The sequence below is a fragment of the Actinomadura scrupuli genome, assembly GCF_050971785.1.
Lineage (GTDB): Bacteria > Actinomycetota > Actinomycetes > Streptosporangiales > Streptosporangiaceae > Actinomadura_E > Actinomadura_E scrupuli.
Genome location: NZ_JBPCCU010000002.1, coordinates 1 through 225,853 on the forward strand (window position 1 = coordinate 1; position 225,853 = coordinate 225,853).

The 225,853-nt window shown below is 70.1% G+C and carries 214 protein-coding genes, 2 tRNA genes and 1 riboswitch (1 of these 217 cut by a window edge); of the genes, 104 read left to right on the forward strand and 112 right to left on the reverse strand.

Annotation, left to right across the window (positions count from 1 at the left end):
• The first annotated feature begins 123 nt into the window (after positions 1-123).
• From ACRYCC_RS07650 to ACRYCC_RS07660, 3 genes are all read left to right on the forward strand, one after another.
• On the forward strand, positions 124-345 hold the full coding sequence (locus ACRYCC_RS07650; RefSeq protein WP_433809924.1) for an acetylxylan esterase: 222 nt from the start codon (positions 124-126) through the stop codon (positions 343-345).
• The gene (locus tag ACRYCC_RS07655) at positions 281-433 is read left to right on the forward strand and encodes an acetylxylan esterase (protein ID WP_433809925.1); all 153 of its coding nucleotides are present in this window, start codon (positions 281-283) and stop codon (positions 431-433) included. The genes ACRYCC_RS07650 and ACRYCC_RS07655 overlap by 65 nt, the downstream gene beginning before the upstream one ends.
• Before the next feature lie 1,796 nt (positions 434-2,229).
• Positions 2,230-2,811: a hypothetical protein gene (locus ACRYCC_RS07660; RefSeq protein WP_433809926.1), complete on the forward strand. Its 582-nt coding sequence runs from the start codon at positions 2,230-2,232 to the stop codon at positions 2,809-2,811.
• 322 nt (positions 2,812-3,133) lie between these two features.
• Here ACRYCC_RS07660 and ACRYCC_RS07665 read toward each other — a convergent pair whose 3' ends face one another.
• Both ACRYCC_RS07665 and ACRYCC_RS07670 read right to left on the reverse strand, forming a co-directional pair.
• A complete protein-coding gene (locus tag ACRYCC_RS07665; protein WP_433809927.1) occupies positions 3,134-4,162 on the reverse strand; it encodes a hypothetical protein in 1,029 nt (342 codons plus the stop codon).
• Entirely contained in the window at positions 4,159-4,581 is a 423-nt protein-coding gene (locus ACRYCC_RS07670; RefSeq protein ID WP_433809928.1) for a hypothetical protein, read from the reverse strand. The genes ACRYCC_RS07665 and ACRYCC_RS07670 overlap by 4 nt, the downstream gene beginning before the upstream one ends.
• A gap of 172 nt (positions 4,582-4,753) precedes the next feature.
• Here ACRYCC_RS07670 and ACRYCC_RS07675 point away from each other — a divergent pair, with 172 nt between their 5' ends.
• The 7 genes from ACRYCC_RS07675 (at position 4,754) to ACRYCC_RS07705 (ending at position 7,798) form a co-directional block, all read left to right on the forward strand.
• Positions 4,754-4,894 (forward strand): hypothetical protein, encoded by a 141-nt coding sequence (locus ACRYCC_RS07675; RefSeq protein WP_433809929.1) that lies wholly within the window; start codon positions 4,754-4,756, stop codon positions 4,892-4,894.
• Between the two features lie 387 nt (positions 4,895-5,281).
• Positions 5,282-5,629, forward strand: a complete 348-nt coding sequence (locus ACRYCC_RS07680) for a GntR family transcriptional regulator (RefSeq protein ID WP_433809930.1) — start codon at positions 5,282-5,284, stop codon at positions 5,627-5,629.
• Positions 5,626-6,129, forward strand: a complete 504-nt coding sequence (locus ACRYCC_RS07685) for a hypothetical protein (RefSeq protein ID WP_433809931.1) — start codon at positions 5,626-5,628, stop codon at positions 6,127-6,129. The genes ACRYCC_RS07680 and ACRYCC_RS07685 overlap by 4 nt, the downstream gene beginning before the upstream one ends.
• A gap of 119 nt (positions 6,130-6,248) precedes the next feature.
• Positions 6,249-6,875 (forward strand): Uma2 family endonuclease, encoded by a 627-nt coding sequence (locus tag ACRYCC_RS07690; RefSeq protein ID WP_433809932.1) that lies wholly within the window; start codon positions 6,249-6,251, stop codon positions 6,873-6,875.
• Positions 6,876-6,929: 54 nt separating this feature from the next.
• Positions 6,930-7,259 carry a type II toxin-antitoxin system RelE/ParE family toxin gene (locus ACRYCC_RS07695; protein WP_433809933.1) on the forward strand — a complete coding sequence of 110 codons (330 nt, stop codon included), beginning with the start codon at positions 6,930-6,932 and terminating at the stop codon, positions 7,257-7,259.
• 33 nt (positions 7,260-7,292) lie between these two features.
• Positions 7,293-7,661: a helix-turn-helix domain-containing protein gene (locus ACRYCC_RS07700; RefSeq protein WP_433809934.1), complete on the forward strand. Its 369-nt coding sequence runs from the start codon at positions 7,293-7,295 to the stop codon at positions 7,659-7,661.
• A 59-nt stretch (positions 7,662-7,720) separates the two neighbouring features.
• Positions 7,721-7,798, forward strand: a tRNA-OTHER gene (locus tag ACRYCC_RS07705).
• 250 nt (positions 7,799-8,048) lie between these two features.
• On the opposite strand, the gene ACRYCC_RS07710 is transcribed toward ACRYCC_RS07705, so the two are convergent.
• Entirely contained in the window at positions 8,049-8,561 is a 513-nt protein-coding gene (locus ACRYCC_RS07710; protein ID WP_433809935.1) for a hypothetical protein, read from the reverse strand.
• 352 nt (positions 8,562-8,913) lie between these two features.
• On the opposite strand from ACRYCC_RS07710, the gene ACRYCC_RS07715 reads away from it, so the two are divergent.
• From ACRYCC_RS07715 to ACRYCC_RS07725, 3 genes are read left to right on the forward strand one after another with little or no spacing between them, the layout of a single operon-like run.
• Entirely contained in the window at positions 8,914-9,093 is a 180-nt protein-coding gene (locus ACRYCC_RS07715) for an RNA polymerase sigma factor (protein WP_433809936.1), read from the forward strand.
• A complete protein-coding gene (locus tag ACRYCC_RS07720; RefSeq protein ID WP_433809937.1) occupies positions 9,042-9,458 on the forward strand; it encodes an RNA polymerase sigma factor in 417 nt (138 codons plus the stop codon). The genes ACRYCC_RS07715 and ACRYCC_RS07720 overlap by 52 nt, the downstream gene beginning before the upstream one ends.
• A complete protein-coding gene (locus ACRYCC_RS07725) occupies positions 9,455-10,423 on the forward strand; it encodes a CU044_5270 family protein (protein WP_433809938.1) in 969 nt (322 codons plus the stop codon). The genes ACRYCC_RS07720 and ACRYCC_RS07725 overlap by 4 nt, the downstream gene beginning before the upstream one ends.
• Positions 10,424-10,663: 240 nt before the next feature.
• Here the strand turns inward: ACRYCC_RS07725 and ACRYCC_RS07730 are convergent, their stop codons facing one another.
• Entirely contained in the window at positions 10,664-11,683 is a 1,020-nt protein-coding gene (locus tag ACRYCC_RS07730; RefSeq protein WP_433809939.1) for a GlxA family transcriptional regulator, read from the reverse strand.
• A gap of 293 nt (positions 11,684-11,976) precedes the next feature.
• Here ACRYCC_RS07730 and ACRYCC_RS07735 point away from each other — a divergent pair, with 293 nt between their 5' ends.
• The 4 genes from ACRYCC_RS07735 to ACRYCC_RS07750 all read left to right on the forward strand — a co-directional run bounded on the left by ACRYCC_RS07735 (position 11,977) and on the right by ACRYCC_RS07750 (position 15,462).
• Positions 11,977-12,762, forward strand: a complete 786-nt coding sequence (locus tag ACRYCC_RS07735; RefSeq protein WP_433809940.1) for an HD domain-containing protein — start codon at positions 11,977-11,979, stop codon at positions 12,760-12,762.
• 51 nt (positions 12,763-12,813) lie between these two features.
• Complete coding sequence (locus ACRYCC_RS07740; protein ID WP_433809941.1) at positions 12,814-13,758, forward strand: NADP-dependent oxidoreductase; 945 nt, start codon at positions 12,814-12,816, stop codon at positions 13,756-13,758.
• The gene (locus tag ACRYCC_RS07745) at positions 13,755-14,216 is read left to right on the forward strand and encodes a cupin domain-containing protein (RefSeq protein ID WP_433809942.1); all 462 of its coding nucleotides are present in this window, start codon (positions 13,755-13,757) and stop codon (positions 14,214-14,216) included. Before ACRYCC_RS07740 ends, ACRYCC_RS07745 begins: the two co-directional genes overlap by 4 nt.
• Positions 14,217-14,670: 454 nt before the next feature.
• On the forward strand, positions 14,671-15,462 hold the full coding sequence (locus ACRYCC_RS07750) for a hypothetical protein (RefSeq protein WP_433809943.1): 792 nt from the start codon (positions 14,671-14,673) through the stop codon (positions 15,460-15,462).
• A 116-nt stretch (positions 15,463-15,578) separates the two neighbouring features.
• On the opposite strand, the gene ACRYCC_RS07755 is transcribed toward ACRYCC_RS07750, so the two are convergent.
• From ACRYCC_RS07755 to ACRYCC_RS07765, 3 genes are all read right to left on the reverse strand, one after another.
• Positions 15,579-16,055: a hypothetical protein gene (locus tag ACRYCC_RS07755; RefSeq protein ID WP_433809944.1), complete on the reverse strand. Its 477-nt coding sequence runs from the start codon at positions 16,053-16,055 to the stop codon at positions 15,579-15,581.
• Between the two features lie 275 nt (positions 16,056-16,330).
• The gene (locus ACRYCC_RS07760) at positions 16,331-16,714 is read right to left on the reverse strand and encodes a VOC family protein (protein ID WP_433809945.1); all 384 of its coding nucleotides are present in this window, start codon (positions 16,712-16,714) and stop codon (positions 16,331-16,333) included.
• A complete protein-coding gene (locus tag ACRYCC_RS07765; RefSeq protein WP_433809946.1) occupies positions 16,711-17,496 on the reverse strand; it encodes an arsenate reductase/protein-tyrosine-phosphatase family protein in 786 nt (261 codons plus the stop codon). The genes ACRYCC_RS07760 and ACRYCC_RS07765 overlap by 4 nt, the downstream gene beginning before the upstream one ends.
• A gap of 457 nt (positions 17,497-17,953) precedes the next feature.
• Here ACRYCC_RS07765 and ACRYCC_RS07770 point away from each other — a divergent pair, with 457 nt between their 5' ends.
• Entirely contained in the window at positions 17,954-18,259 is a 306-nt protein-coding gene (locus ACRYCC_RS07770; RefSeq protein WP_433809947.1) for a hypothetical protein, read from the forward strand.
• Between the two features lie 3 nt (positions 18,260-18,262).
• On the opposite strand, the gene ACRYCC_RS07775 is transcribed toward ACRYCC_RS07770, so the two are convergent.
• Positions 18,263-21,568, reverse strand: coding sequence for a hypothetical protein (locus ACRYCC_RS07775; RefSeq protein ID WP_433809948.1), 3,306 nt, complete (start codon positions 21,566-21,568; stop codon positions 18,263-18,265).
• A gap of 58 nt (positions 21,569-21,626) precedes the next feature.
• Positions 21,627-22,511, reverse strand: coding sequence for a sigma-70 family RNA polymerase sigma factor (locus ACRYCC_RS07780; RefSeq protein WP_433809949.1), 885 nt, complete (start codon positions 22,509-22,511; stop codon positions 21,627-21,629).
• 240 nt (positions 22,512-22,751) lie between these two features.
• Here ACRYCC_RS07780 and nthB point away from each other — a divergent pair, with 240 nt between their 5' ends.
• From nthB to ACRYCC_RS07795, 3 genes are read left to right on the forward strand one after another with little or no spacing between them, the layout of a single operon-like run.
• On the forward strand, positions 22,752-23,417 hold the full coding sequence (gene nthB, locus ACRYCC_RS07785; protein ID WP_433809950.1) for a nitrile hydratase subunit beta: 666 nt from the start codon (positions 22,752-22,754) through the stop codon (positions 23,415-23,417).
• Positions 23,414-24,016: a nitrile hydratase subunit alpha gene (gene nthA, locus ACRYCC_RS07790; RefSeq protein ID WP_433809951.1), complete on the forward strand. Its 603-nt coding sequence runs from the start codon at positions 23,414-23,416 to the stop codon at positions 24,014-24,016. The genes nthB and nthA overlap by 4 nt, the downstream gene beginning before the upstream one ends.
• Positions 24,013-24,387, forward strand: a complete 375-nt coding sequence (locus ACRYCC_RS07795) for a nitrile hydratase accessory protein (protein WP_433809952.1) — start codon at positions 24,013-24,015, stop codon at positions 24,385-24,387. The genes nthA and ACRYCC_RS07795 overlap by 4 nt, the downstream gene beginning before the upstream one ends.
• Here the strand turns inward: ACRYCC_RS07795 and ACRYCC_RS07800 are convergent.
• A complete protein-coding gene (locus tag ACRYCC_RS07800; RefSeq protein WP_433809953.1) occupies positions 24,384-25,031 on the reverse strand; it encodes an FMN-dependent NADH-azoreductase in 648 nt (215 codons plus the stop codon). The two genes, ACRYCC_RS07795 and ACRYCC_RS07800, sit on opposite strands and share 4 nt — an antisense overlap.
• Positions 25,032-25,115: 84 nt before the next feature.
• Between ACRYCC_RS07800 and ACRYCC_RS07805 the strand changes: the two genes are divergently transcribed.
• Positions 25,116-25,577 carry a MarR family winged helix-turn-helix transcriptional regulator gene (locus ACRYCC_RS07805; protein ID WP_433809954.1) on the forward strand — a complete coding sequence of 154 codons (462 nt, stop codon included), beginning with the start codon at positions 25,116-25,118 and terminating at the stop codon, positions 25,575-25,577.
• Between the two features lie 77 nt (positions 25,578-25,654).
• Here the strand turns inward: ACRYCC_RS07805 and ACRYCC_RS07810 are convergent, their stop codons facing one another.
• From ACRYCC_RS07810 to ACRYCC_RS07840, 7 genes are all read right to left on the reverse strand, one after another.
• The gene (locus tag ACRYCC_RS07810) at positions 25,655-26,086 is read right to left on the reverse strand and encodes a hypothetical protein (RefSeq protein WP_433809955.1); all 432 of its coding nucleotides are present in this window, start codon (positions 26,084-26,086) and stop codon (positions 25,655-25,657) included.
• Positions 26,087-26,262: 176 nt separating this feature from the next.
• A complete protein-coding gene (locus ACRYCC_RS07815; protein ID WP_433809956.1) occupies positions 26,263-27,135 on the reverse strand; it encodes a YybH family protein in 873 nt (290 codons plus the stop codon).
• 40 nt (positions 27,136-27,175) lie between these two features.
• Positions 27,176-28,225 carry a sigma-70 family RNA polymerase sigma factor gene (locus ACRYCC_RS07820; RefSeq protein ID WP_433809957.1) on the reverse strand — a complete coding sequence of 350 codons (1,050 nt, stop codon included), beginning with the start codon at positions 28,223-28,225 and terminating at the stop codon, positions 27,176-27,178.
• Complete coding sequence (locus ACRYCC_RS07825; protein WP_433809958.1) at positions 28,215-28,376, reverse strand: hypothetical protein; 162 nt, start codon at positions 28,374-28,376, stop codon at positions 28,215-28,217. Before ACRYCC_RS07825 ends, ACRYCC_RS07820 begins: the two co-directional genes overlap by 11 nt.
• A 28-nt stretch (positions 28,377-28,404) precedes the next feature.
• The gene (locus tag ACRYCC_RS07830; RefSeq protein ID WP_433809959.1) at positions 28,405-29,280 is read right to left on the reverse strand and encodes an LppU/SCO3897 family protein; all 876 of its coding nucleotides are present in this window, start codon (positions 29,278-29,280) and stop codon (positions 28,405-28,407) included.
• A 368-nt stretch (positions 29,281-29,648) separates the two neighbouring features.
• Positions 29,649-30,311: a response regulator gene (locus ACRYCC_RS07835; protein ID WP_433809960.1), complete on the reverse strand. Its 663-nt coding sequence runs from the start codon at positions 30,309-30,311 to the stop codon at positions 29,649-29,651.
• Positions 30,299-31,522: a sensor histidine kinase gene (locus ACRYCC_RS07840; protein ID WP_433809961.1), complete on the reverse strand. Its 1,224-nt coding sequence runs from the start codon at positions 31,520-31,522 to the stop codon at positions 30,299-30,301. The genes ACRYCC_RS07835 and ACRYCC_RS07840 overlap by 13 nt, the downstream gene beginning before the upstream one ends.
• Positions 31,523-31,653: 131 nt before the next feature.
• Between ACRYCC_RS07840 and ACRYCC_RS07845 the strand changes: the two genes are divergently transcribed.
• From ACRYCC_RS07845 to ACRYCC_RS07855, 3 genes are all read left to right on the forward strand, one after another.
• On the forward strand, positions 31,654-32,136 hold the full coding sequence (locus tag ACRYCC_RS07845) for a DUF6069 family protein (protein ID WP_433809962.1): 483 nt from the start codon (positions 31,654-31,656) through the stop codon (positions 32,134-32,136).
• 120 nt (positions 32,137-32,256) lie between these two features.
• Positions 32,257-32,622, forward strand: coding sequence for a YciI family protein (locus tag ACRYCC_RS07850; RefSeq protein WP_433809963.1), 366 nt, complete (start codon positions 32,257-32,259; stop codon positions 32,620-32,622).
• 60 nt (positions 32,623-32,682) lie between these two features.
• Positions 32,683-34,002, forward strand: coding sequence for an RNA polymerase sigma factor (locus ACRYCC_RS07855; RefSeq protein ID WP_433812106.1), 1,320 nt, complete (start codon positions 32,683-32,685; stop codon positions 34,000-34,002).
• A 119-nt stretch (positions 34,003-34,121) separates the two neighbouring features.
• Here ACRYCC_RS07855 and ACRYCC_RS07860 read toward each other — a convergent pair whose 3' ends face one another.
• Both ACRYCC_RS07860 and ACRYCC_RS07865 read right to left on the reverse strand, forming a co-directional pair.
• The gene (locus tag ACRYCC_RS07860) at positions 34,122-35,315 is read right to left on the reverse strand and encodes a type III PLP-dependent enzyme (protein WP_433809964.1); all 1,194 of its coding nucleotides are present in this window, start codon (positions 35,313-35,315) and stop codon (positions 34,122-34,124) included.
• Entirely contained in the window at positions 35,312-36,988 is a 1,677-nt protein-coding gene (locus tag ACRYCC_RS07865) for an IucA/IucC family protein (protein ID WP_433809965.1), read from the reverse strand. The genes ACRYCC_RS07860 and ACRYCC_RS07865 overlap by 4 nt, the downstream gene beginning before the upstream one ends.
• A 397-nt stretch (positions 36,989-37,385) precedes the next feature.
• Here ACRYCC_RS07865 and ACRYCC_RS07870 point away from each other — a divergent pair, with 397 nt between their 5' ends.
• The 3 genes from ACRYCC_RS07870 to ACRYCC_RS07880 all read left to right on the forward strand — a co-directional run bounded on the left by ACRYCC_RS07870 (position 37,386) and on the right by ACRYCC_RS07880 (position 40,690).
• Positions 37,386-37,589 carry a cold-shock protein gene (locus tag ACRYCC_RS07870; protein ID WP_433809966.1) on the forward strand — a complete coding sequence of 68 codons (204 nt, stop codon included), beginning with the start codon at positions 37,386-37,388 and terminating at the stop codon, positions 37,587-37,589.
• A gap of 354 nt (positions 37,590-37,943) precedes the next feature.
• Positions 37,944-39,413: a DEAD/DEAH box helicase gene (locus ACRYCC_RS07875; RefSeq protein ID WP_433809967.1), complete on the forward strand. Its 1,470-nt coding sequence runs from the start codon at positions 37,944-37,946 to the stop codon at positions 39,411-39,413.
• A gap of 134 nt (positions 39,414-39,547) precedes the next feature.
• Entirely contained in the window at positions 39,548-40,690 is a 1,143-nt protein-coding gene (locus ACRYCC_RS07880) for an AI-2E family transporter (RefSeq protein WP_433809968.1), read from the forward strand.
• A 141-nt stretch (positions 40,691-40,831) separates the two neighbouring features.
• Here ACRYCC_RS07880 and ACRYCC_RS07885 read toward each other — a convergent pair whose 3' ends face one another.
• Positions 40,832-41,287, reverse strand: a complete 456-nt coding sequence (locus ACRYCC_RS07885) for a hypothetical protein (protein ID WP_433809969.1) — start codon at positions 41,285-41,287, stop codon at positions 40,832-40,834.
• 217 nt (positions 41,288-41,504) lie between these two features.
• Between ACRYCC_RS07885 and ACRYCC_RS07890 the strand changes: the two genes are divergently transcribed.
• Positions 41,505-42,362 carry a patatin-like phospholipase family protein gene (locus ACRYCC_RS07890; protein ID WP_433809970.1) on the forward strand — a complete coding sequence of 286 codons (858 nt, stop codon included), beginning with the start codon at positions 41,505-41,507 and terminating at the stop codon, positions 42,360-42,362.
• Between the two features lie 11 nt (positions 42,363-42,373).
• On the opposite strand, the gene ACRYCC_RS07895 is transcribed toward ACRYCC_RS07890, so the two are convergent.
• Positions 42,374-43,126, reverse strand: coding sequence for a hypothetical protein (locus ACRYCC_RS07895; protein ID WP_433809971.1), 753 nt, complete (start codon positions 43,124-43,126; stop codon positions 42,374-42,376).
• Positions 43,127-43,221: 95 nt separating this feature from the next.
• On the opposite strand from ACRYCC_RS07895, the gene ACRYCC_RS07900 reads away from it, so the two are divergent.
• Positions 43,222-43,707: a gamma-glutamylcyclotransferase family protein gene (locus ACRYCC_RS07900; RefSeq protein ID WP_433809972.1), complete on the forward strand. Its 486-nt coding sequence runs from the start codon at positions 43,222-43,224 to the stop codon at positions 43,705-43,707.
• On the opposite strand, the gene ACRYCC_RS07905 is transcribed toward ACRYCC_RS07900, so the two are convergent.
• The 5 genes from ACRYCC_RS07905 to ACRYCC_RS07925 form a co-directional block, all read right to left on the reverse strand.
• Positions 43,704-45,350 carry a CocE/NonD family hydrolase gene (locus ACRYCC_RS07905; protein ID WP_433809973.1) on the reverse strand — a complete coding sequence of 549 codons (1,647 nt, stop codon included), beginning with the start codon at positions 45,348-45,350 and terminating at the stop codon, positions 43,704-43,706. The two genes, ACRYCC_RS07900 and ACRYCC_RS07905, sit on opposite strands and share 4 nt — an antisense overlap.
• 124 nt (positions 45,351-45,474) lie before the next feature.
• On the reverse strand, positions 45,475-46,629 hold the full coding sequence (locus tag ACRYCC_RS07910; protein WP_433809974.1) for an RsbRD N-terminal domain-containing protein: 1,155 nt from the start codon (positions 46,627-46,629) through the stop codon (positions 45,475-45,477).
• A 138-nt stretch (positions 46,630-46,767) separates the two neighbouring features.
• Positions 46,768-47,973, reverse strand: coding sequence for a YncE family protein (locus ACRYCC_RS07915; protein ID WP_433809975.1), 1,206 nt, complete (start codon positions 47,971-47,973; stop codon positions 46,768-46,770).
• Positions 47,974-48,116: 143 nt separating this feature from the next.
• On the reverse strand, positions 48,117-48,362 hold the full coding sequence (locus tag ACRYCC_RS07920; protein ID WP_433809976.1) for a hypothetical protein: 246 nt from the start codon (positions 48,360-48,362) through the stop codon (positions 48,117-48,119).
• Positions 48,359-48,526: a hypothetical protein gene (locus tag ACRYCC_RS07925; protein WP_433809977.1), complete on the reverse strand. Its 168-nt coding sequence runs from the start codon at positions 48,524-48,526 to the stop codon at positions 48,359-48,361. Before ACRYCC_RS07925 ends, ACRYCC_RS07920 begins: the two co-directional genes overlap by 4 nt.
• Before the next feature lie 79 nt (positions 48,527-48,605).
• On the opposite strand from ACRYCC_RS07925, the gene ACRYCC_RS07930 reads away from it, so the two are divergent.
• The gene (locus ACRYCC_RS07930) at positions 48,606-49,679 is read left to right on the forward strand and encodes a quinone-dependent dihydroorotate dehydrogenase (protein ID WP_433809978.1); all 1,074 of its coding nucleotides are present in this window, start codon (positions 48,606-48,608) and stop codon (positions 49,677-49,679) included.
• Positions 49,680-49,683: 4 nt separating this feature from the next.
• On the opposite strand, the gene ACRYCC_RS07935 is transcribed toward ACRYCC_RS07930, so the two are convergent.
• The 5 genes from ACRYCC_RS07935 to ACRYCC_RS07955 all read right to left on the reverse strand — a co-directional run bounded on the left by ACRYCC_RS07935 (position 49,684) and on the right by ACRYCC_RS07955 (position 54,838).
• Entirely contained in the window at positions 49,684-50,301 is a 618-nt protein-coding gene (locus ACRYCC_RS07935) for a nitroreductase family deazaflavin-dependent oxidoreductase (protein ID WP_433809979.1), read from the reverse strand.
• A 151-nt stretch (positions 50,302-50,452) separates the two neighbouring features.
• Entirely contained in the window at positions 50,453-51,985 is a 1,533-nt protein-coding gene (locus tag ACRYCC_RS07940; protein ID WP_433809980.1) for a DUF7059 domain-containing protein, read from the reverse strand.
• A gap of 120 nt (positions 51,986-52,105) precedes the next feature.
• A complete protein-coding gene (locus ACRYCC_RS07945) occupies positions 52,106-52,963 on the reverse strand; it encodes an N-acetylmuramoyl-L-alanine amidase (RefSeq protein WP_433809981.1) in 858 nt (285 codons plus the stop codon).
• A 249-nt stretch (positions 52,964-53,212) separates the two neighbouring features.
• Complete coding sequence (locus ACRYCC_RS07950) at positions 53,213-53,476, reverse strand: hypothetical protein (RefSeq protein ID WP_433809982.1); 264 nt, start codon at positions 53,474-53,476, stop codon at positions 53,213-53,215.
• A 264-nt stretch (positions 53,477-53,740) separates the two neighbouring features.
• On the reverse strand, positions 53,741-54,838 hold the full coding sequence (locus ACRYCC_RS07955; protein WP_433809983.1) for a LacI family DNA-binding transcriptional regulator: 1,098 nt from the start codon (positions 54,836-54,838) through the stop codon (positions 53,741-53,743).
• A gap of 248 nt (positions 54,839-55,086) precedes the next feature.
• Here ACRYCC_RS07955 and ACRYCC_RS07960 point away from each other — a divergent pair, with 248 nt between their 5' ends.
• Positions 55,087-55,800 carry a TetR/AcrR family transcriptional regulator gene (locus tag ACRYCC_RS07960; RefSeq protein WP_433809984.1) on the forward strand — a complete coding sequence of 238 codons (714 nt, stop codon included), beginning with the start codon at positions 55,087-55,089 and terminating at the stop codon, positions 55,798-55,800.
• 199 nt (positions 55,801-55,999) lie between these two features.
• Here ACRYCC_RS07960 and bldC read toward each other — a convergent pair whose 3' ends face one another.
• Entirely contained in the window at positions 56,000-56,203 is a 204-nt protein-coding gene (gene bldC / locus ACRYCC_RS07965) for a developmental transcriptional regulator BldC (protein ID WP_012850682.1), read from the reverse strand.
• A gap of 237 nt (positions 56,204-56,440) precedes the next feature.
• Positions 56,441-57,262: a DUF8083 family protein gene (locus tag ACRYCC_RS07970; protein ID WP_433809985.1), complete on the reverse strand. Its 822-nt coding sequence runs from the start codon at positions 57,260-57,262 to the stop codon at positions 56,441-56,443.
• Positions 57,263-57,323: 61 nt separating this feature from the next.
• On the opposite strand from ACRYCC_RS07970, the gene ACRYCC_RS07975 reads away from it, so the two are divergent.
• Both ACRYCC_RS07975 and ACRYCC_RS07980 read left to right on the forward strand, forming a co-directional pair.
• Entirely contained in the window at positions 57,324-58,406 is a 1,083-nt protein-coding gene (locus ACRYCC_RS07975) for a Leu/Phe/Val dehydrogenase (protein WP_433809986.1), read from the forward strand.
• Positions 58,407-58,645: 239 nt separating this feature from the next.
• Positions 58,646-58,858: a DUF3073 domain-containing protein gene (locus tag ACRYCC_RS07980; RefSeq protein ID WP_433809987.1), complete on the forward strand. Its 213-nt coding sequence runs from the start codon at positions 58,646-58,648 to the stop codon at positions 58,856-58,858.
• A gap of 146 nt (positions 58,859-59,004) precedes the next feature.
• On the opposite strand, the gene ACRYCC_RS07985 is transcribed toward ACRYCC_RS07980, so the two are convergent.
• The 5 genes from ACRYCC_RS07985 to ACRYCC_RS08005 form a co-directional block, all read right to left on the reverse strand.
• Entirely contained in the window at positions 59,005-59,679 is a 675-nt protein-coding gene (locus ACRYCC_RS07985; protein ID WP_433809988.1) for a SanA/YdcF family protein, read from the reverse strand.
• 113 nt (positions 59,680-59,792) lie between these two features.
• Entirely contained in the window at positions 59,793-60,842 is a 1,050-nt protein-coding gene (gene purM / locus ACRYCC_RS07990; protein WP_433809989.1) for a phosphoribosylformylglycinamidine cyclo-ligase, read from the reverse strand.
• Positions 60,839-62,293, reverse strand: a complete 1,455-nt coding sequence (purF, locus tag ACRYCC_RS07995) for an amidophosphoribosyltransferase (protein WP_433809990.1) — start codon at positions 62,291-62,293, stop codon at positions 60,839-60,841. Before purF ends, purM begins: the two co-directional genes overlap by 4 nt.
• A 562-nt stretch (positions 62,294-62,855) precedes the next feature.
• Positions 62,856-63,482: a LamG domain-containing protein gene (locus tag ACRYCC_RS08000; RefSeq protein WP_433809991.1), complete on the reverse strand. Its 627-nt coding sequence runs from the start codon at positions 63,480-63,482 to the stop codon at positions 62,856-62,858.
• Between the two features lie 213 nt (positions 63,483-63,695).
• On the reverse strand, positions 63,696-64,145 hold the full coding sequence (locus ACRYCC_RS08005; protein ID WP_433809992.1) for a sterol carrier family protein: 450 nt from the start codon (positions 64,143-64,145) through the stop codon (positions 63,696-63,698).
• A gap of 136 nt (positions 64,146-64,281) precedes the next feature.
• Positions 64,282-64,418, forward strand: a riboswitch (cyclic di-AMP (ydaO/yuaA leader).
• A 3-nt stretch (positions 64,419-64,421) separates the two neighbouring features.
• Between ACRYCC_RS08005 and ACRYCC_RS08010 the strand changes: the two genes are divergently transcribed.
• On the forward strand, positions 64,422-65,405 hold the full coding sequence (locus tag ACRYCC_RS08010; RefSeq protein ID WP_433809993.1) for a coiled-coil domain-containing protein: 984 nt from the start codon (positions 64,422-64,424) through the stop codon (positions 65,403-65,405).
• 79 nt (positions 65,406-65,484) lie between these two features.
• On the opposite strand, the gene purL is transcribed toward ACRYCC_RS08010, so the two are convergent.
• The 4 genes from purL to purS form a co-directional block, all read right to left on the reverse strand.
• On the reverse strand, positions 65,485-67,722 hold the full coding sequence (gene purL, locus ACRYCC_RS08015) for a phosphoribosylformylglycinamidine synthase subunit PurL (protein ID WP_433812108.1): 2,238 nt from the start codon (positions 67,720-67,722) through the stop codon (positions 65,485-65,487).
• Positions 67,723-68,132: 410 nt separating this feature from the next.
• Positions 68,133-68,813, reverse strand: coding sequence for a phosphoribosylformylglycinamidine synthase subunit PurQ (purQ, locus tag ACRYCC_RS08020; RefSeq protein ID WP_433809994.1), 681 nt, complete (start codon positions 68,811-68,813; stop codon positions 68,133-68,135).
• Between the two features lie 130 nt (positions 68,814-68,943).
• Positions 68,944-69,387: an ATP-binding protein gene (locus ACRYCC_RS08025; RefSeq protein WP_433812110.1), complete on the reverse strand. Its 444-nt coding sequence runs from the start codon at positions 69,385-69,387 to the stop codon at positions 68,944-68,946.
• Positions 69,388-69,631: 244 nt separating this feature from the next.
• On the reverse strand, positions 69,632-69,874 hold the full coding sequence (gene purS / locus ACRYCC_RS08030) for a phosphoribosylformylglycinamidine synthase subunit PurS (RefSeq protein WP_433809995.1): 243 nt from the start codon (positions 69,872-69,874) through the stop codon (positions 69,632-69,634).
• 173 nt (positions 69,875-70,047) lie between these two features.
• Between purS and ACRYCC_RS08035 the strand changes: the two genes are divergently transcribed.
• A complete protein-coding gene (locus ACRYCC_RS08035) occupies positions 70,048-71,700 on the forward strand; it encodes a hypothetical protein (protein WP_433809996.1) in 1,653 nt (550 codons plus the stop codon).
• 103 nt (positions 71,701-71,803) lie between these two features.
• Here ACRYCC_RS08035 and ACRYCC_RS08040 read toward each other — a convergent pair whose 3' ends face one another.
• The gene (locus ACRYCC_RS08040; RefSeq protein ID WP_433809997.1) at positions 71,804-73,246 is read right to left on the reverse strand and encodes an aldehyde dehydrogenase family protein; all 1,443 of its coding nucleotides are present in this window, start codon (positions 73,244-73,246) and stop codon (positions 71,804-71,806) included.
• A gap of 222 nt (positions 73,247-73,468) precedes the next feature.
• Between ACRYCC_RS08040 and pdhA the strand changes: the two genes are divergently transcribed.
• From pdhA to ACRYCC_RS08065, 5 genes are all read left to right on the forward strand, one after another.
• Positions 73,469-74,620, forward strand: a complete 1,152-nt coding sequence (pdhA, locus tag ACRYCC_RS08045) for a pyruvate dehydrogenase (acetyl-transferring) E1 component subunit alpha (RefSeq protein ID WP_433809998.1) — start codon at positions 73,469-73,471, stop codon at positions 74,618-74,620.
• Entirely contained in the window at positions 74,620-75,603 is a 984-nt protein-coding gene (locus tag ACRYCC_RS08050; protein ID WP_433809999.1) for an alpha-ketoacid dehydrogenase subunit beta, read from the forward strand. The genes pdhA and ACRYCC_RS08050 overlap by 1 nt, the downstream gene beginning before the upstream one ends.
• A gap of 2 nt (positions 75,604-75,605) precedes the next feature.
• Positions 75,606-77,009 (forward strand): dihydrolipoamide acetyltransferase family protein, encoded by a 1,404-nt coding sequence (locus ACRYCC_RS08055; protein WP_433810000.1) that lies wholly within the window; start codon positions 75,606-75,608, stop codon positions 77,007-77,009.
• Positions 77,010-77,175: 166 nt separating this feature from the next.
• Positions 77,176-79,344, forward strand: a complete 2,169-nt coding sequence (locus tag ACRYCC_RS08060) for a carbon starvation CstA family protein (protein WP_433810001.1) — start codon at positions 77,176-77,178, stop codon at positions 79,342-79,344.
• Positions 79,341-79,529 carry a YbdD/YjiX family protein gene (locus tag ACRYCC_RS08065; RefSeq protein ID WP_433810002.1) on the forward strand — a complete coding sequence of 63 codons (189 nt, stop codon included), beginning with the start codon at positions 79,341-79,343 and terminating at the stop codon, positions 79,527-79,529. Before ACRYCC_RS08060 ends, ACRYCC_RS08065 begins: the two co-directional genes overlap by 4 nt.
• 107 nt (positions 79,530-79,636) lie before the next feature.
• On the opposite strand, the gene ACRYCC_RS08070 is transcribed toward ACRYCC_RS08065, so the two are convergent.
• Both ACRYCC_RS08070 and ACRYCC_RS08075 read right to left on the reverse strand, forming a co-directional pair.
• Positions 79,637-79,876: a DUF6458 family protein gene (locus ACRYCC_RS08070; RefSeq protein WP_433810003.1), complete on the reverse strand. Its 240-nt coding sequence runs from the start codon at positions 79,874-79,876 to the stop codon at positions 79,637-79,639.
• Between the two features lie 209 nt (positions 79,877-80,085).
• Positions 80,086-81,918 (reverse strand): acyl-CoA dehydrogenase, encoded by a 1,833-nt coding sequence (locus tag ACRYCC_RS08075; RefSeq protein ID WP_433810004.1) that lies wholly within the window; start codon positions 81,916-81,918, stop codon positions 80,086-80,088.
• 269 nt (positions 81,919-82,187) lie between these two features.
• Between ACRYCC_RS08075 and ACRYCC_RS08080 the strand changes: the two genes are divergently transcribed.
• From ACRYCC_RS08080 to ACRYCC_RS08090, 3 genes are all read left to right on the forward strand, one after another.
• Positions 82,188-82,973 (forward strand): sporulation protein, encoded by a 786-nt coding sequence (locus tag ACRYCC_RS08080; protein WP_433810005.1) that lies wholly within the window; start codon positions 82,188-82,190, stop codon positions 82,971-82,973.
• 102 nt (positions 82,974-83,075) lie between these two features.
• Positions 83,076-84,554, forward strand: a complete 1,479-nt coding sequence (locus ACRYCC_RS08085; RefSeq protein WP_433810006.1) for a hypothetical protein — start codon at positions 83,076-83,078, stop codon at positions 84,552-84,554.
• A 60-nt stretch (positions 84,555-84,614) separates the two neighbouring features.
• Entirely contained in the window at positions 84,615-85,421 is an 807-nt protein-coding gene (locus ACRYCC_RS08090) for an SDR family oxidoreductase (protein WP_433810007.1), read from the forward strand.
• 317 nt (positions 85,422-85,738) lie between these two features.
• On the opposite strand, the gene ACRYCC_RS08095 is transcribed toward ACRYCC_RS08090, so the two are convergent.
• Positions 85,739-86,701, reverse strand: a complete 963-nt coding sequence (locus ACRYCC_RS08095; protein ID WP_433810008.1) for an NADPH:quinone oxidoreductase family protein — start codon at positions 86,699-86,701, stop codon at positions 85,739-85,741.
• 121 nt (positions 86,702-86,822) lie between these two features.
• On the opposite strand from ACRYCC_RS08095, the gene ACRYCC_RS08100 reads away from it, so the two are divergent.
• Entirely contained in the window at positions 86,823-87,467 is a 645-nt protein-coding gene (locus ACRYCC_RS08100; RefSeq protein ID WP_433810009.1) for a rhomboid family intramembrane serine protease, read from the forward strand.
• On the opposite strand, the gene ACRYCC_RS08105 is transcribed toward ACRYCC_RS08100, so the two are convergent.
• Entirely contained in the window at positions 87,451-87,708 is a 258-nt protein-coding gene (locus tag ACRYCC_RS08105) for a WhiB family transcriptional regulator (RefSeq protein WP_433810010.1), read from the reverse strand. The genes ACRYCC_RS08100 and ACRYCC_RS08105 overlap by 17 nt on opposite strands.
• A 175-nt stretch (positions 87,709-87,883) precedes the next feature.
• Between ACRYCC_RS08105 and ACRYCC_RS08110 the strand changes: the two genes are divergently transcribed.
• The 5 genes from ACRYCC_RS08110 (at position 87,884) to ACRYCC_RS08130 (ending at position 91,743) form a co-directional block, all read left to right on the forward strand.
• Positions 87,884-88,342, forward strand: a complete 459-nt coding sequence (locus tag ACRYCC_RS08110) for a GNAT family N-acetyltransferase (RefSeq protein WP_433812111.1) — start codon at positions 87,884-87,886, stop codon at positions 88,340-88,342.
• 339 nt (positions 88,343-88,681) lie between these two features.
• Positions 88,682-89,164 (forward strand): hypothetical protein, encoded by a 483-nt coding sequence (locus tag ACRYCC_RS08115; protein ID WP_433810011.1) that lies wholly within the window; start codon positions 88,682-88,684, stop codon positions 89,162-89,164.
• Positions 89,164-90,441, forward strand: coding sequence for a sensor histidine kinase (locus ACRYCC_RS08120; RefSeq protein WP_433810012.1), 1,278 nt, complete (start codon positions 89,164-89,166; stop codon positions 90,439-90,441). Before ACRYCC_RS08115 ends, ACRYCC_RS08120 begins: the two co-directional genes overlap by 1 nt.
• Positions 90,442-90,454: 13 nt before the next feature.
• Positions 90,455-91,099 (forward strand): LuxR C-terminal-related transcriptional regulator, encoded by a 645-nt coding sequence (locus tag ACRYCC_RS08125; RefSeq protein WP_433810013.1) that lies wholly within the window; start codon positions 90,455-90,457, stop codon positions 91,097-91,099.
• 17 nt (positions 91,100-91,116) lie between these two features.
• The gene (locus ACRYCC_RS08130) at positions 91,117-91,743 is read left to right on the forward strand and encodes a GNAT family N-acetyltransferase (protein WP_433810014.1); all 627 of its coding nucleotides are present in this window, start codon (positions 91,117-91,119) and stop codon (positions 91,741-91,743) included.
• A 12-nt stretch (positions 91,744-91,755) separates the two neighbouring features.
• Here ACRYCC_RS08130 and ACRYCC_RS08135 read toward each other — a convergent pair whose 3' ends face one another.
• The 11 genes from ACRYCC_RS08135 to ACRYCC_RS08185 all read right to left on the reverse strand — a co-directional run bounded on the left by ACRYCC_RS08135 (position 91,756) and on the right by ACRYCC_RS08185 (position 105,189).
• Positions 91,756-91,971, reverse strand: a complete 216-nt coding sequence (locus ACRYCC_RS08135; protein ID WP_433810015.1) for an isocitrate lyase/phosphoenolpyruvate mutase family protein — start codon at positions 91,969-91,971, stop codon at positions 91,756-91,758.
• On the reverse strand, positions 91,923-92,066 hold the full coding sequence (locus tag ACRYCC_RS08140; RefSeq protein ID WP_433810016.1) for a hypothetical protein: 144 nt from the start codon (positions 92,064-92,066) through the stop codon (positions 91,923-91,925). Before ACRYCC_RS08140 ends, ACRYCC_RS08135 begins: the two co-directional genes overlap by 49 nt.
• 81 nt (positions 92,067-92,147) lie before the next feature.
• A complete protein-coding gene (gene ligD / locus ACRYCC_RS08145; RefSeq protein WP_433810017.1) occupies positions 92,148-93,107 on the reverse strand; it encodes a non-homologous end-joining DNA ligase in 960 nt (319 codons plus the stop codon).
• Positions 93,108-93,145: 38 nt separating this feature from the next.
• Positions 93,146-94,291: an acyl-CoA dehydrogenase family protein gene (locus ACRYCC_RS08150; protein ID WP_433810018.1), complete on the reverse strand. Its 1,146-nt coding sequence runs from the start codon at positions 94,289-94,291 to the stop codon at positions 93,146-93,148.
• Positions 94,288-95,490 (reverse strand): acyl-CoA dehydrogenase family protein, encoded by a 1,203-nt coding sequence (locus tag ACRYCC_RS08155; protein ID WP_433810019.1) that lies wholly within the window; start codon positions 95,488-95,490, stop codon positions 94,288-94,290. The genes ACRYCC_RS08150 and ACRYCC_RS08155 overlap by 4 nt, the downstream gene beginning before the upstream one ends.
• 55 nt (positions 95,491-95,545) lie before the next feature.
• Positions 95,546-97,537, reverse strand: a complete 1,992-nt coding sequence (locus tag ACRYCC_RS08160; RefSeq protein WP_433810020.1) for a hypothetical protein — start codon at positions 97,535-97,537, stop codon at positions 95,546-95,548.
• A gap of 35 nt (positions 97,538-97,572) precedes the next feature.
• Positions 97,573-98,607: an ABC transporter permease gene (locus ACRYCC_RS08165; RefSeq protein ID WP_433810021.1), complete on the reverse strand. Its 1,035-nt coding sequence runs from the start codon at positions 98,605-98,607 to the stop codon at positions 97,573-97,575.
• A gap of 65 nt (positions 98,608-98,672) precedes the next feature.
• Positions 98,673-100,217 (reverse strand): sugar ABC transporter ATP-binding protein, encoded by a 1,545-nt coding sequence (locus ACRYCC_RS08170; RefSeq protein ID WP_433810022.1) that lies wholly within the window; start codon positions 100,215-100,217, stop codon positions 98,673-98,675.
• Positions 100,217-101,374 (reverse strand): sugar ABC transporter substrate-binding protein, encoded by a 1,158-nt coding sequence (locus ACRYCC_RS08175; protein WP_433810023.1) that lies wholly within the window; start codon positions 101,372-101,374, stop codon positions 100,217-100,219. The genes ACRYCC_RS08170 and ACRYCC_RS08175 overlap by 1 nt, the downstream gene beginning before the upstream one ends.
• 205 nt (positions 101,375-101,579) lie before the next feature.
• Positions 101,580-102,254: an esterase/lipase family protein gene (locus ACRYCC_RS08180; RefSeq protein ID WP_433810024.1), complete on the reverse strand. Its 675-nt coding sequence runs from the start codon at positions 102,252-102,254 to the stop codon at positions 101,580-101,582.
• A 184-nt stretch (positions 102,255-102,438) separates the two neighbouring features.
• A complete protein-coding gene (locus ACRYCC_RS08185; protein WP_433810025.1) occupies positions 102,439-105,189 on the reverse strand; it encodes an AAA family ATPase in 2,751 nt (916 codons plus the stop codon).
• Between the two features lie 246 nt (positions 105,190-105,435).
• Here ACRYCC_RS08185 and ACRYCC_RS08190 point away from each other — a divergent pair, with 246 nt between their 5' ends.
• Positions 105,436-106,668, forward strand: coding sequence for a PucR family transcriptional regulator (locus tag ACRYCC_RS08190; protein WP_433810026.1), 1,233 nt, complete (start codon positions 105,436-105,438; stop codon positions 106,666-106,668).
• 22 nt (positions 106,669-106,690) lie between these two features.
• Here ACRYCC_RS08190 and ACRYCC_RS08195 read toward each other — a convergent pair whose 3' ends face one another.
• Positions 106,691-107,716, reverse strand: coding sequence for an effector-associated domain 2-containing protein (locus ACRYCC_RS08195; RefSeq protein ID WP_433810027.1), 1,026 nt, complete (start codon positions 107,714-107,716; stop codon positions 106,691-106,693).
• A gap of 284 nt (positions 107,717-108,000) precedes the next feature.
• On the opposite strand from ACRYCC_RS08195, the gene fxsA reads away from it, so the two are divergent.
• From fxsA to ACRYCC_RS08210, 3 genes are all read left to right on the forward strand, one after another.
• Positions 108,001-108,198 (forward strand): FxSxx-COOH cyclophane-containing RiPP peptide, encoded by a 198-nt coding sequence (gene fxsA / locus ACRYCC_RS08200; RefSeq protein ID WP_433810028.1) that lies wholly within the window; start codon positions 108,001-108,003, stop codon positions 108,196-108,198.
• 92 nt (positions 108,199-108,290) lie between these two features.
• Complete coding sequence (locus ACRYCC_RS08205) at positions 108,291-109,457, forward strand: FxsB family cyclophane-forming radical SAM/SPASM peptide maturase (RefSeq protein WP_433810029.1); 1,167 nt, start codon at positions 108,291-108,293, stop codon at positions 109,455-109,457.
• Positions 109,454-111,271 carry an HEXXH motif domain-containing protein gene (locus tag ACRYCC_RS08210; RefSeq protein ID WP_433810030.1) on the forward strand — a complete coding sequence of 606 codons (1,818 nt, stop codon included), beginning with the start codon at positions 109,454-109,456 and terminating at the stop codon, positions 111,269-111,271. Before ACRYCC_RS08205 ends, ACRYCC_RS08210 begins: the two co-directional genes overlap by 4 nt.
• 9 nt (positions 111,272-111,280) lie before the next feature.
• On the opposite strand, the gene fxsT (ACRYCC_RS08215) is transcribed toward ACRYCC_RS08210, so the two are convergent.
• The 6 genes from fxsT (ACRYCC_RS08215) to ACRYCC_RS08240 all read right to left on the reverse strand — a co-directional run bounded on the left by fxsT (ACRYCC_RS08215) (position 111,281) and on the right by ACRYCC_RS08240 (position 122,146).
• Positions 111,281-115,441 carry an FxSxx-COOH system tetratricopeptide repeat protein gene (gene fxsT, locus ACRYCC_RS08215; RefSeq protein WP_433810031.1) on the reverse strand — a complete coding sequence of 1,387 codons (4,161 nt, stop codon included), beginning with the start codon at positions 115,439-115,441 and terminating at the stop codon, positions 111,281-111,283.
• A gap of 47 nt (positions 115,442-115,488) precedes the next feature.
• On the reverse strand, positions 115,489-116,508 hold the full coding sequence (locus tag ACRYCC_RS08220) for an AAA family ATPase (protein ID WP_433810032.1): 1,020 nt from the start codon (positions 116,506-116,508) through the stop codon (positions 115,489-115,491).
• 26 nt (positions 116,509-116,534) lie between these two features.
• Positions 116,535-117,980, reverse strand: coding sequence for a VMAP-C domain-containing protein (locus ACRYCC_RS08225; protein WP_433810033.1), 1,446 nt, complete (start codon positions 117,978-117,980; stop codon positions 116,535-116,537).
• A 197-nt stretch (positions 117,981-118,177) separates the two neighbouring features.
• Positions 118,178-119,485, reverse strand: coding sequence for an MFS transporter (locus ACRYCC_RS08230; RefSeq protein WP_433810034.1), 1,308 nt, complete (start codon positions 119,483-119,485; stop codon positions 118,178-118,180).
• Positions 119,486-119,803: 318 nt separating this feature from the next.
• Complete coding sequence (locus tag ACRYCC_RS08235) at positions 119,804-121,792, reverse strand: nSTAND1 domain-containing NTPase (RefSeq protein WP_433810035.1); 1,989 nt, start codon at positions 121,790-121,792, stop codon at positions 119,804-119,806.
• 171 nt (positions 121,793-121,963) lie between these two features.
• Positions 121,964-122,146: a hypothetical protein gene (locus ACRYCC_RS08240; RefSeq protein WP_433810036.1), complete on the reverse strand. Its 183-nt coding sequence runs from the start codon at positions 122,144-122,146 to the stop codon at positions 121,964-121,966.
• A gap of 378 nt (positions 122,147-122,524) precedes the next feature.
• Here ACRYCC_RS08240 and fxsT (ACRYCC_RS08245) point away from each other — a divergent pair, with 378 nt between their 5' ends.
• Positions 122,525-125,056, forward strand: coding sequence for an FxSxx-COOH system tetratricopeptide repeat protein (gene fxsT, locus ACRYCC_RS08245; RefSeq protein WP_433810037.1), 2,532 nt, complete (start codon positions 122,525-122,527; stop codon positions 125,054-125,056).
• Here the strand turns inward: fxsT (ACRYCC_RS08245) and ACRYCC_RS08250 are convergent.
• From ACRYCC_RS08250 to ACRYCC_RS08260, 3 genes are all read right to left on the reverse strand, one after another.
• Entirely contained in the window at positions 125,020-126,396 is a 1,377-nt protein-coding gene (locus ACRYCC_RS08250) for an HEXXH motif domain-containing protein (RefSeq protein WP_433810038.1), read from the reverse strand. The genes fxsT (ACRYCC_RS08245) and ACRYCC_RS08250 overlap by 37 nt on opposite strands.
• Positions 126,396-127,640 (reverse strand): FxsB family cyclophane-forming radical SAM/SPASM peptide maturase, encoded by a 1,245-nt coding sequence (locus ACRYCC_RS08255; RefSeq protein ID WP_433812113.1) that lies wholly within the window; start codon positions 127,638-127,640, stop codon positions 126,396-126,398. Before ACRYCC_RS08255 ends, ACRYCC_RS08250 begins: the two co-directional genes overlap by 1 nt.
• Before the next feature lie 233 nt (positions 127,641-127,873).
• Positions 127,874-128,095, reverse strand: coding sequence for a hypothetical protein (locus ACRYCC_RS08260; RefSeq protein ID WP_433810039.1), 222 nt, complete (start codon positions 128,093-128,095; stop codon positions 127,874-127,876).
• A 400-nt stretch (positions 128,096-128,495) separates the two neighbouring features.
• Here ACRYCC_RS08260 and ACRYCC_RS08265 point away from each other — a divergent pair, with 400 nt between their 5' ends.
• Complete coding sequence (locus tag ACRYCC_RS08265) at positions 128,496-131,321, forward strand: VWD domain-containing protein (protein ID WP_433810040.1); 2,826 nt, start codon at positions 128,496-128,498, stop codon at positions 131,319-131,321.
• Positions 131,322-131,406: 85 nt separating this feature from the next.
• Here the strand turns inward: ACRYCC_RS08265 and ACRYCC_RS08270 are convergent, their stop codons facing one another.
• On the reverse strand, positions 131,407-131,934 hold the full coding sequence (locus ACRYCC_RS08270) for a hypothetical protein (protein WP_433810041.1): 528 nt from the start codon (positions 131,932-131,934) through the stop codon (positions 131,407-131,409).
• Between the two features lie 246 nt (positions 131,935-132,180).
• Here ACRYCC_RS08270 and ACRYCC_RS08275 point away from each other — a divergent pair, with 246 nt between their 5' ends.
• Together ACRYCC_RS08275 and ACRYCC_RS08280 are read left to right on the forward strand one after the other, a co-directional pair.
• Positions 132,181-132,696, forward strand: coding sequence for a hypothetical protein (locus tag ACRYCC_RS08275; protein WP_433810042.1), 516 nt, complete (start codon positions 132,181-132,183; stop codon positions 132,694-132,696).
• Between the two features lie 139 nt (positions 132,697-132,835).
• Positions 132,836-133,453, forward strand: coding sequence for a DUF4328 domain-containing protein (locus ACRYCC_RS08280; RefSeq protein WP_433810043.1), 618 nt, complete (start codon positions 132,836-132,838; stop codon positions 133,451-133,453).
• Between the two features lie 92 nt (positions 133,454-133,545).
• Here ACRYCC_RS08280 and ACRYCC_RS08285 read toward each other — a convergent pair whose 3' ends face one another.
• Both ACRYCC_RS08285 and ACRYCC_RS08290 read right to left on the reverse strand, forming a co-directional pair.
• A complete protein-coding gene (locus tag ACRYCC_RS08285; RefSeq protein ID WP_433810044.1) occupies positions 133,546-134,565 on the reverse strand; it encodes a hypothetical protein in 1,020 nt (339 codons plus the stop codon).
• Complete coding sequence (locus ACRYCC_RS08290; protein ID WP_433810045.1) at positions 134,565-135,146, reverse strand: RNA polymerase sigma factor; 582 nt, start codon at positions 135,144-135,146, stop codon at positions 134,565-134,567. Before ACRYCC_RS08290 ends, ACRYCC_RS08285 begins: the two co-directional genes overlap by 1 nt.
• Before the next feature lie 378 nt (positions 135,147-135,524).
• Between ACRYCC_RS08290 and ACRYCC_RS08295 the strand changes: the two genes are divergently transcribed.
• Both ACRYCC_RS08295 and ACRYCC_RS08300 read left to right on the forward strand, forming a co-directional pair.
• Positions 135,525-136,250, forward strand: a complete 726-nt coding sequence (locus tag ACRYCC_RS08295; protein ID WP_433810046.1) for a hypothetical protein — start codon at positions 135,525-135,527, stop codon at positions 136,248-136,250.
• Complete coding sequence (locus ACRYCC_RS08300) at positions 136,247-136,570, forward strand: transcriptional regulator (protein ID WP_433810047.1); 324 nt, start codon at positions 136,247-136,249, stop codon at positions 136,568-136,570. The genes ACRYCC_RS08295 and ACRYCC_RS08300 overlap by 4 nt, the downstream gene beginning before the upstream one ends.
• Before the next feature lie 109 nt (positions 136,571-136,679).
• Here the strand turns inward: ACRYCC_RS08300 and ACRYCC_RS08305 are convergent, their stop codons facing one another.
• Positions 136,680-138,608, reverse strand: coding sequence for an ABC transporter ATP-binding protein (locus tag ACRYCC_RS08305; protein WP_433810048.1), 1,929 nt, complete (start codon positions 138,606-138,608; stop codon positions 136,680-136,682).
• Positions 138,609-139,058: 450 nt separating this feature from the next.
• Between ACRYCC_RS08305 and ACRYCC_RS08310 the strand changes: the two genes are divergently transcribed.
• Positions 139,059-139,472, forward strand: a complete 414-nt coding sequence (locus ACRYCC_RS08310) for a DUF7144 family membrane protein (protein ID WP_433810049.1) — start codon at positions 139,059-139,061, stop codon at positions 139,470-139,472.
• Between the two features lie 125 nt (positions 139,473-139,597).
• Here the strand turns inward: ACRYCC_RS08310 and ACRYCC_RS08315 are convergent, their stop codons facing one another.
• The 6 genes from ACRYCC_RS08315 to ACRYCC_RS08340 form a co-directional block, all read right to left on the reverse strand.
• The gene (locus ACRYCC_RS08315) at positions 139,598-140,359 is read right to left on the reverse strand and encodes an alpha/beta fold hydrolase (protein ID WP_433810050.1); all 762 of its coding nucleotides are present in this window, start codon (positions 140,357-140,359) and stop codon (positions 139,598-139,600) included.
• Positions 140,360-140,455: 96 nt separating this feature from the next.
• Positions 140,456-141,445 carry a sigma-70 family RNA polymerase sigma factor gene (locus tag ACRYCC_RS08320; protein WP_433810051.1) on the reverse strand — a complete coding sequence of 330 codons (990 nt, stop codon included), beginning with the start codon at positions 141,443-141,445 and terminating at the stop codon, positions 140,456-140,458.
• A gap of 117 nt (positions 141,446-141,562) precedes the next feature.
• Complete coding sequence (locus ACRYCC_RS08325) at positions 141,563-143,047, reverse strand: MFS transporter (RefSeq protein ID WP_433810052.1); 1,485 nt, start codon at positions 143,045-143,047, stop codon at positions 141,563-141,565.
• Between the two features lie 113 nt (positions 143,048-143,160).
• A complete protein-coding gene (locus ACRYCC_RS08330; RefSeq protein ID WP_433810053.1) occupies positions 143,161-143,511 on the reverse strand; it encodes an antibiotic biosynthesis monooxygenase family protein in 351 nt (116 codons plus the stop codon).
• 114 nt (positions 143,512-143,625) lie between these two features.
• Positions 143,626-144,603, reverse strand: coding sequence for a hypothetical protein (locus ACRYCC_RS08335; protein WP_433810054.1), 978 nt, complete (start codon positions 144,601-144,603; stop codon positions 143,626-143,628).
• A gap of 25 nt (positions 144,604-144,628) precedes the next feature.
• Complete coding sequence (locus tag ACRYCC_RS08340) at positions 144,629-145,081, reverse strand: hypothetical protein (RefSeq protein ID WP_433810055.1); 453 nt, start codon at positions 145,079-145,081, stop codon at positions 144,629-144,631.
• Between the two features lie 146 nt (positions 145,082-145,227).
• Here ACRYCC_RS08340 and ACRYCC_RS08345 point away from each other — a divergent pair, with 146 nt between their 5' ends.
• Positions 145,228-145,671: a MarR family winged helix-turn-helix transcriptional regulator gene (locus ACRYCC_RS08345; RefSeq protein WP_433810056.1), complete on the forward strand. Its 444-nt coding sequence runs from the start codon at positions 145,228-145,230 to the stop codon at positions 145,669-145,671.
• 480 nt (positions 145,672-146,151) lie between these two features.
• Here ACRYCC_RS08345 and ACRYCC_RS08350 read toward each other — a convergent pair whose 3' ends face one another.
• The 5 genes from ACRYCC_RS08350 to ACRYCC_RS08370 are packed head-to-tail and all read right to left on the reverse strand — an operon-like array spanning position 146,152 to position 151,221.
• A complete protein-coding gene (locus ACRYCC_RS08350; protein WP_433810057.1) occupies positions 146,152-147,336 on the reverse strand; it encodes an ABC transporter permease in 1,185 nt (394 codons plus the stop codon).
• On the reverse strand, positions 147,333-148,004 hold the full coding sequence (locus ACRYCC_RS08355; RefSeq protein WP_433810058.1) for an ABC transporter ATP-binding protein: 672 nt from the start codon (positions 148,002-148,004) through the stop codon (positions 147,333-147,335). Before ACRYCC_RS08355 ends, ACRYCC_RS08350 begins: the two co-directional genes overlap by 4 nt.
• Positions 148,001-149,119 (reverse strand): peptidoglycan-binding protein, encoded by a 1,119-nt coding sequence (locus ACRYCC_RS08360; RefSeq protein WP_433810059.1) that lies wholly within the window; start codon positions 149,117-149,119, stop codon positions 148,001-148,003. The genes ACRYCC_RS08355 and ACRYCC_RS08360 overlap by 4 nt, the downstream gene beginning before the upstream one ends.
• Positions 149,120-149,122: 3 nt before the next feature.
• Positions 149,123-149,650, reverse strand: a complete 528-nt coding sequence (locus tag ACRYCC_RS08365; protein WP_433810060.1) for a hypothetical protein — start codon at positions 149,648-149,650, stop codon at positions 149,123-149,125.
• Between the two features lie 35 nt (positions 149,651-149,685).
• Positions 149,686-151,221 carry a sensor histidine kinase gene (locus ACRYCC_RS08370; RefSeq protein ID WP_433810061.1) on the reverse strand — a complete coding sequence of 512 codons (1,536 nt, stop codon included), beginning with the start codon at positions 151,219-151,221 and terminating at the stop codon, positions 149,686-149,688.
• A gap of 78 nt (positions 151,222-151,299) precedes the next feature.
• On the opposite strand from ACRYCC_RS08370, the gene ACRYCC_RS08375 reads away from it, so the two are divergent.
• The 4 genes from ACRYCC_RS08375 to ACRYCC_RS08390 all read left to right on the forward strand — a co-directional run bounded on the left by ACRYCC_RS08375 (position 151,300) and on the right by ACRYCC_RS08390 (position 155,808).
• Positions 151,300-151,992 carry a response regulator transcription factor gene (locus tag ACRYCC_RS08375; RefSeq protein WP_433810062.1) on the forward strand — a complete coding sequence of 231 codons (693 nt, stop codon included), beginning with the start codon at positions 151,300-151,302 and terminating at the stop codon, positions 151,990-151,992.
• Positions 151,993-152,816: 824 nt separating this feature from the next.
• The gene (locus tag ACRYCC_RS08380) at positions 152,817-153,437 is read left to right on the forward strand and encodes a DUF4097 family beta strand repeat-containing protein (protein ID WP_433810063.1); all 621 of its coding nucleotides are present in this window, start codon (positions 152,817-152,819) and stop codon (positions 153,435-153,437) included.
• Positions 153,438-154,044: 607 nt separating this feature from the next.
• Positions 154,045-154,326, forward strand: coding sequence for a hypothetical protein (locus ACRYCC_RS08385; RefSeq protein ID WP_433810064.1), 282 nt, complete (start codon positions 154,045-154,047; stop codon positions 154,324-154,326).
• Positions 154,327-154,636: 310 nt separating this feature from the next.
• A protein-coding gene (locus ACRYCC_RS08390; protein ID WP_433810065.1) for an IS3 family transposase occupies positions 154,637-155,808 on the forward strand; the annotation gives its coding sequence in 2 pieces (ribosomal slippage) (positions 154,637-154,901 and positions 154,901-155,808; 1,173 coding nt in all).
• Between the two features lie 100 nt (positions 155,809-155,908).
• Here the strand turns inward: ACRYCC_RS08390 and ACRYCC_RS08395 are convergent.
• Positions 155,909-156,268 carry a hypothetical protein gene (locus tag ACRYCC_RS08395; RefSeq protein ID WP_433810066.1) on the reverse strand — a complete coding sequence of 120 codons (360 nt, stop codon included), beginning with the start codon at positions 156,266-156,268 and terminating at the stop codon, positions 155,909-155,911.
• 498 nt (positions 156,269-156,766) lie between these two features.
• Between ACRYCC_RS08395 and ACRYCC_RS08400 the strand changes: the two genes are divergently transcribed.
• Both ACRYCC_RS08400 and ACRYCC_RS08405 read left to right on the forward strand, forming a co-directional pair.
• On the forward strand, positions 156,767-157,066 hold the full coding sequence (locus tag ACRYCC_RS08400; protein ID WP_433810067.1) for a hypothetical protein: 300 nt from the start codon (positions 156,767-156,769) through the stop codon (positions 157,064-157,066).
• Positions 157,063-157,497, forward strand: a complete 435-nt coding sequence (locus ACRYCC_RS08405) for a hypothetical protein (RefSeq protein ID WP_433810068.1) — start codon at positions 157,063-157,065, stop codon at positions 157,495-157,497. The genes ACRYCC_RS08400 and ACRYCC_RS08405 overlap by 4 nt, the downstream gene beginning before the upstream one ends.
• Before the next feature lie 152 nt (positions 157,498-157,649).
• On the opposite strand, the gene ACRYCC_RS08410 is transcribed toward ACRYCC_RS08405, so the two are convergent.
• A tRNA-Gly gene (locus ACRYCC_RS08410) sits at positions 157,650-157,723 on the reverse strand.
• Between the two features lie 151 nt (positions 157,724-157,874).
• Here ACRYCC_RS08410 and dcd point away from each other — a divergent pair.
• The 3 genes from dcd to ACRYCC_RS08425 are packed head-to-tail and all read left to right on the forward strand — an operon-like array spanning position 157,875 to position 159,948.
• Positions 157,875-158,450 carry a dCTP deaminase gene (gene dcd / locus ACRYCC_RS08415; protein ID WP_433810069.1) on the forward strand — a complete coding sequence of 192 codons (576 nt, stop codon included), beginning with the start codon at positions 157,875-157,877 and terminating at the stop codon, positions 158,448-158,450.
• Positions 158,451-158,462: 12 nt separating this feature from the next.
• Positions 158,463-159,137: a hypothetical protein gene (locus tag ACRYCC_RS08420; RefSeq protein ID WP_433810070.1), complete on the forward strand. Its 675-nt coding sequence runs from the start codon at positions 158,463-158,465 to the stop codon at positions 159,135-159,137.
• Positions 159,138-159,189: 52 nt separating this feature from the next.
• Entirely contained in the window at positions 159,190-159,948 is a 759-nt protein-coding gene (locus tag ACRYCC_RS08425) for a hypothetical protein (protein WP_433810071.1), read from the forward strand.
• 89 nt (positions 159,949-160,037) lie between these two features.
• Here the strand turns inward: ACRYCC_RS08425 and ACRYCC_RS08430 are convergent, their stop codons facing one another.
• Positions 160,038-162,167: a (Fe-S)-binding protein gene (locus tag ACRYCC_RS08430; RefSeq protein WP_433812115.1), complete on the reverse strand. Its 2,130-nt coding sequence runs from the start codon at positions 162,165-162,167 to the stop codon at positions 160,038-160,040.
• A gap of 438 nt (positions 162,168-162,605) precedes the next feature.
• On the opposite strand from ACRYCC_RS08430, the gene ACRYCC_RS08435 reads away from it, so the two are divergent.
• Entirely contained in the window at positions 162,606-163,334 is a 729-nt protein-coding gene (locus ACRYCC_RS08435; protein WP_433810072.1) for a hypothetical protein, read from the forward strand.
• A gap of 40 nt (positions 163,335-163,374) precedes the next feature.
• Entirely contained in the window at positions 163,375-164,106 is a 732-nt protein-coding gene (locus tag ACRYCC_RS08440) for a hypothetical protein (RefSeq protein ID WP_433810073.1), read from the forward strand.
• A gap of 245 nt (positions 164,107-164,351) precedes the next feature.
• Here ACRYCC_RS08440 and ACRYCC_RS08445 read toward each other — a convergent pair whose 3' ends face one another.
• The 6 genes from ACRYCC_RS08445 to ACRYCC_RS08470 form a co-directional block, all read right to left on the reverse strand.
• Positions 164,352-165,539 carry a CU044_5270 family protein gene (locus ACRYCC_RS08445; RefSeq protein WP_433810074.1) on the reverse strand — a complete coding sequence of 396 codons (1,188 nt, stop codon included), beginning with the start codon at positions 165,537-165,539 and terminating at the stop codon, positions 164,352-164,354.
• Positions 165,536-166,087 (reverse strand): RNA polymerase sigma factor, encoded by a 552-nt coding sequence (locus ACRYCC_RS08450; RefSeq protein WP_433810075.1) that lies wholly within the window; start codon positions 166,085-166,087, stop codon positions 165,536-165,538. The genes ACRYCC_RS08445 and ACRYCC_RS08450 overlap by 4 nt, the downstream gene beginning before the upstream one ends.
• A gap of 150 nt (positions 166,088-166,237) precedes the next feature.
• The gene (locus ACRYCC_RS08455) at positions 166,238-167,416 is read right to left on the reverse strand and encodes a CU044_5270 family protein (protein WP_433810076.1); all 1,179 of its coding nucleotides are present in this window, start codon (positions 167,414-167,416) and stop codon (positions 166,238-166,240) included.
• On the reverse strand, positions 167,409-167,987 hold the full coding sequence (locus ACRYCC_RS08460) for an RNA polymerase sigma factor (protein ID WP_433810077.1): 579 nt from the start codon (positions 167,985-167,987) through the stop codon (positions 167,409-167,411). The genes ACRYCC_RS08455 and ACRYCC_RS08460 overlap by 8 nt, the downstream gene beginning before the upstream one ends.
• Before the next feature lie 158 nt (positions 167,988-168,145).
• Entirely contained in the window at positions 168,146-169,309 is a 1,164-nt protein-coding gene (locus ACRYCC_RS08465; protein WP_433810078.1) for a Fic family protein, read from the reverse strand.
• 224 nt (positions 169,310-169,533) lie between these two features.
• Positions 169,534-169,968, reverse strand: a complete 435-nt coding sequence (locus ACRYCC_RS08470) for a pyridoxamine 5'-phosphate oxidase family protein (protein ID WP_433810079.1) — start codon at positions 169,966-169,968, stop codon at positions 169,534-169,536.
• A gap of 253 nt (positions 169,969-170,221) precedes the next feature.
• On the opposite strand from ACRYCC_RS08470, the gene dnaK reads away from it, so the two are divergent.
• From dnaK to clpB, 5 genes are all read left to right on the forward strand, one after another.
• Positions 170,222-172,081, forward strand: a complete 1,860-nt coding sequence (dnaK, locus tag ACRYCC_RS08475; protein ID WP_433810080.1) for a molecular chaperone DnaK — start codon at positions 170,222-170,224, stop codon at positions 172,079-172,081.
• Positions 172,078-172,752, forward strand: coding sequence for a nucleotide exchange factor GrpE (gene grpE / locus ACRYCC_RS08480; protein WP_433810081.1), 675 nt, complete (start codon positions 172,078-172,080; stop codon positions 172,750-172,752). The genes dnaK and grpE overlap by 4 nt, the downstream gene beginning before the upstream one ends.
• 59 nt (positions 172,753-172,811) lie before the next feature.
• The gene (gene dnaJ / locus ACRYCC_RS08485; protein ID WP_433810082.1) at positions 172,812-173,957 is read left to right on the forward strand and encodes a molecular chaperone DnaJ; all 1,146 of its coding nucleotides are present in this window, start codon (positions 172,812-172,814) and stop codon (positions 173,955-173,957) included.
• 204 nt (positions 173,958-174,161) lie between these two features.
• The gene (locus ACRYCC_RS08490) at positions 174,162-174,608 is read left to right on the forward strand and encodes a heat shock protein transcriptional repressor HspR (RefSeq protein ID WP_433810083.1); all 447 of its coding nucleotides are present in this window, start codon (positions 174,162-174,164) and stop codon (positions 174,606-174,608) included.
• A gap of 79 nt (positions 174,609-174,687) precedes the next feature.
• Entirely contained in the window at positions 174,688-177,300 is a 2,613-nt protein-coding gene (clpB, locus tag ACRYCC_RS08495) for an ATP-dependent chaperone ClpB (protein ID WP_433810084.1), read from the forward strand.
• 49 nt (positions 177,301-177,349) lie between these two features.
• On the opposite strand, the gene ACRYCC_RS08500 is transcribed toward clpB, so the two are convergent.
• Positions 177,350-178,813 carry a benzaldehyde dehydrogenase gene (locus tag ACRYCC_RS08500; protein WP_433810085.1) on the reverse strand — a complete coding sequence of 488 codons (1,464 nt, stop codon included), beginning with the start codon at positions 178,811-178,813 and terminating at the stop codon, positions 177,350-177,352.
• Positions 178,814-178,952: 139 nt separating this feature from the next.
• A complete protein-coding gene (locus ACRYCC_RS08505; protein ID WP_433810086.1) occupies positions 178,953-179,918 on the reverse strand; it encodes a Gfo/Idh/MocA family protein in 966 nt (321 codons plus the stop codon).
• Positions 179,919-180,179: 261 nt separating this feature from the next.
• Between ACRYCC_RS08505 and ACRYCC_RS08510 the strand changes: the two genes are divergently transcribed.
• A complete protein-coding gene (locus tag ACRYCC_RS08510) occupies positions 180,180-181,256 on the forward strand; it encodes an RNA ligase (ATP) (protein ID WP_433810087.1) in 1,077 nt (358 codons plus the stop codon).
• A 93-nt stretch (positions 181,257-181,349) separates the two neighbouring features.
• Here ACRYCC_RS08510 and ACRYCC_RS08515 read toward each other — a convergent pair whose 3' ends face one another.
• Entirely contained in the window at positions 181,350-182,108 is a 759-nt protein-coding gene (locus ACRYCC_RS08515; protein WP_433810088.1) for a dienelactone hydrolase family protein, read from the reverse strand.
• A 145-nt stretch (positions 182,109-182,253) separates the two neighbouring features.
• Between ACRYCC_RS08515 and ACRYCC_RS08520 the strand changes: the two genes are divergently transcribed.
• Positions 182,254-183,114, forward strand: a complete 861-nt coding sequence (locus tag ACRYCC_RS08520) for a helix-turn-helix transcriptional regulator (protein WP_433810089.1) — start codon at positions 182,254-182,256, stop codon at positions 183,112-183,114.
• A 23-nt stretch (positions 183,115-183,137) separates the two neighbouring features.
• Here the strand turns inward: ACRYCC_RS08520 and ACRYCC_RS08525 are convergent, their stop codons facing one another.
• A complete protein-coding gene (locus ACRYCC_RS08525; RefSeq protein ID WP_433810090.1) occupies positions 183,138-183,503 on the reverse strand; it encodes a Maf family protein in 366 nt (121 codons plus the stop codon).
• 129 nt (positions 183,504-183,632) lie between these two features.
• On the opposite strand from ACRYCC_RS08525, the gene ACRYCC_RS08530 reads away from it, so the two are divergent.
• From ACRYCC_RS08530 to ACRYCC_RS08540, 3 genes are all read left to right on the forward strand, one after another.
• Complete coding sequence (locus ACRYCC_RS08530) at positions 183,633-185,267, forward strand: alkaline phosphatase D family protein (protein WP_433810091.1); 1,635 nt, start codon at positions 183,633-183,635, stop codon at positions 185,265-185,267.
• Between the two features lie 332 nt (positions 185,268-185,599).
• Positions 185,600-186,790, forward strand: a complete 1,191-nt coding sequence (locus tag ACRYCC_RS08535; protein WP_433810092.1) for an NYN domain-containing protein — start codon at positions 185,600-185,602, stop codon at positions 186,788-186,790.
• A gap of 111 nt (positions 186,791-186,901) precedes the next feature.
• Positions 186,902-187,531, forward strand: coding sequence for a tetratricopeptide repeat protein (locus tag ACRYCC_RS08540; RefSeq protein WP_433810093.1), 630 nt, complete (start codon positions 186,902-186,904; stop codon positions 187,529-187,531).
• An 81-nt stretch (positions 187,532-187,612) separates the two neighbouring features.
• On the opposite strand, the gene ACRYCC_RS08545 is transcribed toward ACRYCC_RS08540, so the two are convergent.
• On the reverse strand, positions 187,613-188,155 hold the full coding sequence (locus ACRYCC_RS08545; protein WP_433810094.1) for an alpha/beta fold hydrolase: 543 nt from the start codon (positions 188,153-188,155) through the stop codon (positions 187,613-187,615).
• Positions 188,156-188,302: 147 nt separating this feature from the next.
• Here ACRYCC_RS08545 and pyrE point away from each other — a divergent pair, with 147 nt between their 5' ends.
• A complete protein-coding gene (pyrE, locus tag ACRYCC_RS08550) occupies positions 188,303-188,839 on the forward strand; it encodes an orotate phosphoribosyltransferase (RefSeq protein ID WP_433810095.1) in 537 nt (178 codons plus the stop codon).
• A gap of 42 nt (positions 188,840-188,881) precedes the next feature.
• Here the strand turns inward: pyrE and ACRYCC_RS08555 are convergent, their stop codons facing one another.
• Together ACRYCC_RS08555 and ACRYCC_RS08560 are read right to left on the reverse strand one after the other, a co-directional pair.
• Positions 188,882-189,325 (reverse strand): hypothetical protein, encoded by a 444-nt coding sequence (locus tag ACRYCC_RS08555; protein ID WP_433810096.1) that lies wholly within the window; start codon positions 189,323-189,325, stop codon positions 188,882-188,884.
• Between the two features lie 9 nt (positions 189,326-189,334).
• A complete protein-coding gene (locus tag ACRYCC_RS08560) occupies positions 189,335-190,027 on the reverse strand; it encodes a DedA family protein (RefSeq protein ID WP_433810097.1) in 693 nt (230 codons plus the stop codon).
• A gap of 152 nt (positions 190,028-190,179) precedes the next feature.
• Here ACRYCC_RS08560 and fbaA point away from each other — a divergent pair, with 152 nt between their 5' ends.
• On the forward strand, positions 190,180-191,202 hold the full coding sequence (gene fbaA / locus ACRYCC_RS08565) for a class II fructose-bisphosphate aldolase (RefSeq protein WP_433810098.1): 1,023 nt from the start codon (positions 190,180-190,182) through the stop codon (positions 191,200-191,202).
• Between the two features lie 253 nt (positions 191,203-191,455).
• Here the strand turns inward: fbaA and ACRYCC_RS08570 are convergent, their stop codons facing one another.
• On the reverse strand, positions 191,456-191,902 hold the full coding sequence (locus ACRYCC_RS08570; RefSeq protein WP_433810099.1) for a winged helix-turn-helix transcriptional regulator: 447 nt from the start codon (positions 191,900-191,902) through the stop codon (positions 191,456-191,458).
• A 77-nt stretch (positions 191,903-191,979) separates the two neighbouring features.
• Between ACRYCC_RS08570 and ACRYCC_RS08575 the strand changes: the two genes are divergently transcribed.
• From ACRYCC_RS08575 to ACRYCC_RS08590, 4 genes are all read left to right on the forward strand, one after another.
• Entirely contained in the window at positions 191,980-192,522 is a 543-nt protein-coding gene (locus tag ACRYCC_RS08575) for a GNAT family N-acetyltransferase (protein WP_433810100.1), read from the forward strand.
• A 25-nt stretch (positions 192,523-192,547) separates the two neighbouring features.
• A complete protein-coding gene (locus tag ACRYCC_RS08580) occupies positions 192,548-192,973 on the forward strand; it encodes a DUF3151 domain-containing protein (protein ID WP_433810101.1) in 426 nt (141 codons plus the stop codon).
• Between the two features lie 233 nt (positions 192,974-193,206).
• Positions 193,207-194,490: an adenylosuccinate synthase gene (locus tag ACRYCC_RS08585; protein ID WP_433810102.1), complete on the forward strand. Its 1,284-nt coding sequence runs from the start codon at positions 193,207-193,209 to the stop codon at positions 194,488-194,490.
• A 144-nt stretch (positions 194,491-194,634) separates the two neighbouring features.
• Positions 194,635-195,585: a glycerophosphodiester phosphodiesterase gene (locus tag ACRYCC_RS08590; RefSeq protein WP_433810103.1), complete on the forward strand. Its 951-nt coding sequence runs from the start codon at positions 194,635-194,637 to the stop codon at positions 195,583-195,585.
• An 87-nt stretch (positions 195,586-195,672) separates the two neighbouring features.
• Here the strand turns inward: ACRYCC_RS08590 and purD are convergent, their stop codons facing one another.
• On the reverse strand, positions 195,673-196,926 hold the full coding sequence (gene purD, locus ACRYCC_RS08595; RefSeq protein ID WP_433810104.1) for a phosphoribosylamine--glycine ligase: 1,254 nt from the start codon (positions 196,924-196,926) through the stop codon (positions 195,673-195,675).
• 413 nt (positions 196,927-197,339) lie between these two features.
• Between purD and ACRYCC_RS08600 the strand changes: the two genes are divergently transcribed.
• Positions 197,340-198,452, forward strand: coding sequence for a magnesium and cobalt transport protein CorA (locus ACRYCC_RS08600; protein WP_433810105.1), 1,113 nt, complete (start codon positions 197,340-197,342; stop codon positions 198,450-198,452).
• Between the two features lie 80 nt (positions 198,453-198,532).
• On the opposite strand, the gene ACRYCC_RS08605 is transcribed toward ACRYCC_RS08600, so the two are convergent.
• Positions 198,533-199,006, reverse strand: coding sequence for an LppU/SCO3897 family protein (locus ACRYCC_RS08605; RefSeq protein WP_433810106.1), 474 nt, complete (start codon positions 199,004-199,006; stop codon positions 198,533-198,535).
• Between the two features lie 158 nt (positions 199,007-199,164).
• Between ACRYCC_RS08605 and ACRYCC_RS08610 the strand changes: the two genes are divergently transcribed.
• The 4 genes from ACRYCC_RS08610 to ACRYCC_RS08625 are packed head-to-tail and all read left to right on the forward strand — an operon-like array spanning position 199,165 to position 203,401.
• Entirely contained in the window at positions 199,165-200,370 is a 1,206-nt protein-coding gene (locus ACRYCC_RS08610) for a low temperature requirement protein A (protein ID WP_433810107.1), read from the forward strand.
• On the forward strand, positions 200,363-201,700 hold the full coding sequence (gene purB, locus ACRYCC_RS08615; protein WP_433810108.1) for an adenylosuccinate lyase: 1,338 nt from the start codon (positions 200,363-200,365) through the stop codon (positions 201,698-201,700). The genes ACRYCC_RS08610 and purB overlap by 8 nt, the downstream gene beginning before the upstream one ends.
• A gap of 52 nt (positions 201,701-201,752) precedes the next feature.
• On the forward strand, positions 201,753-202,544 hold the full coding sequence (locus ACRYCC_RS08620; RefSeq protein ID WP_433810109.1) for an MOSC domain-containing protein: 792 nt from the start codon (positions 201,753-201,755) through the stop codon (positions 202,542-202,544).
• The gene (locus ACRYCC_RS08625; protein ID WP_433810110.1) at positions 202,544-203,401 is read left to right on the forward strand and encodes a phosphoribosylaminoimidazolesuccinocarboxamide synthase; all 858 of its coding nucleotides are present in this window, start codon (positions 202,544-202,546) and stop codon (positions 203,399-203,401) included. Before ACRYCC_RS08620 ends, ACRYCC_RS08625 begins: the two co-directional genes overlap by 1 nt.
• Positions 203,402-203,485: 84 nt before the next feature.
• Here the strand turns inward: ACRYCC_RS08625 and ACRYCC_RS08630 are convergent, their stop codons facing one another.
• Both ACRYCC_RS08630 and ACRYCC_RS08635 read right to left on the reverse strand, forming a co-directional pair.
• Entirely contained in the window at positions 203,486-204,022 is a 537-nt protein-coding gene (locus tag ACRYCC_RS08630) for a C40 family peptidase (protein ID WP_433810111.1), read from the reverse strand.
• Positions 204,023-204,553: 531 nt separating this feature from the next.
• The gene (locus ACRYCC_RS08635; protein WP_433810112.1) at positions 204,554-205,402 is read right to left on the reverse strand and encodes a polysaccharide deacetylase family protein; all 849 of its coding nucleotides are present in this window, start codon (positions 205,400-205,402) and stop codon (positions 204,554-204,556) included.
• Positions 205,403-205,770: 368 nt separating this feature from the next.
• On the opposite strand from ACRYCC_RS08635, the gene ACRYCC_RS08640 reads away from it, so the two are divergent.
• From ACRYCC_RS08640 to ACRYCC_RS08660, 5 genes are all read left to right on the forward strand, one after another.
• Positions 205,771-206,544 (forward strand): SDR family oxidoreductase, encoded by a 774-nt coding sequence (locus ACRYCC_RS08640; RefSeq protein WP_433810113.1) that lies wholly within the window; start codon positions 205,771-205,773, stop codon positions 206,542-206,544.
• Positions 206,545-206,556: 12 nt separating this feature from the next.
• Positions 206,557-207,321, forward strand: coding sequence for a crotonase/enoyl-CoA hydratase family protein (locus ACRYCC_RS08645; RefSeq protein WP_433810114.1), 765 nt, complete (start codon positions 206,557-206,559; stop codon positions 207,319-207,321).
• Positions 207,322-207,673: 352 nt separating this feature from the next.
• A complete protein-coding gene (locus tag ACRYCC_RS08650; protein ID WP_433812117.1) occupies positions 207,674-208,378 on the forward strand; it encodes a response regulator transcription factor in 705 nt (234 codons plus the stop codon).
• A complete protein-coding gene (locus ACRYCC_RS08655; protein WP_433810115.1) occupies positions 208,378-209,922 on the forward strand; it encodes a HAMP domain-containing sensor histidine kinase in 1,545 nt (514 codons plus the stop codon). Before ACRYCC_RS08650 ends, ACRYCC_RS08655 begins: the two co-directional genes overlap by 1 nt.
• Positions 209,923-210,326: 404 nt before the next feature.
• Positions 210,327-211,316, forward strand: a complete 990-nt coding sequence (locus ACRYCC_RS08660) for a S1C family serine protease (protein WP_433810116.1) — start codon at positions 210,327-210,329, stop codon at positions 211,314-211,316.
• A gap of 158 nt (positions 211,317-211,474) precedes the next feature.
• Here the strand turns inward: ACRYCC_RS08660 and ACRYCC_RS08665 are convergent, their stop codons facing one another.
• On the reverse strand, positions 211,475-212,305 hold the full coding sequence (locus ACRYCC_RS08665) for an oxygenase MpaB family protein (protein WP_433810117.1): 831 nt from the start codon (positions 212,303-212,305) through the stop codon (positions 211,475-211,477).
• A 132-nt stretch (positions 212,306-212,437) separates the two neighbouring features.
• Here ACRYCC_RS08665 and arfB point away from each other — a divergent pair, with 132 nt between their 5' ends.
• A complete protein-coding gene (gene arfB, locus ACRYCC_RS08670) occupies positions 212,438-212,863 on the forward strand; it encodes an alternative ribosome rescue aminoacyl-tRNA hydrolase ArfB (RefSeq protein ID WP_433810119.1) in 426 nt (141 codons plus the stop codon).
• A gap of 164 nt (positions 212,864-213,027) precedes the next feature.
• Here arfB and ACRYCC_RS08675 read toward each other — a convergent pair whose 3' ends face one another.
• On the reverse strand, positions 213,028-214,065 hold the full coding sequence (locus tag ACRYCC_RS08675; RefSeq protein ID WP_433810120.1) for a DivIVA domain-containing protein: 1,038 nt from the start codon (positions 214,063-214,065) through the stop codon (positions 213,028-213,030).
• A 342-nt stretch (positions 214,066-214,407) separates the two neighbouring features.
• Here ACRYCC_RS08675 and ACRYCC_RS08680 point away from each other — a divergent pair, with 342 nt between their 5' ends.
• The 3 genes from ACRYCC_RS08680 (at position 214,408) to ACRYCC_RS08690 (ending at position 219,793) form a co-directional block, all read left to right on the forward strand.
• Positions 214,408-214,932: a gamma carbonic anhydrase family protein gene (locus ACRYCC_RS08680; RefSeq protein WP_433810122.1), complete on the forward strand. Its 525-nt coding sequence runs from the start codon at positions 214,408-214,410 to the stop codon at positions 214,930-214,932.
• 76 nt (positions 214,933-215,008) lie between these two features.
• Positions 215,009-219,448, forward strand: a complete 4,440-nt coding sequence (locus tag ACRYCC_RS08685) for an AAA family ATPase (RefSeq protein ID WP_433810123.1) — start codon at positions 215,009-215,011, stop codon at positions 219,446-219,448.
• A 159-nt stretch (positions 219,449-219,607) separates the two neighbouring features.
• The gene (locus ACRYCC_RS08690) at positions 219,608-219,793 is read left to right on the forward strand and encodes a hypothetical protein (RefSeq protein WP_433810125.1); all 186 of its coding nucleotides are present in this window, start codon (positions 219,608-219,610) and stop codon (positions 219,791-219,793) included.
• A 47-nt stretch (positions 219,794-219,840) separates the two neighbouring features.
• Here ACRYCC_RS08690 and ACRYCC_RS08695 read toward each other — a convergent pair whose 3' ends face one another.
• Both ACRYCC_RS08695 and ACRYCC_RS08700 read right to left on the reverse strand, forming a co-directional pair.
• On the reverse strand, positions 219,841-220,968 hold the full coding sequence (locus tag ACRYCC_RS08695) for an inorganic phosphate transporter (RefSeq protein WP_433810126.1): 1,128 nt from the start codon (positions 220,966-220,968) through the stop codon (positions 219,841-219,843).
• A 90-nt stretch (positions 220,969-221,058) separates the two neighbouring features.
• Positions 221,059-221,676, reverse strand: a complete 618-nt coding sequence (locus tag ACRYCC_RS08700; RefSeq protein WP_433810127.1) for a DUF47 domain-containing protein — start codon at positions 221,674-221,676, stop codon at positions 221,059-221,061.
• Between the two features lie 311 nt (positions 221,677-221,987).
• Here ACRYCC_RS08700 and ACRYCC_RS08705 point away from each other — a divergent pair, with 311 nt between their 5' ends.
• Positions 221,988-222,191: a heavy-metal-associated domain-containing protein gene (locus ACRYCC_RS08705; protein ID WP_433810129.1), complete on the forward strand. Its 204-nt coding sequence runs from the start codon at positions 221,988-221,990 to the stop codon at positions 222,189-222,191.
• Positions 222,192-222,274: 83 nt separating this feature from the next.
• Here the strand turns inward: ACRYCC_RS08705 and pstB are convergent, their stop codons facing one another.
• The 4 genes from pstB to pstS all read right to left on the reverse strand — a co-directional run.
• Positions 222,275-223,051 carry a phosphate ABC transporter ATP-binding protein PstB gene (pstB, locus tag ACRYCC_RS08710; RefSeq protein ID WP_433810131.1) on the reverse strand — a complete coding sequence of 259 codons (777 nt, stop codon included), beginning with the start codon at positions 223,049-223,051 and terminating at the stop codon, positions 222,275-222,277.
• Positions 223,052-223,080: 29 nt separating this feature from the next.
• On the reverse strand, positions 223,081-223,944 hold the full coding sequence (gene pstA, locus ACRYCC_RS08715) for a phosphate ABC transporter permease PstA (RefSeq protein ID WP_433812119.1): 864 nt from the start codon (positions 223,942-223,944) through the stop codon (positions 223,081-223,083).
• A gap of 56 nt (positions 223,945-224,000) precedes the next feature.
• Complete coding sequence (pstC, locus tag ACRYCC_RS08720) at positions 224,001-224,981, reverse strand: phosphate ABC transporter permease subunit PstC (protein ID WP_433810133.1); 981 nt, start codon at positions 224,979-224,981, stop codon at positions 224,001-224,003.
• Positions 224,982-225,079: 98 nt separating this feature from the next.
• A protein-coding gene (gene pstS, locus ACRYCC_RS08725) for a phosphate ABC transporter substrate-binding protein PstS (protein ID WP_433810135.1) crosses the window boundary here: on the reverse strand, positions 225,080-225,853 show its 3' portion. It continues 333 nt past the right edge of the window; only the last 774 of its 1,107 coding nucleotides appear in the window; its start codon lies off the right edge, out of view; its stop codon occupies positions 225,080-225,082.

The window sequence follows — 225,853 nt, forward strand, 5'->3', positions numbered from 1 at the left end:
TCCTGTTGGCGGAGCGGTTCCTAGACAGCTCCACTCCACAACCGGAGGCCTTCGTCATCACGCAGATTCACACCGTGTCGTCACACAAACTCAACCAACCTGCCTGGGCAGTACAGCTAGCCGATGACGCCTAAGATCAGCCACCATGGGCGAACCGGTGCACGTTCTCGACTGACTGCAACAGTGGTACGCGGCAAGGTCTTCCACACCCTGAGCTACTTCGACGGCCTCAACTTCGCCACCCGCGCCACCAGCCCGGCCCTGTTCTCAGTCGCCCTGGATGGACTCCATCTGCCCGGCCTCGACGGTCTTCGCGGCCTACAACCACTACACCGGAACCGATAAACAGATCTCCGTCTGGCCCTACAACGGCTACGAGGGCGGCGCAGGTTTCCAGTTCCTCGAAATGCACGCCTTCGCCCGCAAACACTGATATCTGTCCACGCGCAGACTCACCTGGGCGGCGCCGGCGCCGCGGACACCGGCACCGCCCAGGTTCACTCGACCCTCCGCCTCAACCCTGTCTGCCTACCGGCGCACCGGGTCGGCAACGGTCGTCATCCGGTCCTCCCGGCAATACCACCTCCCAGGTGGAGCGGCGCCCTCGTGCCAGGCTGCGGATCGGAGGGGCAGGCATCAGCGCCCGAAGTGGTGCATCGGGATGCCCGCACCCGGGACGTAGGGCCGCCCGGGGATGTGGGGCAGACCCGGGTACTGCGGGTGATTCAGGATCGGCGGTCGCTGTGGGAACCCCGGGTGGCCGAAGATCGGCGGTCGCGGTGGGAACCCCGGGTGGCCGAAGATCGGCGGCCGCGGTGGGAAGTGCGGCTGCAGGATCGGTCGCACTGGGAACCCAGGCTGCCAGGCCCTGCAGACGTTGATGGCTTCAGCGCCTCTATAGGTGTTCCCCGCGTAGTCGAACCGCACCCTATCGCCGTTCGAGAGGCCCGCGAATGAACCGAGCCCGATCGGTCCGCTTTGGCGGTGATATGTGACGCCATTGTCTCCCCGAATGTATTGGTCGCCAAACTGCCAGCCGGACCCATTGACAAATGTCCCGAATTGGCTGCCGCATATCGTCTTGGCCGACACGCCGGCGCGGTCCTGCGCCTGTGCGGTTCCCTGGCTTAAGGCGGCTGCGGCGGCTACCAGGGTCAGTGTGAGGCCTCCTCCGGCCAGCCACCGGGCTTTCCTACCATCCATCTGGTTTCTCCGATCAGTTACGCTTCGTCGCGCGAGAAGACTTCACGCTTCTGTGACTGAATTTGTAGCCCTTTATCGAGCGCTTATGTCTCAGTCGAAGGTAAAGAATTCATTGTGTTAATGACGCCCGACGGACATGCCGGAAAGGTGTTGTCATTTGGTCCGGCGCCCCCTCTCCGATGTAACCCTTAGTGACTTAAAGTGACTCTCAGTAATCATCTGTGCCTGCGCCGCGGTCTGGTCACCCGTACATGGACCCACACTGACCGATGCCGACCGAGACGCGCACCCGACCGGCGGGTGGGTTACGCTGCGGACCCGGAACCTGGCCATGAAATCGCAAGAGCTGTGGTTTCTCTTACATGGCCGCGAGACCATATTCGTTAAAAGATGTCTGCGCGCTTGCGCAGGACATCTATGAGTTCATTTTCAGCAGTTTTGGGCGCGAGGGTGGAGATTATCTGCGCCATTCAAGGTGAGGCTCTAGTTTCGGTGGTAAGTAGTGCCCCTGATCTATTCATCGCAGGTCTCGCACCTGCTCAGCAGCCGGGCTGTGAGGTGGATGTGACCGTGAATCTAACGGAAGGCAGGCCCGACCACTGCGGACTACCGCGAGCGGCTGGGTCTTCCGAGCGACGTCCCGCCGCTACGGGCGTGCGGCGCGGGCGCCGGTCCATCCGCGCCATGCCCGAACGGCCGGGGCAGCAGCTCAGACATCTGCTGGGGTAGCAGAGCTCGAACCTAGAACAACTGATCCAGAATGCGCCGCAATTTCGAATTCCGCCGGGGACACTCCGTCCGACCACGAAAAAGCCCTAGCATGAAGCTCGTGCCCGTTGCATGCCCGTCAGAGAGGACGACCACGGTCGTCCACGGTCATCAACGGGGAGATCGGCGCTACCCCGCAGGTCGGCGGTACCGCAGGTCAGAGGTGATCACTGGGAGCGAATTCCCAAGCTGACGGCACCGAAGTAACGTCCGATTCTCGGGGTGTTGTTGGACTTGGCTCTGTCCGATCATTGTCGGGTGAGTACTAGCTACGAGCGGGATTTTGGGCTTCGTGAGTTTGAGCTGGCGCTCTTGGACAGCATGTACGACGAGGCGCCTATCCAGACCGAAGCGGCCTTGCATGCTCTGGATGCAAACCGAGCGGAGGCGTCCGCAGCTGAGGAGCGCCGGCTTCAGATAGCTCCCTGCAGTGTCGCCGACTACACACGCTGGCTCGGGCAGCCCGTCTCCCGAGAGCCGTACTCCGAGAATGACCGTGGCGGCATGTGGACGCGGTGGGCCCTGTCCACCTGGCCGTACTTGTGGTTCGAAATGCTCGAACTTCCTAAATGTTCTCTCTTCAACGTGTGGCTGACCAGGCGGGACGGTGCACCTGCTCCACGCCTGGAGACCGCCGCAGACCTGGCGCCGTGGTCGTGCACCCACAAGGAGGTCGAACTCCGCTTCGGGCCGACGCTGAACGTGGACGGCTTCCACACAAGCTGGCTGCTGATGGAGTTCAGCGCACCTGATTCGACAGGACGAACCCGCCGCTACGAGGCATGCTTTGTCTGGGGCCTGTTGCAGCACGTCCGCGAGCGGAACCAGCAACTAGCTTGAGCCCGCACACGGACGAGTGGCGCCCTCGCAGCTGAGGCAAGGTCTGACGAAGCGACCGCCTGACCTGGAGGCGTTCGCGTGGCCCTGTGACTTCTGCGGGAGCTGGACAACCCTGAGCTCGGGTGGAGACGGCCTGGTCCTGGATGTGCGCAGCAACGACGGACCGGGCAGCCACACCGTCATCTCCCATCGGGAGTGCTTGGCGGAACGGATCCGTCCCGAGAACACGGGCGAACGGGCTCGTGCGCTCAAGGTCGGCCGATCCGACCGCGTAGACCCACATCGCGGCACCGGCGTCTAATTCGCCCGCTTGCTCCGGTCGTTAAACGAGGTTGGGTTTCGCTGCGATCCAGTCACGGAGCTGCTCGGCGATGGCCCGGTCGTGGAGTTCGGGCAGGTGGTGGGCAGCAGCGTTGATCAGGTTCTTGGCATGGCGTGAGGCGCGCATGGCCGGGAGGTTCTCGGGGCTGAGGACGCAGGGGATCTGTGCTTGGGCGAGAGTGATCGGGAGGGCATCGAGGCAGTCGCGCACGACCTGGTCCGACGTCGGCAGCACCTCGATGACTTCGGAGGCGTAATTGCGGGCGCGGAGGGACGAAGTGACGGCGGCGACGCGGATGGCCGTCTCGTCGGCTGCGAAGGCCCCCTCCTCCTGGGCGCGGCGGACGGCCCACAGGTAGAGACGAGTGGCGTCGACGCGTGTACCAGCGCGGCTGTGGATCGCGTGCTCGATCTGGAGGAACAAGCGAAGCCACCAGTTGGCCGCGTCCTGGGCACCTGGCTGGTGGCGGCTGATCCACGCCAGGCGCTGCTGCTCGGATGCCTGCAGCAAGTGTCTGATGCGCTGCTGGTCGATGGGGAAGCCCTTGACCATGCTTGCCGCAGTCTCGGCGCGCAAGGGAGCGATGATGCGATCGACCTCGCCGTCGGCGACGAGGATGTGGACGGCGGAGTCCGGCTGCCAGTACTCCCGATATCCCTCGTTCGTGCTCGGCAGTTCGACCAGATCGACGCCGAGGTCCATCAAAGCCGCCTGCAGGTCGACGAGAGGGAGGGAAGCCTGGAGCGGGCCGTAGCGTTCACGGATCGGCGCGGCCGCGACCTCGGGCCCGGTAGAGGTCAACCGGTGCAGCTGCACGGTGAAATGGGTGCCCCGCCACGGCGCCCGGCCGGGGCTGCGTTCCCAGAAGAAGTCGACCAAGCCGTAGTCGCGCCACATCCGCCCCTTGCCCCGGTTCACCGCCGGGGCAGCTCCGAGGATCCGGTCGACGTCTTCAAGGCTGCTGGTTTGATCGGCGCTCAGAACCGCACCGCGCACGACAACATCGATCACGAACTCCAGCGTGCTCACGCTTCCTCAGCGATCGCGAAACCCGACATCCCGTCCCACGCGACCGCTGACCAAAGCTTGGCCAGCGCCGCCCAGATCCTGCGGACCAGAACCCAGTCCGGATCACCGCCGCTCAGCGTGATCGTCGCCAGGAGATCACAACCCCAGATCCCATGCTCTCCGTCCGGATCAGCCTGGAAGACCGACTCGGCGATGAATGCAACCCCGACGTGGATCTCGAGGTTCAACCACCCGGGGACCTCTTGCCTGCTGTCCGCCTTGGTCGCGAGCTCGTAAGCCGCCACCTCCCGGTCGAATGGCCCAAGCCACTCGCCCAGCAGCGGACCACCAGTGCTGAGCAACTCATCGAGCAGACGCTCCAGCGCCGCATGACCGGTTACCTCTCCCGACCTGCAGAAGAAGCTGAGCTGGTAGGTCACCCGGACGCCCCGAACCCTCGCCATCAATCCGATCTCATGTACGTGACAACAGCCTATTCATCACGTACATGAGCGCTGAACGGTCACAGCTGAGCAGGCAATCCGGCCCCGCTGCTGATGCGCGACTCGGGCACGTTATCCGGTACATCGCTCCCGCGCTCGGAGACGACCAGTGACAGCGTCCGCGAAGGTCACCGCGATCTGCGGCGCCGCGATCACCCTCGCCGGCGCCACGGACGACTTCCTGTCGACCCATCAGGTCGCCAACCGCAACACGGTGCGCCCGCAGAGCCTCAACGCACAGGTCCAGTAGCGGGATGGTCCGTTCGGAGTCGTTGGTCTTGGGGCGTACGAACCGTAGCTCCCCGCCGATGCGCTGGCGGCTTTGGACGACTTCGAGGGTGCCGGCGTCCAGGTCGAGATCTTCCCAGCGCAGTCCGAGCAGTCCCCCGTGCCGCAGTCCGAGGCAGAGCGCCAGGACGTACAGGCGTAGAGCCACTCGCTCTCGGCGACCTTGAGCACGGCCCACGCCTGGTCGACGGTGAGCCCGCGATTCACTCGGCACAAGACGCCGTCCCGCTGCCACTGCCGTCTACCTTGCGGCTCGGGCCATCGCTAGGAGTCCAGGATCGTCTGGTGCCGCGTTCGGGAGAACCGGTTGCTTGACTCATGGCTAAATGGTGCTAATAATACTAGCACCATGAGATGGACTGTTGATCACTCATCCCAGGAATCGCTGCAGCGTCAGGTCGCCGGCTGCGTCCGCCACGGGGTGGCATCGGGCGAGCTGACCAGCGGTGAGCAGCTTCCTCCGGCCGCCGAGCTGGCGGTGGCACTGTCGGTCGACCGCAACACCGTGCTCGCCGCCTACCGGCAGCTGAGAGACGAGGGCCTGCTGGAGTTCCGCCGGGGGCGCGGAGCCCGGGTGACCTCGGCAGGTGCACCGCTGGCCTCGGTCACCGAGGCGGCCCACGCCCTGATCGCCGTCGCCCGTGCCCAGGGGCTCGGCCGTACCGAACTGATCCGCCTCATCGAGGAGCTGACATGACCGCATCCGGGTTCTCCGGCACCGACCGTTACTCGATCTACACCGGCCGCGCGACCAACTGGCCCATAGTCACCGGCAGCGCCGTACTACTGCTACTACTGGTCCTGGGAGGGGGACCGAACGGGAGCTGGCGGGACCTGGCATCGATACTGATCTCCGTCGCCGGCGTGGTCCTCTTCGCTCTCACCGGGTCCAGCGTCAGGACTACGGCCGGTCCCAACGGAGTCTCCATTCATTTCGGAGCACTCGGATGGCCACGCTGCACCTACCACCTCGACCAGATCCAGCACGCCGAAGTGATCGACCTCCACCCCTTGTCCGTGGCCTTCGGTTTCTGGTGGACCCCACGACGCACTTGCTGCACCGTCCGCTCCGGCCCCACCCTGCGGCTACTGCTGAGCAACGGCCGCACCGTCACCGTCACCACGTCCCACCCCCACGCGGCCGTCACCGCTATCAACGACGCGAAAGCGCAACCGAATGAACGTAGCCGCGCGTAGCCATCGCGCGCATTCGGTGGCGCCGATGCTAGCGCCGCCACCGGCCTTGGCGACGGAAATTCCAGGCCGAGCCGTAAGCTGAACGAGCCAGTCAGGCCCAGACCACGAGGGGACGCCCGATGACGGCCCTGCCGGAGGACAGCTGGCTGCTGGGTATTCGACCGCAGCCCGCCCGCGTGACCGCCGAGGAGTACGAAGCGCTCCCCGAAGAGATCGCCAGGGCGATCGAGATCGTGGACGGCTACGTCGTCTACTGCGAGGCCCCGGCCCCCAATCATCAGACGGCGGGCCGGAGATTGGCCAACCTTCTGGAGGCCCACGCCCGAAAGGCCATGGATCGCGGCTACGAGTGCATCACCGTCAACAACGATGTCGATCTACGACTACGGGACGTACCGCTGTTGAACCGGCGTCCCGATGTGATCCTCTACAGATGCCTGGACCTCGGCCGGGGGGAACGCCTGCAGGCCGAGCACGCACTGCTCGTCGTCGAGATCGTCTCGCCAGGCTCCGAAACTCAGGACACAACCGACAAACCCGGCGAATACGCCAAGGCAGGGATCCCGCACTACTGGATCGTTCGCCTGGACAACACCGGCGTGGCCGTTATCGAGCGTTACCAACTTGATCGCGCCACCATGCTCTATAAGCACACCGGTACCTTCATGAAGGATGACGCCGACCACACGCCTCAAGTGAACAACCCGATTCCCGTCACGATCGAATGGTCCGACCTGCGGTTCTGACACGGCATCACGCCCGACCACTGACAGCAACGTTGACGGGTCGACCGGGGCGACATGCTCGATAGAGATCACACCAAGGCGCTACGCGATGGCGTCCGCGAGTTACGGCTGTACCTCGGGGAGACAGCGTGGCGGATCACCTATTGGCTGCCGACGGGGCGTGACCGTCTGATCGTGCTACTAACCGTGTTCCAGAAGGTCCGTGATGACTCACAACCTCGGGATGTGGACCGAGCGGTCAAGGTGCGGTGGGCCTGCGAGTCATCCCATACGGACCCCAGCGGGTCATGTCTATGCGAGGAGCGAGTGATGGCCGGGCACAGCAGGTGGAAGCTTGACCATGAGCGGCGCCTGCGCGAGGGCGTACCTGAGCACCCTGAGTAGGAACTGGCGGGGCTCGATCTTCGACTCGGTGACATGGTCCGCGAGCGTCGCAGGACGCTGGGACTCACCCAGGCGGAAGTGGCCGAATACGCGGGCATCACCCAGCCGGCGCTGTCGGGCATCGAGGGCGGCGGTGGTGTGCACCCGCACATCGTCACCGGCTACCACCCACCCGAGGCACTGGAACCCGCCATCCACCCGGACGGCCGCCTCGACCTCCGCACCCTCTCCGCACTCATGACCGCCCCGCTGGCAGCCCTGGCGACCACCCCGAAGAACCCGGTCTGGCACTTCCCCGTCCGAATCAGACCACGATCAACATCCTGGCCATGGCCGTCGCCATCAGGGCCCTACTCGAGGTCATCGGCGAGCCGTCGCCGCACCGGAGCCCCACGCCCATGACGCCCTCAGCACCCAAGTACTGGGCATGCTTATGCGGTTTTCGCTCAGAGGTGGGCTGCGGAAGCGCTGTCAGAACAGCGCTCGGGCCGCGACACCTGAAAAGCGGAAGGTCGGCGGTTCGACCCCGCCCCTGTCCACCTCACTGACCAGCCAAAAGACCCCGAATCATGATCACCCGGGATCTTTTTGACGACACCGTCCTCAACCGAGAGCATCCCCCGCTTCCACAGGGCCGCCCTTTGGTCGGGAGGCGTGAGCGTAGATCGTCATGGTGACTCGATGTCGCTGTGACCCACCCGACCCGCCCCCGTACCGGTGTCCACCACCACGGGCCGGCCATCTCCGCCGGGTCGGCCGGTCGAGGTGATGGACGGCACCGGGCCATGGTCACGATCGACCGTCACTGCCGCTTCGGTTCGGGCCCGGTGTGCGACTGGTGCCGTCCGGTCGCCTGCGGATGAGCCCGCGGCTCCCCCGCCATACGAGATGGCATGCGGCGACAGTGACCATCAGCGTGAGCAGGGATCCACCGATCACGCCCGGCCAGTGCGGGGCCCCGTCGGGGGTGTAGACGTTGTCCGGGGCACCGGTGTCCATCGCCCGCACCGCCCGACCCTCCACTAGCTCGCCCCGGCCTACCCCCTCGATGTAGACCCCCCGGCGGGGGGCACCACCGGAGTCCGGGCGGAACTGCCCGTACCACAGGCACCGCTTCGCGCAGTCGAGCCGCTCGGCGGCGAACGTGCCGGCCTGGCCGTTCCCCCTCACGGCCCGGATCGTCGGCAGGATGTCCGGCACCATAATGCTGGCCAGGAGGGCCTCCCCGGCGAGAAAGATCAGCCCCAGCAGAAGCCGCCCCGCGGAGCCCGATGCCGCCCCGGTGGATGGTTGGTGGATCATTCTGCGCTCTCCCGCCGCGATCGGCCCCCCGGTAGGCCGAGGTCACTGTAGATCACCAGCGGCTAATCGACCACCGCCGGCAACGGCCGCCCCGCGAAACCGCCGTCGCCTCCTGTCCCTCACCTACCGCCACGCTCCGCCAGCCCACCTCGGCCAACCGGACACCTCGACATCGGTCGTCCCGGAATCGGTCGGTTCCGGGACGCGGTCTGTCATACGAAGGCCGCCCAGGTCATGGTGTCCCGGAACCATCCCCAGGAGCGCGCCGACCAGCGGAGATCGATCAAGGTGTAGACAAAGCGGCCCTGCCGGACATCTCTGAGCGACACCGACCCGAGAGAAGGGAGCCGGCGTGCCCGATCCAGACGGGAGATTCACCCGGTTGTGGGACGCGCACTACGAGGATGTGCTCAGGTACGCGGCGCGTCGGATCGACCACGAGTCGGCCCGGGACGTCGCCGCGGATACGTTCCTGGTCGCTTGGCGGCGGCGCGGCGACATCCCGGCGACCGCCCGTTCCTATGGCTGCTGAACGTCGCCCGCAACGTCCTCGCCAACGAGATGCGGAGCCGCCGTCGGCGCACCCGGCTGTGGGGCCGGCTGCGCGGCGATGGCCCGCCCGCCCCCGACGCCGACGTGGCGTCTGATCTGGCCGAAGGCGGCCGCATAGCCGCCGCGCTCAGCCGCCTGTCCGCCCGCGACCGCGAGGTCCTCCAGCTCGTCGGCTGGGACGGCCTCGACGCGCGGGCCGCGGCGACCGCGGTGGGCTGCTCGGTCAAGACGTTCTCCGTGCGCCTGCACCGCGCCCGGCGCCGCCTGACCGCCGCCTTCGCCGAGATCGACGCCGCCGACCGCCCCGCACCCGCCACCCCGCTGCAAGGGAGCTCCCAGGTATGAACGACATCCACGAAGTCCGCCGCATGATGGCTCCGGCCGACCCCTGCCCGCCCGGCGCCTTCGACGGCGCCGCCCACGACCCGGCCGGACGCGCCGCCTACGAGCGGATCACGGCGTCCCCGGCCCGCCGTACCGGCCCGTCCCGCCGGACGACGTTCCGCCTCGTCGCCGCAGGCGGCGTCGCCGGGGCGGTCATCGCCGGCGTCGGCGCCGTCGTCGCCACGAGCGACGGCAGGCCGCACCACCCGGCGGCCACCCCGGTGACGGAGACGCAGCAGGTGCTGAACGCCGCCGCGACGTTCGCGCTGAAGCAGCCGTTCACCGCGCCGCGTCCCGGCCAGTGGGTCTACACCCAGACCCTCTACCGGCGCAGCGGCGTCCCCGGCCGCGGCCAGGTCATCGCGCCGGGGTCGCCGCTGAATACGCAGGTCGACCGGGAATGGGTTCGGGCGGACGGGAAGCGCATGGCGATGTACGACCACGGCAAGCTCGTCATCTCCGCCACGGGCGGGGGAATGCCGCCGATCGACTACGCCACCGTCGCCAAGCTGCCCACCGACCCGGACGCAATGCTGGCCTGGGCCCGCGCGGATAGGACGCCGGGCGACCGGAACGGGGGCGCGTTCCAGTTGCTCGGGTCGCTACTGCTGAACAACGGCGCGCTGCCGCCGGGACAGACCGCCGCCGCCTACCGCGCGATGGCGAGGATTCCCGGCGTCACCGTGGACCGGACCGCCAAGGACGGGGCGGGGCACAAGGCGGTCTCGGTCTCGTTCCTCATCGAGGGCTGGGCGAAGGAGGAGATCCTCCTGGACCCGTCCACCTACGCCTACCAGGGCCACCGCACCACCGTCGCTCAGAACCACACCATGCCGGACGGCGGGCGCTTCCTGAAGGGCGCGGTCGAGAGCTATTCCGTCCGCTTGGCCGCAGGCGTCGTGGACCGCCCCGGCCAACGTCCCTGACCGTCCGCCGGCGGGCCGGGGGTCGCCTGGTCAACTCGGCCGGGCGACCCTCGCCTCGTCCCAGTCGCCGTCGCATCGCGCGGGCCTGTGCGCGCCCGCGGCTCGGAGCTGACCGGCCTCAGCGTCGACCAGGAGAAGGCGTCGGCCAGGAGAATCGGAACGGCCAGTAGCGACAAGGGCCGGATCTCCACTTCGTTTTGATCACGTGTTCTGGGACGGGGTCGCTATCGCCACTGGCCGCTATGGCCGACGATCTCCCTCACGATGTTCGGCGCGGCGTCTGAGCTGACCCGCGTCGGCTCGGCGGGTCGTGCTGAACCGGCGTTGGTAGGCGGCGGGGCTGATCGACAGCTTCCTGGCGAAAACCCGTCGCATGCTTTCGTAACTGGGGAACCCGGCGAGGGTCGCGGCCTGCGTCGCGGTGTGTCCTTGGTCGAGCAGTGCCCTGGCCAGGTCGAATCGGATGTTCTCCACGTAGCGGGCCGGTGTCGTGGACAGCTCGTCGTGGAAAAGCCGGGTGAGGTGCCGGGTGCTCACGTTGAGGTGCTTCGCAAGTTCACCGTGCGAGTGGTCCCCGCGGGGGTTCGCCGTCACCAAGTCGGTGATTTTGCGGAGAGCCGGCGAGCGGGGCGGCGGGCCTTGCAGCGGCGCCGAGAACTGGGACTGACCGCCCGCGCGCTGCATGTACACCACCAGGGCGCGGGCGACGTCGCGCGCCAGGTCGGGCCCGTGGTCCTCTTCGACGAGAGCGAGCGCCAGATCGATGCCGGCCGTCACCCCTGCCGACGTGTACGTGGTGCCATCGCGCACGTAGATCGCGTCGGGCTCGACGCGGCACGTCGGACACCGGGCGGCGAGTTCGTGCGCGACCTGCCAGTGCGTCGTCGCGCGCTTGCCGTCGAGGAGACCGGCGGCGGCGAGGACGAACGCCCCGGTGCAGATCGACACGACCCGGCCGGCCACAGCCGCCGGTATCCGCGCGGCGTCCGCCAGGTCGGCGGGGACACGGGCGCGCGGATAGAGGTCGGACCCGGCCACCAGGAACGTGTCGAAGGCCGGCTCCAAGGAGACGGCGCCGTCGACCGCTATCCGGACCCCGAGGTTCGACGTGACCTCCGCACCGGTCGGCGACAGCAGCACGATCCGATAGTCGGCGCCGAATCGGTTCGCCTCCTTGAACACCTCCGCGGGGCCGGCGACGTCCAGCAACGTCACTCCGTCGTAGACGAGGATCGCGACGCGATGGGGGGCGGCGTTCACCACTCCGGTCCCTCCGGAGCCGGATCCGCGCGGTGACCGGCCGGACCCCGGCGACACTGACCACCGTCGGGTCGGCGACGCAGGAGGCATGGACACCGTTCATTGGTAGCACACCGTTACCGGAGATGACGGGGCCCTCGTGGGCGGGGTGACCCAACCGGCAGCGGAAGCCGAAGCCGCCCCTCCGACCGCTCCTCGGCAGAGCGGGTTCGTTCAAGAAACGCCGGAGCCGTGGCAAAGGCCGGTTTACGAAATCCTCGTGCCACAACCGGCTGCGCGACGTGGTGCCGCGCGTGGTGGAGCGCACGGCTGCGAGTTGGACCTGTCCAGATTTAGGTGATTACTGGCCGAACGAAGGCGGCGCCGCACGCCGATCGGTGGGCAGCATGGAAGTCGGGCACACCGGTCCACAGCCGACACACTCCGGAAAGTCAGAGGTCATGCCAGAGGTCATCGCGGGGTTGGAGATTCCTGAGACAGCGGCGGTCGCCGAAGCGACCAGGCTCATCCAGGAGACGACCAGCCCCCTCATCTACCACCACTCCCGGCGGGTCTTCTTCTTCAGCCTGATGCACGCTCACAAGCTCAGCGTGAAACCGGATCCGGAGTTGCTCTACTTGGCGGCCATGTTCCACGACACCGGCCTCCTGACTCCCTTTTCCGACGTCGAGCAGCGCTTCGAAGTCGATGGTGCCGACCACGCGCGCAAGTTCCTCCTGGAGCGGGGTTTCCCGGCGGCCGCCGCCGAGACCGTCTGGACGGCGATCGCGCTGCACACCACGCCGGGCATCCCCGGCCGGATGGCCCCGGAAATCGCGACCACGCACCTCGGCGTCCTGACCGACGTGCTCGGCTTCGGCCTGGACGGACTGGAACACGATCAGCTGAGCGAGATCCTCGCCGTCCACCCACGAGGGGACTTCAAGAACGAGTTTCTCCGAGCCTACGTCGACGGGCTCAAGGACCGCCCCGAGACCACGAACGGCACCGTGAACTCCGACGTGCTCGAGCACTTCATCCCCGGCTTCAAGCGCACGACGACGGTCGAGCGCATTCTCGGCTCGCCCTGGCCGAGCTGACCCTGGCACCACCCTGGTGCCCAACTCCATCGTCCTGGAAGGGATGCGAGCATGCGAGCGATCACCGTGCGGGACCGTGACGCGGGGGTCGGCGGCCTCACCCTGACCGACATGCCCTACCCGCACGCTGCGGAGAACGACGTCATCGTGCGCGTGCACGCCGCGGGCTTCACCCCCGGAGAGCTCGACTGGCCGGGCACGTGGTCTGATCGCGCCGGCCGCGACCGGACACCCAGCATCCCCGGGCACGAGCTGTCCGGAGCCGTGGTCGAGCTCGGCTACGGAACCACCGGCCTCACCGTGGGCCAGCGGGTGTTCGGACTGACCGACTGGGCCCGCAACGGATCCCTGGCCGAATACACCGCGGTGGAGGCTCGCAACCTCGCCCCCCTCGCGGCCGACATCGACCACACCGTGGCCGCCGCGCTGCCCATTTCCGGACTGACCGCATGGCAGGGCCTGTTCGACCACGCCCACCTCACGACCGGCCAGACCGTCCTCATTCACGGCGCCGCGGGCGGCGTCGGCTCGATCGCCGTCCAACTCGCGCGAGAGGTGGGCGCCCACGTGATCGGCACCGGCCGAGCCGACGACCGTGATGTCGCGCTGGGCCTCGGCGCCCAGACCTTCCTCGACCTGGACGCCGACGATTTGCAGCACGTCGGCGAGGTGGACGTGGTGTTCGACGTCATCGGCGGTGACATCCTCGATCGATCGACCGAACTGGTACGCCCGGGCGGCGTCCTCGTCACCATCGCCGTGCCACCTACCGTGCAGCCCAAGGACGGGCGAGCCATCTTCTTCGTCGTCGAACCCGACCGCGCCCGGCTGACCGACCTCGCCCAGCGTCTCCGGGCCGGACGGCTCAACCCCATCGTCGGCGCCGTGCGACCGCTTTCCGAAACGGCCTCCGCGTTCGCCCGCCACCGCCGCACGCCCGGCAAGACGATCATTCAGGTCCTGGACGAATACGAACAGGGAGTGCAGCACTCATGATCAGTGTGCGAATCGCCGGCGGCGTGCTGATCGCCGGCACGGCTGCCGCGGTCGTCGGATGCGCCCCTGCGACGGAGCGTCCGGCCGCCCCGGCCGCCGCGTCCGTGGCTACGGAACACCCTTCCGAGACCCTGAAGACTCTGATCCAGCAGTCGCTCCCGAACGTCCGAGGTAAGACCTTCACCTCGGCGACCGTGACCTTCCCGCCGGGCGCCCGGGCGGTGCCCCACCGGCACGGCAACGCGTTCGTCTACGCGTACGTGCTCGAAGGCGCTGTACGGAGCCGGCTCGAAGGCCAACCGATGCGCACGTACCACCAGGGCGAGAACTGGATCGAGCAGCCAGGAGCCCACCACGTGGCCACCGAAAACGTCAGCAACACAGCACCGGCCAAGCTCCTCGTCGTCTTCGTCTCCACCACCGGAGAACGGCTCAAGACCGACGACCCGCACCCGTAGCCCGTCGCGCCGCCGGCGCCACCCGCGAAGATCTGGCCCGCGTCGTCGAGCTGGCACTGCGCGCCCTCCCCGGCGACGCCAGCGGCCGCGTTTGACCCAGTGCCGGACTTCGGCTCTGGCCGCGCGTGGATGGCGAGGCTCCCAGCCTCCGGCGTGCCTCGTAGGCGGTGACGCGCTGTCACGTGCATCGAGACCACGATCGCGCGGTCACCTGCGGCCTTTGCTCAGGTGACCCCCACCGGGCGGCCGCGGTCGCGCGCCGACGGTCCACATGTACCCGATCACCGGCGGTTGCCGGATCACCAGCGGCGGGGACGGTCGGAAGCGGAGGAAGGGACGAGCCCTCCTCCAACACAAACAAGATCAGGGGGTTGCTTTCATGTCTACCCGAGAAATGAGCAGACACCGGATGGTGCTGCTCTCACTCATCCTGCTTGCCGCGAGCATTTCCGTGGTGGCCTCATTCACGCCCGAAGTGGTGACGGCCATCGTCTGGTCCGTGCGAGCCCAGTTGTTCTGGATCATCCCGGTCGCGGGCGTGGGCCTGCTGTGGGGCATCGCACGTCGCCTCACAGGGCGGGACGGCAAGACGGAAGCGGTCGTGGCACTCAGCCTGCTGCTGTTGTGGCTCGCTGGGCACCACAACCTGGCCGCCGGGCAGCACAACGTCGACAGCGCCCTGCCCGTACCCGGCGTCAGCCAGGGTGACGGGTTCGTGGCGGACTACGACCGCACTCAGTACCAGGGGTGGAGCGTCTTCCTGGACGGTTCCCAGGACTACCCGTTCACCTCGCTGATTCGGGAGCGGGAGCACCACGGGCTGTTCGGCGGCTCCGGCGGCTACGCGGCGATCGTCGCGCAGAACCACCCGGTGCCGCAGTACGGCCAGACCCGGACCTGCCGGTTCTCCGACCAGGCCCGGGCCACGCTGGACGGCTGGGGCTCCGACGACCTCACGCGTAAGGTGAACGAGCTGCGCCCCTTCGTCAGGATAGACGAGCGGAACGTCAACTGGATCTGCTCGTTCGACGACTCGCACGAGGTGGGAATCCCGAAGGTCATCATGCCGCTCAAGGCACAGCAAGGAATCTTCTTCGTCACCGAGAAGGACGCCGGCGTCGCCATCTACAACGGCCTCACCGGACTGGTCACGATCGAGGACCACCCGCCCACCAGGTCGACGCGCCTTCCCGGCGTCGTCGACCCCATCGACACCATGGGCGGACGGCCCCTCACCGTGGGCTGACCGCCCACACCTGACGGCCCCGGGAGACCCCCGGGGCCGTTCCCTGTCGCCCTCCGCGCACCGGCTCACACGACACCTGCGGAAGGTGAGAACTCGCGCACTGATCCGACGGCCGGTCAGCCGGGGCTCTTGTCGGTATCGGATGGCCACCGGAGCTTGTGCCCTCGGATGCGGGTGATGGTGGGCCAGCGCATGGTCACTCCGTCTTCCAGGCGCGAGCGCATGAAGGCGGCGAAAGCGGCCACGGCTCCGATCGCCAGGCCGAAGAGCAAGAACAGTCCCAGCGCCTCGCCATCACCCGCGACGACTCCGATCAGCAGCCCGCAGAGCACCGGTACCACCATCCACAACCCCGCCATCACCGGCCAGTTCTGCTGCCGCCACCTCGTCCTCTCCAGCGAGGACACCCGGACGGTCAGCTTCTTGCCGCAGGTCGCACACTCCACCTGCCGGTCCTGCCGCCCCCGCTCCGGCCGTTCACCAGTAATGGGATGAACGATCCACTCCTCCTTGGTGACGAAGGCGCCGGGGGTCGTGGACACCAGATGTCCGTACCCCATCCCGGGACATGGGCCCAACGGTCGTCTGCTCATGCCTACTCCTCGGAGTCAGGTGTCCCACACGCTAGCCGTACCGATCATGTACGCCCTCGTCCTGCACGTGACCAGATCCGGTCGGCTGCGAATCACACCAGACCGCCTTCCATGAGGAGCAGTTGTCCCAGTGCCGGCGGCTTGAACCGGCGACCTTACGTATCCACAAGGTGAAGTGAGGGATGTTCAGCCGGAGAGGCATGAGCCGGCCTACCGCTCCCGGAAGTCGTTCCGGGCGTCCGTGAATACGGCCGGCTCGAGTCTTCGGAAGCGGCTCAGCGTGAGGCGGGTTCGAACAGTTCGATGAGGTTGCCGGCCGGGTCGGTGAGCAGGATCTGGCGTCCGCCGGGGCCGGCGATGACGTCGCTGCGGAAGGACAGCCCGGCGGTGCGCAGCCGGTCGATCTCGGCGTCGAGGTCGTCGACGATGAGATGGATGCGGTTACGGCCCGCTGTGGTGGCGTCATCGGGTGTGGCCCGGGCGCCGGAGCTCGCCGGCCCGGACAGCAGCAGCCGCAACGGGCCACGGACCACGTCGGCGAAGGCGGGTGCGGGGTTGGTGAGCAGGGTGAAGCCGAGATGGGTGGTGTAGAAGTCGATGGCGGCGGCCACGTCGTCGACGATGTAGCGGACGCCGGCGAACTCGTCGGGTGTTGTCACGGCTGGGTCTCCGGGTTCGAGGGGCGGATGAGCACGGGCAGCAGGTAGCGGATACGGGTGTCGATCTCCGCCGCCATGTGCTCGAAGGCGGGATAGCTTGCCTGGTCGGCGTCGCCGGCGGCGGCCGGGTCGGGGATGCTCCAGTGGATCAGCCGCGTCTGGTCGCCGAACTCGGGGCAGACCTCGCGGACCTTGTCGCACAGGCTGATCACGTGATCGAAGCGGCGGCCGGCCACCGTGTCCAGACGCCGTGGCCGCTGGCCGGCGATGTCGACGCCGTAGTGCTCGCGCATCACCCGCACGGCGTTGGGATGGATGCGCGGTTTGGGATGGCTGCCGGCGCTGGCCACCTCCGCATGACCACCGGTGCGGTGGCGCAGCAGGGCCTCGGCTATCGGAGAGCGGGCGCTGTTACCCGTACACGCGAACAGCACGCACGGCCGAGCCGGTTGCTCGGCGGTCGTGGCAGGTGGCGGGGCGGGGTCGAGGCGCAGCGCCGGGTGCAGGGCCACACCCGCGGCGGCCAGCGCGTGCGCGCAGCGCTCCAGATCCAGGTGGTAGTAGCTGTCGCGGGCATCGAAGCTGCTCCGATGGGCGGTGACCAGCTCACTTCGGCGCAGCAGCCGCAGATGGTAGGAGATCAGGTTCTGCGGGTGGCCGAGCAGTTCGACGAGCTCACGGACCCGGTAGTCGCTCACGGCCAGCTCGGTCAGCAGCCGCCACCGCAGTGGGTGGGCGGCCAAGCGCACGAACGCCGGGGCGATCGGACCCGTGGACACCATGCCAGCAGGATACATCAAACACGTTTGATGCATTTGTCCGTGGAGTGGACGGTGCCCGCGCCGGTCGGGGAACGTCGCACGCGCATCGGGGCGCGACGGAGCAACGGTCCAGCGGACTGTGCGCAGAACGCATCCAGATCACCATTCCCAAATCTGGCTAAATAGAGGAAAACACCACGCTACGCCTATCAAGGTAATATTTGAGGCGACTGATGCATTTTTGCCTGCTTTGTCCTTGACGTCGAGAAGATGGGCGTTCCAGGCTTGAGTGGTAGTTCCAGGCTTGAGTGGTATCGGCATTACCCCGACGGAGGGCTGGGGCCGACAGATCAGGTATGGGAGGACGACAATGAGTAGGCGACACTTCATCCTGCATGGTTCAGCGCTGTTCGCCGCCGCTATGGTCGCCTCGAGCGCCCCGTCATACGCCTGGACGGCCACCCAGACCCCAACCGCGGTGACGATCGACACGACGTCGCAGAGCAGCCGGCACAGTCTGCTCATCGACTGTGATACCGACAAGGCGGCTCACGGTGCCCGGGCGTTGGGTTACTACCATGGGGAGAACGGCGAGAGCAAACAATACGGCACGGGCTGGTCCGCGAATCAAAGGGCCTGTTACGACGAAGGCTACGCGGCGGGCAAGAAGGCCGGTGGATACGCCAGGTCCCGTGACTCCGACGACGAATACGCCTCTGACAATGGCGACGACGACAACGGCTTCTGGGACGACGATGGCGACGACGACTGGTCCATTGGTTGATGGTCACGCCTCGTTGAGGCGGTCTCGTGCCGCAGTGATCACTGCCGAGGGAGCGATCCTCGCGAGCACCGGCAGGAGAGGTGTGGGAGGCGTGTCGATCAAGACGGCTCCGAGCAGTGCGCAGGACCGGGCGGGCTCGGCCAGCGCCACGAACGCCATCAGCGCCTGCGCTCGGGCGGTGGGTTCGATGATGGCGCGGGCGATGGTCTCGGCCCGGGCGAGCTCTCCCGCCTGAGCCACCGCTCCCACCAGCGCGGCCAGCGCCTCCGCCCGGTCGGCGGGATCGGTGATGGTGCGGGCTATGGTCTCGGCCAGTGCGGCGGCCGGGGCGAGGTCTCGTGCCATACCGACCGGCCACCGCAGGGCCGCCGGAGTCGGGTCTTCTTCGTAGGGATCGGCGAGCGAGAGGGCGATGGCCTCCGCCCGATCGGCCAATGCGGCGGCCCGGTCGAGGTCTCCTGTCCGGACCACCGGCCGCACCAGCGCGGCCAGGGCCTGTTCTTGGGCCGGAGGGTGGGAGAGGGAGCGGGCGACGGCCTCCGCCCGATCGGCCAATGCGAGAGCCCGGTCGACCTCACCCGCCTGGACCACCGCCTCCACCAGCGCCGCCAGCACCCGCGCCTGCCGGAGGGGGTCGCCGAGGGAGCCGGCCATGGCCTCCGCTCGCTCGGCCAATGCGAGAGCCCGGTCGACCTCACCCGCCTGAGCCACCGCTCCCACCAGCGCGGCCAGCACCTGCGCCTGGCGATAACGGTTGCGGGGGAGGGAACGGGCGATCGCCTCCGCCCGGCCGAGATCACCAGCCTGGACCACGGCCTCAACCAGCGCCTCCAGCACCCGCGCCTTGACGTGGGGGTCGGTGAGGGAGCGGGCGATGGCCTCCGCCCGGTCGGGATCTCCCGCCTGGACCAGCGGTCCCACCAGCGCCGCCATGACCCGCGCCTGGTGGTACGGGTGCGTGAGGGAGCGGGCGATGGCCTCCGCCCGGCCGAGATCTCCCGCCTGGGCCAATGGCCCTACCAGCGCGGCCAGGGCCCCTTTCCGGGCGGAGGGATCGGCGACGGAACGGGCGATCGCCTCGGCCCGCTCGGCCAGCGCGACGGCCCGGTCGGGATCTCCCGCCTGAACCACGGCTCCCGCCAGCACCGCCAAGGCCCTCGCCTCGTCGTAGGGGTCGGTGACGGGGCGGGCGATCGCCTCCGCCCGCTCGGCCAGCACGACGGCCCGGTCGAGCTCCCCCGCCTCGGCCACCGGCCCCACCAGCGCGGCCAAGGCCTGTGCCTGGGCCTCGGGGTCGGTGACGGAACGGGCGATCTGCTCGGCCCGGTCCATGTCTCCTGCCCGGGCCAACGACGTCACCGCCGCCGCGAAAGCCCCTTTGGAGGATCTCCTGAGGGAGCGGGCGATGACCCCGGCCCGGTCGAGCTCCCCCGCCTCGGCCACCGGCCCCACCAGCGCGGCCAAGGCCTGCGCCTGGGCCTCGGGGTCGGTGAGGGAGCGGGCGATCCGCTCGGCCCGGACGGGATCTCCCGCCTGAGCCACCGGCCCCACCACTGCGGCCAGAGCCTGCTCGTGGGGGTGGGAACTGGTGAGGGAGCGGGCGATCCCTTCGGCCCGGACGAGCTCTCCCGTCTGAGCCATCGGCCCCACCACCGCCGCCAGAGCCTGCGCCTGGGTGAAGGGGTCGGCGACGGAACGGGCGATCGCCTCGGCCCGCTCGGCCAGCGCGACGGCCCGGTCGGGATCTCCGGTCCGCGCCACCGACCCGGCCGCCGCCGCCAGCACCTGTGCGTGGTGGTAGGGGTGGGCGAGGGAGCAGGCGATGGCCTCGGCCCGGTCGAGCTCCCCCGCCTGAGCCATCGGCCCCACCAGCGCCGCGAGGGCCTGCGCCTGATCAAAGGGAAGGGTGAGGGAGCGGGCGATGGCCTCGGCCCGGTCGAGCTCCCCCGCCTGAGCCATCGCTCCCACCAGCGCCGCCAGGGCCGGCGCCTTGTCGGAGGACTGGGTGAGGGAGCGGGCGAGCGCTTCGGCTCGGGCGTGGTTGCCGAGGGTGGCCCAGGCGGCCGGGAGGTTGGTGGGAATGTCGCCGTTGCGTCGGGCGAAGTGTTCCCGGGCGAAGGCCAGGCGAAGGCCGGCGGTCAGATCGGGGTCCGGTCGGTCGCGGATGTACTCCTGCACGGTGATGATGTCCGCGATCGCGGCGACGTCGCCGCCGCTGAGATCGAGCATCCTGTCCCGCCGCGCGCCGTCGGTCGCGACCGCGGTCGCCCGCTGTACATCACCGGTCTCCAGCAGCATCCGCAGATGACCACGGAGCAGATACGCCGGCGTCCCTGCCGGCCAGCCCCGATCCCGGTAGCCGTCGGCCCATGCGTACAGGCGCTCACGCCATCCGACCAGTCCGTCACCCAGCGAGCGCAGCACGGTCCGGTGCAGCTCCTCGTGGGCCAGCGTGAACAGCGGGGCCGGCTCGGATCGCCATGTGCCGTCCCGGCCGGTGAACGTGCGGCGGGTGACCGCCTGCAAGACCCGCTCGATCTCCGGCTCCGGCGCCCCGGCCAATTCCGCCAGATCACTGCCGGACAGGCCCCCTCCGGCGGCGGCCAGGAGGCCGAGCAGATCCCTGCCCAGCCCACCGCCGTCCACCAGCCGCGCCAGTTCCCGCTCTGCCTCCCGGCGCGCGGTCTCTGCCGCAGGAGAGGGGCCCAGCAGCCGGACGATGCGTGCGTCCTTCAAGGGGTGCCAGGGCGGGACGTCGGAGGGGACGGGCGGACGTCCGGCGACCACCACCCGCGCCCCGCCTCCGGGCGTGACGGGCAGCAAGGCCGCGATGCTGTGCGCGCCGGGACCGGCCGGCGCTCCCTGGTCCTCGTCCAGCCCATCGACCAGCAACACCAGCCGGCCGCCCTCGACGGCGCACACGTGGGCGGCCTGAGCCATCAGCTGAGGAAAGCGTTCCCGCCGATGCGCCTCGGTCAGCCCCTCGGGCAAGGACCTGCCCGTGATCTCCGACAGTTGCGGCAGCACCGCTTCCAGGAACGCCGCCCGGTCGTTTCGACCCGCCCAGCACGCGGTGACGAAGAACGACACCACCCGCACTCCCGGCGGCGGGTCCAGCACGAACGAGGCCATCAGCGCCGACTTGCCCGCCCACGCCTCACCCTGCCACCACGCGTACGCCGGTCCCTCGGCCGCGGTGCAGAACTCCGCCAGCTCCGCCAGCTCCGCATCACGCCCGACCAGCACGCCGGGAGAAATCTGCCTGGCCCGGTGCAGCTGCTCCGACACGACAACACGGTGCCCGCTCATGCCGCCATCATCCAGTCCGCCGCGGGCGGCCGGTAGGGGTTGCCGGCGCCCAAGGTCGTCAGCCGTCGAGAACGGCGAGATCGAGCCGGCGGAGACGATCCGGGTCCGCGATCACGTCGATTTCGGTGATCTTGTCGCCTGTGACCGTGAAGCCGAGCGCCAGGAAGAGCCGTCCGCGGGGGGCCACGACGAGTCCGACCGCTCCGTTCACCAGCGCCGGTTGGCTGAACCTGGCTCGCTCCGTGGCGGCGAGCGCGCCCTTGCCCACGGTGTGGGCACCGCGGACGACCAGGGGTGCGGGGGTGGGGCCCGCCGCCCGGTCGGCTCGGAGCACGACGTCCGGATCGAGCAGTGCGACCAGCGCGTCGAAGTCCCCGCCGCGGGAGGCCGCCAGGAAGGCGTCGACGACCCGGCGCTGACGGGCCAGATCGGCCTCGGGCACCGGGGCGCCTCCTTTGACCCGGCGGCGGGCGCGGCTCGCCAGCTGCCTGGCCGCGGCCGGAGATCGCTCGATCATCGGGCCGATCTCGTCGAAGGGCACGGCGAACATGTCGTGCAGGACGAAGGCGAGCCGCTCGGCCGGCGTGAGGGTGTCGAGCACCACCAGCAGGGCCAGCCCGACCGAGTCGGCCAGCAGTGCCTCCTGCTCGGGGTCGCCCCCGTCCTGGCGGCCGATGACCGGGTCGGGCGCATGCACGTCGAGGGGCTCCTCACGCCGCGATCCACGCGTACGCAGCATGTTCAGGCACACCCGCGCCACCACCGTGGTCAGCCACCCGGCCAGGTTCTCGACGCCGCCGGTGCCGGCGCGGCTGAGCCGCAGCCAGGCCTCCTGGACGGCGTCGTCGGCCTCACTGGCCGAGCCGAGCATCCGGTAGGCGACCGCTCGCAGGCGGGTGCGGTGTTCCTCGAAACGCTCTGTCAGCCATGCCTGCTCGTCCATCGGTCACGTTCCTCGCTCGCGGGGTGTCACAGCAGTAGACCCGCCGAAGCCTGCTGATGTGACCGGGGTGAACGCCCGGTCCGTACAGACCTGGAGACCGGGTAGGCGGACCTGTGAGGACTTCCCGGCCGAGCGGCGGCCCGGAGGCACCTGACCCCTCTCGACCTGTGCGAACAACACCCCCACATGCACGTTCCTTGAACGTCTTCCTGTCATCGTAGAGAGACGAAAGGTGACGCCATGGACGGGATCGCGGACATGGGGGGCACCCAGGGTTGGGGCCCCGCTCATCCGCCGCGCGACGACGAGCCGGTCTTCGAAGAACCCTGGCAGGGCCGGGCGTTCGCGTTGACGCTGCTGTCCATCTGGGTGTCGGGGCGGAATGTGGACGCGTTCCGGCATGCGCAGGAGCGCCTGGACCGAGCCGCCTACCTCGACGAGGGGTACAACGGCCGCTGGCTCAACGCCGCGGAGCTGATGCTCACCGACAGCGCCATCCTGGCGCCGGGCGCGGTCGACGCCCGCGCCCGCAACCTGCGCGGCGAACACGTCGGGGAGCCGCCGATCCCCGAGCCCGCCAAACCCGACTACGCACCGGCCGGCCCGGGCTCGCTGCGGACCGTGGACGCCGCGCCGGCCTTCACCACGGGCGAGCGGGTGCGCGCCAAGGACATGTCGCCGGCCGGGCACACCAGGCTGCCGGGGTACATACGCGGGCACACCGGGGTCATCGAGATCATCCAGCCCGCCGCGGTGCTACCGGACACGAACGCGCACTTCCTCGGCGAGAACCCGCAGCACGTCTACTCGGTACGGTTCGACTCGCGCGAGCTGTGGGGCGCCGGCGCCGAACCCTTCGCACTCACCGTCGAGATGTACGAGAGCTATCTGGAGAAGACCGCATGACCGCCACCGGATCCGCCGACGCCGAGCGCGTCCCCGCGGCGCTGCGCACCGAGGCTCTCGAGCAACTGCTCACCGAGCGGGGCCTCATCGACCCTGACGTGATGGACGAGCTCATCACCACCTACGAGACCAACGTGGGCCCGCTCAACGGTGCCAAGGTGGTCGCCAGGGCATGGACCGACCCGGAGTACCGGCAGAGGCTGCTCGACGACGGCACCGCCGCGATCAAGGAGCTGGGCTTCGAGGGGCGGCAGGGTGAGCACATCGTCGTCGTGGAGAACACCGCGACCAGCCATAACGTGGTGGTCTGCACGCTGTGCTCGTGCTATCCCTGGCCGGTGCTCGGCCTGCCGCCGAGCTGGTACAAGGACCCGGCCTACCGCGCGCGGATGGTCAGGGAGCCGCGCACGGTGCTGTCCGAGATGGGCCTCGAGCTCGCCGACGACGTGCGGATCACCGTCCACGACTCCAGCAGCGAGGTGCGCTGGCTGGTGCTGCCCGAACGCCCCGCCGGCACCGAGGGCCTGTCCGAGGAACAGCTCGTGCCGCTGGTGACCCGGGACGCGATGGTCGGCGTGGCCAAGGTGAAGGCGCCGTGACCGCCCCGCTGGACATCGAGGGCCCGGCCGCACCGCCGCGCGCCAACGGCGAGCTGGTGTTCGCCGAGCCGTGGGAGAGCCGCGCGTTCGGCATGGCCGTCGCCCTGCACGAGGCCGGCGTGTTCACCTGGCCGCGGTTCCAGTCGGCGATGATCGCCCGGATCGCGGCCTGGGAGGCCGCACCCGCCGAGGGCCAGTGCTGGAACTACTACCAGCACTGGCTCGGCGCACTGGAGGACGTACTGGAGGACGTGCCGGCCGGTGGCGGCACCGTACTCGCCGACGAGGTCACCGCGCGCGCCCGCACACTGGCCCGGCGCCCCACCGGCCACGACCACCCCGGCGACCATCCGGTGGCGACCCGGGACTAAGCCGATGCGGCCACCGGGGACCAGAGACGGTCGATCGTGTGCTCGGCTTCCGCGAGGCTGGCGGCGGCCAGCGGGATCAGGTCGGCCATCGCCGGGTTCACGTTGGCGAGGGTGAGCTCGGCCGCGATGAAGCGCGGCTCCAGACCTGTGATCGACACGCCGTGCGGAAGCCATGGTTCCGCGTGGTCCCATCCCTCGCGGGGCGTACCCGCGCCGTAGCCGCCACCGCGGGTGGCGAGCACGAGGAACTCGCGACCGCCGAGAAGGCCGGCCTGGGTCACGGGGTCGAAGGACAGGCCGGGTGCGATGAGGTGGTCGACCCAGGCCTTGACGCTGCTGGGGGCACCGTAGTTGTACAGCGGAAGCCCCAGCAGGACCGTGTCGGCCTGCTTGATCTCCGCGATCAGCCGCTGGGTCAGCGCCCATGACGCCGCCTGGGCGGGCGTGTGCTGCTCGGGCGGCAGCAGCCGTGCCAGCCCGCCGGCCGCATCGAGGTGCGGCAGCGGGTCGCGGCCCAGGTCGCGGTAGGTGACGGTGCCGCCGGGGTGCGCGGCGCGCCAGACGTCCGCCGCTCGGGCGCTGAGCTTACGGCTGACCGAGCCATCGCCCTGGATGCTCGTGTCGATATGCAGCAGGTGAGCCACTTTTATGACCTCTCATCGATCGTTGGTGATACGCAAACTATTCATACCACATCAACAGAGGAGGTTTTCGGTTAGGCTTGGTAGGTGGATTACCTGCCCGTGGTCGACCAGCCGGTGCCCCTCTCGGGCCCGCTGCTCGACCACCTCGCGCGGCGCGTGCGCATGCGAGCCGAGTCGGTGCTCGCACCACTGGGCCTGCGGCCGCGTCACCTCGTCACCCTCACGGTGCTGCGAGACCGCAACGGGTGCTCCCAGCAGGGGCTCTCCACCACACTGGACATGGACGGCACGAACATCGTGGGGCTGCTCAACGAGCTGGAGGCCGACGATCTGATCGAGCGCCGCCGTTCGCCGGAGGACCGCCGCCGGCACATCGTCGAACTCACCGAGGCCGGCGCGCGGCGGCTCGCGAAGGCCGAGTTCGCGCTCGCGGCGGCCGAGGACGAGGTGCTCGGCGCACTCGATCGCACCCAGCGCGAGATGCTCTACGGCCTGCTCCAGCAGGCGGCGACCGGCGACATGATCAGCTGCGCCGGCGACGACTGAGCACACGAAACCGAAACCACGAGGGCTTCGTAAAAAGCGGGATCACCCGCCCGGGCATCCCCCTTCGGGGGACCTCGTCAGACCGGTGACGCGGCGCTGGGATGCGCCGACCGCCGCCCCGGAGTCCGTACGGTGAAGAATCCGACCAAGGCGGCCAGTGCGGCGATGCCCTCACCGACGAGGCTGATCGTCTTCTCCTGGTACCACGCCGGGTCGTGCATGGCCGGGATCGGGCCGAGCTTGCCGACATCGACGTAGTAGTAGAGCAGCAAGGCGCCGACGGCGCTCGCGGCGACCAGGAAGGCCAGCGCATACGTCGTTCTGCGTGCCCAGATCAGCACCAGCACGGCCACCACCGCGGCCAGGATCGCCTGGGCCCTGAACAGATCGTCCCCGGCGATGGTGCCGCTGACGGGCTTGGAGGGGGCCATGTCAGGCGCGAACCGCCAATGCACGATGGCATCGGCAGCGAGCCCCGCGGCCACGAGTAGACGAAGCAGAATTCCCATAGCTCATTAAATAGCCAGACCCCCTTCCAAGGGATCAAACGCTCGATGAAGTTGCCTGCCCCGCTCGGAAAGTTCGCGAATCCGACGGTTCCAGCGGCGCCGGCTCCTGCCGCGACGTCCTGCCGACGACGTCCGGCCGGCGACGCTGGAGCGACGCGGGCGCTACCGGCGAACCGTTACGGAAGCAGGTCGATCCGCGCTTCGCCGGTGTCCGGGTCGTACGGGTACGAGAGGTGCTGATGGACCATCACCCACGCGCCCTCCTGCCGGCGGAACACCCGGGTTCCTCGTGACCAGCTCTCGATCGTCTCGCCATCGGCCTGATCGGCGTGCACGTGGTTCAGTCCCCACGCGACGGCGAGGTCGTCCCGCACCACGATCTTCAGCTCTGGAACATCCCACCCCACGGCCCCGGGGGCCGCGTCGAGACCGCGCTTGCAGACCTCCCGTACGGCCTCCAGGCCCAGGTATTGAAGGGGCTCGTCATGCTCGTAGGAGACGACGTCCTCGGAGATGGCCGCCATCAGGCCGTCCAGGTCCTTCGCGGCGGTGCGGTCGAACCACTGCTGGTGCAGCAGGCGCAATTCACGCTCGGCCGCGATGTCCCCGGCCACCGTGCCAGTGGCCGTGCCGTTGTCTGGGCCGTTGTCTTCGCCGGCCTGCGGGAACGAGTGGTGCTCGTGTGCGACGACCCATCGGCCGTTCTCCCTGCGCAGGCCGAGCGTGAGTCGCAACCGGTGCTCCGGCTTGTCGGCCAGGTGTCGCCGTGTCCCGCAGCGCAGCAGGGCGTGGGCGTAGGCGACGTCGTCACCGGCGGTGACGTCCAGAGACTCGATCTCGAACATTCCGCCTTGCCGCTGCCACTCGAAGAAGGGCGGCCACGTCTCGCGGTAGGCATCGATGCCGTGTACGCCCTCGTACGGCGGCGGCACGTCGAACATCACGATGTCCTCGGAGTGGTCCGCGAGGACGTCGCCCATATCGCCACGGTGGACCGCCTCGGCCCAGCGCTCGATCAAATTCCGGATCTGTCCCTCGTCAGCAGGCATCGTTCAGACAGTCCTTTCGCGGTGGATGCTTCCGTCAGGACTACAACCCGCGCGAGGACGAGAACTCATCGCGTGCGGCCTGATCGGTCTCGGCCGGCAGCTCCGCCGCGAGGCCGAACATCGAAAAGTCGGCGTCCAGGAACGAGACCACCTCGGCGACCTCCGTACCGCGCAGGGCCAGCAGGTCCAGACCCGCCGCGACGTAGACGGCCTTGTCCTCGTGCCACAGGTAGGTACCGAACGCGAGCTGCCCGTTCGCCCATACCGGCACGAAACGCCAGCGCCTGCCCACCACCGCCTCGGCCAGAAACACCCGGATGCCGTCGTGACCCTCGTACCACGCCGTCAGCGGTGGCATCGAGTACTTCGCGTCGCCCGTCAGCATCGCCACGATGGCCTCGATGTCCCCGGCCTCCCACGCGGCCATGTACCGCCGCGTCACCTCCCGCCGCGCCGCCTCGCCCATCGCGTCGAGGGTCGCCTGCTGGGTGGCTTCTGGGAGCAGGCCGCCGAGGACCTTCCGGGCCCGCTGCAACGCGCTGTTGACCGCCGCGACCGTGGTCTCCAGCAGGTCGGCGACCTCGCGGGCCGCGAACCCGTGGACATCGCGCAGCAGCAGGACGGCGCGCTGCAGGGCCGACAGATGCTGCAGCGAGGCGACGAACGCGAGCTCCACGCTCTCCAGTGCCACGACGCGAGCCTCCGGGCTCAGCTCCGCCGTCCAGCGCAGCCGGTGGTCGGGGTACGGCTCCAGCCAGACCGTCTCGGCCAGCGGCGCCGCTCCCGGGCTCAGGTCGGTGGGCAGCTCGCGACGGCCCCTGCGCTCGATCAGCGTCAGGCACCTGTTGGTCGCGATCTTGTACATCCACGGCCGGACCGAACCGCGGTCCTCGAACCGCTCCAGACCGCGCCAGGCTCGGACCAGGGTCTCCTGTACGGCGTCCTCGGCGTCATGGTCGGACCCCAGCATCCGGTAGCAGTGCGCGTGCAACTCGTCCCGCAGTGGTCCGACCAGAAGCCCGAAGGCGGCGGCGTCGCCCGCCCGGGCCGCGACGAGCAGTTCGGCCGCGGTGGGCTCGTCAGCCGTCATCGGAACCGATCAGGCCCGCGAGCCTGGGGAAGTCCTCCAGGAACTCACGCGTACCCGGCTGCTGCTGGGCCGCCATACCGGCCACCACCGCGAGGATCGTCCGGCGATCCTGCTCGGACTGCCGGCGCAGGACCTTGGCGATCAAACCCATCTGCCGCACCGCTTCATCCGGTCGTCCATCAGACCACGTGCTTGACGCAGACCCGGCGGAGGTAGCCCGGGACGGTCGTCGGCCGGGTACCGCCGGGGCACGCCCGGCCGGGCCGGACCAGTGCGGTGATCTTCATCGCCAGGTACTTGTCCGTGCACGGGCGGCGGGCGGGGGTCCGGTTGAACAGGTTGGCGTCGACGCAGTCTCCCGCCGCGGGCAGCCAGCCACCGTTCTTGGCCAGGCACAGCACCCTGCCGGTCCCGCTCCGGACGGTCACCGAGTACATCGCCGAGGCCGGGCATCCGGCCACCGTGTCGGCGCGGCCCACGATCTGGCCGAACCACTCCTTGCCGAACGAGACCCCGCCGACCTTCCATTCGGTGTTGGTGCAGGCCACCTCCCGCACGTTGTCGGAGTAGGTGTTGAGTATCTGCAGGCAGTCGCCCTGCCGGACGAGCCCGCCGCCCTGACCCGGATCACCCGGGTGCGGGGCCGCCAGGTTGCGCATGCACGCGTTGCGGCCCGAGACATCGAAGTTGCTCTTCACCACGGCGATCTCATCGGTGTCCGGCGGGCAGCCGATGTCCTCGGCGCTCCCGCCGTTCGGGGAGATGGCCCCGCCCAGGCTCGCCGTCTTCAGCAAGGTGATCTTTGCGTAGGCGGACTTGTCGGAACAGCCGACGGCCGCGTACTCGGCACGGCTCTTCAGCACCGGGCCGTTGGGCACGCTCCGGATGACCGACGGCTGGACCGACACCCGCACGCAGCCGCCGACGGCGAACGCGGCCGGCTTCGGCGGCGACGACGAATCGGCGACCTGATGACCCGCCCACCGGATCACGCCGAAGACGAGCAGGCCCGCGATGACCACGGCGAAGGTCACGACGACGCCCAGGATGCGCATCCCGATCCGGCGCGGCGGGCGCCCACCGCCCGGACCTGGTGCGGCGGTCCCGGGTGGCGGGGGGAAGCCCGGTCCCCCCGGGCCGCCGTAGCCACCCTGCCCGCCGTAGCCGGGAGGCTGCCCGGCCCACCCGGGGACACCGGGCGGCGTCGGCCCGCCAGGGGGCTGCTGGGGAGGCTGGTGACCAGGGGGCTGGTGGGCGCCCCACGGCTGGGGCGGCGGGCCGTACCGTGGCGAGGGTTCACCGCTCGGCGGCGCCGGCGACTGGTCATCGGAAGGCGGCAGCTCGGCCATTGCCCCATTCTGACCGGACCGAGACCGGTATGTGCGGCATACCCGATATTTCGAGGTGGGTCCCGAGGGCGAGTTCAGACGAGGTCGGCGTCGTGGGCGAGGAGGGCGATCTGGGTACGGTTGGCGAGGTCCAGCTTGGTCAGGATGTGCGAGATGTGCGCTTTCACGGTGGGCACGCTCAGGTGCAGCGCGGTGCCGATCTCGGCGTTGGTGTGCCCCTGGGCCACGCCGACCACGACCTCGCGTTCCCGCGGGCTGAGGGTGGCCAGCGCGGTACGGGCCCGTTCGTAGGCGCCGGCCTGGACGGCGACCCGGTCCATCAGCCGGCGGGTGATGCCCGGGGACAGCATCGGGTCACCGGCGGCGACCCGCCGGATCGCGTCCACGATTTGGGCGGGCGGGCTGTCCTTGAGCAGGAAGCCGCCGGCGCCGAGGCGCAGCGCGCGGAGCACGTTCTCATCAGTGTCGAACGTGGTGAGCACGATGACCTCGGGCGGACGCGGGCGGCGCCGTAGCCGGCCGAGCGCGGCGAGACCGTCGACGCGGGGCATCCGCAGGTCCATCAGCACCACGTCGGGGGCGTGCGCGGCGACGGCGTCGGGCACCTCGTCGCCGTCCGCGGCCTGCCCCACGACCACGATGCCGTGCGCGCCGTCGAGCATCATCACCAACCCGGCGCGTACCAGCGCGTCGTCGTCGACGATGAGCACGCGTACCCCATCGCTCATTCCGGCCATGGTAGCCAGGCGTGCAGGTGGAACTCGCCGCTCGCGGTCACCTCGTGGTCGAGCCGGCCACCGGCCAGGTGCGCCCGCTCGGTCAGCCCGATCAGGCCGGCGCCGCCGCCCGGGACGCCGGGCGCGGCCGGCGCGTCGCGCGCCAGCGGGTTGCGGACGTCGATGACGAGCTTCGCGCCGGGCCGGCCGTCGAGCACGACGTTCACCGCCTGACCGGCCGCGTGCTTCCGCGCGTTGGTCAGGCCTTCCTGGACGATCCGGTACGCCGCCCGTCCGGCGGCGGCGGGCACCACCGCCGCGTCCACCGTCCGGTCCTCCAGCACGACCCGCTCACCCGCGTCGCGGGCCTCCTCGACCAGGCGCGGGATGTCGGCGAGCACCGGCTGCGGCCGCCCGATCCCCTCAGCACGCCCGGTGCCGTCAGCACGCCCGGTCTCGTCAGCGCGCTCGGTCTCGTCCTCGCGCAGCACACTGATCACCTCGCGCAGCTCGCTGAGCGCCTGGTGCACGCCGTCGCGCACCACCCCCGCCGCGAGGGAGACCTGCTCGGGCGAGGCGTCCGGCCGGTACTCCAGCGCGCCCGCGTACGTCGCCACCAGGGACAACCGGTGGGCCAGCACGTCATGCATCTCGCGGGCGATCCGGGTGCGTTCCAGCACCCGCGCCTCGGCCACCCGCCGGCCCTGTTCGGCCTCGGCGCGGCGGGCCCGCTCGCGCAGCGAGGCCACCAGCGCCCGGCGGGCCTGCGTCAGCGCTCCCCAGCCCAGCAGGGCGGCATAGCCGGCGACCATCAACGCCAGCCACCAGAGATAGGACAGGCCGCCGGCCGGCCGCCACAGCCCCTGGACGGCGTGCGCCGCGACCCCGGCCCCGGCGACCATGGCCGCCACCGCGAACGGCCGCCGCTGGGCGACGATGAGCGCCCCGGCCGTGGCCGCCGGGGTCACCGCCGGGGACACGGCGGCCAGCACGGCCAGTGCCAGCCCGGCGGCCACCGGCCTGCGCAGGAGTACGGGCAGCAGCGCGCAGCTCAGCACGCCGACCGCGAGGTCGAGGCCGAGCAGGCCCATCGTCCGCCCCGTCTGCATCTCCCCGAAGATCGTCAATGCCATCAGGGCGGCGACCACCGCGACCATGGCCATGGTGATCGCTCGTCCCGGGCGGCGCGGCGCCGCGGTCTCTCCCTCGGGACAGTTCAGCTCGGTGTTCACGCCGTCAACGTAGGACCGGCGGCGGCCACGCCGATACCGACCAAGGTATGCCCGTGCCTCGACCTCGGTCGCGAGTGCGCCGACCACCCGGCCGATGCGGCACGCGTGCCACGGCGGCGAGGCTGCCACCCATGACGACCAGTGAGCACGACCACGGCTCGACCCCCGGCATCCCGACCCCCGGCATCCCGACCTCCGGCATCCCGGCCCGGACCGACTGTCCGCCCGCTCGCCACATTCGCGGCCTGCGGGCCCTCGCCGTGACCGGCGCCGTCGCGGCCGCCCTCACGGTCTGGGCCGTGGCGGTCCCGCTCGCGGGCATCGAACCGGCCGTCCGGACCGGCGGGGGGACCCAGCCGGTCGGCCCGGGCGCGATAGCGACCTCCGCTCTGCTCGCCGGCCTGGCCGGCTGGGCGCTGCTGGCCGCGCTGGAACGCCTCACGAGCCGAGCACGCCGGACCTGGACCATCATCGCCGTCGTGGTGCTGGTGCTGTCGCTGAGCGGCCCGCTCGGCAACGGCGCCCACACCACGGCGACCGTCGCACTCGCCGGTATGCACCTTGCGGTCGGCGCGGTGCTCATCCCGGCGTTGCGGCGCTCGGCGCGCCGCTGACGACCGGGGCCGCCGCTGAAAAGGCACCGGCCGCATGTCGATCTGACCGGTCCTGGGTCGACGCCCCCAGTAGAAGCGGCCGAGATCGTTCCGCGCCGTGGCACGCAAAGGGGACGGCACATGCGTTTCTTGCTGATGCACAAGCTCGAGGAGGGCACTCCGGGTGCCCATCCTCCCGGTGCGGAGCTTCTGGCCAGGGCGGAAGGGCTGGTCGAGGAGATGATGCGGGCCGGGGTGCTGCTGGCCACCGAAGGACTGCTGCCGAGCTCCACGGGCGCTCGCGTCCGGGTCTCGGCGGGCCGGCGGATCGTGACCGGCGGCCCGTTCACCGAGACGGAGAAGGTGCTGGCCGGGTTCGCGCTGGTGCAGGTGAGGTCGAGGGAGGAGGCGATCGAGTGGGCGGCCCGCTTCGCCGACGTGATCGGCGATGTCGAGATGGAGGTCCGCCAGGTGGCCGGGCCCCGCCGGTCCTCGGAGGGCCGGTGATTTCCGCAGCGTACTGACGGTGTTGTGATCATCTGGGCCGGAATGCTGTGATGGGTGGCCATGACGGCTTCCGGCGCGCCTCCTGACACACCCTCCGGGCGATCCTCGGACACGCATCGTGCGATCGACGCGGTCTGGCGGATCGAGTCGCCGAGGCTGATCGCCGGTCTGGCGCGGATCGTACGCGATGTCGGGGTCGCCGAGGAACTCGCGCAGGACGCCCTGGTGGCCGCGCTCGAGCAGTGGCCGCAGGAGGGCGTCCCGCGCAATCCGGGCGCGTGGCTCATGGCGATCTCCAAACGCCGGGCGATCGATCTGATCCGGCGGCGGCAGCGGCTGGAACGCAAGATCGAGGAGATCGGGCACGACCTCGAGACCGGGCCGGAGGGGACAGCGGAGTTCGACGCGGTCCTCGACGACACCATCGAGGACGACCTGCTGCGCCTGATCTTCACCGCCTGCCACCCGGTGCTGTCCACCGAGGCGCGGGTCGCGCTCACCCTGCGGTTGCTCGGCGGGCTGACCACCGACGAGATCGCCCGGGCGTTCCTGGTCCCGGAGCCGACCGTCGCCCAGCGGATCGTGCGGGCCAAGCGGACGCTCACGCAGGCCCGCGTCCCCTTCGAGGTGCCACAGGGCGAGGACCGGGCGGCCCGCCTGTCGTCCGTGCTCGAGGTCGTCTACCTGGTGTTCAACGAGGGCTACTCGGCGACCGCCGGGGACGACTGGATGCGGCCGTCGCTCTGCGAGGAGGCGCTGCGGCTCGGCCGGATCCTGGCCGAACTCGCCGCCGGCGAGCCGGAGGTGCACGGCCTGGTCGCCCTGATGGAGATCCAGGCGTCGCGGTCGGCGGCCCGAACCGGCCCCTCGGGAGAGCCCGTGCTGCTGCTCGACCAGGACCGGACCCACTGGGATCAGCTCCTGATCCGCCGTGGCCTGGCGGCGCTCGAACGCGCCGAGGCCCTCGACGCCGGGCTGGGCCCGTACGCGTTGCAGGCCGCGATCGCCGCCTGCCATGCGCGAGCGCATGCCCCCGAGGAGACCGACTGGGCGCGTATCGCGGCGCTGTACGCGCAGCTGGCCGAGCTCGTCCCCAGCCCCGTCGTGGAGCTCAACCGGGCGGTCGCGCTCGCGATGGCGTTCGGGCCCGCCGCCGGACTCGCGCTCGTGGACACGCTGACCGGCGAGCCGTCGCTCCAGGCCTACCATCTGCTGCCCAGCGTGCGGGGAGACTTCCTCGCCAAGCTCGGCCGCCTCGAGGAGGCCGGCCGGGAGTTCGAGCACGCGGCCTCGCTCACCCGCAACTCACGCGAGCGGACGCTCCTGCTGGAACGCGCCGCCGCCTGCGCCCGCGGCTCGGCACCGTCCCAGATGCCCTGACCTGCCACACACCCGCCCACCCCACAGACGACGGCTCCACGCCCCCATCCCACGCCACGCGGCCCTCACGCCACGCGCCCCTCCGTGATCATGCAATCAATCGTCGAACGATTGCATGATCACGGAGGGGTGGGGGGCGGAGGTAGGGGGGTCAGGTAGTGGAAGGTGGGGGGTGGGTGCATGAGGAAGCGGTCGTGCGAGATGTTCCAGGCGTACGCGCCGGTCATGGCGAAGGCGATCCGGTCTCCGGCGCGCAGCCGGTGCACGGGCACCCTGGCGGCCAGCACGTCCTTGGGGGTGCACAGCTGCCCGACCAGCGTGATCGGCTCGTCGTGGACGGCGGGGCGGTCCCACGGCCAGGGCCAGTCCTCCGCCGGGATCACCTGGAACGGCTGGTCGTGCTGCTTGGTCGCCGGGGTGCGCAGATGGTGCGTCCCCCCGCGCAGCACGGCGAACGCCGCACCGTGGCTGTGCTTGATGTCCAGCACCTCCGTGACGTACCACCCGCAGTACACACTGACCGCGCGGCCCGGCTCGATGCGCAGCGTGCGGCCGGCGTGGCCGGCGAGGAGCCGGCGCAGGCCCGCGCCGAAGGACGGCCAGTCGAACCTCCGGCCGGGATCGGCGTAGTCGACGCCCATCCCGCCACCGAGGTTGAGCTCGGTCAGGTGGAGCCCGTGGATGCGCGCCCACTCGTCCGCCCAGCCGGCGATCCGCTCGGCCACCGCGAGCTGGGCGGGTGCGTCCAGTCCGCTGGCCAGGTGGGCGTGGACCCCGCGCAGCCGGATCCGCGGGTGCTCCGCGAGGAGGCGGAGGCAGCCGTCCAGCCGGGCGGGGTCCAGCCCGAAGGGGCCGGGCCGCCCGCCCATGGCGAGCGCGACCGGGCCGAGCGCGACGGGCAGGTTGACGCGCAGCAGGACGTCCACGGTCCGGTCGCCCAGCAGCGCGGCGAGCATGCGCAGTTCGTGTTCGCTCTCCACGTGCAGCCGCTCGACGCCGGCCTCCAGCGCCCGCGTCAGCTCGCCGGCGGTCTTGCCCGGCCCGCCGAAGGCGATCGGAGCGTCCGGGAACAGCGCGCGTACGTGCCGCAGCTCCCCTCCCGAGGCGACCTCGAATCCGTCGACGTGCTCGTGCAGCACCTCGAGCAGCCGGGGGTCGGAGTTGGCCTTGGCGGCGTAGAACACCTCGACTCCGTCCGGCAGGGCCGCCCGGATCGCGGCGGCGTGCTCGTCCAGCGCCGTCAGGTCGTACACGTAGGCGGGCAGGGTGTCGCCGGCCAGGCCGGAGAGATGGCGGAGCAGCCGGGCCGTCACCGGGCCACCTCGCGCAGGAGGCCCGCGCCCAGCGGGCTGGGCAGCGGTACGTAACCGGCGTACCGGTCGGCCTGCCGGGCCCAGCGCAGCAGCAGGTTGGCCTTGGCCGGCAGCGGCGCACCGGACAGCAGCGCCCGCAGCCGCGACGGCTCACCGGCCGAGCGGGCGTAGGCGTCCAGATGGTCGCGGACGAGTCCCCACAGGGCCGGCTCCAGCGCGGGATCCAGGTCGGCGAGCGCGCCGAGCATCTCGCCGACGTGGTTGACCAGCAGGCAGTAGGCGACCCGGTTCCAGCCGCGTTCGTCGTCGTAGACGAGGCGGCGCCGGACGTCCTCGGCCAGCTCCGCCAGGGCCCGGCGGTGGCGGCCGGGGACCAGCTTGGTGCCCTCCAGGTCACGGAAGAGCACCTGGGCGGGCATGCCGTCCGCGCGTACGCCGACGATGACGTTCTGCAGATGAGGCTCCAGCACGATGCCGTGCTCGAAGTAGGCGGCCAGCACCGGCGGTAGCAGCAGGCCCAGGTAGGCGTTCCACCAGCGCAGCGGGTCGCCGTCACCACGGGCGAGCAGGTGGGAGACCTGGGCGGTGCTCGTGGGGTACTCGTCGGCGACCGCCGCCGCGAGCAGCGGCGTCACGCCCGGTCGCAGGTGCGCGCGGACGCCGGAGCGGACGATGACGCTGAGTCCCTCCAGCAGCGGCACGTCGCCGCCGAGGTCCACGCTGCGGTAGCCCGGCTCGGCCAGCATCCCGCAGCCGGGGAACCGGTCCGCGAGCCCGGCGAAGACCGGCTGGACGAGGCGGTTCAGCGCGACGGCGCCGGACAGCTCGTAGCCGGCGTTCTTGCGGACGCAGTTGGTGAGCCGGATGTTCAGGCTGAACTTGAGGAACAGGTCGCCGCCCGGTTCGTAGAGCGTCCGGACCGAGGCGGTCGGCAGGAAGCCGGGGCCGGCGACCCCGGTGTCGACCACGTCGCCGCGGGAGACGGCGTCGCGCAGCACCTGCCGATCGGACAGCATCTGGTACTGCCACGGGTGCACCGGCAGCAGCCGGTAGCCCGGCGGCGGTGGCGGGCGCAGCGCGTCCAGGTCCGCGAGCTCCCCCTCCTCGCGTACGAGCTCGCCGCGTACGGCCAGGTAGCGCAACGGGAACCGGGAGCCGACCTCGGGCGCGTACTCCAGCCAGCGCCGCGCGTCGCCGCTGCGGGACTTGGGCGTGGGGTGGAAGCGATGGCCGAAGACCAGCGACTGCTCGGACTCCAGGTAGGTGCCGGGCGGCGGCGTCCGGCCGGTGCGCTGTTCCAGCACGGTACGGATCGTCTCGTGGCTGTCGGCGACCTGCGGGAGGAACTCCTCGTTGCCCACCCCGGTGCGCAGCGCCAGTTCGTCCCCGATGTACCCGGCCAGCTCCCGCCAGCCGACCGGCACCCAGCCGGTGCCGTCGTGCCGCTCGGCCGGGCCGCTGAACCGGTGCGCCCCGATCAGCGAGGTCCGGCGCAGGACGGCCCGCAGCAGGACGGCCCGGCGGGGCAGCCGGAGGAGGAGATGGCCGCCGGCGACGGTGGCCTGCCGTTCGGGGAGGGAGACCTCCCGGAGCAGGCAGTTGAGCAGTGTGTGCGTGGTGACGGTGTCCGCGGTCCTGGTGGGCGCATCGGCCGCCAGGGGGGTCGTTGTCATACGAGGTGGCTCCGGTCACTCGAAGCGGCGGGGGGTCTTCCGCCGGCTGGTCGTCGCTGTGGAGGGACTCACGCACCATCGCGGCCAGGCTAGGCGACGGCCGTCCGCCCGCGAGCAAGCGAGGTTCCGCCGCCCCCGGTTGCGATCATGAGATAACGCCCTGACCTGGGGTGATCCGGGCCATCGGCCGGCCCTGCGGGGCCGCCGATGCGACGTTCCGGCGGACCTGTGCTAGAGTTATCTCAGTTGCAGTTGTGGTTCCCATAGACTTTGTGTGCGCCTGCTGGTTACCAACCTCGGGCGCATTTTTGTTTTCCGGAGTTTCCGGATGGGGTCATAAAGGCGACGCGGGGCTCGCGAAGTGCGAGCTCCCGAACTGCCCCTGAAGGAGATAGACATGGCTACTGGCACCGTGAAGTGGTTCAACGGCGAAAAGGGCTTCGGCTTCATCGAGCAGGACGGCGGCGGCGCTGACGTCTTCGCCCACTACTCCAACATCCAGGCCCAGGGCTTCCGTGAGCTTCAGGAAGGCCAGAAGGTCCAGTTCGACGTCACGCAGGGCCAGAAGGGCCCGCAGGCCGAGAACATCGTCATCGTCTGATCTAGACGACAGCATGTGACAGGGGCCCGCACCTGAGGGTGCGGGCCCCCGTTGCCTGCCCTGTGGAGCATCGTCGGCGACGGCGGTGATCCACTGCCGGCTGCGACCGGCACCCGCACCACCACCGTACGGCCGGCGCCGATCCGCACTCCGGATCCGGAACAGACGCCGCTGCGGTTTCCAGCACGGTCCGGCCTTCCGCCGCCGCTTTTCGGCAGGCGCCGACCGTTTCGAAGCTTCGCGCGATAGAGCCGCTGTGCTTCGTTCACTTTTTGGCTCGATCTTGCGATTTCTTCGTGCGGCAGTGCACACCGGAGTCTTCCTCGATACGCGCCTCCCTGAGGAAGGTTCTGCATGATCCGCTCGTCCCGTCCGACCCATCACCGCTCGTTCTCCCGCTCGCGTTCCAGCGCCCCGCGTCGCTCGTCCGCGCCGCCGTCGGGCGAGTTCGCGATGCCGGTCAGCACCACCCCCGCGCTTCCCCCGGTGGAGTCCTTCGCCGCGCTCGACATGCCGGCCGCCCTGCTGCAGACGCTGACCCGGCAGGGAGTGACCGAGCCGTTCCCGATCCAGGCGGCCACCCTGCCCAACGCGCTGCACGGCCGTGACGTCCTCGGCCGGGGCCGTACCGGATCCGGCAAGACCCTCGCCTTCGGCCTGGCGCTGCTCGCCCGCACCGCGGGCCGCCGCGCCGAGCCCCGCCAGCCTCTCTCCCTGGTGCTGGTGCCCACCCGTGAGCTGGCGCAGCAGGTCACCGAGGCCCTCACGCCCTACGCGGACTCCGTCAACCTGCGGCTGGCGACCGTGGTCGGCGGCATGTCCATCGGCCGGCAGGCCGCTCAGCTCCGCCGTGGCGCGGAAGTGGTCGTCGCCACGCCGGGTCGGCTCGCCGACCTGATCAACCGCGGCGACTGCCGGCTCGACCAGGTCGGCATCGCCGTCCTGGACGAGGCCGACCAGATGGCCGACATGGGCTTCCTGCCCCAGGTCACCGTGCTCCTCGACCAGGTCATCGCCGGCGGCCAGCGGATGCTGTTCTCGGCGACCCTCGACCGCAACGTCGACCGGCTGGTCCGCCGCTTCCTCAACGACCCGGTCACCCACTCGGTGGACCCGTCGCAGGGCGCGGTCACCACCATGGAGCACCACCTGCTCCACATCTCCGACGGCGACAAGCAGGCCGCGGCCACCAACATCGCCGCCCGCGAGGGCCGCGTGCTGATGTTCGTCGGCATGAAGCACGCCGCCGACCGCCTGACCCGCAGCCTGCTGGCCAGCGGCGTACGGGCGGCGGCACTGCACGGTGGCAAGTCCCAGCCGCAGCGCACCCGGACCCTGGAGCAGTTCCGCACCGGGGACGTCACCGTCCTGGTCGCCACCAACGTCGCCGCCCGCGGCATCCACGTGGACGGCCTGGACCTCGTCGTCAACGTGGACCCGCCCACGGACCACAAGGACTACCTGCACCGCGGTGGCCGTACGGCTCGCGCCGGCGAGTCCGGCACGGTCGTCACCCTGGTGACGCCGAGTCAGCGCCGTGAGATGGAACGCATGATGATCACCGCCGGGATCACCGCGAGCAGCGCCCGGGTGCACTCCAGCGACGCCGAGCTCACCCGGATCACCGGGGCCCGCCTGCCCTCCGGCATCCCGGTCACGGTGGCTCCGGTGGCCGAGCGCCCGCAGTCCCGCAACGGCGGGTCGAACGGCCGGGCCCGGGGCCGCTCGCCGCAGCCGCGCCGCGGTGGCACCTCGCGGGGCCGCTACTCCGACAACGGGGGCCGCTTCTCCGACAACGGACCGCGCCGCGCCGCCAGCGCGTAGGCACCAAGAGCACGACGAGGCCGAGGCCCGGGCGATGACGCCCGGGCCTCGGTCTTTTCCGCCGGGGTATTGGTTGGGGTACTGGAAAGCGGGCACGACAGCCGCATTGACGGTTCCTGACACGGTGGGTGACAGTGCCGGACGACGACGCATCCCGGGTACCCAGGCTGCTGACCACGCTGGCGGCGTGGAGCTGGCGGCTCATCGTGGTGAGCATCGTGGTGTACGGGCTGATGCACATCGTCAGCCGGCTGTTCTTCGTCGCCCTGCCGGTCGCGCTGGCCCTGCTGCTGTGCGCGCTGCTCATGCCGTTGACGGACCGGCTGCGCCGGTGGGGACTGCCGTCGCTGACCGCCACCTGGCTGACGATGCTGCTCGCGCTGAGCGTGGTCGCCGGCGTCGGGACGCTGGTGGGGGTACGCGCCAACTCCGAGTTCCCCAAGCTGCTGACCGAGCTGAGGCACACCGGCGAGCAGATCCAGACCTGGCTGGTCAACGGGCCGTTCCATCTCAAGCAGGCACAGCTCGACACCGCGATCAACAAACTGCTGTCGAACATCCAGCAGCAGCGCGGCAAGCTGATCACCACCGCGCTCAGCGCGACCGCGACCGTCGGAGAGATCGCCGCGGGCCTGATCCTCATGCTGTTCGTGGCGTTCTTCCTGCTCAAGGACGGTCCCCAGATCTGGTCGTGGCTGATCAGCGGCAGCGGCCGGTACCGCGAACGGCTGGATCGCGCCGGGCACGCGGGCTGGGTGACCCTGTCGCACTACGTGCACGGCAGCGTGATCGTCGCCGCCGTCCACGGTGTGATCATCGCCGTCGTGCTGACCGTCATGGGCGTACCGCTGGTCGCGCCCCTGGCCGTGCTGATCTTCTTCGCCAGCTTCATCCCGCTCGTCGGGATCCTGTTCGCCGGAGCGGTGGCCCTCGCGGTGGTGCTGAGCGCCAAGGGGGTCCTGGCCGGGCTGATCTTCCTGGGCATCCTCATCATCGAGCACCAGCTGGAGAGCCATGTGCTGCAGCCGCTGGTCATCGGACGCCGGCTGCACTTCCACCCGCTGGCCATCATCGTCATCCTGGCCGTGGGCGGCATCCTCGGCGGCATCCCGGGCGCGGCCCTCGCGGTCCCGGTGACCGCGGTCTTCTTCCGCGCCTGGCCCCATCTGAGCGGTTCGGCCGACCTGCCACCGCCCCGCCCGATGCCGCCACCCGGTCTGGTCGCACGGCCGGACGGCCCCCCGGAAGCCGAGCCGGACCGGCCGGACGGTAGCTGAACCCCCTCGCCTGAACCCCCCGCCTGAACCCCGCGCCTGCATCCGGGTGCCCGAGCCCCGCGCCCGCACCCGGTGCCCGGACACGGTGACGCCCCGGGCGATGATCTCGCTCCGGGGCGCCTCCGTATCGGCCGAGCCCGCTCAGCGCAGGGACTTCGCCCTGCTCTTGGCGTCGGCGACCTTCTGCTTGGCGACGGCCTTGGCCACCTTCGCCTTGGCCTTCGCCACCTTCGCCTGGGACTTGGCCTGGCCTCGGGTGGCCTTCACCTGGGTCCTGGTCTGCCGGACCGCTTTCTCCCACGGCCCGGCGTTCCTGCGGCTGCGGCGACGCCACGCCCAGACCGCGAAGGCCAGCGCGGCGAGCCCGGCGGCCCCGGTGCCGGACCGGCGTGCCACCGGCTTGGCCTCCTCCGAGGTCACGGCGTCATGGGCCTTGCCCGCGAGTTCGCCGGCCTTGTTCTTGGCCGCCTGGCCCGCTTCCCCGGCCTTCTCCTTCACCGCGTTCGCGGCGTGTCCGATCTGCTCGGTCTTGCCGTTGGCCTTCCGGGATGACGCCGCATCCGTGTCGCCCAACTGCACTGGATCATTGGCGGTCATCGATGCACTCCCTCTTGCCTGTCCTTGCCTGTCAGGATTCGGCTTTCCGCACACGCCGTACCCCGCTCACCACGCCCAAACGTGCGGCAGGTGAACGGCCCGGAAGTCCTGCTCCGCGCGCCATACGTCCCCTTTTCGACAGACCGTTGGTACATGATCGATCCACGACTGGCTACGGTTGGAAACAGAACTGAATTCCGGAGCGAGGAGTCACACCATGACGACGGACACCCGGCAGACCGGCCGTGCGCTGGTATTGGGCGGCGGCGGGATCGCTGGCATCGCGTGGGAGGCCGGCCTCGTCGTCGGACTGCAGGGTGCCGGGGTCGATCTGACGGACGCCGATCTGATCGTCGGGACTTCGGCCGGCTCCGTGGTGGGATCCATGATCGCGATGGGCGTCGATCTCCCGCTGGCGATCGACGATCTCGCGGGCCGTGCGGAGACCGCGGCCGCTCCGCCCCCTCCGGTCGACTTCTCCACGGTGCTGAGCGCCTTCGGAGTGCTCTTCGACACGAGCCTGGATCCGCAGGAGGCCCGGGCACGGGTCGGCGCGATGGCCCTGGAGGCCCCGGTGGCCGACGCCGCCGGCCGGCTGCGGGAGATCGGTGACCGGCTGCCCGGCCACGAGTGGCCGGAGCGGCCGTTGCTGATCACGGCGGTGGACACCGCGGACGGCGATTTCAGGGTCTGGGACCGCGACTCGGGCACGCCGCTCCCGCTCGCGGTGATGTCGAGCTGCGCGGTGCCCTGTGTGTTCCCGCCGGTGGAGATCGACGGGCGGTTCTACATGGACGGCGGGGTGCGCTCGGCCACCAACGCGGACCTGGCCGCGGGCTTCTCCGCGGTCGTGATCATCGAGCCGATGGCCCATCTGTCCCCCCGGGCCCTCCTGGAGCGCGAACTGGCGGCCCTCGACACCGCGAACGTGGTGGCGATCGGCCCCGACCAGCATGCCGTCGAGGCCTTCGGCCACGACGTTCTCGACCCGGCGCTCTGGCGCCCCGCCTACCACGCCGGGATCATCCAGGCGGGCGGCGTCGTCGATCGCGTCCAGGAGGTCTGGAAGGCGTGACGGTCGCCCGGCTAGCCCGCCGCCGCCAGGACGATGAGCAGGACCACCAGCAGGAAGGGGATCACCAGGCCGATCAGCGCCGAGGGCCTGCTCAGCAGGGGCACCCCGGGGTCCATCGGATGGCGGTGGTCGCCCGAGGGCGGCGGCTGTGGTGCGGGAAGGCCGGCCACCCGGCCGCGCCGGGCCAGGTTGATCAGCACGGTGACCGGGGTGATCACGAAGGACAGGTAGCCGTACCAGCCCTGGATCAGGGTCTTCGCCGTCATGTCCCGGAAGGTGGACAGGCCGCAGTCGCGGCAGAACGGCCCCTTGAGATGCAGGAACTGCATGAGCACGATCATGCCTCGGTGGCCGCGGAAGGTGACGTCGGCGGCCGGCACGCAGCCGCAGAACCGGCACTGCGGCCCGCCGGCCCCCGGATGGGCACCCGGGTGGGGCTGCGGCGCGTACTGCCGGTCCTGGTGCTGCTGCGGAGGGTAGGGCTGTGCGGGAGCGCCGTACGGCTGCCCCCCGTAGGGCTGCGCCGGAGCCTGCGGGGCACCGTACTGAGGCGCACCGTACGGGGGCGCGCCTTGCTGCCCGCCGTACTGGGGTGCGCCGTACTGGGGGGCGCCATGCTGAGGGGCGCCGTACTGGGGTGCACCGTATTGGGGCGCACCGTACTGCTGACCGCCGTGCGGGTAGGACCCGGCGTTCTGCCCGGGGTGGCCGGGCGCGGCCTGAGGGTGGGCCCACGGGCCACCTGGCGGGGGAGGTTGCGACATGATGACCTTCATAAGGGAGGATTGAGTCGCTCATCCTATGGAGGACTCTTGGCACTGAACACCCGAATCGCACCTTTCACCGCGGACATGGGCGAATGACACGGGTCGTTCACTGGCCGGACCGGCTGACGGCCGCTCCCCAGGCCCTCTTCGCCTACGGCACGCTGCAGTTCCCGGAGGTCCTGCACGCCCTGATCGGCCGGATGCCCGAGCACCGGCCGGCCGCGGTCGACGGCTGGCGGGTCGCGGGCCTGCCCGGCCGCGACTACCCCGGGCTGGTACCCGGCCCGGCCAGGGCCGCCGGGCTGCTCCTCAGGGGTCTGAGCGACGCGGAATGGCGCGTCCTGGACGCCTTCGAGGACGAGTGGTACGACCTGCGGGAGCTCATCCTCACCGACGGCGGCACGGCCTGGTGCTACACCTGCCCGTCCGGCTACCGGGTCTCCGAGCTGGACTGGACGGCGGAGGTCTTCTCCCGGGCGAGTCTCGGCGGCTTCGTGGAGAGCAGCGCGGCCTGGCGGAGCACCCTGGACCAGGGAATGACGGGCCAGGGGATGACGGGCCAGGAGAGTACGGGTTAGGGGACGACGGGGAGCAGGATCGCCGAGGGGCGGTCGGGGTCGTGGAAGATCTCCTGGTCGGCCAGGAGCATGGTGGTGGCGGTGCCGAGCGGCTCGCCGGTCCCGGGGTTCCTGGCCACCTTCGGATAGGCCCCGCTGGTGACGTGCACGCGGATCCGGTGACCTCGCCGGAAGCGGTGCCCGGTCGGCCACATGTCGACCTGCGCCCGGCGGACCCCGTCGCCGTCGGCCGGAGCGACCCCCGGCGACAGGCGGAGACCGCCCTCGCAGACGTTCAGCGACGTGCCGTCCGGCGCCACGTCGCACAACCGGACCACGAAGTCGGTGTGCTCCCGGTTGGACCGTACGTACAGGTCCGCGCCGACCGGCCCGATCGCGTCCAGATCCGCGCGGAGCACCTGGCTGGTGAAGACCAGCACGTCGTCGCGCGCCTCCAGCGGCCGGTTGTCCACCGGCTTGGAGCTGCCGAGCAGGGTGGGGCCGCCGAGGGCCGGCGTGGGATCGGTGGGGTCGTACCGGTAGGTCCCCGGGTCGGAGGACAGCGGGCCGTGCTCGGCCAGCCCGCCGCCGGGCTGCAGATGCCAGCGCTGGGTCCGCGTCCCCGGTACGGGCCAGTCGCGGAACTCGCGCCACTCCCCCGCGCCGGTGACGTACAGGCGGACGGGATTGGCGCGCAGGCCGCGGAAGTCGTCCATCAGGTGAGCGCGGAACCAGGCCAGCGACTCCCTGGTGGTGACCATGAAGTGCCGTGGATCGGTGTGCCACCACGGCCCGATGGTCAGGTACGGCCGCTTACCGGCCGCCCGGAGGGCCAGGTAGTCCTTCAGCTCCCAGGGCAGGAACACGTCATACCAGCCGCCGAGCAGGCTGACCGGGGCGCCGACGTCACGCACCATGGCGCTGAAGTCGCGTTTCTTCCAGTAGCTGCCGTCGTTCTCGAGCGCGGAGCCGTGGTTGGCGAGCAGGTCCTGGAAGAAGGGCATGGCCGCCCCGTTGGCCAGCACGTCCAGCTCCCCCAGCGGCTTGCCGGACAGCGCCGCCCGTACGGCCCGGCGCTTGGACAGCAGCCCGCCCTGCATGAGCCCCAGCGGCCGCTCCTGCCGGCTGGTCAGGTCGGCCCAGCTCAGCGTCGCCTCCAGGGCGAAGGCACCGCCCACGTAGGCGGCGTCGCGGAACGTCGAGGCGGTGATCTGAGCGGCCATCGCCTTCAGCTCGGGCCCGGCCTCCGCCGCGACCGCCCAGGCGGTGTAGCCGAGATAGCTCGGGCCGTAGGTGCCGAAGGAGCCGCCGAACCACGGCTGCTGCTTGAGCCAGCGGATCGTGTCCAGGCCGTCCTCGCGCTCGTCGCCCAGCGGGTTGAACTCACCGCCGGACCCGAAGGTGCCCCGGACGCTCTGCACCACGACCTGGAAGCCCAGGTAGGCGAAGGCCAGCCCGTTCATCATCGCGGGGATGCCGCGGCGGCCGTACGGCGTACGGACCAGGATCGTCGGCTGCGGGCCCGGCCCGAGCGGCGTGTACCGGTCGGCCAGAAGCGTGGTCCCGTCGGCCATCGGTACGGGCAGATCGCGCTGCGCGGTGATCCGGTAACGGCCGTACGGTAGGCGCTTCGCCTGAGTTGCCAGCCGATTCGTCAGGCTCATACGTCCTCCCCCAAGCACCTCTCGCAGCGCTACTTACTGGTAACGGTAATGGATTGTTCCAAATTCCCCCTGGTAGGAGGCTTGCGAGGCCGTCTGGGCGACATGTCCGAGGGGCGCACGTGACCTACCGGCCCGGCCGGCGGCCCAGCCAGGTGTGCAGCGACCACCGCCAGCGGGTGGCGTGACCGAGGGCGTCCTCCTCCGGCCCCGGCGCGTCGAAGCCGGTGAGTTCGCCGAACCTGCGCAGCCGGTGCTTGACCGTGTTGGGGTGGACGTGCAGCGCGGCTGCGGTCAGATCGGCCCGGCCGCCCTTGGACAGATAGACCAGCGCGGTCTCGGCCAGCAGCCGGTGGAACTCCTCGGCCGGGTCGAGCCGGGCCAGGAAGACATCGGCGAGCATCTCGCCCAGCCCCGGATAGGCGTCGGACGCGATCTCCAGCGCCAGTTCGGTGAGCGGCCGCAGTCCCTGGAGGCCACGCCGGCGGGCGGCGACGAGCCCCGCGCGGCACAGCCGGTAGCAGCCGGCGAGCTGGTCGGGTGCCGCCGCCGGTGCCGCGATCACCAGGATGCCCGCCACCGCCGCGGGGTCGGGCAGCCGGCCGGTCACGGCGCACAGGTAACCGTCCACCATCCCGGCCAGGCCGTCGGTGGCGGTCAGCACCGCCTCGATCCGCTGGGCCCGGCGCGGATCGCTGAGGTCGGCGATCAGGCAGTGGTAGCGCCGGCCGCCGTCCAGCCCGGCCTCGGCGATGTGGGACGCGGGCCCGTCGTTGAGCAGCTCGCGCAGGGCCTCGATCCGTACCGAGTGGGTGGTGCGGGCCAGGCTGAGCTCCGTCTCCCGGTAGGCGTAGATCAGCCGGTTCTGCATCTCGTTGGCGTAGGAGTCCAGCTCGTAGAGGGCGTCGACCAGGTCGTCGGTGGACAGCTCCGCGCCCTTGGCCCGTTCGACGAGCTGGAGCATCACATACCGCCGCCCGGCCTGGAACCCCTCCAGCAGCGCGGCGAGCGGGATGCCCTGCAGGGCCCGGTCGACGGCCAGCCGGTCGGCGACCTCGACATCGGCGCCGAGTCCCGCACCGGAGCCGGAGGAGTCGATGAACGCCGAGGAGATCACCCCCAGCAGTGCCGCGATGTGCCGCTGTACCTCGTGCAGCGGCAGCGCCGCGACGGGCGGGGACTTGGCCCGGGCCGCCGCGACGACCCCTTCGAGCGTCCTCGGGTCGGCCCGCATCTGCTCGACGACGCGGCGCAGCACCGTACGGCCCGTCGGATCGGCCATGGCGCGCCCTCCTCGTCACGAACACACGCGTGATCTTGCAGTCCGTCCGGCGCGGACTGCAAGATCACGGCTGTGGGAACCCGCCGTCACGGGCCCGCCTCACGAGCCTCCCGTCACGGGCGGGTCATCACGGGCGGGTCATCCGGCGGCCGGCGAGAGCGAGTCCAGCACGTCCTGGGGCACCTTGCCCAGCCGCTCGCGCTGCGGGAACGTGCCGACGGGGATGCGCGCGACCTCCCTGGCGGTGCGGTAGTCGATCACCGAGATGGCGTTCCTGCCGCTCAGCGAGACGAAGCAGTGCTGACCGTCCACGCTGGTCGTCGACCAGTAGGGGATGCTGCCGGTGTCGTAGGTGACGGTCCCGGTGGTGTTGAGCAGGGGGCGGGCGATGATCGCGGTGTAGTCGTCGATGGTGCCGACGTCGCACAGCCTGCTCTCGTCGCCGTTGATGGCCATGCCGTGGTGGGCGGAGTTGTTGGGGTAGTCGTCCGGCTTCAGCGCCCGGCCCGCCGCGCTGAACGGCATCTGCACGGTGCGGGTGATCTTCCCGGTGACCAGGCTGAACTCCGCGAAGCCGTTGAGGTACGACAGCTGGAGGTAGGCCAGCCGGTTGTCGCGGGTGAACGCGGCCGGGCGTACGCCGTGGTCGAAGGTGTAGGTCTTGGTGACCTTGAACGTCTTGGGGTCCACGACGGTGATCTGCCGGGCGCCCTTGAGACCTTCCAGTGCCTGGGGCAGCGCGGTGACGCCGATGCTGGAGTTGTAGAGGTACTTCCCGTCCGGGGAGTAGTCGTTGGCGTGCGGGTACGTGCCGGTGGCGAACTCGGCGGCGAGCTTGCCGGTCGCGGTGTCGATGACCTGGGCCTTGCCCGCGGTGGTCGCGGACACGGTGAAGCGGGTGCCGTCGGGCGACAGGACCGCGTGGTCCGACTTGAAACCGGCGCCCTTGAAGCGCCACAGCATCTGCTTGGTCTTGATGTCGAAGGCCACCGAGTCGTTGAGGTTGCCGCGGGAGACGTAGAGCTTGGTGCCGTCGGGCGAGACGTACACGTCGTCGGCGAAGCGGTCGCCGCCCTCCTCGCTCTTGACGACCTCGTACGCCGCCTTCTCCACCGGGTTCATGCCGTCGAGCCGTTCCTGAAGATCGGGAACGATGTTGATCGAGCCGAGGTTCTGGAACGTGCGGCCGTCCAGGAAGCTGACGGTGCCCGAGGCGCTGTTGCCGACCAACAGCACGTCGCGCTGTGCGGCCGCCTGGGCGGGAGCGTTCACCACCGCTCCCAGCGACACCGCCATGCCCGCAGCGATCAGCAGTGCCCGCGTTCTCTTGCGCGGAATCGGCATCCCTACTCCTTTCCATGCCCCCCGATCAGCCAGAAACGGACGTGTTAAGTCTGGGTAACCGACCTCGCACAGCCAAGGCGTCCGCCGCCAACGTCCGGCGGGCCGGCTGTCGCTCACGCACAACGACCGCGGAGGGATGGAGCTCAGCGGGCCGCCGGGCCGTCCGCTCCGGGCAGCGGATCGTGTTCCTTGCCCGTCTGCCCGCACATGCGGCACGGCTCGTCGACCCGGATCCAGCCGATCACCCCGCTGGGCTCGCGGTTCGGCCGTTCCGGGCGCCACCGGCCGGAGCCCGCGCAGAAGCGGCACGGCCAGTCGTCGCGATCACACCAGTCGCAGGGCACGTTGCCGCACCGGGGCCGCACCGCCGGCGGGTCCGCCACGCTCATCGGCAGATCCCGCTTCCGTGGCACACGTGACAGCTCTCCACGCTGGTCTGCCAGGTGACGGAGCCGTCGTCCTGCTGGTGCGGCCGTTCGTAGCTGACGCTGCCGGACCCCCCGCAGTGCCCGCAGGCGGGGGGCGCCTTGTCCGTCTCACCGCTACCGGTCATCCCGTCAGCATCGCGCACAACCACGATCAGGGGAACCGGTTCGCCGAGCCGGTACGCGGGCCTGAGACAATCGATCACGATGTATCGACTCCTGTATTCGCTGGTCCTCCGGCACGTGCCCGCCGAGGCCGCCCACCGCGCCGGCATGGCGGGGCTGCGGCTGATCTCCGTGGTCCCCGGTCTCATCGCGCTGCTCCGCCGGTGGCTCGGCCCGCACGACCCGGCGCTGTGCGTCAGGGCGCTCGGGTTGGAGTTCCCCGGTCCGCTGGGGCTCGCGGCCGGCTTCGACAAGGACGCCGAGGCCTTCGACGCCCTCGCCGGCTTCGGTTTCGGCTTCGTCGAGATCGGCACGGTCACCGCGCGGGCCCAGCCGGGCAATCCGCGGCCGCGGCTGTTCCGCCTGATCCCGGACCGGGCGCTGGTCAACCGGATGGGCTTCAACAACCACGGCGCGGCGGCCGCGGCCCTGCGGCTGCGCCGCCGCAGGCCCGGCACCGTGCTCGGGGTCAACATCGGCAAGACCAAGTCGGTGCCCGAGGACGAGGCCGTCGGCGACTACGTGGAGAGCACCGAGCGGCTCGCCCGGTACGCCGACTACCTGGTCGTCAACGTCAGCTCGCCGAACACGCCCGGCCTGCGGGACCTGCAGTCCGTGGAACGGCTGCGGCCACTGCTCGGCGCGGTCCGGGAGGCGGCCGACCGGGTCGCCGGGCGGCACGTGCCGCTGCTGGTGAAGATCGCCCCTGATCTCGCCGACGGCGACATCGACGCGGTGGCCGAGCTCGCGCTCGAGCTGGGGCTCGACGGCATCATCGCGACCAACACCACCATCGGCCGGGAGGGACTGGCCAGCGACCCGGCACTGGTGTCCCAGGCGGGCGGGTTGTCCGGGGCCCCGCTGAAGGAGCGGTCCCTGGAGGTGCTGCGGCGGCTGCGGAAGCGCACCGAGGGACGGCTGGTGCTCATCTCGGTCGGCGGCGTCGAGAACGGCTTCGACGTCTGGGAGCGGATCCGGGCGGGCGCCACCCTGGTCCAGGGCTACACGGGCATGATCTACGGTGGCCCGCTCTGGGCCCACCGGGTGCACCGTGACGTGAGCCGCCGGCTGAGCAGCAGCTCCTTCCGTACGCTCCAGGACGCGATCGGACGATGACCGGTCACCAGGCCGGTCTGCCGTGGACCTGGCCGGGAACCCGCAGCCGGCCGGGCTCCACCGGCGCGCGGCAGGGCTCCAGCCGGAAGACCCGGAGCCGGCGGCCGGACCGCAGCGTGTAGCGGTCGTAGACCGGCCAGACGCGGAGCAGCCGCGGCCACGCCTCGGCCCGCTCGGCCCCCTCCAGCAGTCGGGCCACCACCGGGATCTGGTAACCGCGGTAGCTGACCGTGGCCTGCGGCCGGCGCAGCAGGCTGATCGACCAGTGCGGATGCGACTCCCGTCCCCAGTTGCTGCCGACCACCAGGAAGCTGCCGTCGGGCTCGGGCAGGCAGGTCATCGGAGCCCGCCGTTCCCGGCCGGTACGGTGCCCGACGGTGACGAGCAGCAGGGTCGGCACCAGCGACCGGCTCATGAGCAGCCGGCCACCGGAGAGCCGGTGCACGGCCCGGTCCAGCCGGGGGACGAACGCCGGGCCGACCAGCGCGAAGAGCCGGGTGCACGCCATCCGCTGGAAGACCGGACGGGCCACCGCGACGAAGGGGAGCGCCAGCCAGCGAAAGGGCGCGGTCCACCGGCGGCGCACATTCCAGGGCGCGACGACGATCCCGTGACGTCCCATGAACGCACCATCCGGGTTTCAGACAGAGATCGGGACGTGAAGGTATGCCGGTTAAATCCCTTTATGCCATATAAACGACCGGATGCGGCCATAAAGGACCGTACCAACCTGGTTATCGGTGCCTTGCCGGCACGTGCTACCTGGCCCCGCGCTACCTGGCATCACCGAACTCGAAGAACCCGTCGGCGATCAACTCCGGCAGCACCCCATGAGCGTGCGCCCAGACCTGATCCTCCGAGAGCCCGATCAACTGGGCGATCGCGCTCAGCAACGGCTCGAGCGGGAGTGTCCCGTCGCAGACCCCGGCCAGCGCGGCCTCGACCGTGCCGACCCCGGCCGCGCGGCGCAGCCCCCGGGTCTGGCGCAGCACGATCCGCTCCGGATCCTCCGCGCCGGGCGGCCCGACCTGCTCCTGTACGACTCCGGCAGCGGTGCGCAGCGGCGCCAGCGACGGGTCCAGCCGGGCCTCCACCAGCCCCCGCAGGACCCGCTCGACGTAACCGCCCACCGGCTGCTCGACCGCGTGCCGCAGTTCTTCGATCCGGTGACTCTGCCCGCCCTTGCGCAGCGTGATCCATCCGAACCCGATGCCGGTCACGCGGTGCCGTTCGAAGTGCGCCAGCCAGGCGTCGTAACGCGCCGCGTACTCCGGGCTCCCCGTCTCGCAGGAGTCGCGCAGCCAGAGTTCGGCGTACTCGGCGGGGTCCTGGACCTCTCGCTGGACCACCCAGGCGTCGCAGCCGGTCTCGCTCAGCCAGCCGCCGATCCGCTCCTCCCAGGACTCGCCGCCGATGTGCAGCCAGTTGGCCAGGAACTGGCCCCAGCCGCCCATGACGAGGTGGTCCGGCGCCCCGGTCACCAGCCGGCGGCAGACCTCGTCTCCCGGCAGTCCCGACTCCCGGTAGGTCAGGAGCGGGGGTGTGCCGGGAGCCGCCTGCGGTGACACCACGAACGGCGGGTTGGAGACGATCAGATCGAACGTCCGGTCCCGTACCGGTTCGAACAGCGATCCCTGGAGCGTCTCGACCTCGCCCGCCCCGGACAGCGCGAAACTCAGCCGGGTCAGTTCCAGCGCCCGGGGGTTCACGTCGGTGGCACAGATGCGGCTCGGCCGGCCGGCCCGGTGACCGAGCGGGCGGCCCGCCAGCTGCAGGGCCTGCACGCCGGAGCCCGTCCCCAGATCGAGAACGTTGTCCACAGGCCTGTGGACAACGAGCTGGGCCAGATTGGCGGAGGCTCCCCCGGTGCCCACCACGTGGTCGGCGGTGAGCGAGGCTCCCGAGCCGGGGCGCACCCGCAGATCGGAGACGACGTACCCGACGTGCCGCCTAGGGCGGCCGGCGACCTGCGGGGCCTCCAGCGGCTCCACGCGCAGGGCCGCCCGCAACTCCCCGGCCGAGCGCTCGGCCAGCCCGGCCGCGACCAGGTCACCGACCAGGTCGCCGGTCGGGTCACGGGTCGGGTCACCGGCGGTTTCCGCGGCGGCCAGGGCGTTCTCCGGCACCGGGACCTGCAGCCAGAACAGCCTGGTCAGGAGCTCCAGCGCCGAGCGGCCGCCGGTCGCGCGCAGGGCCGGCACGATCTCGTCACGGGCCAGCGCCGCCCCCGCCATCGGCCCGAGCAGCTCGCGCACTCCCGCGACCGTGTATCCCGCCCGGTCGAAGGCCTCCCGTATTCGCTTCACCGCTGTTCGCCTCACCGCGTCGTCCACCCGACCATCCTGCCGTGTCGCGCCACGGTGACGGACCACCGTGCGGCCCGGCTTCGTCCACAGGCTGTGGACAAAGCCGCCCAGGGAAGCGGCTCAGGAGAAGTAGGCGCAGAAGCCGTCGGCGAGGGACTGGGCGATGCGCTGGCGGAACTTCCCGTCGCTCAGCTTGGCCGCGTCACCGGGGTTCTGCATGTTGCCGGTCTCCAGGAAGACCTTCGGCACGGTGGACAGGTTGAGCCCGCCCAGATCGCCGCGCACGTCGAGGGCGTTCTCGCCGATGTAGTTGGAGTAGGGCATCTGGGTGCCCTTGTGGTAGGCGGCTCGCAGTGCCAGTGCCAGCCGGGCCGACGGCTTCGCGATCTTATCCGTGTGGCCCTTGATGGGGGCGGGCTCGATGATGTGGAAGCCGTGGCCGCTCTCGGCCGCCCCGTCGGCGTGCACCGACAGCGCGGCATCGGCCTTGGCGCGGTTGGCGATCGCGGCCCGTTGGTTGATGCACGGCCCGACTCCGGTGTCGTTGGGCCGGGTGAGCACGACCTTCGCGCCACGGCTCTCCAGGATGGCCTTCAGCCGCTGCGAGACGTCCCAGGTGAACGCGTGCTCGGTGTAACCGGCATGGGTCTCGGTCCCCGTGGTATCGCATTCCTTCTCACCGGTGATGATGTACACCGGCTTGGCGATGATCTCCGGGTGGGCCGCGTTGCCGCCGTTGTGCCCGGGGTCGATGGCGATGACCTTGCCGGAGAGCGGCTTGTCCCGGCTCTGGCCGGTGTCGCGGGGCGTGGCGGTGGTCCTCGCGGTGGCCGTCGCGATGGGCGTCGCGGCCGGGGCGGCCACCGGAGTGGCCCGGACGGCCGGCGGGACGGCCACCTGGCCGCCGACGCGTTTCGCCGGCCCGTCACCACAGGCGCTCAGCGCACCCAGCGAGGTCGCCACCAGGGCCACGCCCACCAACGAAGACCTGAATCCGGCCGTCAACCGGTCACTCCGCACGACCGAACCCCCGTGACTTGTCCGTTACCAACCCAGCCAGTTTGCACTCGGTCAGCCGCGTGTCAAACCAAAACGGGCTAAAACAGTCCGGAGGTCGCCGCCGTGGACAGGCGGCCGGGGGCGCCCTACCGGCGGCAAGACGGTGCGGACGGGACTCGCATCCCGCCCGCACGACTTCGAACACCCGGCCTCGACCGCCTCGAGGTCTCAGCTCCGGACGGTCTCCTCCTTGCCCAGCAGAGCGGCGAGAGCACGGGCCTCGTCCGCGTCCAGGCCCAGCACCACGCGGGGACGTCCCCACGGATGGTCGATCGAATGGGCCACGTAGCTGGCGACGGACTCCGAGACCTGCTCGGCCAACCCACGCGTGTGCCGCCAGCGCGACCACGCGTGCTCCAACTCACTGGCCGCGCGCTGCGCGCACGACACCAATTCGGGATCACGCACGAAATAACCCCCCTGAGTGAACATGATCCAATCCGTGACCACCCGGCGGAGCCCCCTAGTCGCCCAGCCGCGACGTTTCCCCCCATACGGCCGGTGACGCGATCAGCCCCCACCCGCCGAACGGCTGGTGCAGTCAGACCATTAACGCGCCAGGGAGGGCCTTCGTCAGGTCGATCGCACGAGTTTTGGGCCACCCCTTACCTGGGGGACAGAAGATCGACCTTCCCTCGACCCGGCCGACCCGGCCGGCCCAGCGCCCGTCCGGGCCTCGGGGCCGCCGCCGCGGTCTCAGCCCTCATCGGCTCCCGCGGCCACCGGGCCGGTGGTCGCCCGGACCACCAGGTGCGGCACCACGAGGGTCTGCCGGGGCTCCCGGCTGTGATCCTCGATCCGCGCGCAGAGCAGCTCGGCGGCGACCCGGCCCATGTCCCGTCTGGGCTGGTCCACGCTCGTGAGCGAGATATGCCGGATCGCCGCGAGATGGGTGTTGTCGTAGCCGACGATCGAGACGTCCTCCGGAACCCCCAGGTTCAGCTCGTCGGCGGCCGACAGCGCGCCGGTGGCGACCAGGTCGTTCGGGGCGAAGATCGCGGTGGGCCTGGGATCGGCGGACAGCAGTTCGAGCGCGGCCCGGTACCCGCCTTCCTCGGTGAAGTCACCGGCCTGCACGATCACCTCGGCCGTGAGACCGTGCTGGGCCATCGCCGCCTCGTAGCCCGCCCTCCGGTAACGCGCCGTGGTCGAACGGGTGCCCTCGATGTGGGCGATCCGCCGGTGGCCGAGCTCGACCAGGTGCTCCACGGCCAGCCGGGCGCCCAGTTCGTCGTCGTCGACCACGATGTCGACGCCTTCGACGTCCCGCTCACCGACCACCACGACCGGCACGCTGGCGGCCGCCTCCTTCAGCGAGTCCGGGACCACGCTGAGCAGTACGAGCCCGTCGACGCGCATCTCGAGGAAGGCCTCGACGGCCTCGGCCTCGAACAGCGGGTCCCAGCGGCCACTGCCGACGAGCATCCGCAGGCCCTCGCCGTGCAGGCTCTCCTGAAGGCCGTCGAGGAACTCGGCGAAGAAGGGGTTGTGCAGGTCGGCCACGAGGGCCCCGATGAGCCGGGTGCGCCCCTCGACCAGGCTGCGCGCCACGGCGTTGGGACGGTAGCCGAGCTCCCGGGCCGCCTTGAGCACCGCCTGGCGGCGCCGCTCGCTGACGTGCGGGGACCCTCTCATGACCAGAGAAACCAGGGATTTGGACACGCCTGCCCGCTCCGCCACGTTGCGGATGGTCGGCTTGGGAGCACTCGGTTTGGGCACGACCGGATCCGCCCGCACGGCGGCCGGTGCCTTCTCACCGGCGGACCGTGGGTGGTCGGCTTCATCAGCTGACATGGCTCTCCTGTCGGGGGGAACTGCAGGGCCTGCCGCCTTACGTCAATCGCGCGGCCGTTGGCTCGCGCCCACGAGACCTCGCATCGGAGAAGATGCCATGATGCCCCCTTCGTAGTCCAAACCGCTCGCAACCCTGAGTAACGGACAGCCGTCAATAGGGGTTCGGACAGGGGCCCGACTGATTGAATGATCAAACTAGGCACCCGGCGTGCCGGTTGAAGCGCCCTGACCTCGGATACGCTTCCCAGGTGGGTGATCGCGTAGTCGCCGGTAACAATTCCGGCGAACATCGGACTTCGGCCGCCCAACGTGGGCAGCGCGGAAGGCGTCGACTCAGCGTCGCGGAGCGGCGGGATGAGCTGATCGAGGCTGCGCTGGAGCTCTTCAGTCACCGCAATCCCGAAGAAGTCTCCATCGATGACGTGGCCGCGGCGGCCGGTGCCTCCCGAGCACTCGTCTACCACTATTTCGGCGGTAAGCAGGAGCTTTACCTCGCCGCTCTGCTCAGTGCCGCCGAGCAGCTCGGCGTCCTGCTCGAACCTCCCACCGAGGGCAGGCCCATCGACCGGCTGCGGATCTCACTGCGGCGCTACTTCGACTTCGTCGAGGACCACGCTCCCGGCTTCACCGCGCTGTTGCGCGGCGGCCTCACCAGCCGTACCGGCGAGGTGGGAGAGATCGTCGACCGCATCCGGCAGCTTCTGCTCTCCCGGATCCTGGTGGCGTTCGGGATCGACGAGCCGGGCCCTGTGCTGAGAATCACACTGCGATCATGGATGTCCGCGGTGGAGACGGCGGCCCTGGACTGGCTGGAGCACCGCGACCTCACCCGCGACGAACTCGAGCGGCTGCTCGTCGATCAGCATGTCGTCCTGCTGCAGGTCGCCGCCCGGCACGACCCCGTGGTCGCCGCGCTGTTCCAGCGGCTCGGCAACGAGGAGTTCGGCTCGGGCGACCGCTGAAGATCCCCCGACGGTCACACGAAAGCCCCGTCTGCGCCCGGAGACGAACAATGTCCGGACACGGACGGGGCATCCGCGAAAACCTCCCGGCCGTGCTGGCCCGGGTCACGCTTGCCGCCCCCCCATCTCGGTATGCGTGTCGGCAAGCGATATGCCTCAGCCCAGCGGGCTGAAGCAGCCAACCATGTATTGCCCGCTCCTACTCCGAGCGCTGCTGCGGGATTCCCGCCAGCAGCGCCCGCACCTCAGCCTCGCGGTAGCGACGGTGCCCCCCTAGCGTGCGGATGGATGTCAACTTGCCCGCCTTCGCCCACCGCGTAACGGTCTTGGGGTCGACGCGGAACATCGTCGCCACCTCCGCCGGCGTCAGCAGGGGCTCGGCCTCTGGCGTACGTGCTGACATGTTTGCGGCCTCTCCTCCGTGGACCGATGACAGCGATCCTGCGATTCTCTTCGCGCGGTCACGATGTCCTCTATGGCCCGAAAGAGCCACTATGACATCACAACGTGTAACCATGCCACCACTGAGCGCAACATGCAAGTCCCTGGCTGTAACTTCTATGTTCGTGGTGACTGCGTCACGCTGCGTGAGTCTAGCGACACGTATGGTCGCATCGCGCGGAGATTCGGGAAGTTTGTTTTAGTTCGCCGATTCGAGAGCCCGTATCAGCCGCCATCGAGTGAAGAATCTGGCGTACATCGCGACGGCGAGTTCCCGTTCGCCCCGCTCCATGCCGGCCAGCACCGCCGCCACCTCCGTCACCGACTCGTCGGCACGCAGCGCCTGGTCGTCGAGCAGATGCACCAGCCCGCCGTAGTCGAGCTCGACCAGGGCCCCCGGGTCGAACTCGGTCAGCCACCTGCTCAACGTCTCCACCTGGGCATATACCGGACCCGTGCCGAGCGTCGCGCGGACGGTCATCGTCGCCTTGACGACCCGCCGGCGGGCGTCCGCCATCGAGGTGACGTACATGAGCGTGCGCGGGCCCAGCATGAGCCGGCGCTCGGCCACGGTGAACGGCATGAACCAGGCCACCGGCACCTGCCAGGTGCTCGACAGGATGTACGGCCGGATCGTGACGGCACGGCGTTTCCACCGCTCGAAGTCGTCCATCGCGCGGTCCGCGACCTCGTCCGGCACGAACGGCCGGGTGCCCCCGCCCGGTGCGGTCTCGCGGAACCGGTCGAACGCCACCCAGGATCGCAGCCGGGTCTGCCAGGGGCAGACGAACGTCTCGCCCTCCCAGCGCCGTAAGTAGGCGTGCGGGCTCTCGGCCGCCGGCGCCACCACCGGCGGCCGCCCGGCCAGCCGCCGCACGGCCTGCCGGTGCTCCTCGCTCAGCGCGGTCACCCGGCGTGGCCGGTCGACGGAGGCGGCGTACCGCGCCCAGCCCGACCGTTCGGGCTCCGCGAACGCGGTCAGCGGCTCGTATACCCGGAAGTACGCGGCGTAGGGCAGCACATGCGCATCGTGGCACGCCCGGCCCACCTAGGCTGACCCTGAGACGAAGGGAGTCACGACCGTGACAAATGTCTTCGCGGCGCCCCACAAGGGCAATGCACACGAGCAGGTCGTCTTCTGCCAGGACGAGGCGAGCGGCCTGCGCGCGATCATCGCGATCTACTCGACCGCGCTGGGCCCGGGGCTCGGGGGCACCCGCTTCTACCCCTACCGGTCCGAGGACGAGGCACTGGCCGACGTCCTCAACCTGTCCCGTGCCATGGCGTACAAGAACGCCCTGGCCGGGCTCGACCTCGGCGGCGGCAAGGCCGTCATCATCGGCGATCCGGCCACCGACAAGTCCGAGGCGCTGCTGCGGGCGTACGGCAGGTTCATCCAGTCCCTGGGCGGCCGCTACTACACCGCGTGCGACGTCGGCACCTACAGCGAGGACATGGACCTCATCGCCCGCGAATCCGGCTATGTCACCGGTCGCACCGAGGCGCACGGCGGCGCCGGCGACTCTTCGATCCTGACCGCCTACGGCGTCTTCCAGGGCATGCGCGCGGCCGCCCAGCACGTCTGGGGCGAACCCACCCTGCGCGGCCGGCGGGTCGGTGTCGAGGGGGTGGGCAAGGTCGGCCACCGGCTCATCGAACACCTGCTCGAAGACGGAGCGGAGGTCGTCGTGTGCGACGTGAACGCCGCCGCGCTGGACCGCGTGCGGTCCCGGCACCCCCAGATCGCCGTCGTGGCCGACAATTCCGCGCTGATCCGCTCCGAGCTCGACGTCTACGCGCCGTGCGCCCTCGGCGGCTCGCTGGACAACGAGACGGTGGGGGTGCTGTCGGCCCGGGTGGTCTGCGGCGGCGCCAACAACCAGCTCGCCCACACCGGCATCGAGAAGCAGCTCGCCGACCGCGGCGTGCTCTACGCCCCCGACTACGTGGTCAACGCCGGAGGAGTGATCCAGGTGGCCGACGAGATCGAGGGCTTCTCCATGGAGCGGGCCCGGGCGAAGGCCGCCGGGATCTTCGACACCACCCGGCGGATCTTCGCACTCGCCGCCGACGAGGGGGTTCCCCCCGCGGTGGCGGCCGATCGGCTGGCCGAACAGCGCATGTCAGGCATCGGACGGCTGCGCGGCATCTGGCTGGACGGCTGAATATCTGCCACTCGCCGGGAAGATTCCTTCCGGGTGCAGGTCAACGCCGGTCCCGACACCTACTAGACTGACGTCCTCCACAGCAAGCGATGCGCCTCCGCGCAGACGACGTACCGAGACGGGCGCAAAACGGGTACGGTTGTACTCGTAGCCTGCGCACGGCTCAACCCGTCAGTGCGTGTGCGTACGCGAGCGTAGATGGGGCCGACGAAGCCCTGACCATCGAGGGGGTCGAGCCAATGGGTCGCGGCCGAGCCAAGGCCAAGCAGGTGAAGGTTGCCCGCCAGCTGAAGTACAACAGCGGCGGCACTGACCTCGACCGCCTGAAGAACGAGCTGGGAGTCGCCGAGTCAGCCGAGGATGACTCTTACGACGCCCTGACTGACAAATACGCTGATTACGCCGACGACTACGGCGCGGACGAGCCCCGGGACGGCACGTCCGGTCGCTGAGCCACCGGCCCGATTGCGCCACTGCCCGCCTGTGATCGGCCGGGCAGTGGCGCTTCTCGCTGATTGATTCTCGATCGCCGCTCTTCGTTCGCCCGTCTGTTCCATCCGGCTGTGCCACCTGGCTCTTCAGGTGGCTCTACAGGTGGTCAGCGCGTCAGCGCGCGCTCCACGCCGGGCTCCCGCGGCCCGAGGAAACGCGGCCGGGGATGGGCGACCAGGTCACCGACCGCCTTGATCGAGGCGACCACCTCGCGCGCATAGCCGTACGTCGTCGTCCGGCCATCGATCGGATACGTGTCGTGGCCGACCCCGTACGCCTCGATGCCCACCGACCGGCAGAGCGCCACCGCCCGGGGCAGATGGAACTTCTGGGTGACGACGATCGCCCGCCGCACGCCGAAGATCTCTTTGGCCCGTGCGCAGGAGTCCCAGGTGTCGAAACCGGCATAGTCCAGAACTATCCGGTCGGCCGGTACCCCCTCGGCCACGAGGAAGTCCCGCATGGCCGAGGGCTCGTCATAGCTCTTGCGGCTGTTGTCCCCTGTGACGAGGATCACCCGCACCTTGCCGCGCCGGTAGAGGTCGGCCGTCGTGCGCAGCCGCCCGGCCAGGAACGGCGACGGCCGGGCCCCCTCCAGCCCGGCCCCCAGCACGATCGCCACCGGAGCCGCCGGCACGGTGGCCGCCGTCAGCCGGTACGGGGCGGTGTCGGCGTACATCCAGGCCGTCGGGGCGGCCACCGCGTAGCTCCCCAGCCCGGCCAGCACCGCCAGCGGCCCCGCACCACGGCGCACGCCCCGCGCGAGCCTTCCCAGCCTCACCCGTAGCACGCGCGCCCTGATCACATCAGATGAGACGGATGTACCGAACGCGAGGTTCATCGGTATCGGGGGTTCATCGGTGCCGGAGGTCCGTCTGTTTCAGGCAGGACGCGTCAGACGAGGCGCGCCGTGCCGGTGCCCTCGGTGACCTCTCCGAGGACCCAGGCGGGCACGCCCCGGGCGGCGAGAAGCTTCAGTGCGTCCTCAACGGCCCCAGGAGCCACAATGGCGGCCATACCCACACCCATGTTGAATGTCCTGTCCATATCGGCCTGTGCGACCTCTCCGTGCGCCTGAAGCACGGAGAAGACCGGCGGCGGGGTCCAGGACGAGCGCCGCAGCACCGCGTCGGCCGTCGCGGGCAGCGAGCGCGCCAGGTTGGCCGCGAGCCCCCCTCCGGTGATGTGGGCGAAGGCGTGCACGTCCTGCCCGTCCCCGAGCAGGGCCAGGCAGTCGAGCGCGTAGATCCGGGTGGGGGTGAGCAGCTCCTCGCCCGCCGTCCGGCCGAACTCGGCGATCTCGGACTCCAGCGCCAGCCCGGAGTTTCGCAGGATGTGCCGGACGAGGGAGTAGCCGTTGGCGTGGATGCCCGACGAGCCCAGGGCCAGCACCGCGTCGCCCACGGCCACCCGGTCTGGGCCGAGCAGCCGGTCGGCCTCGACCACACCGGTGCCGGCGCCCGCGAGGTCGAACTCGTCCGGCTCCAGCAGGCCAGGGTGCTCGGCCGTCTCGCCGCCGACCAGGGCGCAGCCGGCCAGCACGCAGGCCGCCGCGATCCCGCCGACGAGGTCGGCGATGCGCTCCGGCACCACCTTGCCGCAGGCGATGTAGTCGGTCATGAACAGCGGCTCGGCACCGCAGACCACCAGGTCGTCGATCACCATGCCGACCAGATCGTGGCCGATGGTGTCGTAGATCCCCAGCCGCCGGGCCAGATCGACCTTGGTGCCGACCCCATCGGTCGAGGTGGCCAGCAACGGCCGCCGGTATTTCAGCAGGGCCGAGGCGTCGAAGAGCCCGGCGAAGCCACTGGCGTCGTCGACGACCTCGGGCCGCCGGGACGCCGCGACCCGGGACTTCATCAGCTCGACCGCACGCTCACCCGCCGCGATGTCGACCCCCGCGGCCTCGTAGGTGCCGGCGCGGCTGCTCGCGGGGCTCACCGCTTCGAGGCCCCTTCGAGGACGTGCTTGCCCCGGGCGTCGTGCTCGACGGGGATGGGGTAGACGCCGTCGAAGCAGGCCCGGCAGAGCTTGTCCTTGGGCACGTGGGTGGCCCCGACCAGCTCGTCCAGCGAGATGTAGCCGAGGGAGTCGGCGCCCAGCGAGACGCGGATCTCCTCCACGGACAGGTTGCCGGCGATCAGCTCGGCGCGGGTGGCGAAGTCGATGCCGTAGAAGCAGGGCCAGGCCACGGGCGGGCTGGAGATCCGTACGTGCACCTCGGCGGCACCGGCCTCGCGCAGCATGCGGACGATGGCGCGCTGGGTGTTGCCGCGCACGATCGAGTCGTCCACGACGACCAGGCGCTTGCCCTCGACGGCCTCGCGCAACGGGTTGAGCTTGAGCCGGATGCCCAGCTGGCGGATGGTCTGGGAGGGCTGGATGAAGGTCCGGCCCACGTAGGAGTTCTTGACGAAGCCCTGGCCGTAGGGGATGCCCGAGGCCTCGGCGTAGCCGATCGCGGCCGGGGTGCCCGACTCGGGGGTCGGGATGACCATGTCGGCCTCGACGGGGTGCTCGCGCGCCAGCCGCCGGCCCACCTCAACCCGGGTGGCCTGCACGCTGCGCCCGGCGATGGAGGTGTCGGGCCGGGCCACGTAGACGTACTCGAACAGGCAGCCCTTGGGACGGGGGTCCGCGAAGCGCTGTGAGCGCACCCCGCCCTCGTCGATGGCCAGCAGCTCGCCGGGCTCGACCTCCCGGACGAACACGGCCCCGACGATGTCCAGGGCGGCGGTCTCGGAGGCGACCACCCAGCCGCGCTCCAGCCTGCCCAGCACCAGCGGCCGGATGCCCTCCGGGTCGCGTGCCGCGTACAGGGTCCGCTCGTCCATGAAGACCAGCGAGAACGCGCCGCGGGTGACCGGCAGGATCTCCGCGGCCGCGGCCGCCGGCCCGCCGGGGCGGGTGGCCAGCAGCGCCGTGAGGACCTCGGTGTCGCTGGTGGCGGTGAGCTCGCCGGGCGCCAGCTTGGCGGCCAGCTCCGGGGTGTTGATCAGATTGCCGTTGTGCGTGAGGGCCAGGCTGCCCGCGTCGTTGGACCGGAACGTCGGCTGGGCGTTCTCCCAGGTCGGGGAGCCGGTCGTGGAGTAGCGGCAGTGGCCGACTGCGACATGCCCGCGCAGGGTGTTCAGCACCGACTCGTCGAACACCTGGGCGACCAGGCCCATGTCCTTGAAGACCACGATCCGGGCGCCGTCGCTGACCGCGATGCCGGCGGACTCCTGACCGCGGTGCTGCAGGGCGTACAGCCCGAAGTAGGTGAGCTTGCTGACCTCCGCGCGCTGTGCCTCGTCGGGAGGAACCCATACGCCGAACACCCCGCAGGCATCCTGCGGGCCGAGGTCCGAGGGGTCGAGGTCGTGGCTGAGACGTCCGTCACCGTGGGGCACATGACCAGTCTAAGCGGGGCACTCACCTGCTCGGATCGGCGCAATCCATAAAAGACCTTTGCCGACGCGGGAACCTCGCCCGCCCCCGGCCCCCGCCTTCACCCGGAACCCTGGGAGCCGACACTTGGAGGTGCTTGATGACGACGATGCCCGGCTACCGGCCCCACGTGACCACGCCCCCCCAGCGGCAGGGGATGGGGACCGCATCGGTCGTCCTGGGCGCGGTGGCGGTGCCGCTGGCCCTCCTGGTCGGGCTGGGCGCCCTGCCGGCCATGATCGGGCTGGGGCTGGGGATCTTCGGGGTGGCCCGCCACCGGGACCGCGGCCGGGCGGTCGTGGGCATCGTCGTGTGCGCGCTGGCCCTGCTGCTCGCGCTGGGCGTGCTCTCCTGGTTCCTCAGCAGGGCCGCCGAGTGCGGTGACGTCTCCCGCTATCCGGACCGCGCCGCCCGGCGGCTGTGCATCGAACGCGAGTTCCCCTTCGCCGGGACCGATCACGACGTTCAGGCCGGCGGCCGGTCCGGCGGTCAGGCCGGCGGTCAGGCCGGCGGTCAGGCCGGCGGTCAGTCCAGCAGCGCGCGTACGGCCTCGCCGGTGAGCGCCGTGGCGTACATCCGGAGATCGTCGAAGAGCCCCGCGAAGCCCAGCCCCGTGGGGTCCCTGCCGAGGTACATCGGGCCGGCCGGGGTCACGACGGGCTGGTCGAGCCGTACGGCCGTGTCCAGCTCACCGTCGACGTAGACGTACAGCTCGTCCGGGTCCACGACCAGCGCGACGTGCGTCCACACCCCGACCTCCAGCCGCCTGCTGTCGGCGAACTCCGGGCCCTTCGCGGTGAACAACTGGACCCGCAGCCGTAGATCGTCGGGATAGAACCACAGGCCCAGGCCACGGGCGTCGTGCTCGGCGACCGACTTGTAGAGCACCCCGCGCCACTCACCGGTGGGCGGTTCCGCGACGTTGACGTAGAACGCGATGCTGAAGCCGAACAGCTGGCTCAGCACCAGTTGCGGTGCCGCCGGGATGACCACCCGGCCCGAGCCGTCGAAGCTCAGCGCGCCGCCGCCGCCGCGGCCCGGCACCACGGCGACAGGCCCGTCCAGGGTCGCCGTCAGCCCGCTCCCGGTGGAGTCGGCCGCCGACCGGCCCTCGATCGTGTCGGCGTCGAACGTCCAGTGCGCCGTGAGCATGGCTTCACCTCCTCGAGAAGCCCCACTCGTTCCCACACGCTGACACCGCACACCTCCCCCGGCAAGACGGGTGTCCGATTCGGTCACGGTGTCCGATCGATTTCGGACCCGACCGCCATGGCTCGATCCCGGCTTGATCCCATTGCTCGATCCCATGGCTCGATCATTGGCTTGATCACTGGCCTGCCGGTGGCCCCCGGTGACCCTCCGGGGTCAGGGCAGCGTGAGCGGCAGGTGGGCGGAGAGATCGGCGCGGGAGCCGCTGGCCCGGATCCGCCCGTCGTAGAGGGCCTCGGCCCATTTCGCCCGGCCGGTGGCCAGTGCCAGCCAGGTCGGCGCGTCCATCTCCACGACGTTCGGCGGGGTGCCGCGGGTGTGCCGCAGTCCCTCGACGCACTGCACGGCGGCGTAGGGCGGGACCCGGACCTCCACGGATTTGCCCGGTGCGGCCGCCACGAGCACGTCGAGCAGGAAGCGCACGGCGGCCTTGACGATGACGCGGTGAGGCTCGGCGCCGGAGTCGTACGCGGCCAGCACCGCGTCGAGGGAACCGCGCCGCAGCGCGGCAGGGGTTTCGGGACCGGCGTACGGCGGACGGCCGAGCTCGGCCAGCTGAGCGTCGAGTGCCGCCCGGGTGAGAACCCGGCTCTGGGAACGTGACATCGGGCTGGACCCTACCGACTCTTGTGGATCGGGACTCGGCGGGATAACGATGACGCTACTCTTGGCCGAGTCGAGCATGATTCCTTACAGTTCACTGTTATTCGATCGGTGACTCGTCGCCACCCGGGCGGCAGGCTGATCGGCGTAGCCGAATCCCGCCCCCACGGGAACCGGGGACCCAACGTTATCTGGGGTGAATCCGCAGCTCGCTGCGGTAGGGCGCCTCCGGCCCGAACCCGTCAGCTAACCCGGTAGGCATCGAGGAGAGGAGAGCGTGTGCAGCCCCCCACCTCCCAAGAGCCAGAGGTGTGCCCCCATGGCTCCCCCGTACGACGCCGTGCCGGCGCGGTTCTGCTGACCCTGATCGGCGCGTTCCTGCTGGTCCCTTCAACGTCCGGTGCCGCCACCACCCCCTCCGCCCTGACGCCCCAGGCTGCGGCGAGCCCCGGTAATTCTGACAAATTGGACAAGCTGTCCAAGCAGATCAAGGCGCTGGAGAAGAAGTACGGCGACGACTTCGCGCAGTTGCGCGATGCCAAGTGGGCCGCCGAACAGGCGCTCAAGAAGTCGAGGACACTGCAGGAGGATCTGGCCGGCGCCCGTGTCCTGGTCGCGCAGATGGCCGCCTCGCAGTACATCAGCAGCGGCGTCGACCCCACCGTCTCCATGCTGTCCACCGACGACCCGTCGGGGGTCCTGGACGGCGCCACCCTGGCCAGCCATCTGAGCCGCAACCGGGCCGCCAAGGTCAACCAGATCCAGTCTCTGATCAACCAGCAGGACAAGGCCCGCAAGGAAGCCGTGGCCAAGATCGCCGGGTTGCAGAAGAACATCAAGGACCTGCAGGGCCAGAAGACCCGGATGCAACAACTGATCAACAAGTTCAAGCCGTCGTCACCGCTGATCGGGGCGAGCGGGCTCACCGCCCGGCTGATCAAGGTCCGCAGCGAGGTCGACACCCGGTTCGGCCCGTTCCCGGTGATCGGCTGCCTGCGTCCGGGCGACCCGCAGGACCACGGCACCGGCCGTGCCTGCGACTTCATGGAGAGCACCGGCGGGAGCATGCCGAGCGCCGACCGGATCGCGCACGGCACCCAGGTGGCCAACTGGGTGATCGCCAATGCCTCCCGGCTCGGCGTCAAGTACGTCATCTGGCGCCAGCGCATCTACGACATGCGCAGCCCCGGCTGGCGGGCCATGTCGGACCGCGGCGGCATCACCGCCAACCACTTCGACCACGTTCACATCTCGGTCTTCTGACCGGGGAGCCCGACGACGCCCGAAGGCCCGGCCGGAGATCGGCCGGGCCTTCGGGCGTTGCGAGCCTGCAGTGGCTCGCTCAGTTGACGTAGCGGGGCAGGGTCGCCTCGTGGGACTCACGGAGCTCGGCCAGCGAGATAGAGAACAGCGGCTGCCCGTCGGCCGCCCCCTGCACGGTCAGCGTGTCCCCGCCGACCACACCGAGCGGGGTCACCGGCACCCCGGCCTGCTCGCAGAGGGCGATGACGCGATTCTCGTTGCCGGGCCGTACGGCCACGACGGCCCGGGCCACCGACTCGCTGAACAACGTCACGAACGGATCCCCCGGCAGCGTCACCCGGCAGCCCAGCCCGCCGCGCAGGCAGGACTCGACCAGCGCCTGTGACAGGCCGCCGTCGGACAGGTCGTGCGCCGCGGCCAGCAGGCCGTCCCGGGCACCGCTGATCAGCACCGATGCCAGCGCCGCCTCGGCGGGCAGGTCCACCAGCGGCGGGAGCCCGCCCAGGTGGGCGTAGACGACGTGCGCCCATTCCGAGCCGCCGAACTCCTCGCGGGTGTCGCCGAGCAGCAGCAGCGTGGACCCCTCGGACGCGAAGGCCATGGAGACCCGGCGGCGTACGTCGTCGTGCACGCCCAGCACGCCGACGACCGGCGTGGGGTTGATCGGCGTGGTGCCGGTCTGGTTGTAGAAGCTCACGTTTCCGCCGGTCACCGGCACACCGAGCGCCTGGCAGGCGTCCGCGAGCCCCTCCACCGCACGGGAGAACTCCCACATGACACCCGGGTCCTCGGGCGAGCCGAAGTTGAGGCAGTTGGTCACCGCGAGCGGCCGGGCACCGGTGGTGGCGACGTTTCGGTACGCCTCCGACAGCGCGAGCTGGGCCCCGGCGTACGGATCGAGCCGCGTGTAGCGCCCGTTGCCGTCTAGGGACAGCGCGACCCCCAGGTGGCCGCCGCCCTCCGGGGCCTCGGTGGGCTCGTCCCCCCGGGCCAGCAGGGCCTCGTCGAGCCGGATCACGCCGGAGTCCTCGGGCATGGCCAGCACGGTGTTGCCCAGCACGTACCGGTCGTACTGCGAGGTCACCCACTCTTTGGAGGCGAGGTTGGGGGAGGCGGCCAGCCACAGCACGGTCCTGCGGAGCTCCTCGCCGTTGGACGGCCGGTGCAGCCGGCCCGGGGTCTCGGCCTGGATCGCACCGAGCTCGGGCGGCGGGGCGATCGGCCGCTCATAGACGGGGCCCTCGTCCGCGGCGGTCTTCGGCGGCAGGTCGACGATGACCTCGCCGCCCCAGGTCATGACCAGCCGGCCGGTGTCGGTGACCTCGCCGATGACGGTCGCCGGGATGTCCCACTTGGCGCAGACCTCCAGGAACCGGGCCTGGTCGCCGGGTGTGACCACCGCCATCATGCGTTCCTGCGACTCGCTCATGAGGATCTCTTCGGGACGCAGGGTGGCGTCGCGCAGCGGGACCGCGTTGAGGTCGACGTGCATGCCGCCGGTGCCGGCCGCGGCCAGCTCGGTGGTCGCACACGAGACGCCGGCCGCGCCGAGGTCCTGGATGCCGACCACGAGGTCCTCGTGGAACAGCTCCAGGCAGCACTCGATGAGCAGCTTCTCCATGAACGGGTCGCCGACCTGCACCGACGGCCGCTTCTGCTGCGACTCGGCGTCGAACGTGGCGCTGGCCAGCACCGACGCCCCGCCGATGCCGTCCGGGCCGGTGAGCGAGCCGAAAAGGATCACTTTGTTGCCGGGGCCGGGGGCCTTGGCGAGCTGGATGTCCTCGTGCTTGAGGACACCGATGCAGAGCGCGTTGACCAGCGGGTTGGCCAGGTAGGTGCGGTCGAAGACGAGCTCGCCGCCGATGTTGGGCAGGCCCAGGCAGTTGCCGTAGCCGGCGATCCCCGCCACGACGCCCGGCAGCACCCGGCCGGTGTCCGGGGCGTCCGCGGGGCCGAACCGCAGCGAGTCCATGACGGCCACCGGCCGGGCGCCCATCGAGATGATGTCCCGGACGATGCCGCCGACCCCGGTGGCCGCGCCCTGGTAGGGCTCGACGTACGACGGGTGGTTGTGCGACTCGACCTTGAAGGTCACCGCCCAGCCCTCGCCGACGTCGACGACCCCGGCGTTCTCCCCCATGCCGACCAGCAGCGCGTCGGACTGGGGGGCCTTGTCGGCGAACTGCCGCAGATGGACCTTGGAGCTCTTGTAGGAGCAGTGCTCGCTCCACATGACCGAGTAGATGGCCAGCTCGGACGTGGTGGGCCTGCGGCCCAGGATGTCCCGGACCCGCTGGTACTCCTCATCGTTCATGCCGAGCTCGGCGTACGGCAGCGCCTGGCCGGGCGTCCGCCCGGCGACGGCCACCGAGTCGACCGGCGGTACCGGTCGTACGGGCTGCTCGGGTGTCGCATGGACGGGGACCGGCTCGGCCCGCGGCACGGTCTCCGGTGGCACGTCCCCGGAGACCTCCCGGGCGTCCGGCCCGGCGTCCTCGGTCCCGGCCTCGTGCCGGACGGCGTCCGGCTCGGTTTCGGCCGGCTCGGTTTCGTCGAGCTTGCTTTCCGGCTTGGTTTCCGGCTTGGTTTCTGCCTTGTTCTCGTCGGGCTCGGATTCGTCCGGCTCGGATTCCAGCCTGGTCTCTTCGAGCTCGGTTTCGTCCAGTTTGGTGTCGTCCCCTGCGCGGGACTCGCTCCCCCGCACACCCCCCGGAACTTCTACGTTCACGCGTTGACCAGCCTTTTGACGATCGAAGTGAAGAAACCGAGCCCGTCCGTGGTGGGCCCGGTCAGGGATTCCACAGCGTGCTCGGGATGGGGCATCAGCCCGACCACGTTGCCGGCCTCGTTGGTGATGCCGGCGATGTCGTTGAGCGAGCCGTTGGGGTTGACGTCGAGATAACGGGCGACGATCCGGCCCTCCTCCTCCAGCAGCGCCAGGGTCTCCGGCGCGGCGACATAGCCGCCCTCGCCGCTCTTCAGCGGCACGACGATCTCCTGGCCCTGGTGGTACTGCGAGGTCCAGACCGTCTCGGCGTTGTCGATCCGCAGCCGCTGGTCGCGGCAGACGAAGTGCAGGCTGCTGTTGCGGCTGAGCGCGCCCGGCAGCAGATGGGACTCGCAGAGGATCTGGAACCCGTTGCAGATGCCGAGCACCGGGAGCCCGTCCTTCGCCGCGGGCACCAGCTGCTCCATGATCGGCGCGAACCGCGCGATGGCACCGCAGCGGAGGTAGTCGCCGTAGGAGAAGCCACCGGGCAGGATGACGGCGTCGACCCCCCGCAGGTCGTGGTCCGCGTGCCAGATCGACACGGGCTCGGCACCGGCCAGCCGGACGGCCCGCACCGCGTCACGGTCATCCAGCGACCCTGGAAAGGTGATGACGCCCACCCGGGCAGCGTTCATGTGGTGTTCCTCCGACGGTGTTCGTCTGAACTCGGTTGATCCGGAACTCGGCGATGAGGCCTCACTATGCGTCCGCGGAGCGCGAGACGACGGGGCCGCGCATCGATGAGGGCCCCGTGTTACCCCGATTTTAGCTGGCGCTATGCACCAGTTCGCGCTCGAGACGCCGGATCAGCGCTTCGTCCTCCCAGGTCAGCTGCTTGTGGAGGTATACAGCCGTGCCTTCGTCCATCCGGGTGTCGAAGCTCACCTCGTCCACCAGGGCCCGCATGATCGAGATCCCCCGGCCGGACTCCGCGTCCCAATGGGCCCGCGCGTCGGCCACCTCGTGGAAACCCTGTCCCATATCCACGACCTTCAACACACACCCATCACCGTCGATAACGGCGATGACTTCATATTCCTTGGTCGTCTCCGCATGCTGGACGACATTGGTGCAGGCTTCGGAAGTGGCGACAAGAATGTCCGCGACGCAGTCCTCCGACACTCCCAGACCGCGCAGCGCGTCCCCGAGCACCCGGCGAATCACCGGAATGCTCAACGCTTCGCGAGGCAGTGTGAGCGAGAACTTCATGTCCACCGGCCACCCTCTCTGTTGACCGACCCCCGAATCGGAGAGCTGTCCGACCGCGGCCCTTGGAAAACACCGACGGAGCTATCACTTCCCCCGGTGAATCTTCCGTAATCGTTAGAGTGACCGGCCCCGTAGTGAACTCTCGGCGCTCAAGTGGCCACAGAGCTGATCGGTTTATTCGTCACCCGAGGTCCCGGCCGGATGGAACGGACCAACCGGCCTCGCGAAGCGCCTGCCGGGGGAATTATTCGACGCGCAACTCGAAGGTCTCGATCACCGGATTGGCGAGCAGCGTCCCTGCGATCTTCCGGACCCGCTCCAGTGCGGCCTCGTCCGCGTGACCTTCCAGTTCGATCTCGAATCGCTTGCCCTGCCGTACTCCCGTGATCCCCTCGAAGCCCATCTGTGGCAGCTTCCTGGCGATGGCCTGCCCCTGCGCATCGGAGATCTCCGGCTTGAGCATGACATCGACGACAACGCGTGCCACGGCCCGCCCCCTTGCTGATCAGCGGATTCTCGTACGGCATCGAAGCGTACGGCACCGGGCCCCACAACCCTAAAACCGCCCGGGGCCGATATACATGTGCACAGACTCGTGTCCTGCCGATGGCCGCCCCACGCCCCATGGCCGCCCGTACACCCGAGAGAGAGACCCCCCACATGCGCAGCGAGGATCTGTCCCAGGCCGAGCGCACCCTGTGGGAAGCGTTCAGCCATGGCGAGTCGGTCGACCTGTCCAGCGGAAACGCGGCCTTCGACGACCCCGCCCAGTCCGACCGCTGGGGCTCGGACCGGGTGATCCGGGCCGAGGTGCTGGTGGCCCTGCTGCTCGGCGCCCAGAGCGCCGAGCCCGGGCAGGTCGCGGCCGTACGGCTGACCGGGGCGCGCATCGTGGGGTCGCTCAACCTGGGGCACGCGGACGTGACCGTGCCGCTGGCGCTGACCGGGTGCTCGTTCGACGAGGCACCGCATCTGTACTGGGCGCGCCTGCACAGCGTGCACATCATGCGCTGCCGGCTGCCCGGCCTGGTCGCCTCCGGGGCGCGCATCGACGGGCACCTCTGGCTGGAGGGCAGCCGCATCCAGGGCGGCCTGTGGCTGGACGGCGCGCACATCACCGGCATCCTCAACCTGAGCGCCGCCCAGCTGTCCAATCCCGGCGGGGACGCGCTGCTGGGCGACCGGCTGAACGTGGACGCCAACGTCTACTGCGACACCGGCTTCACCGCCGACGGGGAGGTACGCCTGCCGGGCGCCACCGTCGGCGGCCAGCTGATCTTCCGGGGCGCCAAGCTGCGCAATCCGTCCGGCGCCGCGCTGTACGCCAGCCGGCTCCAGGTGGCCGCCAACGTGTTCTGCGACGGCGGATTCACCGCCCAGGGCGAGATCAGGCTGCGCGGAGCCCGGGTCGGCGGGTACCTGTCCCTGGTCGGCGCCGTCCTCAGCCACCCGAAGAACACCGCGCTGAACGCCGATGATCTGGCCGTGGAGACCGATGTCTACTGCTCCGACGGGTTCGACTCCACCGGGGCGGTGAGCTTCTCCGGAGCGCGGATCGGCGGGCAGCTCAGCTTCCAGGGCGCCCGGCTGTCGAACTCCTCGAACTCCTCGAACTCCGCGGCGCCGGAGCACGACGGGGTGGCACTGAGCCTGCAGCGGCTGCAGGCCGAGGAGCTCCTGCTGCGCCCGTCCGAGCAGATCAACGGGGTCGTCGAGCTGGCGTACGCGAAGATCGGCCTGCTCCGCGACGACCCCGCCACCTGGCCGTCCCGGATGCAGCTGGACGGGCTGTCCTACGAGACCCTCGACCCCCCGCTGACCGCCCGGCAGCGCCTCGACTGGCTGCACCGCGACACCGACGGCTACCAGCCGCAGCCGTACGAGCGGCTCGCCCAGTGCTACCGCTCGATCGGGCTCGACGTCGAAGGCCGGTCGGTGCTGCTGGCCAAGCAGCGCGACCGCCGGGCCATCCAGACCACGCCGCGGAAGTTCTGGGGGCTGATGCAGGACGTGACGGTCGGTTACGGCTACCGGCCGTTCCGCGCCGCCATGTGGCTGATCGCGCTGGCGGCGGCCGGCAGCCTCTACTTCTACCTCTCGCCACCCGCGCGGCTGGACACCGGCCAGAACCCGCACTTCAACGCGATCCTCTACACGCTGGACCTGCTGCTGCCGGTCGGCTCACTCGGCCAGGAGGGGCTGTTCGCCCCCAAGGGCGTCTCCCAGTGGATCTCGGACCTGCTGGTGGCCGCCGGCTTCGTCCTCGGCCTGACCGTCGCCGCCGGCGCCACCCGCGTACTCTCCCGCGACTGACCCCAAGCCCAAACCCACCCCTCCGTGATCATGCAATCGTTCGTCGATTGATTGCATGATCACGGAGGGGTGGGCGGTGGGCCGGTGGGCGGGTGGTGGGTGGTCAGGGCTGGAGGGAGATCAGGCGCAGCTCGGTCATCTCCTCGATGGCGTACGCCGGGCCCTCCCGGGTGTTGCCGGAGTCCTTGACGCCGCCGTAGGGCTGCTGGTCGGCCCGCGAGGTGGGCACGTCGTTGATCAGCACCCCGCCGAACTCCAGCGTTCTGGCGGCCTTGAGCGCCTTGCCGACCTCGTCGGTGAACACCCCCGCCTGCAGCCCGTACCGGGAGTCGTTGGCCAGGGCGAGGGCCTCGTCGAAGTCGCGGTAGCGGTTGACCGTGACGACCGGGCCGAAGACCTCCTCGCTCTGCAGCCGTACGGCCGGGGTCGTGCCCTCCACCACGGTGGGCCTGAGCACGCCGTGGTCGTCGACCTCGCCGCCACAGAGCAGTTTGGCCCCGGCGGCGACGGCCTCGTCGATCCACTCCTTCACCCGGTCGGTGTCCTGCGCCGAGATCAGCGAGGACACGTCGGTCCGCGCGTCCATGGGGTCGCCGACGACCAGCCTCTCGACCTTGGTCACCAGTGACTCGATGAACTCGTCGGCCACGTCCTCGTGCACGTAGATCCGCTGCGTGGAGATGCAGGACTGCCCCGCGTGCGAGAACCCGGCGACACCGGCCTTGGCCGCCGCCGTCCGCCAGTCGCCGGGCGCGTCCACGATCAGCGGCGAGTTGGAGCCGAGTTCGAGCCGTACCTTCTTGCGCGCGGCCTTGGCGGCCATCGCCCAGCCCACTTCGGAGGAGCCGGTGAAGGTGATATATGCCACATCGTCATGGGTGGCGAGGGCGTCGCCGACGACCGATCCACCGCCGGTCACCACGTTGAGCCAGCCCCTCGGCACCCCGAGGCCCTGCAGCAGCTCGGCGAGCAGGAGCGCCGAGACCGGGGTCTGCGAGGCGGGCTTGAGGACCACCGGGCAGCCTGCGGCCAGGGCCGGAGCCAGCTTGTGCGCGACCAGGTTGAGCGGGAAGTTGAACGGCGAGATCGCCGCCACCACCCCGACCGGGACCTTCAGCGTGAACGCGGTCTTGCCCGCCCCGGCGGCGCTCGCGTCCATCGGCACCATGTCACCCGCGAACCGGCGGGCCTCGGCGGCCGCGAACGCGAACGTCTCCACCGCACGGGAGGCCTCCACCCGGGCGGTTTTGAGCGGTTTCGCGGACTCGAGGGCGATGGCCCGGGCGAAGTGGTCCTGCCGGTCGTTGAGGGCCGCCGCGGTCTGTTCCAGCACCCTGATCCGGTCGGCCCGGGAGAAGTCGTCCCGCCTCAGCGCCTCCCGTGCCGCGTGGACGGCGCGTTCGACCTCGCGCCTGCCTCCGGCGGGCACCCGGGCGACCAGCCCACCGTCGTAGGGGGCGCGGACCTCGGCCATTCCGTGCTCGCCGGCGGGCACCCACTCGCCATCGATCAGCATGCCCTGCAGGGTGAAATGCGGGTCGTCCATCAGGCGTCTCCTTCGCACTCCGTCGACGACACTCCTGAGTCGAAGCTATGTCGTTGAACGGCAAGGTGCCAGGTGCGGGGATCCGGGTAGGGACACCACAGATCTCGCGGGAGAGGTGTGATGTCTGCCACGATGGCGGAAAGGGAACGATCGCCCCCATCCCGGGTGATCGCTCCTGACGTCGGCCGACCGCGGTGATCCCGCGTCTCGGCCCCGGGCGTAATGAAGGAGTGGCACGTGACCATCGACGCCGCGCACGATGTACCCGGTGTGCGACCTACCACCGAGCTCATCCAGCTGCTCACCCCCGAGGGTGAGCGGATCGAGCATCCGGACTACCCGCTCGATCTGACCCCCGAAGAGATCAGGGACCTCTACCGGGATCTCGTCATCATCCGCCGCATCGACGTGGAGGCCGTGGCGCTGACCCGGCAGGGCGAGCTGGGCATCTGGGCCTCGCTCCTCGGCCAGGAGGCCGCCCAGGTGGGCTCCGGACGGGCCCTGACCGCCGCCGACATGGTGTTCCCCACCTACCGGGAGCACGGCGTGGCCTGGTGCCGGGGGGTCGATCCGATCAACCTGCTGGGGCTGTTCCGCGGGGTCAACCACGGTGGCTGGGACCCCGCCGAGCACGGCTTCCACCTCTACACGATCGTGATCGGCAGCCAGACCCTGCACGCCACCGGCTACGCCATGGGCATCCAGCGCGACGGGGTGCTCGGCACCGAGAACGCCGCCGCGACGATCGCCTACTTCGGCGACGGCGCCACCTCACAGGGCGACGTCAACGAGGCGTTCGTCTGGGCCTCGGTGTTCAACACCCCGGTGGTGTTCTTCTGCCAGAACAACCAGTGGGCGATCTCCGAGCCGCTGGAGAAGCAGTCCCGCATCCCCCTCTACCGCCGTGCCCAGGGCTTCGGCTTCCCGGGCCTGCGGGTGGACGGCAACGACGTGTTCGCCTGCCTGGCCGTGACCCGGCGTGCCCTGGAAGCGGCCCGTACGGGCCAGGGCCCGACGCTGATCGAGGCCTTCACCTACCGGATGGGCGCGCACACCACCACCGACGATCCGTCCCGGTACCGGCTCCAGGCGGAGCTGGAGTCGTGGAAGCTGAAGGACCCGATCGAGCGGGTCAAGGCCTACCTGGTCAAGAGCCAGCTCGCCACCACCGACTTCTTCGAGGAGGTCGAGGCGGAGGCCAAGCGGATCGGGTCCGAGCTGCGCAAGCAGTGCCTGGAGCTGCCGGATCCACCGCCGTCGGCGCTGTTCGAGCACGCCTACGCCGAGCCGCACACCCTGATCACCGAAGAGCAGGAGCGGTACGCCGCCTACCTCGCCGACTTCGAGGACACCGACTCCGGGGAAGGTGCGTGATGGCCGCGGAGACGCTCACGCTGGCGAAGGCGCTCAATGCAGGAATGCGCCGGGCCATGGAGGACGACGGCAAGGTCCTCATCATGGGAGAGGACGTCGGCCGGCTCGGCGGGGTCTTCCGGGTGACCGACGGGCTGCAGAAGGACTTCGGTGAGGAGCGGGTCATCGACACCCCGCTGGCCGAGTCCGGCATCGTCGGCACGGCGATCGGGCTGGCCCTGCGCGGCTACCGCCCGGTCTGCGAGATCCAGTTCGACGGCTTCGTGTTCCCGGCCGCGGACCAGATCATCACCCAGCTCGCCAAGATGCACCTGCGCTCGCTGGGCCAGGTCAACCTGCCGGTGGTGATCCGCATCCCGTGCGGCGGCGGCATCGGCGCGGTGGAGCACCACAGCGAGTCCCCGGAGGCCTACTTCACCCACACCGCGGGCCTTCGCGTGGTCGTCTGCTCCAACCCGGCGGACGCGTACACGATGATCCGTCAGGCGGTCGCCTGCGACGACCCGGTGATCTTCTTCGAGCCCAAGCGCCGCTACTGGGACAAGGCCGCGGTGGACATCGACGCGGAGCTGGCCGCCTCGACGCCGATGGGCAAGGCCGTGGTGGCGCTGCCGGGCACCGACGTGACCGTCCTGGCGTACGGGCCGAGCGTGAAGACCTGCCTGGAGGCCGCCTCCGCCTCGGCGGACCGGTCGCTGGAGGTCATCGATCTGCGGTCGCTGAGCCCGCTGGACCTGCCCACGGTGGTCGAGTCGGTGCGCAAGACCGGGCGGTGCGTCGTCGTGCACGAGGCGCCCGTCTTCTCCGGGTTCGGCGCCGAGCTGGCGGCCCGGATCACCGAATCCTGCTTCTACCACCTGGAGGCGCCGGTGCTGCGCGTCGGCGGATTCTCCACCCCGTACCCGCCGTCCCGGCTGGAGGACCACTACCTCCCGGATCTCGACCGGATCCTGCACTCAGTCGACCAGACCTTCGGATGGTGATCATGGCCGAGCTGAAGCAGTTCAAGCTGCCCGACGTGGGCGAGGGCCTCACCGAGGCGGAGATCGTCAAATGGCATGTGCAGCCGGGTGACGCCGTCGAGGTCAACCAGACGATCGTGGAGATCGAGACCGCCAAGGCGATCGTGGAGCTGCCCTGTCCCTTCGAAGGCGTGGTCGCCGAGCTGCACGCCACCGAGGGCGAGACCATCGACGTGGGCGTCCCGATCATCTCCGTGGACGTCTCTCCAGGCGGTCCCGGGGCCGCCATGACCCCGGAGGAGGAGCTGGGGCTCAAGGAGGACCTGGTCCCCACCATCACCGAGGAGCTACCGCCCTCCCCGGCCGCCGACCCGGGCACGCTCATCGGGCCGACGGTCGGCCCGGACGAGCCCAAGCGCCAGCCGGTGCTCGTCGGCTACGGCGTGAAACCGGGAGCCACCAAACGCCGGCCCCGCAAGCAGAGCCGGGCGGCTCCCGCCGGCCCCGCCACCGGGCCCGACGCCGGGCCGGGCCGGGCCGCCGCGCTGGCCAAGCCGCCGGTGCGCAAGCTCGCCAAGGATCTGGGCGTGGACCTGAGCGCGATCTCCGGGTCGGGGCCGCAGGGCTCCATCACCCGCGACGACGTCCAGGCGGCCGTACGAGCCGTACCGGCTCCCGCGCAGGCGGGCGGCGGCCAGGTGCTCCGGAGCGCTCCGGAGCAGGCCGCCCGCGAGGAGCGGATCCCGATCCGGGGGGTGCGCAAGCACACCGCGGCGGCCATGACACGGTCGGCGTTCACGGCTCCGCACGTCACCGAGTTCCTCCAGGTGGACGTGACCGAGACGATGGCGGCGGTACGGCGGCTGCGCGCCCTCCCGGACTTCGCCGACGTCAAGGTGTCGCCGTTGCTGCTGGTGGCCAAGGCGCTGCTGGTCGCGGCCGCCCGGCACCCGGCGATCAACTCCTCGTGGGACGAGGACGCCCAGGAGATCGTGGTCAAGCGCTACGTGAACCTGGGGATCGCGGCGGCCACCGAACGCGGGCTGATCGTGCCCAACATCAAGGAGGCGCAGGACCTCTCGCTGCCGGGACTCGCACGGGCGCTCACCGCCCTGGGCGAGACCGCGCGGGCCGGGAAGACCTCGCTCGAGGCGATGTCCAACGGCACGATCACGATCTCCAACGTGGGGATCTTCGGTGTCGACGCGGGGACCCCGATCCTCAGCCCGGGTGAGGCCGCCATCCTCGCCTTCGGCCAGATCCGGGAGCTGCCCTGGGTGCACGAGGGGCAGCTCGCCGTCCGCCAGGTGACGACGCTGTCGCTGTCCTTCGACCATCGCATCGTCGACGGGGAGCTCGGCTCGGCCGTCCTGCGCGACGTCGGCGCCGCACTGGAGGACCCGCTCCGGCTCCTCGCCTGGAGCTGAGCGATCCGCCCTGGCCGCCCGGCCACGACCCGGGCGGCCAGGGCACTCCGCTGTCCGAAATCTCCCGTCCGAAACTCCATACAACGGGCGAATGCTTGACGCCTCCTTGGGAACAACCATCACTAACTTGTGACCCGTGTCACACGTCTCCCCGAGGAGGACCACCGTGTCCATTCCAGCCGTCCGGCAACGGATGACCCCCCGGCAGATCGCCGTCTGGGTGGGGGTGGCAGTGGTCGGGGCCATCGCGTGGGGCGTCATCGCCCTCTCCCGCGGCGAGCGGATCTCCGCCGTCTGGCTGGTGTTCGCCGCACTCGCCTCGTACGCGATCGGCTACCGCTTCTACTCCCGCTTTCTCGCCTACCGAGTGCTCGGTGTCGACGACACCCGCGCCACCCCCGCGGAGCGCGTCAACAACGGCACCGACTTCCACCCGACCGACCGCAGGGTGCTGTTCGGCCACCACTTCGCCGCGATCGCCGGCGCCGGCCCGCTGGTGGGCCCGGTGCTGGCCGCGCAGATGGGATATCTGCCCGGCACCCTGTGGATCATCGTCGGCGTCATCTTCGCCGGGGCGGTCCAGGACATGGTCGTGCTGTTCTTCTCCATGCGGAGAGGCGGCCGGAGTCTCGGCCAGATGGCACGCGAGGAGATCGGCCCGGTCGGCGGCACGGCCGCACTGATCGCCGTGCTCTCCATCATGACCATCCTGCTGGCGGTGCTGGCGCTGGTCGTGGTGAACGCGCTCAAGGGCTCCCCCTGGGGCACCTTCTCGATCGCGATGACCATCCCCATCGCCCTGTTCATGGGCTTCTACCTGCGCTACCTGCGGCCCGGGCGGGTCGTGGAGACCTCACTGATCGGGATCGGGCTGCTGCTGCTGGCCATCGTGGGCGGCGGCTGGGTGTCGGAGTCCGGGCTGGCCGACGCGTTCACCTGGTCGCCGCAGACGCTGACCCTGGTCCTGATCGGGTACGGATTCGTCGCGTCGGTGCTGCCTGTCTGGATGCTGCTGGCCCCCCGCGACTACCTCAGCGCGTTCATGAAGGTCGGCGTCGTGGTGATGCTGGCCGTCGCGATCCTGGTCGCCCGGCCGATGCTGGAGACCAAGGCCTTCACCGACTTCGCCTTCAACGGGCAGGGACCGGTCTTCGCCGGCTCGCTGTTCCCGTTCGTCTTCATCACGATCGCCTGCGGGGCCCTGTCCGGGTTCCACTCCCTGATCTCCTCCGGCACCACTCCGAAGCTGATCGAGAAGGAGTCGCAGATCCGGGTCATCGGTTACGGGGCCATGCTGACCGAGTCGTTCGTGGCGATCATGGCGCTGGCCGCGGCCTGCGTCATCGACCCCGGGCTGTACTTCGCCATGAACATGCCCGGTCCGGCCCTGGGCTCGACGCTGACGTCGGCCTCCCAGGTGGTGACGAACCTCGGCTTCGCCATCACCCCGGACCAGCTCGCCGCGGCGGCCAAGTCCGTCGAGGAGACCACCCTGGTGGCCCGCAGCGGCGGCGCCCCCACACTGGCCGTCGGCATCAGCCAGATCCTCTCCGACATCTTCGGCGGAGACTCCCTCAAGGCCTTCTGGTACCACTTCGCGATCATGTTCGAGGCGCTGTTCATCCTCACCACCGTCGACGCGGGCACCCGGGTGGGCCGGTTCATGCTGCAGGACACCGTGGGGAACATCTGGAAGAAGGCCGGAGACGTGAGCTGGAAGCCCGGCCTCTACGCCTCCAGCGCCGTGGTCGTCGCCGCCTGGGGCTACTTCCTGTGGACCGGCGTCAACGACCCCCTCGGCGGCATCAACCAGCTGTTCCCGCTGTTCGGAATCGCCAACCAGCTGCTCGCCGCCATAGCGCTCACCGTGGCGACCACCCTGCTGCTCAAATCCGGCCGGGCGAAGTACGCCTGGGTGACGCTGGTCCCGCTGACCTGGGACATCGTGGTGACCCTCACCGCGTCCTGGGAGAAGGTGTTCTCCGACGACGTCAAGGTCGGGTTCTTCGCCCAGCGGGACCTCTACCAGAAGGCCCTCGACGCCGGGAAGACCTCGCTCGGCACCGCCAAGACCCCCGACCAGATGCACCAGGTGGTGGTCAACGCCACGGTCGACGGGGTGCTGGCGGCCTTCTTCGCGGTACTGGTGGTGATCGTCCTGATCGACGCCATGCGGGTGTGGGTCAGGACGCTCAAGGCCCCCACACCGCCGCCCACCACCGAGGACCCGGCGGTGAAGTCGGAGCTGTGGGCACCGTCCGGGCTCTTCGCCACCGCCGAGGAGCGCGAGATCCTGCGGTCCCGGGAGCGCGAGAAGGTGGAGGCCGGCGGATGAGCGCCCGCGACCGGCTGCGCACCGCCTGGCGGCTGTTCCGGGAGTTCTCCGGCGAGCGGGCGTACGAGATCTACCTCGAACACCAGCGGCGCGAGCACCCCGGCGAGCCGGTGCTGACCGAGCGGGAGTTCTGGCGCCGCCACATCGACGCCCGCGACAGCGCGCCGCGAGTCGGTTGCTGCTGACCTGCGGCTGCCGCTGATCGGTTGCCGCTGATCGGCTGCCGTTGATCGAGAGGCAGCCGTACGGGAGGGATCGCGTCCCGGCGATCCCTCCCGTACGTGCGGTGGGATCAGAGTGCCGGAGGCGGGTTGTCCCCGTTGTAGAGATGCTCGCGCTCGGCGCCTGGGGATCGCCGGGAGGTGCTGCGGCTGATCATCAGAAGCTGCAGCAGGAACGTGGCGCCACCGACGATCATGAGAATCACCCCGATCACGTGCACGTCGACCGGGCTGGTCATGGCCGTGGGGCTGATCGCGAACTTGAGAATCGCCCCAAGGGTGATCGTGAAGATACTGACGCCGACACCCATTGCCGTGACCTCCGGGGAAGATTTCACATGCCGCCGTTCTCAGTATCCCGTCGAAAGGCTCCGCCACACCAGTCTGTTGATCACACAACGGTGGCAATTCACCCGGCTGGGGCGATTCACCCGGCTGCGACGTGAAAGGTCCCCGTCACCCTCGGCGGGTGACGGGGACCATGGCAGGAGATCAGTGCCAGGAGATCAGTGGCAGGAGATCAGAAGGCCTCTTCGGGCAGCTCCATCAGGTCGAGCGTCGTGCTCTCGGTGATCATGCGGTCGGAGGCCAGGCGCGGCAGCACCGTGGTGCAGAAGAACTGCGCCGAGGCCACCTTGCCGGTGTAGAAGGCCTGATCGCCGCGGGACACCTCGCCGCCCAGCCTGCCCAGCGCCACCTCGGCCTGGCGGCAGAGCAGCCAGCCGACGATGACGTCACCGAGGGCGAGCAGGAAGCGGGTGCTGTTGAGGCCGACCTTGTAGATCTCCTTCGGGTTCTCCATGGAACCCAGCGCCCATCCGACCATCGGGTTGAGGATGCCCTCGAGGTCGTCCACGGCGGCACCCAGCAGGGCACGCTCGGTCTTGAGCCGGCCGTTGCCCGCGTCGCTCTGCGCGAAGTCCCGGATCTCGCCGACGAGGACCTTGAGCGCCTCACCCTGGTCCCGGAGGATCTTGCGGAAGAACAGGTCCAGTCCCTGGATCGCCGTGGTGCCCTCGTACAGGGTGTCGATCTTGGAGTCCCGGATGTACTGCTCGATCGGGTACTCCTGCAGGAAGCCCGAACCGCCCAGGGTCTGCAGCGACTCCGAGCCGAGCAGCGCGTACGCCCGCTCCGAGCCGAACCCCTTGACGATCGGCAGCAGCAGGTCGTTGATCTTCTCGGCCAGGTGGTCCTTGCGGCCCTCGTGCTCCGCGATCTGCACCGCGTCCTGATAGGAGGCGGTGAGGAGCACCAGCGCCCGCATGCCCTCGGCGTAGGCCTTCTGGGTCATCAGGCTGCGGCGTACGTCCGGGTGGTGGGTGATGGTCACCCGGGGCGCCGTCTTGTCGGACATCTGGGTGAGGTCGGCGCTCTGTACCCGCTGCTTGGCGTACTCGAGGGCGTTGAGATAGCCGGTGGACAGGGTGGCGATGGCCTTGGTGCCGACCATCATCCGGGCGTACTCGATGACGAGGAACATCTGCTTGATGCCCTCGTGGACGTCGCCGACCAGGTAGCCGACGGCCGGGTGCTTCTCGCCGAAGGTGAGCTCACAGGTCGTGGAGACCTTGATGCCCATCTTCTTCTCCACGTTGGTGACGTAGGCACCGTTACGCTCGCCCAGCTCGCCGGTCTCGAGATCGACGAGGTACTTCGGCACGAGGAAGAGCGACAGGCCCTTGGTGCCCGGCCCGGCGCCCTCGGGGCGGGCGAGCACCAGGTGGAAGATGTTCTCGGCCATGTCGTGCTCGGCGCTGGTGATGAAGCGCTTGACGCCCTCGATGTGCCAGGTGCCGTCGGGCTGCCGGATCGCCTTGGCCCGGCCCGCGCCGACGTCGGAGCCCGCGTCCGGCTCGGTGAGCACCATGGTGGCGCCCCACTGCCGCTCGAGCGCCAGCCGGGCGAACTTCTTCTGCTCGGGCGTGCCGATGGTGTTGAGGATCTGGGCGAAGCCGGGGCCCGAGGAGAACATGTAGACGGCCGGGTTGGCGCCCAGGATCTGCTCGGCGATGGCCCAGGTGAGGCTGCGCGGCGCGCCCGTACCGCCGAAATCGGGGTCGAGGTCCACGCGGTACCACTCCGCGTCCATGTAGGCCTTGAAGGACTTCTTGAACCCCTCCGGCATCGTGACGGTGCCGGTGGCCGGGTCGAACACGGGCGGGTGGCGATCGGAATCCTCGAAGGACTCCGCGACGACGCCCCTGGCGAGCCGGTCCACCTCGTCGAGGATGCTGCGAACGGTGTCCTCGTCGAGATCCGCGTACGGCCCGCTGCCGAGGAGGTCCTGGCGGTTGAACACCTCGAAGAGGTTGAACTCCAGGTCCCGGAGGTTGCTCTTGTAGTGCCCCATGGTGACGCCCCGTCAGTCCGGCGGGCGATTCGCGCCCTGTCTAATACTGGTCAGTAACTCGACATCATGCTACCCGCCGGTAACGTCTTCCACTACCCCGAACCGGGCCATCCCCGCACAAGAGAGTGGTCTTCCTCACACCAAGCCATCCGCTGCGCCTGGAAACCGTGACTCAACTGACATAAAAGGCTCAACTGGGGTACATAACTTTTTCGTGCGGCGACTCACCGGACCGGGGGGCTGAGCCCGGACGCGAGGAAGGAACGACCTTGGTCTTCAAGAAACTGCTGGCCGCCATGGGAGTCGGGGGACCCTCCGTGGAGACCATCCTGCGGGACCAGAACGTCCGCCCGGGCATGCCGATCCACGGTGATGTCCACATCATGGGCGGCGACGACACGTGCGAGATCATCGGCATCAACGTGGCACTGGCCAGCCGCGTCGAGGTCGAGTCCGGCGACGACGAGTACAGCCGCACCCAGAAGTACGCCCGCGCGCAGATCAGCGGGCCCTTCCGGCTGGCCCCGCAGGCCCGGCACACCCTGCCGTTCCAGCTGCCGCTGCCGTGGGAGACCCCGCTCACCCACATGTACGGGCGGCCGCTGTACGGCACCGACGTCGGCCTCGCCACCGAGCTCGAGGTGGCCCGGGCCATCGACGCCACCGACCTCGACCCGGTCGCGGTGCACCCGCTGCCGGCCCAGGAGCGGCTGCTGCTCGCCTTCGATCGCCTGGGGTTCCGCTTCAAGCACGCCGACTGCGAGAAGGGCCGGATCTGGGGCGTGCACCAGGAGCTGCCGTTCTACCAGGAGATCGAATTCGCCCCCGCCCCGCAGTACGCTCGCGGGATCAACCAGCTGGAGGTCACGTTCGTGGCCGGCCCGCACTCGATGGAGGTCGTCCTGGAGCTGGACAAGCGCGGCGGGATGTTCACCGAGGGACACGACTCGTTCGGACGGTTCACGGTCGATTACGCCGGGCTCGAGCACACCGACTGGGAGAGCCGGCTGGACGGCTTCCTGCAGCAGGCCTCCCGGCGGCGCGGCTTCTTCTGACCTTCGCCCCCGCAGTTCCCGACCCCCGCAGTTCCTGACCTCACCGCAGTTCCCTAGAGATCGGTCGTCGTGGCGGAAAGCTCTGACCCCCCTGGTCGTCTCATGTCCTGGCTGACCGCCGCCGGTGCCGGCCGGCCCGCCGCGCGCAACCGGCGGCCGGCCGGGCTGTCCCCGGCGGAACACGAGCTCTGGGCGGCGTTCCCGACCGGCGACCTCGTGGACCTGACCGGCCGCGGCGACCGGATCGTACGAGCGAGTGTGCTGGCCCAGTTGCTGCTCGGCGGCTGCGAGGTGCAGGCGGGGTTCGTGCCGGCCGTACGGCTGCGCGGCGCGCACATCATCGGGCGGCTGGACGTCTCCGGTGGGCGGGTCGAGTGCGAGCTGCGCCTGGAGCGATGTCTGCTGGCGGAGGCGCCCAAGTTCGCCAACGCCCACACCCGGCAGCTGCGGTTCGCCGACTGTGAGCTGCCCGGTTTCGACGGTGGCGGACTACAGTGCGACGGCTACCTGAGCCTGTCCGGCTCGACCATCACCGGCACGCTGAGCCTGACCCGGGCGCAACTGCTGGGCGGCTTCCGGCTGAACAACACAAAGATCTCCAATCCCGACCCCGGCAGCTGGGCGGTCTTCACCGGTGGGCTCGTCGTGGAGGCCGGCGCCTTCATCCGCAACGCCGAGATCACCGGTGGCCTGCGGCTGACCGGGGCCCGGATGAACGCCGGGATCTTCATGGAGGGCACGACCCTCAGCAACCCGGGCGGGGTCGCCCTGGACGCACAGAACATCATCGTCGCGGACGCGATGGAGTGCAGCGCGGGTTTCAGCGCCGAAGGAAAGGTCCGGCTGCGCGGCGCCCGGATCAACGGCACCCTGTCCTTCTCCCGCGCGGTGCTGAACGGCGCGGGGGGCACGGCCCTGCACGCCAGCCACATGCAGGTCGACGAGCTCATCCTCTGGACGGCCGGTCGGATCGAGGGGCCGGTCTCGCTGTCGTACTCCCGGATCGGTCTCATCCAGGACGGCGCGGACAGCTGGCCGGACAAACTGTGGCTCAACGGGCTGACCTACGACTCGCTGCGCGGTGGGTCGCCCAAGGAGCGGCTCGACTGGGTCAACCGGGACGAGGAGTTCCATCTCCAGCCGTACGAGCAACTCGCCGACTGGTACCGCCGCAACGGCCACGACGATCTGGCCCGTAAGGCGCAGCTGGCCAAGATGCGGGCACGCCGCCGGGTGCTCAGACCGGCCGGCCGTATCCCGGGGCTCATCCTGGACTGGACGGTCGGGTACGGCTACCGGCCGTGGCGGGCCGCGCTGTGGTTCGGTCTGCTGCTGACGGTGGGGACCATCGTGTTCAGCCTGGTGCATCCGCACTCCATCAAGCAGCCCGGCGAGAAGCCGCACTTCAACGCGTTCGCCTACACCCTGGATCTGCTGGTGCCGGTCTCGATGTTCGGGCAGCGGGACGCCTGGGACCCGGCCGGCTGGACCCAGTGGCTGGCCTACGCCCTGATCGTGACGGGCTGGATGCTGGCCACCGCCCTGATCGCCGGGGTGACCCGTGTCCTGCGGCCCAACTGACCCGGCCCAACTGACCCACTTCGTAGAAAATGTCAGTGCTGTGGGGCAAGAATGGGCGATGTGGGGACTTATCTGATCACTGGGGCGACGGGTGGCATCGGCACGGCGGTCGCGGAGCTGCTGCAGGAGGATCGGCATGACCTGATCCTCACCGCGCGTTCGCCGGATCGGCTGGCCGGACTCGTCAAGCACCTCGGCTCGCCCGTCCTCGGCAAGACCCAGGCGATCTCCCGCGAGCGGCTGGCCGCCTCCGGCACGGCCGGCTCCGGGTCGGCCGACGGCTCCAGGGTGGCCACCGGCTCGGGGGCGTCCAACATCCGCACGGTGGCGCTCGACCTGAACCATCCCCGGCGCATGGAGGCCGCGCTGGCGGTGGCCGACCTACCGGACCGGCTGGACGGCATCGTGCACAGCGCGGGGGCCGTGGAGCTGGGCCGGATCGCCGACATGGAGGCCGACGACTGGATCGACCAGCTCATGGTCAACCTCGTCGGAGCCGCGGAGCTGACCCGGCTGCTGCTGCCCGCCCTCCGGGCGGCCCAGGGTCACGTCGTCTTCGTCAACTCCGGCTCCGGGCTGCGCGCCCGGCCCGGCTGGGCCGCCTACGCGGCGAGCAAGCACGGGCTGCGCGCACTGGCCGACGCCCTGCGCGACGAGGAGCCTTCGCTGGCCGTGACCTCCGTCCACCCCGGCCGTACGGCCTCGGAGATGCAACGGAAGGTGCGCGCCCAGGAGGGCGTGGAGTACGACCCGGAGGAGTTCATCCAGCCGCTCACGGTGGCCAGGATCATCGTCAACGCGCTGGAGACGCCCCGCGACGCCGTCGTCACCGACATCAGCGTGCGCTCCCGCGAACCCAGGTCCTGATCTGCCGCCGTTCAGCATCCACTGAGATGACCTTCATGGTCGGCGATGACACGGACGGTCATGGCGTGCCGCGCCCGGCGGTCCGAAAATCAGGTGCTCGCGGCTGAGCGGCGTTCTACTGTGCGCAGCATCCTGGACGCCCCGCGGCGGCTGGTCGACGTGCAGGTGCTCAGCCCGTTGGCCCTGGCACCCGAACGGCAGAAGCAGGGCATCGGCGCGGCCCTACGAGCCGTGGATGACGGGGACGCTGGTCTACGCGGAGCCGTTCTGGCGGCACGATGTCGTCGGCCTCCGCGATCCCGGCGCGTAGGGCTCCGTCAGGGGATCAGGGCGACCTTGCCGACGACGCGGCGGTCGAGCAGGTCGTCCAGCACCTCGCCCGCCGTGTCGAGCGGGGCGGTCCTCGGTGCCACCGGGTCGAGCCGGCCGTCGGCGACCAGGTCGAGGAGCTCGACGACCAGGGCGCGCTGACCCGGCCCGTTCGACAGCGACCAGGCGCCCCAGTCGACGCCGGCCACCGTACGGTTGCGCAACAGCACCTGGTTGAGCGGGAGCGCCGGGATCGTACCCGAGGCGAAGCCGATCACCAGGTAGCGGCCGCCTTCGCGGAGTGCCCGCAGTGCCGGGTCGGCGAGATCGCCGCCGACCGGGTCATAGACCAGGTCGACGCCGCCCGCCGACCACGCGCGGGCGGCGGTCTTGACGTCCTCGGCCGACGTGTCGACGACGGCTGCCGCACCGGCGGCCAGCGCGGCCCGCCGTTTCCCGGCCGACGAGGCACCGGCCAGTACGTCGGCGCCGAGCGCCTTCGCCACCTGCACCGCGGCCAGCCCGACCCCGCCTCCGGCACCGAGGACCATGACCTTCTCGCCGGCCCGCAGACCACCGCGGTTCCGCAGCGCGAAGAGGGCGGTGCAGAAGCTCTGGATGAACGTCGCCGCCCGCGGTGCGTCCAGCCGGTCCGGGATCGGTACGGCCGTGACGGCCTGCACCACCACCTGCTCGGCGAAGCCGCCCAGCCCGCACATGGCGATCACCCTGGTGCCCACCGCGGGCTCCGTGACGTCCGGGCCCACGGCCGTGACGACCCCGGCCACCTCACCACCGGGTACGAAGGGCAACGGCGGCTTGATCTGGTAACGGCCCTGCACGAAGAGGCCGTCGACGTAGTTGACCCCGGCCGCCTGCACCGTGATCAGGATCTGGCCCGGACCGGGCTCCGGCGGCTCGGCCTCGGTGACGGCGACCGACCCCAGTTCCTCACACACCACTGCGCGCATGACGATCAGCATGACCGAAACCGAATCAGATTCGCTAGCCGCATCCGCCGTTTGCGACGATGTCGTCATAATCGCTGGATTTTCGCTTACCGACCAGCAGCCCTGCGCATACGGTGGCGCTATGAGCGATCCTCACGTCCCGCGGAGTTCGCCGACCGCGGGGCTGGCCGACCACGCCTCCCGAGCGGTGTCCGCGCTCATTCTGGTGACGTTGACGCTCGCCGGGATGTGGGCGCTCGAAGTGGCCGACTACGTGGTGACCGACGACAACGGGGCGGGCAGCCTCGACCAGTACGGCGTCCGCGCCCACCAGGTGAGCGATCTACCGCACATCTTCTCCGCGCCTTTCCTGCACGCGGGCTTCGGCCACCTGATGGCCAACTCCGTGCCGTTCCTGGTGCTGGGCTTCCTGGCCGCGCTCCGCGGCATCGGCAAGTTCCTGCTGGCGAACCTGGTGGTGATCGTGGTCGCCGGTGCCGGGATCTGGGTGACCGGCCCCTCCAACGGCGTGACGCTCGGCGCCAGCATGCTGATCTTCGGGTATTTCGGCTATCTGCTGGGCCGCGGGGTCTTCGAGCGCCATCTGGCCGATGTCGGGATCGCCGTGGCGGTAGCAGCCGTCTACGGCACGATGATCTTCGGTGTGCTGCCCAGCAATCCGACGATCTCGTGGCAGGGCCATCTGTTCGGCCTGCTCGGGGGGCTGTTGTCCGCCTGGACGCTACGTCGCCGCCGTCAGGGCGCCGCCCTCACCGCCGAGCGCTGACCTCGCGCCGCAGGTAGCGCCGCTCGTCCGGAGTGGTGCCGCCCCAGATGCCGTCCGGCTCACCGGCGCGCAGTGCCCAGGCCAGGCAGTCGGGGCGGGCGAGGCAGCGGGCGCAGATCGCCTTGGCCTCCGCGACCTGCGTCACCGCCGGTCCGGCCGCACTGACCGGGTAGAACAGCTCGGGATCGACGCCGCGGCAGGCGGCCCATACGGTCCAGTGCTCGTCGTCGTCGTTGTACACGGCGTCTCCTCGCGCTCGCGAGCGCCTGACGAAGCGCTCTTCCCCGGGCCGGGGCGGATCCCGCCCATCCCTCGGTATCGGCCCATCGTAGTACTACTCAGTGTAGTACTACTAGAGGTCGTTATAGCTCCACCGGCGGCCCGGATACTCTGACCGCGTGCCACACGATCTGCAGGTGACCTTCCGGGAAGCCCACCGAGGCGACATCCCCCACATCGTGGGACTGCTCGCCGACGATCCGCTGGGCAGCACGCGGGAGACGCCCGGCGACGAGCTTCCCGAGGCCTACTGGGCCGCGTACGAGGCGATCGACCGGGACCCCAACAACATGCTGATCGTGGCCGAGATCGACGGCCGGGTCGCCGGGACTCTTCAGCTCACCTACATCCCCAGTCTCACCTACACCGGCGGTGAGCGCGCCCAGATCGAGGGCATCCGGGTCGCCGCCGAGCACCGCGGACACGGGGTGGGCCAGGAGCTCATCGCCTGGGTGGTCGAGCAGGCCCGCGCCCGCGGCTGCCGGGTCGTCCAGCTCACCACGGACCGGCAGCGCCCCGACGCGATCCGCTTCTACCAGAAGATCGGCTTCGTGCCCTCCCACATGGGCATGAAGTACCACCTGAAGAGCCGTTGACCGGGCTCGGTCCGACGACGCAGGCCTTTTATCCGTATCCGCAGCCAATGGAAACAGCGAGTTAACCGGCATTTGACCATGGGCTACTGCAATTCCGGCATCGTGGTTACCGGCGGGGGGACCCGCATATCAGAGGTCGCACGGCCTGCCGGCGATCGGGCAGCACGTGGAAACCGCTGAGCGGAGCGGCCGCGTACCGCGTCAGGCAGGCCGGGCGAGTGCCGACGCCTCAAGGGTGGGGAAAACCGAACCCTCGAGCGCCGTGCTGGCACGATTGGCCGGGCCGCCCCGGTTCACGAGCATGGAGACATCACATTTCACCGGCTCGATGAGGTGGCCATGCACGTCTCCGTTCCCCTTCGTGATCTCAGCCTGCTGCGCATGCCCTTCACTCCCGAGACCGGGCGCCGGACCGCGTACGCCCTGCTGGCCCTGCCGGCGGGCCTCCTCTCCGTGCCGCTGTCGGTGGCCGGCCGGCGTCCCCAGCAGGCGGTCGCCCGCCGGTTTCTCGGGCTGGACCTGGCCGGCGGGCGGCTCCGCTCGGTCGCGCACGCCGTGATCGCCCTCCCGCTCAACGTCCTGACGTTGGTGATCACCGGCTACGGTTGGGCGATCGTCGTCCTCAACCTCGCCTACCCGATCCGGCCGCTGCTGGGCATGGGCGGCTCGCTGTCGGGCGCCTGGGGCGGGCCGACCCTCGCCGGGGCCTGGGCCGTGCACGCGCTCGGCGGCCTGCTGTTCCTCTACCTCACCCCGCTCCTGGTCAGGGGGCTGACCGGGCTGCAGGGCGGGCTGCTCGGCCGGATACTGGGCACGGCCTGATGGACCTGTCCGCCGTGCTGCGAGCGCCGGTCTCCCGCCGGGCGTGGGCGGAGGCGCTGTATCTCCTGGTCAGCCTGCCGCTGACGGTGGCCGGCGCCGCGTACGCGGTGTTCTCCATGATCTTCTGCGCGGCGCTGGCGATCACGGCTGTGGGAATCCCCCTGCTCGCGCTGGCGGTCCAGGGCGCCCGCCTGTTCGGTACGGCTCACCGCCGGCTGGCGGGGGCCCTGCTGCACGAGCGGGTCGCGGCACCCGAGCCGTTGCGTCCGTCGCCCGGGCTGTACGGATGGGTGCAGTCCGGCCTCAGCGACGGCACCGGCTGGCGGGCCCTGGGCTATCTGGTGATCAAGCTCCCGCTGGGCCTGGTCGGCCTCTACCTGGTCGCCTTCACCTGGGGGTACGGGGTGGTCGGCCTCGGCTACCCCGTCCTGCACGCGCTGCGGCTCAACGACGTGACCGGCCGGGACGCCTCCGGAGCCGTACGGCATGGCCTGGCGATCGGCGGGTTCGTCTTCGACAGCTGGCCGCGGACGCTGCTGGTCTCCGCCACCGGCCTGGTGCTCCTGCTGCTCGCGCCCTGGGCCGTGCGGGGCATGGTGGTCTTCGAGCGACTGCTCATCCGGACGCTGCTCGGACCGCAGCCGCTCGCCGAACGGGTCCAGGATCTGGAGAAGACCCGTGCACAGGCTGTGGACGACGCCGCCGCCACCCTCCGGCGGATCGAGCGCGACCTGCACGACGGCGCCCAGGCCCGGCTGATCGCGCTCGCCATGAACCTCACCATGGTGAAGGCCGCGCTGCCGCCGGACTCCCCGGCCCGCAAGCTGATCGCCGACGCGCACACCCATGCCCGCGAAGCCCTCGCCGAGCTGCGCGAACTCGTCCGCGGCATCCATCCGCCGGTGCTCGACAAGGGGCTGGACGTGGCACTGGCCACTCTCGCCGCGCGCAGCGCCCTCCCGGTCTCCCTGCACACCGACCTCCGGAAGCGGCCCGCGCCGGCGCTGGAGACGATCGCCTACTTCTGCGCGGCCGAACTGCTCGCCAACGCCGCCAAGCACAGCGGAGCCACAGCCGTCTCACTCCTGGTGACGCAGCCTCCCGGGCTGCTCAGGCTGCGGGTCGGCGACGACGGCACCGGGGGCGCCACGGCGTCCGGCGGCACCGGGCTCACCGGTCTCCGGGACCGGATCGGCCCGGTGGACGGCAGGCTGGACATCGACAGCCCCGCCGGAGGACCTACGGTGATCACCGTAGATCTCCCCGACCGAAGCTGAGGTGTCGCCCGTCATGCGCATCGTGATCGCGGAGGACACGGCCATCCTGCGCGAGGGCCTGGTGCAGCTGCTCGGCATGCGCGGTCATGAGGTGGTCGCCGCGGTCGGCGACGGCGCGGCCCTGCTCACCGCCGTCGCCGAGCACCGGCCCGACGTCGCGGTGGTGGACGTCCGGATGCCGCCCTCCCACACCGACGAGGGACTGCGCGCGGCCATCGAGCTGCGGCGCGACCACCCCGGGCTGGGAGTGCTGCTGTTCTCGCAGTACATCGAGGTCCGCTATGCCACCGAGCTGCTCGCCACGACCTCCGCGGGCGTGGGCTATCTGCTCAAGGAACGGGTCGCCGACGTCGACGACTTCATCGACGCGCTCACCCGGGTCGCCGCCGGAGGCACGGCCCTCGACCCCGAGGTCGTCACCCATCTGTTCGGGGCCGGCCGCCGGCCGGATGCCATGGCGGCGCTCACCCCACGCGAACGGGACGTGCTCGCCCTGATGGCCGAAGGCCGGACGAACGCCGCGATAGCCCGGCACCTGAGGGTCTCCGACCGGGCGGTCGAGAAGCACATCGCCAACATCTTCACCAAACTGGGGCTGGCGCCCTCCGACACCGGGAACCGCCGCGTGCTCGCCGTGCTGCGCTATCTGGAATCCTGAATCCGGGGGGAATCAAGATGATCATCCGAGAGTACCGGCCGGCCGACGAGAGCGCGGTGTACGAGGTGTGCCTGCGCACCGGGGCCGACGGGCAGGACGCCACGTCGTCGTACGCGGACCCGATGCTGCTGGGACATGCCTACGCGGGCGCCTACCTTCGGCTGCAGCCCGAGTACGCCTTCGTCCTCGACGACACCGGACTGGGCGGCCCGCACGAGAACGGCGACGTGGCCGGATACGTGCTGGGCGCGCTGGACACCCGCGAGTTCGAGCGGCACTGTGAGCGGGAGTGGTGGCCGGCACTGCGAACCCGGTATCCGGACCCGGTGGGCGTACCGCCCGAGGCGCGTACCCCGGACCAGCGGCTGATCCATATGTTCCACCACCCCGTCTCCGCCTCGGCGGCTCTGCTGGACGGGCACCCCTCGCATCTGCACATCGATCTACTGCCCCGGGCCCAGGGCCAGGGCTTCGGCCGGAAACTGATGGACCTGCTGCTCACCGAACTGGCGGCGGCCGGCTCGCCCGGCGTCCACCTGGGAGTGAGCGCGACGAACACCGGCGCGATCGCCTTCTACCGGCGGCTCGGCTTCGAGCGCCTCGCCGGCGACCCGTACACCGTCTTCATGGGGCGCCGGCTCTGACCGGCCGTCCGATCAGTCCGCGGCGTCGCCCACCTGGAAGAGATGCACGTCGGTCCGAGCGTTGATCACGAAGTCCGGGACCCCGGCGGCCGTGGCGGCCTCCCGCGCCGCGCGGATCCGGCCGGCCTGCGTGTCACGGTCGACCAGCCCGCCGCCGGGCTTCTCGGAGTCCTCCAGGTTCATGCCGACGGCGCCCGCCTCGATGACCTCCGTGACGGTGGCCCGCACGCGCCGGCGGCGTCCCAGACGTTGGCCAGCACGAGCACGCCCTCGTGCAGGGCGCGCAGGGCGCGGGCTCGGTCGTTGCGCGTCGTCTCGTCCATGCCGGGAATCGTACGAGCCTCAGTGGCCCTTCAGAAGAGCCAATAGGCCGCGGACTCCGCCAGGCCGATTCCGCCGCCGGGTCACTGCTCGCGCACGACCTCCCGGGGCTCCTTGTCGGGCCGCAGCCCGCGCCAGGCCGGGTGGCGGAGCCGCCCGTCACCGGTCCATTCGGTGAAGGTGACCTCTCCCACCAGCCGGGGAGCGACCCAGTGGGCTCCGGCGGCGTGCTCGCGCGGGACGTCGCGGACCGGCGGCTCGTCCTGCGCGAGCGGTGCGAGCCGCCGCGAGAGGTCCGCCAGGGTGGCATCGGTGAACCCGGTGCCGACATGGCCGATGTAGACCAGGCGCCCGGTGCCGTCGTACATGCCGAGCAGCAGCGAGCCGATGGTCCCGGCCCGCCGCCCCGCGCCGCCCTTCCACCCGATGATCACGCCCTCCTGGCTCCTGAGGCTCTTCACCTTGGTCCACGCTCTGTCCCGGCGTCCGGGCCGGTACGTGGAGTCGGTCCGCTTGCACACGATCCCCTCCAGCCCCAGCCGGGCCGACACGGCGAACGCCTGCGCGCCGGGGCCCGGATGGGCGGGCGGGACCTGCCACCGGGGTCCCGCCAGCGGCAGTTCCTCCAGGATCTCCCGCCGCCGCGCGTAGGGACGGGAGATCAGCGGGTCGTCGCCCAGATGCAGCACATCGAAGATCATGTAGGTGACGGGGGTCGACGCCGCCAGTGCCTGGATCCGCTCCGGCCGCCGCTGGTGCATCCGCGGTTGCAGCGCCGCGAACGACGGCCGGTCGTGCTCGTCGAAGGCGACGATCTCCCCGTCCAGCACCATCTGCCGGCCGGCCGCCCCGGCCAGGCCGCCGAGCTCGGGATAGGCGACGGTGATGTCCTTGTCGTTACGGCTCACCAGGTGCAGTTCCCGCTCGAGATACGCGATGGCCCGGACCCCGTCCCACTTCATCTCGAAGCCCCAGCCCTCGTCCTGGGCCGGCAGCTCACCCAGCACGGCGAGCATCGGCGCGTACTTCGGCGGTCCCCCCATGATCGCTACTTACCCGCCGTGACCTGGCCGTGCACAGGTCACCCGGCGGGCAGGTCCACCAGGGTGGCGAGCGCCGCCCGGTGCCAGCCCGGTGAGCCCAGCGCGATCTCGTCGCTCTTGGCCCGGGCGAGATAGAGGTGGGCCGGGTGCTCCCAGGTCATGCCCATCCCGCCGTGCAGCTGGATGCACTCCTCGGCCGCCCGGACCGCGATCGGCCCGCAGTGCGCCTGCGCCAGCGCGACGGCGATCGGAAGGTCCGGGCTGCCGGAGGCGAGGGCGTCCGCCGCGTACCGCGCGGTCGCGCGGGCCGTGGTCAGGTCGAGCCAGAGGTCGGCCAGCCGGTGCTTGACCGCTTGGAACGATCCGATGGGGCGGCCGAACTGGTGCCGGCCACGGACATGGTCCACGGTGGTGGCCAGGCACCACTCGGCGATCCCCACCTGCTCGGAGGCGAGCACGGCCGCCGCGGCGGTCAGCGCACCGGACACCGCGCCCGGCGCGTGCTCCGGACCGGCCACCCGCATGCCCGGCGCGTCGTACAGCACCACGTCACCGATGCCGCGGGTCAGGTCCAGGGCCGTCAGCGGCGACAGGGTCAGCCCGGGAAAGGCGCGATCGACCGCGTACAGCGCCGGGCCGTCCGGAGCCAGCGCCGGGACCAGCAGCACCTCGGCCACCGTGGCGTCGGCCACCGTGCCGATCCGGCCGGTCAGCAGGCCGTCGCCGGTGGCGCTGACCGAGCCGGGGAATCCGGCGCCGGGCCCGCTCGGCAGCGGCACGGCCAGGGCCGCGGGCTGTGCGGTGCTCGCCAGCCGCTCGATCAGCTCGGCGACCTGCGGGTCGCCGGTGTCACAGCCCAGCAGGGTGGTCATGGCGAGCACGCAACCGCCCAGGAACGGCAGCGGCGCGACGGACCGGCCGAGCTCACCTGCCACGACGGCGGTATCCCGGTAGGTGCCGCCCTGGCCGCCGAACGCCTCCGGCACGTGCAGCCCGGACACCCCCAGCTGTACGGCCAGGGTCCGCCACAGCTCCAGGTCGTACGGCCGGCCGCTCTCACAGCGGGCCAGCACGGACGCGGGCGTGCAGCGGTCGGCGAGCAGCGCGGCCACGGCGTCGCGCAGGTCCTCCTCCGGCTCGGTGCCGAGCAGGTCCGGGGTGGTCAGCGGGTCGGGAGGGGTCAACGGGGCAGGTCCTTCCAGGGGATGTTCTTGTCGGCGCGCGGCTCGGCGGGCAGGCCGAGGACCCGTTCGGCGATGACGTTGCGCAGGATCTCCGAGGTGCCGCCCTCGATCGAGTTCCCCTTGGCGCGCAGGAAGCGGTACCCGGCCTCCCGGCCGGTGAGGTCGACCTGCTCGGGGCGGCGCATGGTCCAGTCGTCGTAACGCAGCCCGCCCTCGCCCAGCAGTTCGACCTCCAGGCCGGACACCGCCTGGCTGAGCCTGGCGAACGCGAGCTTCATCGCCGAGCCCTCGGGACCCGGTGCTCCGGTGGCCAGCCGCTGCCGTAGCGAGATCCCGGCCAGCCGTACCGCCTCGGCCTCCACCCAGAGCCCTATCAGCCGGTCGTGCAGATGGCCGTTGCGCAGCTCGGGGCGCTCCCGCCAGGTACGGGCGGCGATGCCGATCATGCCCGCCTCGCGGGGCGCGGGGCCACCGCCGATGGCCACCCGTTCGTTCATGAGGGTCGTCATGGCGACGCGCCACCCGTCCCCGATCTCGCCGAGCCGGTGGGCGTCGGGGATGCGCACCGCGTCGAGGAACACCTCGTTGAACTCCGCCTCACCGGTGAGCTGCCGCAGCGGCCGCACCTCCACGCCCGGTGCCGTCATGTCGCAGACGAAGTAGGTGAGCCCCCGGTGCTTGGGAACGTCCGGGTCCGTACGGGCGATCAGGATCGCCCAGCGGGCGTGGTGGGCGCTGGAGGTCCACACCTTCTGCCCGGTGACGACCCAGTCCCCGGAGCCCTCGTCCCGGACCGCCCGGGTGCCGACCGCCGCGAGATCGGATCCGGCGCCGGGCTCGCTGAACAGCTGGCACCACAGCTCCTCGCCGGTCCACAGCGCCGGCAGCAGGCGGCGCCGCTGTTCGCCGGTGCCGAAGCGCAGGATCGTGGGGGCCGCCATGCCCAGCCCGATCGCGATGCGCCGGGGCCGGTTGTCGGGGGCTCCGGCCGCGGCCAGCTCGGCGTTGACGACGGACTGCAGCTCGCGTGCGACCCCGAGCCCGCCGAGCCCCGGCGGGTAGTGCACCCAGGCCAGGCCGGCGTCGAATCTGGCCCGCAGGAACTCCAGCGCGGGCGTACGGCCCGGATCGTGCTCGGCGAGCAACCGCCCGGCCCGCCGGCGCAGTTCATCGGCGTCGATGACCACCGCGGACACCATCCTTTCTTCACGGGACTCTCCACGGGACCCTTCGCGGGCACCTCCGGCAACCACCTCAGGGCTGGGCGTGCCGGCGGCGGTTGCGGCCACGGCGGCGGTTGCCCAGCAGGCCGCCGAGCCCGACGAGCGATACCGCGGCGCAGGCCAGCGCGATGTTCCGCAACAGGTGGTCCGCGCCCGGCCGGTGCTGGGTGAGGACGTAGGTGTCCCCGCCGCGCGGCGTGGTCTCCGTCAGGGCCCCGGCGGCCTCCAGGATCGCGACCTGCTGACGTGCGTTGTTCGCGCCGGCCTGGAGCTGGGTCGACAACGGCTTGACCGCGCCGCTGCGGAGCTGCCCCACCCCGTCGTTGACCTGCCGTCCCCCGGTCATCGCGTCCCCGAGCCCTGCGGCGATCTTGCCGGCGCCGGTCGCGGCCGCGGGCAGGCCGGTGGCCAGTTGCCGACTGCCGGTGCTCAGCAGGCCGAGGCCCTTGGTGAGGTCCCCGCTGCCCGCGGCGGCCTGCTCGGCCCCGCCGGTGAGCTGCTTGCTGCCCGCGAACGCGGCACCGGTGCCGGTGCGCAGCGCGCCCACTCCGGTGGCGGCCGTGCCGAGACCGCTCCGCAGCCGCCCGAGCCCCACGCTGATCGCCTGGAGCCCCTCCTTGATGCCACCGGGGTCCTTGGCGCTGGTCGCGGGATGCGAGATGCCCGCCTTCAGCTGCTTCAGCCCCGCGTCGATGGTGCCGAGCCCGGCGCTCACGCCGCCGGGACCGGACAGGCCGCTGGACAGGGCGCGCAGCGTCGCGGCGTACGAGGTGAGGTAGCCCTTGGTGACGGGATCGGTCTGCGGCGGGAAGACCGGCACGACGTCGCCCTTCCAGCATCCGTCGGTGTTGGTCCTCGCCGTGGCGTTGCCCTCGGCGATCGTCGCGATGACCTCGGCCGCGCAGGACACGCCCGGGCCGATCTGGGTCCTGACCGCCGTCCGGAGCCTCTCGATCCCCTCGACCACCGCGGCCAGGCCGCCCAGCACGGTGCCGGACCGGCCGTCGGTGCCGATGCCGGTGATGATCTGGTCGACTCCGGCCTTGAGCCTGCCGACTCCGCCTACGGCGTTGGGCAGGCCGGCCTCCGGGTCCGAGAGCTGGGTCAGACCGGCGTAGATCTCGCCCAGGCCCTTGGTCTCGGCCCGCTGGCCCTTGCCGAGTGCGCGCAGCCCGGCGGTGAGCCGGCCGCTGCCGGTGTGCGCCTTGCCCGCGCCGTCGGCGAGCCTGCCCGCGCCGGTGCCCGCGGTGGCCAGCCCGCCGCGCAGTGCCGTCGACCCGTCGTAGAGCCGGCCGAGCCCGCTGACCAGCTGACCCGTGCCGGACACGAGCCGGCGCAGTCCGGCGTCGCCGCCGATGGCATAGCTCTTGAGCGTGTCGAAGGTCTGGATGTTCGCGTTCGCCGCCTGCCCCGACGCGGCCAGTCCGGGGGCCGCGGTCGGCCTCACCGCCGCCGCCTGAAGCGTTGCGGACGGGGAGCCTCCGCCCTTGCCCGCGACGGTGAAGCCGACCTGCTGGGAGGGACTGCCGAGCGGGCTGAACAGCACCAGGGACCAGAGCAGGTGATGGGTGCCGTCCGAATCGGTGGTGACCGCGGCGCCCGGCGCCCGCGGGGTCCCCAGCGATTTCGGCACGGTGACCGACAGCGTCGCCACCAGCGGAAGCTGCAGGTCGGCCTGCGTGCTGTGCTCGGTCCCGCCGGTGTCGGTGTAGGTGACCTCGCGCGTGGTGCCGGTGGTGTTGGCGATCCGGTAACCGAAGCCCACCTCGCCGCCGGTGGCGGTCCGGCTGATGCTCAGCGTGACCGGCAGCCTGCCACGGAACGGCTCGGCGTGTGTCCCGTCCCTGCCCTGCCGGGTGAGCACCTTGACGTTCCGTACGGTGCCGTTGGAGGTGAGGAGGGCGCGGACCGTACCGGGTCCGGGCGGGGCGGCCGGCGTCGCGGCGTCCGCGGCGGGCAGCAGCGGAAGGACGAGCATGGCGATCGTCAGGCTCGCGGCCGCCTTGTGGATGCGTCGGGTCACGGTGGGAGCCTTCGGGAGTCGTGGGAAGCGGCCCGTCATCGGGTCCGCCGTTCCCGGGAGAGCAGGGACGCCAGGGCGATCGCGAGCACCAGCGACAGCCCGGTGAACAGGTCGTTGATCCAGTTGTCCACGCCGGCGAAGGTCAGGCCGGTGATGTTCACCGCGAGGAAGAAGATCGCGACCAGCGTGCCGGGCACGTTGAGCCGGCCGGGCCGGAAGGAGGCGGCGCCCAGGAATGCGGCGGCGATCGCGGTGAGGGTGAAGGAGGCACCGACCTGCGGATTGCCCGCGCCGCTGCGCGCCAGCAGCACCACGCCGGCGATGCCGGCGAACGTCCCCGAGCCGACGAAGGCCAGCAGCACACTGCGCTCGACCCGGATGCCGACGAGCCGGGCGGCGGCACGGTTGGAGCCGATCGCGTGCAGGTTCCGCCCGTACGGGGTGTGCTCGACGAGGTAGTAGACCGCCAGCGCGACCAGGGCGAGCACGTACACCGACTTGGGCACCCCGGCGAGGTTGCCGCCGCCGAAGGTGATGATCGAGCGCGGGATCCCGGAGATGATCGCCAGACCGTCGGTGTACCAGTTCACCACCCCGGTGATCACCGATGCGGTGCCGAGCGTCACGATGAACGAGTCGACCTTCAGCACGGTGATGAGCAGCCCGTTGAGCAGCCCGGCCAGCGCGCCCACCGCGATGCCGACCAGTACCCCGGCCACCACCGGCACGTGGGCGTGCGCGAAGACCGCGGCCGCCGCGATGGAGCTGAGCCCCGCGACGTTGCCGATGGACAGGTCGAGATTGCCGGAGATCATCGGCAGCAGCAGCCCGAGGGTGAGCATGGCCAGTACCGCCTGGCTGCCCGCGATGTTGCGGAGGTTGTCGCCGGTCAGGAAGACCTCGGAGGTCTTCCCCCACAGACCGTAGAAGCCGACCGAGCCGGCCAGCAGCACGACGAGGGAGTAGACCCGCAGGACGTGCAGGGCGAGGGCGGCCGGGCCCCGGCGCGAGACCGCGGGCGCCTCCGGCCGCGCCGCCCCTTCACCCGGCGGTTCCGCGACGGGCTCCACAGCGGGCTCCACCGAGGGCTGCACGGACGGCTGCACGGACGGCGAGCCATGGTCGGACGAGATCACTACGAGGCCTCCGAGAAGTTCATGAGATCGGTCAGCTGGTGGGCGTCCAGCGGCGCGTCCACGACGGTGGTGATCCGCCCGCCGCGCAGGACGGCGACCCGGTCGCACACGTGGGCGAGCTCCTCGGGGTCACTGGCCACCAGCAGGACGCTCGTGCCGGCCCTGGTGGCCCGGCGGACCAGCTCGTAGATCTCGCTGCGGGCGCCGACGTCGACGCCCTGGGTGGGCTCGTCGAGCAACAGCACGCGGGGACGCTCCCGCAGCCACCGGGCCAGCACGACCTTCTGCTGGTTGCCGCCGGAGAGCGCCTCGATCGGCAGGCGGTCCGAGGCCGCCCGGACCAGGAACTCGGTCATCGAGCGGCGGGTGGCCGCGCGCTCACGGCCGTGCCGCAGCAGCCCCCACCGGTAGTAGGCACCGGCCCGGCCCGCGGACAGGTTGTGCCGCACCGGTTCCCCGGCGAACACCGCGTCCGCCTGGCGCTCCTCGGGGACGTAGGCGATGCCCGCCGCCATCGCGGCGGCCGGTGAGGCGAAGCGCACCGGCCGGCGGTCCAGCGAGATCGTGCCCGCGTCGACCGGATGGGCACCGAAGATCATGCGCAGTAGCTCGGAGCGGCCCGAGCCCAGCAGGCCCGCGATCCCGAGTACCTCCCCGTACCGCAGGGACAGGTCCACGCCGGTCAGCGGGCCACCGGCCAGACCGGCCACGCCCAGCGACTCCTCGCACCCGGTGTGCGCGGTGGCCTCCGGGAACAGCCGGTCCAGCGACCGGCCCACGATCAGCTCCACGAGCTGCGGTTCGGTCAGGTCCGCGGCCTCGACGGTGGCCACCCGCCGGCCGTCCCGCAGCACGGTCACCCGGTCCGCGAGGGACAGCACCTCGCCGAGGCGATGGCTGACGTACAGGATGGTCTGACCGGCCGCGGCATACCGGCGCAGTGCCGCGAGCAGTTCCTCGGCCTCCTGCTCGGGCAGCGCCGCCGTCGGCTCGTCCAGCACCAGGATCCCGCTGTCGGCCTCGTCCCGGTCCTGCAACGCCCGTACGATGGCGACCCTGCTGCGATCGGCGGCCCGCAACAGGCGCACGGGCGTCGTCGGCTCCGCCTGCACGTGGTAGCGCTCGAGCAGCGCGCGGGTCCGGGCGTGCAGCTCCCGCCACCGGATCCGCGCGACCGGGTGGAGCGGGCCGGTGCGCGGAGCGGTCGGGAAACCGGCACCGATGGCCAGGTTCTCCGCCACCGTCAGCTCCGGGAAGATCGCGGCCTGCTGGTGCACGAACCGCAACCCGGCGGCGTGGGCGCGGTCGGCAGACCAGTGCTCCACGGGGGTACGCGGCCCGCCCGCCGCCGCGACGGCCCCTCCCTCGTCCGCCGGCACGACGCCGGCCAGGAGCTTGATGAGGGTGGACTTGCCGGAGCCGTTGCCGCCGACCAGCGCGTGGATCTCACCCGGCCGGATGTCGAGGTCCACCCCGTGCAGGGCGAGCGTGCCGGCGTAGGTCTTGCTCAGGTCGTGAACGCTCAGCGCGACGGCCTCCGGCATCAGCCGACACCCCAGGCCTTCTTGTAGACCGTCTGGTAGTCCACCGGCGACCGGTACGCGCCCGAGGCCGGCAGGTTGTGCGTCCGGTCCACGAGCTGCCAGCCCAGCCCCGACTCGGCCGGCGCCTTACCCAGGAAGACGCTGTTGAGCGTGTCGACGGCGGCCCAGCCGGTCCAGTCCGACGGCGCGGTCATCACCGCGTTGACGCCCTGGCCGTTGCGCATGAGGTCCAGCTCGGGCGAGAAGCCCTCGCCGCCCATGACGAAGACCTTGTCGGCCCGCCCGGACTGCACGACCGCGGGGGCGATGCCCAGCACCGTCGCGGTGGTGAAGGGGCTCTTGACCGCGTTGGCCTCCGGGTGCTGGAGCAGCACGGAGGCGGCCTTCTGCTGCAGAGTGGGGCCGAGCTCCTTGCCGGTGAAGTCGACCTGGGCGACGATCTTGCACCCCGCGCAGGCCTTGATCTCGTCGATGAAGCCCTTCGCGGTGTACTTGAGGATGGTGAACTCGGGGTCGTTGAACACGATGACCTTGGCTTTTCCGCCCGTCGCCGCGATGACGGCCTTGGCCTGGCCGGCCGCGTACGACTGGGTGAACCGGCCCGGATCGCTGGCCGCCACCGCTCCGTAGTTGATGGAGCCGGAGAACAGCGGCTTGTCCTTGCCGCCGAACTGCGGGTCGTTGCAGTCGAAGCTGTAGAGGCCGACCACCTTGACGCCTTTGGCCTTCGCGGTCTCCAGCGGGCCCTTGCCGGTCGGGCAGTCGGAGGCGTCCAGGACGATGCCGTCCGCCCCGGAGCTGATCGCCTGGTCGATCAGGCCCGGCACGTTGGCCGGGTTGAGCTGGGCGTCGTAGATGGTGGCCTCCCAGCCGATCGCCTTGGCCGCCGCCAGCGCCGCGTTGCTCGGCAGCGACGAGCTGATCGAGGCCTGCCCGGCGGAGATGATGACGACCTTCTTGCCCTTGGCGGCGGGCCGCGGCGTACCGTCCGGGGCCTTGAGGGTGCCCTTGTAGAGGCCCGCCAGCTCCGCGCCGGCCGGCGCGGAGCTCCCGCCCGATCCCTTCGGCGAGGTCGCCTCGGGCGAACCGCCGCATCCTGCGATCAGTGCGAGGGCGGCGATGGCGGCCGTCGTGAGGAACAAGCGTGTCGTGCGCATTCGGGCACCCTCCAACAGGGCTGATCCATGGGGTTGGTCCGTGCGGGTCGGGCCGTGCGGGTTGGTCCGTGCGGTCGGGCCGTGCGGGTCGGGCCGTGCGGTCGGTCCGCAGGGCTGGTCTCCGGGGCGGCTGTCCCGACGGCCCGCCGGCGGGGCCGGCGGGCCGTCGAGTGGTGCCTGGGCGTCCCGTCGCCGGGATGGCCCGTCAGGTTGCGAGGAAGCTGCGCACCTGCGACAGGACCGTGGTGTCGGTCAGGAAGCCGATGTGCGTCTGGCAGGCCACCAGGTTGTTGGTGGCGCCGCTGAGCCTGGTGCTGGTGTAGGGGTTGATGACGCCGTCGCAGGGCGAGTACCAGGTGGCGTACCTGGTGCTGCCCGGCGTTTCGTCACCGGAGGCGAGGGTGGCCAGGAACGACGAGCCCGGCAGCATCTGCTGGCAGGTGACGAAGATCAGGCAGGCGGACGCGGCGGTCGTGCCGTGGTTGGCGCCGGCGAGCGAGGCGAGGTGCCGGACGTTGGCGGCTCCGCCGAGCTGCTTGACGTACCACAGGCTGACCATCCCGCCCATGGAGTGGTTGACGATGTCGACCTGGGCCGCACCGGTCCGGGAGCGGACGTTGTTGACGAACGTGGCCAGTCCGGCCGCGTTGGTCCGGTTGTCGCCGTAGGAGTTGTACTCGTAGGCGAACAGTTCGCTGCTGCTGTAGCCGGCCGCGCGGAAGACCGACTGAGCGGTGGTCCAGTTGGACGCGCTGCCCGTGTAACCGTGAACGAAGACCACCGGGGTGTGAGTGGCCGCGTTCGCACTCTCGACCTGACCGAAGACGGCGCCCAGAATGGCGACCGCACTGGCCAGGAAGATGCCGACAGATCGGCGCATGGCTCCTCCTCAGGAACGATTGCCCCGAAGTCTCATCTCGCGGCTCGGCTGCCGCATCGGTGAAATCGCCAGTCCCGTCCGGGCGCAGGTCGGCCGGCACGGTGCGGCGTGGAGCGTTCCATTCAGGGGCGTGGCGCCGGTGAGGTGCGGCTCGGTGAAGGGCGGCCGGTGAGGAGGGGGCCGGTCAGCGGAAGAAGCGTGACAGCTCCACCCGGGAGCGGATCTCGAGCCGGGTGAAGATGTTGCGCAGATGGTGGTCGACGGTGCGGGGGCTGAGGACGAGCTGCGCCGCGATCTCCCGGTTGGTGGCGCCCTCGGCCGCCATCCGGGCGATCTGCTGTTGCTGCGGGGTCAGGTCGACGCCGCTCGTCGACGCGGCCCGTTCCACGGTCTCCCCGGCGGCGCGCAACTCCGTACGGGCCCGTTCGGTCCACGGGTCCGCGTCGTAGTGCTGGAAGATCTGCAGGGCGTTACGGAGATGGTAACGGGCGGTCCGGGGCCGTCTGGCCCGGCGCAGCCAGAGCCCGAACAGCAGCTCCGTCCTGGCCAGCTCGAACGCCGAGCCGCCGCTGTGGTGCAGCCGCAACGCCTCGGTGAAGTGGCGTTCCGCCTCGGCTCCGGAGCCCGCCAGCAGCGCCTGGCAGCGCCGCGACAGCGCGAGCCGGGAGGAGCTCTGCGTGCTCGTCGCCCACTGGTCGAAGACCCGGCACGCCTGGACGGCGCTCTCGCGCTGGTCGCAGCGGAGGGCGGCCTCGACGTAGTGCGGTGCGGCCATGACCCGCACGACGGGATGGACGTGCCCGGTGCCCGTCATGAGCCGCAGCCTGGCCGCGGCGTCGGCGGGGCGGTCCTCCAGCAGTTCCAGGCAGGCGATCGCCCAGGACATGATCGCCTCGGGCCGTGCCAGCCCGCGTCTGGTCACCACCTCGGTGACGCTCTCCAGCCGCAGCAGCGCGCTCTCCCGGTCCCCCTGCAGCGCGGCCAGCAGCGCGAGCATGGCGAGGTGGTCGACGGCGCAGTTCTCCTGACCGGCCGCCCGGGCCAGCCGCAGGCCCTCCAGCGAGTCGGCGACGGCCGCCGGATAGCGGCCCAGCCAGAGCGCCGAGATCGCGAGGTAGTGCAGGGCCCAGGGGCGCGACGCGACATCCGGACCGCGGGCCCGGTTCACCGCCCGGCCGGCCAGCTCGTGGCCCAGCGGGTCGTCACCGGCGATGATGGCGGCCATGCTCCCCCAGATGGTGGCGGCGCAGTTCTCGGTGGTCTCGGCCAGCTTCACCAGCCGGTGCAGGGGCTCGGACGAATCGGTGTGCCGCCCCTGGAACGACGCGGCCGTCCCCTCGAAGTGCTCGAACAGCAGCTCGAGGTCCGGATGCTCGTCCGGCTCGCGCAGCGCCGCCGCGCGTTCCGCGATCGTCAGATAACCGGCCAGGTCCCCGGCCAGGCAGCTCGCCTCCCCCGCGTACGCCAGTGCGGTGACCGCGAGCCCGCGATCGGCGCGCAGCAGCCCGTCCGCCGCCTCCAGCAGGATGCGGCGTGCCGTCGACGGCACGCCGTCCCGGAGTTCGATCTCACCCCGGAGCAGGTCGGCCCGCCCGCGCAGTTCTTCGGAGTCGGCGCCGGCGAGCACCTGCCGGACCAGCGCCCGCGCCTCCCGGGGCCGGCCGGCCAGCCAGGAGTCGGTCGCCGCGGCGAGGAGGTCGTGCGCCCGGCCGGCGGGATCGGGCGTCAGCGCGGCCGCGCGCCGCCAGGCCCGCGCGGAGTCGGCGTAGTGCCCGGACTCCCGGGCGACCGCCGCCGCGGCGCGCAGTTCCCCGCCGAGATGGGTGCTCGGCTCACCGGCCAGCGCCACCTGGTGCCAGACCCGCCGCAGCCGGTGGTGGTCCTGGTCCAGGACCTGGGCCAGCAGGTTGTGGACGGCGTGGCGTTCCGCCAGCGGCGCGTCAGCGTACAGGGCCGTGCGGATCAGCGGATTCGGCACGTCGACGTGGTTGCCGTCGACCCGGATGAGGCCCCGGGCGCGGGCGGGTTCCAGCTCGCCCAGGTCGAGGCCGGCCGCGGCCGCGGCGCGGGCCAGGATGTCGGCGTCCAGGGCGTCGTCGGCGACCGCCAGCAGGACCAGCAGCCGGGCGTCGGTGGACAGCCGGAAGAACCGCCGCCGGTAGATCGCGCGCAGCCTGCTGTACGGAGGCAGCGACTCGGGAGGCGGCTCCTCGCCGGAGAGCTGCCCTGGCGTCAGCGCCGCCCCGAGCTCCACCAGGCCCAGCGGATTTCCGGCGGAGAGCTCGACCAGTCCGGCGCACAGGTCCTCGGGGAGCCCGTCGGTGACCTGGTCGGCCAGGATCTGCCTGCTCGCCGCCGCGTCCAGGGGCGGCAGCGGCAACCGGGGGATCTCGGCGAGCCGGTCGCGTTCCGGAGTGGTCACGTGCTCGTTGTGCGCGGCGAACAGCATGAGGATCGGGGCCGAGCCGAGTCTCCGTGCGGTGAAGGCCAGGGCCTCCAGCGACGGCCGGTCCAGCCAGTGCACGTCGTCGGCCCAGCACAGGACCGGCCGGTCCCGCGCCACCTCCGCCAGCAGCCGGTGTACGGCGCCGTAGAGCGTGCAGGCGTCCTCCTCCTCGCCGGCCTCTTCCCTCAGGGAGGCCAGGGCCGCGGCCTGTGGCCGGGGCAGCCGGCCGATCCGGTCCGTCACCGGGGCCAGGAGCCGGTTCAGCCCGGCGAAGGCGAGCCCGGACTCCGGCCGGATCCCGCGGATCCCCAGTATCCGGAAGTCCGGGTCGGCCCGGCGCACCGTCCACTCCAGCAGGGCGGAGCGTCCCATACCCGGCTCGGTCAGGAGGGCCAGCGCACCGCCCTGCCCGGAGCGCGCCCGGTCGAGCAGTTCGTCCAGCACTTCCAGCTGACGATCACGTCCACGCAGTACGACCTGTGACTCCATCCTGAGCTCTTCCGTGTCGTAGGCGCCCTCGCTTCGAATACGGGACCGTTGGCACAGAGCAACACGCGGCGGCCTCCGGGTCCAGAGGCGGTGGTCAACTGAGGGAGCGGACGCAACCAGGCCGGGCCCGGATTGGGCTGGCGCACAGTGGCCGCACGTCTGTTCATCGCCGGACCGCGATGACACCATGAGCGCCACACCGATGCCTCTGGAAACGCCTCTGGAACTCCCCCTGGAAGGTGACACGTGGCAGTCCTGGCACCCTCCCCGGAGCACAGCGATCGCGCGATCATGCAGCGGGCCGTACTGCGCCTGCGTGCTCGCCTCCCGGAGCTCGCCGACCAGCTCGTCACGGAGATCCTCAGCGGTGAGGGTCACGGCCGGCCGGCGGAGCTCAGCCTGGACCTGCGGGAGATGTGCCACGAAGGCCTGTCCCGCGGTCTGGACGCGGTGCTCGGCATGGGCGGGCCGCGGGCCGATCTGCGCTGGGCCGAGGAGATCGGCCGGCGCCGGGCCGAGCAGGGCCTGCCACTGGACCGGCTGCTCCGCTCCTACCGTCTCGCCGGCTCGGTGTACTGGGAGAACATCGTCGCGACCGTGAGCGAGAACGAGCCCGACCATGTGCCCGTGCTGCTGCGCCACGCCACGCGTACCTGGCACACCATCGACCAGCAGTCCACCACGGCGGCGGAGGCCTACCACCGGGCCGAGTACCAGTTGCTGCGCCGCAGCGAGGAACGCGTCAGCGCCCTCCTGGACGCCCTGCTCGACGGCCGCGGCTCGGACGGCGGCCTCGCCTCGACCGCGGCGAGCATGCTCGAACTCCCGCTGCACGGCCGGTACGCGGTGGTCGTGCTCCGGTTGAGCCGGCGGGACGCCCTGGACCAGCGGCTGCCCGGCGGCTCCTCCGACGGCATGCGCATTCTGTGGCGCATGCGAGCCGACATGCAGGTGGGCGTGGTCGGCCTCGGCTCCGCCACGCTCGACGACCTCGTCGGGGCGCTACGGCCCGGCCTGCACGGCCACCTCGGGGTCAGCACCGTCGTGGACGCCCTGGCCGACCTCGGCAGGGCCCGCTGGCTGGCCGAGCTGGCACTGCGCACCTGCACCGCCCCCGGGCCGGAGATCGCCCGGCTCGACCAGCGGCTGCCGGGTGCGCTGATGGTCTCCCAGCCCGAACTGGCCAGGCATCTCAGCCAGGAGGTGCTCGGCGGCCTCGTCGCGATGGACGCGGCGCTCAGCGACCTGCTGTTCGCCACCCTCACCACGTGGATCGAGTGCGACGGCTCGGCGGTCCGCGCGGCGGAGCGGCTGTACTGCCACCGCAACACCGTGCTCAACCGCCTCCGCCGGCTGGAGAAGGCCACCGGCCGATCGCTGACCCGCCCGCTCGACCTGGCCGAACTGGTCCTCGCCTCGAACGCGTTCCGCATCTACGGCCGCGACCCCACCCCGGACGGCGTCACCGACCTGCTCTGAACGGCTGCCAGGACCGGCCGGGTCAGTCCGCACCCGCCGGGGGCAGGATGCGGGCGATCGTCTGCTCCAGCCTGTAGACGGGCAGCGAATCGCCCGCGAAGCGCTTGATCGTGGTGAGCAGCTCCTGCAGGCCACCCGGGTAGTCCAGGCAGGTACGGACGATGGAGAACAGGTCGGGGCGCGCCTGGGAGTGCCGGGGGATCATGCCGGCGATCTCCATGCGGAGAGCGCCGACGACCTGCTCCCTGCCCCGCTCCGAGGCCATCATGGACACCTCCAGCAGGCTGTCGACCAGTTCGAAGAGGGTCATCGGGTCGTCGAACGCGGATCTGGCCGCGGACCTGGTCGTCCCCCGCCGGCGGGGGTCGGTGCTGCTCGCGGGCTCCATCTGCGCAGATGGCTCCGGCGTGGTGTCCGGTGACGGCTCCGCCCGGGGTGCGTTCGGCCCCGGCACCCTGATCCAGGCCGTCGACGCCGTCTCCTTCACCGAGATGCCGACCTTGTGGTATTCGCCCGGGTCGATCAGGCCCCGGCCGTGCCGGACCACGTCGTCGTACACCTGCTGGGACACGATCAGGGCGAGGTGGGAACCCGAGGCCCGGAGCGCGTCCTTGAACGGCTGGGCGTCGAGGATCCGGAACGTGTGGTTCACCGCCGTGCTGACGATCCCCCGGCCGTCCCAGTGCGCCTCCCCGGTGTGCACCGCGACCCGCAGCCTGATCTGCGCCGTTTCGCTGGAGACCTCGTTGTAGTGCCGCAGCTCGGCGCGCAGCCGGTCCACCACGGAGGTGACCAGCCGCTCCGTCGCCACGTCGGGCGGCACGATGACCATTACCCCATCGCCGCGGTCCTCGTGGTAGCAGCCGTCGAGCGGAATCTCCGACTTCTGGAAGCTCGACTCCAGGCCCTGGTACAGCGCCTTGTGCATGTGCTCCCGGACGTGATCGTTACGGGAGGTGTTCCCGAAGGCGTCGATATCGCAGGCGAAGACGGCACAGTGCCCGGCGGGGCGCCATTCCGGGGAAGGTGTGGCGGCGGACTCCGGCATGTGAACGGCGGCTCCCCCTCGTCGTGGTGAACCTCTTCACTGTGCCGCTCGCCGCCGCTCCGGGCAAGGGCGTGCCCGGCGTCCTGACGGGCGGGCTGATACGGCATGGACACAGCTTCGGCCGGTACCCAGGATCATCAGGTTTCCCAGCTATTCCCGTGGTTAGATCAGCAACAGAGGTCCGGTATCGCCACGCCCATCTCATCCGCCGGATCACCTTGGTCGGCACGGGGTCGGTCGGCAACGGGTTTCGTCACCTGGCATTCATGAGGGGAGACCGTTCAGTGGGGGACACGGACGACGAGGTCCAGTCGGTGCTGATCGACGTGAGCGGGCTCTCCCTGCAGCAGATTCGATCACTGGACGGAAAGGTGCTGGGCGAGGCGCTCCAGCGCATCCACGCGGAGGCGGCGAACCCTCGCGAGGCCGTGGCGGGATTCAGCAACGTCATGCCACCGGTCGACAGCGGGGACCGGGCCTGACGGCGTAAGCTCCAGCAGTGCCCTCAAGCACAGAGAATGAGAGCGGCCCCATAGGGCCGGAATGGCCGAGCCAGGGTTTGGACATCGTCCGGATGGAAGACGCCGGATGGCAGCCGGTTCCGTTCCGGGAATTCGTTCTGAAAATCCACAGCCGGTGCAATCTCGCCTGCGATTACTGCTACGTCTACGAGGCCGCGGACCAGAGCTGGCGCTCCCGGCCTCGGCGGATGTCCCCGGACACCCTGCGGCAGGCGGCGGGCCGCATGGCGCGGCATGCGGAAACCCACGGGCTCGCCGACATCGAGGTCGTTCTCCACGGCGGTGAACCGCTGATGGCCGGTGACGCCTTCATCGACTTCGCGGCGCGTGAACTGCGCGCCGCGATGCCGTCGACGTGCCGCCCCGGCATCAGCACGCAGACCAACGGGGTCCTGCTCACCGAACCGACGCTGGCGGTGCTGGACTCCCACGACATCGGTGTGTGCGTGAGTCTCGACGGCGACCGCGCGGCACACGACCGCCACCGCCGAGGCGCGAACGGCCGAGGTAGCCATGCCGCGGTGATGCGCGGCCTGGGCCTGCTCACCGAGCGTCATCGTCGCCTCTACCGTGGTCTGCTCTGCACCATCGACCTGACCAACGATCCGGTCGCCACCTACGAGGCGCTGCTGGAGTCCGGCCCGCCACGGGTGGACTTCCTGCTCCCCCACGGGACCTGGTCGGCACCGCCCCCCGGCCGTGACCCGGGTGAACCGGCCCGGACCCCGTACGCCGACTGGCTCATCTCGGTCTTCGACCGCTGGTACGACACGACCACCCGCGAGACCGGCATCCGGTTCTTCGAAGAGATCATGAACCTCGTGCTCGGCGGTCAGAGCCGCAGCGAGAGCATCGGTCTTTCCCCCGTCGCGCTGGTGGTCGTCGACACGGACGGCACACTGCAGCAGGTCGACACGCTCAAGACATCGTTCCCCGGAGCTCCGGAGACCGGGCTCACGGTCGCCGAACACGACTTCGACGAAGCGCTCCGGCATCCGGGAGTCGTCGCCCGGCAGATCGGTCTGTCCGCACTGTGCGCCGAGTGCCTGGACTGCTCCCTGCGCCGGGTCTGCGGCGGCGGCACCTACACGCACCGCTACCGGCAGGGCCGTGGTTTTCGCAATCCATCGGTGTACTGCCCGGACCTCAAGAAGATCATCGGCCACATCAGCGGACGGCTCCGCCGCGACCTCGACCGTTTCTCAGGACAGTCCAGTTGATCGGGAAGCACCACCTGTCCGCTGCCATGTTCGATGCCCTCGCGGCCGGGCGGGGTGACGCGGCGACCGTGGAGATGCTGTGGAACGCCCAGCTCAGCAAGCATCTCCTCCGGCTCCGCGCGCTGCTCGAGCTACCGAGATCGCTGGACCCGGACGCCTTCGACCTGCTGGCCCAGGTGCAGAACGAAGCGCCGGAGACCGTCGCCGGGCTTCTGCGGTACCCGCACGTCGCCGCCTGGTCCGCGGCATGTCTGCGGCGGATGCACGACTCCCATGACGACGGCGACGGTATCGACGCCGACCTCGCGCATCTCGGCGGCATCGCCGCCGCCGCGGCCGTTCGCGCCGGACTGGAGTTCACCGCGACGATCGCCGTGCGCGGCGGTATCGCGACCCTTCCGACGCTCGGGAGCGCCGAGGTGGGGCCGGGCACCTTCGACGGCACCGCCCTCGTGCGCTCGGGCCCGCACGGAGTGGAGGTCCGCACGGCGCACCGCACGGTCACGCTGCCGGCCGACCCGCAGGCCGACGCGCCGGGCTGGCGTGGGCTGCGCCGGCTGCGGGCCGTCCAGGACGGGCATGTCCTCGAGGTCTGCCTCGACGACCTCGACCCCTTCCGGGACAATCACCGGCTCGGACCCGCGCCACGGCTGGACGAGCAGACCGTGCGGAGGTGGCGGCGGGCCCTGGACGGCGCCTGGTCGATACTCGTACGGCACCATCCCGCGCGGGCGGAGGCGATCGCGGCGGGGCTGACCGCCTTCGTGCCCCTCGCGACCGAGGGAGGACAGCGGGGGCTCAGCGCCACCAGCGCCGACGCCCCGGGCGCTGTCGCCATCACTCCGCCGGGCGACCCACTGCTGCTCGCGGAGTCACTCGTCCACGAGTTCCAGCACGCCAAGCTGTGCGCCGTCCTCGACCTCGTCCCCCTCTACACCACCCGGCAGGGCGAGCGCTTCTACGCTCCCTGGCGGGACGACCCCAGGCCGCTGGGCGGCCTGCTCCAGGGCGCCTACGCCCATCTGGGCGTGATCGATTTCTGGGGGCGCCAGCAGCGCATCCTGGTGGACGACGAGGCGGCGTTCGCCCAGTACGCGTTCGCTCTGTGGCGTGACCAGACACTCCGGGCCATCCGTGCGATCGAGGATTCGGGTCGCCTCACCCCGGTGGGGGCCAGGTTCGTCGCCGGAATGCGGGCGGCGGTGGAACAGTGGACGGACACTCCGGTGGCGCCCGAGTCACGGGAACAGGCGGAGGACGCCGCCGCCGACCACCGGCTCACCTGGCGGCTGCGTCACCTGCGCCACGATCCCGGCGCCGTCGACCGGCTCGCCAGATCGTGGCCGGCGGGGACACCACCGCCGATGCCCGGACCCGCCGAGCTCATGACCTCCGAGCTCTCCCCCGGGACGCCGGGTGCCCGGGCGGAGCTGCGCCATCTCCGGTTGCGATACCCGGCCGACTTCCGGCGCCTGTACGCCTCCCGCGGAACGTCCCGCTCGAACGCGGACGAGGCCGACCTCGCCCAGGTGGGCGGGGACTTCGCGGCGGCCATGAAGGGACACGGCGCCCGGCTGGCCGTCGACCCGCACGATGACGAGGCCTGGTCCGGGCTGGCCGTCTCCGCCTGGCGCGGTGGTGCCGGTGCGGCCGCCCAGGTGCTCTCCACGCTCCCCGAGCTGGTGGCGACGGTCCATCGGAGGATCGGCGAACTCGGTGCCGGTGCACCGGATCCGCTGGAGCTGGCGAGCTGGCTGGAGCCCACGGTCCGCACGACCCCGCGGTCGTGGACCGCTTCGGCCGGATCGGCCTGACGGGCTCGCTCAGAGCGGGATCGGCTCGATGACGCACTCCAGGAGCCTGCCTTCGGCGGCCGCTCTCGCCTCCGGATGGTCCCGGCCGAGGATGAGGCGAAGGGCGGCGACCGGATCCGGGCTGGTGTCCTCACGGTCCAGCGCCCTACTGATCACTCTGTGATTGTGCGAGCAGGCCAGGGTGTAGACGTGGTCCGCTCCGTAGCGGGCGCGGAAGCGTTCCAGCACCTCCCGCGAGCGGCTGTGCGCGGCCTCCAACCGGCCCATCCGGTAGAGGTCGTGGACCAGGCCGACAGAACAGCACAGCGAGTAGTAGTGATCGGCGCCCAGGCTGTGGTGCAGGGCGCCCAGCGCGGCGTCGTCGACGACCCGCGCGGCCTCATGACCGCCCAGCGCCCTCAGCGTGAGGGCGTAGTCCGCGGCACAGGCGTGGACGAACGGGTGGTTGATGCCCATGACCCTTCGGTAACCGGTCAGTGCGGCTTCGCTGAGTTGGCGGGCGCGTTCCAGGTCACCGGTCACCACGCAGGCCATCGCCAGACCACGCCGGGCGGCCAGGGTGTCGGGGTGGTTCTCGCCGAACCGGCGCAGGTGCAACCGGAACGTGTCCTCGGCCATGCTCCTGGCCTCGTCGTAGGCACCCTGTCTGCGGAGCGTCACCGAGTGGCTCATCTCCGCGTGCAGGACGAAGGCGTGGTCGGGGCCGAGCGACCTGTGCATGCTCTCCAGCCCGTCCCTTTGCAGGGTCGCGGCCTCGTGGTACCGGCCCAGCCCATGCAGATCGCGAGCCACCTGGTTCATGGCCAGCAGGGTGTTGCGGTTCACCTCGCCCAGCCGGCCCTTCAGCCGCTCCAGCGAGTCCGCGTCTATCTCGTAGGCCTGCCGGAACTCGCCCAGCAGGCGCAGGCCGATGCCCACGTTGTTGGCGGTCCGGAGCGTCTCCACATGGTCTCGTCCGAACATCCGCAGCATCCGGCGCATGGTGTCCTGGTCCAGTCTCAGCGCCTCGGTGAAGTCTCCGCGCAACCGCAGGTCGGCCCCCACGCTGCGCGCGGTGAGCATGGTCACGAGGTGGTCGGGACCGAATCTGTCATTCGTATGGCGGAGTATCTCTGCATTGAGAGCGCCGGCCGCCGCCAGGTCGCCCAGAGCGCGCAGCACGTTGCCGAGCTCCCATCCGGCTCTGAGCACCGAACCGTCGTCGGGCCCCAGATCCTCACGCCATCGGGCCAGCGCGATCTCACCGAGCACCCGGCTGCCCTCGAAGTCGCCGAGGAAGTACAGGTACCGCATCTGGTCCAGCGCCACTCCCCTGACGTCGGTGGTCGAGCCACCGATGACGCCGGCCAGCACGACGTGCGGAGCGATCTCCGCTCTTCGGCCCCAGGTCGTCTCGTCGTCCGGCGGGGCCGACGGGGTGGCGGCGGCCAGGATCCGATGGACCCGGTCCTGCACGAGCCGGTGCTCCTCCGCGGAGAGCCCGGCCTGCAGGATCGTCCGCACGAGCCGGTGCACCTGCAGGCTCACCGCCTCCGGGTCGAAGCGGCCCAGGGCGTAACGGTTGATGTCCCGCATCGCCTGACGCAGCAGGTCCCCGTCGGCCAGGAGCTCCTTGAGGGGAGCGGGGAGCTGGGCTTCGGCCCCGGCGGACAGCAGACCTTCGGAGACCGGCTCGGGCCCGAAGAAGGCCCAGAGCTCGAGCAGCCGTCCGGCCGCGGGCGACTCCTCCCGCAGCCGCTCGAAGGCCAGACCCAGGGTCGCCGCCAGTTCAGCGGGATAGTCGGCCGGCAGGTTCTCGTCGGACTCGTCCTGGAGCCGGTGGTCCAGCAGGCTCAGGTACTCCTCGGGCGAACTGCCCGTCTCCGCCTGCCAGGCCGCGGCCTGCTCGACGGCCAGGGGCAGGTCGCCGAGCCGGTCGGCGAGCCGGTCCGCCTCGGCCGCGGTGAGCCGGGGCACCCGGCGGCGGAGCAGCGCGGTGCTCTCCGGCCGCTCGAACACGCCCACCTCGTTGGTGATCGCCTGTCGTGCCCACCGCCGGTCCCGAGAGGTGATGAGCACATGGCCGGTGGGAACGGGGGTGGTCAGCCGATCGGCCGGTGAGCCCGCGGAGATGGGCATGAGCGGGACGAGCTCGTCAGGGTCGGTGGCGTTGTCGTAGATGAGCAGCCAGCGCCGGTAGGGGCGGCCCGACCGCAGTGCGTCCAGCACGTGCTCGACGGTGCGATTGATGTCGTCGCTCAGCGGTGTGCCGAGCTGGCGTGCCAGCAGGGCCAGTGACGACCTGGCCAGAGTGATCTGCTCGGCGGGGATCCACCAGACGAGGTCGTAGTCCCCGCTGTACCGGTAGGCGTACTCGACGGCCAGCTGTGACTTGCCCTGCCCGCCCAGCCCATGGGGCCCGTGCGGCACCAGAGCGGTGACCGCGTCGGTCAGTCTCTCCCGGACCGCGCGGAGCAGGTCGTCGCGGCCGGTGAAGACGGGATTGCGCGGCGGCAGCCCGCCGCCGAACACCGGTCCCCCGTGGGTGCGCGCCTCCTCGTCCACGGCGACCGTGTCATCGGCGCTCTCGTCAGCGTCCCGGCGGGCGTCCTGGCCGGTGTCCTCCTGGTCAGGACCGGGCGGCAGGGCGCCTTCCCGCGGAGGTGCGGCACCGTCGGGACCGGCCGCCGACTGGCTGGCCAGCCGTTCGGCGATCTCCGCGTAGCGGCCACCGAGACGGGCCAGCACCCGTGCCGCGACCTGGGCGAAAGGCGGGTCCTGCCGCAGATCCTCGTCACCGTGCTGGACGGCCTTCAGCAGGGCGGGGAAGTCGAGCGCCGAACCCCACCTGCCCCGGATGACCTCCCATACCCTCCGCAGGACGGCCATCGCCTCGCCACGGTGCAGGCTGCCGAGCAGCACGTCGCGTACGCCGTCGTGGAACTCGTAGGCGACGTCGTCGGACCCGGCGACGGGATCGGCCTTCTTCAGCAGATCGCTGAGGAAGACCTCGGCCAGATGCGCGGAGGTCGATTCCGGGATCATCGCGTGCTGGACCAGGCGCATCACCGGAAGGCGGAGCGGCGCGGCGGCCAGGTAACCGGCCAGCCGGAACGCCGTCGGAGACGAGCCGGCCCGGAACCGGGAGACCCGCTCCATCGGCGTCAGGTCCACCGCGTTGTCGTCCTCCGGAGCCTTGGCGACCGGCAGCCCGGTGAACATGGCCATGCCGTCGATCTGGCGGGAGCCGCCGCCCACGAGCTCCGCCCAGGGGCGCACCCACCGAGGTTCCAGCTCCATGACCGGAATGGCGACGCCGGGCGGTGTCTCGGCCTCGTTGCGGGCTCGCACCACCAGCCGGTCGTTCGGCAGCCCGGCCTGGGCGGCCTTGATCCGGACGGCCTCCACAGCGAACCCGCAACGCCACCACAGCCGCTGCGGCAGCGGCTGCACGATCGCCACCGGTCCCGCCTTCGCCCAACGCTCGAGCAACGAGGCGGCCCGTCCGTCTCCCCATGCTCGGCCGATGCAGTCGCTGAAGACCAGCACCACCCGCCTGTGCGTAGGGTCGATCAGCTCATCGGGGCTCCGGCCCGAACCGCCCGCAACGGCTCCCGTGCGCAGGACGAGCTTCTCGTCATCGGTGTTCACCCGCCATACGCGGACGTCGCGGAAGGCCGCCAGCTGTTCCAGCACGGCCTGGAGCTCGCTCACCGTCCGATGCCAGACGATCATGGAGGCGCTGTCGTCCACGACGAGCGCCAGGTCCAGCCACCGCTCCGGGGCCGGCCACATCTCCGGCTGCCAGATGCGGGTCTCCGCGATCCGCTGCGCGGTCGCCTCCTCGTTCAGATACCGCACCGTACGGGAGGACGCGGCCACCCGCAGCGGACGCAGGGCACGCGCGAGGCTGAGGGCACGGGGTATCGCGGGAACCGCCGGGCTGCGCACGAGATTCGGGGCGGCGGACGACTGCGGAGCGATGTGCAAAGTGGCCTGGGCGATCGCCACCGCCGGCGCGGCGATCTCGCCGAGCGTGCCCCGATGCGCGCCGGGCGGCTCGGCCGGCGGGGGCTCGGCCACGGTGTCGGGCTCGGACCCCTGCGCGCCGGTCGTCTCCGTCTCCTCGATGACGGTCCCGTACGAGGGAAGCCTGCGGGCCAGCCAGAGAGCGTCCGCCAGTTCTTCCACGGTGGGCTGAGGATCAAGCGCGCCAAGGGTCTCGATCAGTCGGCGGATCATCCTGGTCCGGTGGCGTCCAGCGGACGCAGAACCGCTTTGATGAGCTCCTGCAGCGTCGTCTCGGGCGGACGGGAGCCGGAGGTGCACAGATAGACGGCGTTCAGCAGCTGATCGGTCGCCAGATCTCCATGGTCGCGGCGGCTCAGGAACTGGCGGATCAGCTCCGCGCTCGCCGCCCGCGCGTCGTCGCCCAGGTGCGCCTCGACGATGTCGGCGAGCTGCTCGGGACTCGGGGGCTGGATCTCCAGCCGCACACAACGGCGCAGGAAGGCGGGCGGGAACTCCCGCTCGCCGTTGCTGGTGATGATCACTACCGGGAAGGCCGTGCACTGCACCCGGCCTCGCCTGACCGGCACCGGGGTCGTGCCGTCCGCGGTCATGACGTGGACCACGGCCTGGTCCTTCGGGAGACGTTCGAGCTCGGGGATCGTGTAGCGGCCCTCCTCGAAGACGTTGAGCAGGTCGTTGGGAAGGTCGATGTCGCTCTTGTCGAGTTCGTCGATCAGGAGCACCCGGGGATGGGCCTGTGGCAGCAGCGCCGTGCCCAGGGGCCCGAGATGGATGTAGCGCCCGATCTCGGGGGCGTCGACCGGGTCGCCGGGCGTGGCGGCCTGCCACAGGCTGGTCTCGTGCAGCCGGCCGATGGCGTCGTACCGGTACAGGCCCTGCTCCAGCGTGGCCCGGCTGGTGATCGGCCAGTGCAGCACGCGTCCGAGGCCGAGCTCGTAGGCGACGTTGTAGGCGAGCATCGACTTCCCGGTGCCGGGCTTACCGGTCACCAGCAGAGGACGGCGCAGGTGCAGCGCGACGTTCACCATGTTGATCACATGCGGATCCGCCCGGTACGAGATGGCCCGCTCGACTGCGCCGAGCCGGCTCTCCTGGTCGGAATCCTCATGGTCGAACCGGCGCCACGGCGGCGGCTCCGGCAGACCTTCCAGCCGCTGGTGCGGCGTGCCGTCACCACGGTAGATCAACCAGTCGTCGTTCCGACCGCCCTGTGTCGGCTCCGTCATCGTCACGGACTTCCTCCCTCGGTCGCTCAGGCCGGCGCGTTCAGCCGGACATAGGGCTCAGGCAGCCGGTCGGCATCGTCGAAGATGAGTGTCAGGTGAAGACCCAGATGGTCATCGCGGGAGTCCGCATCCGACGCCAGCAGAGCCTGCCGGCGCAGCGTGAGCACGTTCTCCGGCAGCGCCAGCACACCCATGTCCAGTAGTTCCTGGAACTCCGCGGCGAAGCGCTCGGGATCGCGTCCCTCGCGGCACCAGGCCACGATGGGCGTACCGGCCTGAAGGCCGATCCGAAGCTCGTCGGGTGGCTCGACCCGCTCGAGATGCGGAGGAAACGACATCGCCACGCAGACCGAGGAGGGCTCGGACAGCAGCATGTTGTAAAGGCTCTCACCGCCGTACTGCCCGCGTTGTGTCACCCAGCACACCGTCGCCTCGCCGGGATTGTCGCGAAGCCAGTTCCACTTGCGGCGCCAGTGATGATGGAAGGCCTGTCTGCGGAGCCGTTCGAGACTGCGCACGACGACCGGGTACTCGATTCCGAGCCGGCGTTCCAGCCCGTCTACCGTGATCCGGAGCTGATCGAGCGGGGTCCCCAGCAGGCTGCGGGGAAGCACGAACTCCACGGTCAGTTCCGGGGTAGGACGGTTGATCACCTGGTCGTTCTCGGTCAGCAACTCGGTGATGAGAAGGGGCAGGCCGGCGAACGTGAGCGGATCATCGTCATCGCATCGCAGCATGGCGCCGTGCTCACCGTCGAACTGCAGCCACACCGACGTCAGGAAGCGATCGGGAACCGCGCCGTCCGGCCGGAACTCGATGACCAGGTAGGTGCGTGTCCGGCCGGCCGGCAGGATTCCGGCGGGTCCCTGATGAAGCCTGTGCACGGCCGACGGCTGCAACCCGAGCCGGTCGGCGACCCGGCTCGCCCACTCGTGCAGGGCGGCGGCCGAGGCGTCGTCGACGTGCGCCGCGAGGTCTTCGATGAACCTGAGCAGCGGCGGGACGCCGTCCGTGCCCACGTTCACGTCCTCCAGCTGGGCGACGATGCCACGAAGGCTGGTGATGCCGTTGTCCAACGGGGGCCCGAAGGGGCCTACGGCGTCCCGGTAGAAGGCCTGGATCGCGGCGGGGCGGGAGGCCGCCGGCCGCCCTCTGCCGATCGCGTGGACAAGGCGGTGCAACTCCTGGCGCTCCGGTGCGCGGAGCAGCGGCTCCGGCAGCAATTCCTCGACCAGTTCGCGGATTTCCATCATGGGAACACTGCCCTGATGGAACTTCTCGATGACGGACAACAGGGTGTGAAGCGCTCCCGAGTAGGCGAGGCACGAGTCGACCAAACGCCAAATATCTTGCATGTCGCGCTCGTCCCGCGTCAGCGGCAGGGGATGCCCCAGCCGCCGCTCCAACAAGGAGATGTAGAAGTCGCGCCCACTGCGTTTCCGCAGGTCATCGAGGCCCCACAAGGCGGACACGAGTCGTGACTGATCATCCACCCCCAGCGACCGAGCCACTCGTAGCCTCATCCCCTCGGAATGCCGAACGGCAGTAGTGCCCCCTATTGTTGGGCATATCGTACGCGTTAGGCGAGATTCAGTGTGAGGCGGATGTGCGGTAGCCGCCCCGGCGATGTGCGGAAGCGGAGGGGATCTGCCGGTATCGCATCCAGGGGTTAACGGTCGCCTTTAAGGGCCATATCGGCCTTCTTTATTCGCTGGTCATCTGTCTCCTTCTCGATCCGGCGATGCACCGTGATGCTGATCGCCAGCGCCAGCATGGTCGCCGCCACCGCGAAGGCGGCCTGTTGAGTGCCCAGCCGGGAAATGATGAATCCACCCATCAGCGCACCCAGCGCGGCAGGGGCGCGCGCGGCGAAACTGTTGAGGCTCGCCACCCGGCCTCGCAGGGTCTCCGGGACGCTCGTGGCCTGGTAGACGGTCAGGGCCACGTTCATATGGGCGCCGACGAAACCCACTCCCGCCCAGACCAGCAGGAGCACGACCGGATGATCTGCGACCGCCATCACCGTCGTGAGCACGCACCACGTCCAGGTACAGACGACGGCCGTCTTTCGCAGTTGTATTCGCTGCAGAATCCGAGGCGCCAGGAGTGCGCCCAGGATGCCGCCCATACCCGAGGCGGCGAGCAGAACCCCGATGAGCGCACTCGGCAGGCCACGATGCCTGGCGAGGACGACGAGCAGAATGATGACCATCTGGAAGAGGAAATTGGTGATCGTGCATACGACGAGGACTCTGCGAAGGAACACATCTCGCCAGAGCCACCAGAGGCTTTCACTGACCTGATCCGCCATTTTCGCCTTCTTCGCGGAACTCCTGCGAATCGGCCGGAACTCGCCATTCCTGATCGATGCCAGCGTGAGGAGCGACAGCACACACGTCACCATGTCGACGATGAACGGCAGGGCGCGGCCGAGGCCGTAAAGCAGGCCTCCCAGCGGCCGCCCCAGCAGCAGCGCGGCGTGGTTGCGCGCCTCGTTCTTGGTCATCGCCTTGGAGAGAAGCTCGTTCGGCACGATGCGGGGCAGCGCCGCGGTTTCCGCCATGTGGTAGAAGGTGGCGAAGGTGCTCTCGATGGCCGCCGCGATCGGCAGCAGGACGATGGGCTCGTCGAGATTCCACAGGCCCCAGACCAGTAATCCGGCCGTGAAAAGCCGGACGAGCTGGCTCGCGACCATGATCCGCCAGCGATCGAAACGATCGACCAGCACCCCGGCCGGCAGGTGCAACAGCAGGTTCGGAATGGTACCGGCGGCCGCCACCAACCCGGCGAAAATCGGCGAGTCGGTCAGCTGAAGGGCCAGCAGGGGGCCGGCGGTGGTGGCGCTCACGTTTCCAAGCCGCGAGATCGCCGAGCCGGCCCACAGCAGCCACAGATGGCCCGGCAACTCCGCCGCGGCGACAACGCCCGAGGACGCGACCACCTCGGTAGGCGCGTTTTCGGCCGTCGTGCGGGTCACCTGCTCGCCCCCCCAGCCTATGGCGGTGCCATCGCCATCCCTTGGCGCCTGGTAAGGCCGGCGGGACACTTGACTGGAGATGCTCTTCCAAATCAGGCGGTCAGAGAGGTGGTAGCGGAAAATTAAAACCTCCCTTACCGTTTGTTAAACCGGTAACAGGAGGTGCTCAGTGCTCACGCTGAGCCGCCAGTGATGGCAGCTCCGAAATCGTACCGCCTTGGCTCGGCGAACGCACCATGACATGCCGATTAAGACTTTGTAATTTACCTATTCGAGTAGCCTATCGTCCGTTTCGCGAAAGTATGCGAAGAAACTGATTCAGCGTCCCAGCTCGTCCAGCAGCCGCTCGGCGGCGGCGCGTTGATGCTTGGGCAGCGGAGGGTGCGATGCCGCCAGCGCGAGGGCGGTCGATCGTGCCGCGGCGGCCGGATCGCCGCTCAGCTCCTGGACCCGGGCGACCCGGAAGAGCACCGGTCCGTCATCCGTCGTGTCCTCGGCGTCCACGGCCAGATCCGCGAGTTCCCGTCGTGCCTCCTCGATCCGGCCCCAGGTGGCCAGGGCGAGCGCCCGTGCGGCCCGGGTCGAGGGCTGGATCCGGCGGTCCAGCCGGTCCAGGTCGCGCAGCGCCGATCCGGCGTCGCCCATGTCGGCGAGGATCTCGCCGCGCGCGCGCAGCGCCTCCGCGGTGTCGCCGTCACGGTGCAGCACGCCGTTCAGCACGGCCAGGGCGGCCTGCGGCTGTCCGGCGTACCAGAGCGCCTGCCCCAGGCCCGTCTGCACGGTGAGGTCGTTGGGCGCTCGCCCGGCGCCGGCTCGCAACTCCTCGACGGCCTCGACCGCACCGTCCTCCTCGGCGCACTTGAGCCGCCCGACGGCGGTCAGCAGCCGTCCGACGGCCGCCGGGTCCTGCACCATCTCGAACATGCCCGCAGCCGCCCGGTAGTGGGCGACGGCGGCCTCCGGCATCCGCTGCTCATGAGCGATGTTGCCCAGGAACGACTCGGCCTCTGCCCTGATGCGCATGTCGTCGCGGCCGCACAGGCGGGCGGCCCCCTCCGCGTGCAGCAACGCGAGGCCGAACTCTCCCTCGGACAGCGCGAGCTCGGCCACTCGGAGACGTGCCGAGGGATCGGGCCTCCGGATGGGCCGTCTCTGCTTTCTGAGCCGCCGGATGGGCCGGACCAGCCGAGGATGCTGGAGTTCGTACCAGCGCCTGCCGTGTTCCTGGCGCGACTTGATCAGATGCTCGTCCTCCATCGCCCGGACCACGGAGTTGCCCAGGCCGAAGGTCTGCTGGGGCCCCTCCAGGATGCGCGCGCCGCCCTGCTGGGTGACGAAGGTCCCGCGGAGCCATGATTCGAGGTCGCGGGGGCGGCGGCCGTGACCGGCGGCGACGGCCGCCAGTGCCAGCGCGCAGGACTCGGCGAGCGCGTCGTCGACCTCGACGGCGGGTTGCGGAAGGACCGTGCCGGTACCGGCGGGCAGCTTGGCCCAGAGCCGGGCACAGGTCATCTGCAGGAGCGCCGGGTCGACGGTGTCCGTACGGTCCGCGCCGTGCGACTTCGCCGTGCCGCTGCCCCGGAGCTCGTCCACCAGCCGTTCCGCCGCGCCGGGGCCGAAGCAGCGGCCGGTGCCGGTCAGCGGCCGCCTGACCGCCTCGATGGCGGAACCGCGTTCCAGCGGGCCGAGCGGGAACCGGGCGAACGACCCGTCCTCGAATCGTTCGGCGACGGGCAGCACCGCCTCCAGCTGGTCTTCCCGTACCGCCACCAGCAGGTGGGTCCGCGGCCGGGAGGCCAGCGCCTCGAGCAGCTCCTCGATGAACCGCCGCCGCTTGTGGTCGTGCACCCCCGACGTCCGGAAGATCCGCTCACCATGGTCGATCGCCACCAGAAGCGGTTCACCGTCGCGGCCCCCGCATTCCTGCCGGCGTAAGAATTCGTTGATCGACAGACCGGAGAGCCGGATCGGCGACTCCCCCGGGGACCAGGACGAGAGCAGGGCGAACGTGTAGGGATTCTGCTCCGGAAGGGCGGCCATGGGAAAGGTCGAACGGCGGACCGCGCGGCCGACGGGAAGAATGTGGACGGGGGCCGAGAGGAGCCGGGGAACTGCGCCGGCCTGGAGCAGCGAGGTCTTACCCACCCCGGCGTGACCGTGCAGGATCGTGAACCGATTTCGTTGCCAGAGCCCGGCCAGTTCCCGCGATTCATCGGCACGGCCGAAGAACAGCTCACGATCATCTAGGTCGAAGGGCCGCGCCCCCACATAGGGCGACGGTCTGGATTCCTGATCGACATGCGTCATGCTCATTGAGTGATCTCCGGGCGAGGTGCCTCAGGTGACGCGTGCCCGAAACGTTGAGTGCCGCATTGATGGGCCGTACTGACCGTGACGCGGACGATCCGGATGCAAAGTCGCGATCACCGGCGGACGCCCCCGCGCCTTCGAACTGCCGTGTGCGGCCGTTGGAAAGAGCTATTTGCCGGGCTCCAGGAAGGAGGTGAAGCCGGCGGCGGCGTCCTCGTGGCAGGTCGGATCGAGCACTTCGCGCAGCGCTTCGTCGAATGCCGACTGGCCGAGGTACTCGTCCAGCTGCCACAACGAGGTCGTGGACACATCGATGAGATCGCCTCGGAGATCGATTTCCTGTCGTTGCATGTACTTCTCCTCGAGCATGCTCAGGACGGCCCGTGGTGAGTGGAACGTCCGCTCACGGCGTCGGCCCCTGCCACGCCTGCGCTGGCGTCCCAATACTGCCAGAAAAGTCCTGCCATGACCATCCATGAGGTTGTCACCATTATGGCCATACTGCCTGCGGCGTCGATCTAGTCGGCGACTTTGCGGAAAGACCGAAACGCGTGAGGCGAAAGGACCGTATCGGGCAATGAGCGGGCTTCCCACTCCCATCCTGCTCACGTGTGGCATCGGGCACAATTCACGCCTCAGCGCGATGGGATGTTTTGAGGCACCGGGCCTAAGATGACTAATTATGGGGCCTTGTGTGAGTGATGATCGGCGAAATGCGGAGGTAGGCAGATGACGCTCCGGGAGTCGGCCAGGCCTGGACGGCTGCCGGGATCAGTTCCCGAGATCTGGGGGAGGATCCCGCCACGCAACAAGAACTTCACCGGCCGGGAAGAACTCCTGGACAAGCTACGGGCGGGCATCGTCGACCAGGTCACCGCCGTGGTGCCGCACGCTCTGCACGGCCTGGGCGGCGTCGGTAAGACCCAGATGGCCGTGGAGTACGCGTGGCGTTACCTGGCCGACTACGAGCTCGTCTGGTGGATCCCGGCCGACCAGTCGGTGCTGGTGCGGTCGACGCTCGCGGCACTCGCCCCAAATCTCGGCCTGCCCCCGGCCACCACCACCGGCGTCGAGGATGCCGCCAACGCCGTGCTGGACGCGCTGCGGCGCGGCGAGCCCTACTCACGCTGGCTTTTGATCTTCGACAACGCCGACCAGCCCGAGGACATCAACGATGTCGTGCCGCGGGGCCCGGGACATGTGCTGATCACTTCGCGCAACCATCGGTGGGAGGGCGTGGTCGACACGGTGGCCGTGGACGTCTTCTCACGCGAGGAGAGCGTGCAGTTCCTCAAGAAGCGCGTGCCCAGGGGGATCAACGTCGACGACGCCGACCGGCTCGCCGACAGCCTGGGCGACCTGCCGCTGGCGTTGGAGCAGGCCGGGGCGCTGCAGGCCGAGACGGGCATGTCGGTGCCGCAGTATCTCCGGCTGCTCAAGGACCGCACCAGCCAGTTGCTGGCCGAGGGCAAGCCCACGGAATATCCCGTGTCGATGACGGCGGCCTGGGCGTTGTCGGTGGCCAGCCTCGGCAACAAGATGCCCGAGGCGGTCGATCTGCTTCGGTGCTGTGCGTTCTTCGGCCCCGAGCCGATTCCGAGGGACGTCTTCGCCGTCATCCCACCCGGCCTGGGTCAGCCGCTCTCCGACCTGCTGGGGGATCCCATCCGGCTGGCGAGGGCGATCGGTGAGCTGGGGCGCTACGCCCTGGCCAGGATCGACACCGCCAGCCGGACGATCCAGGTGCACCGGCTGATCCAGGCGCTGGTCCGCGATGAGCTCGCCCCCGCGGAGCAGGAGCGGATTCGCGACCAGGCACACCAGTTGCTCGTAGCGGCGGCACCGGAGGACACCGAGGACACCCAGAACTGGCGTCGATACTCCGATCTCCTCGGCCACATCGGCCCGTCCGCGGTCGCGCAGAGCCACGACACGGCCGTACGGAAATTCGCCCTCGACATCGTCCGCTACCTGTACAACTTCGGCGACTACTCCTCCGCCCGGAACCTGGTGGAGAACTTCCTCGACCAGTGGATGGCCGATTCCGGCGAGGGCGACCTGGAGATCCTGGTCGGGCGCCGGCACCTCGGCAACATTCTGCGTTCGCTGGGTGAATACAGTGCCGCCTACGAGGTGAACAGGGCCGCGCTGAAGAAGTCGGAGGAGATGGGCGGTGGTGACACCGAGCTCACCCTGCAGCTGGTCAACTCGGTAGGGGCCGACCTGCGGGCCCGTGGTGACTTCCTGTCCGCCCGGGAGCACGATGAGACCTCGCTGAGACGGCACCAGGGAGATCTCGGAGACACGCACTCCAGCACGCTGAGGGTCATGCACAACCTGGCACTCGACTACGGCCTGAACAGCGACTATCCCAGGGCGAGGGAGTTCCACGAAGCGGCGTACCTGGGGCTGCGGCAAGGCGGCTGGGGCGTCGGCCGGGTCGGCGTCCTCAACGCCCTGAGCGGGCTGGCCCGAGCGGTGCGGCTGTGCGGGGACTACGCGGAGGCGTGCGACCTCGGCGAGGAGGCCTACGCCTACGGTGTCGAAGAGCTGGGCGCGGAACACCCGGGCACCTTGTACGCGGCGAAGGACCTGTCCATCGCCTGGCGCCGCCTGGGCGAGTTCGAGAGATCACTCGAGCTGGCCCTGGAGGTACACGCGCGCTATGTCCGGCTCTTCGGTCTCAACCACCCCGACACGCTGGCCGCCGCCATGTGCCTTGCCAACATCCAGCGGACCGTGGGCGAGAAGGAAGCCGCCCTGGAACTCGCCGCCGACACCGTACGGCGCTATCCCCGGCTGTACGGCGCGGAGCACCCGTACAACCATGGCTGCGCGGGCAACCTGGCGTTGCTGCGCCGGGTCTTCGGAGACGTGCAGGCCGCCCGGGAGCTGAACGAGAAGTCCCTGGAGGGCCTGGAGGTCAAGCTGGGACGGGACCACCACTACTCGCTGACGGTGGCCACCAACCTGGCCAGTGATCTGGCCGCACTGGGCGAGTTCGAGGAGGCCTGCCGGCTGGGCCAGGACACGACGACCCGGTTGCGAGCGGTCCTCGGCGAAACCCATCCGATGACGCTCGCCTGTGCCGCGAACCTGTCCGCCGACCTGATCCAGATCGGTGAGGAGGAGGAGTCGGCGGAGCTGCTCAAGAAGACGATGGAGGCCTACGCGGTGACGCTCGGCCCGGAACACCCCGACGCGGTGGTCGCCGCCGAGCACCGTCACCTGGACTGTGACTTCGACCCTCCGCCCATCTGAGGTCGGTGCGGGACGGCCTGGATCGGTGGCGGCTCCCCATGGCGGAGCCGCCACTGGGCCAGATGCGCCTCCGCGGCCTCGTCGGCCAGACGCCGCGCCTCGGCGCCCACGGGTTCGCGCATCCAGGGCTGGAGCGTGCGGCTCATCTCGGCGACGAACAGCCCGCCCTCGGGTGTCAGCCTGCCGCTGGCGCTCAGCGTCCGGACGGCGAAGTCGACGGCGTCCCGCCAGCGGGCGAAGTCGCTGTGCGCGCTCAGTGCCCGCTCGCCGGACTCGTGCTGGCGTTGCCTGCGCCAGAAACCCGCGATGCCCAGATGGGCGTAGGTGCCCTGGAGCAGCCCGGCGACCGGGCGCGGGTCGTCCCGCCAGGGCGCGTAGTAGCGGCTGCCGTCGTCGGACCGGGTCAGCGGGACGACATCCAGCAGGCCCGTCAGCTTGGTGTGCTGGACCTCGTGCGCGAGGGTGACGGCAAGGAAGTGGGCGTCGGGCGGGCGGGAGAGCCCCACGTTGCCGAACGCGTGCTTGGGCGTGGCACTCGACTGGCCGTGCGCGGGGGCCATCAGGGGGGTCAGCACGGAGATCGAGGCGGCGACCTCCTCGGCGGCGGTCCAGTGCCTGGTCACCAGGATCCGCCAGGCGTCGAGGAGCGTGGACCGCCAGTGCTCCAGCTCGGCCGCGGTCAGCCGGCACCCGATCACGGACCCTCCCGGCATGCGGTCGGGATCGTGGTCGTCCAGCAGGAAGTCGATCCTCGCGCCCCGGAACTCGGCGCTCAGCCGGCGCAGGCCCTCCCAGCCCGCCGCGTCCTCATGCGGGTCGGCCGGCAGCCGAACGCGCGTGTCGCCGGCGGTCACCTCGGCTCCGCCGGCACCCGAGCGTACGAGCGCGGTCGCCTGGCCGGGGACCAGCGCGCGGCCGAGGGAGGGCAGGACGACGGCCCCATCGCGTACCGGGACTTCGACCGTACAGACATGCCGGGCCCTGATCGCCGCCGCGGCGGCCAGGGCGGCCAGCTCTCCCGGCTCGGCGGGACCTTCCTCCCCGCCGGTGAGGGCGAGCAGGGTGCGGCGGGCCCATGCCCCGACCGTCGGGTAGCGCAGTGCGATCCCCGCCGCCTCTGGAGCGGACTGCTGAACCTCGGCCAGCAGGTCGTACGCCTGCCGTGCCCGGTCCGCCTGGGAGTGCCCGGCCGCCACGGCGGTGTCCCGTACACCCCGCAGGAGCAGCAGCCGTTTGCTGTACTGGGCCGCCTGGAGATGGGCCACCGCATCGGCGCCGCCGCTGCCGGCGGCCAGGGCGAAGAACGCCTTCTCGGGTATCCGGTGTCTGGCCAGGGGCATCAACCGCGCTCCTTGGGGGAGGTCGTCCGCTTCAGCGCCGCCACATCCTTCTGCAAGGCACCTTGAATATGGTCGATGAGGCGGAAGAGATCACGGCAGTAGACCGAGGGGTTGGCGAAGCCACTGCCGGATCGGTAGCGGTGGGTGTAGAGACCGCCGCCGCAGACGCGCTGGACAGGGCAGACGCGGCAGTCCGCGGCGAGCGCGCGATGGCCGATCTGGCGTGCGGCGATGGCCGGCAGCAGCAGGGCCGAGTCAAAGGAGTCACGGCTGATGTGCAGCGCGGTGTTGGAGGCGCCTTCGTAGGCCGACTTGAGCGTGTCGACCTGTTCGATGCTGCCGTTGGTCTCCACGACCGCGACCGCCACCGGCGAGAGCCCCACCGATTCGCTGTGCGAGGGGCGTCCGAAGAGCAGCCGGATGATCTCCGAGAACAGCCGGATCCGCGTCTCCCGGACCGGCGCCCGGTACCACCGCTCGAAGACCGCGATGAGCCAGTCCCCGTACGGGGCCGCCGCGTCCGCGAGCCGGTTGGGCGGCGGGGTGTCCCAGTTGCCGTGCGGCAGCAGGAAGTCCATCGCCGGCGGCTCGAACGCCAGCAGTGCCTCGTAGGTGGCGACCGGGTCATTGTCCAGATCGATGGCGCTCAGCAGGCCGCTGAAGAGGTGGCGATAGGTCGGTGCCGTCAGTCGCTGCAGGCCCGCCGCCACCGAGTGGTGGCTGCCCTGCCCGTTGGCACGCCGCCGGTGCCGGTCCTGGGCCTTCTCGTCGCCGTCCAGGCTGACGCTGACCTGGATGTCGAACTCGTCGAACATCCGCAGGAAGGTCGAGTCGAGCAGCATCCCGTTGGTCTGCAGCCCAAAGGCCACGGCCACCTCCGGATCCACCATCGACCGCACGGTGCTCACCGCGTATCGGATGTGGTCGGCCCCCGCGAGCAGTGGCTCCCCGCCGTGCAGGATCACGTCGATCCTGGGCAGTTCGTTGGACCGGGCGTGCTCGGCGATCCGGGCCGCCACCCGATCGATCGTCGGACGGGCCATGCGGCGCGGTTGCCGCCGCCAGCCCTGGTCCGCCATCTCGTACATGTAGCAGTAGTCACAGGCCAGATTGCACCTGCTGTGGATCTTGAGCACGAACTGCCGGAAGGGGGTCGGGCGCCAGCCCGCCTCGAGCAGTGCCTGGACGTCCAGCGAAGCCGGCCACTCGGCTTCGACGGACTCTGGATCGACGCCGACGGTCACACTGATCAACCCCAGGTGAGATCTGAGCGCGGCAGTGCGCCTTTGTCTGGCTTGTAGTGTTATGCGCTCCTTAAGGAGATCATCAAACGCTCCGGTATCGGCCATTTACATCGGCAGGAGTGTGTCAGCAGACCTTGTCTGCGCCTGACCGGAGTATTCGCCGGTGGACGTCCGGAGCCACCGGGGTGGAAGAACGACCCGCTGCGAGCGACCGGGCGGCGCTTCGTCCCTGATCAGATCTCTGCGGCAGAGGGGTCGCTCCGGCGGCGGCGCAACCACGTGGAGAGCACTCCGGCGGCCGCGACCCAGAACGAGGCGGCGAAGAGCGCCTGCTTCAGCGGGTGGGGCGCGTCGAATGCCCGGGCGACCACCCAGGCGACGACCACGAACACCACGCCCGAGAGCACGTGGGCATACGCCCATGCTCGCTGTCTGAGATCCTGCTTCGCGTCCATGGTGGAGCCTCCGCCACATAGGAATGTCGACGGCCGACGGGCCGTACGCCCGTGCGGCCACGGGACGGGCATCCCACCGCCGCACCGAGGTGGAGCACCTCTGTTCCGTTGGACACTCGGCACTGGGCAAAGGTTCGTCCCCTTTGCCCCCAATTCGGCCGGGTGTCCCAGGGACCCCCAGACGTGGGCGCGCTCGGCGGAGTCAGTCGCAGGCGGCGTTGAACTCCTTCTCCTGCTCGGCTATCTGAGCCTCGCCGCCCGACGAGTGGCCGGCCAGATGAGTAGGGGCTACTCAGGCACGGGCGGGCACTGAGACAGATCATTGGCTCCGCGATCCATTCAGTGGGACGGGGTGCCGTCGAAGTGCGGTCCACGAGTCCCATGCCCCAGGAGGCCACCCGTGCGAGCCCGCCCGTTGCTCCGGTTGCTGCTCACCGCCGTGGCGGCGTTCCTGGTGGTGACCCTCCCGGCCGGGACCGCGCACGCGGACGACGGCCCGGTCAAGCTGACGATCACCGGGCCCGGGACGGCGGTGGCCGGGAAGTCGCCGGTACGGCTGGACTTCCGGGTCACCAACACCGGCCGGACTCCGTGTCGGGCGGTCCGGGTGGCCGACGGCGCGTTGGCGATCACCGCGATGACGCTGGACGGCGAGCCCGTACGGCCGACGATCACCATGCGGGACTACCTCGTGCCGCTGGCCACGATCCGGGAGCGGACGGCGGTCACGCTGGCGCCGGGCGCGTCGATGCCGCTGGGCGTGCGGGCCTTTCCGGTGCGGGGGCGGGCGATGCTCCCGTCGGTGTCGTGGTCGGAGACCGATCCCTACCTCGCGACGCTGTGGCCGGTGGACCGGCCCGGCACCTACCGGCTGACCGCCAGGCTCGCCCCGCCGCTCGGGGACCCGTCCTCCGGCGGCTGCGAGAACCCGTCCGGCGACGCGACCGTGACGTTCACCGTGGCGTCCGGAGCATGGTGGGACGAACCAGGCGTACGGCTCGCGGGCGCCGGCGCCGTCGTGCTCGGTCTGCTCGTCGTCCTGCTCCTGCTGGTCGCGGGCCGTCGGCGCAGGCACCGCCGGGCCAGGCGGTATCCCCGGCCGGGCCCGTACGGCGCCGGGGCGCTCGTCCTCGCGCTGGCCCTCGGGGTGCTCGGGGTGACCGAACGCCCCGCCGCGGCCACGCTCGAGTCCACCGGCGACTCTGCCTTCCAGGCCAGGATCGAGAACTGCAAAGCGAAGATCACTGCTGCCGGGGATCCCGGTGGTGTGCTCGCCCGGTCCCAGGCGTCCAAGTATCCGATCTTCATCATTCAATGGAACAACATTCCCGGCCGCCCGGAGGACTCGCTGAGCTGGGCCCTCGCCCACGTACCGGACTACTCCACCGATCCCCGCAGGGGCTCCGGGTCGGAGATCTACTGGAACCCGGGCAACGACTACATGCTCGACCCCGGGGTCAAGGAGAACGAGTGCGCGACGCTGGTGCACGAGCTGAGTCACGTCGCCGACAACGCCGAGGGCAAGGCCGACTTCGAGGAGTGCGCCAGAAGAGGTGACCCTACCGTCACGGAGGTCAGGGCCACCCTGCTGGAGAACGCCTACCGCAGGTCGATGGGCCTGCCGGAGCGGACCAGCTATCACGGCAAACCACTGCCCTCGAGCGTGGACAAGTGCACCAACCAGCGGTTCCCGGCGAAGAAGCCGGGCAGGTCCGGGCACGGGAGCAAGCACGGCCACCAGTGCCTGAACGGCTGCGGGTCCAGCACCGGCGACCCGCACCTGCGGACCTTCGACCAGCGCCGCTACGACCTGCAGTCGGCGGGCGAGTTCGTGCTGGCACGGGCGACGGACGGGTCGCTGGAGGTACAGACCCGGCAGACACCGGTCCCGGGTTCCCGGACGGTGTCGACGGTGTCCGCCGTGGCCCTCAAGGTCGGCGGCACCCGGATCGGGATCTACACCAACCCGGCGGGCTCGCCCCGCGTGCTGGTCGACGGCGCGGCGAAGTCGCTGCGCGACGGGGACATCGCCCTGCCCGGCGGCGCGACCCTGTACGGCGAGGCGGCCGACCCGGACGACACCGGGGGCGAGGGGTCCCGGCGCCTCGTCGGGCTGGTGACCGGCGGCACGAGTGTGCTGATCTCGCCGGTGGGCGGCTGGGGACTGGAGGTGGAGGTCAGCCCGGCGCCGTCGCTGGCCGGGAAGGTGTCCGGCCTGCTGGGGGACTTCGACGGCGACCCGGCCGACGACCTGCCGGCCTCCTCCTCGGCCCGGGACCTGCACGGCGGCTTCGCCGACAGCAGGCGGGTCACCGCCGCCGCCTCGCTGTTCGACTACGCACCCGGGCAGAACACCCGGACCTTCACCGACCGGAGCTTCCCCGACCTCGACGCGCCGGGTCCCGGATCGGACGCCCTCGCCGCCGCCGGGCAGATCTGCCGGATCAGCGGGGTGACTGACCCCGCAGCGCTGAAGAACTGCGCGTACGACGTCGCGGTCACCGGACAGCGGGTCTACGCCGACGCCGCCGCGCGCGCCGCCGGCGGCGCGGAGCCGGCACCCGGCACGGGCGGGGGCACCGGCGTCCCGGTGGGCTCCCGGCAGCCGTTGCCCGCTCCCGGCGCGAACCTGTCGTTCAGCGGTACGGTCGCCCAGGACGGGCAGCGGAACGAGTACCGGCTGGACGGCACGGCCGGACAGATCGTCTACTTCCATGGACTGGACACCTGCGACGACACCCGGATCCTGCGCTACTCCTTCTCCTCCCCCACCGGGGCGCTGTTCCCGGCGTACTTCAAGACCTGCCAGGACGGCGGCCGGCTCGCGCTGAAGGAGACCGGTACGCATCGCCTGATCGTCTACGGCGATCCCGGGGTGACCGGGCCGTACCGGGTGGAGATCAAGGGCGTACGGCCGGACCGTACCGCCACCACGGCCCTCGGCGGCTCACTCACCGGATCGATCGACATGCCGGGTGCCCAGGACGTCCACACCTTCACCGCCACGGCCGGGCAGCCGGTCACCTTCCACGGCCAGGGCCCCTGCGACGACACCCGGCTGCTGCGCTACACGATGTTCGCCCCGTCCGGCGCGTACGGCGAGGTGGCGTACGTCCGCACCTGCCAGGACAGCGGGAAGATCACACTGAAGGAGAGCGGAACGTACAAGGTGGTCGTCTACGGCGAGGGCCTCTCCACCGGCCCCTACCAGGTACGGCTCGGCTGAGCCCACCGGGAGTCAGGCGGCCGGGTCGCTCCCGAGAGCGGCTCGGCCGCCAGTGCGCCCATGAGGTCGGCGCCGCCGGCCGTGCCTACTCCGAACCTGATCGTCCATCTTCGTTCTCTTGTGACGAGAGTCCCGGAGGGGCGTCTCCGGCGAAACGTCTTCGCAACGGGCCGCCCATCGCGCCGAGCTCCCCGCGCGCAGCCTCCATGAACGCGTACCGCAGTTCGCGCTTACGAGGCTCGTCTCCGGGTGCGGCGCGGCCTCTGACGAGTTCGTGGAGGGCGAGAGTGTAGTCGTGGGCGGCCTGGGCCACCTCGGTCGAGCACACCAGCTCGGGCAGCTTCTTGGCGAGCCACAGTGCGTGAAGGTGTGCCCGGATCTCCGTGCTGTCCGGACTGGATCCCGAGTCGGCTTCATCGGAGAGGAGTTCCACCTTCTGTGCCGCGGACAGGAAGTCCATGATCGCCTGTTTGCGTTCAGCGCGCTCCGCGACGCGATGTTCATGCTGCTCACGGCGCGCATCGACCCTGGTCGAGAGGTACTGGCCGATCAGCGTCCCGGAGGATCCGAGCACCACACCGGCGAGCGGCAGGACCGTCGTAACCCAGTTCATGACGGTCAGACGGGCGCACCCGACCTGACGTTCCTCTGGCCCGGACGGTACGGTCCCGGGCGGTACGTCCCCGGCGGCGTTCGCTCGAGGTCGTACCGGCCGCGGGTGGGCGCCCCTGAGCGACGGTGACCTCCGTGCCGTCCCGCGCGTGCAGGAGGCAGCTGCGGTTGGGAACCGGGCGTGGTGTGCCGACGTCATAACTCGCGGTAGTGAGACGACACCTCACTCTCGAGCTCTGGCGGGGGCATGGACATCTCTGCGACTTCATCTCTGGCAGCCGTGATCATCTCGACAATCGCCCTCTTCGTCTCCGGAGTCCTCGCGGTCCGGCAGGTGTCGATGATGAGGCATGCCAACCAGATGCCGGTCCTGGTGGATCTCATGCAGGAATTCAGATCGGCCGAATTCCAGATGGCCGAGGGTTACGTCCTGAACAAGCTCTCCGCCGAGAACGACGTGTCGCTCGGCTGCTCGGGACTGACCGGGCCGCCGAGCCTGGCGGTCAACCTCGTGAACTCCTTCTTTCTATCTCTCGGTACGCTGGTCGCCCAGGACATGGTCGATGAGGCGACCGTCGTCCTGCTGTTCGGCTTCCGGGCCGACCGTGCGTGGAAAGCTCTGGAGAGTCGCATAATGCGCGAGCGGGAAATACGCAATGATCCGTTCTTCGCAGTTCCCTTCGAAGACCTCGTGTGCCGAATTCGGGACGGGTGGCCCCCCACCGATCGGTATCGCCTGAAGTTCAGAAGCCTCAGTCGGTGATCATCAACCGTCACGATCACGCGATTGTTCGTGGAACGCTCGGAGCGTCTTTGACCTGCCGGTTTCCTCTTGTCGTCCCGAGCCGGGTGCGCCCATGAGCGACTCGCCCACCCTGGTCAGACCGGTCCGGGCCTTCGCCGTGGCCACCACTGTGGTGTTCACCGGGTGGTTCGTGATCGAGGTGGTGTGGGCCGCGCTGGGACTGCGCCTGAGCGAGGCCGGCACGGACAAGGTGGCGTACCGTGCCCACATTGCACCGTACGAGTTCGCGTCCGAAGTGAAGCTCTACGGGTACTTGCTGGCCGCGGCGGTGTTCGTCTGCTGGCTCTTCCGCGCTCGCCTCAATGCGGAGATCATCAGAGACTATCCACATCGATGGGGCAGGTCATGGCTCGTCCTTGGCTGGATCGTCCCGTTGCTGAACTTCTGGATTCCTCGGCAGGTCGTCGGTGACGTCTGGCGAGCCAGCGATTCCGCCGGCCTCGACCGGCCGGCCGGGCGCAGACCGTGGCCGGTCTACGCATGGTGGATCCCCTGGCTCTTGAACATTCCCCTCGGCGCCATGGTGGGCGGTACGTCAGAGTCCGCGGACCTCATTGTGTTCAGCGCCGGGAACGCGATCATTGCCGGCGTCCTCGCCCTCGCCGTCGTATGGCAGATCTCGCTGTTCCAGGAGGCGCACGCCGCACGTATCGTCCAGGCGCTGTCAGACGGTCCGACGGTTCCCGGACCGACCGGGTACGGGTCGGTCACGTGACGGCGTCCGCGCACTTCGATAGAGCTCTTTGACTTGACTCCGACGTGCGGGCCGCCCTGCACCGGGCGGCCCGCACGATCTCGCTGAACGGGTCAGAACTTGCCGGCTTCGATGTCGGCAAGCGTCACCCGGGAGTTGTGGTAGTAGATCGTGCTGGGCGGCATGTCGGAGCCGCTGCTGGACAAGGCGACGGGCTGGCCTGTGCCGGCGTTGATGACCAGCGTTTCCACGAGCTTCCCGGCGATGGGCCAGCTGTCCACCAGCGTGAGCGTGGGCTGTCCGGCGGTGGTGGTCTTCGTGACCTTGACCTTCGGCATCGTCGCCATGATGCGGAGCACGCCGGCCCGGACCTGGGGATTCTCCGGCGCCGCGATCAGCGCGTCGATGGAGTTCGTCCAGATGTGGTTGTCGGTGATCTCCTTCTGCTGCTCAGGGGTCGGCGGCTTCGGCGGCACGTACTTCTCGCCCCGCGCCTTGGCAAGGCCCTTGAGCTTTTCGATCTTGGCCCGTTCCGGATTCGGGTTGGTGCCCGGCGCAATGTTGGCAACGGCCATCTGTGCGCGCGCACTGCCGATATCGCCCTTCACGGCGAAGAGCGCCGCCGCTATGTCGCGCTTGAACATGTCCTCACCCCCGTCCTTTCGCACGACGGCCCGCCGCAGGGCATTCTTGTCGTTCCCCCAGTAGTAGGTGCCGTCGTCGGTGAACAGGCCGATGCCGTTGCTGCCCAGCTTCCTACTGGTCGGCGACTGGTTGCGGATCTCCAGCGTCGCGTTGCCCGGCAGCTTGACATGCAGGGGTGTGTTGTCCGCGGCCAGCTTGGCCAGGATCGGGTTCGCTGCTGCCGGCACCGCCTTCGCGGGGGGCTTGCCGGGCGTCGATGCGGACGTGACGACCAGCGCCGCCGCGGCCGCGGCGGCCAAGGCGGCGGTACTGAAGCCCACCGTGCGGCGCATGCTCCACCGAGCCCGCCGACGAGACGCGGTCTTCGTTTCCGGCACCCCTTCTACGGCCATCGCCGCCCGCAGCACGGCCCTGGCCTCCTCGAAGGCGCGCGGCCTCACCGGCTCGGTGTCCCTCAGATCCCTCAGCAGGTCCATCTCATCGACCATCAGTTCTTGGCCTCCTTGATCGTGTTGTGGTCGGTCAGCAGCGCGACCATCCCCGGCGCGTTCCGCAGCGCCATGCGCGCCTCGTGCAGGTAGCGGCGCGCTGTTCCCGGCGGTATGCCGATCGCCCGCGCCGCGTCGGCGACGGTCAGGTCCTCCCAGGCGACCAGGGTCAAGATCTCCCGCTGCTGCGGCCGGAGCAGCGCCAGGGCCTGCCGCAGCACCGACTCGACGTCGACGCGGCTGTCCACAGCGGCCCACGGGTCCCACCCGGACGCCATACCGGTCACGTCCGCCATCAGTTCCTCGGCCGGGCGGGACCGCCAGTGCCGCCGGAGCGTGTTGTGTGCCACGCCGAACAACCACGGGCCGGCGTCAGGAAACGAGCGGTCGTAGGTCGCCCGGGATCCGAGCGCCGCCACCCATACCTCGCCGAGCAGGTCCTCGGCCGATTCCCGGCCGACCCGTCGCGCGAGGTAGGCCCCCACAGCTGCCTCGTGACGCCGGACCACCTCGACGAAGGCATCCTCATCGCCGTCGAGCGACCGGGCGATCAACTCCGCATCATCCGGATCAGATGTCATGACCCTCCTCGTATCTGGATCGCCTTACAACCAGCTATTGCCAACTGAGGGGGCAAAGCGTTCAGCGCCGGTCAGCGTCGTGCTCCTGAAGACTCCTGTACGTCGCCGACGAGGCGGGCTGGACGGCGATGTGGTCCGGGTGGTCGGCGAAGACGGTTGGGCCGGCCTCACGATCAGAGGGTCGACGGTATTCGTTAAGCGCGTAAGCCCAGCTCAAGACTGCACCGGACCTTGGGACATCAGCACGTCAGCCCCCATGGAACGGTGGGGCCGGGTCGAAGACGGCCACCGCGCGTAGGGGCGGGAACCGGTCCGCGGCAGGCCACGAAAACCTGAGAGTATGTTGCCAAGAGTGGTTTGTAATGCAAACCTAATGCCATGACAGATGAATCGGCTCTCTCCGCGGACATCGCCCGGCAGGTCTTCTCGACCACGGAGCACCTCACCCGACGTGTGCGCCAGGCACAGCGCGGCACCTGGTTCCCGCTCGTGCTGCTCGGCCTGGTGGTCGTCGCGGCAGCGCCCTTCTACCGCTTGGGGCGGCACGTCGTGACCTGCGACCCGGCCCTGGGCGCCCGCGGCGGCGTGCAGATCATCCACAAGGGCACCTGCGTCCAGGTCGTCGGCTGGCCGGCCGGCGTCTACTGGCTCTTCGCCTTCGTCCTGGCGTACGCGGCGATCGCCGCCTTCTATGTCCACCGGGCTCGTAGTCGTGGGGTGGGCGCCCGCATCCTGCCGTACGTCGGTGCCGGAGTCGCGGTCGGGCTGGTCTTCGGTGTCCTGTCGGGATGGGCGCAGCAACTGAACCTGGAGGGCATGTCACCGTCCGGCCCGGTCGCCGTCGGCCTGGTGCCGCTGATCTCCATCAGCCTGGCCCTGTTCGTCCTGGCCCGCGTGGAACGCAGCTGGGCCGTACTCAGCTTCGCCATCGGCTATCTGGTGGTGACGTTCCTGGCCTGTCGTATCGGCCCGCGCGACCTGGGCCTGCACATCGACACGGATCTCCCACCGACGTGGAGCTTCCTCCCCGCCCTGGCGGTGACCGGTGGTGTGCTCCTCCTGGGCGGAGCGGGCTTCGCGCTCGCCGAGCGGCGCCACGGATGACCCACCCCGCGAACGGGCTCGACGACGTCGTTCACCAGCGCGTACGGCTGGGCATCCTGACCATCGCCCACGAAGCACGGCGAGTGGAGTTCGGCTTCCTGCGTACGACGCTGGACCTGACGGCCGGCAACCTCTCCCAGCACCTGACCGTCCTGGAGAAGGCCGGCCTGATCAAAATCGAGAAAGGCTACGAGGGCAGGCGCGCCCGTACGTGGATTCACCTCACGGCGGCCGGCAAGAAAGCCCTGCGCGACGAGATCGCCCAGCTGAAAGAGCTCATCCGACAGGTCGAGGAGACCCAAGAGAGGGACCCGACCTGAGGCCTGGGCCGACGGGCCGCCCAACCCTGTGGAGCGACTAGCCGAGAGTCATGCACCTGGCCTGCGTACTGGAAGCCGCCCGTCAGCCGATCGCCCACTGTGACTCCGGTCAGGCCGTGCGGCGGTCGAGGGTGTCCGGAGTGGCGTCGGCGAGGAAGCCGCCGGACTGGTGGTGCCAGAGACGGGCATAGGGACCCTCAGACAGGAGGAGTTCCTGGTGGGAGCCCTGTTCAAGGACGCGGCCGCGGTCGAGAACAACCAGGCGGTCCATGCGGACGACCGTGCTCAGGCGGTGTGCGACGACGAGTGCGGTGCGGTCGCGCATCAGGCGCCACAGAGCCTCCTGGATCAGAAGCTCGCTCTCGGAGTCTAGGGCACTGGTCGCCTCGTCGAGCAGCAGGATCGGGGCGTCCCGGAGGATGGCGCGGGCGAGCGCGACCCGCTGCCGCTGGCCGCCTGAGAGCTTGACGCCTCGCTCGCCGACCAGCGTGTCCAAGCCGTTCGGAAGGCTCTCGGTGAACTCGGTGACGTGTGCCGCCCGCACGGCCTGGAGGATTTCGGTTTCGGTGGCACCCGGACGGGCGAAGGCGATGTTGTCGCGCACCGACCGGTGGAACAGCGCGGGCTCCTGCGGGACATATGCGATCAGGCTGCGCAGGTCGGTCTGGCGCAGCCGGGCGATGTCCTGGCCGCCGATGAGGATCCGGCCGTCGTCGACGTCCATGAGACGCAGCAGCAACCGGGTGAGAGTGGTCTTTCCGCCACCGGACCGGCCTACAAATCCGATCTTGGCGCCGCTGGGAATCTCCAGGTCCAGTCCATCGAACAAGGGCGGGCCGGCGCCGTGCGCGAAAAGCACCCGCTCGAAGCGGACCGCCGCGTCGACGGGACGCAACGGCTGGGGATGGGGCGGGTCGACGACCGCCGGCGGCATCAGGAGCAGCTCGGTGAACTGCGCGGCCTCGGTGAGCGTGCTCTCTATCCGCCGGTAGACCTGGTTGAACTCGAACATGATCCGGGTGGCGTTGGTGTAGTAGGAGAACGTCACCACGATGGCCTCCACCCCGAGGCCGCCGCGGAGGGCCACCGCGGCGAGCAGACCCAGGGCGCTGGTCAGGATCGACATCGGGGCGACGATCGTGTCGACCCGGAGGTTGGCGTAATCCCAGGAGCGCAGCGACAGCCGGTACTGCTCGGCGACCCGCCCCCGGAACTCGGTGGCCTCTCGCTCCTCGGCGGCGAACGCACGGACCGTCTCCATGTTGGTCAGTACGTCAGCGACGTGACCGGACACTCGCACCTTGGCGGCCTCGCGCTCGTTCACGAGCACCTGCCGACGGCGGATGAACGGGGTGACAAGGAAGCCGGTGACGATGATCAGTCCCACGAGCACGAGGACCAGGAGGGGGTGGTAACGCCACAGGACCACCGAGGCGAAGAGCAGTGGGATCACGTTGGCCATGATCGAGAAAGCGAGGGTGTCCGCGAAGTTTTCGAACCCGCTGGAGAAAGTCAGTATTCGTTTGGTCAGTGAACCGGCGAAGTTATCGTGGAAAAACGCGGTGTCCTTGGCGAGCAACTCATCCATGCCAACGATGCCGAGTCGCTCGATGCCTCGGCCGTCCGTCCGGTTGAGGAAGTGCAAGCCCGCTCGCCACAGCGCCTCACCCACCAGCATCAGACCGGCGAAGCCCAGGACATAGGGTAGAAGCGCGGCGATATCGCTCTTCCCGCCGGCGGCCAAGTGTCCCACCAGAGCGGCCACCACCAGCGGTGTCAGGTAGAACAGGCAGGTATTCCCGAGCGCCGGAAGAGTCATCGCCGGAAGCGAGATCCGCCACTGACGGCGCAGCGCATCGCCGTAATAGCGCAGGGCCAGCAGAACTGCTCGCTTCCGTGACGACTGGCTTTCCCGGAAGCTACCTCGTACTCCTGGCACAGCCACCCGCCCTCCCACGCCGCCGCCTTCCCCATGCTGCCCCGAGGCGCCCGGGAAGGCGAACAGTTTTTCGCGGGGCTTGGAGTGGGCTTCGATCACTCTGGAGTTCTGCCGGGAGGAGCACCCTGGGCATAACGGCGCGGTCTTCGTGGTCGAGATCGAAGCCGCCCAGCCAGCGGAGCCGTCCGGGTCGATGCAGCCGGCAAGCCACCGCTCGCCCTTGCCCACCGTTCGTTGCGAATCCGTTTGGTCCTGCCGCCGCTTCACCATTCCGGGTCTGGCCCGGAGGCCCTTACGCTGGTCATCCTTCCCCTGGAGCCAGATGCCAAGAGGGGAATAGCGGATCGCGTCGGCGAGTGAGCGATCTGCTGGGCCGTGGTCGCGTGACCAGTTCCGCGCGGTGGACACGGTGAAAACCGACCGACCAGTTGCCGCGGCGCGGCATGCCACCCTAAAGAATCGTCAAATACTTGATCTCCATCGATGAAGCCCGGCATTACGGGGAATGACGGGCGGAGACACACTCTGTATCAACGGAGGAGGAATGCCATGACGGATGCTGCCGGACATCGGGCTTCCGCCAGTCCGATCACGTCGCCCTGGCTGACGTTCGGCGGCCTCTTACTCGGCGTCGCCGGTTTCCTCAATGTGATCGACGGTCTCGTCGCATTCTCCAAGAAAGACTACTTTCTGGTCACGCAGGACAAGCTCCTTTTCTTCAACTACACCACATGGGGGTGGATCTGGCTCATCGTGGGAATTGTCCAGCTGGTAGTGGGCGGCGCGATCATGGCCCGGCAGCCGTGGGCAAGACCGGCAGGCATCACCATCGCCGTTCTGGCGATTCTGGGGCAGCTCATTTTCCTGAAGGCGTATCCACCGTGGTCGATCATCGCCATCGCCATCTGCTGGGTGGCCATCTACGTGTTGATGATTCCTCCACCCCGATCGATCGCGCTGTGAAGGGGGCGGCATGCCGGGCGGCGACCACCCTTCCACCCTGACCTCCCGACCTTCACAGGCCGGCCGTGGCCTGCGGCGGCTCTGACCTGCGCGGACAAGTCCCATCCGGACGCGCGGGGCAGCGATCACCCTACGGCGCGGCGGATGGGCATCCAGGTGGGGGCGGAGACGGTGGTCAGGAAGTCGGTCACCAGCCGGGTGCATAGTTCGGGCTTCTCGTGGAGCAGGACGTGTGACGTACCCGGGACGACGGCGAGCTGGGCGTCCGGCAACCCCCGGTAGAGCTCCAGAGTGTGCTCCAGGGTCACGATGTCGTCGTCGGCGGCCATGACCAGCGCCGGGCAGGTCACGGCGCGCAGTTCCGCCGGTGTCAGCCCCGGCTCGTCGGCCGCCGCCCGGGCGATCTTGTCCACGATGACCGGGAAGTGGTCCGCGCCGTCCGGCGACACCTCGGCGTAGGCGGCGACCAGGGGTTCGGGATATGGGCCCCCGGCGGTGGGCCGCATGATCATGCCGTCCGTGGTGAAGGCCCCGCTGATCAGGACGAGCCTCTCCACCAGGTCAGGACGGCGCGCGGCGGTCCACAGCGCCACCATCGCGCCCGCGCTGTACCCGGCCAGCCGTACCGGCCGGTCGACGATCTCGTCCAGGAACGCGATGGTGTCCTGCGCCATCAGATCGGCCGTGATGGGCCCTTCCACATCGGCCGTGTGGCCGTGGCCCCGGCGTTCCGGCAGCAGTAGCCGGAACCGCTCGGCCAGCCCGGCCAGGTTGCCGTGGAAGTCCCTGCTGTCGGAGAACCCGCCGTGCAGCAGTACCAGCGGCTCTCCCTCGCCGCGCTCGTCGTACCACATGCGCACGCCGTTCACGTCTGCGTAGTCGGCCATCGCCGTCCCTCTCGTTCCGGTCCCGGTGACCGTCACCGGGTACGCGGGTAATACGGAACGGCGGCCGGAAACTCACCCGGCCGACAGGGAAGAACATCAGGAAGCCGGTACGGCCGGCAGGCCGAACAGCGGGAACAGCCGGTCGGCGTCGAGGTGGGTCGTCACCTCGCCGATCAGCCCGTCCCGGAAGGTGACGACGACGAGCGCGAACGGCTCCAGTTCGCCGCCCGGCATGGTCGGCTGGTACTGCCCGAACGCCGGCGAGCCGTTGGCCATGGTCGGCACCAGGCGTGCGCCCGCGCACGGCCGTCCAGCCGCGAACAGCACCCGGCGGACCTCCTCCCGCCCGCGCAGCCACCACGGGAACGGCGGCATGGACGTGATGACGTCCTCGTGCAACAACGCCATCAGGGTCTCGACGTCGTACCGCTCGAAGGCGTCGCAGTACCGGGCCAGAAGTCGCCGCTGCGCCTGGTCCATCGGCCGGTACGGCTCGGCCGGCTCGGCGGGTACGGCCCGCGGCGTGCTCCGGGCGCGTTGCAGCGCGCTGGTGACGGAGGCGACCGTGGTATCCAGCAGCCGGGCGACCTCGTCGGCTTTCCAGCACAGCACGTCACGCAGGATCAACACCGCCCGCTGCCGGGGCGGCAGATGCTGGAGCGCGGCGACGAACGCCAGACGGATCATGTCGCGCTGTGCGGCCAGCTCCGCCGGATCGCCGCCGGCGGGCAGCACCCGGCCGTCTGGGACGGGCCGGACGAACGCGCTCGTCGGCAGCGGCACGCCGAGGTCGGGACCGGACGGCACGGACGGGCCGAGGTCGGTCGCCCGCGCCCGGCGCTGCGCGCCACGCAGCATGTCGAGGCAGATGTTGGTCGCGATGGCGTACAGCCACGTCCGCAGCGTGCCCTTAGCCTCGTCGAACCGGTCGAAGCTCCGCCAGGCGCGCACCAGCGTCTCCTGCACGGCGTCCTCGGCCTCGAACGGCGAGCCGAGCATCCGGTAGCAGTAACCAGTCAGCGCGACCCGGTGATGCGCCAGCAGTTCAGGCACGCCGGGTGGCGCCGCCTTCGCCTGGTCGGTCACACGGGGGAGAGTACCGCAGCGGAAACCGCTGTTTCCGTTCAGGATGGAGATCCCCGCACGCTGAGCCGCGCGACGGCGGCGGCATTGTTCCCGACAGGACGTCGCGGACGGTGTGGCTCAAGACGTAGTCGCGCCAAGGCCGGAGCTCTCGTCGAGCTTCGACGAATTCGAAGGCGACTGTTGCTTCATCGGTTTGATCACAGCCAGTGAGATGATGATGCATACAGCATAGAGACCGGCGGCTGTGAGGAATCCGGCAGAATAGCCAGAAGTGAGCGCGTCTTTCATGGACGACATTCGAGCTGCGTGACGAGTTGCCGTCGTGGCGACGGTGGCGATTACGGCCAGCCCCAGCGCGCTACCGACCTGACTGGAGGCGGTAAGAAGCGCTGCGCCGATGCCCGCTTCGGAGTCGTCGATGCCTCGAACGCCAATACCGGTGCTGATGACGGCAGTGACGCCCAGTCCGATACCAGTCAACAAGCTCGCCGGAAGGACGAAGGCCAGAATGCTCGAATGCGGAGTAATGAAGCTGAATATCACACTACCGCCTGCAATAACTGCCAGGCCCGCCGACAACGCGAGCTTCTCGGAAGCTATCGCCTTGAGCTTCGGTGCGATTCCTGCCGCCAGGCCGAATCCCACAACGAGCGGTAGGTACATGAGACTCGTCTTCAACGCCGAGTATCCCAGAACTTGCTGATAAAAGAGGGTAAGGAAGAAATACGTTGCCACCGATCCGGAATAGTACAGGAACGTCACTATATTCGCGGCAAGGCGGCCGGGGTCGTTCATCACCTCCCGTGGGATCATGGGCACTCTGCTCTTGATCTGGATGAGTGCGAATGCTGCCAGCAGTACGGCTCCGGCGACAAGAAAGGCGATGACGGTGGTGTCCCCCCAGCCGTGATCAGCGACACGGTTCACTGCGAAAATGAGCGAGCCGATGCCCAGTGTCGACGTTATGGCGCCGGGAAGATCGACCTTGACGCGGTCCCGCTCGCCTTCCTTGAGAACGCCCAGGCCGATGATGATCGCCACCACTACCGGGATGTTGACGAACAGAACCCACCGCCAATTGGCGTAGCTGGTCAGCAACCCGCCGAGCAGCAGGCCCATAAGGGCCGCCAGTCCGGTGGCGGCGCCGTAAACGCCGAGAGCTTTGGTGCGCTTCTCCCCTTCGGGGAAGGTGCTGACCAGCAGTGACAGTGCACCGGGAGTCGCGACTGCCGCTCCGATCCCCTGCATCGCACGAGCGAGGATGAGAGCCGTGCCGGAGGTGGACAGCCCGCCGACCAGTGAGGCGACTCCGAACACGATCAACCCGAACCGGAACACGTTCTTGCGACCGAGCGCGTCGCCGACCCGCCCGGCAACGAGCATCAAACCGCCGAAGGTCAAGGCGTAGGCATTCAGAACCCAGTTCAGGTTTGCCGTCGACATGTGCAACGAGCGATCGATGCTGGGCAAAGCAACGATCATGATCGTGCCGTCGAGCACAACCATGAAGCGTGCCAACGCGACAACGACCATCGCGATCCCCGACTGTGCATTCTTTCGCATCGGCCCGTCAGCGACCGTGCCGGATTCTTGCATGGACATAGTTCGATTCCTTAATAGGTAATGGTCGACGCATCGCAGAGAGTGCGTTGCCTTCCCGCCGGACCGGTGTGGAGGTGAGATCGATGGCTACATCGGCACCTCAACGGCTTGGGCTATTGCAGCGTCCCGTCCGACTGCATGCTCACGATGACCTGGTACACGCCAGGGTTTGCGGTGAAGTTGAGCTCTGGGTTGCGGTAGGCGGCGTCGAGTCGGGTCATGAATTCCGGGTTGGCCATTGCCGCTCGGTACGATTCCAAGCTATCCCAATGGGCCACATTGACGAGCTGGAATCGGAAGTCCGCCGAGATTGCCCGGTGCATCCGGAAGTCGCGGAATCCGGGCAGGGAACTCATAATCAATGCGCGTTCTCGCCAATCGGAGACGAAGTCGTCGAGCAGATCGACCGGCACTTCGAACACATTGATCATAGTGATCGGTTCTCCGAGGAGATGGTCTGCCATGGTAATTAACCCTTACGCCGACGGAGCCACTCAGGACTCGTCCTGATCTTCTCCTCATTCATCGGGGATGGTTCACCTCTGGGGAAGCGGTGAACCATCTCCAACTGGTGTGGGTCAGTTGTTCGCGGGTCTGGTCAGCGCACCGACGTACAGGAAGGTGTTGGTCGGTGGTTGGCCCGGTGCGGTGGTGGATCCGGCGGAGAAGCCGTTCAGGTGCTGTCCGTCGTCAGTGACCAGTGCCCAGTAGTGCAGTGAGCTGTCGCCGGTGGCGGTGTGGCAGGTTTGCGTGGCGGGATCGAGTTCGGCGGTGTTGCCGCGCACGCCCATCGTCCAGTCACAGCCATCGGGTGTGTGCGCGTTGATCCGGCCGCGAGCGGTGTCGGTGGCGGTGAACCGGACCGTGCCCTGCGCTGGATAGACCGTGCCTTTGTCGGTGGACACGACATTGATCAGGGTGTGCATGTCCGCCGGGTCGTAGCCGTAGTCGCCGAGGAACCGCTGGACGAACTTGCCGTTGTGCCGGCCGTGGACCACCTTGGTGCGGGAGCCGGATTTCATGGTGCCGATGAGGCCCACGCCGTTGGGTTGATGGCTGATCGCCGTGATCTGCTCGGTCTCGCGGTTGCCATGCACCTGGACAGACCATTTCGTGAGGTTGCCGACGGAGCCGACCGCCGGGTTGAAGCACTGCTGGGTGGTCGACGACAACTCCAACCCAGTGAGATGGACGGTGAAGTTCCAGGTGCAGCCCTGATCGGTGTGCCCGTTGACCGTCCCGTTCGGGCCGGGGGAGAACACCACCCACCCGACCTGGGGTACTTGCAGCGGCAGCGGAAGTTGCGGATCGCATTGGCCACCGCCGTCGGGACAGGCCAGCACCGAGATGTTGTTCAGCGTCGCGGCATCGGGTTGGTCGTAATTCCACATGCCGTAGTACTTCGCCGCGTTCGTGTGGGTATCGGCCGATGCCGTGGTCGCCCCGAACGGCGTTGCCGTCAGGCCGACCAACAGCGCAACAACAGCCGCAAGTAGCGCGAGCGGGGTCCGCGTGGTGACCGCGCTCGCTCGCGCGAATCGAGAAAGAAGTGACATGACAGTGTTTCCTTCTGGTGTCGAGTCACTCGGCCAGCGCGGCCGCAGCGCGTTTCTTGGCCGCCAACGCCACTTTGAGAGCGGTGTCGAGATCGGCTTGATCGATGCCTTTGAAGGCCGCGTCGGTGCACTGGCGCGCATGCGCATACAACGCCGCGAAGTGAGCCGTGCCGGCCTCGGTCAGTTCCGCCGTGGCGGGGGTGCTGTCGCGAAGGTAGGCGACGTGGCCGGCTGCCGCGGCGCGCTCGAGCATCCGGAGAGTGTCCGGCTCGGCCAGGTCCAGGCGCTGGTTGAGTTCCTTCGCCACCTCGTCGACGGGCAATGGAACACCCTTCTCCTCCAGCAGGGTCAGGAGCATCCAGGTCGGGAAATCCGAGTCGAAGTCCGCGAGGGCGCGACGGTGCAGCTTGCCGACCAGCCGGTTGAGCTCGCCGAGCGCGCGGCCGAAGCTGGGGCGCGATGCGGAGTTCACGGTCATCTGAGTCTCCTTGTGACGTGTCGGTCGAGCTGGAAGGGATGGACGGCAGCGCGTCCACCCCGCCAGATTGATGGGGTGACCAATGATGGCTACACCAACGATATACCAGTTTGATGGTCGCGCCAACAATCCGTTAGCCTGGCGAGGTGGACAACGTTGCGAACCCGACACCCGCCCGGCTGCGCGCCCTTCCGAGTTGGGTGATCAATCAGACGGCGATCGCGGCCAACCGGCTGACCGACCGGGCGCTGGCCGACACGGGTTCCCGCCGGTACCACTTCGCGATGTTGTCGGCCCTCGACGAGTTCGGCCCGTCCAGCCAAGCCGATTTGGGCAGATGCACTGGAATCGATCGCAGCGACGTCGTGGCGGCGGTCAACGCGATGGTCGAGCGAGGCTTTCTCCAGCGGAGTCCCGACCCGGCCGACGGCCGGCGCAACATTGTCACGCTCACTCGCGCGGGGAAGGACCACCTGGAGAGTCTCAGCGCCCTCCTCGCCGACGCCCAAAATGAACTACTGCACGCCCTCTCCCCGGCGGAATCGAAAACGATCGTCGAACTGCTCACGCGAGTCCTCGACAACCGCTGACCATCCGAACGCCGACGTACACCCGTGGTCGCGCCAACTGCCGCCAGGGCCAACCCACGGCTGCTTGCCGTCACCCACACCGAGGAACCCCCGGCCGGATCGCGTTCCGATCGGCCAGGGCGATGTCACTTCAGTGGAGGATTCGATGCTGCGGACCCATGTGCGCTCCGCTCCCGAACGTGTCCCTCGGCATCCGCGACAGCAAGAACGGAACACTGGAGGGCCTGACGCATTGGTGGTAGCCACCGCAGCAAGCGGAACCGGCCCGTCAAAGGACGCCCGTTAATTGCACGGCGGGCCCGACAGCCCTAGAAACGATCAAGGCCCAGGTTGGGGATCACGTCCCTGGCCTGGGCCGTGACCGGCGCCGAGCACCCGTCTCCTTTCCTGCGCTGCCAACCGCGAGCCGGCGAGCCGTACCCGCAACGATCTTGGGTGCGTTGTCGCGAGCTCATGCCCCCCAGCAGGACGTGGCCGGGGTCATCTGGCCAGGGCCTGGGTGGGGGAAAGGCGGGCGGCGCGGGCGGCCGGGTAGAGGCCGGCGATGGTGCCGATGAGGAGGGCGCCGGCCAGGCCGAGGGGCAGGGCCGTGGCCGGGATGACGGTCTCCCAGTGTTTGTACTGCGCGTAGCCGACGGTGACGAGGGTGCCGAGGGCGCAGCCGGCGAGACCGCCGAGAAGCGCGAGGGCGAGGGATTCCCCGATGAACTGGCCGGCGATGTGCCGACGGGTCGCCCCGAGGGCGCGGCGCAGGCCGATCTCACTGCGGCGTTCGAGCACCGAGATGACCATGACGTTGGCGATGCCGATCGCGCCGACCAGGACGGCGACGGCGCCGAGGCCGAGAAAGAGGCTGTTGAAGGTCTTCTTTGCGGCGAGTCGGGCGCTGAGCGCGGCCGAGGGCTGGCTGACGCTGACCAGGTCGGGGTGGGCCGGATTGGCGGCGGCGGCGAGAGTCTTGGCCGCCTCCGCGACGTGTTCGGGGTCGGTGCGCAGGTAAATGGTGGAAGCCGAGCCGTCGATGCGGAAGGCCCGTACGGCCTCGGCGAAGCCGATGAGGGCAGAGCGGTCGATGTCGGGGGTCAGTTCGATGGGTGCGAGGACGCCGACGACCGTGAAGGTCCTGCCGCCGACCCGGACCGCGGTGTCCGGGCGCAAAGTGGTGACGCCGAGGCGCTGAGCGGCCACCGCGCCGAGGACGGTGACCGGGTAGCGGCTGGTGGCGGCGTTGAGGAAGACGCCCTGGGCGACGTGGCCGCGCAGGACGGAGGGCAGGTTGGGACGGACGGCCTTGATGCTGATGCCGCCGGTGATGATGGAGCCGATGTGCTCGTTGCGCAGGACGGTGCCGGAGACCGGGGCGATGCCGGACACCTGCTGGACGTACGGGCCGTTGGTGAGGGTCTGTTCGGCGGACAGCGGGAGGGTGGACTGGTCGCCGGTGAGGCCCTGACCGGGCTGGACGGTGAGCAGGTTGGTGCCGAGCCGGTCGAGTTCGTGCTGGAGGCCGGCCGCGCTGGACTGGGAGATGCCCAGGACGCAGACGATGGCGGCGATGCCGATCGCGATGCCGAGGACGGAGAGGGCGGCTCGGAGTTTGCGGGCGCCGATGCCGAGGAGCGAGACACGGACCAGATCCGCGGCGGCGAGGCGGCTGGATCTCATGTCGGCTCCGGGTGGATGCGGCCGTCGCGGATGTGGATCTCACGGTCCATGGCGGCGGCGACGCTGGGGTCGTGAGTGATGACGATGAGGGTCGTGCCGTCGTCGTGCAGTTCGCTGAGGAGTTCGAGGACGGCGGCGCCGTTGGCGGTGTCGAGGGCGCCGGTGGGCTCATCGGCCAGCACGAGGGCGGGCCGGCCGACGAGGGCGCGGGCGATGGCGACACGTTGGCGTTCACCACCGGACAACTGGGCCGGGCGGTGCCCGAGCCGGTCGCCGAGGCCCACCCGGTCCAGGACCTCAGCGGCCCGGCGGCGGCGTTCGCGCAGGGGGATGGCGGTGTAGAGGAGGCCGTCGGCGACGTTGTCAAGCGCGGTGCGGTAGTCGAGCAGGAAGAACTGCTGGAAGACGAAGCCGATGGTGGCGGCGCGCAGCCCGGCGAGCCGCCGGTCGGTCAAGGTGGCGGTGTCCTGGCCGTTGACGACGAGTACGCCGGAGGTCGGGCGGTCGAGGATGCCGATGAGATTGAGCAGGGTGGACTTGCCGGAGCCGGACGGGCCGACGATCGCCACCTGCTCGTCGCGTTCGATGGTCAGGTCGATACCGTGGAGGACCTCGACCGGCCCCGGATAGGTCTTGCGTACGTCGTAGAGCTCGACGACCGGAGTCACTGCGGGATCACCACCCGGACGCCCTCGGTGATGCCTGGGCCGGAGATCTCCACCTGGCCGGTGCCTGCACCGTTGGTGGCGAACATGCCGGTCTTGACCGCGACGCGCTGAACGGTTCCCCCGCTGGTGACGTCCACGGCGTGCCCTCCGGTGGAGAGGGTGACGAGCGCGGCGACCGGGACGGCGAGAACGTTCCTGGCCCGCTGGCGGGTGAAGTCGACGGTGACCGGGGCCTGGTCCAAGCCGCTGGTGGCTTTGGGCCTGGTGAGCCGGACGGTCACCGCGACGGTGGCGTCATCGCCGGAGTTCGAGCCCGAGTCGCCGTCGTCGTCGCCCTGCGAGCCGGAGGAATCGCTGTCGGCGGTGGCGGTGGTGCTGATCCGGGTGATGGCGCCGGGCGTCCTGCTGCCGTCGGGCAGTTCGACAGTGACCTTGTCCCCGGCGTGCGCGAGGTCGCTGTCCGCGGGCAGGTTCACGGTGGCGATGCGCCTGGTGCCGGTGACGTCGACGAGCTGAGCACCCGCCGCGATCCGGTCACCCGGCTTGGCGTGCTGGGCACCGATCCGGACCGCGCCCGGCAGGAACACCAGGTCGGCCAGGGTGACCTGGCCGGTCCTGGTCTGCCTGTGCGCCTTCTGCCAGCGCTTGACGGCGGCCTGGGTCGCGGCGGAGAAGTGATCGTCGATGGTCATGTCGTGGTACGGGTCGTACCCGAGGCTGCGCAGGTTGCTTTCCAACTGCTTGACGTCCTTGCCGTCGGAGACGTCCAGAGCGAGGGTGCGCGACAGCGGAACAGTGCCGTAGAAGAGCCGGACCGGGTGCAGGCCGACGGCGTACAGCGCTTGACCACGGGTGACTGTGGCGCCCTCGGCGGGCTCGGCGGTGAGGATGCCGGACGCCGACGACTGGAGGGTGCGGGCCCCGTCGAAGCCGAGCGTGCCCTGTTCCTGGGCGGTCTCGACGAGGTCGGCACGGGTGACCGCGGCGGTCGTGGTGCCCGTGGACGGGGTGGGGGAGGCGGTGGCGGCGGGCCCGGACGCGGCGGTCCACAGGCTTCCGGCAATGATGGCGGCGAGGCCGCCCACTGCGGTGAGCGAGATCCCAAGACGCTTCATGGGCTACTGGCTCTTCGGCTTGGGCTGGGGCGTGACGCCGCAGGCTCGCATCGCCTTGTCGACGGTGTTCCTGTCGAGGTGCAGGTCCTTACCGACGTGGATCCCCTGTTCGCCCTTTCCCTCGGTCGGCGGGGACGGGTCGGGGAAGTTCGGCACGCCGTGCTGCCGGACGCAGGCCGAGAGCTTGAGCGCCCTGTCGTACTCCGCGCTGGGGTCCTCGTCCTCGTGGGTGAAGACGCCGTTCAGGTACGTGCCGCAGATCTTCATGACCTTCTGGACGATCGGGCTCTGCTTCGTGAGACCGGGTGGCGGTTCGATGTCGATGTCTCCGTCGGAGCCCACCTTGGGGTCGGCGACGTTGGGGATGCCGTTCTTGCGGGCGCAGTCGACGAACTGGCGGGCCTTGGCCTCCTTGGCCGCCGTGCCGAGCGTCGGAGAGCTGGTCACAGCCGCCCCGGGGCTGTCCGAGCCGCAGGCGGTGGCCCCGCCGGTCACCAGGACGGCGGCGGTGGCGAGATACAGGATTCGCATGCCGGTGAGCCTCGGGTACGGGGCTCAGGACGGGCTCAGCTTCCGGTCAGAATCCGGTCAGACTCATGGAGGGGCGGCAGCTCGATCCGGAACTTCGAGCCCTCCCCGGGCGCACTGGTGACCTCGACCGAGCCGCCGTGGGCTTCCACGATCGAGGCGACTATCGCCAGACCCAGCCCGGAACCCTCCCCGTAGAAGCGGTCGAAGATGTGCGCGGCCCGCTCGGCGTCCATGCCCGGCCCATCGTCGGCGACCTCGAGGACGCCCGGCGCCACGGTGACCCTGATCGGCGTGCCCGGCGGGGTGTGCCGGCAGGAATTGGACAGCAGGTTCGCGGCGACCTGCCGGAGCCGGTTCTCCTCGCCGCGGACGTACAGGCCCGCAACGGCCTCCAGCTCGATCTTCCGGTCCGGAGCCGCGAGCCGGGCGTCGTCCACCGCGTCGGCGGCGATCGTCGCGAGATCGACCCGCGTCGGGCACAGCGGACGGCCCTCGTCCAGCTCTGCGAGCAGCAGCAGTTCCTCCACCAGCCCGGTCATCCGGGCAGCCTCGGCCTCGATCCGGCTCATCGCCCGGGCCAGGTCCTCCGGTCTGTCCTGGGCCCCGCTGCGGAACAGCTCGGCATACCCGCGGATGGAGGTGAGCGGTGTGGACAGTTCGTGCGAGGCGTCACCGAGGAACAGCCGCATCCGCTGCTCGGACTCCACGAGGCGGTCGACGTACCGCTGGATCTCCCCGAGCATGGCGTTCAGCGCCAGCCCGACCCGGCCCACCTCGGTCTTGGGGTTCTTGTCGGGCACCCGCCGGGTGAGGTCACCGCCGGAGATGACGTCGGCGGTGGCCGCGATCCGGGCGAGCGGGCGCGCGGTGACCCGCGCCATGATCAGCGCGAGCCCGGCCCCGATCACCACGATGATCACACCGAGGGCGAGCTCGATGACGGTGAGCTCTCGTAGGACCTGATCGACCGAGGCGGTCGGGATGCCCAGTGTCACCAGCACCCGGGTGTCCCCCTCGTTCATGGGGACCGTCAGCACCCGGTAGTCGCTCTGGCCCGTCAAGGCGAGGGGCATCTCCTTCCGGGCATCGGGCGGGACATCCGGCGGGACACCGGTCAGGGCATCTGTCGGGCCATCGGACGGGGCATCGGTGGGCCGCCAGGGTGAGGCGTCCGGCCGGTGATTCGCCTGGACCTTGCTCTTGGTACCGAACATCTGGCCGTCGATCAGAACGCCGTTCATCTGGCGGTCGAGCAGGGTGCCGTTCTCGTTGCGGACCTCGACGACCAGGCCGATAGGGAAGCCCGCCGTGTCAGCGATGCCCCGCGGGCTGCGCCCGATGCCGTCGTCCATTCTCGGAGGACGCGGAATTTCGAAGAGCCGGTCCAGGTTGCGCTGGTCCTTGTCGGTGGCGAGGACCTGCCGTACGGTGCCCGCCGCCGCCACTATCTGCTGGTCGAGCTGGCTCTCCAGGTTGTCTTCCATCAGTCTGTTGACGCCCACGCCGAAGGCGGCGAGGCCGAGAAGGAGCAGGCCGACGAGTCCGGCGAGGATGCGCAACCGTAGGGACATATCCCCATGGTCGCCTTGCTGGCTCATAAACCGCTCAGAAAAGGTGCGATGGCTCCGTGATCGGGGCACCATGGCCGGGTGGTGACATCTTCGGCGCGGCTGCTCGTGGTGGACGACGAGGAGAACATTCGTGACCTGGTCGCGACCGGTCTGCGCTACCAGGGCTACGAGGTGGCCACGGCGGCCGACGGCCGATCGGCGCTGGCCCGGGCGGAGGCGTTCCGCCCCGACCTCCTTGTGCTGGACGTCTCGCTGCCCGACATCGACGGCTTCCGGGTGTGCGACCGGCTGCAGGGTCTCGGGCAGGCACCGCCGATCATCTTCCTGACCGCACGCCGCACGCTGGACGACAAGCTCACGGGCCTGTCCTCCGGCGGCGACGACTACATCACCAAGCCGTTCAGCCTGCAGGAACTGCATGCCCGGGTGCGGGTGGTGCTGCGCCGTACCCGGGCCGCGCCGGACGCGCCGCGCCGATTGCGGGTCGGCGACCTGGAGCTGGACGTGGACACCTGTACGGTACGCCGCGCGGGCGACCAGGTCACCCTTACTCCGACCGAGTTCAAGTTGCTGCGCTGCCTGATGGAGCACGCGGGCCAGGTGCTCTCCAAGGAGCAGCTGCTCGACCTGGTCTGGAACTACGACTTCGACGGCAACCCACAGGTCGTCGAGACGTACGTCTACTACCTCCGCAAGAAGCTGGACCGGACCGGCCCACCGGTGATCCACACGGTCCGCGGCTTCGGCTACGCGCTGCGCGCCGGGTCTTGAGGGCGTCTCACTCCGGCGCAGGCGAGACCCGATGGCCTCGATGATCCCCGGGCGCAGTTCGGCAGCGCGGATCATGGCGTCGACGTCGACAGCGCGCCCTCCGGATGCTGTGGACGCCATCGAATGTTGAGCCGGGCATCGACTGGCGGGCACATCCGCCGGTCGGGTTGTCGGTGGGACCCGTGCCCCCCCCCGATGACGCCGTCGGCAACAAGATCACAGCGCTCTACGACCGAGGAAATACGTCTCTGACCTGAACCTTCGTGGTGGAGCGGGAGACGGGAATCGAACCCGCGCCGTCAGCCTGGGAATCAGACAGATCCGGGCCGGCCGGGCCGCTGAACTGGGCGTCCGGCCTGACAGGAGTGACCGTGATTGACCCCTGTTCACCGGGGCTAATGGCCCGTTAGTGGCCCGGCGCGACGCTACCTTCCTGCGGCGGCGGAGCCCTATCATCTGACCGGCTGCCGACTCCAAGCCGGTGCGTCGACCGCTCCGACAACCTGCGGACGTTTCGCGCGATCTTTCAGTCTCCGGACGCGTGCTGCCCTGCTCGGGAACGTTGCGCTCTGTCGATGCGTAGTGCCTGAGGGTCTGATGCCCACTCGTACAACTGGACCTCAAACGGATCGGCGTCGAACTCGACAAGACGCACCAGGGCATCCCGGTCTTGCTCGACAGTGGGCCGGTGCCGGACGTCTTCACGCCTGCTGCGCTACCCGTGCTTGCGTTGCACGCCGGTCCCCGCACGGTACTGGCAGGCACACAAACAAGACGGGAGTCGTTTTATGCAACGCACTCTGGAACAACCGATCACCCGGGACATGGATTTCGAGTTCCTTGCGGGTGTCGGTGAGGTCGTAATCCATTCACTCCCGAACTCGACCACCATCCGCGTCGACCTCGATGCACCCGGCGGCCCGTACGAGGAGTGGGTGCGGAACGCCGCCCTCGTTGTGGGGGAAGGGCACGTCGGACTCACCGGACCTCGGCCATATAAGGGAACGAGTGGTCCGAAGATCACCCTTACGGTGCCGGAATACAGCGAAGTTGTTGTGGAAATCGGAAGTGGCAACATCGTAACCACAGGCTCTCTCGTGAACGCCTATCTGCTCACTGAGAGCGGAAACGTCAACGTCGCTCACCTGAGCGGGGATCACAACACAGTGCGGACCGCTGATGGTGATGTCACCGTGGGGAGTAGCAGTGGAATGCTGGAAGCCTCAGCCACTGACGGCAACATCCACGCGGCCGGCATCAGCGGGCGCGCCAAGCTGAGCGCCCCCAAGGGCGGAGTCCGCGTCGTCGCCGACGATCCGAGCTTGCTGGCGGTCGTCGTCCGCGATGGCTCCACACTGGACATCAGCGGCAGCTACAAACCGGAGAACGTAGCCGTGTTTGCACTCCTAACCGATGATCCCGGAACCCGGGTATACATCGGCTGAGATTCTAGGGCGGCCGTAGGTCCGTGAGGTTCGCCGTGCTGGCGATGTCTGTCTAGACCGCACACAGCCGTAGGCAGGGGCAAGACCGGTCTGCCGACAGGTCCACATCACAGGGCGCGGCCTCCGCCGCGCCCTGTTCCCTGTCGAGCCGATCGTGCACCAGATCCGTCACCATCGCTTCTCGCGCACAACGGAGAGGCCAGCGCGCCGGTCCCGTGGCCTAAAGGCAGCACGAGGGCCCTAACAAGCATAAAATGATCAAGGCCCAGGTTGGGGATCACGTCCCTGGCCTGGGCCTTCTCGGTGGAGCGGGTGACGGGAATTGAACCCACGCCGTCAGCTTGGGAATCAGACGGATCCGGGCCGTCAGGGGCGCTGACCTGGGCTCGGGTGTGACCGCCAGTATCCGCTGTTGACCCCTCTTCACGCTGGCTAATGGCACGCTAATTGCACGAGAGCCAGCCAGTGGCCTGGCCCTTCGCCTGCGCGTCGCGCACTCCCCCGGCCACCTCCACCCCTGGCAGACGACCGCCAATCGCGCGGGCTGCGCATCCCGGAGTCCGAGACCCCGCCGGAAGCGTTCTAGTGATGGCGCCATACTCGCAACATGGACCGCTACCAGGGGCCGGCCCGCTTGGAGTGGTGGGCGAACAAGGACACATGCCTGGCCTCCATCGACGTGCGCCTACTTGTGGTCAGCGATAGCGCAGGGTGGCGTGCGACTGCAGCCTTTGCCTCACCCCTGACCGGCGAAGACCGCGAGGGTTGGGAGTTCCTCAAGGTGCTATCCCCCTATTTCACCCTGAGATTCGAGAGTGAGGAAGACGCCACGATCGACGTACGCGTGGACGAGCCTGAAGAGGGCGAACTGGTCCTCTCTGTCGTGTAAAGCATGAGCCTGGCGGTCGTACCGAACCCTGTGACCGCGTTCGCTGTTCGTCGCCTGCAGGCCGTTGCTCAGTGAACGGTCGCGCAGGGACTCGCCACCCTTGATCAAAAACGGCTCAACTCAGTAGCTTGGCCACTTGATCCGTAGACCGATCAAGATCGTCCACAGCCATTCATGACGGTCCTCGGGGCCTGCTCGTGGGGCGTGTCCGCCGCCGTGTGTTCCATGGCCGTCCACGGTCGGGACTTCCCCCTTGAACGTGGACACCTTCAGACCTGGATCATGAGTGGTTCAGGGAGAGGAGTCCTTGTTGGGCACGTTCAAGTACCCGGCTGAGTTCCGGGCCGATGCCGTGGCGATGGTTCGTTCATCGAGCAAGCCGATCGCTCAGGTCGCTAGAGACCTGGGGATCAATCACGAGACGTTGCGGACCTGGTTGCGTGCCGCTGACGCAGCAGAGCGGCCCGGTGCGGCGCAGGAGTCGGCCAAGGACACCGAGCTGGCCCGGTTGCGTAAGGAGGTCGCCGAGCTCAGGTTGGAGCGGGAGGTGCTGCGGAAGGCGGCGGCGTATTTCGCTCGGGAGACGCTGGGGTGAGCCGCTTTCACTTCGTCGAATCCCATCACCGCGCCTATGGCGTGAAGCGGCTGTGCCAGATCATGAACATCTCACGTTCGGGGTTCTATCGGTGGCGTCAGGCTGCCCCGGCACGAGTCGCCCAGGCGGCCCAGGACGCTGGTCTGGTCGAGCGGATCCGCACGATCCACGCCGAGTCCGGGCGGGCCTACGGGTCACCGCGGGTGCACGCCGAACTCCGCGCCGCCGGCCTGCCGGTCAACCGTAAGCGGGTGGAGCGCCTCATGCGTGAGCATCAGATTGTGGGCGCTCATCAGCGTCGGCGGACCCGCACCACGATCCCCGATCGGGTGGCCGGCCCGGTGCCGGACCTGCTCCGACGCGACTTCACCGCGACCGCACCCAACAGCCGCTGGGTGGGTGACATCACCTACCTGCCGGCGGGTGGGCGGTGGATGTATCTGGCCACGGTCATCGACCTGTATTCACGCCGCCTGGTGGGCTATTCGATGGCCGACCACATGCGCGCCGATCTCGTCATCGACGCGCTGCACGCGGCCGTGCGGTCCCGGGGCTGCAACGTCACCGGGGTGATCTTTCACACCGATCGCGGCTCCCAGTACAGCTCGGCCGCGTTCGCGCAGGCGTGTGCGGCGGCCGGGGTGCGCCAGTCGATGGGAGCGGTCGGATCGAGCGCGGACAACGCCGCGGCCGAGTCGTTCTTCGCCAGCCTCAAACGAGAGATTCTCCCCACGCGAGGCTGGCCCACCATCGGCCAGGCGCGCCTGGCCGTGTTCAGCTGGCTGACCTTCTACAACACCCGACGACGCCACTCGGCCCTCAGCTACCTCAGCCCCGCCGACTACGAAACAACATCGACCACCACTACGCTGCCAACCGCCGCATAACAACCGGTGTCCACAATCAAGGTGGAACCCCCGTCGTCCAGGGTTGCCGTTAGCACTGCCGTTAGCAGTCTCGCCCAGGGAAGATCACGCGTTCAGGCTGTCAGATTGGTTCCTCGTCAGCTGACCGTAGACGCTCCCACTGCGGGTCGTAGCAGACAAGACCATGCTCAACCGCTAGTTGGACGGCCTCTGCGGAGAGCTGCTCTGATCTCCCGTAGGGCATTGTCAGATAGATCATTGGACCGGAAACGCTGTCGATCACTGGACCCCAACGAGAAGTCTCGACTCCGTTCAAGTTGGCCCAGCGCTCGGCCAGCGCGACCGCATAGGCGAGAACGCGCGGGGTGGGCTCGATCTCTTCGTCTTCCATGTACGTGTCGTAGAGCCGTTCGTAGACAGCCCCACCCTCGACATCGTCAGCGGGCTGCGCCCCCTCCCACAGCGCCAGGTCATAACTCATGCCGGCAGTATGCCGCCCGCTACCGATATCGCGGTGTTCAAGCGCTGATCGTTAAGACACAGGCAAGCGCCAATGACGGCGCCCTGACCTGGGTCTCTGTCGGTGGAGCGGGTGACGGGAATCGAACCCGCGCCGTCAGCTTGGGAATCAGACGGATTCGAGCCGTCATGGTCGCTGACCTGGGCTTCGATGTGACCGCCAGTGCCCCGGGTTGCCCCCTGTTCACCCTGGCTAATGGCACGCTAATGGCACACGCCTCCAGCTCCGATCGTGGGCTCACTTCCCCTCAAGCGCTCCGTGCCTCGGGCAGGTGGACCCTGAGTGGAGAGGGGCCGGCCACCACTCCGAGCATCACGCGGCGGTCGATCACCCCTAACCCTGTACGGCGCTGTGCCCCCAAAGACATCCGAGCTCCAGGCTCCTCGTGGCCGCAGCAGTTTGAGGGCCGGCCGGCCGCGCGCACCCTGGTATCCTACTTTGAGTAGTATAATTGGAGTCATGACCACGCCACCGGGAACGGGCACCGCCCGGAAGAGTCCTGCGCGACGTCGCCGCCGCGAATCATCCGAATCTCCCGACCCGACCGTCAAGAAGTCGGTGACATTGCGTCGTAGCCTGGCCGAGGAGATCGAAGCTCGTACAGGAGCACGCGGTTTCTCCTCCTTCCTGGACTCTGCCGCCGAGCGACACCTGGCTCTGCTGAAGGCCCAGGAGATCGTAGACGACCACACGACACGGCTCGGAGAGTTCACCCCCGAAGAGATGGCAGAGGCAGAGGCCGCATGGCGCGGCGAGTGAACCAGCCTGGCCTGCTGGCCGGCCCGGTACTGGTCCTGGACGCCCAAGCCCTTTCTCTGCTGGCCGACGACGACCGCGGCATGCTGGCCCGGCTGGACTTGGCGCGCCGTGACGGCTTCGCGCCCATCATCAGCGCCGTAACGATCGTCGAGCAGCGCCGCGCTGGTCGCGCAGCCAAGCGGCTGGAGTGGGTGCGATCCAGGCTGACAGTGATCGACGTCACCGAGGGCCTGGCCGATCTCGCGGCGGCCTTACTGGAAGACGCCGGCCTCTCGGGTCACGACTGCGTCGTGGACGCCTTGGTGGTAGCCACCGCAGCAAGCGGAACCGGCCCGTCAAAGGTCGCCTCCAGCGACGGCTCCCACATTCCAAGATTGTGCGAAGCGGCCAGCCTGCAACGACCATCCCGGGTGGAATGGCTCCGCATCTGATCGCTCCCACCGACGAGCATCACCGGCAACCGAGAAGATGGGCGCACTCGTCCCACGGCCTCCTTGCACGTTAATTGCACGGCGGGCACAACAGCCCTAGAAACGATCAAGGCCCAGGTTGGGGATCATGTCCCTGGCCTGGGCCTTCGCTGTGGAGCGGGTGACGGGAATCGAACCCGCGCCGTCAGCTTGGGAAGCTGAAGTTCTGCCATTGAACCACACCCGCATGTGGCGCCCCGGAAGGCGACCGCTCGCCCATGGTACCGGATCCCGCAGTCCCATGAGACTCCTGCGGACGATCACGATGACGGTCCGCCCGCGACTCTCCGCAGGGGGGTTTGGCGCGGCGGAAGTCAGGGAAACGGTACCGTTTTGACGTGCTGCTCTCCGATCGTGACATCAGGGCCGAGCTCGACTCCGGGCGAACGAAGATCGACCCGTATGACCCGGCCATGGTCCAGCCGTCCAGCATCGACGTGCGGCTGGACCGCTACTTCCGGGTGTTCGAGAACCACAAGTATCCGCACATCGATCCGGCCGAGGAGCAGGCGGACCTGACCCGGCTGGTCGAGATCGAAGCGGATGAGGCGTTCATCCTGCACCCCGGGGAGTTCGTGCTGGCCTCGACGTACGAGATCTTCGCGTTGCCGGACGATCTTGCCGCCCGGCTGGAGGGGAAGTCCAGTCTGGGGCGGCTGGGCCTGCTGACGCACTCCACCGCGGGCTGGATCGACCCCGGGTTCAGCGGCCACGTCACGCTGGAGCTGTCTAACGTCGCGACGCTGCCGATCAAGCTGTGGCCGGGGATGAAGATCGGCCAGATGTGCCTGTTCCGGACGACGTCGCCGGCCGAGCATCCGTACGGCTCGGAGAAGTACGGCTCGCGCTACCAGGACCAGCGTGGCCCGACCCCGTCCAAGTCGTACCTCAACTTCCACCGGTCCAAGGTCTGAGCCGCCCCGGCCATGCGGCTAGCCCCCCGAGCCCCCGGATCCTCCCGGCGCGACCTGGCCTACACGCTGCGGCTGCCTGAGGGCGCCGACCCCGACCGGGTGACCGAGCTGCTCCAGCGGTACGACCCGTACGCGCGGCGGCGCCGCCGGACCATCAAGCTGACCGGCAGCGGGGCCACGCTCAGGCTGCGCGGTGCGGAGCTGGTGGTCCCGCCGGCCGAGGACGTCCTGGCGCGGGCACTGCGGCACCATCTGGGCGGCTCGTGGCTGGTGCCGCCGCCCGCACCGGACGGGGACCAGGAGCCGCTGCAGGACCTGGCCCGGGTCTTCGTCCCGCGCAAGCTGCTGGCCGCCGAGCTGGCCACGCTGCTGCGTCCGGTGCTGCCCGGGGTGGCGATCCGGGACGATCCCAAGCTGGAGCTGTTCTGGTTCGACGACGAGGACAGCGAGCTGACGATCTCGGCCTGGGTCGTCCGGGACCGGGCGCTGCTGCCGCCCGCGGTGAACGCGCTGCGGGACGCCGAGGCGGTGTACGAAGTGGGCATCGATGACGTCAACGGGCCCACGCCGGTGACCGCCGGGGAGACCTGGCGGATCGTCGAGCTTCTGCAGCGTGAGCTCGGCGGCGTGGCCGTCGACCGTTACGGCTTCCGTCTCACCGGTCCCACGGACCTCATGCCTCGCTGAATTCACTCTGGACGTCGTCCGAACCCGGGAGTGGCGCGTCACACCCCATGTGATGGCTCTTATCGATGGGGCTGCCCGCCGTGTACGCCGCGGGTCCACCCTCCTGCTTCCCTACGTTCCCGAACCCGAGCACGTACTGGAGACCGTACGGCTGTTCCATCCGGCCGCCGAGCAGCGCGGCGACACGATCCGCACTGTGGACGGCATCGCGCTGCGCGGCCCCTTCTCGATCACCCCGCGGGTGGCGCGGCGGGCGGGCATCCCGCCCGGCTGGCCGGTGGCGTACGTCAGCAGACGCGGCGCCGAGCTGGTGCCGGGGCTGGCGCACCGGATGGGCGGCCGGTGGTTCCATGACGGCCGGCCGATCCGGAGACGGGATGCCGACCACCACCGGGCGACCGTGTATCTGCCGGTACGGCCCGAGCCCGCCTCGCTCGGCGAGCTGCTGGGACCGTACGCGTCGGCGGTGACGGGTTCCCGGGAGCTGACCGAGGCCGAGGACGTGGTGATGTTCGGCGGGATCGCCTATGCCCAGGTGAAGGGCGGCGATGTGGAGCTGTACGTCGGGGCGCGCATCGCCGGGGTGGTGCGGCCCGCGGCCGGGCGGCCGTACGCTCTGGGCGCGCTGCGGGAGGTGCCGGGGCTGCTGACCTGCGATCTCGCCGAGGCCGAGGTGCCGGCGCGGGTGCCCGCCGAGCTGGCCATGGACGTCGCGCAGGCGTCGCTGGCCATCGCGGAGGCGTACGGGGGCGTGACTCTGGACCTGGACGGCTACCGCATCACCAGGCCCGAGGACCTGATCCCCCGCTGACCGGAGCGCCCCACGGCCCGGCTCGATCACGAGGCCCGGGTAATCGTCGAGCGCCCGTCCCCGGGGGGAGACGGGCGCTGACGATCGGGTCATTCGGCCGCGACGGGCTCCTTGCTGGGCTCGCCCTTGACGGACTTGATCAGCAGCTGGGAGACGTCGACGACCTCCAGCGACTCCTTGGCCTCGCCGGAGTTCTTCTTCTCGTTGATCGCGTCGCCCAGCATCACCAGGCAGAACGGGCAGGCGGTCGAGACGGTGTCGGGGTTGGTCTCCAGCGCCTCGTCGACCCGCTCGGTGTTGATGCGCTTGCCGATGCGCTCTTCCATCCACATCCGGGCACCGCCGGCGCCGCAGCAGAAGCCCCGGTCCTTGTGCCGGTGCATCTCCTGCGTCTTCACCCCGGGCACCTTGGCCATGATGTCGCGCGGCTGCTTGTAGACCTTGTTGTGCCGGCCCAGGAAGCAGGGGTCGTGGTAGGTGATGTTCTCGTTGATCGGCGTGACCGGCACGAGCTTGCCCTCGTCGACCAGCTTGGCCAGCAGCTGGCTGTGGTGGACCACCTCGTAGGAGCCGCCGAGCTGGGGGTACTCGTTGGCGAGGGTGTTGAAGCAGTGCGGGCAGGTCGCCACAATCTTCTTGACGCCGGCCTCGTTGAGGGTCTCGACGTTCTGCTGGGCGAGCATCTGGAAGACGAACTCCATGCCCAGGCGGCGGGCCGGGTCGCCGGTGCAGGCCTCCGCCGGGCCGAGCACCGCGTACTTGACGCCGGCGATGTGCAGCAGCTCGGCGACGGCCTTGGTGGTCTTCTTGGCGCGGTCCTCCAGGGCACCGGCGCAGCCGACCCAGAAGAGGTACTCGGTGTCCTCGGGCATCGTGTCCTCGACGACGGGCACCTCGAAGTCGAGCTCCTCGATCCACTCGAGCCGCTTCATCTCGGACATGCCCCACGGGTTGCCCTTGTTCTCGAGGTTCTTCAGCATCACCCCCGCCTCGGAGGGGAACGAGGACTCGATCATGACCTGGAAACGGCGCATGTCGAGGATGTGGTCGATGTGCTCGATGTCGACCGGGCACTGCTCGACGCAGGCACCGCAGTTGGTGCAGGACCAGAGCACGTCGGGGTCGATGACGCCGCCCACGTCGGCGCCGCCGACCAGCGGGCGCTCGGCCTCGGCCTTGACGGCGTCGGGCAGCTTCTCCCGCTCCTCGTCGGAGCCGGCCAGGATGTAGGGCGCCTTGGCGAAGGCGTGGTCGCGCAGGTCCAGGATGAGCATCTTCGGCGACAGCGGCTTGCCGGTGTTCCAGGCGGGGCACTGGGACTGGCAGCGCCCGCACTCGGTGCAGGTGGCGAAGTCCAGGAAGCCCTTCCAGGTGAAGTCCTCGATCTTGCCGCGGCCGAAGACGTCGGTGTCCGGGTCGGCCTCCTCGAAGTCGAGGAGCTTGCCGTCGCTCATCATCGGCTGGGCGGCGCCCAGGCCGTCCGGCCGCCGCTTGAACAGGACGTTGACCGGCGCCAGGAAGATGTGCAGGTGCTTGGAGTTCACCACGATGACCAGGAAGACCAGCATGACGCCGATGTGCAGCAGCAGGCCGACCTTCTCGAGGAGCTCGAGGGTGTCGTGGCTCAGCCCGTCCATCAGCTTGCCGACGCCGATCGAGACGAACGCCCCGCTCTTGTACGGCAGGTTGCCGATGGCGGCAGCGGCGCCGCGGAAGAAGATCATCGTCCACAGGACGTTGAAGATCATGATCAGGATGACCCAGGCGCCGCCGGTGTGCGAGCCCTTGAACCGGGACCCGCGGTCCAGCTTCTTCGGCGAGTTCGTGACCCGGATGATCGCGAAGGTGATGAGGCCCAGCAGGCACATCACGGCGATGAAGTCCTGGACGAACCCGACGAACGGCCAGGTCCCGATGAGCGGGATGTGGAACTTCATGTCCGCGAACAGCGCGCCGTAGGCCTCGAGGTAGACCGAGGCCAGAAGGATGAACGCCCACATGACGAAGAAGTGGGCCAGGCCCGCCACGGTCCACTTGAGCAGCTTGCGCTGCCCGAGGACCTCGACGACCTCTGCCTCGACGTCTCCCTTGGGGTCACGCTTGACCGTGAGGACGCGGTCGGGCGCGGGCTGGCCGCTCTTGGCCAGCCGGTACAGGAACAGCACTCGCCGACCCGCGACCGCCAAGGCGAGCGCCGTACCGGCGAGCCCTATGAGCATTACAAGCCACACAGTTCCGTCCTCCTTGGCAGGGCTACCGCGGTACGGCCGTTGGCTGTCAGCGTAGGACTCGCGACAGACAGTTCTTCATCCGGGGTCCAGATACTACTCGCGGGTAGCTACAGGTGTCACAACCAGCGACGAGCCCGCTTCACCGGCCCGGGCCCTTCCTCCATGCCCAACTAGAACCGGATTCAACGCGGGGGCAGTGTGAGGCTTACGACACATATGTGTCAACCGATAACGGTGGTGCTCGACGGCCCCGATGGGCCAGGGAGCCCCGCGTGTCCGGGCGGCTACCCAAACGGTCTTGGCTGACGATCTCCCGGTGGTTAGAGTCCCTGCACCTGGTGTCGGGCGGACGGCGCGGACCCGAGACCGGCCACCCCTATTGGTCCCGGGTGCCGTCGAGGCCCGGGCGAGCTCATGGAGCGACAGATGAGGGCACTCCCGCGTCCGCTGGTCCGAGCCGCGGTCGGCCTGGCCGCCGTCGCTACGGTGATCGGCGTCAGCGCGTCCCCCGCCGCGGCCGACAACACCTACCACCCCGCCGAGAGCGACTTCGCCGACTGCCCGGCGAAACCGGCCGACGCCCAGGGCACCTGGACGTGCTACGTCATGACGACCGTCGGCGGAGTCGTACGCCTGGACAAGATGAGCGCGAACCTCACCGCCCCCTGGCGGCTGACCGTGGCCCAGGGGCAGGTCACCGGGGGCGCCAAGATCGCCAAGGTGGGCGGCCTGTCCGCCGACCCCGTCCCGTTCGTGTCCGGCGTGCCCGGCACCCCGTTCGTGACGCCGCACCCGACCGGCTGGAAGCTCCAGCCGTACGCGACCGGGCACGTCACCCCGGGCCTGACCATCCCCGCGTCGGTGGGCGTCAAGATACGCATCATCGGCACCGGCCTGGGCGAGACCTGCTACGTCGGCGGCGACACCACGCCGATCGTGATCAAGCCCAAGGTCTCCTGGTGGCTCCCCTGGCTGTTCGACGCCACTCCCATGATCAAGACCCAGGTCTACGACGACGTGTACTCCCTCGGCGCGGCCTCGGGCTGCTCCAACGCCGCCACCACGTTCACGGTCAACACGCTGATCGGGCTGCCGGCCAACGCCACCAGCAACTACGCCCAGTTCCAGTGGGCACTGCGGCACAAGACGTACTGACCCACCCCGGACCCACCCCGGACCAGACGCAGGAGCTCCGATGCTTCGATCAGTACGCAGGGCCGCCCTCGGCCTGGCGGCGGCGGTGGCGGCGCTGACCCTCGCCGGGACCGTCTCCGCGACCCCGGCGCTGGCGGACAACGCCTATCACCCCTCCGAGGCAGACTTCGCCGACTGCCCGGCGCTGCCGGCGGGCGCCGTCTCGGGCACCTGGAACTGCTACGTGATGACCGCTCTCGACGGGACCTTCCAGCTCAACCTGATGGGAGCCCACCTCGACCAGCCGCTGCGGGTGACGGTCGCCCAGGGGCGGACGCTGACCGGCGGCACCGTCGCCACGTGGGGCGGCATCACGGGCGATCCGCTGCCGCTGGTGGTGGGGATCGCCGGCACCCCGTTCGAGACTCCCGACCCGAAGGGCTGGAAGGTCCAGCTCTACGGCACCGGCCTGGTCAAGCCGGGCGCGGTCCTTCCGTACCTCTTCGGGGTCAAGGCGAGGATCATCGGCGCCGGGCTGAGCGATCACTGCTTCATCGGCAACGAGCTCGAGCCCGTGGTCGTGCGCCCGCAGCTCAACTGGGCGATCCCCGCCGTCTTCGACGGGGTGGGGATGCTCAAGGTGCAGGCCGACTCGCTGTTCGCGATGCCGAACGCGCTCGGCTGCGGCGACCTCGCCGCGGAGCTGAGGGTCAACGCCTTCGTGGGGCTGCCCGCTCCGGCGACCGCCGACCGGCTCATCGCCCGGTGGGCCGTCCGGCACCGGTCCTACTGACGTCCGCATCCCCCGGTACGGCCCGTACCGCCGGCCCCGTGACGGGTTCGGCGGTACGGTCCGGACTTCGCCGGCTCAAGGCTCTTCGGTCTCGTCACCACAGGTGACCCACAGGGGAAGTCCGCCGGTGTTGATCGTGTGGCACATGTCGTCCTCACAGAGTTCGGGGAACCGTGTGCCCACGACCTTGCAACACCGTGACGGGATAAAACACGTATAAATACCCAAAGCGGACAGGCTTCGGGTCAGCCCCTCGGAGACCCGGGCGGGTTCGCGCGGACCGGCTTGTCGTCGGTCCACCCGGCGGTCTTGGTGGCGTCCCAGTACAGCAGGGTGCCGGGCTTGGCCCAGGCGTTCGCCCCGGTGCCCCGGACCGCCACGGTCTGGTCGGTGAGCAGGATGCCCGTCGCCGGGTTCACGATGATCTGCCGTTCCGAGGTGCCCAGCGCGTTGGTCTCCCTCATGCCGATGCCCTGGCCCGTCCGCCCCAGCGGGTCGGTCACCTGTCCCAGCGAGCGCACGCCCTTCAGCCCGGCGAGGATCTTGTACGCGGCGGCGCGCACGGCGGGCTTCACCGGCATCTCCCGAAGCAGCCCGGTGGTCACCTGGAACAGCCACGGGTCACGGGCCATCGGGTCCCCGCTCGACTCGGTGCCGTGCCCCGCGTAGCCCTGCAGGATCCGCCGCTTCAACCCGGCCGGATCGGCCGGCAGGGCCTGCAGCTCCGCGACCGTCACGTTCCGGCCCGCCAGGTCGAAGACCTTGTCGCCGAGGTTGGTCTGGCCGCCGAACGGCTTGCGCGGAGCCGACTCCAGCAGGAGTCTGCCGACCGCCTTGGGGTTGCCGGCCTTCGGCTTGCCGACCGTCACCTGCCAGCTGGCCGGCGACCCGTCCTGCTGCCAGGCCGCCTTGTCCGCGGCGGTGAGCGGCGCCGCGCCGAGGCCCTGGTCGACGAACCGGCTCTCCCCCTTGGGCGAGCGGGCCGTCCACTGCTGGTGGCCGCTGCGGTCGGCGACCAAATATCTGACCTTGGTGCCGACCAGGTTGACGTGGCCGTACTCCCCGGCGACGTACCAGTACGCGCCGCCCGCGGCCGGGGCCTTCAGCGACGACTCGGCCGCCGAGAGCAGCACCGTGCGAGCGGACAGCGTCGTGGTGGCCGGGGCGGGCACCGCCCGGTCCACGCTCTCGCCGCCGGTCCCGGTGGTGGCGACCACCAGGGCGGCGGCCGCGGCGGCCCCGACCAGTCCCAGGCCCCAGAGCGAGCGTACGGCGCGCCGCGAGTGGCGGGGGGCCCGGTCGCCGGTCCGGTCCGCGGGCCCGGCCATCGCCCTGGCCAGTTCCGTCGCGCGGGTGCCGTCCGGGATCGGCGCGGCGGGGTCGAGGTGTGCCGGACGGGCTTCGGCCAGCGCCTGCAGCGGATCGCGCATCATGAGAGTTCCTTCTGTGTGATCGGGATCGGACGGCGCACGGGCCGGGCCGGCTCACCGGGCCGTTCCATCGCCTGCTCGGTCAGCGCGACGAGCCGTTTGCGGGCCCGGTGCAGCCGAACCCGCAGCGCCGCCGGTGTGCAGCCGACGACCGTGGCGGCGTCCTGTGGCGTCAGCCCCTGCCAGGCGATCAGGATCAGGATCTCCCGGTCGTCGTCGGCCAGCTCCGCCATCGCCCGCAGCACCGCGAGCCGTTCGGCCACGTGCTCGGCGATGTCGGCCCCCCGCGGTTCACCCCAGCCGCGCTGCTCGGCGGCGAACGACTCGCGGCGTACCTGCGCGCGGATGTCGTCGCGCAGGACGTTGCGGGCCACGCCCAGCAACCATGGCAGCGGCGGCTCGGGCACATCGCCGAGGCGCCGCCAGGCGATGGCGAACGTCTCGCTCACCACCTCGTCGGCGACCTGCCGGCCCGCCCGGCTGACCACGTAGGCCCACACGCGCTGGCGGCAGTCGTCGTACATCGCGGTGAAACGTTCGGCGTCGGTCACCGCCCACCCCCATCCGTTCCGGTGTACATGTCACCAGGAAGTGGTCTCAGATCCCCCATCGTTACCAGGGGTTTTCGGGTTCTTCGTCCCGGACGCGAAGAAGCCACCGCGGACCCGTGCTGGGTCCGGGTGGCCTCTTCGCCGTGGCCCCTACGGGGTGGGCGGGTGCGGCTTGTCGTCCGTCCAGCCGTTGGCCTGGTAGACCGAGTGGGCGAAGACCGTCCCCGGGGGGAAGCCCTCGGTCGTGCCGGCGGGCTTCAGCGCGACCTCTTCGCTCGCCAGGGCCCGTCCGCTCTCCCGGTCGATGATCAGCCGATGCTGGACCACACCGTTGTAGGTCGAGCGTTCGTTGATCGCGATCGCCGTTCCCGACCGGCCTGCCGGGTCCTTGACGGTGCCGATCACGGTGACGCCGGGCAGCTTGGAGAGCATGCGGTAGGCCGCGGCCCGGACGGCGGGCTTGGCCGGCATGCCCATCACCAGGCCGCTGGAGACGGTGAACAGCCACACGTCGGCGGACATGGCCTGACCGCTGGACTCGGTGCCATGCCCCTTGTACATCGAGAGCAGGTAGGCCTTGAGCCGGCCCGGATCGGCGGGAAGTGCGAGCAGGTCCTTCATCGTGACGTTCTTCGGGCCGATCGCGTAGATCGCGTCCCCCGGGCCGGTCGGGTCGGTGCGGCCGCCGGTGACCTTGCCGGGCGGCCGGATCGGGACCTGCTTGCCGGCGACGCCCCGATTGATCATCTTCACCATGGCCGGTGAGCCCGCCCGCTTCCAGGCCGCCGCGTCGGCCACGGTCAGCGGCTTGACCCCGAGCTCCTGCCGCCACGACCAGCTGGTGCCGTGCACCGGCTCCCGGGCCAGCCACATGTCGTCCGTGCTGCCCTCGCTCAGCAGGTAGGGATTCGCCTGCGTGCCGACGCGCAGCACCCAGGACGACCGCGTCGAGGTGTGCCAGTAGCGGCCCGTCGTCTGGGGCTGCAGGTCCGCCTTTGCCGCCGCGGCCAGCAGGACCTGACCCGCCGACAGCTGCACCTCCCGGGTGGGCGTGGCGCCGGTCCCGCTCGGGCTCGTGCCCGAGGTCACGGCCATGGCGATGGCGACCGTGGCGGCGGCCGCGGTCAGGCCCAGTCCCGCCACGGCGGGCCAGGGCGACCGGAGACCACGGCGCCGGCCCCGGCTCTCGGACGGGGTGTGCGACAAGGTATGCGAGGCGGTGTGCGATCGGGTGTGCGCCGCCAGCCGGGCCCGTGCCGCCGCGACGACCTCCGGGGAAGGAGCCGGCTCGGCCTCGTGGCGGTCCCGCAGCATCTTGATCTCATCCATGGTTGACGGCCTCCTGTCCCGGCGTGGAAGCGCCGAGCGCCTGACGAAGTTGGTTGCGGGCCCGGTTCAACCGCGAGCCGACGGTCCCGGCGGGGATGCCGAGCGCGAGTGCCACCTCGTCGTAGGCGAGCTGACCGCACGCGACGAGCAGGAGCACGTCCCGGTCGCCCTGTGCAAGGCCGGCCAGCCCCGCGGCCAACCGCGGCTGCATCTGCTCGGCGCTGATGCGCTCGGCGACCCGGTCCGCGTGGCAGCCCGCGTCGCCGTCCACGCCGGATCGCTCCAGCGCGCGGTACATCCGTTCCTCCGCCCGCCAGTGCCGGCCGATCAGATGCGTGGCGATGCCGTACAGCCAGGCACGCGCCTCCGGCCGGGCCAGGTCGTACCGGTCGCGCTGGTCGAACGCGGCGAGGAAGGTCTCCGCCGCGACGTCATCGGCCGCGCTGTGCCCGAGCCGGGAGGCGACGTACCGGTGGATCCGGGGGAAGTACCGATCGAAGATCACCGCGAAGTGCTCCGGCTCGTGCCGGGACCTGCCGATGACGTCGGCGTCGCTGGGCTCGTCAGCCATCTGGACGGCTCCGATCGGGGGTGGGTGTGTGACGGTCATCCATCCGGCGCCTTCCGTGTGGCGTTGTGGTCACCGGTGATTGCCCGCAACCCGGAATCGTCTTCACGCCGGGCCGTGCCGCCTTCGCCGCGCCCGCTGGGCGGCGTTCGCCCGGGAGCTCAGGAACGGGCGCTACGACTCCGTACGGAACCGGCCTTCTTGTACGGGTCGCGTAGCGGGGTGATCCGGGCAGCGAAGTCCTCGCGGATCCTCATCATCTTGCGGCCGGGGGCGTAGAACCGGCCCTTGGTCTCGCCGTAGGGGGTGAGCCAGTCGTGTTTCACCAGCTCACGCAGGTCGCGGGCGGCCTGGCCATGGCTGAGGGCCTCGTCGGACTGATAGGTGCCGCGCCGCACCCTCCTGCTGACGAACACCTGGTACAGCGCGGCGACGGTGCGCGGCGGCAGTCCCTCCGCGTCGACCTGTTCCTCCAGCAGCATCCACACCTGACCGGCGTCCTTCAACCGGCGCCGCACCTGCTGCGCCTGCAGATGATGCGCCCGCAGGCAGAACCTCACCCAGGGCTGGGCGTCACCGGTGGGTGTCCACCGGCCCTGGCCGACGTCCCGCAGTACGCGGTAGTAGTCGACGGTGTTCTCCGCGATACCGAGCCACTCCTCGATGGAGCAGAACTCGGGTGTGAGGATCTGTTCCCGGCCGATGACCAGCGTCTGTAGTGCCCGGGACATGCGGCCGTTGCCGTCGCGCCAGGGATGGATGCTCACCAGATTGAAATGGGCCATCGCCGCCCGTACGTACACCGGCACGTCCAGATCTCCGTCGTTCAGCCAGGCCACCAGTTCGTCCAGGAGGGCCGGCACCTGATCGGCGTCGGGACCTTCGTAGACGACCTCCCCGGTGGCGTTGTTCCGGACGAAGACGGCACCGGGCCGCGGCGCTCCGGGGCTCTTGTTCAGGTGATGCCCGATGATCATGAAGTTGAGGGCATGGATGAGCCCCACGTCGTAGCCGAAGTGCGGGGTGGTGGCCAGCTGCCGGACGTAGGTCATCGCCTGCTGGTAGCCGGCGATCTCCCGGGCGACGGCATCGCCGGTCTCCAGGGGAGCCTCGCCCGCCATGATGGACTCGATGTCCTCGACGCCGGCCCGGTAGCCCTCGATCGAGTTGGACCCCTGGATGGCGCGTGCCTGGAGGTGGCGGCGCAGTTGACCGTCCCAGCGGTGCCGCTCGGCCAGTTGGAAGCGCAGCTCCCGGCGCATCTCCTCGATCTCCCCGAGAACCCGCTGGTCATCACCTGCCAGGGAAGGCGTCGCGTAGAGCATGGGCCCATGACAACATGAGCGAATCATTCAGTCAAACGACTGGATGATTCGCTCATCTTGTCATCGGCTCAGGGGTGGTGGGCGGCGTCGGTCCAGCCTCCAGGACCACCTGGTGGTAGAGGATCGTGCCCGGCCGCATGCCGCGGTTCGACCCGCCGGCCTTCACCACGATGCCGCCTTCTTCCGTGCGGTCCGGTCCGCCGCCGTGAGCGGGCGGGCACCGCTCACGACTTGCCGTAGTCCCGGGTGTACCAGCGCTCCGGGCGCACCGAGACCGTGACCATGGTGCCGGCGACATCCTTCGTCGACTCCAGGTACTGCGCGGCCCCTTCCGGGCCCAGGTAGCGCTCGGCCAGCGTTATGCGATCCTCCTGCCGTGCCGGGTCCTGGATCACCACGACCGGGCCCTCCACCGAGGCGTACCGGTACGGCAGCTCCCCGTCCTGCGCGACCAGGCTCACCCGGCCCGCCTTCCGGACCAGCTCCATCTTGCGGCTGTCCCGGCCGGTGATGAAGGCGATGTCACCGCCCGGCTCGTACAGGTACCAGACCGGTATCGCCAGCGGCGCCCGGTCCTCCCCTTCCGCGACGCTCAGGACGCCCACATGGACGCCGGCGAGGAATGCCTCCCGTTCGGCCGCGCTCATCGCCAGGGTCATCACGACTCCTTTCCCAGGATCTCACCATGCCCGACACGCCCGTCACAGCCAAGTGCGCCGGGCATCTTCCCCACCCGGAACGGAATAGGGCGCTCGCTCGTCATGTTGGGAGAGACATCAGCAAAGTTGCGTCCCCTAGACTCAAGTCGGTTGACAAGGTCTGGAGGATCGGTAACCTTGCGCCATCAGGACTCAACTTGGCGGTCGCCGGCCCGGCGACGGCCGACGGCAAAACGACGGAGGACGAGAACCCATGGCACGAGCGGTCGGTATCGACCTCGGGACGACCAACTCGGTCGTCGCGATTCTGGAGGGCGGGGAGCCCACCGTCATCGCCAACGCGGAGGGCTCGCGGACCACGCCGTCCGTGGTCGCCTTCGCCAAGAACGGTGAGGTCCTCGTCGGTGAAGTCGCCAAGCGCCAGGCGGTGACGAACGTCGACCGCACCATCCGGTCGGTCAAGCGCGAGATCGGCACCGACTGGAAGACCAAGATCGACGACAAGGAGTTCACGCCGCAGCAGATCAGCGCGTTCGTGCTGCAGAAGCTCAAGCGTGACGCGGAGGCCTACCTCGGCGAGAAGATCACCGACGCGGTGATCACCGTCCCGGCGTACTTCTCCGACCACCAGCGGCAGGCCACCAAGGAGGCCGGCACGATCGCCGGCCTGAACGTCCTGCGGATCATCAACGAGCCCACCGCGGCCGCCCTCGCCTACCACCTGGAGAAGGAGGGCGAGGCCACCATCCTCGTCTTCGACCTCGGTGGCGGCACCTTCGACGTCTCGCTGCTCGAAGTCGGCGACGGCGTCGTGGAGGTCAAGGCGACCAGTGGTGACAACCACCTCGGTGGTGACGACTGGGACAACAAGATCGTCGACTGGCTGGTCACCAAGTTCAAGAACGCCCACGGCGTCGACCTGTCCAAGGACAAGATGGCGCTGCAGCGGCTCCGTGAGGCCGCCGAGAAGGCCAAGATCGAGCTGTCCGGCTCCGCCGAGACCTCGATCAACCTCCCCTACATCACCGCGAGCGCCGAGGGCCCGCTGCACCTGGACGAGAAGCTCACCCGGGCCGAGTTCCAGAAGCTGACCACGGACCTCCTCGAGCGTGTCAAGGGCCCGTTCCAGCAGGTCATCAAGGACGGTGGGGTCAGCATCAACGACATCCACCAGATCGTGCTGGTCGGCGGTTCGACCCGGATGCCGGCCGTCACCGAGATGGTCAAGGAGCTGACCGGCGGCAAGGAGCCCAACAAGGGCGTCAACCCCGACGAGGTCGTGGCCGTCGGCGCCTCCCTGCAGGCCGGTGTGCTCAAGGGCGAGGTCAAGGACGTCCTGCTGCTGGACGTGACCCCGTTGTCGCTGGGCATCGAGACCAAGGGCGGCATCTTCACCAAGATCATCGAGCGGAACACCACGATCCCGACCAAGCGGTCGGAGACGTTCACCACCGCCGATGACAACCAGCCGTCCGTGGAGATCCAGGTCTACCAGGGCGAGCGCGAGATCGCGGCGTACAACAAGAAGCTGGCCACCTTCCAGCTCGCCGGCCTGCCGCCGGCGCCGCGCGGGGTCCCGCAGATCGAGGTCACCTTCGACATCGACGCCAACGGCATCGTGAACGTCGCGGCCAAGGACCTCGGTACCGGCAAAGAGCAGAAGATGGTCATCTCCGGGGGCTCCGCACTGCCCAAGGAGGACATCGAGAAGATGGTCCGCGACGCGGAGCAGTACGCCGACGAGGACCGCAAGCGCAAGGAGGAGGCCGACGTCCGCAACCAGGCGGACACGCTGGCCTACTCCACCGAGAAGTTCCTGCGCGAGAACGGCGACAAGATCGCTGACGACCTCAAGAAGGAGGTCGAGGACGCTGTCGCCGAGGTGAAGAAGAACCTCGAGGGCACCGACACCGACGCGATCCGCACCAGCGCCGAGCAGCTCGCCACGGTCAGCCAGAAGATGGGCGCCGCGATGTACGCGCAGCAGCAGAGCGAGGCTCCGGCCGAGGGGGCAGACGCCTCCGCCGGTGCCCAGAGCCAGGACGACGAGGTCGTCGACGCCGAGATCGTCGATGACGAGAAGGACAAGAAGAGCGAGGACGGTGCCAAGTGAGTGTGCCTCCACCCCATGAGGGCGGGGAGCGCGAGGGGCCGGTGATCCGCGACAAGCGGCGTATCGATCCCGTCACCGGCAAGGTCCGGGAGCCGGCGGAGACGCCGGCCCCCGGGGCCCCGGACGCGTCGGCCGAGACCGGCCCGACCGACCCGGGCCTCGCGCAGGACAACGAGAAAAAAGAGGAGGGGGACTCCGAGGTGGCCAAGCTCCAGGAGCAGCTGGACGAACGCACCAGCGACCTGCAGCGGCTCCAGGCGGAGTACTCCAACTACCGCAAGCGGGTCGAACGGGACCGGGTCGCGGTCCGTGAGCAGAGCCTCGGCAACGTGCTCAACGAGCTGTTGCCGATCCTCGACGACATCGGGCGCGCCCGTGACCACGACGAGCTGACCGGCGGGTTCAAGTCGGTCGGCGAGGCACTCGAGGCGGCGGTGGGGAAGCTCGGCCTGGAGCGGTTCGGGGAGAAGGGCGAGCCCTTCGACCCGACCGTGCACGAGGCGCTCATCCACTCCTACTCCCCGGACGTGGCGGAGCCGACCTGTGTCGACATCCTGCAGCCCGGTTACCGCATCGGCGCCCGGATCCTCCGGCCCGCGCGGGTGGCGGTCGCCGAGCCGGCCGAGCCGGACGAGACCGTCGAATCAACTGAGAACGACGACACGAAGTGAACCGTCCGGGCAGCCCCCGGCTGCCCGGACACCCCACAGCAGAAGATGAAGGGGCGTTTGTGAGCACCAAGGACTATTTGGAGAAGGACTACTACAAGGTCCTCGGTGTCACGAAGACCGCCAGCTCCGAGGAGATCAAGAAGTCCTACCGGAAGCTGGCGCGGAAGTTCCACCCAGACGCCAACAAGGGTGACACCGACGCCGAGGACCGGTTCAAGGAGATCTCCGAAGCCTACGACGTGCTGTCGGACGACAAGCGCCGCAAGGAGTACGACGAGGCCCGCGCCTTCGGGGTCGGCGGATTCCGCGGCCAGCCCGGCGGAGGCTTCGGCGACCTCGGCGACCTGTTCGGGCAGAGCGGCCCCGGCGAGCGCATCGGCGACCTGTTCGGCGGCCTGTTCAACCGCGGCGGCGCCACCCGGCAGCAGACCAGCCGGCGGGCCCGCCGTGGCACCGACGTGGAGACCGAGGTCACGCTGACGTTCGCCGAGGCGCTGTCCGGCCTGACCGTGCCGCTCCGGCTGACCAGCGAGGCGTCCTGCCCGACCTGCCGGGGCACCGGTGCCAAGACCGGTACGGTCCCCCGGGTCTGCCCCTCGTGTGAGGGCACCGGCCAGGAGAGCCGCAACATGGGCAGCTTCTCCTTCTCCGAGCCCTGCCACGAGTGCCGCGGCCGGGGCCTGGTCGTCGACGACCCGTGCACCACCTGCCACGGCAGCGGCCGGGCGACCGGCACCCGTACGATCCAGGCCAGGATCCCGGCGGGCGTCGGGGACGGCCAGAAGATCCGGCTGAAGAGCAAGGGGGCGCCCGGCGAGAACGGCGGCCCCGCCGGAGATCTCTACGTCAACATCAAGGTGAAGCCGCACAAGGTGTTCGGCCGCAGCGGCGACAACCTGACCGTCACCGTGCCGGTGACCTTCCCCGAGGCCGCCCTCGGTGGCGACATCGAGGTGCCCACCCACGGCGCGGCCCCGGTGACCCTGCGCATCCCCGCGGGCACTCCCAACGGCCGGACCTTCCGGGTCCGCGGCCGGGGGGCCACCCGCCGCGACGGCACCAAGGGCGACCTGCTCGTCACGGTCGACGTCCAGGTGCCGCAGAAGCTCGACGACACCAGCCGCGCGGCGCTGGAGCAACTCCGTGCCGCCGACAACGGCGAAGACCTGCGCGGCGAGTTGCTGCAACAGGCCCGGGAAGGATGAGGTCGTGACCACGCGCGGCGAACGCCATGAACACGTGACCAGGCGCGGCGAGCGCCATGGCCACGTGAGCGGGCGCGCGGTGGCTGGACTGAGGAGCGCGCGCAGCGAGGAACGAGCGAGCACGCGACGAGGGAAGCCACCGCGTCAAAGCGCCCGCGAACCGCGCGAGCGCAGCGAGCGCCATGAATATGGGAGGCCATCGTTATGACCTTTCCCGACGACACTCCCGTTTATGTCATCTCGGTGGCCGCCCAGTTGTCCGGCCTGCATCCGCAGACGCTGCGCACCTATGACCGGATGGGGCTGGTCTCACCGGGCCGGACGTCGGGGCGCGGCCGCCGTTACTCGATGCGCGACATCGTCATGCTGCGCGAGATCCAGCGGCTCTCCCAGGAGGAGGGCATCAACCTGGCCGGCATCAAGCACATCCTCGAACTACAGCGCGAGACCGTGGAGCTGCGTGAGGAACTCATCCGGCTGCACGCACTGATCGACGAGCTGGGCAACGAGCTCGAGTCGACCCGGTCGGTCGCCGCCCGGCTCGCCCAGTTGCGCAACGTACCCGCCCAGGGCGGCACCGACCTGGTGCCGATCCGGCAGACCAGCGTCGTCCTGTGGCGACAGCAGAACAAGAACAACGACCAAACCTGACACACCCTCCGCATCTCTCCGTGCGCCCGGCGCACCGCGCCCGCACGGAGCGGATGGGGTCACCCGTGGGAGCGAAGACGTGGATTACAAGCTGACGCAGAAGAGCCAGGAGGCCGTGTCGGTGGCCGTCCGGCGGGCGGCGACCGAGGGCAATCCCCAGGTGGAGCCGGCGCATCTGCTCGTGGCCCTGCTGAGTCAGGGCGAAGGCACCGCCGTGCCGCTGCTCGAGGCGGTCGGGACCGACTGGCAGGCGCTGCGCCGCAGGACCGAGGAGAAGCTGGCCGAGCTGCCCAAGGCCGCCGGTTCCACCGTCGGCCCGCCGCAGATGTCGCGCCAGTTGCTGGTCGTGCTCAACACCGCCGCCAACCGTGCCAAGCAGCTCGAGGACGAGTACGTCTCGACCGAGCACCTGCTGGTCGGGCTGGCCACCGACGGCGGTCCCATCGCCACCCTGCTGAAGGACGGCGGCGCGACCCCGCAAGCACTGCTCGACGCGTTCGAGAAGGTGCGCGGGCATGCCCGGGTCACCAGCGAGAACCCTGAGGAGACCTACCAGTCCCTGACCAAGTACGGGGTGGACCTCACCGAGCGGGCCCGCGAGGGCAAGATCGACCCGGTGATCGGCCGGGACGCCGAGATCCGGCGGGTCGTCCAGGTGCTCAGCCGGCGCACCAAGAACAACCCGGTGCTGATCGGGGAGCCGGGTGTCGGCAAGACGGCCGTGGTCGAGGGCCTGGCGCAGCGCATCGTGGCGGCCGACGTGCCCGAGTCGCTGCGCGGCAAGCGGCTGATCGCGCTGGACCTGAGCGCGATGGTCGCGGGAGCGAAGTACCGCGGTGAGTTCGAGGAGCGCCTCAAGGCCGTGCTCAACGAGATCAAGGAGAGCAACGGCCAGGTCATCACGTTCATCGACGAGCTGCACACCATGGTCGGCGCGGGCGCGGCCGAAGGCGCCATGGACGCCGGCAACATGCTCAAGCCGATGCTGGCCCGCGGCGAGCTGCGCATGATCGGCGCGACCACGCTGGACGAGTACCGCGAGCGGATCGAGAAGGACGCCGCCCTGGAGCGGCGCTTCCAGCAGGTCCTCGTGGGCGAGCCGACGGTCGAGGACACCATCGCCATCCTGCGCGGCCTCAAGGGCCGGTACGAGGCCCACCACCAGGTGCAGATCTCCGACGCGGCGCTGGTGGCGGCCGCGACACTGTCCGATCGCTACATCACCGCCCGGTTCCTGCCCGACAAGGCCATCGACCTGGTGGACGAGGCGGCCTCCCGGCTCCGGATGGAGATCGACTCCCGGCCCCTGGAGATCGACGAGCTGCAGCGTTCGGTGGACCGGCTGACGATGGAGGAGCTCGCCCTCTCCAAGGAGTCCGACGACGCCTCCAAGCAGCGGCTGGAACGGCTGCGCAGAGACCTGGCCGACAAGCAGGAGGGGCTCAACGCCCTGGTCGGCCGCTGGGAGCAGGAGAAGGCCGGCCTCAACAAGGTCGGTGAGCTCAAGAAGCGCCTGGACCAGCTGCGCGGCGAGGCCGAGCGGGCCCAGCGCGACGGCGACCTGGAGACCTCGGCCCGGCTCACCTACGGGGAGATCCCCGTGCTGGAGAAGGAGATCGCCGCCGCCTCGGAGGCCGCCGAGAACCGCGAGGCCATGGTGAAGGAACAGGTCGGCCCGGACGACATCGCGGATGTCGTCGCCGCCTGGACCGGCATCCCGGCCGGCCGGCTGCTGGAGGGCGAGACCGCCAAGCTGCTGCGCATGGAGGACGAGCTCGGACGCCGGCTGATCGGCCAGTCCGCGGCCGTACGGGCCGTGTCCGACGCCGTACGGCGGGCCCGCGCGGGCATCGCCGACCCGGATCGGCCCACCGGCTCGTTCCTGTTCCTCGGCCCGACGGGCGTCGGCAAGACCGAGCTGGCCAAGGCGCTGGCCGACTTCCTGTTCGACGACGAGCGGGCGATGATCCGCATCGACATGAGCGAGTACGCCGAGAAGCACTCGGTAGCCCGCCTGGTCGGCGCGCCTCCCGGCTACATCGGGTACGAGGAGGGCGGGCAGCTCACCGAGGCCGTCCGCCGCAGGCCGTACACCGTGGTCCTGCTCGACGAGGCGGAGAAGGCCCATCCCGAGGTCTTCGACGTGCTCCTGCAGGTGCTCGACGACGGCCGGCTGACCGACGGCCAGGGCCGTACGGTCGACTTCCGCAACGCCATCCTGATCATGACCTCCAACCTCGGCTCGCAGCTGCTCATCGAGGCGGCGATGGCGAACGGCTCCCCGGCGGAACCCGGCAGCGTGCAGCGGGCCGACGCGCTGCGCGAGGCCGTGATGAACACGGTGCGGGCGTCGTTCAAGCCGGAGTTCCTCAACCGGCTGGACGATGTGATCATCTTCGACGCGCTGTCCACGGTGGAGCTCACCCGGATCGTCGATCTGCAGGTCGAGCGGCTGGCCAGGCGGCTCGCGGACCGGCAGCTCGTCCTCACCGTGACGCCCGCCGCCCGCGAGTGGCTGGCGCTGACCGGGTACGACCCGCTGTACGGGGCGCGCCCGCTCCGGCGGCTGGTGCAGTCCGCCATCGGGGACCAGCTCGCCCGCGCGCTGCTGGCCGGCGAGATCCACGACGGCCAGGAGGTGGTCGTGGACCTCGACGAGCCCGCGGACAAGCTCGTCGTCCGGTCCGGCTGAGCCGGCCGGGCGGTCTCCCGCCACGAGGAGACCGCCCGGCCGGAGTACCTCAGAACGGGTAGGCGGGCGGCTCGCTGCGGACGGTGACCCAGCGGGTCTCGGTGAACGCCTCCACGTTGGCGGCCGGGCCGCCGAACCGGGAGCCGGTGCCGGACGCGCCGACTCCCCCGAAGGGCACGTTCGCCTCGTCGCTGACGGTCTGGTCGTTGATGTGCACGATGCCGGACGGGATCCGGTCGGCGAGCGCCAGGCCCTTCATGACGTCGCGGGTCACGATGCCCAGTGACAGCCCGTACGCGCTGTCCGCGGCGAGCCGGGCGGCCTCGTCCACGCTGGAGACCCTGATGACCGAGGCGACCGGGCCGAAGACCTCCTCCCGGTAGGCCGGTGCGTCCGCCGGGGTCTCGGCGAGCACGGTCGGCCGGTAGAACAGGTCCGCATACTCGCCGCCGGCGGCCACCCGGGCCCCGGCCTCGCGGGACGCGGTCACCAGGTTGTGGATCTTGTCCCGCTGGCCGGCGTCGATGACCGGGCCGAGCGCTACCTCCCCCGCCGCCGGGTCCCCGACCGGCAGGTGGGCCGCCTTGCCCGCCAGCCGCTCGACGAAGTCGTCGTAGACCGCCTCGTGGACGATGTGGCGGCCGACGGTCATGCAGATCTGGCCCTGGTGGAAGAAGGCACCGAAGGCCGCCAGCGACACGGCCTGGTCGACGTCGACATCGTCCAGCACGACCAGTGCCGAGTTGCCGCCCAGCTCCAGGTGCGCCCGCTTGAGGTGCTTGCCGGCCAGCTCGCCGACCCGGCGGCCGGCGGCGGTGGAGCCGGTGAAGGAGATGACCCGGATGAGCGGGTGGGTGACCAGTGCCTCGCCGACGTCGACCCCACCGGGGAGCACCTGCAGGACGCCGGGGGGAAGGCCCGCCTCCTCGAAGACGCGCGCGATGGTGACGCCGCCGGTGACGGCCGTACGCGGGTCCGGCTTGAGGATGACCGCGTTGCCGAGCGCCAGCGCCGGGGCCACCGACCGGATGCCGAGGATGATCGGGACGTTGAACGGTGAGATGACGCCCACCACGCCGGCGGGGACCCGGCGGGCCATGGACAGCCGCGGCTCCTCGCTCGGGATGAGCTCACCGTAGGCGCGGCTGGGCAGCGCGGACGCCTCGTAGCACTCCTGGGCCGCGACGTGGACGGCGAAGCCGGCCATCGCCGGGATCGCGCCGACCTCGCGGATGTTCCAGCCGGAGATCTCCTCGGCGTGCTCGGTCCACAGGTCCCCGGCCTTGCGCAGCACGGCCGCCCGCGCCGGGTAGGGCAGGGCGGCCCACTCGCGCTGGGCGGAGGAGGCGGTCTCGGCCGCCTTGGCCAGGTCGTCCGCGGTGGCCACGCCGTACCGGCCGATCTCGGCGCCGGTGGCCGGCTCCATGACCGGACGGTCCCCGCCGGAGCCCGTGGCCCACGCCCCGCCCACGAAGATCTTGCCCCGCCATGTCGCCTCGTCCAGCAACTGCATGTCGCTCCTCCTGTGCCCCGGCCCGGGCCCCTCGGGATGGGTGGTCCGTACGCGACGGGTGGCCAGACCATAGATCAGGCAAATTGTCCCTGTCCACACCTCTGCCTCGAACACCTGGAACGCCTGGAACGCTGATCGCTCAGGCCATCCGCGGCTGGAGTCCCGCGGCACGGTAGACGTCGTCGATCAGTCTCATCGTGGCCACGGAGTCCGAGGGCGGGGTGAGGTTGGTGTCCTCGCCGCGGACCGCCGCCTCGAAGGCCCGTAGCTGGCAGGTGTAGGTGGCCTCGCCCCGGACCTTCTCCCGCCGGGTGCGGCCGTCGACGGTGACCCGCAGGCGGTGGTACGCCTGCGGCATCGCATAGTTGAAAACGCTCATGGTGCCGCGTTCACCGACGACCCGCGCCCCCAGGCGAAGCAGGGAACGCGACCACAGGGAGGCGGTGATCCGCCCGGTCGCGCCCTCCGGAAAGCGGAGGTCCGCGGTCATGGCGCGGTCCACTCCCGGGCTTCGGAGCAGCGCACGTGCCCCGGTCACCTCGGGTGTGCCGGGGCCGAGCAGCCGGAGACAGTGAAGGGCGTAACAGCCCGCGTCCATGGTCGCCCCGCCCGCGAGATCGAGCTGATAGCGGATGTCGGAGAACCTCGGCAGCGGGAAGCACATGGACGTCTCCACATGTGTGATCCGTCCGAGCTCCTGGTGAGCGATCTCCGCCATGCGCGATGCCAGCGGGTGATAGCGATAGTGGAACGCCTCCATCACCGTGAGACCGCTCGCGGCCGTCACCTCGGCGATCTCGCGTGCCTCGTCGGCGTTCGACGTGAACGGCTTCTCGCACAGCACGTGCCTGCCGGCCTCCAGCGCCCGCAGCGTCCAATCCGCGTGCAGCGAGTTCGGGAGCGGGATGTAGACGGCGTCGACAGCGTCCAGCAGCGTCCGGTACGAGTCGTGCACCTCTGGTATCCCGTGCCTGGCGGCGAACGCCCGGGCCCGGTTCGCGTCCCGTGCCGCCACCGCCGTCACCTCGACGCCGTCGACGGCGCGGGCGGGCCTGATCAGCGCGGCAGGGGCGATACGGGCGGCGCCCAGGATTCCGATACGCATGCTGCTCCTCTACCGGCCGTGCCCGCCTCGTCTGTACGGGGACGTCCGCGCCCCGACACCCGTACGCTTCCACAGCCGTGCGGGCTCGGCCAGAGATCGAACCTGCCAGTGATCATGCAATCGTTCGTCGAACGATTGCATGATCACGGAGGGATGGGGGCGGAGGGCCGGGGCGGGATCTGCCGGGGCGGCGAAAACGCTTTGCCGGACGTCCCTGACGGCTGTCAGCCTGGTCGGGACTCCCCGCAGAAAGGGACTTCCATGTCGACCCTCCGGGTGACCGCGGAGCAGCTGACGATTCATCCGCATGACAACGCCGACGCCCTGGAACTGGCCCAGGTCGGGCTCTACCACGCCGTGGTCGCCAAGGGGCTGTACCGCACCGGCGACTGGGCCCTGTACATCCCGGAAGGCTCGCTGCTGCCCGACGACCTGATCGAGGAGCTCGGTCTCACCGGCAGGCTGGCGGGCTCGGGGCACAACCGGGTCAAGGCCGTACGGCTGCGCGGCGAGCTCTCGCAGGGCATCGTCTGCCGTCCACAGGCTGTGGACGGCCTTGACCTGGCGCGGGCGCACGAAGCCGGGCAGGACTTCGCGGAGGTGCTCGGAGTCACCAAGTGGGTACCGGAGATCCCGGTGCACATGGCCGGCGAGATGATCCAGGCGCCGGACCTCATCCCGTGGATCGAGATCGAGGACATCAAGCGGTACCCGGGCATCTTCGAGCCGGGTGAGCAGGTGGCCGCGACCGAGAAGGTGCACGGCTCCGCCTGTCTCTTCAGCCTGGTCGGCGGCGAGCCGTACGTCTCCTCGAAGGGGTTCGGCGGCAAGCGGCTCGCGATCGTGCGCAACCCGGCGAACCTGTACTGGCGGACGATCGAGGCGTACGACGTGCCCGCGAAGGCGGCGCGGATCGGCGAACTGCTGGGCGCGGACCGGGTCGGCGTCTTCGGTGAGGCGTTCGGCCAGGGCGTGCAGGATCTGCACTACGGCACCAACGCCAAGGGTGCGCTGCCGGGCTACGCCGTGTTCGACCTCGCGGTGGCGTCGGGCGACGGCCGGCTGCGCTGGCTGGATCCCGACGAGCTCACCGGCCTGCTCCGCAAGGTCGAACTGCCGGAGGTGCCGCGGCTCTACACCGGTCCGTACGACGAGGCGGCGCTGCTGGAGCTGGCCACCGGCCGGGAGACGGTGTCCGGCAAGGCGGCCCACCTGCGGGAAGGGCTGGTGGTCCGGGCCGCCACCGAGCGCCACAGCCCGATCACCGGCGGCCGGGCCATCGCCAAGTTCGTCTCGGCCGCCTACCTCACCCGCAAGGGCGGCACCGAGTACGAATGACCGCCCGCCCCCGCAAGACGCACTGCTCACGGTGACGAGCGGCCCGCACGAGTTCCCCTTCTGAGGGACGCCCGTATTCCGTGACGGGTGCGGCTAATCGCCCGGCAGCTCGGCGGCGAGGAGTGCCTCCACGCGCCGCCACGCGTCTTCGGCCACGGCGGGGCGGAAGGTGTCGCGCTCATGGCAGGCGAAGCCGTGCGGGGTCCCGGGATAGACGACCACCTCGTGCCGTACGCCGTCGGCGGCGAGCCGCTCGGTCACCGCACGGACGTGACCGGGCGGCACGGCATGGTCCTGGTCCCCGATCAGGACCAGCAGGCGACCGTCGTGACGGGCGATGCCGGGCGTGAGCGCCAGGGTCGGTTCGGGACGGCTGAGGGCTATGTCGGTGGTCGGCAGCCAGCCGGGGTAGAAGGCCACCGTCACGGCGAGGTCCAGCTGGGTGGCGGCGAAGTAGGCGAGATGGCCACCGAAGCTGAACCCCACCATGCCGGTCCTGCCGGTCGTGCCCGCGACGTCCCGCAGACGGTCCGTCGCGGCCCGCAGATCACTCAGCACCCCGGGGCGGGTCACCTGCTCCAGCAGCTCGAACCCCCGAGCGCGGCCCGCCGGGTCCGCGGCGAGCGCGATGCCGGGGGCGGCGCGGTGATAGAAGTCCGGTGCGATCGCGGTGTACCCGAGGCCCGCGATCCGGTCGGCGACCTCCCGGACGTAGGAGGTGAGCCCGAACATCTCGAAGCCGACGATCACACCGGGGAAACGTCCCGGTGCCCGCGGTCTGGCGAGGTAGGCGCCCATCCCTCCGTCCTCGACCGCGAGCTCCAGCTGCTCGCGCACGACGTCGTACCGCATGGGGGTCTCCTGATCCGGCCGGTTCACGCGCCCCATCCTGCGGCACCTGGAGATGATGAGCCATCGCCCCGCCCCGCCCAGGACCGCCGTGCCTGGGTCCGCCAGGACCAGGAACAGCCGACCGGTCCCCGTCGTTTCGCCAGTCATGGAGCAGAACGGACAGCTCGGGGAGTTCCTGCGGTCCCGGCGCGCCCGGCTGCGGCCCGAGGACATCGGCGCCGCCCCGTTCGGCGGGCGGCGGCGGGTCCCCGGCCTGCGTCGCGAGGAGCTCGCGCAGGTGGCCGGGGTGAGCGCCGATTACTACACGCGCCTGGAGCAGGGACGGGCTCGCAACGTGTCCGCGGACGTGCTCGACGCGGTCGCCCGCGCGCTGCTGCTCGACGAGGACGAACGCGCTCACCTGCGCAACCTCGCCGTACCCGCGATGACGGCCGGGCGGCCCGCGCGGGCCCAGCGCGTCGGCCCGGAGTTGCGCCAGGCACTGGCCGCGATCACTGCCGTGCCGGCGTACGTGGTGGGGCGCCGGCTGGACGTGCTCGCCTGGAACGACCTGGCCCGCACCCTGGTCGCCGACTTCCCCGCACTGCCGCCGGCCGGCCGTAACATGCCCCGGCTGGTGTTCCTGGACCCTGCCTCCCGCGAGATATACCCCGACTGGGAGCACAAGGCCCGCGAGACGGTCGCCCACCTGCGCCTCGACGCGGGCCGGCATCCCGGCGACCCGCTGCTCGCCGCGCTCGTCGACGAGCTGTCCGCCATCGCGGACTTCCGCCGCCTCTGGGCCGACCACAACGTCCGCGGCAGGACCCGCGGCCGCAAGCACTTCCGGCATCCCCGCACGGGTGAGCTGGCCCTCGACTACGTCTCCCTCCGGGCACCGGACGACCCCGATCTCGCGTTGATCATCTACAGCGCCGCCCCGGGCACCGCGGCCGAGGGCGCACTGCGGTCGCTCGCCCGGCTGCCGCCGGGAACCCGCCACCCTCAGGCCGCCGGACCGGCCTGAGCCCGTGCCGGCGACAGGCCGAACTACCTCCCGGTGGACTCGCCGCCGGGTTCGCGGACGGCTTCCGGCTGGGCCCACAGTGCGGTGACCCGGACGCCGACGGCGGTGAAGAGACGGCGGAGCACCGGCAGCGACAGGCCGATCACGTTGCCCGCGTCGCCGTCGATACCGTCGACGAACCAGGCACCCATCCCGTCGATGGTGAAGGCCCCCGCCACCTGCAGCGGCTCCGGTGCGAGGGGAAGAGGAATCTCGTTCCCGCGAGCCCGACTACGACCGTGCCCAGGATGACGCTCGCCAGGGGCCACGAGTGCAGGAGCAACCCGCTCACGGATATCACCGTGGCACCGGCGGCCCCCACGCCGCCGAGCAGTTCCACCGTGCTCCATGCACGACGGTCCAGAGGTTCACATGTGATCGGGAACACCGGCCGCCTCCCCGTGGAGCCGGCGCCGGCGAGCCCCCTGTCGCTGCGGTGGAGTGGACGGGAGCGCCGGGGTCCGCTAAAGAAGCCAGGTATGAGTCGATTGGTGCTTGGCCCCCTGCTCCGTCACGTCGGTGAACGGACCGCGACCATCTGGGTGGAGACCGACCGACCCTGCGAGGTCCGGGTCACCTGTGACGGGAGCGCTCCGGACGCCACCGCGCGGACGTTCACCCTGCACGATCATCACTACGCGCTGGTGGAGGTGGAGGGCCTGGAACCCGGGTCGGCGACGCCGTACCGCGTGAGCCTCGACGACGAGACCGTCTGGCCGGAGCCCGGGTCGCCCTTCCCGGACAGCCGCCTGCGCACGCTCGGCGGCCAGGGCACACCGTTGCGCCTGACGTTCGGCTCGTGCCGGGTGGCCCCGGCGTCCATCGAGTCGCACGGGATCGACGCGTTGTCGGCGTTCGCCCACCAGCTGGCCGCCGGACCGGCCGCCGGCGCGACCGGCGAGGCCGAGAGCCCCGGTGCGTGGCCCAGCGTGCTGCTCATGCTCGGCGACCAGGTGTACGCCGACAGCACCGGCCAGCGGATGCGGGACTTCATCCGGGGCCGGCGCGACCTCGACGCGGAGCCGTACGACGAGATCGCCGACTTCGAGGAGTACACCGAGCTGTACCGGCTGGCCTGGGGCGAGGACCCCGCCGTGCGCTGGCTGCTGTCCACCCTGCCCACGCTGACCATCTTCGACGACCACGACATCCGTGACGACTGGAACACCTCGTACGCCTGGCGGCAGCAGATCTGGGCGCAGCCCTGGTGGCGGCGGCGCATCGTCGGCGGCATCGGGTCGTACTGGGTCTACCAGCACCTGGGCAACCTGTCGCCGTCCGATCGCGCCGCCGACCCGCTGTACGCGACCGTACGGGAGGGGACCGGGGACGCCGGGAAGGCCGTGGACGAGTTCGCCGAGCGCGCCGACAAGGAGCCGGCCAGCACCCGGTGGAGCTATGCCCACGACTTCGGCGGCACCCGGCTCATCGTCATCGACAGCCGCTGCTCCCGGCTGCTGACCGCCGACCGGCGCGCGATGCTGGACGACGAGGAGCAGGCGTGGTTCGACGCCCAGTGCACCGGCGGCGTGGACCATCTGCTCATCGCCAGCTCACTGCCGTACCTGCTGCCGCCGGCCATCCACCACGCCGAATCCTGGAACGAGGCGGTGGCCGGCGGGGCCTGGGGACGGCGCGGCGCCGCGTTCGGGGAGAAGGTGCGCCAGGCCGCCGACCTGGAGCACTGGGCGGCGTTCGAGAACTCGTTCCGGACGGTCGCCGAGGCGGTGTCCGCCGTGGCGCGGGGCGAACGGGGCACCGCCCCGGCGACCATAGCCTTCCTCTCCGGTGACGTGCACTACTCCTACCTGGCCAAGGTGCGCGGCCTGCCGATCTACCAGGTGGTGTGCTCGCCGATGCGCAACCCGCTGGTCGGGTTCTTCCGATGGGCGAACGTCATGGCCTCCTGGCGGGCGGTGGCCGCGCCCGTACGGCTGCTGGCGAAGCTGGCGCGGGTGCCCCGGCCGGCGCTCAGCTGGCGGCTGACCCAGCGGCCCACCTTCGACAACGCGCTCGCGACGGTGTGGATCGACGGCCGGCACAACTCCGTCCACTGGAACACCTCCGACACCGAGACCACCATGAGCGAGGTCGGCAAGGCGACCCTCGCCTAGAGCGGAAAAGAACCGCGGGCAGCGCCGCCGGGGCGCCGGATCGAGGCCAAGACTTCGTACAGTCCGCCCACGTCGGGGATAGATCCTCGATGCCTTCGCGTAAAGATCATGGGGGACATATTCCGGACAGAACGGAACGACTGGTAGCGTCCGCGCAAGCAATGTCCCTGGTCGGGGGGGTTGCTCCAAGGCCATGGTTCAGGTCGGGTGCCGACGCCGAATCGCCTGATTGGCTTCCGGCCGGAGAGGACTTCACTACGCTATGGATGCCCGAACACATCCGCGGAGTGGGTCCTTGACAAGGGCCCCTTGTTGAGGAAGGGCGGTGTCGCGTGGATCGTTGCGCGCTGTTCGTAGACGCCGGCTATCTGCTGGCCGACGGCGCGATGGCGGTGCACGGAACCCGCCATCGAGAGACCGTGTCATGGGACTACGGCGGGCTGCTCCAGCTGCTCGGCAATCTCGCCCGTGAGCGCACCGGCATGCCGCTGCTGCGCTGCTACTGGTACGAGGCAACGGTCGAGGGGCGCCGGGCACCCGAGCACGAGGGGCTGGCGGACCTGCCCGGTCTCAAGCTGCGCCTGGGCCGGATCCGGCCCGGCCGGCGGGAGGGCGTCGACACCGAGATCCACCGGGATCTCATGACGCTGGCCCGCAACGGCGCCATCGCCGACGCCATCCTGGTCAGCGGAGACGAGGACCTCGCCCAGGTCATCACCGACGCCCAGGATCTCGGTGTGCGGGTGACGGTCGTGCACGTGGCCGTCGAAGGCAACTGGACCATCTCCCGGATGCTGCGCCAGGAGTGCGACGATCTCATCGAGATCGGCTCCGGCCACCTGCGGCCCTACGTCAACCTGCTGAACGGCATGAACGGCCGGGAGACCTCGTCGTCGATGTCCTCGCCGCTGTCCAACGGCCACGCCGCCACGACCGGCAACTCCATCGCGCCGATGCAGACCGGCCCGCACAGCGGCCCGCCGCCCCAGCTCTCGGCCCCGCTGCCGAGCTCCTCGATGAACTCCTCCATGAGCTCCTCGCACAACACGGGCAACGGGTCCCACAACTCCTCGATGGGCATGGGCGCCCCGATCCATGCCGCGCCCACGCCGCCGCAGTCGAGCGCCCCGTCGTATCTCATGCCGCCGCCGCCCCCACCCCAGCAGCACCAGCATCTGGTCCAGCAGCAACCCCAGCAGCCCCAGCAACAACAGTCACAGCACGGCCCCTTCACCGGGCCGCAGCCGATGACGCCCGCGCCGATGCAGCCCGCCACCCCGACCCTGTCGGACGCGGTCAAGGCGGCGCACCAGGAGGGCCAGGACTTCGGCGAGTCGGTCGCCCGCGACGCGCCCGCGCTCTGGCTCGAAGCGGTGCTGGCCCGCAAACCCCGCATGCCCTCCGACCTCGAGGCCCGGTTGCTGCAGGGTTCCTCGCTGCCCATCGACTTCCTGCTGCACGACGAGGTGCGGCATGCCCTCCGGCGTGGCTTTTGGGACGCTCTCGAGCGTTCCCGCCGATAGGCCCCGCAGCGGGACGTCCGGTAGGGCGCCGGCTGCGGCATACACCGGTGCTTTTCGCGATCATTCACAATTCGCCCGCTTCATCGGGCGATCGGCGGGTAGCGTCAAAGCGTGACGCATGTGACGGAAGACGATCTCGACGACCTGGAGTTCGACACACTGCGCACGGGTGATCACATTTCGGCGGCGCGACGGCTCTCCGACCTGGCAGAGTCCGTGTCCGGCGGAGTGTCCCGGGCCAAGATCCTGCTCCGCGCGGGTGAGCAATGGCAGCACGCGGGCGACTTCGCGCAGGCCGCCGAGTTCTACCGGCGGGCCATCGAGGACGGAAGCGAACCCTACGGCGATCCCCGCGCGTATCTCGCCGACGCCCTGTTCGAGCTGGGCCGGACCGACGAGGCCCGGACCCTGGTCGAGGAGATCCGCGCGGACGCGCCGCGCGACCCCGAGGTCTATCGCACCGTGGCAGAGGTGCTCTACGCCCAGGGCGACCCGACCGGGGCGCACGAGTGGGCGACCGCCGGAGCGGACGTCGTGCTGGCGATCCGCGAGCGGAGCGTGGAGGAGACTGCCCCCGGCTTCGCCGCGGCCGAAGCCGGCCCCGCCGACCCGGTGGAGTCCGCCGAGTCCGCGGAGGACAGCCTGGAGGCCCTGCTACGGCTGCGCTACCGCTCCCGCATCGACCTCGGCCGCCCGGAGGACGACTACGACGCCCTCCTGGACGATCTCCTCAAGGCCTGACCCCTCCATCCCCTCCGTGATCATGCAATCGTTTGACGATTGATTGCATGATCACGGAGGGGATGAGGTGGGCGGCCTGGCTCAGAGGGTGACGATGAGCTTGTGCATCGCCTGGGCGACGTCCGGCTGCTCGGCGGTGGCCACCGGCCAGCCGCGCAGCCCCGCCTGGCGCGCCTCCTGGTCGTAGGCCGTGGACAGCTGCAGATAGCCGCAGGGCGCCTCCGGCCAGTCCTCCGGGACGGGCACCTCCGGGGCCGTCCGGCCACCGTGCCCGTGGCCGTGTCCCTGCGCGGGATCGGCGATCTGCGGGGCCCGCCGGGCCTGCGGCAGCCGGGCGTCGAGGAAGACGTAACCGCCCACCGGCCGGTGCGCGGCCCGCTGGGCGACCGCGATCGACGGCAGCAGCGGGCCCACCGCACCATGACCGACCAGGACGAGCGGCGCCGTCGGCGCGGTGGCGGCGATGACCAGGGCCGCCCGTGCGACGTAACGCATCCCCTCGACGCCGCGGACGTCCGGCGCGACGACGTCCAGACCGTACGATCTGAGCGTCTCGGGCAGCGGACCCCAGCCGGCGGCGGTGTCCGCCGGGTCGTGCAGCAGCACCAGCGTGCCGGGCGTCATCTCGACCTCCTGGTTCCCGCGACAGGAACGCGCTTGCCTCCCAACATTCTCCACAAACCAGGCAAATCACCCAGAGGGTCTGTCGTTCGGAAGGGCCAAGTTACACGCGGGGGCCCGCTTCCGGGCGTCGGACATAGGCTTCTGTGTGTGAGCGATCGAGAAGACCTGCTGAAACACATCAAGGACAAGGCCGTGGTGCACGGCGACGTCGTGCTGTCCTCCGGGCAGCGGGCGTCCTTCTACGTCGACCTGCGCCGGGTCACCCTGGACGCGCGGGCCGCCCCGCTGATCGGCCGGGTCATGCTCGACGTGACCGGCGACCTCGGCTATGACGCCGTCGGCGGGCTGACCCTCGGGGCGGACCCGGTGGCCCTGGCGATGCTGCACGCCGCGGCGGCCGCAGGCCGGGAGCTGGACGCCTTCGTGGTGCGCAAGGCGGGCAAGGCGCACGGCCTGCAGCGCCGGATCGAGGGGCCGGACGTGGCGGGCCGCCGGGTGCTCGCCGTCGACGACACCTCCACGACGGGCGGCTCGGTGCTCACCGCCGTCGAGGCCCTGCGCGAGGCGGGCGCCGAAGTGGTCGGGGTCGCCACGATCGTCGAGCGGGGCGCACGGGAGCGGGTGACGGGCGAGGGCCTGGAATACCGCTCCGCCTACGACCTGCGCGACCTCGGCCTGTCCTGACCCGCTCAGGGGCACCGCTCCCGCGGTGCCCCTGAGCCGCGATCAGCTGGGGCCGACCGACCAGGACTGCTTGCCGGTCTTGCCCTTGGACACCGTCTTGCCGTGCAGCTGGACCTCGACGTTCTGGGCCGGGTCCACGACGACGACCATCTCCGGCAGATCGAAGTAGCGCACCTCGCCGCGGTTGAGGGTGCCCTTGAACAGCGTCTGGGTGTTTCCGGGCGTGGAAACGTAGACCGAGGCCGACTGACCGGTGACCCGGACGAGCAATGCGTGTGCTCCGGCGGGCTCGGTGGTGGCCGCGCCGCCGGACTGCGGGACCTTGGACACCACCGTAGGGCTCGGCCCGGGGGCCGCCGATTGGTTGGTGAGCGCGCCGAAGAGCGCGATCCCGCCGACAATGAGCAGCGCTAATGCCAGCACGACCGCGGCAACCGCGATCAGGATGCGCGCGTGACCCCGGGGGTCCGGCCGATGACGTCCCACATGGGGAGGTTAGCGGGAACTATCACCTGTCAGCGACGGTCGTGACTCTTCCGAGTCGTTCTTATTTCCAGATTCGCCCCGGCCTTTGATGATTTCGCGGATGACCGGAACCAGCGAGGCCGTCACCGCGAGCAGTACGACCGGCAAAACGATCTTGTCGATTCCGCCGATCTTGGAGCCCGCGAAGTACCCGACCAGCACGATCGACTCGGTCCAGAGCAGGGCACCGACCACGTTCCACACGAAGAACCGGACCGCGCCCATCTCCAGCATCCCGGCGAGCGGGTTGAGGAAGGTGCGCACGACCGGGATGAATCTGGCCAGCACCACGGCCCGGGCGGGGCCGAACTTGTGGAAGTAGTGCTCGGCCTTGAGCACGTGCTCCTGCTTGAAGATCCTCGACTTCGGCCGCTCGAACAGCTTCCGGCCGTACTTGGCGCCCAGGAAATGCCCGAACTGGGCGCCCGCCACCGCGAAGAGCGGGGCCAGCACCAGCAGCAGCGGCAGCGAGAGCTGGGGGATGTGCGCGCCCTCCGCCCCCTTGGCCGTGGCGAAGATTCCGGCGCTGAACAGCAGCGTGTCACCCGGCAGGAAGAACCCGACGAGCAGCCCTGTCTCCGCGAAGATGATGCACAGAATCCCCACAACTCCGAAGGTGGTGATGAGGGAGGTCGGGTCGAGCCAGTTCACAGCGAGATCCACGTGTTGAGCGTACCCGGCCAAGGGTCGCGTTTCCCCCGGAGTGGAACTCCGGGATACTTGACTGAGGGCGGCATCCCGCAACCGGCGATAACTCTGCCCGTGCGGCGTGTCCGCCAGGCAGTGCCGGAGACCCGTAGGAGAGGATCTAAGACATGCCTATCGCGACCCCAGAGGTCTACGCGGAGATGCTGGACCGCGCGAAGCAGAACGGCTTCGCCTATCCGGCCATCAACGTCACCTCGAGCCAGACCCTGAACGCCGCGCTGCGCGGCTTCGCCGAGGCCGAGAGCGACGGCATCGTCCAGGTCTCCACGGGCGGCGCCGATTACCTGTCCGGTTCCACGGTCAAGAACATGGTGGTCGGCGCCTCCGCGCTCGCCGAGTACGCCTGGATAGTGGCCGAGAAGTACCCGGTCAACATCGCGCTGCACACCGACCACTGCCCCAAGGACAAGCTCGACGGCTTCATGCGGCCGCTGGTCAAGATCTCCCAGGAGCGGGTGGCGCGCGGCGAGCAGCCGCTGTTCCAGTCGCACATGTGGGACGGCTCGGCCGTGCCGCTGGACGAGAACCTCGCGATCGCCCGGGAGCTCCTCGAGGAGTGCGCGAAGGCCCGCGTGATCATGGAAGCGGAGATCGGTGTCGTCGGCGGCGAGGAGGACGGCGTCTCCCACGAGATCAACGAGAAGCTCTACACCACGCCCGAGGACGCCCTGGCCACCGTCGAGGCCCTCGGCCTGGGCGAGAAGGGCCGCTACATCCTGGCCGCCACCTTCGGCAACGTGCACGGGGTCTACAAGCCCGGCTCGGTGAAACTGCGCCCCGAGGTGCTCAAGGAGATCCAGGACGCGGTCGGCGCCAAGTACGGCAAGGAACTGCCGTTCGACCTGGTCTTCCACGGCGGCTCCGGCTCGACCCTGGAGGAGATCCGCGAGGCGATCTCCTACGGCGTGATCAAGATGAACATCGACACCGACACGCAGTACACCTTCACCCGGCCGGTCGCCGACCACATGTTCCGGAACTACGAGGGCGTGCTCAAGGTCGACGGCGAGGTCGGCAACAAGAAGCAGTACGACCCGCGCTCGTGGGGCAAGGCCGCCGAGGCCGGGATGGGCGCACGCGTCACCGAGGCCTGCGAGCACCTGCTCTCCGCCGGCAAGAAGCTGACCTGACCCCCTCCTCCGGTTCCACAGCCCGGAATCCGCCGGCGGAGGACCCGCAGCCAGGGCTCCGCAGGCAAGCAGACAACCCCGTATCCAGCGTGATCATGCAATCGTTCGTCGATTGATTGCATGATCACGGATGCGTGGTGTGGTGTTGGTGTGGTCGCGTCGGGGGCGGTCGCGTGGTGGCGCGGCCGTCCCGGCGCGGTTCAGGTCAGGCTCCCGGCGGAATCCCGGGCCAGGCTCCCGGCGTGGTCCCGGGTCAGGCTCCCGGGCCGGGGACCGGCTCGATCTCGGTGGGGCCGAGCGAGGCTCCGCACGCGTCGCAGGTCAGCGCGGTGGTCAGCCGGCCCCCGCAGCCACGGTGGGTGATGATCACCGGAGGCCCGTCGTCGGCGTAGTGCCGGTCCCCCCACAGCAGCAGCGACATCATGGCCGGCCACAGCTCGACGCCCTTGCGGGTGAGCCGGTATTCGTACCGATCCGGGCGCTCCTGGTAGCGCACCTTGCGCACGATGCCCTCGTCGCACAGCCGGGTGAGCCGGTCCGTCAGGACGTTGCGGGCGACCCCGAGCACCTCCTGGTAGTCGTCGAACCGCCGTACGCCCTCGAAGGCGGAGCGGATGACGAGCATGGTCCAGCGATCGCCCACGATCTCCAGGGACCGGGCGATCGAGCAGTTCTGCGTCTCGTAGGTGCGCGGCAGCACTCCACCATTCTAGAAGGTTGCGTCAGACAACTCCAACTGGGTTGCTTCACGAAACCCACTGCGGTCCAATGGGTTGCATGAAGCAACTTGATGGCCGCCGGGTCATGGCCGGGCTCGACGACGTGCGCATCAGGCCGTACAACCTCACCGACGACGACCGGCTGCGGCACATGCGGGTCTCCCCGGTCAGCCTCTACCTGCGGTTCTTCTCCGGCACGCCGCGGATCCCCGAGACGTATGTGCGCGCTCTGCACCGGATGGACCACTGGGACCACGACGCGTTGGTCGCGATCCTCGACGAGGACCTCATCGGCATCGCGGAGTACGTGCGCGATCGCCACGACCCCGCCCGCGCCGATGTCGCCGTCCTGGTCACCGACGACTGGCAGCGGCGGGGGCTCGCCCGGCCGCTGATCACTTACCTGGCCCAGCTCGCCGCCCGGCGCGGCATCACCGAGTTCGACGCCGACGTCATGCTGGCGAACCAGGGCGGCCTCTGCGCGGTGCGCAGCGGCTGGCCGGCCGTCCGGGCCGTCCGCACCGGGGGCTCGGCGCACTTCCGGCTCCCGCTGCCGCTGCCGCCACCTGTCCCGAAGGCGCTAGTTCGGGACTCGGGTTGATACCGGTCGCACTCCGACACTTACGATGACCCGCATGAGCCAGAACCTGTTCGGCGGACCGCCTCCCACGCTGTTGCCCGAGAACGAGGAGGCCAAGAAGCTCCTCGACGAGGGGATCGAGCCCAAAGAGGTCGCCGCGAAGTTCCCCACCTACTCCCTGGCGTGGGCACTGCTCGCGGAGAAGGAGTTCGACGCCGGGCACGTGATCCGGGCGTACGCCTACGCGCGCACCGGCTACCACCGCGGGCTCGACTCGCTGCGGCGGGCGGGCTGGAAGGGCCATGGCCCCATCCCCTGGGAGCACGAGGCCAACCGCGGCTTCCTGCGCTCCCTCAACGCCCTCGGCCGGGCCGCCGCCGCCATCGGCGAGGAGGACGAGGCCGAGCGCTGCAAGACCTTCCTGCGCGACAGCAGCGCTGAGGCCGCCGAAGCGCTCGCGACCCACGGCTGATCCACGGCTGATCCACAGCTGATCCGCGGCGGCGTCGCGATCCGGCGTCGCGATCCGGCGTCGCGATGTGGCGTCGCGATCCGGCGTCTCCGCCGGCCCGAAGTGCAAGATCGCGACGGGCCGCGCGGAAGCGACGGTTTCTCTGCTCGGATTGTCCGGGTAGGATCTGATCGCAAGAGGCCCCTTGTCGCGCTTGCGATCAGGGGCTTTCGCCGTGAGAAGGAGAACGCCTGATGCCGGCCATCGTTCTTGTCGGAGCGCAGTGGGGAGACGAGGGCAAGGGGAAGGCCACCGATCTGCTCGGCGGGAACGTCGACTACGTCGTGCGCTACCAGGGCGGCAACAACGCCGGGCACACGGTCGTCATCGGCGACAAGAGCTACGCCCTGCACCTGCTGCCGTCCGGGGTGCTGTCCCCGGACGTGGTCCCGGTCATCGGCAACGGCGTGGTCATCGACCCGGGCGTGCTCCTGCAGGAGATCGACGGCCTCCAGAGCCGCGGCGTCTCCTGCGACCGGCTGCTGATCTCGGCCAACGCGCACCTGATCATGCCGCATCACCGCGCCCTGGATAAGGTCACCGAACGCTACCTCGGCCGGGCCCGGATCGGCACGACCGGGCGGGGCATCGGCCCGGCCTACGGCGACAAGATCGCGCGGATGGGCGTGCGCGTCCAGGACCTCTTCGACCCGAGCATCCTCACCCAGAAGATCGAGCTGTCGCTGCGGGAGAAGAACCAGGTCCTCACCAAGGTCTACAACCGGCGCCCGATCGTGGTCGGCCCGATCGTGGAGGAGTACGTCGCCTACGGCGAGCGGCTCAGGCCGTACGTCGCCGACACCGGGCTGGTGCTCAACCGGGCCCTCGACGACGGCAAGGTCGTGCTGCTCGAAGGGGCGCAGGGCACGCTGCTCGACATCGACCACGGCACCTACCCGTTCGTGACCTCCTCCAGCCCGACCGCGGGCGGGGCCTGCGTCGGCTCGGGGGTGGGCCCGACCAAGGTCACCAAGGTGATCGGCATTCTGAAGGCCTACACCACCCGGGTGGGATCTGGACCGTTCCCGACCGAGCTGCTGGACGAGATGGGCGAGTACCTCCGCACCACCGGCGGCGAGTACGGCGTCACCACCGGCCGCAACCGCCGCTGCGGCTGGTTCGACGCGGTCATCGCCCGGTACGCCTCCCGGGTGAACGGCATCACCGACTACTTCCTCACCAAGCTGGACGTGCTCTCCGGGCTGGAGAAGGTGCCGGTCTGCGTGGCCTACGACATCGACGGCGTGCGGCACGACGAGATGCCGGCGTCGCAGACCGAGTTCCACCACGCCAAGCCGATCCTGGAGTACTTCGACGGCTGGAAAGAGGACATCAGCGGCGCCGGGACATTCGAGGACCTGCCGCCCAACGCCCAGGCGTACGTCCACGCGCTCGAGGGCCTGTCCGGTGCGCGGATCTCCGCGATCGGCGTCGGGCCCGGCCGTGACCAGACCCTCACGGTGCGCCCGCTGATCTGAGAGATGGGTCACTCTGGGCGACCAACCGAGCCAACCTCGCCCTTCACCCCCCGGTGAGCTGTCTACCGTTGTGACCGCAGCTGTTGTGAAGCCGGTAACCGCCTGATCGGGGGACGTTTGGTTACTCTCGGTAATTTCCCTGGCGTGACCAAACGAGTAGAGGCACACGGCCATCGTGGTGCTCGCGGGCTGCGACCCGAGAACACGCTGCCGGGCTTCGCGCACGCCTTCGAGCTCGGCGTCGACGCGGTCGAGCTCGATGTCGGCCTCACCGCCGACGGCGTGGTGATCCTCAACCACGATCAGGTGCTGTCCTCGCTGACCTGCTGCGACACCGAGCCGGTCTGGCCGGGTGACCCGCAGTTCCCCTACGTCGGCCGCAGGCTCCGCGAGCTCACGCTGGACCAGATCAAGACCGTCGACGCCGGGGTCCGCAAGGCCTCCGCCGACGGGTGGCCCACCGACACGGACCCGCTGGTCCTCACCCAGCTGCCGATGCCGGGCACTGTGCTGCCCACGCTGGCCGAGGTCTGCGGGCTGCTCGACCGGTACGACTCGCGCCGCATCAGGCTGGCCGTCGAGCTCAAGACCGATCCGTCCTGGACCCAGGGCGAGGTGGAGCACTTCGTGACCGCGGTCGCGGACGTGCTGGAGTCCTGGGCGATGAGCCGCCGGGCGCGGCTGCTCGCCTTCGACTGGCGCGTCCTGTCCGCCGCCGCGCGGGTGGCGCCGCGGCTGCGGCGGGTCGCCCTGGTCGAGACCAAGACGCTGGTCCCCTCACCGGGGGCGGGGGCCCCGTGGCTGGCCGGTCTCGACCCGGCCGACTGGGTGGCCGCCGCGGTGGCGATCGGGGCTCACGTGCTGTCCCCGGAGCACACGCTGATCACCCCGGAGCTGGTCGGCGACGCGCACTCGCTGAGCCTGCCGGTGACGGCCTGGACGGTGAACGAGCCCGCCGACATGGCCCGCCTCATCGAGTACGGAGTCGACGCGATCGTCACCGACTACCCGGACCGGCTCCGGATCGTCATGGAGTCCCAGGGCCTGTCCCTGCCGCGTCCCGCCCGCCAGCGCAAGCCCGCCCCCACCGTGTGACGCCCGCGGTCACCCGCCAGGCCGCGGGCGGCCCTCCCCGAACACCGTGATCATGCAATCAATCGACGATCGATTGCATGATCACGGTTATGGTCGGGCGGCGGCGGCCTGGGCGGCGATGTCGGTGCGCAGCTGCATGCCGCGCATCCGGATCTTCCCGGCGGCCTCGTAGGCGGCGGCCCGGGCGGCGGCGAGGTCGTCCCCGGTGCCGACCACGGTGAGCACCCGCCCCCCGGCGGAGAGCACCCGGCCCTCGTGGTCGCGTCTGGTCCCGGCGTGCAGGACGTACGCTCCCGGCACCGCGCCGGCCTCGTCGAGGCCCTCGATGGCGTCGCCCTTGACCGGATCGGCCGGGTAGTTCTCCGCCGCGATCACCACGCCGACCGCCGCGCCGGAACGCCACTGCGGCACCAGCGCGGGATCGAGCCCGCCGATCGCGCAGGACTGCAGCAGCGTGGCCAGCGGCGTCGCCAGCCGGTCCAGGACGACCTGGGTCTCGGGGTCGCCGAACCGGGCGTTGAACTCGACCACCTTGATGCCCGCGGCGGTGAGGGCGAGCCCGGCGTAGAGCACGCCGACGTAGGGCGTGCCGCGGCGGCGCAGCTCGTCGATGGCGGGCCGCACCACGGTCTCCATGACCTCGTCCACGAACCCTGCGGGCAGCCACGGCAGCGGGGTGTAGGCGCCCATGCCGCCGGTGTTGGGGCCCTCGTCGTGGTCGTAGGCGCGCTTGAAGTCCTGGGCGGGCAGCAGCGGCACCGCGTGCAACCCGTCGCTCAGCGCGAACAGCGAGACCTCGGGACCGTCGAGGTACTCCTCGACGACCACCCGGCCGCAGTCCTGTGCGTGGCTGAGCGCCTCGGCGCGGTCCGAGGTGACCACCACGCCCTTCCCGGCGGCCAGCCCGTCGTCCTTGACCACGTACGGCGCGCCGAACTCCTCCAGCGCCTCCTCGACCTCGCCGGTGCTCTCGCAGACCCGGGACGCCGCGGTCGGCACTCCGGCGGCCGCCATGATCTCCTTGGCGAAGGCCTTGGACCCCTCGATCCGGGCGGCCTCGGAGTCGGGTCCGAAGCACGGGATCCCGGCCCGCCGCAGCGCGTCGGCGACCCCGGCGATCAGCGGCGCCTCGGGGCCGATCACCACCAGGGTGGACCGCAGGCGCCCGGCCAGCTCCACCACCGCGACGGGATCGGTCGGGTCCAGCACGTGGTTGTCGGCCAGCTCCGCGGTGCCGGCGTTGCCGGGAGCGCAATGCAACGAGGCGACGATGGGATCGCTGCTCAGGGCGCGGACCAGGGCATGCTCACGGCCGCCGGAGCCAAGGACGAGAACTCGCACCCGAGGAGTGTACGGGCCACGGCACCGGTCCGATGCCCAACCGCGGTCACGCTCCGAGGCCGGGCCGCGCGGCCGACGGCGCGGCGCACGCCCCCGCCGCGCCTCCCGGGTGGCCTGAAGCGCCCGAAGTGTCGGGAAGTAACCGGGGGTCGCGACGGGCGGTGGTAACGTACGGCTTGCTTGCGCACTGTCCCCGAGGGCGAAAGGAGGTGGTCGGAAATGGACACCGGTGACCCGTGTAGTACCGCCGAGATTCCTCATAGTCCGAGCTCTACGTGCAGCTGGACTCGTCCGCCCGCCTCTACTCGGCGTCCGGCCAATCCGCCCCTGCGCCGCCTCCGCTCCGTGATCGGTTAAGACCGGAGCCGGGCGCGCTCGCGCGCTCTTGGCCGGCGGGGAACGGAGCATCCCTCATGGCCATGACCAAAGTACGTCCCGGTCTCGCGACCAAGGTCCTCTTCAAGCCGCTCGGCCGGCCGCAGCGTTCGATGGACGACATCCCGGCGCCGCGCGGTTCGGCGGTGATCGACTGGGCCGCCTACATCGACGGCAAGCGCGTCGTCACACCGACCATCGCCGACGCCGTGCGGCTGGTCCGCGACGGCGGGCTGGCGCCGTCCGACGACGGCATCAGCGGCGGCTTCGTCTGGGTCGGCATGCACGAGCCGGAGGCCGCCGAGCTGGAGGAGCTGGCCGAGGTCTTCGGCCTGCACCCGCTGGCGGTGGAGGACGCGCTGCAGGCCCGGCAGCGGCCCAAGCTGGAGCGCTATGACCACAACGTGCAGTGCTTCGTGCTCAAGACGGTCGGCTACGTCGAACGGGCACCGGACGGCAACGAGTCCGTGGAGACCGGCCAGATAATGATCTTCTCGGGGCCGGACTTCGTGGTGACCGTACGGCACGGGGCGCACAGCGCGCTCGGGCCCGTACGCGAGGACCTCGAGGGCAACCCGGCGCGGCTGGAGCTGGGGCCCGCCGCGGTGCTGCACGCGATCGCCGACCGGGTGGTCGACGGCTACATCTGCGTCGCGGACGCCGTGCAGGAGGACGTGGACGAGCTCGAAGAGGCGGTGTTCTCGCCGGAGCGCTCCAACGAGGCCGGCCGGATCTACCGGCTCAAGCGCGAGGTCATCCAGCTCAAGCGGGCGGTGGGCCCGCTCACCGCGCCGCTGCGCACCCTGGCCAACCGCCGGTTCGTGCCCAGCGAGATCAAGGAGTACTTCCGCGACGTCGAGGACCACCTGGCGCGGGTACGCGAGCAGGTCGAGTCGTGCGACGAGCTGCTCACGCCGATCCTCCAGGCGCACATGACCCAGGTGACGGTCTACGACAACCACGACATGCGCAAGATCTCGGCCTGGGCGGCGATCATCTCGGTGCCGACCGCGGTGGCCGGGGTCTACGGCATGAACTTCACGTTCATGCCCGAAACCCACTGGCGGTACGGCTACCCCATGGTCCTGGGGCTCACCATGCTGGCCTGTTGCATGCTCTACCGGGGCTTCCGCCGCAACGGCTGGCTCTGACTCCCCCGTGATCACGGCTCCCCCGTGATCACGGGATCGGTCGGCGACCGAGGTCGTGATCACGGGGGGGACGGCGGGTCCTACTTGGTGGGGGCGAGGCACAGCACGTAACCGTTGCTGCCCTTCTCGCCCTTCCAGAAGGCGCTGTCAGCGTCCTTGAACGGCGCACAGATGCTGCGGTCGGTGTTGAACGCCGACTCGCTCTTGTCCTCGACCTTTCCGACCACCTTGTAGGTGGCTTTCGCGTCCGTGCACTTGGTGACCTTGAGGTTGTCGGCATTGGTGCCGGCCATGCAGTCGCCTACCTTGGCGAGGTCGGGGTCCTCGCCCTTGAACACCTTCCAGCCGTAGCCGACGCCGGCGACGACCGCGAGCCCGACCACGGCCACGACGATGCGGGTGAGGATGCTCTTGCCCACCGAGGCGGCCTTCGAGGGGGCCGGGGCGGGCGCGCCGTACTGCGGAGGCTGGCCGGGGGCGCCCTGCTGGCCGGGGGCCGGGTTCGGGGCGCCGGGCGGCGGGGGCGGGGAGCCGGCGTCGGAGGGGGTCGTCATGTGACCGAGCCTTTCTGTACGAACCATGGGAAAGAGGAGAACAGTAGCGTTCTGGGTGTTTCAGCGTGATGTCTGATATCTCCATTAGCGAAAACCGTTATGGGAGTGATTCATCGTCAGGGCACACTGAGCCGTAACGGATCCGACCGAGGAAGCCCATGCCCGTACCCCCGCCCGAGATCGTTCCCGTCCCCGGCCCGGCGCCCGCGGAGGAAGCCCCCGAGCAGTACGGCGTCACCACTCTGGAGCTCTTCTTCGACCTGGTCTTCGTGTTCGCCGTCACCCAGCTGACCGGCATCCTGGTGGGCGAGCTGTCCCTGACGGGCCTGGCCCAGGTGGTGCTGGCGTTCGGGGTGCTGTGGTGGATGTACGGCGGGTACGCCTGGCTCACCAACTGCCTGCCGCCCGCCACCACGCCGCGCCGGCTGCTGCTGCTGGCCGGCATGGCGGGCTTCCTGATGACGGCACTGGCCACCCCGTACGCCTTCACCGGCGGCGGCGTGGTGTGGGGCGTCGGCTACCTGATCGTGGTGCTGGTGCACGGCGCCCTCTACCTGCAGGTCACCCGGAGCATCCTGCGGGTGCTGCCGGGCAACGTGCTGGCCGCCGGCCTGGTCATCGCCGCCGGGCTGCTCGACCACGGCCCGGCCGTCTACGTGCTGTGGACGCTGGCCCTGCTGGTGCCGATCCTGATGCCCCACGTCGTCCCGCCGCGACACTGGTTCCCCCTCCGGGCCGAGCACATCGTGGAGCGGCACGGGCTGCTGGTCCTGATCACCTTCGGCGAGTCGATCATCGCGATCGGCATCGGGGTGAGCAGTGCCGGTCACGGACCGCCCTCCGTCGCCCTGGTGGCGGCGGGCGTGCTGAGCCTGGCGCTGGTGGCGACGCTGTGGTGGACCTACTTCGCCGGCGACGACGAACGGGTCGAGGAGTCCCTGACCGCCGCCGAGAGGGGCCCCCGCACCGCAATGATCTTGAATGGCTACTTCTACGCCCACATTCCCATCGTGATCGGCGTGATCGCGATGGCGGCCGGGCTGAAGAAGGTGCTCTCGCACGCCTGGGAGCCCCTGCACAGCGTCCCGGCCGCCCTGGCCCTCTCCGGCGGGGTCGCCCTCTACCTGGTGGGCAACGCCTGGTTCCGCCGGATCATGGGGATCGGCCCGTCTCGGCTCCGGCTGGCCGCGGCGGTGCTCGCCCTCGCCACGACCCCACTGGGCGAGTGGATCGCCGAGACCGAGGTCATCGCCCTGGTCGCGATTCTGACCGGGGCCCTGGTCCTGGAGGGCCGCCGGAGGCCCGCGGCCGGGGGCACGGCTGCCTCGGCCTCCACGACCTGGGACAATCGACCACGTGATTGAGCGCTACACACTTCCCGAGATGGGCCGCGTCTGGAGCGACGCGCACAAATACGAGCTGTGGTGCGAGGTCGAGACCCTTGTGGTCGAGGCGCACGCGGCGGCCGGGACCATCCCCGCCGAGGTGGTGGAGCCCATCCGCAAGGCGCCGCCCCCGACCCCCGAGCGGGTGGACGAGATCGAGGCGGTCACCCAGCACGACGTGATCGCCTTCCTCAGCGCCTGGGCGGACAACACCGAGCCGCGGGAGGCCGCGGCCTACGTGCACTTCGGCATGACCTCGTCCGACCTGCTCGACACGGCGCTGGCCGTGCAGCTGGTCGAGGCCACCGACATCCTGCTGGCCAAGGCCGACGCGCTGGTCGCCGCGCTCCGCGACCACGCGCTGCTGCACCGCGACACGTTGCGGGTCGGCCGCACGCACGGCATCCACGGGGAGCCCGACGTGTGGGGGCATCGGGTGGCCGACTTCGCGTTCGCGATGGCCCGGTCCCGGGACCGGCTCCGGCAGGCCCGCGCCGCGGTGGGCGTGATGGCCATCTCCGGTGCGGTCGGGACGTACTCCAACATCGACCCCGAGGTCGAACGGCACGTCGCCCGCAAGCTGGACCTCAAGGCGGCCGACGTCTCGACCCAGGTGGTCATCCGGGACGGCATCAGCGAGTGGGTGAACGCCCAGGCCATCATCGCGACCGTCTGCGAGGCCATCGCACTGGAGGTACGGCACGGCCAGCGCACCGAGGTGCGGGAGCTGTCCGAGGCGTTCGGCAAGGGCCAGAAGGGCTCCTCCGCGATGCCGCACAAGAAGAACCCCATCCTCTCCGAGCGGATCTCCGGGCTGGCCCGGGTCGTGCGCGGCCAGATGGTCCCGGTGATGGAGGGCATCCCGCTCTGGCACGAGCGTGACATCTCTCACTCCTCGGTCGAGCGGGTCGCGCTGCCGGACACCTCGATCACCACGGACTACCTGCTGCATCTGACGACCCGGCTGGTCACCGGCCTGGTCGTGGACACCGACCGGATGCGGGTCAACCTCGACTCCACCGGCGGGCTGATCTACACCAGCACCGTGCTGCTCGAGCTGGTCGAGGCCGGGATGTCGCGCGACGACGCCGCGTACCCCCTGGTGCAGCGGGCGGCCATGGAGACCTGGCGGACTCTGGACTCGGTGCCGGAGACGGGTAAGAGCACCTTGTTCCGCGACACGCTGCGCAGGCACGCCCAGGAGGCCGGCATCGAGCTCGACGAGGCCCGGCTGGACGCCGTCTGCCGGCCGGAGCGGTTCGTCCAGCGGCTGGGCCCGGTCTTCGACCGGCTCGCGGCGCTCAGCTGAGACGACGGGGGGCCCGGGCGGGCCCGCCGAGGCCGGAGGAAAGGCGGTACGGATGGATGCGCGGCTGACGGAGCTGAACGTCTTTCCGTTGAAGAGCGGCGGCGGCACGGCACTGGAGACGGCCGAGCTCGGCGCGAAGGGGCTGCGGCACGACCGGGAGTTCATGCTCGTCACCCCGAACGGCGAGTTCATGTCCCAGCGCCGGTTCCCGGCGATGGCCCGGCTGCGGCCCTCCTACGACGGGACACTGCTCACCGTCCGGGCGCCGGAGGCCGTCCCGCTCGTCCACAAGGCTGTGGACAACGGCGAGATCGTCGACGTCATCGTCCACAGGAAGCCCTGCCAAGGTGTGGATCAAGGTGACGAGGCCGCGCTCTGGTTCTCCGACCTGCTCGGCATCGGGTGTCGGCTGGTCCGCTTCTCCGGGCACCGCCCGACGCGCCGGGGCGGTGGCGAGCTGGCCTACGCCGACGGCTATCCGCTGCTGCTGATCTCCGCGGAGTCGCACGCCGAGCTGAACGCGCGGCTGGCCGACCCGCTGCCGATGAACCGGTTCCGCCCCAACCTCGTCGTGGAGGGCCTCGGGCCCTTCGGTGAGGACTCCGTACGCCTGCTGCGCGTCGGGGACGTCACCGTCGAGCTGATCAAGCCGTGCGCCCGCTGTGTGCTGACCACCGTCGACCAGGAGACCGCCGTCAAGGGCCACGAGCCGCTGCGCACGCTGGCGTCCTTCCGCAACGTCAACGGAAAGATCCTGTTCGGCCAGAACGGCATCCCGCGGACGCTGGGCACGCTCCGCGTGGGCGATCCCGTGCAGATCATTGAAAGAGCTCTAGAACCGTGATGAAACACCTGCACTCCGGCAAGGTCCGGGACCTGTACGAGTTGCCGGGCGGCGATCTGCTCATCGTCGCGCGGGACACCATCTCGGCGTACGACTTCGTCCTGGACACCCCGATCCCGGACAAGGGCGCGATCCTCACCCAGCTCTCGCTGTGGTGGTTCGACCGGCTCGCCGGGGTCGTGCCCAACCACGTCATCTCCACCGAGCTGCCGCCCGGCGCCCCCGCCGAGTGGGCGCGGCGGGCGATCGTGGTGCGGAGGCTCGACATGGTGCCCGTGGAGTGCGTGGCACGCGGCTACCTGGCCGGCTCCGGGACCGTGGAGTACCGGTTGCGGGGCTCGGTCTGCGGGGTCGGGCTGCCGCCCGGGCTGGAGGAGGGGTCCCGGCTGCCGGAGCCCATCTTCACCCCGACCACCAAGGCGGCCGTCGGCGACCACGACGAGCCGATGACGTACGGCGAGGTGGCGGCCAAGGTCACCGCCGAGGTCGCGGCACGGCTGCGCGACATCACCGTGCAGGTCTACCGGCGCGGCGCCGAGGTGGCCGCGGAACGCGGCATCATCGTGGCGGACACCAAGATAGAGCTCGGCTGGGACGCCACCGGCGACCTGGTGCTGGGCGACGAGGTCCTGACCCCGGACTCCTCTCGGTTCTGGCCGGCCGCGCAGTGGCGGCCGGGCCGGACGCAGCCGTCCTACGACAAGCAGTTCGTGCGCGACTGGCTGGTCTCCCCGGCCTCCGGCTGGGACCGGGCCTCCGGCGCGGCACCGCCGCCGCTCCCGGAGGAGATCATCCAACGCACCCGCGCGAAGTACGTCGAGGCGTACGAGCGCCTGACCGGCCGCCCATGGACCTGACCCCCCCACCCCCCTACCCCCCCCCCCCACCCCCCCCCCCCCCCGCCCCCCCCCCCCCCCCGGCGACGGATGACCCGTACGGGATCAGGCTCCGGGGCGGACGGCTCCGGAGAACTGCTGCTTGTAGTAGCGGTTGAGCTTGACCCGCTTGACCTTCTGCCCGCTGCGCGGGGCGTGGATCATGTACCCCTTGCCGACGTAGATGCCGACGTGACCGCGGTTGTAGAAGAACACCAGGTCACCGGGGCGGAGCTTGTTCCAGCGCACCTTCTTGTGCACCTTCTTGTAGATCGCGGTCGTCACGCGGGGCAGCTTGACGCCGCCGTACCGCCAGGCGCCGCGGGCGAGACCTGAGCAGTCCCACCGGTGGGGACCGTTGCCGCCGTAGCGGTACGAGTCACCTCTGTGCGCGTAGGCGAACTTCACGGCCCGCGCGGCCTTCTGCTTCTGGGTGAGCTTGACCCTGCTCTGCGCGGGCGCCGCCTGGGAAACGGTCGCGACCTGGATGGTGGCGACCTGGGTGGAGGCGACCTGGGTGGTGCCGGCCGAGGCGGCGGGAGCCGCCACCACGCCGAGCGAGGTCATCGCGCACAGCGCGGTTCCTGCCACGGACAGCTTCAACGCACGAGTCGAGAGAACGTACTGGGGGGTATACAGGACAGTTCCTAACGTCGTTACCGACGCCTACCGGGGCAGCACTCCACCTGGGAAGAATGCGAATCCCCCCGGTGCTGACTGTTCATTCACCCAGGCCCGGAAATACGTCGGGCTCACTGGGTCCCCGGCTCCATGCTCCTGACCGCATGGACGCGGCACGCCGATCGTGATCCCCTCGTGACGGCAAGGCTGTGTGCCGTCGAATCACGATGACGCGATGTTCTGTTTTGCAAGCGACCCCGTTGCCGCTCGCGCCATAACCTAGCCAGATCGGTCAAGATTCAGCAAACCCCGGCAAGCCTAAGAGTTCGCTATCAATGCCGTTAAAGGGGCCAGAAACTCTTGACGGTCCTGCTGAGAGCGTTGTAAGCGAAGCTCATGGTGAAGCAGGTCACACTTGTGGCGGAGGGGTCGCCGTGACCTCCGTGACGTGGTGGAACATGCCCGCGACCGGCCTGATGGGCCCGATGTCCGGTCCTGGGGACGCCCGGCGCATCAGAGGGTGATGAACTCCAGGCCCCGGTCCTTCAGCCGGGGCAGGACCGTCCGCAGCGACTTCAGGGTCTGCGAGCGGTCGCCGCCGCCGTCGTGGCAGAGCAGGATGTCGCCGGCCTTGCCGCGCAGCAGTTCCCGGGTGACGTGCCGGACGCCGGGCCGGGACCAGTCGCGCGGATCGATGTCCCAGTCGATGGGGAACATCCCGTGGCGGGCCACGGCCTTGAAGACGGTGGGGGACCAGTTGCCGCCGGGGGCGCGGAACAGCCGGGGGGTGGTGCCGGTGACCTCGACGATGACCTGCCGGGCCTTGACGATCTCGTTCTCCACCCGGCCGGCGGGCAGCTTGTTGATGTTGATCGGGTGGCGCCAGGTGTGGTTGGCCACCTCGTGCCCGGCCTCGACCATCAGCTGGACCAGCTTGTAGTTGTCGCGCACCTGCTCGCCGATCAGGCAGAAGGTCGCCTTGACGTCGTGCTTGGCGAGCAGGTCCAGCACCCGGGGCGTCCACTCGGGATGGGGGCCGTCGTCGATGGTGAGCGCGACCGCGTTCTTGGGTGCGTCCGGCCGGACATCGTGGACGGAGCGGGCGGGCTTGCGCCAGGCGGGCACCGGCCCGGTCGCGCCCACCGGACGGGCCGGGGACGGCGTCACCGGCGAGACCGAGGGGCGCGGCGGGGGCGGTCCCTTGGCCCGGGTGCGCAGGGGCCGGTAGTCCGGAGCGGGACCGGCGTCACCGGCCAGGACCATGCTGACCCCGAGTGCGCCGAGCGCGCTGAGACCCAGCGCCTCGCGGCGCCCGATCTCGCGCGCCACGACGGCATGCGGCTCGCGGTCGTGCGCTTCCATGCCCCACACAGTAGTGCTGAGTTACGGAACATTTGCCCACTTTGGGTGGGTGGATTCCTGATCAATACCAGGCAATCCGAGAGGCGGCCGGGAGCCCTCCGGAGCTCCGGGCCGGAAGGGCTGCGCGTACTCGCGAATGCCCAGGAAGAGGGCGGTGCGTCCCCTTCGCGGCGGCCGAGTGGATCTCCCTGGGGAAGGGCCGGTGCGGCCGGTCCCCGGCCGCCGTCAGGTCCGGAACGAAGAGCTCGCCGGGGTGCCCGCACTCTTACCGGGTGGGTGGGTAGGTCAGGGTGTGACGTTCCCGTTAAAGTGACGCGTGAGTAACATCACCCGAACCGCATTCGGTTCTCTCCAGTAAGGTGCTCTTCATGGACCTGAATGGTGTTTCCGCCGTCGTGTCAGGCGGTGCGAGCGGTCTCGGTGAGGCCACCGCTCGTGACCTGGCCGCCCACGGCGCCAAGGTAGTGGTCGCCGACCTCAACGAGGACAAGGGCAAGGCCCTTGCCGACGAGATCGGCGGCGTGTTCGTCAAGACCGACGTCTCCGACGAGGCCCAGGTCGCGGCCGCCGTCCAGGCGGCCGTCGACACCGGTGCCCCGCTCCGGGTGATCATCAACAGTGCCGGCATCGGCTGGGCCTCGCGTACCGTCGGCCGTGACGGCACGCCGCACGACCTGGGCCAGTTCGAGCGGGTCATCAAGATCAACCTGATCGGCACCTTCAACCTCATGCGCATCGGCGCCGCCGCCATCGCCAAGACCGAGGCGGCCGACGCTGACGGGCTGCGCGGTGTCGTCATCAACACCGCGTCGGTCGCGGCCCTGGAGGGCCAGACCGGTCAGGTCGCCTACTCCGCCTCCAAGGGCGGCATCGTCGGCATGACCCTGCCGGCCGCACGCGACCTGGCGGCCATCGGTGTCCGCGTCAACACGATCTGCCCCGGCATCATCGACACCCCGATCTACGGTGAGGGTGAGGCCGCCGAGGCGTTCAAGGCGACGCTGTCCAAGCCGGTGCCCTTCCCCAAGCGCATGGGCAAGGCCTCGGAGTTCGCCCACCTGGTGCGGTCGCTCATCCAGAACGACTACATGAACGGCGAGACCGTCCGTTTCGACGGTGGCATCCGCTTCCAGCCCAAGTAATCGGAGCCACACATGTCTGACGCGGTTCTTACCGAAGAAGATGGCGGCGTTCTCGTCATCACCATCAACCGGCCCGAGGCCAAGAACGCCGTCAACGCGGCCGTGGCCGAGGGCATCGCGGCGGCGCTGGAGGAGCTCGACTCCCGCAAGGATCTCGCGGTGGGCATTCTCACCGGCGCCGGCGGTACGTTCTGCGCCGGCATGGACCTCAAGGGGTTCCTGAAGGGTGAGAACCCGTTCATCGAGGGCCGGGGCTTCGCGGGCATCGCCCAGCGGCCCCCGGCGACCCCGCTCATCGCCGCCGTCGAGGGGTACGCCCTGGCCGGCGGCTGTGAGATCGCGCTGTGCTGCGACATGATCGTCGCTTCCCGCGAGGCCAAGTTCGGGCTGCCCGAGCCCAAGCGCGGCCTGGTCGCCGGTGCGGGCGGCCTGCTGCGCCTCCCGCAGCGGATCCCGTTCCACATCGCCATGGAGATCGCCCTCACCGGCGATCACTACTCCGCCGAGCGCATGGCGGAGCTGGGCTTCATCAACCGGCTCGCCGAGCCGGGATCGGCGCTCACGGCGGCGAAGGAGCTCGCCTCCAAGATCGCTGAGAACGCCCCGCTGGCACTGGCGGCGACCAAGAAGATCGTCGTCGGCTCGACCGAGTGGCCGGCCGACGAGGCCTGGGACCGGCAGAACGCCATCATGGGCCCGGTCTTCGGCTCCAAGGACGCGCAGGAGGGCCCCGCCGCCTTCGCGCAGAAGCGCAAGCCGGTCTGGACGGGCGAGTGACCCTGGCACTCCCGTGACGATCGATGCGTGATCTCGCGGTGCGGGCCGGTCCCGCACCGCGAGGTCACCACGACCGGGATGTTGAGCCGGGTTGAAGAGAGTATTCAGCCGACTTCCAGCTTGAGCTTCCAGGCTGGGCGGTATGCAGCAGATGTCGCCGGGCGCCACCACGGTGCCGCCCGTGCCCGCCGCGATGCGCGGCCCCGCCGTTCGCCGGGCCGACGGCACCGATTTCGCCGCCGCCCGTCCTCGCACGTACGCTCGCGGAGACCATCGGACCACCATGGGCGGGAGCCTGACCCGGCACCAGGACGACGGCCGGCATCACGACCGCAGAGCGGGGGAGACGACGATGGCGGACAACACCCCGGAGGCCCGGCTGCTGGTGGTCGAGGACGAGCCGAACATCCTGGAGCTCCTGGCGGGCAGCCTGCGCTTCGCCGGCTTCGAGGTGATCGTCTCCACCAACGGCAACGACGCCGTACAGGCCGCCCAGCGGCACCGCCCGGACCTGATCGTGCTCGACGTCATGCTGCCCGACATCGACGGCTTCGACGTCGTACGACGGCTGCGGTCCGGCGGCACGCACACGCCCGTGGTGTTCCTCACCGCCCGGGACGCCGTCGAGGACCGGATCCGGGGACTCACCCTCGGCGGTGACGACTACGTCACCAAGCCGTTCAGCCTGGAGGAGCTGGTCGCCCGGATCAGGGCGGTCCGGCGGCGCGCCGGCGGGCCCTCGGCCGAGCCGCCGCCCCGGCTGGCCTTCGCCGACATCGAGCTGGACGAGGACAGCCACGAGGTCTGGCGCGGCGGCACGTACGTCCAGCTGTCGCCGACCGAGTTCAAGCTGCTGCGCTACTTCATGGCCAACTCGGGACGGGTGCTGTCGAAGGCCCAGATCCTCGACCACGTGTGGAACTACGACTTCCGTGGTGACGTGGGGATCGTCGAGTCCTACATCTCGGCGCTCCGTCGCAAGATCGACAACACCGAGCCGCGGCTGATCCACACCCTGCGCGGGGTGGGCTACGTGCTGCGGCTGCCACCTGGCTGATGACCCGCCGCACCCCACTTCGCCGGCTGCGGGAGTACTCCGACCGCACGCCGCTGCGGGTCAAGCTCATCGCCGCGGTGCTGCTGCTCGTGGTGCTGGCACTGGCCGTGATCAGTGTGACCACCGTGTACGCCATGCGCAGCTATCTGGTGACCCGCGCCGACGCCCAGCTGGGCGACGCGGCCCGCCAGCTCGTCCAGCAGGTCGAGTCGGGGCGGGCCCCGCGCGGACCGGACGGAAAGATCATCCTTGCCCCGCCCTACGGGGTCGTCGTGCAGCTCCGCGACGCCCAGGGCACGCTGCTGCAGAGCGTCCCGTCGGTGGACCGGTCGGCCGGTGACATCGACGGCCCGGTCCTGAGCGGCGATGTGTCCCGGCTGGCCGGGCGGCCCTTCACCGCGTCCGGGGCCGAGGACGATCGATGGCGGGTGCTGGTGCTCGACATCGCCGGCGGCGGCACCGTCACGCTCGCCCTCAACCTCAACGAGGTCGACCGGACCGTCCACCGGCTCAGGGTGGTCGACCTGCTGGTCGGCGGCCTGGTCGTGCTCGTGCTGGCCGCCGCCGGGGTCGGTATCGTCCGAACCAGCCTGCGGCCGCTCGACGAGATCGAGGAGACCGCCGAGGCCATCGCCGAGGGAGACCTGTCCCGGCGGGTGCCCGAACGGCACCCGCGCACCGAGGTGGGGCGGCTGAGCCGCTCGCTCAACGGCATGCTCGGCCAGATCGAGACCGCGTTCCGCTCCCGGGCCGAGTCGGAGGAGGCGGCCCGCCGGTCCGAGGCGGCCGCCCGCCGGTCGGAGGAGAGCGCCCGCAACTCGGAGGAGCGGATGCGGCGCTTCGTCGCGGACGCCAGCCACGAGCTGCGCACCCCGCTGACGGCGATCCGCGGGTTCGCCGAGTTCTACCGGCAGGGCGCGGCCCGCTCCCCGGCCGAGACCGACCGGCTGATCCGCCGGATCGAGGACTCGGCCTTCCGGATGGGCCTGCTGGTGGAGGATCTGCTGCTGCTCGCCCGGATGGATCGCCAGCGCGCTCTGGAGCGGCTGCCGGTGGACCTGCTCGCGGTGGCGGCCGACGCCGTACAGGAGGCCAGGGTGATGGCGCCGGACCGGGACGTGGAGCTGTCGGTGCACGGCGGCGCCGCGTACCAGGTGCTGGGCGACGAGCCACGGCTGCGCCAGGTGCTCGGCAACCTGCTCACCAACGCGATCACCCACACCCCGGACGGCACCCCGGTCGAGGTACGGCTCGCCACCGGCGTCCTGCCCGGCCCGGCGGAACTCTCGGCGGAGCCCGCCACGGAGGTCCCCGCGGTGATCTGCGAGGTCTCCGACCGGGGCCCGGGGCTCGCCCCGGACGAGGTCGGCCGCATCTTCGAACGGTTCTACCGGGCCGACACCGCCCGCTCGGAGGGCGGCACGGGCCTGGGGCTCGCCATCGTGGCCGCGCTGGTCGCCGCGCATGGCGGCACCGTGGAGGTCGACACCGAGCCCGGCCGGGGGGCGACCTTCCGGGTCGCGCTCCCGCTCGCCACCGAGTAGCCGGCTGCCGCCGTGACCTGCGCCGATGTGCGGTCGTGTGCGGGCTCGGGGGAGTACCGGGGCCCACAGCACATCTCCAGGCAACTTTTAGCCTTCATGCATGGACATCGCCCGCGAGGAGGGCTTGAGTAGTGCTTCCAGGGTGCCCTCTGTGGCCGCCGCGGCGGGCCGGGGATGCGCGCCCTGGCCCACGTGAGTGCCGCCCGGGCCGGGTCGTCCAGACCCCCCGGGCGCACTCGTTCTCTCCCCCGGTGCCCCGATTCTCGCCCCCGCGGGTCGTCCGCGCATCGGTGAGAATGTCCGTTGCCGGACGGCGGGCAGGGTGTTCAGGGAACTTGGAGGCCGGCTCCAGCGACGGTGCAGGGCCGTTGCCGAAGCTGAGGGTGTCAACGAAGGGGGACACCATGAAGCCTCAGGATCCCACCGGCCCGCTGGGGCCGGTCGGCCCGGACCGTCCGGCCCACGTGCCGTACGACTTCGTCCCGGCGGCCGCGTACGAGCATCCGGCATCCGGCGGACCCGCCGCTGCGACCGGCGACCCCGGGCACCCGCCGGTCTGGTGGACCGTGCGGCGCAAGGTGGCGGCCACCGGTGCGGCCCTGGTCGTGGCGGTCGGCGCCGGCGGCGCCGGAGCGGCCGGCGCCATGGCGCTGGCGGGGCCGGCCACGGTCCTCGCCGGCCCGGCCTCGGTGTCCGCGGTCTCCAACGGTCCGGGACAGGGCACCACAGCCCAGGTGGCCGCCGCCGTGCAGCCCACCGTGGTCTCGATCACCGCCACGTCGTCCTACACGCAGAGCACCGGCTCGGGGGTGATCCTGCGCTCCGATGGGGTGATCATGACCAACGCGCACGTGGTGAGCGGCGCCGACCAGCTCAGCGTGAAGTTCAGCGACGGCAGGACCGCACGGGCGAAGCTGCTCGGCAGCGACGGCGCGCACGACATCGCCGTGATCAAGGCCTCCGGGGTGTCCGGTCTCAAGCCCGCCACGCTGGGCGACAGCGGACGGCTCGCGGTGGGCGACCCGGTGCTCGCGGTCGGCAGCCCCCTCGGGCTGGACGGGTCGGTGACGTCCGGGATCGTGAGCGCGCTGGGCCGTACGATCTCGGAGGGCGGCGCGGACCAGAACCCCGATCCGTACGGCCGGCAGTCGGCGCCGCGGCAGAGCGCGTCGATCGCCAACGCCATCCAGACCGACGCCGCGATCAACCCCGGCAACTCCGGCGGCGCACTGGTCGACGGAGCGGGGCAGGTCATCGGGGTCAACACCGCCATCGCCACCACCAGCAGCGGCTCCGGCAGCATCGGCGTCGGGTTCGCGATACCGATCAACGACGCCAAGAAGGTCGCCGACGACATCATCGACGGCGCGGGCAGCAGCGGCGCCGCCGCCTGACAGACCTGCCGGCGGGTCATCGGGGGCTTCAGGGAGGCCGATGACCCACCGGCTCCGCACGGCGGGCCGGTCGCCCTACCTTGGGGGGTGGGGGTGGCCGGCCCGCCGCGTCGCGCGGTCGCTCGAGCGGTCGGGAAAGGTCAGGAGGTCAGGAGAGGTCAGGCCGAGGTGGGGGCGGGCGTCCGGGGACGGGACTTGTTGCGCTTGGCCAGCATCCGGCGGGTCGCGGTGAGGTAGAACGTCCGCGGCAGGGTGCGCACGGGGAGCGGCATTCGCGGATAGACCACCGCCAGCCCGTTCATCAACAGCCGGAAGCGGCGCTCCCGGGCCGCGTTCCACTTCCAGCCGTACTGCGCGCGCAGCGGCTCCGGCATGAAGCCCGCCGTGATGAGCCGGATGGCCATCAGGCCGGGGGCGAGGATCTTGGGCAGCCCGGTCGGCCAGAGCACCCCCTGGGCGATGGCGCGGGAGGCGTCGTTGATCCGCAGGGTGGTGACCATGTGCGCGTAGTACCGGCGGAAGTCCGGGTAGGTGGCCGGCATTTCCTCCTCGGGGCAGCCCAGGATGGTCGCGTACACCTTGCTCTGCTGGTAGAACTCCTCCAGCTCGGCGGGTGTGAACGGGCGGCGGAACAGGTACTCGTAGACCTGCACGGCGACGGCGAACAGCGTCGCGGCCACCCATACCTGGAGTTCGGGCTCGTTGGCGTTGTAGCCGGGACCGCGGACCTGGTCGTGCATCTTCCTGATCATCGCGCTGAGCTGTTCGGCCTCCTCACGGGTCCCGAACTGCACCAGGTAGACCCAGCCCATGGTGTTGCGAAGCCTGGCCAGCGGATCGTCGAAGGTGTAGCTGTGATCGTGCACGCCCTGGCCGACCTGGGGATGCGAGGTCTGGAGGAGTGAGGCGACACCTCCGGCCGCCAGGAGAATGCCCTCGCGACCCACCGTGCGGATCAGGTCGCCGTCCCGGAACAACTCATCGGTCATGAGGGTCAGTGTAAGTAATCACTTGCTTGCGGACCAGTGTGATGATCGGCACATCCCCGTCGCCGGGCGCCGGGCGGCGGGCACCGGAAAACCGGGGCGACATGATCCCCGAAGCCTGGGATAATCGGGCACATGTCCTCCCCGGTCCACGTGCGCGGCTCGATCACCATCCCGGTGACCGAGCTCCAGTGGCGTTTCACCAGGGCCTCGGGGCCGGGCGGGCAGAACGTCAACAAGGTCTCCACCGCGGTCGAGCTGTCGTTCGACCTCGCCGCCACCACGGCCATCCCCGAGCCGCTCAAACTGCGCGCGCTGGACCGGCTGGCCGGCCGGCTGGTCGACGGTGTGATCACCATCCGGGCGGAGGAGCACCGGTCCCAGTGGCGCAACCGGCAGACCGCGCTGGCCCGGCTGGCCGACGTGCTGCGCGCCGCCACCGGCCCGCTCCCCAAGAGCCGGCGCCCCACCAAACCCAGCCGGGGCATGAACGAACGCCGGCTGGACGGCAAACGCCGCCGCTCCACGACCAAGCAGATGCGCTCCCGCCCGGACTACTGACCACGGCGTCGGCCGGGCCGTGCACCGGTCCGCCCGTGGCGCACGGACATGCGAACGGCGCCGCTCCCCTGGGACGAAGACAAGGGGAGCGGCGCCGTTCGACGTGTTCAGAGCCTCGGATAACGCCCGTCCGCCGGGCTCTGACCCTCAGGCGGCCGTGCGGCCTACGAGGGAATGCCCGGATCGGCCGGCCGGTGGGCCGGGGCGTGCAGTTGCCGGTTGTACTCGTTGTCCGAAGCGGCGGGTGCCGGCAGAGCCGGGCTCGGCTCGGACGGCTCCGCCGGTTCGGCGGGCTTGGCGGAGGTGGCGGCCTCGGACTCGCTCGCGTCGTGCTGCGGTGCGAACGGCGCGGGACCGCCCGGCTTGGTCATCTGCGGGGCAGGGGCGACCGGGGCGTGCTTGGCCACGGGAGCCTGCTTGGCCATCGGCGCGGCCGGGGCGGCGTGCGCGGGTGCCTTGATCGGAGCGCCGGCGGGCGCGGCGGCGTGCTTGCGCGGAGCCTGCTTGCTGACCGCCTCGTCGACCATCTTCTCCAGTGGCCCGGCGTCCGCCTCACCCTTCAGCAGGGTGTTGAGCGTGTCACTGATCTCGGTGAGCCGCTGCAGCGCCTGCGTGTGGTTCTTGGTCAGGAAGGCCAGCCGCTGCGTCGCGCCCTCGTTGATGACGCTGGCGCGGCGCTCGGCCGCCGTGAGCGTGCGCTCGGCTTCGAGCCGGGCACTCGTCACGGTCTGCTCGGCCTCCTGCTGGGCCTGCGTCAGGACGTTGTCGGACTCCTTCTTGGCCGCGCCGAGGACCTGGCTGGCCTTCTCCTGCGCGTTCGCGAGGTCGCGGTCGGCGTGGTTGCGGGCGTCGTCGACGATCCGCTTGGCCTCGCCGTCGGCGTCCTTGCGGATCTGCTTGCCACGGTCCTCGGCCTCGGCCAGTTTCTCCTTGGCCTCGTCCTCGGCAAGGTTGATGATCTGGCGCAGCCGGTCGCTGAGGTCGTCACCCGTGGGCTTGCGCGCCTCACGGACCTCGGCCATCTCGCGGCGGGTCCGTTCGACGTCGTCGAGGGCGCGGGCGAGCCGGGTCTCGAGGTCGCGGATCTGGGTCTGGGTGCGGGCGAGCGCGTCGTCGACCTGACGGCGGTTGTAGCCGCGCATCACGATCTCGAAGGACTCGTCCCTGAGGAGGTTCGGGAGGATCTCAGTTTCGTTGCTCATGAGCCTAAGGGGGTCGGAGGGTCGTCGAGAATCGACTCTCGTCCGATCCACCCCATTCGCGCAACCGGAACGCTTGTACCTGGTGCGATTCTGTGACCTAACACTGGCCGGCGCGCTGCGTCGTATCACAAAATATCCGTCCCAATTACTCCGGCGCGTCAGAGCAAGGTGAGACCGAAAGCGGGCCCAAGGTGCCCGGCCCCGGCCCACTCGCCGAAGGTCTTCGCAGGCAGTGACCCCGCCATAGCACCGGCCGGCCGCTCGCCGCCACTTCGCGGCCCTCGCCCGGATCGCCGCGCCCCCGTCTTCTGGCCGTCCTCCGCGCAGGGCACCATGGTGGCCATGAACTACGTGGGTGCACTGGGAACGGACGAACCGACGATCCATCCGGACGCGTGGATCGCGCCGGGCGCGGTGGTGGTCGGCAAGGTGACGCTGGGCCGCGACTCCAGCGTCTGGTACGGCTCGGTGCTGCGGGCCGACGACGAGGAGGTCGTGGTCGGTGACGAGGTGAACATCCAGGACATGTGCTGCCTGCACTCCGACCCCGGCCAGCCGACGGTCCTCGAGGACCGGGTGAGCCTGGGCCACAAGGCGATGGTGCACGGAGCGCATGTCGAGACCGGCTCCCTCATCGGGATCGGGGCGATCGTGCTGGGCGGGGCCAGGATCGGCGCCGGCACCCTCATCGCCGCCGGTGCCCTGGTGGGACCGGGCAAGAAGATCCCCTCCGGGGTGCTCGTCGCGGGGGTGCCCGGCAGGGTGGTCCGCGAGCTGACCGACGACGACCGCGCCGTCCTGGCGTACACCCCGCCGGCCTATGTGGAGAAGGCGCGCCGTCACCGGACGGCCGAATGGAATCGTTGACCCGAATTAACGGCAAATGGCGGGTACGGCATTTTCGCCAGCCAACGTTGTGCCCCAGCCCGTTAGCATGAGCTTCGTGGCATGGGGAGTTGGCGGCGGCGGCGGTTATGGTGCCATGCCGCAGCAGCCCGCGCAGGATCCGTTCACGGCGGCGGAGCGCGAGACGAGGGCGATGGTGTCCGCGGCCTGGTGGCCGGCGGCCCCTCCGCAGCAGCGCCAGCACGCGGTGGCCGGGCGCGTTCTCGCACTCCCCGACGGCACCTGGTGGATCTTCGGTGCGTGGGCGCGCTGGTACCGCTGGCACCCCTCCGACGGCCAGTGGTACCTCTGCCCGCCGCCGCGGTCGGTGGCCACCCGGCAGTCCGCGCGCCCGGTGCAGCAGGGCCAGGGCGTGCCCGCGCTGCCACCGCACGTGGTGCCCGCCGGACCCGACTTCGACTACGACATCCCCGAGCCTCTGCCGTTCGTCGGCCAGCAGCTCGCCGCGGGGCTGTCGGCCCGCGTCCGGTCCACCGTCGAGGCCGCCGCCGCGCTGCCGGCCCAGGACTACCCGCACTGGTGGGCGCTGTTCTCCTCGTCCGTGCCGAGCACCGTGGCCGTCTCCTGGGGCGTCATGCTGTGGTGCGCCGCCGCGCCGGTCTTCGACTCCCGGCTGGACGACGACATGCTCGGCATCTGGACGCCGTACCGCGCGAAGCCGCTGCCGGTCGTCGACGGGCCGCGCTGGCTGACCGCACCCCCGCTGGAGGCCCTCGTCGGGCTGTACGCCGAGCGGCTGCGCTCCAGCCGGGTCGACGCCGCCGTGGTCGTGCTGCGCACCATGTGGGCGGTGGCCAGCGCGCTGCGCGAGGACGTACGCTTCCGCGCCCGTGCCGACGCGCTGATCGCCGTCGTGGGCGCGACGCTCAGCAATCCCACCGTGGACTACGGCGCGCTGCCGTACGGCGACCAGGCGCTGGTGCAGCAGTGGGTCACCCGGGTGCCGCCCAACCTGGCGCCGGCGATGCGGATCGAGAGCTCGCCCGGCGACAACTTCCGGCACGCCTACTACGACCTGGCCCAGTCGGTCACCCCCGTCCTGGGCGATCCGGCCGATCCGTCCTACCTGGAGCCCCGCCTGGTGGCCGCCGCGCTGATCGCCGCGGACCTGGCCGTCACCAAGCGCGACAAGGTCGAGCAGATCGTGCCCTGGCTGGACCCGGAGATCCGTTACACGGTGCAGGCGGTGCTCAGCCAGAACGGACATCCACTGCGCCGGCTCTGGCCGGTGGACAACCGGCTGCCCGACCAGCTGCGGTCCGCGCTCGGGGACCGGACCGAGACCCTGCTCGCCGCGGTCTACAACGTCGACCTGGCCTGGTGCCGGCTGGCCGGGGGCATGCCCGCCCGGCCCCGCGGCTTCCCCGTGCCCACCGCGATCATCACCGAGCTCATCGGTCTGGACCGGGCGCGGGCCGCGGCCGCGGCCGCGCCGATCACCTCGCCGCCCGGGGTCGCGCCACTGGCCCAGCAGTACCCTCCCGGCGGCGCGCAGCAGGGCGCGCCCGCGCAGCCCGGCTGGGGCGCCGCTCCCGTCGCGCCCTCCCCGGTGGGCTCACCCGGCCAGGCCCCCGGCCAGCCGCCCGCCGCGGAACTGCCACAGACCCCCGCGGATCCCGCGGCGCAGCAGTGGGGGGCCGGGTTCGGCCTCCCGGGCGGCCTGCCGCCGATCCAGCCCCCGCTCGACATGCCGGGCATGCCCTGGGGCGCCCAGCCGCCGGCGCAGCCCGCCGGTCAGCCGCCCGGTCAGCCCCCGGTCCAGCCCGCCGGCCTGCCGCCCGCGGCCGGGCCCGAGGCCCAGCCCGGCGGGGCCCAGTGGGGTGGGCAGGCGCAGCCCGCCGCCTTCGGCATGCCCGCGCCCGCCGCCCCCGGCGGGGCACCGGCGGGCGACCCGCAGGCGCCCCCACCCGGCTGGGCGGGTGCCGCCCCCGCCGCCCCCGCCGCGCCCGGCTGGGGCGCCCCGGCCCAGGAGCAGCCGGCCGCGTTCGGGATGCCCGGTCAGGAACCCGGCGGGTATGGCCGGGAACCCGGTGGGTACGGCCGCGATCCGGCCGGTCCGGGCCCGAGCCAGCCGCCGGTGCCGGGCCCCGCCGGTGCCCGGCCGGAGCGCGGAGACGACTTCGCGGTGCCCTACACCGCCCTCGGCTTCGGCCCCGCCCAGGGCCAGGCGCGCCCGGCCGGCCCGCAGGGCCTGGGCGGTGGGCTTGATCCGGATGGCGGGGAGGATCCGGGCACCCGCCGCGACCCCTACGGCGGCCGGACTCCCTACGGAGCCCCAGGTCCCTACGGGCAGCAGGCTCCCCAGGACCAGCAGGCCCCGTACGACCAGCAGGCCCCGTACGACCAGCAGGCTCCCTATGACCCGCAGGGCCCGTACGACCCGCAGGGTGCCGCTGACCCGCAGGGCCCCGCCGGTCCCGTCTACGGGTCGCCGGCGGAGCCTCCCGGGCGGTTCGCGGACGGCGGCGTGGAGCAGGGGCGGCCGCAGGCTGCCGAGCAGCGGGATCCGGCTCAGTACCCGCAGGCTCAGGGGCACTGGTCCCCGCCGCCGATGGCCGCCGAGGATCCCATGGCCACCCGGATGGACGGCCCTGGAGTCCCCGCGGCGGGGCGGCCGATGGACGGGCGTCCGGCGGCGCCAGGCGGCGGCGGCCCGCCTCGCACACGGGTGCTGGGCGCCGAACAGACCTCGCTCGACCCCGGCGACGAGCCGGGCCCGGTGCCGCCCCGGCCTGCCGTGCCCGGTGGCCACCCCGGCACCCGGGTCATGTCCGAGACCATGGTCGGCGACATCCTGGACTACGCCCCGCTGCCCGATCAGCCGGTCGAGGACATCGAGCCCCCGGCGGAGGAGGACGCCCGCCCGGTCACCGAGCGATTCGGCGTCCGTTTCGTCTACCGGGTGGGAGCGGAGCCGGTGGGCGAGCGGGACCCCGGCGTACTGCTCGACGAGCTGCACGGCGGGGCCGGCTGGGCGCAGGGCATCGTGGAGCCGGCGGCGCGGAGCAGGGCGGTGCCCCCCAGCGTGCTGCTGGTAGGCGAGGCGCACAACGGTCAGCGCAGGCTGGCCCGGATGATCGCGCTCACCCTGGCCGACGCCGGCGCGGGCGACGGCACGGTCCGCATCGCCGACGCCGACGACGTGCGAGGCCTGCCGCCCGAGCGGATCCAGTCCGTGTTCGAGCCCGGCGGAGCCGGCGCGGCCGTGCTGTTCGAGCGGCTGGACGCGGTGATCATGGAGTCGCTGGACCCGGCGGCCATGGCCGAAGCCGTACGCACGGCCCGGGCGGACCGCCCCGCGCGGGCGGCCCTGGTCGCGACCTGCGACCCGCGTGCCTACCGCCGGCTGGCCCAGGACTTCCCCGAACTGGCGGCGGCCTTCCGGGTGTTCCGGCTGCCCGACCTGAGGGATCTGGCGACCCGGCTGACGGTCCTGCACGTGCTGGCCGACGAGCGCCGGGTCACGGTCGACTCCGCCGCGCTCCACGTGGTGCGCGAGGATCTGTCCAGGCTGCGGGGCCCGGGCGAGCTGGTCGGCTCCCGGCTCGTGGAGGCCTACCTCGAGCGGGCCTGCCAGCGGCACATCGGGCGCGCGGGTGCGTCGAGGGACCGCCTGGTGCTGAGCCCGGAGGATTTCGCGGGCGTCGCGGCGGAGATCGAGCCCTCGCTCCGGCCGCCCGGCGACGTCGACGGCTTCCTGCGCCGGCTGGACGGCATGATCGGCCTCCCGCAGGTGAAGGAGGCGGTTCACGGGCTGGCCGAGGAGGCTCGCGACGACTCCGGGACCACCCGCAATCTGATCTTCGTGGGCCGTCCGGGCACCGGGAAGATGACCGTGGCCGGGCTGGTCGGGGGCATCTACGCCGCGCTCGGGGTGCTCGACTCGGGCCACATCGTCGCCTGCCGTCCGGTCCATCTGGCCGGACGCGACCTCATCGACACCGAGAACCGCGTGTACGCCATGGTCGAGCAGGCCATGGGCGGTGTGCTGCTCATCCAGGAGGCCCACCGGCTGGAGCGTTCGCCCGACGTGGTCACCGAGCTGTTGCGTTACCTGGAGGAGCGGCGCGGCCGGTTCATCGTCATCTGTACGAGCTCGGGGCCGGAGATGGACGACTTCCTGGCCGCGAGCCCGGCCTTCGGGGAGATGTTCGGCGAGCCGGTGACGTTCGCCGACTTCAGCGACCGGGAGCTGGTCCAGCTGTTCCAGCAGTTCGCCGAGCGGGACCTCTACATGCTCGACGAGGAGCTGCGGGTCGAGCTGATGGCCCGCTTCGCCCGGACGCGCGACGACGAGGGCTTCGCCAACGGCCGGACGGTGCGGGAGATCTTCGAGCAGACGGTGGCCCGGCAGGCCGCCCGGCTGGCCGGGCAGGACGTCACCGCCGCGACCGTCGCCCGGCTCACCGCCCGGGACCTGCCCGAGTCCGCGCTGGAGCGGATGCTCGGCGACCTGCACCAGAACAACTCCGGCTGAGGGCCGGCGGCGTCCGGGCCGGCGTTCACACCGGGCACCGGGGAGCCGGCAGGGACGGGTGATGAGGATGGCCTCCGAATGGCCCTCTTGGGTCATACGCCCGGACGCGCGTGGCGCGTAGCCTGTTCACGGGTGTGGGGATGAACGGAGGTGGACGCGATGCTGCGCCAGCAGGAAGTCGATCTGCGCGTTCACGACCGTGTTGCACTGGACGAGATCGAGCTCTATTCCGAGATCCTGAGTGCCGTGGCGACGACCGACCGGTCGCTGACCACGGCGGAGATCGACGTGGTGCTCGGAGTACGTTCCGCAACCAGTCGTCGCGAAGGTGTGCCACAGGATTAGTCATCGCTGGGGAGCGGTCCCGATGGAGCCGCTCCCCACCGGTGGCCTCAGCCGCTGAACAGGTGGATGATCCCGTACACCAGGGCGGCGACGAGGCCGGCCATCGGAATCGTGAAGACCCAGGCCAGCACGATGTTGCCGGCCACCCCCCAGCGCACCGCCGACAGCCGCTTGGTCGCGCCCACCCCCATGATCGACGAGGTGATCACGTGGGTCGTGGAGATCGGCGCCTTCCAGATGTAGGCGGCGGCGTAGAGGATCGCCGAGGCCGTGGCCTCCGCCGCGAAGCCCTTCGGCGGATCGAGCTCGATCACCTTGCGGCCCAGCGTGCGCATGATCCGCCAGCCGCCGGCGTAGGTGCCCAGCGACAGGATGCCGGCGCAGGCGATGACCACCCAGACCGGGATGGACTTCCCATCGGAGTGGCCGGTGGCGACCAGGGCCAGCACGATGATGCCCATGGTCTTCTGGGCGTCCTGCAGCCCGTGGCCGAGTGCCATCGAGGCGGCGGACAGCGTCTGCGCGATCCGGAAGCCGCGGCCCACCCGGCCCGGATTGGCCCGGCGGAAGATCCACAGGATCGCGACCATCACCAGGTAGGCGAGGAAGAAACCGATGAGCGGCGAGACCACCATCGGGATGACGACCTTGTCGACCACCGTGCTCCAGTTGACCGTCACCGAGGCGGCCAGACCGGCGCCGACCGTGCCTCCGATCAGCGCGTGCGACGACGAGGACGGCAGCCCGAAATACCAGGTGATGAGGTTCCAGCTGATCGCTCCGAGCACGCCGGCCGCCACCACCGTCAGGCCGGCGACCCCGGTCGGGGGAGTGATGACGCTGCTGATGGTCTTGGCCACCTCCTGGCCGAGGAACGCGCCCAGGAGGTTCATGGCGGCGGCCATCAGCAGGGCGGCCCGGGGTGTCAGCGCCCGGGTGGACACCGAGGTGGCGATCGCGTTGGCCGCGTCGTGGAAGCCGTTGGTGTACTCGAAGGCCAGCGCGACCAGGACGACCAGGATGAGCACCGTCGACTCGGAGCCGGTGCGCCGTCCGATCAGCGCCACCAGGGAGACCAGCGCCACCCCGGCCAGCAGGATGAGCGCGGCCTTGCCGTGCCCCCGGGTCTGGGGAGCCGGGCTCTCGGGGGCCGGGGCCTTGGCGAGGGTGTTCATGAGGTCTCCTCGCCGGGGAGGGAGAGGTGTTCGTGGTCGCGCGGTGCAGCGTGATCGGCCCGGTTCCGCGCCTGGCGGCTCGTCACCTGCTCAGGACTCCTTGACCGAGATGGTCTCGATGGTGTTGGCCACGTGCTCGAAGGCGTCGGCCGCCTCCTCCAGGCAGTCGATGACCTGCTTGAGCTTCATGACGGTCAGCGCATCGTACTCACCGCCGAACAGCTTGGCCAGCAGCCCCCGGTAGACCTGGTCGCCCTGGTTCTCCAGCCGGTTGATCTCGATCCAGTACTCGTTGAGCTCCTTCATGGACCGCAACCGGGGCATGGCCTCGGCCGTCAGCTCAGCGGCACGTTCCAATACCTCGACCTGGCCGACGATGTCCTTGGGGAGTTCCTCGATCTTGTAGAGGACCACCAGGTCGGCGGCCTCCTCCATGTAGTCCATGACGTCGTCGAGCAGGGAGGCGAGCCGGTAGATGTCCTCCCGGTCGAAAGGGGTGATGAAGCTTTCGTTCAGCCGGCGCATGATCGCGTGAGTCAGCTCGTCGCCGGCGTGCTCGCAGGCGCGGAGCTTCTCGGCGGCGGCTTCCCTATCGGTGCCGTCGGCGATGAGTTCCACGAGCAATCTGGCACCGGTCACCAGATTGTTCGCAGAGTCGGTGAACAGGTCATAGAAACTGTCCTCACGCGGCGTGAGACGCAATCGCACGGCGTACTCCTGAAGAGCGGGAAACGATCCGCAGAGGATGGTAGGCGTAACCGGGACGAAAAAGAACCTTCGCTCCGACTTTGGAAGAGATCCACCATCCTCTCACCTCTGCGTTGCCGCTGGCCCAGGCACGGTACCCGACGGGGGCGCCGGCCGGTGCACCGCACCGCGGGGGCATGTCCGACTCGCTTGCCGGAACCCTGTCCCCACAGTCGATTCGGGGGAGGCCGATGCCGTACGGTCGATCGGCAGGCCGCGATCGCGGCGGCGGTGGGAACAGCGCTGAGTGACAATCACCACAGGAGGAGCCCATGGCAGAGGTCCGCTACGACGTGCCCGCGATCAGCTGCGACCACTGCGTGAACGCCATCACCGGCCAGGTCCGCCAGGTGCCCGGGGTGGCGGAGGTGACGGTGGACGTCGCCGCGAAGGTCGTCACCGTGCGTGGCGAGAACCTCGACGACCCGGCACTGCGCGCGGCCATCGACGAGGCCGGTTACGACGTCCAGAACTGAGAAGACCCCCGTGGTGATCTCACGATCCGGCGTCGGCACGAACGGTGAGATCACCACGGGGGTGTGCCCCCGGGCGTGGAGGATCAGCCGAAACGGCCGGTGATGTAGTCCTCGGTCGCCTTCTCGGTGGGGTTGGTGAAGATCTTGCTGGTGTCGTCGATCTCCACCAGCTTGCCGGGCTTGCCGGCCCCGGCGATATTGAAGAAGGCCGTACGGTCGCTGACCCGGGCGGCCTGTTGCATGTTGTGGGTGACGATGACGATGGTGTACTGCGTCTTGAGCTGCGAGACCAGGTCCTCGATCGCCAGCGTCGAGATCGGGTCGAGGGCGGAGCACGGCTCGTCCATCAGCAGCACCTGCGGCTCCACCGCGATGGCCCGGGCGATGCACAGCCGCTGCTGCTGACCACCGGACAGCCCGGCGCCCGGCTTGGCGAGACGGTCCTTGACCTCGTTCCACAGGTTCGCGTGCTTGAGGGACCGCTCGACGATGTCGTCGAGATGGGCCTTGCGCCGCACCCCGTTGAGCTTCAGCCCGGCGACCACGTTGTCGTAGATCGACATGGTGGGGAACGGGTTCGGACGCTGGAAGACCATGCCGACCAGCCGCCGGACCGCGACCGGGTCCACCGAGGAGGCGTACAGGTCCTCGTCGTCGAGCATGACCTTGCCCTCGACCCGGGTGCCCGGGATCACCTCGTGCATCCGGTTGAGGGTGCGCAGGAACGTCGACTTCCCGCAGCCCGAGGGGCCGATGAAGGCGGTCACCGACCGTGGCTCGATCGTCATCGAGATGTCCTCGATGGCATGGACCTGGCCGTAGTAGGCGCTGAGACCGGAGACGTCGATCCGCTTGGCCATGAGGTGGATACTCCTATTCGGGGCAGTGCTTATCGATCAGTGGGCTTGCGGAGTCGCGCGATCAGCCGCGCCACCAGGTTGAGCAGCATGATGATGAGGATCAGGGTGAGCGCGCCCGCCCAGGCCCGGTCGACGGCGTTGTTGTTGGGGTCGCCCGCCTGGTCCCAGATGAAGGTGGGCAGGGACCCCTGAGCCCCGTTGAAGGGGTCGGTGTTGATCGCCTTGGTGACGAAGATCGTGAGCAGCAGCGGAGCGGTCTCGCCCATCACCCGGGCCACGGCGAGCATGATGCCGGTGATGATGCCGGTCAGGGCGGTCGGCAGGACCACGAAGCAGATCGTGCGCCAGCGCGGCACCCCCAGGGCGTACGACGCCTCACGAAGATCGTTGGGCACCAGCTTGAGCATTTCCTCGGTGGCCCGCACGACCGTGGGGATCATGAGGATGGACAGCGCCATCGACCCGGCGAAGCCGGAGAAGCCGAACCCGAAGCCCAGCAGCCACAGGGCCAGGACGAACAGCCCCGCGACGATCGAGGGAATGCCGGTCATCACGTCGACGAAGAAGCTGACGGTCTTGGCCAGCCGGCCGTTCCTGGAGTACTCCACCAGGTAGATGGCGGTGAGCAGGCCCAGCGGCACCGAGATCAGGCTGGCCAGCAGGACCTGTTCGAGCGTGCCGATGATGGCGTGGTAGACACCGCCGCCCAGGTCCCGCCCGCCGATGCCGTTCATGGAGTGGGTGAGGAAGTCGGGCGTGAGGCGCTTCATGCCCTTGCTCACCACGGTGAACAGCACCGAGATCAGGGGGACCACGGCGAGCACGAACGCCAGGTAGACCAGGATCTGGACGACCCGGTCCTTGAGCTTGCGGTTGAAGGACACCTTGGGGATTGCCGGTGGGTTGGCCGGGGAGGGTGGCGGCGTCTTGCTCCCGGCGACGGCGGTACTCACACGAACTCCTTGCGCCTGGCCACGATCGCCCTGGCGGCCATGTTGACGATCAGGGTGATGAAGAACAGCACCAGACCGGAGGCGATCAGGGCGCTACGGCCGTTGGTGCCCGCCTCCGGGAACGTGCGGACGATGTTGGCGGCGAAGGTGTTGCCGCCGGGCTCGAGGATCTTCCAGGAGATCCCGCTGACCGTCGAGAGCACCATCGCGACGGCGACCGTCTCGCCGAGCGCGCGGCCCAGCCCGAGCATCGCGGCGCTCACCATGCCGGAGCGGCCGAACGGCAGCACCGCCAGCCGGATCATCTCCCAGCGGGTCGCGCCGAGCGCCAGGGCCGCCTCGATGTTGGCGCGGGGCACCTGGAGGAAGACCTCGCGGGAGATCGAGGAGATGATCGGCAGGATCATGATCGCCAGCACGACGGCGGCGACCAGCATCGTCTGCCCGCCGACGCTGCTGCCGCCGAACAGCGGGACCCAGCCGAAGTAGTCGTTGAGGAAGGTCGACGGCCCGTTCATCTTGGTGACCAGGAACTGCAGGCCCCACAGGCCGTAGACGATGCTCGGCACGGCGGCCAGCAGGTCGACGATGTAGCTGAGCCCGTCGGCCAGCCGGCGCGGCGCGTAGAACGCGATGAACAGCGCGATGCCGATCGCCACCGGGGTGGCCAGGATCAGGGCCAGTGCCGAGGAGAGCAGGGTGCCGAACGCCAGCTGGGCGATTCCGAACTTCACCGGGGTGGCGTCGGGACTCCACTCCTGGGAGGTGAAGAAGTTGGCGGCGTTCGCCTGCAGAGCCGGCAGCGCCTTCCAGATCAGGAAGGCGGCGATCGCGGCCATGAGGACGAGCAGGAAGATGCCGGAGCCTCGTGCGGCCCCCGCGAACACCCTGTCGCCCAAGCGGCCTGTGCTCATCCGGTGACCGCCGCGGTGCTGGCCTGCCACCACCGCGGTATCGATGCCGGTCTCGCTGGTCACGGAATTGCCTCCCTCGCGGTCCACGGGGGGATTCACCCCCGAACCCAGGTTTGCCCCGCCGCCGAGGTCGTCGGCGGCGGGGCGGTTGTCTTGCCTGGTCAGGACAGGGCCTTCACAGCGGCCTGCACCTTGGTGAGCACGGCGGTGGGAAGCGGGGCGTAACCCAGCTTGCCCAGCGCGCTCTGTCCGGCATCGCTCGAGGTGTAGGTGAGGAAGCCCTTGACGAACTTGGCCTGGTCGGCCGGGAGGCCCTTCTCACAGACGATCTCGTAGGTCACCAGGACGATCGGGTAGGCGCCCGCGGTCTTGGTGGCGTAGTCGAGCTTGAGCGAAAGGTCGTTGCCGGTGCCGGCGATCGTGGCACCGTCGATGGCCTTCGAAGCGCTCTCGGTGGACAGCTCGACGAACTCGCCGGCGCCGTTGGCGATCTTGGCGGTCTTCAGCGACGCCCCGGTCGCGTACGACATCTCGATGTAGCCGATCGAGCCGTCGGTCTGCTTCAGGAGCGTGGTGACACCGTCGGACTTGGTGCCGCCCTGACCGCCGGGAGCGGTCCACTTCTTTCCGCCCTCGAACTTCCAGACGTCAGGAGCGGTCGCGGTCAGGAACTTCGCGAAGTTGTCGGTCGTGCCCGACTCGTCGGCGCGGTGCACCGTCTTGATGTCGGAGGCCGGCAGCTTGGCGTCCTTGTTGTCCGCCGCGATCTTGGGATCGTTCCACTTGGTGATCTTGCCGGCGAAGATCTCGGCGAGGGTGGTGGGCTTCAGCTGGAGGCTGTCCACGCCCTTGACGTTGAAGGCGACGGCGATCGGGCCGACGACCATGGGCAGGTCGATGGCCTTACCGGTCTTGCAGCGTGCGTCGGCGGCGGT

Coding starts and splice junctions, on each gene's coding strand:
- ACRYCC_RS07650 (WP_433809924.1), top strand. CDS start 124: ATGACGCCTAAGATCAGCCACCATGGGCGAACCGGTGCACGTTCTCGA.
- ACRYCC_RS07655 (WP_433809925.1), top strand. CDS start 281: ATGGACTCCATCTGCCCGGCCTCGACGGTCTTCGCGGCCTACAACCAC.
- ACRYCC_RS07680 (WP_433809930.1), top strand. CDS start 5,282: ATGAGATGGACTGTTGATCACTCATCCCAGGAATCGCTGCAGCGTCAG.
- ACRYCC_RS07685 (WP_433809931.1), top strand. CDS start 5,626: ATGACCGCATCCGGGTTCTCCGGCACCGACCGTTACTCGATCTACACC.
- ACRYCC_RS07690 (WP_433809932.1), top strand. CDS start 6,249: ATGACGGCCCTGCCGGAGGACAGCTGGCTGCTGGGTATTCGACCGCAG.
- ACRYCC_RS07695 (WP_433809933.1), top strand. CDS start 6,930: ATGCTCGATAGAGATCACACCAAGGCGCTACGCGATGGCGTCCGCGAG.
- ACRYCC_RS07700 (WP_433809934.1), top strand. CDS start 7,293: ATGGTCCGCGAGCGTCGCAGGACGCTGGGACTCACCCAGGCGGAAGTG.
- ACRYCC_RS07710 (WP_433809935.1), bottom strand. CDS start 8,561: ATGATCCACCAACCATCCACCGGGGCGGCATCGGGCTCCGCGGGGCGG.
- ACRYCC_RS07725 (WP_433809938.1), top strand. CDS start 9,455: ATGAACGACATCCACGAAGTCCGCCGCATGATGGCTCCGGCCGACCCC.
- ACRYCC_RS07740 (WP_433809941.1), top strand. CDS start 12,814: ATGCGAGCGATCACCGTGCGGGACCGTGACGCGGGGGTCGGCGGCCTC.
- ACRYCC_RS07745 (WP_433809942.1), top strand. CDS start 13,755: ATGATCAGTGTGCGAATCGCCGGCGGCGTGCTGATCGCCGGCACGGCT.
- ACRYCC_RS07755 (WP_433809944.1), bottom strand. CDS start 16,055: ATGAGCAGACGACCGTTGGGCCCATGTCCCGGGATGGGGTACGGACAT.
- ACRYCC_RS07765 (WP_433809946.1), bottom strand. CDS start 17,496: ATGGTGTCCACGGGTCCGATCGCCCCGGCGTTCGTGCGCTTGGCCGCC.
- ACRYCC_RS07775 (WP_433809948.1), bottom strand. CDS start 21,568: ATGAGCGGGCACCGTGTTGTCGTGTCGGAGCAGCTGCACCGGGCCAGG.
- ACRYCC_RS07780 (WP_433809949.1), bottom strand. CDS start 22,511: ATGGACGAGCAGGCATGGCTGACAGAGCGTTTCGAGGAACACCGCACC.
- nthB (WP_433809950.1), top strand. CDS start 22,752: ATGGACGGGATCGCGGACATGGGGGGCACCCAGGGTTGGGGCCCCGCT.
- nthA (WP_433809951.1), top strand. CDS start 23,414: ATGACCGCCACCGGATCCGCCGACGCCGAGCGCGTCCCCGCGGCGCTG.
- ACRYCC_RS07810 (WP_433809955.1), bottom strand. CDS start 26,086: ATGGGAATTCTGCTTCGTCTACTCGTGGCCGCGGGGCTCGCTGCCGAT.
- ACRYCC_RS07815 (WP_433809956.1), bottom strand. CDS start 27,135: ATGCCTGCTGACGAGGGACAGATCCGGAATTTGATCGAGCGCTGGGCC.
- ACRYCC_RS07820 (WP_433809957.1), bottom strand. CDS start 28,225: ATGACGGCTGACGAGCCCACCGCGGCCGAACTGCTCGTCGCGGCCCGG.
- ACRYCC_RS07825 (WP_433809958.1), bottom strand. CDS start 28,376: ATGGGTTTGATCGCCAAGGTCCTGCGCCGGCAGTCCGAGCAGGATCGC.
- ACRYCC_RS07830 (WP_433809959.1), bottom strand. CDS start 29,280: ATGCGCATCCTGGGCGTCGTCGTGACCTTCGCCGTGGTCATCGCGGGC.
- ACRYCC_RS07835 (WP_433809960.1), bottom strand. CDS start 30,311: ATGGCCGGAATGAGCGATGGGGTACGCGTGCTCATCGTCGACGACGAC.
- ACRYCC_RS07845 (WP_433809962.1), top strand. CDS start 31,654: ATGACGACCAGTGAGCACGACCACGGCTCGACCCCCGGCATCCCGACC.
- ACRYCC_RS07850 (WP_433809963.1), top strand. CDS start 32,257: ATGCGTTTCTTGCTGATGCACAAGCTCGAGGAGGGCACTCCGGGTGCC.
- ACRYCC_RS07855 (WP_433812106.1), top strand. CDS start 32,683: ATGACGGCTTCCGGCGCGCCTCCTGACACACCCTCCGGGCGATCCTCG.
- ACRYCC_RS07865 (WP_433809965.1), bottom strand. CDS start 36,988: ATGACAACGACCCCCCTGGCGGCCGATGCGCCCACCAGGACCGCGGAC.
- ACRYCC_RS07870 (WP_433809966.1), top strand. CDS start 37,386: ATGGCTACTGGCACCGTGAAGTGGTTCAACGGCGAAAAGGGCTTCGGC.
- ACRYCC_RS07875 (WP_433809967.1), top strand. CDS start 37,944: ATGATCCGCTCGTCCCGTCCGACCCATCACCGCTCGTTCTCCCGCTCG.
- ACRYCC_RS07885 (WP_433809969.1), bottom strand. CDS start 41,287: ATGACCGCCAATGATCCAGTGCAGTTGGGCGACACGGATGCGGCGTCA.
- ACRYCC_RS07890 (WP_433809970.1), top strand. CDS start 41,505: ATGACGACGGACACCCGGCAGACCGGCCGTGCGCTGGTATTGGGCGGC.
- ACRYCC_RS07895 (WP_433809971.1), bottom strand. CDS start 43,126: ATGTCGCAACCTCCCCCGCCAGGTGGCCCGTGGGCCCACCCTCAGGCC.
- ACRYCC_RS07900 (WP_433809972.1), top strand. CDS start 43,222: ATGACACGGGTCGTTCACTGGCCGGACCGGCTGACGGCCGCTCCCCAG.
- ACRYCC_RS07905 (WP_433809973.1), bottom strand. CDS start 45,350: ATGAGCCTGACGAATCGGCTGGCAACTCAGGCGAAGCGCCTACCGTAC.
- ACRYCC_RS07910 (WP_433809974.1), bottom strand. CDS start 46,629: ATGGCCGATCCGACGGGCCGTACGGTGCTGCGCCGCGTCGTCGAGCAG.
- ACRYCC_RS07915 (WP_433809975.1), bottom strand. CDS start 47,973: ATGCCGATTCCGCGCAAGAGAACGCGGGCACTGCTGATCGCTGCGGGC.
- ACRYCC_RS07920 (WP_433809976.1), bottom strand. CDS start 48,362: ATGAGCGTGGCGGACCCGCCGGCGGTGCGGCCCCGGTGCGGCAACGTG.
- ACRYCC_RS07925 (WP_433809977.1), bottom strand. CDS start 48,526: ATGACCGGTAGCGGTGAGACGGACAAGGCGCCCCCCGCCTGCGGGCAC.
- ACRYCC_RS07930 (WP_433809978.1), top strand. CDS start 48,606: ATGTATCGACTCCTGTATTCGCTGGTCCTCCGGCACGTGCCCGCCGAG.
- ACRYCC_RS07935 (WP_433809979.1), bottom strand. CDS start 50,301: ATGGGACGTCACGGGATCGTCGTCGCGCCCTGGAATGTGCGCCGCCGG.
- ACRYCC_RS07950 (WP_433809982.1), bottom strand. CDS start 53,476: ATGTTCACTCAGGGGGGTTATTTCGTGCGTGATCCCGAATTGGTGTCG.
- ACRYCC_RS07955 (WP_433809983.1), bottom strand. CDS start 54,838: ATGTCAGCTGATGAAGCCGACCACCCACGGTCCGCCGGTGAGAAGGCA.
- bldC (WP_012850682.1), bottom strand. CDS start 56,203: ATGTCAGCACGTACGCCAGAGGCCGAGCCCCTGCTGACGCCGGCGGAG.
- ACRYCC_RS07980 (WP_433809987.1), top strand. CDS start 58,646: ATGGGTCGCGGCCGAGCCAAGGCCAAGCAGGTGAAGGTTGCCCGCCAG.
- ACRYCC_RS08000 (WP_433809991.1), bottom strand. CDS start 63,482: ATGCTCACGGCGCACTGGACGTTCGACGCCGACACGATCGAGGGCCGG.
- ACRYCC_RS08005 (WP_433809992.1), bottom strand. CDS start 64,145: ATGTCACGTTCCCAGAGCCGGGTTCTCACCCGGGCGGCACTCGACGCT.
- purL (WP_433812108.1), bottom strand. CDS start 67,722: ATGAACGATGAGGAGTACCAGCGGGTCCGGGACATCCTGGGCCGCAGG.
- purQ (WP_433809994.1), bottom strand. CDS start 68,813: ATGAACGCTGCCCGGGTGGGCGTCATCACCTTTCCAGGGTCGCTGGAT.
- ACRYCC_RS08025 (WP_433812110.1), bottom strand. CDS start 69,387: ATGAAGTTCTCGCTCACACTGCCTCGCGAAGCGTTGAGCATTCCGGTG.
- ACRYCC_RS08035 (WP_433809996.1), top strand. CDS start 70,048: ATGCGCAGCGAGGATCTGTCCCAGGCCGAGCGCACCCTGTGGGAAGCG.
- ACRYCC_RS08040 (WP_433809997.1), bottom strand. CDS start 73,246: ATGGACGACCCGCATTTCACCCTGCAGGGCATGCTGATCGATGGCGAG.
- pdhA (WP_433809998.1), top strand. CDS start 73,469: ATGAAGGAGTGGCACGTGACCATCGACGCCGCGCACGATGTACCCGGT.
- ACRYCC_RS08050 (WP_433809999.1), top strand. CDS start 74,620: ATGGCCGCGGAGACGCTCACGCTGGCGAAGGCGCTCAATGCAGGAATG.
- ACRYCC_RS08055 (WP_433810000.1), top strand. CDS start 75,606: ATGGCCGAGCTGAAGCAGTTCAAGCTGCCCGACGTGGGCGAGGGCCTC.
- ACRYCC_RS08065 (WP_433810002.1), top strand. CDS start 79,341: ATGAGCGCCCGCGACCGGCTGCGCACCGCCTGGCGGCTGTTCCGGGAG.
- ACRYCC_RS08070 (WP_433810003.1), bottom strand. CDS start 79,876: ATGGGTGTCGGCGTCAGTATCTTCACGATCACCCTTGGGGCGATTCTC.
- ACRYCC_RS08075 (WP_433810004.1), bottom strand. CDS start 81,918: ATGGGGCACTACAAGAGCAACCTCCGGGACCTGGAGTTCAACCTCTTC.
- ACRYCC_RS08085 (WP_433810006.1), top strand. CDS start 83,076: ATGTCCTGGCTGACCGCCGCCGGTGCCGGCCGGCCCGCCGCGCGCAAC.
- ACRYCC_RS08095 (WP_433810008.1), bottom strand. CDS start 86,701: ATGCGCGCAGTGGTGTGTGAGGAACTGGGGTCGGTCGCCGTCACCGAG.
- ACRYCC_RS08100 (WP_433810009.1), top strand. CDS start 86,823: ATGAGCGATCCTCACGTCCCGCGGAGTTCGCCGACCGCGGGGCTGGCC.
- ACRYCC_RS08115 (WP_433810011.1), top strand. CDS start 88,682: ATGCACGTCTCCGTTCCCCTTCGTGATCTCAGCCTGCTGCGCATGCCC.
- ACRYCC_RS08120 (WP_433810012.1), top strand. CDS start 89,164: ATGGACCTGTCCGCCGTGCTGCGAGCGCCGGTCTCCCGCCGGGCGTGG.
- ACRYCC_RS08125 (WP_433810013.1), top strand. CDS start 90,455: ATGCGCATCGTGATCGCGGAGGACACGGCCATCCTGCGCGAGGGCCTG.
- ACRYCC_RS08130 (WP_433810014.1), top strand. CDS start 91,117: ATGATCATCCGAGAGTACCGGCCGGCCGACGAGAGCGCGGTGTACGAG.
- ACRYCC_RS08140 (WP_433810016.1), bottom strand. CDS start 92,066: ATGGACGAGACGACGCGCAACGACCGAGCCCGCGCCCTGCGCGCCCTG.
- ligD (WP_433810017.1), bottom strand. CDS start 93,107: ATGGGGGGACCGCCGAAGTACGCGCCGATGCTCGCCGTGCTGGGTGAG.
- ACRYCC_RS08155 (WP_433810019.1), bottom strand. CDS start 95,490: ATGGTGTCCGCGGTGGTCATCGACGCCGATGAACTGCGCCGGCGGGCC.
- ACRYCC_RS08170 (WP_433810022.1), bottom strand. CDS start 100,217: ATGCCGGAGGCCGTCGCGCTGAGCGTTCACGACCTGAGCAAGACCTAC.
- ACRYCC_RS08175 (WP_433810023.1), bottom strand. CDS start 101,374: ATGCGCACGACACGCTTGTTCCTCACGACGGCCGCCATCGCCGCCCTC.
- ACRYCC_RS08180 (WP_433810024.1), bottom strand. CDS start 102,254: ATGCGCCGATCTGTCGGCATCTTCCTGGCCAGTGCGGTCGCCATTCTG.
- ACRYCC_RS08185 (WP_433810025.1), bottom strand. CDS start 105,189: ATGGAGTCACAGGTCGTACTGCGTGGACGTGATCGTCAGCTGGAAGTG.
- ACRYCC_RS08195 (WP_433810027.1), bottom strand. CDS start 107,716: ATGCCGGAGTCCGCCGCCACACCTTCCCCGGAATGGCGCCCCGCCGGG.
- ACRYCC_RS08205 (WP_433810029.1), top strand. CDS start 108,291: ATGGAAGACGCCGGATGGCAGCCGGTTCCGTTCCGGGAATTCGTTCTG.
- ACRYCC_RS08220 (WP_433810032.1), bottom strand. CDS start 116,508: ATGACGGAGCCGACACAGGGCGGTCGGAACGACGACTGGTTGATCTAC.
- ACRYCC_RS08235 (WP_433810035.1), bottom strand. CDS start 121,792: ATGACGCATGTCGATCAGGAATCCAGACCGTCGCCCTATGTGGGGGCG.
- ACRYCC_RS08240 (WP_433810036.1), bottom strand. CDS start 122,146: ATGCAACGACAGGAAATCGATCTCCGAGGCGATCTCATCGATGTGTCC.
- fxsT (WP_433810037.1), top strand. CDS start 122,525: ATGACGCTCCGGGAGTCGGCCAGGCCTGGACGGCTGCCGGGATCAGTT.
- ACRYCC_RS08250 (WP_433810038.1), bottom strand. CDS start 126,396: ATGCCCCTGGCCAGACACCGGATACCCGAGAAGGCGTTCTTCGCCCTG.
- ACRYCC_RS08260 (WP_433810039.1), bottom strand. CDS start 128,095: ATGGACGCGAAGCAGGATCTCAGACAGCGAGCATGGGCGTATGCCCAC.
- ACRYCC_RS08270 (WP_433810041.1), bottom strand. CDS start 131,934: ATGAACTGGGTTACGACGGTCCTGCCGCTCGCCGGTGTGGTGCTCGGA.
- ACRYCC_RS08275 (WP_433810042.1), top strand. CDS start 132,181: ATGGACATCTCTGCGACTTCATCTCTGGCAGCCGTGATCATCTCGACA.
- ACRYCC_RS08285 (WP_433810044.1), bottom strand. CDS start 134,565: ATGGTCGATGAGATGGACCTGCTGAGGGATCTGAGGGACACCGAGCCG.
- ACRYCC_RS08290 (WP_433810045.1), bottom strand. CDS start 135,146: ATGACATCTGATCCGGATGATGCGGAGTTGATCGCCCGGTCGCTCGAC.
- ACRYCC_RS08295 (WP_433810046.1), top strand. CDS start 135,525: ATGACAGATGAATCGGCTCTCTCCGCGGACATCGCCCGGCAGGTCTTC.
- ACRYCC_RS08300 (WP_433810047.1), top strand. CDS start 136,247: ATGACCCACCCCGCGAACGGGCTCGACGACGTCGTTCACCAGCGCGTA.
- ACRYCC_RS08310 (WP_433810049.1), top strand. CDS start 139,059: ATGACGGATGCTGCCGGACATCGGGCTTCCGCCAGTCCGATCACGTCG.
- ACRYCC_RS08315 (WP_433810050.1), bottom strand. CDS start 140,359: ATGGCCGACTACGCAGACGTGAACGGCGTGCGCATGTGGTACGACGAG.
- ACRYCC_RS08325 (WP_433810052.1), bottom strand. CDS start 143,047: ATGTCCATGCAAGAATCCGGCACGGTCGCTGACGGGCCGATGCGAAAG.
- ACRYCC_RS08330 (WP_433810053.1), bottom strand. CDS start 143,511: ATGGCAGACCATCTCCTCGGAGAACCGATCACTATGATCAATGTGTTC.
- ACRYCC_RS08335 (WP_433810054.1), bottom strand. CDS start 144,603: ATGTCACTTCTTTCTCGATTCGCGCGAGCGAGCGCGGTCACCACGCGG.
- ACRYCC_RS08340 (WP_433810055.1), bottom strand. CDS start 145,081: ATGACCGTGAACTCCGCATCGCGCCCCAGCTTCGGCCGCGCGCTCGGC.
- ACRYCC_RS08350 (WP_433810057.1), bottom strand. CDS start 147,336: ATGAGATCCAGCCGCCTCGCCGCCGCGGATCTGGTCCGTGTCTCGCTC.
- ACRYCC_RS08360 (WP_433810059.1), bottom strand. CDS start 149,119: ATGAAGCGTCTTGGGATCTCGCTCACCGCAGTGGGCGGCCTCGCCGCC.
- ACRYCC_RS08365 (WP_433810060.1), bottom strand. CDS start 149,650: ATGCGAATCCTGTATCTCGCCACCGCCGCCGTCCTGGTGACCGGCGGG.
- ACRYCC_RS08370 (WP_433810061.1), bottom strand. CDS start 151,221: ATGTCCCTACGGTTGCGCATCCTCGCCGGACTCGTCGGCCTGCTCCTT.
- ACRYCC_RS08380 (WP_433810063.1), top strand. CDS start 152,817: ATGGATTTCGAGTTCCTTGCGGGTGTCGGTGAGGTCGTAATCCATTCA.
- ACRYCC_RS08385 (WP_433810064.1), top strand. CDS start 154,045: ATGGACCGCTACCAGGGGCCGGCCCGCTTGGAGTGGTGGGCGAACAAG.
- ACRYCC_RS08395 (WP_433810066.1), bottom strand. CDS start 156,268: ATGAGTTATGACCTGGCGCTGTGGGAGGGGGCGCAGCCCGCTGACGAT.
- ACRYCC_RS08400 (WP_433810067.1), top strand. CDS start 156,767: ATGACCACGCCACCGGGAACGGGCACCGCCCGGAAGAGTCCTGCGCGA.
- ACRYCC_RS08420 (WP_433810070.1), top strand. CDS start 158,463: ATGCGGCTAGCCCCCCGAGCCCCCGGATCCTCCCGGCGCGACCTGGCC.
- ACRYCC_RS08425 (WP_433810071.1), top strand. CDS start 159,190: ATGGCTCTTATCGATGGGGCTGCCCGCCGTGTACGCCGCGGGTCCACC.
- ACRYCC_RS08430 (WP_433812115.1), bottom strand. CDS start 162,167: ATGCTCATAGGGCTCGCCGGTACGGCGCTCGCCTTGGCGGTCGCGGGT.
- ACRYCC_RS08435 (WP_433810072.1), top strand. CDS start 162,606: ATGAGGGCACTCCCGCGTCCGCTGGTCCGAGCCGCGGTCGGCCTGGCC.
- ACRYCC_RS08440 (WP_433810073.1), top strand. CDS start 163,375: ATGCTTCGATCAGTACGCAGGGCCGCCCTCGGCCTGGCGGCGGCGGTG.
- ACRYCC_RS08445 (WP_433810074.1), bottom strand. CDS start 165,539: ATGATGCGCGATCCGCTGCAGGCGCTGGCCGAAGCCCGTCCGGCACAC.
- ACRYCC_RS08455 (WP_433810076.1), bottom strand. CDS start 167,416: ATGGATGAGATCAAGATGCTGCGGGACCGCCACGAGGCCGAGCCGGCT.
- ACRYCC_RS08460 (WP_433810077.1), bottom strand. CDS start 167,987: ATGGCTGACGAGCCCAGCGACGCCGACGTCATCGGCAGGTCCCGGCAC.
- ACRYCC_RS08465 (WP_433810078.1), bottom strand. CDS start 169,309: ATGCTCTACGCGACGCCTTCCCTGGCAGGTGATGACCAGCGGGTTCTC.
- ACRYCC_RS08470 (WP_433810079.1), bottom strand. CDS start 169,968: ATGACCCTGGCGATGAGCGCGGCCGAACGGGAGGCATTCCTCGCCGGC.
- dnaK (WP_433810080.1), top strand. CDS start 170,222: ATGGCACGAGCGGTCGGTATCGACCTCGGGACGACCAACTCGGTCGTC.
- ACRYCC_RS08490 (WP_433810083.1), top strand. CDS start 174,162: ATGACCTTTCCCGACGACACTCCCGTTTATGTCATCTCGGTGGCCGCC.
- ACRYCC_RS08500 (WP_433810085.1), bottom strand. CDS start 178,813: ATGCAGTTGCTGGACGAGGCGACATGGCGGGGCAAGATCTTCGTGGGC.
- ACRYCC_RS08505 (WP_433810086.1), bottom strand. CDS start 179,918: ATGCGTATCGGAATCCTGGGCGCCGCCCGTATCGCCCCTGCCGCGCTG.
- ACRYCC_RS08510 (WP_433810087.1), top strand. CDS start 180,180: ATGTCGACCCTCCGGGTGACCGCGGAGCAGCTGACGATTCATCCGCAT.
- ACRYCC_RS08515 (WP_433810088.1), bottom strand. CDS start 182,108: ATGCGGTACGACGTCGTGCGCGAGCAGCTGGAGCTCGCGGTCGAGGAC.
- ACRYCC_RS08520 (WP_433810089.1), top strand. CDS start 182,254: ATGGAGCAGAACGGACAGCTCGGGGAGTTCCTGCGGTCCCGGCGCGCC.
- ACRYCC_RS08525 (WP_433810090.1), bottom strand. CDS start 183,503: ATGGAGCACGGTGGAACTGCTCGGCGGCGTGGGGGCCGCCGGTGCCAC.
- ACRYCC_RS08530 (WP_433810091.1), top strand. CDS start 183,633: ATGAGTCGATTGGTGCTTGGCCCCCTGCTCCGTCACGTCGGTGAACGG.
- ACRYCC_RS08545 (WP_433810094.1), bottom strand. CDS start 188,155: ATGACGCCCGGCACGCTGGTGCTGCTGCACGACCCGGCGGACACCGCC.
- fbaA (WP_433810098.1), top strand. CDS start 190,180: ATGCCTATCGCGACCCCAGAGGTCTACGCGGAGATGCTGGACCGCGCG.
- ACRYCC_RS08575 (WP_433810100.1), top strand. CDS start 191,980: ATGAAGCAACTTGATGGCCGCCGGGTCATGGCCGGGCTCGACGACGTG.
- ACRYCC_RS08580 (WP_433810101.1), top strand. CDS start 192,548: ATGACCCGCATGAGCCAGAACCTGTTCGGCGGACCGCCTCCCACGCTG.
- ACRYCC_RS08585 (WP_433810102.1), top strand. CDS start 193,207: ATGCCGGCCATCGTTCTTGTCGGAGCGCAGTGGGGAGACGAGGGCAAG.
- ACRYCC_RS08600 (WP_433810105.1), top strand. CDS start 197,340: ATGGCCATGACCAAAGTACGTCCCGGTCTCGCGACCAAGGTCCTCTTC.
- ACRYCC_RS08605 (WP_433810106.1), bottom strand. CDS start 199,006: ATGACGACCCCCTCCGACGCCGGCTCCCCGCCCCCGCCGCCCGGCGCC.
- ACRYCC_RS08610 (WP_433810107.1), top strand. CDS start 199,165: ATGCCCGTACCCCCGCCCGAGATCGTTCCCGTCCCCGGCCCGGCGCCC.
- ACRYCC_RS08620 (WP_433810109.1), top strand. CDS start 201,753: ATGGATGCGCGGCTGACGGAGCTGAACGTCTTTCCGTTGAAGAGCGGC.
- ACRYCC_RS08625 (WP_433810110.1), top strand. CDS start 202,544: ATGAAACACCTGCACTCCGGCAAGGTCCGGGACCTGTACGAGTTGCCG.
- ACRYCC_RS08635 (WP_433810112.1), bottom strand. CDS start 205,402: ATGGAAGCGCACGACCGCGAGCCGCATGCCGTCGTGGCGCGCGAGATC.
- ACRYCC_RS08640 (WP_433810113.1), top strand. CDS start 205,771: ATGGACCTGAATGGTGTTTCCGCCGTCGTGTCAGGCGGTGCGAGCGGT.
- ACRYCC_RS08645 (WP_433810114.1), top strand. CDS start 206,557: ATGTCTGACGCGGTTCTTACCGAAGAAGATGGCGGCGTTCTCGTCATC.
- ACRYCC_RS08650 (WP_433812117.1), top strand. CDS start 207,674: ATGGCGGACAACACCCCGGAGGCCCGGCTGCTGGTGGTCGAGGACGAG.
- ACRYCC_RS08655 (WP_433810115.1), top strand. CDS start 208,378: ATGACCCGCCGCACCCCACTTCGCCGGCTGCGGGAGTACTCCGACCGC.
- ACRYCC_RS08660 (WP_433810116.1), top strand. CDS start 210,327: ATGAAGCCTCAGGATCCCACCGGCCCGCTGGGGCCGGTCGGCCCGGAC.
- ACRYCC_RS08665 (WP_433810117.1), bottom strand. CDS start 212,305: ATGACCGATGAGTTGTTCCGGGACGGCGACCTGATCCGCACGGTGGGT.
- arfB (WP_433810119.1), top strand. CDS start 212,438: ATGTCCTCCCCGGTCCACGTGCGCGGCTCGATCACCATCCCGGTGACC.
- ACRYCC_RS08675 (WP_433810120.1), bottom strand. CDS start 214,065: ATGAGCAACGAAACTGAGATCCTCCCGAACCTCCTCAGGGACGAGTCC.
- ACRYCC_RS08680 (WP_433810122.1), top strand. CDS start 214,408: ATGAACTACGTGGGTGCACTGGGAACGGACGAACCGACGATCCATCCG.
- ACRYCC_RS08690 (WP_433810125.1), top strand. CDS start 219,608: ATGCTGCGCCAGCAGGAAGTCGATCTGCGCGTTCACGACCGTGTTGCA.
- ACRYCC_RS08695 (WP_433810126.1), bottom strand. CDS start 220,968: ATGAACACCCTCGCCAAGGCCCCGGCCCCCGAGAGCCCGGCTCCCCAG.
- ACRYCC_RS08705 (WP_433810129.1), top strand. CDS start 221,988: ATGGCAGAGGTCCGCTACGACGTGCCCGCGATCAGCTGCGACCACTGC.
- pstB (WP_433810131.1), bottom strand. CDS start 223,051: ATGGCCAAGCGGATCGACGTCTCCGGTCTCAGCGCCTACTACGGCCAG.